The sequence below is a fragment of the Marinobacter albus genome (genome assembly GCF_030238305.1).
Lineage (GTDB): Bacteria > Pseudomonadota > Gammaproteobacteria > Pseudomonadales > Oleiphilaceae > Marinobacter > Marinobacter albus.
Map to the genome: position 1 here is coordinate 1 of NZ_JASSQD010000001.1, position 227933 is coordinate 227933.

Genomic DNA, 227933 nt, shown 5'->3' on the forward strand with positions numbered 1-227933 from the left:
CAGTTCGTTCCGGCCCTGGCGGGCCTCCACCGGACCGGTTTGCTACGCTGCGCTTCGCAACCCGGCCGCTGAACATTAGCGTTAGAGCTATTTATGACCATTGAGCTAAATTTAAACACTGAAAATCATAATCATCGGGGTTTACTTTCTTCGTTGGTCGAGAACTCTGAGGAATCAATTCTCTGTTCTGGCTGGTTGAAGGTTGAAGGTGTGAGGCGTCTGGAGCCCTCTATCCGGAAGGCCGTCAGCAAAAATTTCTCAGTATCTATTATCTCCAATGCTGCTCACACACATAAACGTGCGGCGAAACTGATCAAAAAGTGGCCATCCGTTCAGCACTTTATGACGAAGCAAGATGCTAGAACATTACATTCAAAAATCTACTATTTCCGTACTGGAAAGAAGTTCACTGCTATCGTCGGGTCAGCGAACATCACGGAGGGCGGCCTAGTGTCGAGTGACGAAGCTAGCCTTAAGATTTCAGGCACTGTCGAAGATGATTTTCATTTAGAGATTAAGAGTTACCTAGATAATTTGGTGAGCCAACTACAATAAGGCTCTAACCAATCACGCAAGGCGGACGCGCGGGGCGCGCCGCTTCGTTTTGGCGTTAAACGCTAAAGGGAGTTTTCGGTGAACAAGGAAGACCTTTCCCCAGAAGACCAAGCCTATTACAAGCGTTTTGAGTTCAAGCCGTTACGAGTATTGCTGTATCTGCTTGCAGTAGTTTACTTGGTGCTTGTTTATGCAGTCGGTGGTTCCCAATTCAGCGGAGGCTTTTTCAGCGGCGCGGTCGGAACCTTTGTTCTGATTCAGGGTGTCGATCTCTCTCATAGAAGACTGATCGTCTTTGGCGGATTCCTGACAGTTGTGAGCGTCTTTCAAACAATATTGTCGGTGTTTTAGCGACTATTGAGCGCCCATTGCAAAAACCTTTAACAAGTTGTTGTAGTTCGCTCCAGCCTTTGGCCTCCACCGGACGCCCCTGTCGGGGCGCCGCTAAACAAAAGCGTTTTGTTCCTGTTTCACACTATACGGACGTTTCCAAATGAAGAAAGAAGCGCCTATTGTCAGGCTGTTTTTTGCCAAGATGAAGCCAGCGTTTTTCCAGCTTTCTGAGGAAGAACAAAGACAGTTTATGGCCAAGGATAGAGCTAATCTTGACGCATTGGGTATGAAGGCAATTTCCATGATCGATTGCACCCAAAGCGATGACGAATGGGAATATATTGGTGTCGAAAGCTGGCCCTCAATGGAGGCTGTGAGGGAAAGGGAAAAATTTGAAAATGAGGAACTACAGATTTCCCGGTATGTGAAATATAAAGTTCATCTGGGTGTTGAGCAGTCCTTCGAGGAATACGGTCAACCCCAGTGTACATAACAAGTGAGTCAAGCCGACCGTTTTGCGCTGGCGCTCCAAACGGCGGCTTACCCAGGGCGTTGGCCAAAGGAAAAGCCCTATGAAACCCGATTTCACTGTCAGGAATGAAACAAGCGTCGACGTCAGCGCAATTAGCGAAGTGACTATCGCTGCCTTCAATACGCTGGAGATCAGCAACCACACGGAGCAATTTATAATTGAGGCGCTGCGCGCCGACAATGCCCTCACGGTATCGCTGGTCGCAGAGATGGACGGCCGAGTAATTGGTCACATTGCGTTCTCGCCCGTGACCATTTCCGACGGCACACCGGGCTGGTACGGACTTGGACCTGTTTCGGTCTCGCCGGAATACCAACGTCAGGGCATTGGCAAGGCCCTGATCCGCCAAGGATTGGCACAACTGAGGGAGATGCATGCTCGCGGCTGTTGTCTCGTAGGGCATCCGGAGTACTACAGGAAGTTCGGATTCGATAACGTTCCAGAACTTGTCCATGAGGGAGTCCCACCGGAAGTCTTTCTTGCAATGTCTTTCGACGGGAATATTCCCCAAGGCACTGTCACTTTCCACGAAGGATTCAAAGCGGATGGCCAACAAGAGCACGCAGGCGACGCTTGACGTTCGGCGTTAGGTTTTTATGCCATCAACAAGGAACAATAAATGGAACATCCCTTTGCAGATTTAATTGGCATGGAGGTTAACTTTTTAGAGCTTGGGAAAAGCGAGTGCTCAATTCCTGTCTCAAAAAAACTTCTGAATCCACACAAGGTAGTGCATGGGGGGGGTCTTATATTCGCTAGCGGATACTGGTATGGGCGCGGCATTGTATCCAATGCTTTCAGAAGGTGAGTTGTGTGCAACGATCGAAATCAAAATCAACTATTATTCTCCTGTCCATGATGGCCGTCTTACTTGTGTTACAAAGGTTGTAAATAAAGGCAAATCTGTGGCTAACCTTGAGTCGGAGATCTTATGTGGTGACAGGTTGGTGGCAAAGGCCAACGGTAACTATTCGATATTCAAGCCAAGTAAAACCAGGTGACATAAGCGGGTAAAACCTAAAAAGGCCAGGCACGGCGCCGACTTTTCGTTGCGGCTTTGCCTACACTACAAAGGCGCGCATGCTGGCAGCGTTAGGGCATAAGGAAACACCATGGATCAGGCAGAATATTGGTACGCGATAGCTTCAGTGCTTCTGTTTTTCAAGATGTTCGCGATCTCCGCATATCAGGGATTCCATCGAATCGGGAAGCTCACATTCAAAATCCCTGAGGATGCAGCTTTCGTCGGGCGCGAGCCCGCCGAAGAGGAGTTACCACAAGTTCAAAGAGCTGCCCGAGCCTGGCTAAACGATCTCGAAAATATTCCTGTTTTTCTCGCGCTGGGAGTTGCTTACATCTGGGTTGAGGCTACTTCGGGGATGGCCCCTTGGCTGTTCATGGTTTTCACCGCAGCGCGTTATCTGCATACATTGTTTTATCTTGGCGGGATCCAGCCGTGGCGTACGGTGGCATATGCAGTTGGTGTGGTGTGCATGTTTATCATGAGTTTCCAGATTCTCTATGCACTTCCCTAACAAGGTGGTCAACGGGGCCGTACGTCACTGCGCTCCGTTGGCGCCCATTCCCACTGGCGTTATGCATTTCTGAGTCAGTGCCATGAGTGAAAGTCTTCCCATCGTATTCGGGATTTACCCAGTACTTCTGTCCGGGATCACACTAATTTGGCTGCTTCGTCTTCAGTATCGCAGTTGGCCGAATTGGGCAGCGTGGGTATTGGCTTGCGGCAGCATCATTGCCTTCGCTTTTATAACGGGTCCTTGGGTCTACACGAGTTATTACTTGCGGTACGTTTTTTTAGGGCTATTCGCCCTAACCGCCGTTTTCTCTTACTTCCGAATGAAGCGCAGTAGGCCTTATTCTAGAACGCGCGGTGACCGTATCTCTGTCGCCTCTGTATTGATTTTTCTTCTTTTTTCGGTACTGAATACCTTGGCCATTGCGTCGTATTATCCTTCTGGGAAAACGCTTGACGTAACATTCCCACTCAAATCAGGCACCTATTATGTCCTACAAGGTGGCGACAGTATTGTTACGAACCCTTTTCACGCGCTGGCCGACACCAAGCAGGCCATCGACATCGTTAAGCTGAACTCGCTCGGTAAACAGACAGACGATTTGGCCCCTCGTGCGTTGAGTGCCTACCAAATCTTTGGCGAGAAACTCTATAGCCCATGCCAGGGAAGTATCTTGGAGGTTCGCGACAGCTTGCCGGACAATCCTCCCGGAAACCCCGATATAAAGCATCCGGAAGGTAATTACATAGTGTTGAAGTGTCTCATGGGGAATATATTAATGGCTCACCTGAGGCGAGGCAGTATTAAGGTAGTGCCGGGGGATGCTGCGACCATTGGACAGCCTTTGGCTGAAATCGGCAATTCAGGAAATACACTTGAGCCACACTTGCATATTGAAGCAACGAAAGACGGCAAACCGGTATGGCTTAGTTTTAACGGACTGTCTTTGTCGATCAATAGCCTGATAACGAGGAAGTGAAAATACACAACAATGTCATCTACGCGGACAGTAAAACGTGTCGCTTCTTTGTCGCGTCACTTTTTGCTACCCGTTATGCCGAACGTTAGGGCTCTTGGGTGAATATGGAAGTTTCGATTAAGGCTGCAAACACTGAACACCTAAAAGGGATACACGAGTTAGTTCTGGAATGGGGGCACCCAGCAAGCGAGCCAGAAACTCTTCAGTGGCTCAAAGAAATAATGAAATCCTCAAATCATCAGGTATTCGTGGCCGTTTCTGATGATTCGGTTCTTGGGTGGGCTGCTGTGGAGAGGCGCATATCGCTGGGTCAGGGATTTATCGCCGAAATTACTGGCTTGGTCGTGCGCTCAAGTTATAGGCGGTTGGGCATAGGACAGTCGCTGGTAGACGCTGTTGAGGGGTGGTCTCAAAATTTGGGTCTCTCACGAATTCTCGTTCGCTCGAATGTGCGTCGTTTGGAGTCGCATGAGTTTTACCCTTCGATCGGTTTTGAGCTTGCGAAAACGACAAATGTTTACGCCAAAGAGCTCAACGGCCCTAACCAGTCATGGAAGGCGGACGCGTGAGACGCGCCGCTTCGTTTTCGCGTAATAAGTGGCTTTATCCACGCCCCAGTTACTGGTTATATAGTCACTACTTTCCCCAATCAGGCCATCACCATGACCATTGAGCGTATTTCCACGAACAGCCGAATGAGCAAGATCGTAAAACACAATGGCACCGCTTACCTTTGCGGCCAGGTTGCCAAGGACAGGAACGGCGATATTCATACCCAGGTAACCGGGATGCTGGAAAAGGTGGACGAGTTGCTGGAAGTTGCCGGCTCCGGCCGAGACAAAATCCTGTCGGCAACGATCTACCTGGCGGACATGGCTGATTTTCAGGCCCTGAACGAGGTCTGGGATAACTGGGTGCCTGAAGGTACGGCGCCGGCCAGGGCCTGCGTGCAGGCTCAGATGGCGTCTCCGGAGTTGCTGGTGGAAATTTCGGTGATTGCCGCGACCTCCTGAGGATAATCGGGAAGATCCGGCGTTCCGGCGCGCTTCAGAACCAGACTCCAATTTTCATTTTTGTCAGGAGCACACCATGGCGTCCCCTCTCGTAACCACTGACTGGCTGCAGGAAAACCTCGATAACGAGCGGTTGGTTCTGATCGACGCGAGTATGGCCACCGTTATTGGTAAAGAGCCGATCGTATACGATCACCCGGTGTGGATACCGGGTAGCTACCAGATTGATCTTGAGGGAACCCTTTGCGATACCGGATCTTCCCAGCTCCATGCCTTCCCCACGGAGGAACAGTTCACGCAGGAAGTTCGCAGACTGGGCATTACGCCCAACAGCCTGGTGGTGCTCTACGACAACCAGGGAATCTATTCGGCTCCCCGGGCCTGGTGGATTCTGCGGTCGATGGGTCTTGAGCAGGTTTTCGTGCTGGATGGTGGCCTGCCACAGTGGTTAGCGGAAGGCCGCGATACCGTGTCGGCGCCGGTTAGAGAAGCGGCTTCCTCCGGCAGCATGGTGGGCAATCTTGATCCCGGCCGGGTTCGGGATTCCGCCTACGTTTTACAGCATCTGGAAGACGAGCAAGTGGCCGTTATTGATGCGCGATCCCGGGCGCGGTTCCTGGCACAGGCGCCGGAGCCCCGCCCGGGTGTGCGTGGTGGCCATATCCCGAACTCCCTCAACCTTCCGTTTACCGAGGTGCTGGAAGGTTACCGTTTTAAACCGGCCAGTGAGCTGGCGGAAACGTTTAAAAACCTTGCTCCGAACCTTCGTCCCGGCAACGGACACCAACTGGTCTTTTCCTGTGGTTCCGGAGTCACCGCCTGCATCATTCTTCTGGCGGCCGAGGTGGCGGGATATGACCAGCTGTCACTGTACGACGGTTCCTGGGCGGACTGGGGCAGGGACGAATCGCTGCCGGTGGCCTAAGCCCGACGGCAGGTTTTTATCAAGCGATTATGGGTAGTCAGGCCATGCGTTTCATGGTGCGGTCTCCCAGCATGTACTGGTGCGCCAGGGCAGCCGCCACGTGTACGCCGATCATGAGCCAAAGCACGTTCGCCAGTACCTCATGTACATCTTCTCCGCTGTCTTCCAGCCACTCCACTTCCGGGCCGTAGCCAAAGACTGTCCAGCCGAAAAAAGTGACGGGATCGCCTTCGCCAAGAGACGTGGCGAGGCCTGAAAGCGGCATCAGAATCATCAGAGCATAAAGCAAGAGGTGCCCTAGTTTCGCCATGGTGGCCCAGTGCGCGGGTGGTGACAGACGCGAGCGGTTCAGCCATCGCCACAGGCCACGAAAGATCACCAGCCCGAAGATAGTCAGGCCCAGGCTCTGGTGCCAGCCCATAAGAGAGGCTTCGGAGAGGGTGTGTTCCAAAGCTTCAAACCAGACCTCACTGGCGAGCATAACCAGCAGCAGAACCGCCATTATCCAGTGCACAGCCCGGGAAACGGCACCATAACGGTTGTCAGCGTCCATCAATGTCATCGGGATTCTCCTTGATCAGAGGGTGGCGGGGTACCTGAAGTGCCCCGCGCTGGCTGATGGCAATCAGTCCCGGCGTGCGCCGCGAACCGAGGCACCGTACTGGTTGAACTCCTGCTCCCGGATCAGATTCTGCTCGGCATCCCGAAGCTGTACCCGGTAGGTGCCATCGGAAGTTTCCTCAACGGACACATCCACGCCTGGGCCGAAGCGTTTAAGCGCCTGACCATAGGCCATGATGCGCATTTCTTCGGTGCTGTATTGCTTGAGATCTGACCCCATGGCTTTACTGTGGTGGCGATTCTCGTAACGATCATCACAGTCACCTCTCCTGTAGTCGTCATCGGCAGACACAAGCAGTGGCGTGGCGCTGAGCAGCGCGGCGACGGAGAGGGCAGCAATGGTGGTGGTTTTCTTCATGGTCGAACTCCCTGGTTGGAAAAACCCATGACGGAATGTCATCGTTGGTCGGGAGTTATTGCACCAAGGAAACGTCGCAGAATTGTCTCGGTGATGCGCCGACTTTGTCGCAACTTGTCGCAAGGCCTCGAATTGCGACGGTTTTTGACAAGATCGCGCCCAAGCGGGAAGTCGACTCCCCTATAATCAGGGCAGACGGTAATTCAACGGAGTAACGAGTGAGCGACACTCCCGCAATCCTGGTGGTTGATGACCATCGAGACATTCGCGATCTGGTCGGTCGCTATCTTCAGGAGCATGGCCTGCGCGTGCTGCTGGCGGATGGGGGCGATGCCATGAAGCGCCAATTGAAACAGCATTCCGTCGACCTGGTTGTACTGGACATCATGATGCCCGGCGATGATGGCCTTACCCTCTGCCGTTACCTTCGTGAGCACACCGAGTTGCCGGTGATTCTGCTGACCGCCATGAGCGAGGAAACCGATCGCATTGTCGGTCTGGAAATGGGGGCCGACGATTACCTCACCAAGCCCTTCAACCCCCGGGAACTGCTGGCTCGCATCAAGGCGGTTCTGCGCCGGACCACGGCGCTGCCACCCCAACGCAGCCCTATGGCTGGGCAGTGCCTGACGTTCGAAGGCTGGAAGCTGGACGTCGACCGCCATCAACTGGTTGATCCGGAAGGTGTCGAAGTTTCGCTGAGTACGGCTGAATACAAACTTTTGCTCGCCTTCCTGGAGCACGCCGGCCGCGTGTTATCCCGGGATCAGCTGATGGACCTTACGCTCGGCAGAGAGGCCGATGCCTTCGACCGGAGCATTGATAACCATGTCAGCCGCCTGCGTCGCAAGATCGATCCGGATGCCCGTAGCCCCAGGCTGATCAAGACCATCTGGGGTGGGGGCTACCAGTGGATCGCTGCGGTCGAAGGGGCTGAAAAATGAGACTGTGGCCCCGGCGCGCCGGCGGGCAGCTGGCGCTGTTGCTGATTCTGGTGCTGCTGGTGGCCCAGATTATCACCATCGTTATCCTTGCTGGCGAGCGCCAGGGTGCCCTGCGCAGTGCCAGCCTGGAGCACGTCCTCCAGAGGGTGGCCGATGGCTACACCCTGGCCGATACCACAGACCCGGATCGGCAGGAGCGTATCCTGCGGGCACTCTCCAGCCCGACCCTAAGGCTGTCCATCGATCCTGCGCCATATCTGCCCGAGGATCGGGCCTCCGGTATGACGCGCCGGCTGGCCGACGAACTGGGTCTGCCGGTGGACCAGGTGCGAACGGCCATGGAGGCTGACGAAGACGACTGTCTGCCCGGTCGCGATGCCCATCGGGACCGTGAACGACACGACGAGGATGATGAGCATCACGAGTATGAAGAACACCGTGACGATGACGACCATCGCGATGAACGTCACGAATGCCCACCGGTCCTGGGGGTTTCCCTGGCCTTGTCTTCCGGCCAATGGTTCAACGCCAGTGCCCGGCCACCGGCGCCCTCCTGGTTGTGGTTGAAGGCCACGCTCACCAGCGTTGGCATTACCGCTGTGCTGCTCACGCTGACCCTGTTGCTGGCGGTCCGTCGAATCCTTCGGCCAATGAACGAGTTGAGCAGGGCGGCGCACGCGTTCGGGCGGGGTGAAAAAGCCCGGATTCCTGAAAAGGGACCGGAGGACGTCCGTGAGGTAACCCGGGCCTTTAACCGGATGCAGGATCAGGTTGGCCGGGCCCAGGAGGACCGGGCAAGACTGCTGGCGGCCCTGGCCCATGACCTCAGAACCCCCATCACCTCCATGCGGCTGCGGGTGGAAATGCTGCCCGAAGGCGAGGACAGGGACCGCCTTCTCGATTCGCTCAGCGAGATGCAGCATCTTGCCGAAGCCACGCTCGATTTCATCCGGGGCAGCACCACCGAACAGCATCGCCGCTATGATCTGGCCACCCTTCTGGACAGTCTTTGCGGTGATCTTCAGGAAATGGGCCTGGCGGTCCACTGCGAAGACAGCCCGAGATGTGTGCTCCAGGGGCAGCCCGAAGCCGTCAAACGTGCCCTGCGTAATCTGATTGAGAACGCGGTAAATTATGGCGAGCAGGCGGAGGTTACACTTGAAACGACGGACTCGGAGGCGGTTGTCACCATCGTCGATCAGGGGCCGGGTATTCCTGAAGCCGAACGGGAACGGGTTTTCGAACCATTCTACCGGCTGGAACAGTCACGCAGTCGGGAAACCGGCGGCGCAGGCCTGGGCCTGGCCATCGCCCGCACCCTGATTCGGGGTATGGGCGGTGACATCCGTCTAGGGGCGGGTCCGAATGGGAAAGGCCTTCGGGTGTCAGTAACTCTGCCTGTGTGATTAAAGCCTGCGCCTGCCCTGGCCGCATCCGCTTTTGTTGCGCTGTCATTGTGCCCAGTTGTTGGTATCGGTTACTTCTGGTGGCGGGGAATCCATGTCAAAACTCAGCCTGAGAAAGACCATCAGCCTCGCGGCGGTTTCACTTCTTTTGCTCGTAGAATTCGGGATGTTCTACGACTTTTTCTACCCGTTTCAGTTCCTGTGGAGTCAAGGCCAGATAACCGAGCTCCTCCTGTCGGTGATGGTGTTCCTGTGGAGTCTGGCAGGAGTGTTCCTGGTCTTTTTCAGTGACCGCAGTCTTTTCCGAAAAATCACCCTGCCGTTTTTTATCTTTTTCTTTCTTTCCAATATTGGCTCCTTCCTTGTCTCAAACGCGCCTATCGATTTCCAGCAGGCAGACCTGATCGTAAGTTACTTTCAATGGTGGGCCGGGGCCGTGGTTGAGAATATTGGCCTGGCCGTACTGCCGCTCTTCATCGTCCTTGTACCGCTTATTCTTTTCGTCGAACGTCTGCCTGGTCTTTTCAAACTGAATATTCCGGGGAAGTTCTACGCCGTTCCAGTCATCACCGTACTGCTTGTCTTTATCGCTCTGCTACGTAGCGATGGCATTTTTGATCGATATCCCTCTTTTTTCAGGGTGCCGGCACTGCTTGTATTTGCGGGCCAAAGCGAGCTTTATAGTGGTGAGCGATCCGGGGTCAGCTACTCCGGTTCTTTCGAATCGCAGGTCGAGAAAATTGTTCTGATTGTCGATGAAAGTATCCGTGCAGACATTCTGGGCATCAATGGATACAGCAAGGATACGACCCCCTATCTCAGCTCGGTGGAAGGGGGGCTGGTGAATTTCGGTTTGGCTGCTTCAGCGTCAAACTGCAGTGATTATTCCAACCTCATCCTCAGGACGGGCGTTAGAAAAGAGGCGATCCCGGACCGGGATCAAATGAGCTTGAAGACACCGACGATCTGGCAATTCACCCGTCGGGCAGGCTATTCAAATGTGTACCTGGATGCGCAGAATGCCGAGACGTGGGCGAACTACCAGAACTTCATGAATGACCACGAAGCCAGCTTCATCGACGATCTGCTAAGGCTTCGCCAGGAAACCGCCTTTGAGAGTGACGGCGTTGCCCGTGACACGTTAATCGCGCTGCTCAAGCAACCCGGCAAGACCTTTATCATGCTGAATAAGTATGGCATCCACTTCCCGTACTTCCGGAGTTACCCCCTGGCGTCCACTCTCTTCACCCCGGTGCTTGAACCAGGGGAGCCAATGAACGATCAGGAAAAATCCCTGAATTCATACATGAACGGACTGCGTTGGAGCGTCGATGATTGGTTCAGGGACTTGTTATCCGAAAGCGGCGAATTCAGGAAGTACGTCATCGTCTATACTAGTGATCATGGGCAAAACATCGTCGATGACGGGACATTGGCCACACACTGCAGGCCGAGAGCGAACCGTTTCGAGGGTATTGTGCCCATGATGGTCTTCTCCAACGTGGCGGGACCTCTGGAAAGGTTAAAGGTGGCTCAAGCGACCGGTTATGACCGAACCAGCCACTTTCAGGTATTCCCGACGCTCCTTATGTTTGCCGGCTACAATGATTCATGGGTGACAAGCCATTATGGCGCATCTCTGAGCGAGCCTCCCGGCACTGCGCCGGAGTTTTTTGTGGGAGACGCCTTTGGCCGTGGATCGGTCAGACAATGGCGCTCGATATTTCCGACAGATAACGATGATGGTCAGTGACCAGAATCTATTCCCATTATTCGGGCTTGCGCCTACACCAAAAATTACGTGATTTTGGGGTCATGTTATGTCGTCGGTTGCAGATGATTCACAGGTAGCCCAGGCAGCGTCCCCTCATCAGTGGGCCAGGCTGGTGGTGTTGTATCTTTTAATACCACTTGTCCTTCTGGTGTGCGGAGGGGATCTTGGTTGGTGGCAGGGGTGGGCCTATTCCCTACTGATATTTGTGGTCGGCCTCGGGGGCCACATTTGGGCGGAAAGGCGGCATCCGGGATTGATGGCCGAACGACAAAATATGGAGAAGGCCCAGAGCGCAAAAGCCTGGGACAAAGTACTTGCGCCGTTGATGGCCCTGAGCCTGAGTTTTCCGCTGGTTATTGTCGCCGGGCTGGATCATCGCTTTGGCTGGTCACCGGTAATTCCGTTGGGGCTCATTGTGCTCGGCTTCCTCCTGACCGCGCTCGGATACGCTTTCGCTACGTGGGCGTTGATAGAGAACCGGTTTTTCTCAAGCGTTGTGCGCATTCAGGTGGAGCGAGGGCATGTGGTGTGTGACAGCGGCCCTTACAGGATTGTGCGACATCCGGGCTATGCCGGAAACATTGTGGCACTGGCAGGCATCGTGCTGGCCTTGAACTCACTGTGGACACTGATTCCGGCGGCGGTGGCGCTGGTCATTGCGGTGATCAGAACGGTGCTGGAAGACCAGACTCTACAGGACGAGTTGCCGGGTTATCGCGACTATGCGCAACGTGTGCGCTATCGGTTGATTCCAGGGATTTACTGACATTATTTTCCAGGAAGAAATACACACTGCATGGCAGGTTTCCCATAAAAACAACAATCCGATAGTCAGACTATTCTTTTCCAGGATGAAACCGGAGTTTTTTCAGCTGTCCGAGGAAGAGCGCAGACAGTTCATGATTCGCGATGGCGCCAACCTTGATGCCCCGGGCATGAAGGCGATTTCCATGGCCGCTGGACGCCCTGGTCGGGCGCCGCTCAGATGAATGTCCAGGCCAATACGCTCGTAATCTTGTTTCCCTGCTTCATCTCTATTTCCCGTATATCGACTGCACCCATCTCACGGATCAACGTCTTTGCAGGCTTATGACCGATGCGATCGAAAGCGCAGGACTCGCGCGCTTGTCGGTGTCGTTGGCGCACACGGGCGCTGCTGGACCAGCAGGGCCTGTTGCAGGCCGAGTAACGAGTCGTACATCATCGCGTGAATATCCAACAAGGCCTTCATGGGGCTGCCGGCCATCCGGCGCCGGGCCTCGATCACAAACTGCAGGCCCCGTAGCCGCCGTTGATTGCACTCCGAACTGCGGCGAATACAGTCTTCGATCGCTGCCGCGCGTAATCTCTCAAAGCCTTCCGGATCGCGTTGGGCCAGATCCTTGAGCGCGTCGAACGTGGGCATTTCCATAACTTGCCTCCCTTCCTGGATTCAAGTAACAAGTACTGCACCACTGCTTTTCAAAGTCCCTGTAACCCGCGTTCGACAGTCCGGAATCTAGCTTCCTCACCTCGCAGAAAAAAAGCCGGGACACTTTCAGTTAAGCCTCGGCGGGTTCCGGAATCAAGCTTGTGGCCTAACGACGTCAATCTTCCTACGTCGGCCGTCACGGAGCTCTTGGTTAACGATCGGCGTTCGCCGGCGGCACCTCACTTTGCCCACTATACTCAGCTTTGACGAATGCAAAGGAGGACGTGAAATGAAAAGGATCGCAATCGTTTTGTTTTCAACTTTGGTGCTCGCGCCAGTACACGCGTTCGCTGAGGAAATGAGATCACAAGCCCCGGAAAATGCCGAAGCGTATTTCGTCCAGCCAGACGATGGTGCAACGGTTGAGGGTACCTTCAAGGTCGTGTTTGGTTTGCGGAATATGGAGGTTGCGCCTGCGGGGGTGGAGAAAGAGGGGACGGGACATCACCACCTGCTGATCGATACCGACGTACCGACGGATTTGAGCCAGCCACTTCCCGCCACCGATCAGGTCCGGCATTTCGGCGGCGGGCAAACGGAAACCGAGCTCACGCTGCCGCCCGGCGAGCATACCTTGCAACTGTTGCTGGGTAACCATGTGCATGTGCCGCACAATCCGCCCGTCATGTCCGAGCAGATCACGATTACGGTTGAATGATTGAGCCCGGGGTGAGCTGGTTCCCGGTCAGTTTTGCAGGCGGATATCGTCTTTCCAGCGAAACCCCACGCCACCGGCTTGCCAAACGCCATCCTTATTGAATGGATGGGGGCCTGACATGTTGATGTAGGTTGGCAAGCCGAAGTGAGGTGCTAATTCCCGTTTGGATTTAATCGTGACACGATCCATGATCCGCAGGCCCTGCTCGCCGGCTGGCATATGGGCTTCGGGCGATGCCCGGTGGGCGACGGCCCAGTTGTCGATGAAGAGCAGATCGCCGTTGTCATAGTGGTAGCGTATCCCGTACCCCTTCTCGAACGAGTCGTTCATCAGATCGTTGTAGTCGTTGAACAGCTCCTTCATTTCGGCGTCGTTCAGCAGCCGGAATTTGTCGGCGGTTGCCGGTTCCTTCTGCAGCTCCTCGATCGAGAGCCCATCCTCCGGCAGCCGCTCGAGAACGGCCCCGGTCATACCCAGGTGAAGCCACACGCTTTTTTTTCCGGAAACCGGGTGGGTGTGGACCACGGGATGGGTCACGCTTGACGCAGAATTGACCGATACCAGGCGCTGCCAGAACGCCTGCTTGTGCGCGGGCAGGGCATCAAAGGCTGCGCCCTGGTGAGCGAAGTGCGTGCCGCCCCCGCGCTCCGGCGCCCGGGCCATGTAATAGGCGGAATGTGAGAAGGTTGCCGCCTCGAAGCTGCCATCGTTGTGCCACTGGGGGCCCACCCCGAGGATTCCATAGCGGCTGTCGTTGGAGCAGCGAAAGATGTGCCGGTTCCTGTCAGGCGTCGCGGGATGGACGCCGTGAGTGGAATGGATTTCGTGCGCCCCCCACCATTTGCTGGCGTTGATCAGTTCATCGGGTGAGAGATCGGTCTGGTGTTTGAAGACTATGAAGCCCCGGTTCGCCATTTCCACTTCCAAAGCCTCGATGACAGGTTTCGGAAGCTCCGAGCGGACATCTGCGCCGTATATCTCAACGCCCAGTGGTTCGAGTTGTTTGAGGGTTAAACCCTCGTTCTCGATCAGGGCAACGCGCTCGGGGTCTAGCGGAGGAAGGGTCGGTGGTGTCCCGTTGGTGTCTTCGGATACGTGTTCCATGATCGTGACTCACCTCGCTGGTCAATTTACACACAGCCTAACGCAGTGAGTGACACAGACAAGGGGGATCAACTCAACGCTTTTTTCTGTGCTTTTATCAAGGGTCAGGAATGTTCGCCGCAACAAGGCGCGCGTGTGAGCCCCCACGTGGCAGGTGAAACGGAGCTGGTCCCTAGCAAACGAGATGCTTCGTCTCCCCGCTTTCCACATCACGGTATTCGATCTTCACGGTCTTGAAGTTCAGATCGACGAACAGGCGGCAGTAATAGTCACCGTGGCGCCACGCCATGGCGACGCTGGAGTCGTTGGAGTAGTTCAGCTCAAAGTGGCCATCGAAGGCGGGGTAGTTGCTGCGGAACTTCATCAGGCTCAGCAGGCGCTGCACCACTGGCTTCTGCATGTCCTGGTCCACTTCCTCGAGGCTGTAATAGTGCCGGTTGATGTCCCGCAGCTCGCCGGTCTTCTCCATCAGTTCCTGATCGTTGCAGCCGGCCAGCAACCCCACGTAATAGACCTGCGGGATGCCAGGGGTGAAGAACTGGATCGCCCGGGCAGCAATGTAGGCGTCGTCGTTCTGCATCAGGGCATCGTAGAAGGTGCAGGTGAGCTGGTAGATGGCCCCGACGCTGTGGATGTTGGCAGCGGAGCGGCGCAGGATCGGGTCGGCACTGCGGGCGTCGATGTTGTCGATCAGGACCCTGATTTTCTCGTCCGGCAACACCCCCTCCACATCCGGTATGCAGATGCCGTCGTGGGTATCCAGCACCGTCACCATGTTGCGCGGGCACATGCGCAGCCAGTTCTTCAGGTACACACTGTTGGCATCCAGCAGCGAGTAGAGCAGGAGGGGCGGCAGGGCAAAGCCATAGGGGTGCATGTTGCGCCGGCTGATGGCGTACTGGTAACTCGTGTGGTCGTGCACCTCCGGCAGGCACTCGGCGCCGTGTTTCAGGGCCACCTCGTTGATCCAGTCCAGGATCCGGTACACCTCGGGCTCCACCAGAAAACAGCTGGTGCCGATGCGCTTGGTGGTGTAGCCGAAGGCGTCCAGCCTGAGCAGGTTTACGCCTTTGGAGGTCAGAAAGCCGATGTAGCTTTCCATGAGGTTGTAGGCCAGGTCGGACTCGTAATTGAGATCAATCTGCTGTTCCGTGAAGGTGCACCACACCCGGGTCCTGGTGCCATCCGCGAGGGTAACTTCCCGGAACGGTTCCTTCTCTTTGCGGATGTGGATCTTGGCCATGTCGTCCGGGGAGATCTCGCCGAACTTGTCCACGTGCACGAACAGGTCCGCGTACTCGGAATCGAAACCCTTGGCAATGAAGTCCCGGAACTCCGGGGATTCGTCGGAAATATGGTTCACGGTCAGGTCCACGCACAGGTCGTATTTCTGCGTGAACGCCTCGATGTCGTCCCAGGTGCCGAAGGCCGGGTCCACCTCCTTGTGCGTCAGCGGCGAGAAACCGCCGTCCGCGTTGGACGGGAAAAACGGCAGAATGTGCAGCCCTCCGATTGCCTCCGGCAGGTATTTCTCCACCACGGTGTGGAGATCTTTCAGATCCTTGCCAATCCGGTTCGGGTAACAGATCAGCTGCACTGCATTTTTGAGCAGCATGGTTGGACTCCTGGGTCATCACTGCCGGGGATTAGTACCGATCAAGCCGCGCTCTGGCCCAGCGGTACGACTTTCTTTAGCTTGCTGATGCGCCGCTGTTCCACCGCGTCGATGAATTCCTGACCCCAGTATTCGATATCATAGCGGCAGACCGCTTCGAAGGCCTCGCTCAACCGGTTCCTGGCCTCGCCCGGACTCATGGCCAGGGCGTAGTAGCAGGTGTCCGCCAGGTCCTGGGGGTGGTGGGGGTTGGCCAGAATGGCGCCCCGGAGCTCGGCTGCGGCCCCGGCAAACTCGGAGAGCACCAGCACGCCGCAGCCCTTGGTGAGGCCCTGGGTGGCGATGTATTCCTTGGCGACCAGGTTCAGACCATCCCGCAGCGGCGTAATCCACATCACATCCGCCATGGTGTAATAGGCCACCAGTTCCTCGAAGGGCAGTGCCCGGAAGAAGAACTGCACCGGGGTCCAGCCCACCTGGGCAAACTGGCCATTGATGCGGCCCACGGTCTGTTCGATCTGCGAGAGCAGTTCCTCGTAGATGGTCATCCCCTTGGCCGCGGGTACGCACACCATCATCAGGGTGACTTTGGTTTCCAGTTCCGGATTCTCGGTGAGCATCCGCTCGTAGGCATGCAGCTTTTCCAGAATGCCCTTGGTGAAATCGAGTCGTTCCACGGACAGGATCAGCCGGATATCGGTCAGTTCCTCACGGAGGCTTTCCATGCGGGCTTTGACGTCGTCATCGGCCAGAGCGTTGCGAACACGGCTCAGGTCGAGCCCGACCGGGTGGGCCCCGAGACCAATCTTGCGGTCGTTCACGGTAATCTCGACGCTCATCTCGTCCAGGCCCACGGCACAGCCGTAGGTCAGGAAGCGTGGCGCGCAGCCTGCCTTCGCCGTGACCTCCAGTGGCGTGACGCCCCGCGCCACATCAACGAAGTTCTCGGCCTGCCTCGGAATATGGAACCCGATGTGGTCGCACTGCAGCAGGCTGCCGATGATTTCCCGCCGCCAGGGCAGCACGTTGAACACATCGGCGGACGGGAAGTAGGTGTGGTGGAAAAAGGCGATGGTCACGTCCGGGCGCAGTTCCCGCAGGAAGGCGGGGACCATCCACAGGTTGTAATCGTGAATCCAGACCACGGCGTTTTCCGCGGCTTCCTCGGCGGTGCGTTCGGCAAAGAGCTTGTTGACCTTGAGGAAGACCTGCCAGTGGTCATCACGGAAGGTGGCCCGCTCCCAGAAGGTGTGCAGGGTCGGCCAGAACGCCTCTTTTGAAAACCGTTTGTAGAAGATGTCGACATCTTCAGCGCTTAACGGAACCCGGGCGGCCACGAGCTTTTCGTAGCGCCCGGTGTCCACCTCGGTGTGGGTCTGGAACGGGCCAAGGTCGGGATCGTCAATGGACCAGGCGACCCAGGACCCTGCCTTGCCGCCGGCAAAGAAACTCAGCAGGGTGGGGATGATGCCGTTCGGCGAGCGCGGCCGGCGCCGGATCAGTTCGCCATTCTCCACCACCTCTTCATAGGGCAGGCGATGGTAAACGATCACCAGGTCCGACTTACCCGAGCGCATGGTGTCCGGGATCTCGGCGTCTATGCCGGCATGACCCAGAAAGCCGAAATGTTCGAAAGCCTCCAGAATCCCGCCACAGCCGTTCGCATCTGCGTGAAACACCCGCGCCTGGTGTTCGGTGGCCTCCAGCAGGCCGCCCTCGGAAGACCCGACACACACACCTTTGAAACTCTGCTGGTACATCGACAGATCGTTCAGGGTATCGCCGGCGACCAGAACCGATTCCGGATCGGCCCCCAGGTGCTCAACCAGCCGGCTCAGGGTGCTGCCCTTGTTGACGCCCCGGGGCAGAATGTCCAGGTACTTGCCCCCGGAGAACAGGACATCGCAGGACAGGGTTTCCACGTGGGCCCGAAGGCCGTCGCTTGCCGCGGCGCTGTCGCAGAAGTAGGACACACGCCTTTCCTGGGGGACCTCCTGGCGCTGCAGGCCCTCGAAGGACGTCAGGGCCGCCTCGACCAATTGTTCTCCGGGCCAGAGTTCGTCGATTTTCCCCTGCAACGGCTGTATTGCCTGTTGGGAGCCGCCGTGGACCACGGTGCAGCCCACGTCGCAGATGATGTAATCGGGTTCCGGAATGGTCGGGTCGGAGAGCAGGGGCAATACCGATTCCAGCCCCCGACCGGTCACGAAGACCAGCTGGATTTCCGGGTGGGCCGCGATCAACTGGTAAAGCCTGAGGCGATGGTCCGGATCACCGGCGAGAAAAGTTCCGTCCAGATCGGTGGCGAGCAGCATGGTGGTGCACTCCTGTCTGAGTATTTCCGTTGGTCCTGAATCTGAGGACTCTGACAGCAGTACTTGCAGGTTTTGTACCGGGCTTCGGCCTTCGGGTGCGGGTTTTGTTCATGAATTGTACAAATAGTGTCCTGAAAACAAGGACGTGTGGCCAGTCCGAAGATGCTGGTTATTTTCAACACAACCGGCCTGTGTGGTGCCATAACAGTGCGGCCATGTAGCCTGTGCGTTATTTCGGGGCTGTTGGGTTGTGCCGCTGGACACTTTATTTATCGTTTTGGGAGTATCCGCCGGTGCGGAAAGTCGCTAACTTTGACTTCAGCGCGCTAATGGAGCAGCAGATGTCGGGCAAGCTATCGCGGATGCCGAGCGCTCCTTCCTTACCATTTTGGCGACCATCAGGCCCCAGTTATGAATGTGGATAAAGCAAAAAAACGCATCGCAAAGCAGGTTAAGAAAGGCTTTCACGGGTATCCGCTGATCTCGCTGGAGTACTTCGGCAAAACGCCGGATACGGCAACGGAAGTCGTTATTTCATTCATTTCGGAAGAAAACGCCGAGCCCGAGAAGCAAACGTTTGCCAGTGACAGGGATGCCCGGGAGGATGAAACGATCCAGTCGACTCTGGTGAAAATTATCGAGCGCGCGGATGCGAAAACCGTGGCAGAGATTGAGGGTGTTTCCCGTCTCGGCTGACAGGGGCCGGTCGAGTGACCGGCCCCTCTCGTTCTTACTCGATCTTAACCCGCTGCCGCCTGGATTTGGTGGACATCGTCACTGCTGAGGGGTTTTCCTCCGATTCCCCATTCCCCCTCGCTGACTTCTTTGATGACTACCCAGGTCAGACCTCGCATGGCTTCGCCCTCAATACCCACCATGGCGTCGGTGACTTTCGCGATCATCTCCTGCTTCTGTGTCTTGTCGAATACGTTCTCGATCAGGTTGATGGTGACTAATGGCATGGTCGTTCTCCTTGCTCTGGTTGAAAGCCTCCCGTGATGGGCGGCGTGTGAAACAACTTGAGATCAGTCTACGGGGTTGCCCCGGACCATACTTGGGGTGAGTGTGGGGAATATGTGGAGAATCTCGGGGTGTTGTCTGCTAATTTTATAAACAGCTAGTCATAGCGGACTCGATCCATGATTTTCAGTTTTTCTGATTTTCAGTTGGACACCCATCAGCTCCAGCTGCGTCGTGCCGGCGTAGCCCAGCCCCTGGAGCCGCTTGTCTTCGATTTGCTGACCTATCTGGTGACTCACCGCGACCGTATCGTCAGCCGGACGGAGCTGCTGGACCAGCTTTGGACGGGCAAGGTTGTCAGCGAATCCGCTCTGAGCAGTGCCGTCAAAGCTGCCCGCCAGGCCCTGGGGGATAACGGGCAGACACAGGGCTTCATTGCCACCTTCAATCGTCGGGGCTATCGCTTTGTGGCCGACATTGATGCCCCCGATCCCCTTGCCCCGGACTCTGAGTCAGATGCCATGCAGCAGAGCGCTGCCGAGGCGCATCAGGAGCTGGCCGCCGCCTGCCTGTTTTCGTCCCGCAATGAACGGGAGAAAGAGCAGCCCGTGCTGGCGGTGCTTCCGTTCTCTCACGGCGTGGGCATTGACCAGACCGCCTGGATTGCGGAAGTGCTCAGTGAAGACATCAGTATTCACCTGGCCCGCATTCCCGGTTTTCTTGTGCTGTCTCGCAATACTGCGTCCCAGTACCACCCGCGGGAAGTGAGCATTCAGCACATCGCAAGAGAGCTGGGGGTGGACTACGTCATTGAAGGCTCGGTGTGGGCCATGGGGGACAATCTGCGGGTCGGGGTCCAGCTCCTGGACGCGGCGAGCGGCAGCATGCTCTGGTCGGACCGGAAACTGATTCCGGCCGAAAGCCTGAACGCGCTGGAAGAGGAGGTGGTGCGCGAGATCGTGAGCCGAATTGAGCCCGAACTCAATCGGGCTGAATTGAGCCAGCTCCGAAAGCGACGCACGGTGGATCTGGGTGCCTGGGCCCTGTATCGCCAGGGGCACGCCATTCTTGGCCAAAAAGGCTGGAGTGAGGAAAGTTTCACCGAAGCTGCCAACCTCCTGCGACAAGCGATCCAGCGGGATCCGGAACTCGCGTTTGCCCACGCCTATCTGGCTCTGATTATCGCCATTGGTCATCTGGTGGGGCTCATCCGTGGGCACGAATGGCTCATTGAGCTGAAAAAGCCGTGGCTCTGGACGGCCAGGACACCGATGTCCTGGGCTATGCCGGCTGTGCGTTTGCCGATATGGGGGACCTGCAACGGGGCGTCGGCATGTTACGTCGCGCCGTGGAACTGGATCCGAGTAATGCCCAGGCGACGGCCGCACTGGGGGCTGCCATGATTCGCCAGGGCGATGTTCAGGGCATCGATTTTATGCTCCGGGGCATGAAGATCAGCCCGCGTGATAATCGGCGCTCGGCCTGGGGCGCGTTGCTTGCCAGGGGAATGCTCAATTTCGGCCAGATCGACAACGCGATTCGGACCGCCAGTGATGCCTGTCGTTGTGATGACCGGATTTTCCTGCCCAGAGTAGTGCTCGCCATTGCCCACATTCACGACGGCAACATCCCACGGGCAGTCGATGCCTTGAGCGATGCCCGTCGTATCCGGCCGACTCTGGGCCAGAGGGAGATCGCCTGCTTTGCCAGTCGGGCCGAAATGGCGTTATTGCAAAAAGGGGGCTTGCTGGCTGGGCTGCCCACCTAGAGGCACTCGAGGGGTGTCGGCCTTGGTACCTGCCGCCGTGGTATGGTGCAATAAATCTGATTGTTCTTCGGACACTCAAAGCGGTCGCACAGGCTGCCCCAAGGAGACAAACATGGCCGAGGTGATTCTGGAATCCACCCTTACCTGTCCCGAGTGTGGTCATCAGAAAATGGAAGTGATGCCGACAGACGCGTGCCAGTACTTCTACGAGTGCGAGGCCTGCAAGGCATTGCTGAAGCCGAAGGAAGGTGACTGCTGTGTTTTCTGCTCGTACGGCACGGTTGTCTGCCCGCCAATGCAGCAGGGGGTTGGCTGCTGTGACCCGGGCACCCATGCCTCCTGATTAGGGGGATTGGTCAGAGCGGCTTGCGGAGAAGAGGCGCCTCGCATTGTCGGGCTGTCACCCTGTACCGCCAGTCATGTGCTAGCCTTTCAGGACAGACCACCATCCACGACAACACCTTGTGGAAGGGATTCCTCATGTTACTGGGCAGGGCTAACGCACCGGTGCAGTCTGATGCGGCCAGCCAATCGGCGATCACCGTTTGGGTGTTTTTACTGTGGTTGGTGGTGATTCTGGTACCGGTAGCCGGTGCCAAGGCCGAGCCTCACAATGCTCGGGCGCCTGAGTTATCCGCTTTGGCCGACACGTTGAGCGACTGGATCATCGGGCAAACCCGGTTTTCGGAAACCGAGCTGCCGGACATCGAGTTCAAAACCCAGATTGAGCTGGCAGAGCTGAGCTTCCCGGGCTTCTCCCATGACCTTCTGCCCAGTATTCGAGGGGCCTATGATGCCCGATCGGTGGTGATTTACCTGAATACCAGCTTTGATTCCGACAGTCTCCTGGACAACAGTTACCTCCTGCACGAGCTTATGCACCATTTTCAGGTGCAAAACCTGCCTCCCAACCTCAGGGGTTCAAAGCCTGCCATGGAGGCCGAAGCACTCAGGGCGCAGCTGAAGTGGCTTGAGCAAAACGGGGTGCCCGACGGGATGAGGCAACTGGATGTCGATGAGAAAACTCTGCGGATGCTGGAGGCTTCGCCTCGATAATCCCGGGCGGCGTTGCACCGCCCGGGAGTGGTCTATGGATTAGGGCGTTGCCGGTCCGTTGCAGTAAAGCACGTCGGTGGCATCTTCACAGGTCCACTGGAAGATCCACAGCCCGGTGTTGCGGTCAGTGCCCAGGATGTACTGCTCACCGTCCACTTCCGTGACATGAACACCCCAGAAATTGGAGCCGGCGGCTTCGCCGTATTCCTCGCCCGCAATAAAGCGCCCGACTTCGTGCATGTTCCAGGACACGACGCCTTCGCCCTTGCTGTTGTCATGCAGGTGGCCAGGGCGCCACTCCACAGCTCGCATGCCCAGAGAATACCAGCTGATGAAGGTGCGGTCCGGATTTGCCGGATCGATCTCCAGGTTGTGCATGGTCAGGTCGCCGGCGCCTGAGGCCAGTGCCGGATCCGTGGCTTCGGCCGGAGCGTAGTAGCCCATCTCACCGAGGTAATCCACGGTGACGGTCTCGCCGTCCATACCGAGTGGGACCCTGACCTGGGTTGAAGTGTTGTTCAGGGTGTGGAAATAGCCCCAGCCATCAAAGACGGCGCCCAGCGTAGCCACCAATCCCAGTGACGCGGGAGCAGGCAGTGCCGGGTTGGAGCCCTCCCCATCGGGGCAGAGATTCGGGTCGTAGCCATCGATGCCGAGGATCGCAAAGCCCGAGGAACGCGGCACGAACAGCATCGGGATGTTCGCCTCCACCAGCATCGAAACCGACGCTTCGCAGTTGCCAGGTGCTGCCGAGTTGAAGACGATGCCCGCGCTGTAGCCGGCGGCCTCAATGGTCTGGGCTTTCAGGGTAAAGGCACAGGCCCCGCGTTCGATCAGGGCAATGCTTGCGCCCACTTCGGCGGCTGGTGTCAGGGTGTCACCGCAGGCCAGGCCGACAAACGCGGTTTGTTCCGTCAGCTCCGTAATATCCGCGCCCGGTCCGATCTGGGGCACATCGCTGCCCTGACTGGCCCGGTAGGACTCACCATCGGCGGTGATTGCAGTGAACAGGGAATCGAAGTCCTCGTCGCCCGCAAAGATCTTGTCAAAGTTGGGGCCAGCAAAGACAGCTGCGTGGGCGTTGCCTTCCGGCGGGGAGGTACCGTTTACAGGGTCCGGATCTGGATAGGTGGAATCACCCAGAAACACCGGGTTATAGGGATCATTGATGTCGAGCGTGACAAATCCGGCGTCCCAGTAGGAGAGCACCGCCTGCCAATTTTCACCTGGCCCCGGGTCCATGTCGTTGACCCAGATGTCGTGAAGCAACGGGGCGCCGAAGCTACCCATAAACAGCTGGCCGTCGTTGGTGATCTCCGGGTTGGTGGCAAGCCAGGTCTCAATCCCCGTGGTGGTGATCAGCTCGGGCGATTGAGGCTTGGTGATATCGGCGATTTTGAGGTCGTCGAGGGCGACGTCATCGACGATCAGCAGGTAGGTGTTGCCGCTTGCTGTGGTCCACGGAAAAACGTTGTGAACCGGAAAATCGAGAAAGTTCTGTTTCAGTGGGTGGGGTTGCGCCGGATTGGTGACATCCCAGAGGGCGATCCCGGACTGGCCTCGTTGTCTCGTGCCGTTGCCATTGATGAGGCCGCAAGGTTCCAGGGAGTGGATCAGCACATCCCGGTCACCGACCTGGGTCACCTTGACGTCATTGATCCGGGTATCCGGCGGGGATTTGATCATGCCGACCGTGACTGGATTGGCCGGGTCACGGATGTCTGAAATGAAGACACCGGCACGGGTGCAGTCGGGCTCCTGGAAGGTGCCGATATAGGCGTAGCCGTCATGTGCCCAGACGTCTGTATAAAGACCGTTGGAAATGCCAGCGAGCGTATCGCGGCCGATGACTTCGAAACCGTAGTTTACATTGGCCGGAATGTGGCCATCCGGCAGTGGCGAATCGTGTAGTAGGTTCTTGTTGTCGGCTTTACTGCCGTCCGAAACGTGTTGTTCGTCTGCCAATGCGTGAGTCGCAAGTGATGCAGACAGGGCGACCACCGCCAGTGGGCGCCAAGCGCGAGTTATAGCCATGTTGCAATCCCTGTTGGTTAGAGACGTCATCCCTGATCTAACGCGGCTTTCTGGTGGAATCAGTGCAATGACAGTCCCATGGTTTTAATTGTTTTTACCGTGCACCAGGTATTACTCCCAAAATCAATACCCGAAGGAAACATAGCAGGGATTGCTGTGGTGCCTTAGTTGATTTGGTAGCTTCTGGCTTATCATCAGATTTTTTTGTTCTAAATCGGCGGTTTTAAGATTGTCCAGTATGATTCACCGGAAGTGTTAACCTGCTGATACATAGGCAATTGATCACTTCACCGCGAGGCAGATTTTCCAGGTGGGGCGTGTAAGCCCCCGGGGATTGCCCGGGGGGACTGGTTCACACTTTGCGTGCTTTTCTCACGCTCAGGCCGAGCAGGCCCAGGCTTATCAGTGCCAGCGTGCCCGGTTCGGGCACCGGATTGGACGGATCGCTCGGGTCATTGGGGTTGCTGGCGCTCGAGACGCCATCCAGCCAGACGCTCCAGAAAGGCCCCATGTCGATGTCGTTGGCCGGCTGATCCCAGGATTCCAGGGCAATCGGGGTTTCGCCATCGTAGCTGAAACCATTGCTCAGCATGCCGCCGTTGGCAAAGTTGGCGTAGGTGGCAACGGTAAAGATGTAGTCTCCCGCGCTCAGGCTGGCCAAAGAGAAACCGGAATCAAATCTGGTTTGGGTCGCTGGATTAATGCTGTCGTTGTCGTCATTCTCGTCGATCAGCGTGCCGTCCGCCTGCCATAGTGCGGTGATGGGGTCGAAGTTGGTGCCGGACTGAAAGGAATCGGTCCACACACGCACATCGTTGGCGTCGGTATTGAGGGTGAAGTAGGTGTAGATCACATCATTGTGGTAATCGATTTCGCCGGTGAAATTGATCGGCGCGGCGGTTACCACGTTGGACGCAGCCAGAACGGTCCCGGCTATCAGTGCAGTCATCCTGTGCATAAAAGCTCCCTAGAAAATCTTTCCTTTTTAGATAGTTACGGTGGCTGTCCGGCCACCGCACCGCTGTATAAGCAAATGCTCAGCCGGGGATGGTATAAGCTATCAATATCATGGGGTTAAGGGGTTTTTGGGTGGGGCGGGTACCGGCACAAACTCCGAACCTGTAAAACAGGCTGACGCCTCGAGTAAGGGGTTGGGTGGAATAATCAGTGGTTTCGCGAAGGGGAACGCGAAGAACTATGCTGGACGGTAAACGGCATGGATTCTCTGTTCATGAAAGATAAAACGGTCGTGTTGGCTTACATGGTTGCAGTGTGGGCCAGTGTTTTGGTCGCGTTTTTGCTCTGGCTGTCCCTGGAGGACAAGTTCACTTTTATCAGCCTGATCTTCGTGCTCATCTTCTGGTTTTTCATTAAAACCATTTTTATTTATCTGGCGGCTCTGTTTTTTCACTGAGTTCATTGATTTATCGACGTTAACGCAAACAATCATCAATTCTTATGTAACCTTGAGTGCCAACCACCCGGTTCCGGCCGTCCATCTTGGCCTGGTACATCGCCCCATCCGCCAGCATGAGAAGGTCCTCGATGGTGGCCTCGCCCTCGGTGAAGGCCAGACCGATGCTGGCGGTGAGCATCAGGGGCTTGTCACCCGTGAGGATCTCGATACCGGCAATGTCGTTGCGCAGGCGCTCTGCGAGGGCATGGGCAGAGTCCCTCGGTTCTTCCACGAGGAGCGCGAACTCTTCGCCACCCAGTCGCCCAAACACGTCGGTTGCCCGGATGCTCTGGCGGATGGTGTCGGTGAACTGGCACAAGACCGCGTCGCCAGTGCTGTGGCCGCATGTGTCGTTGATGCGCTTGAAATGGTCGAGATCAATCATGAACAGGCAGGAGGCCTTTTGTTTCCGCTGCGCCAGCTTGAGCCGGAGCGATGCATCGTGCAGGAAGCTCCGGCGGTTGAGGATGCCGGTCAGGGGATCGGTACGGGCTTCCAGCTCGGCTGCCCGTTTGGCCTGTTCCAGTTCCCGGGTACGAACCCGCACCTCCGCTTCCAGCCTGGATTTTGAAAGCTCCAGGTGCTCCCGGTACTGGCGCTCGGTGCTTTTCTTGTCCTGGTATACCCGGCGCATCTGAAACCCCATGGCAAACATGATGGTGAGCATTTCCGAGAAGGAGGCTACGGGCGGCCAGTAATAATTGAACAGGGTGTGCTCCACCAGCCCGAGGTCCCGGAACGCCTGCAAAAACAGCCCCATGACCAGGAAACTCCAGGCCAGGGAAAAGAAGGCGGCTTCGGTCTGGCCCTGGCGCCAACGGACCAGGCCGGCCACGATAACCACCGGATACAGCAGCAGCGCCAGGGTAATGGTGACCAGGGCAAGGATTTTGATCTGGAACACCGCGGCAACCAGAAGCAGGCCGGCGTTGGCGGTCATGAACAGAATGACGTAGTCGAGGCGGCGGGTGTACTGGCGGGTTTGCAGGAACATCCGGGCAAACGTCAGCCCCAGCAGGATGGTCAGTGCGCCGCTGCTCGACATCAGGCTCCAGTGGAACTGATCGCGCAGGAAAAACTGGTGGGTGTAGCCAAGAATCGTAGCCCAGCAGCTGATTTTCGAAAGGGCGTAGAGCGAGTAAACAAAGAACAGCACCTTTCCGCTGACCACCCCGGCGATCAGGGCAAATATGGCCATCAGGAAGAAACCGCCGAACAGGAAACCGACCAGGGTGGTCTCCCGCAACTGCTGGGCCTCAAGCTGTTCCGGTGACCAGATGCGCATGCTGGGAAAGGCGTACCCGCTTTCTCTGGAGCCGAAGCGAATCAGTACTTCCCGGGTTTCATTGCCCGCCAGGGTGACGGGGACGACAAACCGGTTGTGTTCAACCAAACGGTGGGAGAACGGCCGTTCCATGGAGAGGCTGGCCACCCCTGTGAAGTCGCCGTCCCCGAGGGGCCGACTGAACGCGTCCAGCTGGATGAGCTGGTGGTCCACGTATTCCAGATGCAGTGTCAGGGCCCGGGGCAAGGGGTTCCGGAGCTGGAAGTGGCTCCAGTAGGCCCCGGTTTTCAGACCGGTGGAGCCCGCGCTCGCCAGTGGGCCGAATTCACCCGCTTTCAGGGCCAACAGCACCTGCTCAAGGTCCAGATCGCCCCGGCTGTCGTGCAACACCCGGGCGTGGCCGGTTTTCTGGTCTCCCCGCTCGTTCTCTCCCACTTTGATCGGCGTATTGGCAAACACGGTCGCGGACAGCCAGAAAAGCAGGAGTAGGAGAATGGCCCGGAGGGTGAAGGAGGGTTGACTGGTCATGGTGGTCACTACTGGAAGCCCGGTAAAAGAATAAACGGGGGGGTGGGCTGTGTCTACGGCAGTCTGGTTGGGCGGAATCGGCGTCGCGTCCGGTACTCAGGTACTCAGGCACTGCAGCGAATTGGCCTGGCCAGCGTTGGCGGCTCAAGAGTGAAAAATGGGCAGCCTCAATTGGTCAGTATTCTGGAATAAGCCCTGGTTCTGACCGGGGCTTCGTTGTGCTCCGCCAGCCAGTTCTTGAGCTCCTTTACCGGCAGGGGATGGCAGAGCCAGAAGCCCTGCAGTTTGTCGCAGCCCATCTCCCGCAGCAGGTGCGCGGTTTCCTCGTTTTCGACGCCTTCCGCAATCACCCTGTAACCCAGACCGTGCACCATATTGATCGCCGTTTCGACAATCACCCGGGAGCTTTCGCTGGCACAGATGTCGGTGATCAGTGAGCGGTCCAGTTTGATTTCCGACGCGGGCAGCCGTTTCAGGTACGACAGCGACGAATAGCCGCTGCCGAAGTCATCGATGGAGACCCGGAGCCCGGTATCGGCCAGGGCCTTGAGTGCCCGCAAGCCTTTTTCCGGGTCTTCCATGGCCGCGGTTTCGGTGAGTTCCAGGGTGAGGCGTTCGGCATCAACAGTGTGTTGGGCCAGCACGGAAGAGAGCCGCTCGCCCAGCTCCCGCGATGCCAGGTCCCGGGTCGAGATGTTGATCGACAGTGTCAGGGAGGGGTGCTCCCTGAGCAGGCCGGCCAGGTCCCGGATGCCTTCGCCGATTGCCCAGTGGGTCAGTTGCCTGATAACCCCGGTTTCTTCGGCAAGCGGCACAAAATCCGACGGGCAGACCCACCCCCGCTCGGGATGATGCCAGCGAAGCAGGGCTTCCAGACCGACGATCTCACCACTGTTCAGGCACACCTTGGGTTGGTAGTAGAGCTCGGTCTGATTGTTCTGGAGTGCCTCCCGGAGGTCCGACATCAGGGTCAGCCGGCTTTCGCTGTAGATGTCAAAAGCCGGGGAATACAGGCCGGTGGCGAACGGACCCCGGGGTGCGATCTCCATGCCAACGTGGGCATTCCGGATAAGCTGGGCCGCGTTTTCGCCCTGGGCCGGGAAACTGGCGGCCCCGAATTTCGGGTGCAGCTCGATGGCCAGATTGTCCTGCAGGATAGGCTCGGACAGCAGCCCGAGCGCCTCGTTCAGCCCCGCAAAGTTGTCCGTCGCCTTGTCGGCGTTGACCAGGATCCCGAAGCAGTCGCCGGACAACTGGTAGACGCATTCCTCCCGGCCCTGATCATCCTGGGTGCCGAGCACAACCGGCAGCTGACCCGCCAGCATGGTCATTTGCCCGGCCAGACGCCGGAGTAAGCGTTCGCTGCGACTCAGGCCCAGGGTTCGGTTGATTTCATCCAGCCGGGTAATCCGCGCCACGCCGACCATGTACTGGCCGCTCGGGTCCCGCTCCAGTTGCTGGTTGACCATCCATTCGAACCGGTTCCGGTTCGGCAGGCCCGTAACCGGGTCATGGGTCATGGCCTCGTTCAGTTTGTTCCGGGCCTCGTTGCGGGCAATTTCTTTTCGCAGGCTGTCCGCCTGGGCTTTGATCTTCTCTTCCCGTTCACGGTACAGGCGATCCGCCAGTGCCAGGGTCAGAATGAAGGCCTCGAGGCCGGACCCGATCTGCATGGCGTACTCGGTCATGAAGTTGACCGGGAAAAACCCCAGCGCCCGGCCAGCGGTGGCCAGCACGCCCACGGTCAGCGGGGTCCAGGCGAGGGTAAAGAAGGCGCCGGCCCGAACGCCCGCGGCCCAGGTAATGGGACCGGCCACGAACAGCAGCGAGAAGAAGACCAGTGCCGAGATGGCAGAGAGCTTCATGGCGCTGTTGTAGTCCAGCACCATGGCACAGGCGAAGTTGACGATTTCGAAGCAGATCATCGCCCGCATGGCCAGATCAAGGCGGGGGCTGTGGGACCGGATCTTCAGGAAGGTGCGGCAGAACAGCACCGAGAACAGGGCCAGGATCGGCATCGAGGCCAGCAAGGCCCGGGCATGCAGCCACGGGACGTCGGGATACAGCAGCTGGAAGCTGTAGCCCTTGCTGGACGCAAAAAACAGCAGGTAGCCGGAAATGGCCAGCGCGTAATACAGATACAGGCGCTCCCGCAGGGTCAGGAACACCGCCAGGTTGATCAGGATGATGACGGTGAGGCAGCCGTAATAGAAGAAATGCAGCTTCTGCTCGTTGGAGGCGGCGCCAAAGAACTGGTTTTCTCGCCAGATCCGCAGCGGCAGAATCATCGGGCCTGCGGTTTCGGCCCGGACATACAGGGTCTTTGTCTGCTCCGGGGCCAGCGCGAACCGCAGCAACATGTTGGGGTGTTCAACTTCCCTCGGATAAAATGGGCGGGTATCGCCGGTTCTGAATTCGTGGACCTTTTCGGTACCCGAGAATACGTGAAAGATCACGTCGTCCAGTTGCGAGTACGCGAGCTCGGCAATCAGGTTCAGCGCGTCCGGGGTCTGGTTAGTGACGGCAAACCGAAGCCAGTAGGTGGAGGGCGTCATGCCAAAGGTGGCGCTGCCGGAGGGCTTGGCCTGCCATTGGGTGTCGGGCAAACCGACGACCTGCTCGAGATCGGCTTGGCCCTCGGGGTCCTCCCAGTAATCGAAGTGGCTCTGGATGGGTGCGGCCCCGGCCACGACAATGGGTCGTGTTTCCGCCTGAACGGCGTTCCAGGCCAATAAACACATCACCGCTAAACTGAAGCGCAACGTTCTCGATAGGATCACGATCAACCAACCATCTTTTCGGTCGTGGAGTCTAATTGTTGTTGTAAGCATTGATCAATATTTAATCCTATCGTCCAGGGTCGTCCAGACTGAACAGATTTCATGTAGAAAAATGTGTACAGATTTCTAACAGGCTGATTCTGAGTGCAATCTTCCGGCAAACGCGCCCCGGCGACCCCTGGAGTGGGTGGCGAGGTGCTGACGATTGGCGAGGGGGGTGGTCGTTTCCTGTGCTATACCTTTAAGAGGTCCTGTCCAGCGCGCGCAATGCGGCTGTCAGGTAAGGTGTTATGCTCAGGGAATAGGCTGCGCCTGTGGGTTTTTATGGAAAACGACTCTGCTGACCGCTCGCAACCGCCCGGCGGTGAATGGCTACTGGGCGGCGGTGAGATGGGTGAGCTGGTGCGGTCCATGGATTGGTCCAGGACCCCGCTCGGCCCCAGAGAAAACTGGCCGCACATTATGCGGTCGGTGGTGAATCTTTGCCTCAATACCAGCTTTCCGATCAACGTGGTCTGGGGGCCTCACCGCGTTCAGATTTATAACGACAGTTACCGGGCCTTCTGCGGCGACAAGCATCCAGAGTCCATGGGGCAGGACTTCCGCGAGATGTGGGACTCAATCTGGCACCTTGTGGATGACGCGTTTGAAATGGCCACCAGTGGCGAGCCTTCGCGCCTCGTCAACCGGCGCGTGTTTCTGGACCGGGCCGGCTATCTGGAAGAGGCTTTCTTCACCTCGAATTTCAGCCCGATTTTCGACGACGACGGCACCGTGGCCGGTGTTTTTCATCCGGTGACGGAGCTTACCCAGCAGGTCCTGGGTGAGCGGCGTTTGCGGGTGGTGCAATCGGTTACGGATCTGTTTTTCGACGCTACCACCCTGGAAAGCGCGATCAACAAGACCATCAATGCGCTGAAAGGTCACAAGCTTGAAGTGCCGTTTGCCCTGTTTTACCTCATCGACCCCTCCGGTCGTGAGGCCTACCTGCGGGCTGAAACCGGGTTGGAAGCCGCCAGCAGTGACGTGCTGGTTCCTGCCATCGATCTTCGCAACAACCTTTCAATCTGGCCCGTCGATGAGGTTCTGGTTTCAGGCGACAGCATGGAATTAACCGACCTGCACAACCGGGCGCTGATTGCTGGCTCACCCTATGATGAGCCGGTGCAGGAGGCCATTCTGATGCCGATAACGGTGGCCGAGGGCGATGTCCCGAACGCGGTACTGATTGCTGGCGTCAGCGCCCGCCGACGATTGGACACGGCGTACCGGAATTTCTTCGACATGCTGCGCTACACCGTTGAGAAAGAATTGTCCCACGCGCTTTCCTATGAGCGTGTGCGTCTTCAGACTGAGGCGCTGGAGGAGCTGGATCGCGTAAAAACCACCTTCTTCACGCACATCAGCCACGAATTGCGCACGCCCCTGACGTTACTGCTCGGGCCCGTGTCGGAAACGCTCAAAGCCCGGGGGCGCAGTCTGAACAAGGGGGATCGTCGTCGCCTTGAAATTGTGCATCGAAATGCCCTTCGGTTGATGAAGCTGGTGAATTCGTTACTGGACTTTGCCCAGATCGAAGCTGGCCGCGCCCAGCCCAGCTACGCCCCCGTCGACCTTCCCAGAGTTACCCGCGAGATCGCAAGCATGTTCGAATCTGCGTTCGAGATGGCCGGTGTCGAGTTTGACATTGACTGCCCTGACGCGCCGGAACCGGCGTACGTGGATATCGGCATGTGGGAGAAGATTGTTCTCAATCTGCTGTCCAATGCCTTCAAGTTCACACTTCGTGGCCGTGTGACGCTTCGATTGGTTTGGCAGGCGGACCATATTGAGTTGACGGTGGAGGATACCGGTATCGGCATTGCCGAGAACGAGCTGCCCAAAATTTTCGAGCGGTTCCACCGGGCACCAAACGTTGCCAGCAGAACCTACGGGGGCAGCGGAATTGGCCTTGCGCTGGTCAGGGAGTTGGTGAACCTGCATACCGGTACCATTACCGCGGACAGCACGCCGGATCGGGGGTCCCGATTTACCGTCAGCGTTCCGCGGGGAAAAGCCCATCTGCCCGAAGATCAGGTGACCGGCGCACTGCCCTATGACGCAAGCCTGGCCGGCCAGGCCTACATCGCTGAAGCTATGCAGTGGTTAGGAATTGACGTAACGCCGGCTTCAAAATCGCGGGAATACGATGGCGAGGCGACGAGCGCCCGTGTGCTTGTCGTCGACGATACTGCCGATATGCGTCGGTACCTTTACGATATCCTCTCCCCCTACTGTCAGGTAGAAACCCTGGCGAACGGTGAGCAGGCGTTGGAGGCGATCCGAACAGACCCGCCTGACCTTCTCATCAGTGATCTCATGCTTCCTAAAATGAACGGATTTGAGCTCCTTGAGGCGATTCGGGCATCCGAGACCACGACTCGATTGCCGGTCATCCTGCTGTCTGCCCAAGCTGATGAGAACGCTCGGGTGAGAGGCCTGAGCTCCGGTGCTGACGATTATCTGGTCAAACCTTTCTCCGTCGCGGAGCTGATCGCCCGGGTCCAGCTGCGATTGAGCTCCGGGCGTTCACGCAGGCTGGCCGTTGAGAAGGCGCAGCATGACGATCTGACGGATCTCCCCAACCGCACGCTGATCTACGAGTTTGCGGAGCGACTGATTGCTGGCGCAGAGCGGGCGCACTCGCACATGGCGGTGCTGTTCATCGACATGGATCGCTTCAAACCGATCAACGATGAACACGGGCATGCGATAGGTGACGCCGTGCTTGCCGAAGTCGCCCGCAGGCTCAGGGAGGGGGTACGCGAAGAGGATTCCGTAGGCCGTATCGGCGGCGATGAATTCCTGGCTGCACTGTCCCATCTCCAGTCTCCTTCCGATGCGGCGAAGGTTGCCCGGCACCTGGTTAAAGCCCTGTCCCGGCCTTACCGGGTGGACGGCCTGGTACTGCACACCACACCGAGCATTGGCATTGCGCTTTACCCCGAGGATGGCAAAACCCCCGATCAATTGACCCGTGCAGCTGACCAGGCCATGTATCTGGCCAAGCTTGCGGGTCCCGGGCAGATTCAGTTTTGTGAGAAGCAGGCCAATCAACACGAGCAGCAGGTCCGGCGAATCGAGCATCGCTTCAAGGGCGCGTTTTCGAGAGGCGAGTTCGAGCTCCATTACCAGCCTGTGGTCGATCTTCAGAACGGGCAACTGACCGGTGTCGAGGCGCTTATCCGCTGGCCGGGCAGCAGCTTCGGGCCGAAAGATTTTCTCCCGGTTGCCGAGCAATGCGGCCTGATGGAAAAGCTCGGAGACTGGATAATCAACGAGGCCTGCCACCAGTTGAGGGTGTGGGGCGATGAGGGCATGCCGCCGATTACGCTGTCCATTAATGTCTCTCCCATGCAATGCCGGCAGGCTCAGTTGGTGCGCCGATTGATGCGGTCGGCTGCCGAAAACGGGCTGCCCCCAAGCTCACTGCAGATTGAGATCTCGGCGTGCGATCTGTTCAAGGGCGACGACACGGACATTTTGCAGCTATTCAAAAAGCTCCGGTCGGTGGGTTTCAAACTGGCGCTTGATCACTTTGGCAGGGAAGAGTCCAACCTCAACCACCTGGTGGAACTGGCGCCGGATACCCTCAAGATGGACCAGAAATTCAGTAAATCGAACGCCAGTGATGCGGTTCAGCTGGCCGTGGTAAACGGCATCGTGTCGATGGGGTTAACGCTGGGCTTTCAGGTGGTTGCCGAGGGGATTGAGAACGCCGGAATACTGACCACGCTGCAATCAGCTGGCTGCCGGGACTTCCAGGGGTTTCATATCTGCCCGCCCCTGGCTGCAAATGAATTCACGCACTGGTATCACGACTGGAAGGCCAGCTAGGTTGGTGCAGGCGAAAACTGCCTGCTATTTCCAGTCGTCCTCCGCTTTTTCCCTGGCTTCCAGCTCTGCCTTCCGTTTGCGTATTTTGTCCATCTTCTCGTCGGAGATGTGCATGCTGTTGGCGGAATTGCGCAGGATCATCAGGCCACCGACAATCAGGGCCAGGGCGAGGATGACGAATACCCATCCGATGGTTGGCATAAACGAGACTCTCTGTGCGGGTGTTTATCTATAATGCCCCCCCGGGTAGGGTATCGTCTATGACACCTGAACAATGGCAGACCGTTCTCGATACCATCCCCGACGTTCGTGACGGACTGACCCGCACCGAACGCCTGATTCTCTACGTGATCCACGAAACCCAGCGCGAGCTGCAGGGGCGCAATGTGCCAACGGCCATGCTCTACGGCCGGGTGCTGGAATACGTCGATATGAGCGAGGCCGAGCTGCACGCTTACCTCGACCGCCTGGGCGTGAAAGGCGATGGCTACTCCAATCCCGTCAATAACCGGTAAATAGCGGCGCCGCGGGCACGGGCGGACTATGCTCAGAGGATGCAGGAACAGCCAGGGAAGGGAGGCGTGTCATGCGAATCGAGAGCATTGCGGTCTACACCGCCGACTTGCCTTACACGGGCAAGGCGTATGCTTTTGCGGGCGGGCGGTCGCACCAGATATTCACCAGCACGGTCGTGGTGCTGACCACCAACTCGGGGCTGGCGGGCTATGGTGAGGTCTGCCCCTGTGGGCCGAACTACATGGCTGCCTTCGCAGAGGGCCTGCCCTCCTGTCTGTCGGTGCTGGCACCCAGTGTGATCGGTGGCGACCCCCGCCACATCAACTGTATCCATGAAAGCATGGACCAGGCGCTGACGGGCCATGCGGTGGCCAAGGCGGCCATAGATATTGCCTGCTGGGACCTGTTGGGCAAGTCGGCGCGACTGCCCGTCTACACCCTTTTGGGCGGCCTGATTACCCCGTCGATGCCTCTGCACCGGATCGTGCCCCTGGCGGAACCGGCGGAAATGGAAGCGTCCCTGGGGCGATACCGTTCGGAGGGCTTCCGGCACATCCAGATCAAGCTTGGCCACCGTGTTGACGAGGACATTGAGCTGATGCAGACCCTGGCCAGAAAGAAGCAGCCGGATGAAATCTGGGTCGGTGACATGAACGGCGCCTGGCGACGAGACCAGGCCCTGCGTTTCTCACGGGCGGTGGAGGATCTGGACCTCTATCTGGAACAGCCCTGCCGCGGTTACGAGGAATGCCTGTCGGTGCGACGCCGGTGCCGGCACCCGGTGAAGCTGGATGAAAGCCTGAACTGCCTGGCCGATGTCCAGCGCGCCATCCGGGATGACGCGATGGATGCCATGGCACTGAAAGTGAGCAAGTTTGGCGGACTGACACCGGCGCGGGTGATTCGCGACGTCTGCGTGGATGCCGGCATTGCCATGACCATTGAGGACGCCTGGGGCAGCGGCATTGCCACCGCGGCGTATGCCCATCTGGCGGCCAGCACACCGTCCAGAGTCCTGCTGAACACCACCGATCTGCACAACTACAACACGGTGCAGCTGGCGGACGGCGCGCCCGAGGTGTCCGCCGGGCGGATGACCCTGAGCGACCGGCCAGGTTTGGGGGTTACGCCGGATTTCAAAACCCTGACTCTGCACGACGTCTATGAGTGACTGGCGGATCAGTTGTTGCTGTCTTTGAGGGGGTATTCGGGGAGTCTGGGAGAAACCGGGACCGCCAGTACCTGGAGTACTGCCCGGATGGTAAGGGTCAGAAGGTGAAAGCTGCGCCGACGGAGTAGTAGTCGATGTCGAAGTTATCGAGATCGTAGCGCTCGTATTCGGCTCGTACCTGGAACGAGAACAGGGTAAACCGTGCCCCGATTCCATAGAGCGGATCGGTACCGTCGTCGTCACCGAAATTGTCGAGATCGCCGTCCCAACTGATAAACCCGGCCTTGCCGAAAATGCCTACCGGCCCAAGCTTGATGCCGGCCAGTCCCGCACCGGTCCAGCCGTCAACTTCAAAGTTGGAATCGCTGATGGCACCGACGTTGCCCTTGAATTTACCAAAATCAACGTATGCACCCTCTACCGCGAGATCCACCAGAGGTATAAGGCCGAAGTTGTAGCCACCAAAAATCTTGTAAGCGGTATCTTCGTCATCGAAGTCGATGCTTACATTAACGTCGCCTGGATCCGGGAGCTCCTCGTCGAAATCCAACTGAGCCTGACCGACGGAAGCGCCGAGGTACAGGCCGCTGTCGCTGCCTGCGAGGGTAGTGCCCGATACTGCAAAGAGGGAGACTGCAAGAGTAAGAGGAATGACAGGTTTCATGGTCTTAGCCTCCTTTGCTAAGAGAGCATCGGTTAAAAATTAGGCGATTGTCTGACATTTGTCGAATAAATAGTCCGGAATCGCCTGCTATTCCTCTCGAAAGTCGACCTGGTGTTTCTTTATGGAAGTTTCGGCTACATATCAAGGTGTCTTCAGGGTCCGCCTGTCCTCCACCACCGTGCCAAGCATCTCACAGTCGCCTTCGTGCTCCTGATCAATCCAGGGTTCCAGCAGGGCCTGGTCGGCCCAGGTCTGCATGCCGGGTAACGCCAGCATGTGCCGGATGTACTCGGTCATGGCCGGCGTCCGTTCCAGGCCATAGGTTTCGAAGCGGAACACCACGGGAGCGAAGAATGCGTCCACCGCCGAGAACCGGTCGCCGGCCAGGAAGGGCCCGCCGAACCGGGTCAGGCCGTCGTGCCAGATGGTGGCGATGCGCTCGACATCCCGCGCCAGTTCCGGCGGCACCTCGGTCACGCGCACGCTCACGCCGATGTTCATGGAACAGAGGTCCCGTAAGGCCTGAAACCCGGAGTGCATTTCGGCACAGGTGCTCCGGGCCCAGGCCCGGGCAATCGGATCGGAGGGCCAGACTTCCGGGTAGTCATCGGCCAGATGCTCGGCGATGGCAAGCGAGTCCCAGACTCTGACATCGCCGTCCTGCAAGGTGGGCACCTTACCGCTGCCGCCCTCGGCCCGGAAGGCAGCCCAGGCCTGCTGGTCGCCAAACGGCAGCATGTGTTCCTCGAACGGGATGCCGAGCTCCCGCATCAAAAGCCAGGCACGAAGTGACCAGGAAGAGTAGTTTTTGTTGGCGATGTACAGGGTGGTCATGGTCTGGGGTCCTTTCCGGAGAGCGTTGGGGTATGCTCGGTAATTTGAGGGTGACTACACTTTATAAGTCCGGGATATCAGTGGTCTATCAGTTTTCGTAAACCTCGGCGTTTGTCCCTTGCGCGCAAGTAAATTCAATTCAGATCGGTTCCGGCCGGTGTCACACGGGGAAACCATGGAATGACAGGGTATTTCATTCAGGCGTTTATCTACCTGGCGGCGGCGGTGATTGCGGTTCCTTTGGCCAAGCGGCTGGGGCTGGGGTCGGTTCTGGGATATCTGGTTGCGGGCGTTGTGATAGGCCCTATCACCGGGCTGGTAGGTCAGGAAGCCACAACCATCCAGCATTTCGCGGAATTTGGCGTGGTGATGATGCTGTTCCTGGTGGGCATGGAGCTGGATCCCAAGGCGCTCTGGGCCATGCGGGTCCGGCTGGTGGGCCTGGGCGGGCTGCAGGTGGTGCTGACCGCAGCCGCCGGCACGGCAGTCGCCTGGTGGCTGGGGTTGCAGTGGCAGACGGCACTGACCGTAGGCCTGATCTTTGCGCTGTCGTCCACGGCGATTGTGTTGCAGACACTGAACGAGAAGGGGCTGGGCAAGACCGAAGGCGGACGCAGCGCGTTTTCCGTGCTGCTGTTCCAGGACATCGCGGTGATCCCGATGCTGGCCCTGATCCCGTTGCTGGCGCTCCCGGAGCTGATGGCCGGATCCGGCACGGACGCCGGCCATGACACGGGACTGAGCCTGGTGGCCCACCTGCCGGCCTGGGCCCATGCCCTGGTGGTGATCGGAGCGGTCGCGGTGGTGATTGTCGGCGGCTTCTACCTGAGCCGGCCGATGTTCCGTTATGTGGTGCAGTCGGGGTTGCGGGAGGTATTCACCGCCACGGCCCTGATGCTGGTGATCGGCATTGCCGCGCTGATGAGCCTGGTGAGCCTGTCCCCGGCCCTGGGCGCGTTCCTGGCCGGCGTGGTACTGGCGAACAGCGAATTTCGCCATGAGCTGGAAGCCAACATCGAACCCTTCAAGGGCCTGCTGCTGGGGCTGTTCTTCATCACGGTGGGCGCGGGCATCAATTTCGAGGTGCTGGCGGCGGAGTGGGGCACCATTGTGTCCCTGGGTGTTGCCGTGATCGTCGTAAAGGCGCTGATCCTGCTTGTCCTGGCGCTGCTGTTCGGGATCCATGGCAGCAATGGCTGGCTGTTTACGCTGGGTCTGGCACAAGCGGGCGAGTTCGGCTTTGTGCTGCTCAACTACAGCGTCCAGAACTCCGTAATTCCGGTGGAAACCTCACAGATCCTGTCACTGGTGGTGGCGCTGTCGATGTTTCTTACCCCGGTGTTGTTCATCGTCTATGACCGGGTGGTTCTGCCCCGGTATCGGCGCTCAAAAAACGACGAGCGGGAGGCGGACTCGATCGACGACCGGGCACCGGTCATCGTCGCCGGCATAGGCCGGTTTGGACAGATTGTCTGCCGGCTGCTCCGGGCCAATAACATTCCCATCGTGGTGTTGGACCATGAGATCGAGCAGATCGAGAACGTTCGCCGGATCAACATCAAGAGCTTCTTCGGCGATGCCAGTCGGCCGGAGTTGCTGGAAACCGCGGGAATTGAAGAGGCGCGGTTACTGGTGGTGGCCATTGACGACCGGGACCGGACGGTTCGAATCGTTGAGCACGTGAAGAAATTCTATCCCGGCGTCTGGGTGCTGGCACGGGCATTCGACCGTGGCCACAGTTACCGACTGCGGAGGGCCGGTGCCGACGACGTGGTGAGTGAAACCTATCATTCCGCGCTGGAGATGGGCGGCCATGCCCTGACGGCGATGGGCGTTCATCCGCTCCGTGCCAAGCAGATGACCTGGGCATTCGTCGAGAACGAGAACGCCCACGAAGATGAGCTGTTCGAGGCCTGGCAGGAGATTGAGGAGGGCATCAGCTTCAGTCCGCGCTACGGGGAACTGTTCATGAAACTGGAGGAGGCGCTGAGCAGTGCCATGCAGAAGGACTGGGACGAGCCCAAGAAGGAGGATGTGCCGATCTGGACGCCGCCGGAGGCGCACTGATCGGTCATCTTCCGGTCATCGCTGAAAAATACCACCGCACTGTAAAAGCTTTCTCGTGGAACCCCAGAAAAAAATTCCGTGGTAGGGGAATAATTCCCGGGCTCATTCGTTAACGGGGTGAATTCAACGGAAATTCTGGAGTAGACAATGATGAAGCGCACATTGACTCTCGCAATCTGCTCAGTCATGGCGGTCTCTGCATTCGCCGCGGAAACCGGTGGTTCGGCCAGCGCCAGTGTTCAGGCCGATGCCCAGATGAATGCCCAGGCCGGTGGCGCCAACGCCAGCGGAGGCGCAAGTGCAGGCGCCAATGCACAGGTGGATTCGGAGACTGCCAGGTCCGCTGGCGAAAACGCGGGTGAAATGCGCGATCGCACCGAAGGCCGCCTGAACGCCAGTCAAAAAGCAGAGGTGAACGCCCGGACCCGTCAGGAAGTGGACAGTTCGGTTTCCCAGAGCGTGAGATCGGAAGTCCAGAACAGCGTTCAGGGGTCCGTCCAGAATGCCACCGAGGGTGGCCTGCTGTAATTCTCCGACCCAAAGCATCCGATCGGGCCGCCCAGCGGCCCGTTCTTATTATTGAAGGAGGAGCACCATGCAACGAGTCAGGCAATCGCTGCCGCTCGTCCTGGCGGCTCGGTGCTGGATCCGATTCTGGACCGGATGATCTCGGGCGCGGTGGTTGCCCGGGAACAGGAGACGCGCCTGTTGTCGGAAGGTTGGCCAGGAAACTGACGGCGGACTGCCCAAAACAGGCACGAGCGCTGTCGCCTCCTTCGTTTTGGGGCTATGCTTTCCAGTAGATCCGCTCTTGAGCAAGAGCCCATGAACCGGAATTTCGGAGTCTGCTGTGGCAGAGCCAAAAGGGGTTACCGTATTCTACGATGAGAGAGTGCTCAATCACTCACCGGATGTGAATGCGGCGTTTCTTCCCGGACGCCTGGATAAACGCGTGCGAAACATTCTGTCGGGGCTGAATGTTCAATGGAAATACCCCGAGCACCCTGGTCGCATCCGGGCGATCATTGACCTGCTTGAGCGCGAGCCGGTGGACGGGGTCCGGTTTGGCCAGGGCAAGGCGGCCAGCCGCGAGCAGCTCGCTCGGGTCCACACCACGTCCTATCTGGACTATGTTTTTTCCCTGCGCAATAAAAACGCCTGGCTGGATGTGGATACCACCGCGGTGTCACCCGGCAGCATTGAGGCCGCTGAAGTGGCCGCGGGTACCGCCGTTGCCGCCGTTGAGGCGGTGGTTTCCGGTACCACCCGTAGTGCGTTCGCGCTGGTGCGCCCCCCCGGCCACCACGCCGAACCTGTGCGGGCCCGGGGTTTTTGCCTGTTCAATAATGTCGCGGTGGCTGCCGCCCATGCCCAGGCCGAGCTGGGTTGCCAGCGTGTGCTGATTGTCGACTGGGATGCCCATCACGGCAATGGCACCCAGGACATCTTCTGGGCCGACCCGGACGTGCTGTTCTTCGACATTCACCGGTCCGCCCCGTTCTACCCGGGTAGTGGCGGTCTTCATGAAGTGGGTGCCGGACTGGGCGAGGGGACGACTGTAAACGTCCCGATTCCCGGCGGTTCCGGTGACCTGGCCTATCTCAAGGCCCTGAACGAGATCCTGGTGCCGGCGGCCGAGTACTTCAAGCCGGACATCATCCTGGTGTCGGCAGGTTTCGATGCCCATTGGTTTGACCTGGCCCTGAACGTCTCCTACGACGGCTTCGCCGCCATGACGGAAGTTGTCCAGGCCCTGGCGGATCGGGTCTGCGACGGCCGCCTCGCGTTTGTGCTGGAAGGTGGTTACAACACCGAGTCCCTGGCGCACGGGGTACGATCGGTACTCAGCGTGCTCGCCGGCGGCAGCGCGGCACAGCCGAGGATCTGCGGCATGGAAGAAGTGGACGAGGCCATTGCCTTCCACCTGAGTGCTTTTACGGACGACCCACCCGGTAGCTGACAGCAACCCCGAAACGACAGACGCAGGAGGTCGATATGTTTGTGGCAGAGAAATCCACCGGACACCTGATTGAGGTGCTGGATACCCGGGGGTTATTCGATCCCCATGAACACCGCATCAAAGGCAGCTTGCATTACGGTGAGGAAGCCCAGGATCCTGAATTCTATGATAAATCCGAGTTGAGCTTCCCGTCCGGCGAATCCCTGCCCCAGTGCTGGACCGATCCCCACTACCGGCGGAAGAGTTGACGTTCTATCCGGCGAGTCCCTGACTGTTTCTTGAGCAACGTTGCAAGCGTGTCATCTTTTCGGTAGCCTTTATTTTAATTGAACGTTCAATTAATAAAAAAGATGCGGAAACGGTAGCGAAGCTGTCATGCCAAAAGTTGGAGTCAAAGACACACGCAAGCAGCAGCTGATCGAGGCCACCATGCATTCCATCGCCGAGCTGGGGATGCAGAACACGACCATTGTCAGCATCAGCAAACGGGCGGGGATGTCCTCCGGCATCATCAGCCACTATTTCGGTGGCAAGCAGGGTCTGATTGAAGCGGCGTTGCGGTACCTGCTGGACCAGCTCGGCAAGGAACTCCGGGAACGCATGGCAAAAACCGACGGTTCGCCGGAGCAGCGCCTGAACTGCATCATCGAGTCGAATTTTTCCGAGTTCCAGCGTTCGGCACTGGCCGCGAAAACCTGGCTCAGCTTCTGGGCCCGATCCATGCACGAACCGGGTCTGAAGCGGCTGCAGCAGATCAACAACGCACGGTTGTACAGCAATCTGCGTTACTCCTTTGCCCAGGTGCTCGGGCCCCGGGCCGCGACTGCCGCCGCTCGGCAGACCGCGGCCATGATCGACGGCTTCTGGCTGCGCAGTGCCCTGAGCCTGGACCCGCAGGAGAGCTTTGAGGCCGGCGAAACGCTGTGCAAGCGCTTCGTGTATGAGGCCCTGTCGCAGGCCGAGACAACGAATTCATCTTTTTGAGGTTTCACAGATTATGTCCAATTCGGTACCCCGCTTTCAGAACTTTGTCCACGGTCGCTTCCTGGCCAACAGCACCGGTGAGGTCTTCCCGGTCGTGAACCCGGCCACCGGTGAGGTGATTTACGAGGTTGAAGTGGCCGATAAGGCAGTGCAGCAGGCAGCCATTGAAAGTGCCCGGGCCGGTTTTGCCGAGTGGTCGGCGATGCCCGCCATCGAGCGCAGTCGCATTCTGCTGAAGGCCGTGGCGCTGCTGCGTGAGCGCAACGACGAACTGGCCGCCTGTGAGGTGCGGGACACGGGCAAGCCCTGGCAGGAGGCGGAAGCGGTGGATGTGGCCACGGGTGCTGACGCCGTGGAATTCTTCGCCGGGCTGGCCCCGTCCATCGAAGGCAATCAGCAGGACCTGGGCGGGGACTTTTACTACACCCGTCGCGAACCGCTGGGGATCTGTGCCGGCATCGGCGCCTGGAACTACCCGATCCAGATCGCCTGCTGGAAATCGGCGCCGGCGCTGGCCTGCGGTAACGCGATGATCTTCAAGCCCTCCGAAGAGACGCCCATGGGCGCGATCAAGCTGGCGGAAATTTTTGTCGAGGCCGGCGTGCCGGCTGGCGTTTTTAACGTGGTTCAGGGCGCGGCGGACGTGGGTGCCTGGCTGACCCACGAGCCCGCCATCGCCAAGGTGTCGTTCACGGGTGAGGTCGGTACCGGCAAGAAGGTCATGGCTGCCGCCTCCTCCACGCTGAAAGACGTCACCATGGAGCTGGGCGGCAAATCCCCTCTGATCATCTTTGACGATGCCGACCTGGAAAACGCTATCTCAGCGGCCATGGTGGGCAACTTTTACACCCAGGGCGAGATCTGCACCAACGGCACCCGGGTCTTCGTCCACGAAGCGATCTACGAGCGCTTTATGGACCGTCTGCTGGAACGCACCCGCAAGAACATCAAGCCGGGCGATCCGATGAATCCGGACACCAACTTCGGTGCCCTGATCTCTGAAAAGCACCGGGACCTGGTGCTCGACTACATCGCCAAAGGCCTGTCGGAAGGGGCGACGCTGACTCACGGCGGGCGCGCCTTCGAGCCGGAAGACTCGAAGGGTGGCTATTTCGTCGAGCCCACCATCTTCACCGACTGCACCGATGACATGACCATCGTGCGGGAGGAAATCTTCGGACCGGTGATGTCGGTACTCACCTTCTCCGACGAGGACGAGGTGATTGCCCGGGCCAACAGCACCGACACCGGCCTGGCCGCGGGCCTGTTCACCCGGGATATCCGCCGCGCGCACCGGGTGATTCACCAGATCCAGGCCGGGATCTGCTGGATCAACAGCTACGGCGCCTCGCCTGCGGAAATGCCCGTGGGCGGCTACAAACTCTCCGGCATTGGTCGCGAAAACGGCAAGGTCACCCTCGACTACTACACCCAGCTCAAGTCGGTGTACATCGGCATGGAAGACCTGGATGCGCCGTTTTAAGCCTGTGACCCAACCCGGAGCGACTCTATGAAAGAAAACCGATACGACTACATCATTGTCGGGGCGGGTTCCGCCGGTTGCGTGCTGGCGAACCGTCTCACAGAGGACGCCCGACACCGCGTGCTGCTGCTGGAAACCGGCGGCAGCGACAAGAGCATCTTCATCCAGATGCCGACCGCGCTGTCGATTCCGATGAACACCAAGAAGTACGCCTGGCAGTTCGAAACAGAGCCGGAGCCCTATCTGGACAACCGCCGCATGCACTGCCCCCGGGGCAAGGTGCTGGGCGGCTCCTCCTCCATCAACGGCATGGTCTACGTTCGGGGTCACGCCCGGGATTTCGACGAGTGGGAAGCCGAAGGGGCCGAGGGCTGGAACTACCGCCGGGTGCTGCCCTACTTCAAGAAGGCCGAAACCTGGGCCTTTGGTGCTGACGACTACCGTGGCGACCAGGGTCCGCTCGGGGTGAACAACGGCAACAACATGCAGAACCCGCTGTACCAGGCCTTTGTGGACGCGGGTGTGGATGCCGGCTATTTCCCCACCGAGGACTACAACGGCGCCCAGCAGGAAGGTTTCGGCGCCATGCACATGACGGTGAAAAACGGCCGCCGCTGGTCCACCGCCAATGCCTACCTGCGCCCGGCCATGGAGCGCCCGAACCTGACCGTGGTGACCCATGCCCTGGTGCACAAAGTGCTGCTGGACGGCAAAGCCGCCACCGGCGTGCGTTACGAGCAGGGTGGCAAGGTGCACGAGGCCAAAGCCGTCGAGGAGGTCATCCTGTCTGCGGGATCCATCGGCTCGCCACACCTGCTGCAGCTGTCCGGTATCGGCCGGCGCGAGGTGCTGGAGCAGGCCGGCATTGAGGTGAAGCACGAACTGCCCGGTGTGGGTGAGAACCTGCAGGACCATCTGGAATTCTACTTCCAGTTCCGCTGCAACAAGCCGGTTTCCCTGAACGGCAAGCTGGACTGGTGGAACAAGCTGAAGATCGGCCTGCGCTGGATTTTGAAGAAAGACGGTCTGGGCGCGACCAACCACTTTGAGTCCTGTGGCTTTATCCGCTCCAAGGCCGGGGTCGAGTGGCCCGACCTGCAATACCACTTCCTGCCGGCGGCCATGCGCTATGACGGCAAGGAAGCCTTTGCCGGCGACGGTTTCCAGCTGCACATCGGGCATAACAAGCCGAAAAGCCGGGGCACGGTGCATGTCCAATCCGCCGATCCCACCCAGGCGCCGCAGATCCGCTTCAATTACCTACAGCACGAAGCGGACCGGGAAGGCTTCCGGGACTGTGTCCGGCTGACGCGGGAGATTATCAACCAGCCCGCCATGGACGAGTATCGGGGGCCGGAAATCCAGCCCGGCGCCGAGGTCCAGACCGACGAACAGATCGATGCCTTCGTCCGGCAGGCGGTGGAAAGCGCCTATCACCCGTCCTGCACTTGCAAGATGGGGACGGACGAGCTGGCGGTGGTTGACCCTCAGACCCGGGTTCGGGGCATCCGGCATCTCCGGGTGGTGGATTCGTCCATCTTCCCGACCATACCCAACGGCAACCTGAACGCGCCCACCATCATGGTGGCCGAACGGGCAGCCGATCTGATTCGGGGCAGGGAGCCCCTGAAACCTTCTGACGCTCCTGTGCTCATGGACGGGCAATGGCAGGAGCGACAGCGACCGGGAACGGCCAAGCGGGTGCTGGGCTAGCGCTGCCACACCGTTTCCACCCGGAGGTGCAATGCCTCCGGGGCTTTGCAAACCATCAGGATTTCCCTATCAGCGCGACGGCTGTGCCAGCCGTTTCCTGGGCGCCAGATAGGCAAGTCCTGGCCCGTCAAAAAGCAACGCGGGGGTTTGTGTCCGATTCGAACGAGCAACAGCTTCAAAGTAGAGGAGGAACACCCATGCTGTTCACTATAATGAATGAAAACCGCCGGAGGACCTCATGACACTCTGGTTATCCACAGGCCTGATCTTCACCTTCGCGGCCATTGCGCTGATCCTGTACAAATGGTGGGACGTGCAGTGCATCGGCGTGACGCCGGTACGCACCCTGACCTTCATCGCCATCCTGTTCACCTCGGGACTGGACGTGGGGCTGATCATGTTCCCGCTGACCGAGTTCGGCGGCTACGGGGACCTGTCCGCCAGCCCGGAGTACGGCTTCGCCAATCCGCTGGCCATCGAGTTTGGCTTCTGGGCCTTCCTGATCTGGGGCTTCTATTTCCTGACCTGCTTCTACTTCGCGATCATTGAACCGCGCGTGCAGTTTTTCGAGATTCCCCTGGTCAAAGTGGTCAACAACGTGGTGATCATCGGCACCTGTGCCTTTACCGCGTACCTGTTGCTGGTGAACCTGCCCTGGTACCTGCCGCAGGTGGGGGACGGCGAATCGGTGGTGCCGACGTTCTACGCCATCGTGTTTGCGGCCATCGGGCTGGCGGTCTATTCCAGCTCCAAGATCAAGTACGTGCGGATCCTGAGCATCGGCTCCAGTGTCCTGTTCATTGCCCTGATTGCCGGAATGTGGGCGCGCGCCTTCCTGATGGGGGATGGCTCGCCGGGCGAGTTCCTCGGCGTCGTTGGCCTCCTGGGGGAGTATTTCACCAACCTTCACCAGTTCGTGCTCCCGATCAATGATTACCACGAGTTCTACCTGCTGTGGTGGTTCTCCTGGAGCATCATGATTGGTCAGTTCACCGCCCGTTTCGTCAGTGGTATCAAGACCTGGCAGTTGCTGATCGCCATGCTGGCGGTTCCGTCCATCGCCATCGGGGTGTGGTTCTCGGTGCTGTTCCATTACCACGATCAGGGCCTGCAGGTGGCAGCCTTCACCAACCTCGCGATGATCACCGTTGGCGTGTTGATGGTGGTGAACTCCCTGGATTCCCTGATCCGGCTGTACACCGACAACCTGAACCTGACCGCCCAGCGGCTGGGCCGGGCCAACTACGTGGTGTTCAATTTCCTGGCGATGATCGGCCTGACCATGCTGTTCCAGCTCGATTTCCTGCGCATCCAGTGGGTCGGTGCCCTGGTGATTGCCCTGTACTTTGGCTGTTTCGCCTATATTCTGGCGAAGAAGCGGTCGGAGGTGGCGGCCATCCGGACGTCGCCGGAAGAGAATATTCTCGACTTCCACAAGGTTGAGCTCGCCGGCTAAGCCTGACGGAATGTGGCACACAAAGCAGGTTGGTCCGCCGGATCAACCTGCTTTTTTTATGCCCGATCGCTGCAACACGGTCAGTTGCAGCCGGGCAACTGGTTGATCCAGTCCGCCACCAGTTGTGCGCCCCGGGTATCCACCTGCAGGGTGCTGATCGGCGGCATGCGGTTGGCGTCGTCCGCCACCATTCTCAGGTGCAGGAGTGAGTTGGCGGCATCGCCGGGGGCCACCAGCCGCGCGCCGTCCCGGCCCAGGTTGCCGTTGCTGGGGGGCTCGCCGCAGACCCCGGTGGCATTGAGCGGCGTGGTAATGCGCAGATCCATGGAGCTCTGGGTGGTGCCGCCGGGGCGATGGCAGTGGCTGCAATTGCTGTGCAGGTAGCTGCGCGCCCGGGCGTCGATGGCGGCGGTGTCGTCGGTGCTTCGGCTCAGGCGCCGGCTGCGTTGGGCGGGCGTCGGCGGCGCAGACAAGACGCCAATGCCGGCCAGGGTATCCAGTTGGTTGGCGGTACGGCCGGTCTGCGGATAGGTGAAACTGCTGTTGAGCTGGGCCGTTTCCAGCCCGAGCGTGAACCCGGCGGCTGCGGTATGGCACTGGGTGCATTCGCCCGCAGACGGGTAGTGCCAGATCTGGCCACCCACGTCCACATCCCGGCCGCCGTTGACCAGCTCGGCGTCGGTACCGGCCTCGTTCCACTGGTAGCTGTAACCCGACCAGCTGCCGTCGGCGTTGTGCAGGTACAGCCGGGTTTCAATCAGACGCTGGGCCAGGGTGAAGTTCTTCACCAGTACCGAGCCCCGGGGAAACTGAAAATCCCCGCTCTCGTCGAGCGTGATCCGGGTGCCATCCGGCAGGGCCATGTAGCGGATCTTGTCGGCGCCATCGGACCAGAAGGGTTCGATCGGCCGGTAGGGGATCAGCCCGTCCGCGGGTTGCCAGGGGGCGTCGGCCTGCACGCAGCCGGTTTCGGAAAGTGTCTGCGGCAACTCGACGTCGACGTTCACCGGGTCAATCCGGAACAGGCCGGAGAAGGTCACAAGGTACAGTTCGCCGTCCCTGTCCTGTGCGAAGGAGGCCACGTTGCGGCCGGTTTCCAGCAGGGTGCGGCGCTGGTAGCTGTCGTCTGGCTGTCGCTCGAGTGCCCACAGGGTACCCGAACCGAAATCGGAGAACAGGTAGGCGCCGCGGAGGGCGGGCATGTTGTTACCGCGGTAGACGTAACCGCCGGTGACGGAAATCCCGTCCGACCGGCCATAGGCATGCACAGGTTCGATAAACGGTCCGGAGGGAGACGCCCCGCAGCTGTTGCTGGTGCGTTCGTAACCTTCGTAGCAGCGCCAGCCATAGTTGCCGCCGAGACTGATCCGGTTGATTTCCTCAAACTGGCGCTGGCCCACATCCCCGGCCCACAGCTCGCCGGTGTCCCGATCAAAACTCCAGCGCCAGGGGTTGCGCAGGCCGTAGGCGTAGATTTCCGGTACCGACCCGGACACCTCGTTGCTGGCGGGGGTGCCGTCGGGGTTGAACCGGAGCATCTTGCCCAGCCGGGTGGACAGGCTCTGGGCCCGGTTGCCCGGATCGTTGGCGTCGCCGCCATCACCAAGCCCGACGAAAAGCAGGTTATCGGGGCCGAAGGCGATGTGGCCGCCGTTGTGGTTGCTGAAGGGTTGCCGCTGCTGCACCAGATTGCTGCGAACCAGGTTGCCGATGCCATCGCGGCGCAGGCTCTGGCCCTCATCGGTCGATTCGAAGCGGGCGACGAACGAGGTCATGCCGTTGGTGTTTTCGGTGAAGGACAGGTACACGAAGCCGTTGGAGCCAAACTCCGGATCGAACGCCATGCCGAGCAGCCCGCATTCGTTGCATTCGCTCAGCGAGTAATCCGTGGCCAGGTTGACCAGTTGGCTCCGGGTCTCTGTGTTCAGGTCCAGGCGATGGATAAGGCCGCCCTGCTCAACCACGTAGAAAATTCCGGGCTGGCTGGGGTGGGGCAACATCAGCAGCGGCGAGTTGAACGAGAGGGAGGCCGCAATGGGGGTGAGCTGAACCTCGGCGGTGGCATCAAAGGCGAGGCATTCTGAGTTGGCAGGGCGCTCGGAGAGACCGACTGTGCCGCCGGAGCCGCTTCCAGAGCCACCGCCGCAGGCGGTGACCGTCAGGCAGATGAGTAGCAGAAGACACCGTTGCATGAGCCCCGTCCTCCTCGCAGAGCCATAATAATAGTCCATTCCTCACATTGTGAAAGATTGAAGTTGGCAATTCCGTCACCATAAAGGGCCGTGTATGGGGGCTTGGCCGGGCCTCCGGCCAAAATAGGCAATGCCTATCTTTGGTTTGGGAATTATCAATTTTATCCGGGCATCCAAAATCATTAACTTGGGCGCCGTTAATTCATTTATCCGTGAATCCATCAACAAGGAGTTAGCTTTAATGGGCATCATTAACAGCGAGATCAAACCGTTCAACGCAACCGCATTCAAACAGGGCGAGTTCGTTGAAATCAGCGAAGCCGACGTTAAGGGCAAGTGGGCCGTCTTTTTCTTCTACCCGGCCGACTTCACGTTCGTTTGCCCGACCGAGCTGGGCGACGTAGCTGACAAGTACGAAGAACTGCAGAAGCTGGGCGTTGAAGTATTCTCCGTATCCACCGACACGCACTTCACCCACAAGGCGTGGCACGACGCGTCCGAGACCATCGGTAAGATCAACTACTACATGGTTGGCGACCAGACTGGCACCCTCACCAACAACTTCGGTGTGATGCGTGAAGGTCAGGGCCTGGCGGATCGCGCCACTTTCCTGATCGATCCGGATGGCGTTATCCAGGCGATGGAAATCACTGCCGAAGGCATTGGCCGTGATGCTGACGACCTGATGCGCAAGGTAAAAGCGGCCCAGTACGTTCGTAACCACCCCGGCGAAGTATGCCCGGCCAAGTGGAAAGAAGGCGAAGAGACTCTTGCACCGTCCCTGGACCTGGTTGGCAAGATCTAAGTTTCCCTTCTCAGGCGAAACGAAAGGGTACGGGCCTGCGTTGCGGGCCCGATACTGCAAACGAACCCCGGTCCGGCCGGGGTTCGTTGCGTTTGGAGGGGATTAAAGGGCGGCGAGGATGGCTTCGGCGCTGGTTTTCTCCAGGCCTTTTTCATCCACCTCAAGCCAAGTGACGACGCCGTCGTCCACAATCATCGCGTAGCGCTGGCTACGAATGCCCATCTTGGTGGCGGTCCGGTCCTGGGTCAGACCCACGGCGGTGGCGAACTCGGCCAGGCCATCGGCGAGCATCACGATTTCCTCGGCGTTGCTGGCCTTGCCCCAGGCATCCATCACGAAGGCATCGTTCACCGAGGTGCAGACTATGCTGTCCACACCCTTGGCCTTGATCTGGTCGGCGTTGACGACAAACCCCGGCAGATGGGCGGCTGAGCAGGTGGGTGTGAAGGCGCCGGGGACGGCGAATACGACCACCTTCTTCCCGGCAAAGAGTTCGCCGGTGCTGATCTTTTCCGGGCCGTTGCTGCCCATTACCTGCAGTTCGATGTTCGGTACCCGTTCACCTACCTGAATCGCCATTGTGCGCGCCTCCGCTGTTGTCCTGGATTATTGATTCGCTGGTTTCAGTCACACGTTGCTGCCGTAGTCGGCGCCCCGGGCCTTGAGCCGGTAGAATTCCTCGAGGACCCCGGCCATGGCGTCCGGCGAATAGGGCCGCAGGCCGCCCACGACCAGGCGTTTGGCGACATCACCGACCGGCTTGCCATCAGACAGCAGCCGGTATTCCAGGGTGACGTTCCCCCGCTTGCCGTTGGCTTCCAGCTCCGCGTTGTGCAGTTCCAGTTCCGGCTCGGCGGCATCCGGTGTATCGAGGGCGAGGCTCATGCTCTCGTACATGACCATCGGGCGATCCGGGTTGAACATCACGCCCGTCGATTCCATCAGCGGCTGCAGCGTGTGGGGGAAGTTTTTTCCGGAGGCCGCCACGTAGCAGCGGGTGAAATCCTCGATGACGCTATCGTCCCGGGTATTGGCGCCGCTTCGGGTGACCTCAAGGTAGACTTTGCCGTTCTCGTCGCAGACCTCGATGGTGCCCTCGGCGGGCTCCCGGAATTCCAGCGGGACGTTATCGCCCAGCAGGCTGCGGAACTGGAACGTCATGTTGGTGGAAAGCCCGAACCGGGACAGAACGACCGCGAACAGGAGATCACCGGGCACGCAGAAACGTCGGGCATCGGGATCGTGTATCGGATTGAAGTCCCCGGCTATTTCCTTGGCAAACCGGCTGGCTTGCAGCGCAGTGATGTGGATGCGGCCATTCTGAATGGTATGAAAACGGTCTAGAAACATGTGCTGCCTTGTCTGGTCGCAGGGTAAAAAGGCCAATGGAGCCTAGCGTCTCGCCCTATGATAGTTGAGTCGCATCAATACCAACATGCTCTATTCGTCCTAAAGTGAACGTTGGCGGTACATGGCAATCAAGGAGGTTGATGTGCCCCCGTCCGAATCCTGGCATGCGCTGCCCCGGCAAGAGGTTCTGACTGCGTTCGGAGCGACCCGGTCCGGCCTGTCGGCAGAGGAGGTCGTCCGGCGTCTGCAGCGCCATGGCGCCAACCGACTGCCGGAGCCGCCGAGGCCCGGCCGGATTTCCCGATTCCTCAGGCAGTTTCACAACGTCCTGATCTATGTATTGCTCGGCGCCGCGCTGACTACCTTGGCACTGGGTCACCTGCTGGATACCGGCGTTATTCTGGCCGTGGTGCTGGCCAATGCAATGATTGGCGATCTTCAGGAGGGTCGGGCGGAAAAAGCGATGCAGGGGATACAGGGCATGCTGGCCATGCGGGCGGCGGTGATCCGGGCGGGTCATCGCCAGACCGTCAATGGAGACCAGCTGGTGCCCGGCGATATCGTGTTGCTGGAGGCCGGTGACAAGGTGCCGGCGGATCTCCGACTGCTCAAAACCCACGACCTGTTTATCCAGGAGGCCATGCTCACCGGCGAGTCGGTGCCCGTGGAGAAGCAGACGGAGCCGGTCGCCAGTGGCGCCGCCCTTGGGGATCGCAGTTCCATGGCGTTCAGCGGAACGACCGTGACCGCCGGCCAGGCCATGGGCGTGGTGATAGGGACCGCGGACCGGACGGAAATCGGACGCATCGGAGAGTTGCTGGCGGGTGTCGAACAACTGACGACACCGCTGGTGGCGCAGATGCAGGAGTTCGCCCGGTGGCTGACCCTGTTCATCCTGGCCGTGGCGGCCGGGCTCCTGATCTACGGGCACTGGTGGCAGGATTATGACTTTGCCGATCTGCTGATGGCGGTTGTGGGCATGTCCGTCGCTGCTATTCCCGAGGGCCTGCCGGCGGTTCTGACCATCACCCTCGCCGTGGGTGTCCAGGCGATGGCGGCCCGCAACGCCATTGTCCGGCGTTTGCCGGCGATCGAGACCCTGGGTGCCGTGTCGGTAATCTGTTCCGACAAGACCGGCACGCTGACCCGCAATGAAATGAGCGTGATCACGGTGATCACGGCCGGACGTCGTTTTGCTGTTGAGGGTGACGGCTATGGCCCCGACGGTGCCGTCCTGGAGCAGGGGCGGGTCATCGATGCCGGCCGTTGTGGCCTTCTGGCGGAGTTGGCGCGGGTTGCCGGGTTGTGTAACGACGCGGAACTGAAAAACCAGGAAGGGCGGTGGCTGGTGGAAGGCGATCCGATGGAAGGCGCGCTGCTGTCGTTTTCGGCCCGGGCCGGTCTGGAACCCGCGGAGCTGCGTCGGCATTGGTCCCGGACGGATCTGATTCCCTTCGACACCCGGCACCGTTTCATGGCCACGCTCCACCACAATCACGAGAACCACGCCTTCATTCTGGTCAAGGGGGCCCCCGAGACCGTAATGGCCCTGTGTCGGTTTCAGCGCTCCGGAGGGAACACGAATGAGCCGCTGGACCTGCCCTGGTGGCAGGCCCAGGTCGCCTCAGTGGCCGAGCAGGGCCAGAGGGTTCTGGCGCTTGCGGCCTGTGCGGTTGAAGCAAGTCACGTGGTGCTGGAACGGCAAGACCTCGACGATGGTCTCGTGTTCCTGGGTCTGGTGGGTCTGATCGACCCGCCTCGTGCCGAGGCGATCGCGGCGGTCGCCGAATGCCACACTGCCGGCATACGGGTAAAGATGATCACCGGTGACCATGCCGCGACCGCAATGGCAGTTGCCCGCCAGGTCGGGCTGAAAAAACCCGACCGCCTTCTGACCGGTGGTGATCTGGATCGGCTGAGCGACGCGCAACTGGCGTTGGAGGTTGCCGAAACCGATGTCTTTGCCCGCACCAGCCCGCAACACAAGCTGCGGCTGGTGAACGCGCTGCAGGCCCTTGGGCAGACCGTGGCCATGACCGGCGACGGCGTGAATGACGCGCCGGCCCTGAAACGGGCGGACATTGGCATCGCTATGGGAGGCAAAGGGAGTGAGGCCGCCAAGGAGGCCTCGGAAGTGGTGCTGGCGGATGATAACTTTGCCTCAATCGCGGCTGCGGTTCGGGAAGGGCGAACAATCCACGACAACATCCGCAAGGTCATCAGCTGGACCCTGCCGACCAGTACCGGAGAGGCCTCGGTCATCATTCTGGCCTTGCTGGCCGGTCTGGCCCTGCCCATCACGCCGATACAGATTCTCTGGGTGAATACCGTCACCACGGTGACCCTGGGCATAGTCCTGGCCTTCGAGCGCAGCGCGGGAGATACCATGCAACGACCGCCGCGGGACCGGTCACAGCCACTGCTGTCCCGGACTCTGGTCTGGCATATTGTTGTGGTGACCGTTCTGATCCTGCTGGGGGTGTTCGGCGTTCACCGATACGCCATCGGGCAGGGACATTCGGTGGCACTGGCGCAGACCATGGCGATGAATTCCCTGGTGGTTATGGAGGCCTTTCATCTGCTGTTCATCCGCAACATGGAGACGGTGGCGCTGACCTGGCAGAAACTCAGCGCCACCTGGACCGTCTGGCTGGCCATTGTCCTGGTTGCGCTCGGGCAACTGGGCATTACCTATGTGCCGGTGATGCAGGCTGTGTTCGTGACGGAACCGGTGCCGATGTCAGGGTGGCTGCTGATTCTTCTGGCTGGGGCATTGCTGTTTGTATTGGTGGAGCTGGAGAAGCAGCTCCGCCTGCGGATCTGGCAGCACGCCGGGTGAGCGATATCAGGGTATATTTAATGGTAAGCTCCGGCGATATAGCAAACACCTATCAGTTAGTTTGGGCCAATCAATTTGAGGCTTGACCCTCCAGCCCTTATCGTTCCCTACATCAAATTTACAGTCCGTTTGAAATTCAGTGACTTGGTTTCACCTTAACCGAAGAGGAAAGCGTACATGTTGGATGCCGGTATCAAGGAGCAATTGAAAGCCTACATGGAGAAACTGCAGCAGCCGATTGAGCTGGTGGCAGCCTACGATGACGGCGCAAAGTCCCAGGAGCTGAAGCAGTTGCTCGAGGAAATCGAGCCCATGTCCGACAAGATCAGCCTCCGGACCGAAGACGCTGACGACGTCCGTCGTCCGTCGTTCGCCATCAACCGTGCCGGCTCGGACATTGGCATCCGGTTTGCGGGCATTCCCATGGGGCACGAGTTCACCTCCCTGGTATTGGCACTGCTGCAGGTCGGTGGTCATCCGTCCAAGGCCTCCCAGGAAGTGATCGAGCAGGTCCGGGAACTGGACGGTTCGTTCGAATTCGAGACCTATTTTTCCCTGTCCTGCCAGAACTGCCCGGATGTGGTCCAGGCCCTTAACCTGATGAGTGTGCTGAACCCGAACATCAAGCACACGGCCATCGATGGTGCCCTGTTCCAGGACGAAGTCGAACAGCGCGAGGTCATGGCGGTTCCCAGCGTTTACCTGAACGGTGAGGCGTGGGGGCAGGGCCGGATGACCCTGGAAGAGATCGTTGCCCGGCTGGACACCAAGTCCGACGAGAAGGAAGCCGAGAAGATCAACCAGAAGGACACCTTCGAGGTGCTGGTGATCGGCGGTGGCCCGGCCGGTTCGTCTGCGGCCATCTACGCTTCGCGCAAGGGCATCTCCACCGGTATCGCCGCCGAGCGCTTTGGCGGTCAGGTTGCGGACACCATGGGTATCGAGAACCTGATTTCCGTGCCCTACACCGAGGGCCCTAAACTGGTTGCCGCCATGGAGCAGCACGTCAAGGAATACGACGTCGACATCATGAACATGCAGCAGGCCGAGAAACTGATTCCGGCGGCCAGGCGGGGCCTGCCCCATGAGATCCGTCTGGCCAATGGGGCATCCCTGAAAGCCCGCACACTGGTGCTGTCCACCGGTGCCCGCTGGCGCCAGCTGGGCGTTCCGGGCGAGGAAGAATACCGGAACAAGGGCGTGGCCTACTGCCCGCACTGCGACGGCCCGCTGTTCAAGGGCAAGCGCGTTGCGGTCATTGGCGGCGGTAACTCCGGTGTGGAAGCGGCCATCGACCTCGCCGGTATCGTCGGTCACGTTACGCTGATCGAGTTTGGAGCCGAGATGCGCGCCGACGACGTCCTGCAGAAGAAACTTCGCAGCATGAAGAACGTGGAAATCATCACCTCCGGCCAGACCACCGAAATCACCGGTGAGAATGGCAGGGTGAGCGGCCTGAACTACAAGGATCGCACCACCGGTGAAGAGCACCACGTGGCCCTGGAAGGGGTGTTCGTCCAGATCGGGCTGGTGCCGAACACCGAGTGGCTGAAAGGCGATATCGAGCTGAGCCAGCATGGAGAGATCATCGTGAACGACCGCAACGAGACCTCCATTCCGGGTGTGTTCGCGGCTGGCGATGCCACCACCGTGCCCTACAAGCAGATCGTGATCTCCATGGGAGAGGGTTCAAAAGCGGCGCTGAGCGCGTTCGACTTCCTGATCCGTAACTCCGTGGAAGACGATGAGGACGAGGCCGCGTAAGGCTGCCTGTAAAGCGTCCTGATGATGAGAGTGAAAGGCACCGGAGCGATCCGGTGCCTTTTTTGTTGGCGCCTTGGCACTTGCTTGTTCGGAATCCCGGTTCCGGACCATGGTTACCGGCCGAGATCCGCTTCCAGGCTGGTACGCGCCGCCGAGAGGCTGTCCTGACCGAACAGGTGTGGGTATGCATCCTGGATGCCGGATACGATAAAGTTGTGGGGAACGTCGTCGAAAACGCCGTGATCGTTCACGTACTCCATGTGAGCCTCGCCTGAGTCGGTAAATTCCTGGAAGACGGAGTCGTGCAGGCCGTCGAATTCCAGCGGTTCCACGTTCATCAGTTCGCACAGCTGCCGGTTGAACGCCGGAGTGGCTTTCACCCAGCGCCCGTTCAGGTGCAGTTCAATAAAACCGTGCATCCGGAAGATGTCAGACTGCAGCCACTCGATCAGCTTTGGGCTGGACAGGTGGTTGCGGACATCCGCCAGGCCAAGCCGGCTGGGAATGCCGATGGCGCGGGCGGCCGCGCCCAACAGGACCGCTTTCGGAATGCAGTAGCTTTCGCCGCTGGTCAGCGCGTGGCTGGCACTGAAGGTGTCCGGGTCGGTACGGAACACGTAGGGGTTGTAGCTGACGCCGTCCCGCACCGCGAGGTACAGCGCCTTGATCTGTTCCACCGGATGCTCGGGTACGCCTTCCAACTGGGCGGCTATCCAGGCTTTGAGCTCGGGCTGGTCATAGTCAAAGAAGGCGCTGGGCTGGAGATAGGCATCCATAAGTGTCATCCGGATTGGGGCATCAGGGCCCAATCCTCGCCAATTAGCAAGCTACAGGCAATGACGATATCCACCACAATCAATGCCGAAAACGTTCAGGGCCGGTCGCGCGTTTATCCCCGGACCAGCTCGTAGGCACAGATGTTGACCGAGGTGGCGAGATTCAGGGACTCAATGTCTCCGCGTCCCTGGATGGTGTAGGGCGCGGCCTTCAGTTGATCGAGAGCTTCCCGGGGCACTCCCCGGGCCTCGTTACCGAACAGGTAGCAGTCGTGCTGGCGGAACGCCGTTGACGTCAGCGCTGAGCCATTCAGGTCCAGGCAGGCAATGCGGGCATAATGATTGCCCAGTTCGGCCAGGGCAACGTCGGTGGCGATGGGAACATGGAACAGGGCACCCATGCTCGCGCGCACCACTTTCGGGTTGTAGGGGTCGACGCTGCCGGGGCTGAGCAGGCAGCGAAAGCCACCAAACCAGGCCAGGGTCCGCAAAATGGTGCCGAGGTTGCCCGGATCCTGGACTTCGTACAGGTAGATTGCTTTTTCCCCCGGCGCCGGTGAGACCCGGCCGGGGTCCGGCGTGGGCATGGGGACCACCGCCAGAATTCCTTGCGGGGTCCGGGTGTCGGCCAGTTGTGCCATTTGACGTTCGCTGACCAGATGCGTCCTGAACGGGCTCTGCCAGTGTGCGCAGGCGTCGGTAACGTAAAGCTCGGCTGCCTCAAGCGCGGGTTGGCTGCTGGCGGCCTTTTGCAGCTCCAGCACCAGATGCTCACCCTCGACCAGGTAATGCCCGAAGGCCTGGCGGTATTTTTTCTGGTGCAGTTTCCTGATGTCGTTCAAGTTCACGATGGTCGCCCGCTAGTGCCCGTGAGATCGTCCCGAGCCGGCCCGGCTCAAGGTGCACCGATTGTACGTGCGCCGGACGCCGTTGTCAGGATTTTGCCGGGCGTTGGCGCGCCACGTACAATAGGCCACTGGTTACTTCCCTACTGATGAGTTCCTATGGCCCGATCCAAAAGCAGCAACCGCTGGCTCGAAGAGCACGTGAACGACCCCTTCGTGAAACAGGCGCAGGTGGACGGCTATCGCTCCCGGGCCAGCTACAAACTTCTGGAGATCAACAAGAAGGACCGCCTGATTCATCCCAACATGGTGGTGATGGATCTGGGCTCGGCCCCGGGCGGCTGGTCCCAGGTTGCGGCCAAACTGGTGGGCCACAAGGGCCGGGTCATCGCCTCCGACATCCTGCCCATGGATCCGGTCGCCGGGGTGGAATTCATTCAGGGTGACTTTACCGAGAACGAGGTATTCGGTCAGATCATGGCGACCCTGGGCGATACCCCGGTGGATGTAGTGATTTCCGACATGGCCCCGAACATCAGTGGCGTGACGGTGGCGGACCAGGCCTCGTCCATGTACCTGGTGGAACTGGCGCTGGATATGGCGTGCCAGGTGCTCAAGCCCAAGGGCAGCTTCCTGGCCAAGGTGTTTCAGGGCGAAGGTTACGACGAGTACCTGAAATCAGTCCGGGCGGTCTTCAACAAGGTCGTAGTGCGCAAGCCGGATTCGTCCCGTGCTCGTTCCCGGGAAGTCTACCTGCTCGGCAAGGGATTCAAAGGCTGAGATCCGGCCTTCAGGCTGCGTCGAATCCCTGCATGACATTAACGGCATTGACGCCAATGGCTTCCACGTCATAACCGCCCTCCATGGTGAACACTGTCGGCAGGCCCAGGGCTCCGAGTCGCCGGCCCAGACTCAGGTAGTCCTCCGATCTCAGCTTGAAGAAAGAGATCGGGTCGTCCTCGAAGGTGTCGACGCCGAGAGCGACGACCAGCGCATCCGGCCGGAACCCGGCGATCCGCTCGCAGGCCGTTTCCAGGCCCTGGCTCCAGATGGCATAGGGGGTGCCGGGCGGGTACACCAGGTTGAGATTGAAGCCCTCGCCCTCGCCTTCGCCGGTTTCATCCTCGAAGCCCAGAAAGTGCGGAAACACCAGGTCCGGGTCACCGTGCAGACTGATGGTGAGCACATCGCTGCGATCGTAGAAAATGGCCTGGGTGCCGTTGCCATGATGAAAGTCGACGTCAAGGATGGCCACCTGCTCGGCGCCCTGATCCCGGAACGCCTGGGCGACGATGGCGGCGTTGTTGAAGAAACAGTACCCACCGAAAAGATCGGCGTGGGCATGATGCCCCGGAGGCCGGCACAGGGCGAACGCGGCCCGCTCCCCTCCGGCCACCAGTTTCTGTGCCGTGAGTGCGACGTTTGCCGAGGCCCGGGCTGCCTCCCAGGTACCGTCGGAAATGGAGGTTTCGGCCGCAAAGCTGTAGTAGCCGAGGCGGCCATCAATGTCCTTTGGAACCCTGGCCCGCATGCCACGCCCGCACCAGACCGCCGGGATGGCTTCCCCGGGTTTGTCCGCGGCGATCCAGTCCGCCCAGCAACTCTCCAGGAAGGCAACATAGTCCTCGCTGTGCACCCGCTTGACCGGATCCAGCCCGAATTCCTCCGGTTCCAGAACCTCTCCGAGGGCCTGCGCTTTGACCCGGGCCAGGATGGTTTCTGCCCGGGACGGCTTTTCGTGGGGCGCAATCAGAATCCCGCCATCCAGTTCGGTTTTGACGGCGCGACGGCTGTGCAGGGGAGAGAAGACGGTTTTCATAGGCTGGGTGTTCCCGGGTGAATGGCCCCTGACTGTGGCACAGGGCGGAATATGGCTCAAATCCGACATTCGGATCCCGACCGCTCAGCCCGGCGCTTTTTAATCCCGGGCATGTCGGCTAAAGTCAGGAAATCCCGTTGTTCACGGACTATCATCCAGTCCCCCCCCCCGGAAGAAGAGGATCGCATCATGGGAAATGACCGTCGTTTCGGCCCGATTGGCCATCACGGCTGAGTTGGCTGCCATGCTCTATCCGCTGTCGACGCTGGCCCTGGGCCCGATCCTGATCGGGCAGGGCCATTATGTTCGGCGGGTGACGCCGAGTCTGCCAGAGCCGGAAGGAGAGCGGGACGGCGTGATCGGCGCCGGCCCCGAACTCCGGCTGCTGATTGTCGGTGATTCCGCGGCGGCGGGAGTCGGGGTGCCCAGCCAGAGTGAGGCGCTGGCGGGTCGGCTGGCGGCGCAGCTCGGGCGGCGATTCCGGCTGCAGTGGCGATTGCTGGCGGAGACCGGTCGGACATCCGGGGATGTGGTCCGGGCGCTGGCCCAAGAGCCGGAAGCCTGTTTTGATGTGGCGCTGGTGTCCATCGGCGTGAACGACGTCACCGGCCGGACACGTGATCGGCAATGGCTGAAACACCTGGACGAGTTGTCCGGTCAGCTGGCCGAACGTTTTTCCGTGAGCCATACCCTGTTCACGGCCATTCCGCCCATGCACCTGTTTCCGGCGCTGCCCCAGCCCCTGCGCTGGTACCTGGGTCTGCGCGCCCGGCAACTCAACGGGTTGCTGGAAGATTTCTGCCGCCACCGGGCCGGCACCCGGTTCCTGTCGGTGGGCTTTCCCCCCGAACCCGGCTACATGGCAGCCGATGGTTTTCACCCCGGCGCGGATGCCTACCGGGTCTGGGCCGAGCATTCGGCCACGGTTATATGTGAACTGACTCAAACAACGGCCCCGTAAGACTTGTCCGGCCAGTTCCCACCTTCGCCCGCCTGGGCTATCTTGATTCCAGATGCGTGATCGGAACAACAACAAGGGAGTCGATAGGCCGCTTATGAATGAGCAACATTTTGATGTCCTGATTATTGGCGCCGGTGTATCCGGAATCGGAATGGCTTGCCACCTCAGTCGGGAGTGCCCGGGCAAGTCCTTTGCCATTCTCGAGCGCCGCCAGTCCCTGGGAGGAACCTGGGACCTGTTCCGTTACCCCGGTATCCGGTCCGATTCCGACATGTTCACCTTCGGCTACAACTTCCGGCCCTGGGTGGGTGGCAAGGTGCTGGCGGATGGCGCGTCGATCAAGCAATACGTGCAGGAAACCGCACAGGAACACGATGTCGAACGCCACATCCGGTACGGCCTGGCGGTGAAAGCCGCGGACTGGTCCAGTGTCGACAAATGCTGGCGGGTCACCGCCGAAACCGAAGCCACCGGCGAGACCGGGACCTACACCGCGAATTTCCTGATCGGCTGTACTGGCTATTACAACTATGACCACGGCTACAAGCCCGATTTCCCGGGTGAAGACGAGTTCAAGGGCCAGATGGTGCATCCCCAGCACTGGCCCGAAGACCTGGACTACGCTGGCAAGAAGATCGTGGTCATTGGCAGTGGTGCCACAGCCATTACGCTGGTGCCGACGCTGGCGGAGCAGGCCGGCCACGTGACCATGCTCCAGCGGTCCCCGACCTATCTCATGCCCCTGCCGTCCACCGATAAGCTGGCCCTGGGCCTGCAGAAAATTCTGCCGGATTCGTTGGCCTACAAGCTGACCCGGGCCCGCAATGTGGCGATCTCCCGCTTCCTGTACCTGCGATCCCGCAAGAGTCCCAGGCTCATGCGCCGGATGTTCCTGGGGATCATCAAGCGTCAGCTGAATGGTGAAGCCGACATGCGGCATTTCACCCCCGATTACGATCCCTGGGACCAGCGACTGTGTGTCGTGAAAGACGGCGATCTGTTCACCGCCCTGAAGACCGGCAAAGCCAGCATCGCCACGGATCACATCGACCGCTTCACCGAAACCGGAATTCGCCTGAAATCCGGCGAGGAACTGGAGGCGGATATCATCGTTCCGGCCACCGGCCTGGAGATCCAGATGCTGGGCGGCATCAAGCCGACGGTGGATGGCCAGGCGGTGGTGATGAAGGACAAGGTCATCTACAAGAACGTGATGGTCGAGGGCATGCCCAACGCCGGCCTGATCTTTGGCTACACCAACATCTCCTGGACCCTGAAAGTGGACATTGCCGCCGAGTACCTGTGTCGGCTGATGAACCTGATGGACAAGCGGGGCTACCGGGTGGTGATGGCCCGCGATACCGAGAACAGCCGGGGTGAGGACACCATCCTCGGTTCGCTCAACGCCGGTTACGTGAAGCGAGCCGCGGACAAACTGCCCCGCCAGGGCACCCACGGCCCGTGGAAGGCCTCCCAAAACTATCTGGAGGACGTGAAGATCCTCCGATTCGAGCCCATCGAGGACGGTGTCCTGGAGTTCGACGGCAAGCGGACCCATGCCAGCGTCGGGGAATCGGGCGGGTTCCTGAAACCGTTGCGGTCTGCATTGTTCGGATCCTGACCGGTCCGGACGCCGAGCCGACGACGCCCGCCCCGGGTTTTACTCGGAGCCGAGGTAGCTGGACTGGACGCTACGCCAGTCCTCGGACTCGGTCATGCGCAGAATCTGCTGGGAGACCTTTGCCCTGAGGGGACGACCTTCGGGCAGTGCCAGCGCATAGAGCTGCTCGGCGAAAATCCCGGGCAGAATCGTCAGTCGCTGCGGCCCGAGTTGCTGGTTCCGGTACTGCAGCAGTGCGCGATCGTAGACGATGGCATCGGTGTCGCCCTCGGCCACTGACACCATGGCGGAGGTCAGGTCCGGATACGTCTGGTAACGGATCCGCTGCCCCTCCAGATAGCGCTGACTGGCCGTGTTGTTAATGGTGGCAACGACCTTGCCGGGCAGGTCATCGGCACCCTGGATGCCGGTGCGCAGGTTACTGACGGTCAGCGACGAGGTGATGGCTGCGGTGAAACTGGCCACCATGATCAAACCGGCAAACATCCAGACCAGGGCGATCAGCCGGCCGGCAAAGGACACCGGCGCCTTGTCACCATAGCCCACCGTGGTCATGGTTACCGCGGCCCACCAGAAACTCGAGCCAATGCCCTGGGCGGCGGTACCGCCGAACTGCTCCGGGTTACGCCGCCGTTCCACCAGCCAGAGCACAAAGCCCACGGCCAGCAGCAGGGCGCCGAGGGCCAGGATCACACTGACGAACTGCCAGCTGATCAGCGCCTCCAGGCTGGCAAACAGGCTTTGCTCCGGTTGCGGCGGGACTGCGATCGACAGCCCGGTCTGGTAGAACGGGTGACTGAAGTCGAAGCGCGCCTCGCGGTCGGCGGTCATGGTCAGGGCGCCAACGGCGACGTCGATCTCGCCATTTTCGGTGGCGCTCAGTAAGTCACTGAAGGCCATGGGCACCCACTCGAATTCCCGCTCCATTCCCGCCGCCACGGTTCGCCAGAGGTCAATGCTGATGCCTTCCCACCGACCGTCCTCGGTTTGCATGACGAACGGTGGCACCTCGGTGATGCCCACTTTCAGGGATGGATCGGCGGCATGGACCTGGCCGGCGGTTGCGAGGGCGAGCAGAAAAACACAGGACAGAATCCGTTTGAGCATAGTAGCTGGCGACCGTTGCCGATCGCGCTCCCTTGTGAAAACTGGGTGGACGTTTGTGCCGTTAATTGAACGCTGCCTGAATAACGTCCCGGTAATTGCGAATGCGCTGCACGTAGTGCACTGGCTCGTAGCCGCGGGCATAGCCATAGCGTGTGCTGGGGTAGTAGCGCTTGTCCGCTTTCAGCGGCAAAACCTCCGACATATCCTGCCACGAGTCGGGATTCTTGTTCAGTGACCGGGCCAACTGCCGGGCATCGAGCAGGTGCCCGCGACCGATATTGTAGCTGGCCAGGGCCAGGAAGGTGCGGTCCGGTTCGGGGATCGTCTCGGGCAGACGGCGATGCCGGTCCGCCAGGTAGCGCGCGCCGCCGTCGATGGCCGCGTAAGGGTCAAGGCGATTGTTCACGCCAAGGGATTCCGCGGTGCGCTGGGTCAACATCATGATGCCACGGACACCGGTAGGGGATTTGGCGTCCGGATCCCAATGGGACTCTTGGTACGACAGTGCTGCCAGCAGATCCGCGGGCATGCCGGTCTTGGCTTCAGCCTCCCGGAATTCGTCGATGAATTCGGGAAGGCGGTCCTCAATGCGCCGGTTCAGGGCGCGGAGATCCACGAAATCGAAATCGCCGATGTAGGCGTAGTAGAGGTCTTCCATGCGGCCAATGGCCTCGTCGCCCTCGACGCTGTTCATCCATTCCCTGGCATCCGACGCCAGATCATCCGATCCCGTTGGCAGGTACCAGCCGAGATTCTGGCCCGTGGTCAGGTTCATGGCCACTTCCAGGTGGGGGAAGTGACGGCGCATAACCTGAACGATGTTGGAATCGGCCACGGTACAGCCGATGTCCCGATCGGCGACAGCCGACAGAATGACCTCGGTGGTTCGGTTGGCGTCTTCGGTGAACTCCAGGCCTGCGTACTGGCTTTTCAGCCTGGTCAGGGTTTCAACATAACTGGAATCCGCGGTGACTACGATCTCCGTACCGGGGAGATTATCGGGCTGCCGGGGCAGAGGGCGGGCATCACGGTGGCACACCAGCTGTTCGGTAATTTCGGTATGGGCCGGGCCGCGGCTGAAGCGTTCGTCCCGGGATGGCAGGTGTGTCAGGCCGGCAGCGGCAAGATGGGTCGTTCCGGCGTTGAGCGAATCCAGGACTTCGCTGGTCGAATCCAGCATGGTCCATTCCACTTCCCAGCCGCGGGCCTTGGCGTAATCGCTGATCAGCGCGTATTCCGGTCCCACCGGATTCTCATGCCGGTCCAGGTAATAGGTGGTCGAACCGTTTCGGGTGGCGACCTTCAGAACGCCGGATTCGGTGGGTGGCTTGAGCTCCGCTGCCGCGGTCGGGCTGGTCGCGTTACTGCTGCTATCGCTGCAGCCGGCCAACAGCAGCGGGAGAATGAGGGTGCTGCACGAGAACTTCCATCGAACCATGACGACGACTCTCTTTCTTTGTGACTTCTACGTAAAAATACGTACTTATCTCCAGTGATACTACTTAATCAACGAGTTGGATGCATGAACCTTGATTTTTTCGTCAGATCCGACAGGGTGTCGACCGGAATCAGGGAGCTGAAGGCCGTCAGTCAGATGCTTCGACAGGAACAGGAGAGGCTGGAGCAGAGCGCCAGGGCCCATGGCCAGTTGTAGTGGTCTAGTATTGGTTGTGCCCTCCATTGAAAGGACGCTCGATATGAAGACGCTCAGGTTGTTTGCCATTGCCCTGTTCACCCTTGCCACCTCGGGCCTGGTTCATGCCGCCGATGGTCTGATAGCGGTCAAGAGCAGCTACAGTGTGCCGGCCACGGCAGACAAGCTGGTGGCAGCGCTGGAGGAAAAGGGCATGACGGTGATGAACCGGGTCGACCATGCGGCCGGCGCGGAAGCCGCCGGCTCCTACCTGAGGCCGACCCAGCTGGTCATCTTTGGCAACCCGAAAGTGGGTACGCCGCTGATGCGGTGCGCACAAAGTGTGGCCGCGGACCTGCCACAGAAGGCGGTGATCTGGGAGGATGAAGACGGGCAGGTCTGGCTCGGCTACAACGATCCCGCCTATCTCAAGGCCCGGCATGGCATTGAAGGCTGTGACGAGGTGCTGGCAAATATCTCCAGGGCACTGGCCAGCTTCGCCGAGGCGGCAACGCGCTGAATCGGAACCGCTTCAATCGCTGTGAAAAGTACGGTTACGGAAAACCCGTACCAAACGATGTATGGGTGTGTCAGGCTTCACACCTGTCATCCGGTTTGGTCTTTCGGTAGTTCTCGGCCGGTCATTCTCTCTGTTGTAGGTGACTGTAGTATGGCCTCTCGCAGCAAGGCGGCCAGGCGCCCCCTCTGGCATCCGGCGTTCTGGGGATCCTGGTTTCTGGTATTCGTTCTCTGGTTGTTGTCGTTTCTTCCCATGTCTGCCAAGCAGCGCTTCGGCAAGTCGTTGGGTCGATTCCTGGCTCGTAAACTCAAATCCCGGGCCAGGGTAGCCGACGCAAACCTCTCTGCCTGCATGCCGGAACTGGACGATGTCGAGCGTGGCCAGCTGGTCGAGGACACGTTTGTCGCGTCGGCCCGGGGATTTCTGGAAAGCACCCATGCCTGGTGGCGGGATATGGCACCCTACTGTGAGAGTGCCTCGGTTCTCGGTATCGAGCATCTTGAGGAGGCCAAGCAACGGGGCAACGGGGTGCTGCTCATTGGCGGCCACTACAGCATTTTTGACTTCGCGTTGCCGCTGATTGCCTGCCAGCTCGACAAGCCGGGCTACATGTACCGCCCCAACAACAACCCCGTCATCGACCGGATGATCGAACGTGGCCGCCGGCGGCATTTCAACATTCAACCCTTTACCAAGCGCGAGCTGCGGCCAATGTTGTCGTTCCTGAAAGAGGGCGGCCAGGTCTGGTTCGCCTGTGACCAGGACTTCGGCAAGAAATCGGAAGTGTTCGTGCCCTTTTTCGGCGTCAACGCCGGCTGCATCACCTCGCCCAGCTATATCGCACGGCAGTCCGGAGCGTCGATCATCTGCGTCAGTCACCTGCGCATGCCCGATGGCAGTTACCGGGTGGAGTTTTCGCCAATTCAGGAAGAATTTGGTGATGATACCCAGAAGGATGCGGAAATCTGGAACGGCTTCATCGAGGACACCATTCGGGAACAGCCGGACCAGTACCTGTGGCTGCACAAGCGTTTCAAGAGCCGTCCGGAAGGTGTCGCGAGCGTTTATTGAACCTCTTCCGATGTGGTATTGCCGTCCTGCTGATCGCCATCGGATTGATTTGACCGTTGCCCGAATTTGTCCAGGCTCCGGGCGAGGGTGGCGTGAGAAAGTTGCCCCATGTGCGAATCCACCAGTTGGCCGTCGGCGTTGTAGAACAGGGTAGTGGGCAATCCGTGGCTGCCTGAGGCGCGGGCCAGCTGGCCAGCTTTGTCCAGATAGACGTTGTTTACCTCCAGCTGCTGATCTGCCAGGAACTCCCGGATGGTGCCGGGATGCTCGCGCTGGTTGGCAAATACGTAAACCACATCGGAATCGCGCTCCTGTGCCTGCTGAAGAACCGGCATTTCCCGGATGCAGGGCGGGCACCAGGTCGCCCACAGGTTGACCACCATGGGTTTGCCCTTCGCCAGATCCGGGAGTGGGCTGGGCTCCCCATCCAGAGCGGTAAGCGCCACCTCCGGTATCCCCCGGGCCTGTTGCTCGATCAGGGCAATGGTGGCAGTGGTGCCGGCCCAGAACAGGGCGCCCGTCGCTACGGCAACTGTCAGGGCACGGCGAAGCGCCTGTCGGCGCCAGAGCAGGTAGAGCGTCATCGCCAGGGCCCCGATCACGCCCCAGACCGCATCAAATCCGCCATCCCGGATATCGATGATCCCGAGCAGGTCATTCCGGTAGTGTTCGAAGTACTCACCCACAAAGCCGAGTCGGGCAGCGATCATGGCGCCGAGGAAGATATCGGCAACCGGGCCTGCCACCGGCACGCCGTACCGCCGTCCCATAAGGCCGCCCACCAGCAGGGCCAGGAGCAGGGCGACAAGCACCGAAAGATGGCCGATGGACAGGCTCATGGGGCCCACGCTTATACTGGTCATGAAAACTCCGGTCGGGAATGAGAGGTGTCTGTGACGGTCCGCCGGCCCCTGAGTTCCCGGCCGACCGTTAACAAATACCTATGGCGAACTCGCCGGGCCTCTGTTACTGTGCCCGCATCCTGCCTCTAGGGATTCCGCTTTTTCCGGCCGTACGCCGACTTGCGAACCATCCATACGACCTGTCAGAGGACGTCACCCCGTAAACGGCGCGTGACCGTAGTCGTCTTTTATTCCATGAATTGTCATGGCATCTGCCCGCATTCGCCCAGAACCGGTGTTCGTGGAGGCAGAACAATCAAGAGTTGATCCTATATGAGTTTTTCTTCACTCGGTTTGTCCGAGCAGCTGGTCCGTGCCACGTCCGATCAGGGTTACGATACCCCTTCGCCCATCCAGGCCCAGGCCATTCCCGCGGTCCTGTCCGGCAAGGACGTGATGGCGGCGGCCCAGACCGGCACCGGCAAAACCGCCGGCTTCACCCTGCCGCTATTGCAGCGTCTGGGTGAAAAGCCGCGCACCGGCAAGGGCCCTCGTGCCCTGATCCTGGCGCCGACCCGGGAGCTGGCGGCGCAGGTGCACGACAGTGTGAACCTGTACAGCAAGTACATTCCAACCAAGGCGGCTGTGGTCTTCGGCGGGGTGAAAATCAATCCGCAGATGATGAAGCTGCGCAAGGGCCTGGACGTGCTGGTGGCGACACCGGGACGACTGATGGACCTGTACCAGCAGAATGCGGTGCGCTTTGACGAGGTCGAGATCCTGGTGCTGGACGAAGCCGACCGGATGCTGGACATGGGCTTCATTCGCGATATCCGCAAGATTCTTGCGCTGTTGCCGGCCAAGCGCCAGAACCTGCTGTTCTCCGCGACTTTCTCCAACGAGATTCGTACCCTGGCCCAGGGGCTGCTGGACAACCCGGTTCAAGTCGAAGTGGCGGCCCGAAACACCACCGCCGAGAAGGTGAAACAGTCGGTTTATCCGGTGGACCAGAGCCAGAAAACGGCGCTGCTGAGCAAACTGGTTCGTGACAACGACTGGGAGCAGGTGCTGGTCTTTACCCGCACCAAGCACGGTGCCAATCGCCTGACCCAGAAACTGGAGCGGGACGGAATCACCGCCGCCGCGATTCACGGCAATAAATCCCAGGGCGCCCGTACCCGCGCGCTCAGTGAGTTCAAGCAGGGTGACATCCGGGTGCTGGTGGCGACCGACATCGCCGCCCGCGGACTGGACATCAAGCAGCTGCCGCAGGTGGTGAACTTCGAACTGCCGAATGTACCGGAAGACTACGTGCACCGCATCGGCCGTACCGGCCGCGCCGGAGAGAGCGGCCATGCCCTGTCACTGGTCAGTGCCGATGAGGGCAAGTTGCTCGCGGGCATTGAAAAACTGATCAAGAAGCAGTTGCCGCGCAAGTCGGTGGAAGGGTTCGAGCCGAACAACAATCTGCCCCTGAAGCCGAAAGCCAAGGCTGACCCGAGCAAGGCTCGTGGCCGTAATGGCAACGGCGGTGGTAATGGCCGGCCTGGGGGTAAGCCCCGCAGTGCCGGTGCCAAGCCGGACGGACGCAGTGGCAGCCGTAGCCAGAATGGCGGTGGCCAGCGAGGGCGGTCGGGTCAGCGTCAGAGTGCCTGAAGCCGGTTGATACCCCTGAAAAGGCGGAGCAGTTGCTCCGCCTTTTTGCGTTTGTGAGATAAAAAAGCAGGGCCCGAAGGCCCCGCACAGGAAGCGCACCTTCCGCCAGCCCACAGACCATGGAGGCAAACGGAAGACACGGGGATCAGAATTTGTAGGAAACACCGACCATGTAGACCCAGGGGTCGATTTCCACATCGAGTTTCCCTGTGGTGATTTTGCTGCCGTCGGCGGCGTACACCCCGATGTCAGCGTCGGTATCGATGTCGACCCACCACACGGCTGCGTTCAGGCCGATATTATCCGTCAGCATGTAGTCCAGACCCACCTCGGCCGCCAGCCCAAAACTGTCGTCCAGCGTGAGGTCGGTGCGGTCCACGGTTCCCGCAGGCGTTCCCAGGGTAGCCTGGGCGACGGCATCCACGGTATCTGTCAGCGTTTGCGTTGTCTTCTCTTCAAAGAAATTCGTGTAGTTCACCCCGGCGCCAACGTACGGCTGGAACTTGCTGCTGCTCGGCATCGGGAAGAACTGGAACGTCAGTGTCGGTGGCAGGTGCTTGGTTTCTCCGAGTTTGCCGGCACCGCCCAGAATGCCATCACCCTTGATGTCGTGGTTGAACGGGGTCGAGGCGAGAAGACCCAAACCGAAGTGGTCGCCGAGCATGTACGTGAAAGTGAGCCCCAGCTGGGTATCGGATTCGACCTTGACCTTGGCGCCCGGAATAACCTCGAGACCCGGCAGGTCGGTTCTCAGGCTGTTGCTGGACGAATCCGGATCCACCGTTGCGACCCCGGCACGGCCGATAAAATCGCCGGCCTCGTAGGCATTGGCAAGGGGGGCCGCGGCCAGAATCGCGCTGGCCAGAACACTGAGCTTGAACGTACGGGACATTTCGATCTCCTTAACCTGAAAGTGTGATGGGTTCAGGTTAATGACCGAGGAGATTGGAAAGTTGATTTGGCGCAAGATTCGCCGGCGAACCGGCCCGCTTCATTCAGTGCTTTGATGTAACTCAAAAAGAGCGCAGGTGTGGGGCTTGTGCCAATGGTCAGGCGGAGTTTTTTCTGCTTCCGCTTCGGCTGACAGGCAGGGACTCCTCGGGCACGAATACGTCCCGGACCGTTAGTGGCTGGCCGTCAGCGTCCTGGACTTCCACCGGGTGGATGGGGCGGCCCTTGGCCCGGTCCCGGAGATCCAGCGGCGGCTCATCGGGCGCAGGGTTCCATTTGTCGCCCCACTGACGCAGGGCAATCACCACGGGGAACAGGTCCCGGCCCTTTTCGGTAAGTCGGTATTCAAAGCGTGAGCCGTGCTCGCCAACATCGACCTTGCTCAGGACACGATTGTCCACCAGCCGGGCGAGACGGTCACACAGGATGTTCTTGGCAATGCCCAGTTCCTGCTGGAAGTCGACAAAGCGCCGGGTGCCGTACATGGCGTGCAGCACAATCAGCAGTGACCACCAGTCACCCACTTCATTGAGGGCGCGGGCGACGGAGCAGTTGGAATCATCAAAACGTTTTCTGGCCATGTCAGGGAGTGTACCGAATAGGGTTGCATTTTAAAACCAGATTGAATAGGGTTGCTTTACGAAACCAAATTGATGAGGTCGCTACGCTTTTCCTTACCTCATCGCCAGTCAGCTTCTTTAAGCGAGGAGTGTTCTTCCATGACCATGAATCTTGGCCCCCTTTTCGAACCGTTTGAGCTTCACAACCTGAAGCTGCGCAACCGCGTGGCCATGGCGCCCATGACCCGTAACTTCTCGCCGGGCAATGTCCCCAACGAGGACGTGGTCAGTTATTACCGTCGCCGCGCGGAAAATGGCGTTGGCCTGCTGATTACCGAAGGCACCACCGTGAACCACGCTGGCGCCAATGGCTACCCGAATGTCCCGGCGTTTCATGGCGACGATGCCCTGGGCGGCTGGAAGCAGGTTGTGGATGCCGTGCATGAAGCGGGCGGTGCCATTTTCCCGCAGCTCTGGCACGTGGGCGCCGTGCGCAAGGAAGGAACCGAACCGGATCCCTCGGTCCCGGGTTACAGCCCATCTGGCCTGTTTGCCCCTGGCAAGCCCAACGGCAAGGCCATGACCAAGGATGACATCGACGATGTGATCAAGGCGTTTGCGGATGCCGCCCAGGATGCCAAGGGGCTTGGTTTTGACGGCGTGGAGATTCACGGTGCCCACGGTTACCTGCTGGACCAGTTCCTCTGGGAAGGCACCAACCAGCGGGACGACGAATACGGCGGCAGCATGGAAAATCGTCTGCGGTTCGTGGTCGAGATCGTTGAAGCGGTGCGTCATCGCGTCGGCCCGGATTTCCCGATCATGCTGCGTTTCTCCCAGTGGAAGCAGCAGGATTACGAGGCGAAGCTGGTCCACAGCCCGGAAGAACTCGAGGCCTTTCTGGCACCGCTGGTCGAGGCCGGAGTCGACATCTTCCATGCCTCCACCCGCCGTTTCTGGGAGCCGGAGTTCGAGGGTTCCAACCTGAACCTGGCCGGCTGGACCCAGAAACTGTCCGGCAAGCCGACCATGTCCGTCGGCAGTGTCGGACTGACTGAGGACTTCATCAGCGGCACCTTTGCCAGCAAGAAGGAGGCGGTGGAACAGGCCGGCATCGACGAACTGGTTGAGCGCATGAACAACCGAGAGTTTGAACTGATTGCCGTGGGCCGTGCCCTGCTGCAGGACCCGGAGTGGCTGGTGAAAGTCAAGGAAGGACGGATTGGCGAGGTAGAGCCGTTCGCCAGGAAATCACTGGCCAAGCTGTACTGAGATTGTGTACCCCTTCAGCCCCGGTTGATCCGGGGCTTTTTTATGCCTGCCGGTTGTGCACCTGTCTGATCCGTAATCGCGTTCACCGGCAGATCCACTATCATGGGACCTATCGTTCATTGGAAGGGAGTTAAAGGATGTTCAACTCAGCCGTTCTTAAGATGACCGCCCTGGTGGCCATACTGACCCTGGCCGGGTGTGCCACGGTCGGCCAGGATTTCGCGACCCACAACGTCGACGAAATCACCATCGGAGAGACTACCCGCTCCGACATCGAGGCGTTGTTCGGAGAGCCCTGGCGCACCGGCGTCGAGGACGGCAAGCGGACCTGGACTTACGGCAAGTATCGCTGGTCGGCGTTCGGTGATGCCGAAACCACCGATCTGGTGGTGCGATTCAATGCCGACGGCACTGTCTCATCGTACGTCTACAACACCACCGAGTAAGCATCTGTCGGGCCTGGTCTCCGGCGTTTTCGGACACCAGGCCGCACCTTCCGCCTAGCCTCGCAGGCCACTCACCAGTTTGTCGATGCTGTCCTTGGCGTCGCCAAACAGCATCCGCGCGTTGTCCTTGAAGAACAGCGGGTTTTCCACCCCGGAGTAACCGGTGGCCATGCCCCGTTTCAGGATCACCACCTGATGGGATTTCCAGACCTCCAGCACCGGCATGCCGGCAATCGGGCTACCCGGGTCCTCCGCCGCGGCCGGGTTTACCGTGTCGTTGGCACCGATAACCAGCACCACGTCGGTGTCCGGGAAATCGTCGTTGATTTCGTCCATCTCCAGAACGATGTCATAAGGCACATGGGCCTCGGCCAGCAGGACGTTCATGTGGCCGGGCAGGCGACCCGCCACCGGGTGAATGCCAAAGCGGACGTTGACGCCCCGTTCCCGGAGCAGTTTGGTCATGTCGCTGACGCCGCTCTGGGCCTGGGCCACCGCCATGCCGTAGCCTGGAACGATGATCACGGACTCGGCATTGCGCAGCTCCTCGCACACCTCGTCAACGGTGGTTTCGTGCACCGACTGGTCGGAGTCGGCTGCGGCCGAGCTGCTGCTGGTCTGGCCAAAGCCGCCGAGGATGACGCTGATGAACGACCGGTTCATGGCCTTGCACATGATGTAACTCAGGATGGCACCGCTGCTGCCGACCAGGGCACCGGTCACGATCAGCAGGTCGTTGCCCAGCATGAAGCCGATGGACGCCGCTGCCCAGCCGGAGTAGCTGTTGAGCATGGACACCACCACCGGCATGTCGGCCCCGCCGATGGCCATGATCAGGTGAATGCCCAGGACACAGGCGATCAGGGTCATCAGTACCAGGGCGATCAGCCCCAGGGCCAGACTCTCGGTGCCCAGGAACCAGGCCCCCAGCAGCACCGAGACAATCACCGCTGCCAGGTTCATCAGGTGCCGGCCGGGCAGGGTCAGGGCCTTGCTGTCGATGCGACCGTCAAGCTTGCCGCAGGCCACCAGTGACCCGGTGAAGGTGATGGCACCGATGAATATGCCGACAAAGATCTCCACCAGCTTGATGGTGTGTTCGGTGCCCACGGTGACCTTAAGCGGTTCAATGTAGCCGGCAAAGCCGACGAAGACCGCCGCCAGGCCCACGAAACTGTGCAGCAGGGCCACCAGCTGTGGCATCTGGGTCATTTCCACCTTGTTGGCAATGGCGATGCCCACGCTGGCGCCAACCAGGACCGCAATCACAATGGCGATCAGACCGCCGCCGCTGACATTGGCCACCGTGGCAATCAGGGCAATAAGGATCCCGGCGACGCCATAGAGATTTCCGCGCCGGGCCGATTCCTGATGGCTCAGGCCACCGAGGCTGAGGATGAACAACACGCTGGCCACCACATAGGCCACACTGACGAGTCCTGTACTCATGGTGGTCGACTCCTACTTGCGGAACATTTTGAGCATACGGTGGGTGACCCGGAAGCCGCCCCCCACGTTGATGCTGGCGATCAGCACCGCGACAAACGCCATGATCCCGACCGCGACATTCTCGGCCTGGGCCAGATGCAGCATGGCCCCGATCACGATGATGCCGCTGATGGCGTTAGTGACGCTCATCAGCGGGGTGTGCAGCGACGGGGTGACGTTCCAGATGACCTGCCAGCCGATGAAGCAGGCCAGTACGAACACCGTGAAATGACGGAGGAAGCTTTCCGGGGCGTGGGCGCCGACCCCGTAGAGGGCCGCTACCGTCACCAGAAGCAAGACGCCCTTGCCGATCAGGCTGCGTCGGGCCGATTCCTTGCGCGCCGCTTCCTTCTGTTCCGCCGAGGGTTCCTCGGTGCCGGGTGCGGGTTTCGGACTGACCGGAGCCTCGGGTTGGGGGGGTGGCCAGGTCACATCCCCGCCATGCACCACGGTCAGGCCGCGGATGACGTCGTCTTCCATGTTGACCTGGGGTTCGCCGTTTTTCTCGGGGGTCAGCTCGGTCAGCAGGTGAAACAGGTTGGTGGCATACAGGTCACTGGCTACTTTGGCCATCCGGCTTGGCAGGTCGGTGTAGCCGATCACGGTCACGCCGTGCTGTTCCACGACCTGCCCCGGCTCGGTCAGCTCGCAGTTGCCACCGCGTTCGGAAGCGAGGTCGACAATGACACTGCCGGGCTTCATGGATTTGACCATGTCTGCCGTGATCAGCCTGGGTGCCGGCTTGCCCGGGATCAGGGCGGTGGTGATGATGATGTCCACCTCTTTGGCCTGTTCCGCGAACAGTGCCATCTCCGCCTTGATGAACTCGTCGCTCATCTGCTTGGCGTAGCCGCCAGCACCGCTGCCCTCTTCTTCGCCGAAGTCCAGCTCCAGGAATTCGGCGCCCATGCTCTCGATCTGTTCCTTCACTTCCAGCCGGGTGTCAAAGGCACGGACCACCGCGCCCAGGCTGTTGGCGGCACCCACGGCCGCCAGCCCGGCAACACCGGCGCCGATCACCATAACCTTGGCCGGCGGCACCTTGCCCGCGGCGGTGACCTGCCCGGTGAAGAACCGCCCGAAATGATTGGCCGCCTCGATCACCGCCCGATAGCCGGCGATGTTGGCCATAGCGCTCAGGGCATCCATCTTCTGCGCCCGGCTGATTCGCGGCAGGCTGTCGATGGCAAACGCGGTAATGTTTCGTGCCGCCAACTTCTCCAGTAGCTTGGGGTTCTGGGCCGGCCAGATGTAGCTGGCGAGAAAAGCGCCTTCTTTCATCAGGTCGACTTCGTGGGCTCCCAGGGAGGGGTTTTCAATCGGAGCCCGAACCTTCAGGATGAAATCAGCCTCCTGCCACAGCGAGCGGGTATCCACCGCAATGCTGGCCCCCACAGCCTCGTAGGCTGCGTCCCGGTAGTGAGCGGCCTCGCCGGCACCGGCCTCGACAATGACCTCGTAACCCAGATCGATCAGCTTGTGAGCCGACGGCGGGGTCACCGCCACCCGCCGCTCGTCGGTGAAAATCTCTTTCGGGATGCCCAGTTTCATAATGCGTGTGCCCTCCGGCTGAACCAAGTATCTGATATACAGACTAGTTCAACCTGAGAAACCTGCCCGTTTACAACGAAATGGGGTGATTACAGAAACGTCAGTTGTTGCTCGCAACCAGTTGCGCCAGCCGCTCGGGCGAAAGGGAGTCCACCATCGCACCGCGAAACTGCCGGTTGATGAAGCGCTCGGTCTCGATTTGAATGCGCTCCCGCTGGGCCGGCTGATCAATGTAATCCATAGCCCGGAACAGGATGTAGCGGATGGTCATGTGGGAGATTTCATGAATGGTGTCCGGGGCAACCGCCTTGACCAGGTCCCGGTCAATGATGTCCTCGACCATCTCACGCGCGCTGGCGTCCAACTGGGCTTCCAGGGCCCGCCGCAGGACAGGGGAAGGACCATGCAACTCCCGCACCGCCACGGTGGTCGCGGCCGGGTTGGCCAGGAAATAGTGGTACACGAAACTGACGGTGTCGTGGGCGGCCTGCTCGGACGTATCCGCCGTGCGCCGCAATTCACGGACCCCGGCCTTCATATCCTCGGCGATGTAGCCGAGCACGTTCAGCCCGAACTCGTCCAGGTTCCGGAAATGCCGGTAGAAGGTGTTCGGGTTCAACCCCGCTTCCCGCGCCAGCTCCCGCAGGCCCAGCGATGTCAGGCTCCGGCTCTGGGGGATCAGCCTAAGCGCGGCCTGCACGAGCTTCAGTTTGCCGCCTGTTAAAACACTCATGGTGTCCTGCCTTCGTTTGAGGGTAATTGGAGAAGACATTCTGAAACTGTGCGGAGCCAAGGATGGCGGAGCTCAAGCGCCACATGGACGTGCTTGAGCGGGTTTCGGAATGTCTTCTCCAATTGCCCCTCCCCAAAGGTATGACGAACAGGACAGTGGTTTGTCAGTCCGGGCCAACTCGCGGGTTTTGATCGAATCGGAGTATACGACTGTCTACCTTTCTGTGTATACATGTGTCTACCGATCGTCACCATGACGCGATCGACAACAACAGACAAGGCCGCACAGGCCACAGGAACACGAGGTTGCCATGAGCCAGACAACGAAGATCGCCATCATTGGAACCGGGTTCTCCGGGTTGGGAGTGGGCATCAAACTCAAGGAAGCCGGCTACGACGATTTTGTCATTCTCGAACAGAGCGACGACGTCGGCGGTACCTGGCACGAAAACCATTACCCCGGTTGTGCCTGTGACGTACAGTCGGCCCTGTACTCCTTTTCCTTCGAGCAGAACCCGAACTGGAGCCGGATGTTCGCCCGCCAGCAGGAAATCAAGGAGTACCTGCGCGGGTGTGCCGAAAAGTACGGCCTGATGGACCACATTCGCCTGAACACCCACGTTGCCGGTGCCCGCTACGATGAAAAACATGCCCAATGGACCGTGGAAACCTGCGACAGTCCCCGACTCTGGGCCTACATGCAGGACAAGGGACTGAAGCCGGGAGACTCGCTGGACCGAAGCGACAAGACCCTGCCGACTTTTGAGCGCTTCAAGGCTGATATCATGGTTTCCGGGATGGGCGGACTGAGCACGCCGGCCTATCCGGGCATCAAGGGCATTGAAACCTTCACCGGCAAGAGCTTTCACTCCCAGGACTGGGATCACGGTTACGACCTCCGGGGCAAGCGCGTGGCGGTGATCGGTACCGGTGCCTCCGCCATCCAGTTCGTGCCGGAAGTCGCGAAGGAAGCGGCCCGGCTGGATCTGTACCAGCGCACGCCGCCGTGGATCATGCCCAAGCCGGACCGGGAGATCCGCCCTCTGGAGAAAACGATGTTCCGCCGGTTCCCGCAAACCCTCAACGCCTTACGAAAGAGCATCTACTGGATGCTGGAAGCCCGGGTGCTGGGTTTTGTGGGCAACCCGCGCATCCTCAAACTGGGGGAACTGCAGGCCCGCCGGCACATCCGTAACCAGATCAAGGACAGGGAGCTGCGCCGGAAGGTCACGCCGGACTTTCACTTTGGCTGCAAGCGGGTGCTCATCTCCAACAACTATTACCCGGCGCTGGTCCAGGACCACGTAAATGTGCTGACCGATGGCATTCGGGAAGTGCGCGGCAATGTAATTGTGGACGGCGAGGGCAACGAGCGGGAAGTCGACTGCATCATCTACGGTACCGGGTTCAAGGCCCAGGATCCGATTCCCGCCGGCATGGTCCATGGCCGCAACGGCCAGGATCTGCTGGAGGCCTGGAAGGAGGGCGCTGAGGCCTACAAGGGCAGTGCGATCACCGGTTTTCCGAACTTTTTTATGCTGATGGGGCCCAATACCGGGCTGGGCCACAGCTCGATGGTGTACATGATCGAATCCCAGATCCAGTACATCCTGGACGCCGTGAAACAGATGGACCGGCATGGCTGGCGCAGCGTTGAGGTCAAAGAGGAGGCGTTCAGCCAGTACAACGCCTCGGTGCACGCCAAACTGGGTGATTCCGTCTGGCAGACTGGCTGCAAGAGCTGGTATGTCAACGAGAACGGCAAGAACACCACGCTCTGGCCGGGCTTCACCTGGCAGTTCCGGAATCAGACCCGCCGGTTCGATGCTGCGCAGTATCGCTGTGAGCAAACGCAGTCGGAGCTGGACAGGCAGGGCGTGGCGCTTGCCTGATCCCGCTCGTTCAGTCGCCCAGTGTTTCTTCAGCGGAAAGGTAGGTGCCGGGCGGCTGGTAGTAGTTGAGAAAAGTGGCGCTTTTGTTGTACCCGCGGCGCCGGAACAGGTCCGTCAGGTTCAGGCCGATGCCTACGTAGAGCGTGCGCTCATCGGGCTCATCCGGGGCTGAATAGCCCCGGGTGTAGTAGCCGGTGTGCAACTCAATGTGGCGAAGAAAACCCTGCTTGAAGGTATCGAAGCCATTCAGTTTGAGGGCCACCAGATATTTTGAGTTATCGTAATCGGTGGTGACGTCGATCTGGTTGGGCTGGAAGCCAAACTCCCAGCGCAGATCGACCTTTCGTGCCAGGCTCGGATAACGATAGCGATAGTAACCTGCCAGGGCGCCGAAGGCGTTGGCGACGAGGTCCTCGTATGAGAAGCCGAAGTCGCTGAAGGCGTCGCCCAATTCCATGTACCCGAAGATGGCAAAGGAGGACAGGGCGCCGTAACGGGCGGCGTTCTCCGGAGTGAAACACCAGTGCTCGTACAGGCTGGCGACGCCCTGAGCCGTGGCGTAGGTAGTGAACAGATGACCAAGTTTGTCGGCTCCGCCTTCGGGGCTGTCCTGGCCGAACCAGCCCTCTGTGGAGGCACTGGGACGGGTACTGAAATAATCCCAGTGGGCAACGCCCCAGGCGGTGATCACGCCCGCGCCAGTCAGGGTGACACTGGCTGCCCGCCGCAACCGGTCCTCCGGCGCAATCGGGGCGGGGCATTGGGCCATCACCGCGGGCGCAATAGCGAGCACCGCCAGTAGCATAGCCGTCCGGCTGGAGCAAAACAGTGCATCAACGGCCCCTGATTTCATGTGCAATCCTGACGGCCAGGTCCAGGTAAGTACCTCACCCCATCAGCATAGACACTGCTCCGATTCGGAACCTAACTGACCAGCGTACCCCCGTCCACCGCCAGGCACTGTCCGGTGATGTGGCGTCCGGCTTCGGAGGCCATCAGGACCGCCGCGCCCTTGAGGTCTTCCTCGCCGCCAAAACGGTTCAGGGGAATCCGCTCCAGCATGGTGTCCCCCTGGGCATCCAGCAGCCCCTGGGACATCTTCGAGGGGAAGAAACCGGGGCACAGGGCGTTCACGTTGATGTTGTACCGGCCCCATTCTGCCGCCAGGGCGCGGGTGAAGTTCACCATGGCACCCTTGCTGGTGTTGTAGGCGATGGTCTGCATGCCCTCCGGGTTGCCGGAAAGCCCGGCGATGGAGGCAATGTTGATGACCTTGCCGGTCTTGCGCGGGATCATGCAGCGCTTACCGACCGTCTGGGTCAGGAAGAAGCTGGCGTTGACGTTCAGGTTCATCACTTTCATCCAGCCCTCGGCCGGGTAGTCCTCGGCCGGCGCGCCCCAGGTGGCACCGGCGTTATTCACCAGAATGTCGATGTCACCCAGCTGGTCGATGACCTGATCGACCACGCCGGGGATACCCTCAAGATTGCCAAGGTCGGCGGGAACGGTGACCACCTTTATGCCCATTCCTTCCAGGTGCTCCCTGGCGGCGTCCAGCTCATGCTGCTTGCGGGCGCTGATGGCGATGCTGGCGCCCAGTTCACCCAGGGCTTCGGCCATCTGCAGGCCCAGGCCGCGGGAGCCACCGGTGATGAAGGCGACCTTGCCGGTCAGGTCCAGTAACTGTTTTACGCTCATTATTGCTTCCTTTGTACGGTGTTTCCGGGATCAGGCGCTGGCGGCGAGCAGGCCGTCGCTGACCTGGGCCAGATGGTGCTCGGCATCGCCGAACAGCAGGTTGATCAGGGTCAGGCGCTTGAACAGGTGCGCGGCGAACATCTCGTCGGTCACGCCCATGCCACCATGCAGCTGCACACCTTGCTGGCCGACATACCGGGCCGCCTGGCCCACCAGGGTCTTGGCCATGGACAGGGCTTCGCGACGACGTTCGCGATCGTCGGAGTCGGCCTCGCTGGCAGCCAGAATGGCCATGGACCTGGCCTGTTCGGCCTGGATGAACATATCTGCCATGCGGTGCTGCAACACCTGGAACTTGCCGATCGCCACGCCGAACTGCTTGCGGGTCTTGATGTAATCCAGGGTGGCGGTGTTCATGGCTTCCATGGCGCCCACCGCCTCCGCACACAGCGCGGCGATGCCAAGGTCCACGGCCTTTTCGATGGCCGGGAAGGCCTCATCAAGGGTGCCAATCAGGCTGTGGGCGCTGACCGCCACATTGTTGAATCGGATGTCGGCGGTACGGTGGCCGTCGTGGGTGGCAAAATCGTGGATCTCGATACCCTCGGCGGCGGCATTCACCAGGAACAGGGACAGCCCCTGCTTGTCGCCCACCGCGCCGCTGGTGCGGGCCGAGACGATCAGTTGCCGGGCCTGGGCGCCGTGGAGCACGGCCGTTTTATGGCCGCTGATCAGGTAGCTTTCGCCGTCTTTCCGCGCAGTCGTCTGCACGTGGCTCAGGTTGTACCGGGCACCGGGTTCGCTGTGGGCAAAGGCCATCAGCCGCTCGCCACTGCCGATCGCGGGCAGGATGTCGGCCTTCTGGGCCTCGCTGCCGTGATCGCGGATCAGGCCGCCGGCCAGCACAACTGTGGCCAGGTAAGGCTCAACCACCAGGCTGCGGCCAAAGTTTTCCATCACCACCAAGGTGTCGACGGCGTTGCCCCCGAGCCCGTCATAATCTTCCGGGAAGGTGAACGCCAGTAGTCCCATCTCGGCCAGGGCGGCCCAGGTGGCCGGGTCGGTGCCCTTGCCGGAATTGATCACGTGCCCGCGCTTCTCGAACCCGTATTCGTTGGTCACGAAGCGGCGCAGCGAGTCGTTCAGCATCTGCTGTTCTTCGGTGAGTTCAAAATTCATAAACGTCTCTCCAAATCTTAAGAGCTGCAGGCGCTTTAAAGACCAAGCACGAGTTGGGCGATGATGTTGCGCTGGATCTCGTTCGATCCGCCAAAAATCGATAGTTTGCGCATGTTGAAGTAATCGCCGGCCGCCGGCGTGGCATCGATGGAGCCGACGCGCGGGCCAGTGTAGTCGAGCTCCAGCGCGTCCGGAACGTGGGCGATGGCGTCGTGGCCGGTGGCTTCCATCAGCATCTCGAACAGTTGCTGGCCGATTTCGGTACCGCGGATTTTCAGGATCGAGGCCTGGGGTCCCGGGCCGCGCTTGTCGGTCAGTACCCGCAACACGGTCAGTTCCAGGGCGCGCAGCTCGGCGTCCAGTTGCGCCAGTCGATCCCGGAAACGGGTGTTTTCAATCAGTGGCCGCTGGCCGTCCCGCTCTTCCCGGGCGACTTCTTTCAGCCGCTTCATGGTGGCTTTCCACTGGCCGACGTTGGCCAGGCCGGTGCGCTCATGGCCCAGCAGGAACTTGGCGTAGGTCCAGCCCTGGTTCTCTTCGCCGACCAGGTTTTCGACCGGAACTTTCACGTTATCGAAATAGACTTCGTTAATCTCGTGCTCGCCATCCAGCATGATGATGGGGCGCACCTCAATGCCGGGGCTGTTCATGTCGATCAGCAGGAAGGAGATGCCCTGCTGGGGCTTGCCCTCGGTGGCGGTGCGCACCAGGCAGAAGATCCAGTCGGCGTGCTGGCCCAGGGTGGTCCAGGTTTTCTGGCCGTTGACGACGTAGTGGTCGCCCTCGCGCTTGGCGGAGGTGCGCAGGGACGCCAGGTCGGAACCGGAGCCCGGCTCGGAGTAGCCCTGACACCACCAGTCCTCGCCGCTGAGAATGCCCGGCAGGAAGCGTTGTTTCTGCTCGTCGTTGCCGAAGCTCATGATCACCGGGGCGACCATGCGCAGGCCGAAGTCGAGCTGGCGTGGTGCCCCGGCCATGGCGCACTCTTCCTCGAAGATCAGCTGTTCGATCGGGCTCCAGCCCGGGCCGCCGAATTCTTCTGGCCAGGTGGAGGCGCCCCAGCCCTTGTCGAACAGGATTTTCTGCCAGCGCTGGGTCATGGCCTTGTCCGGGCGCAGGCGTTTCTGGACGCGTTCGCGGATGTCGTCCGGCAGGTTGTCTTGCAGGAACTGGCGCACTTCGCTTCGGAAGGCATCCTGCTCCGGGGTGTAATTGAGATCCATGGACCACCTCTGCTGTATTCGTGAGGTAAAAAGGCCCCGGCGACAAGGCACTTGAGCGCCGGGGCTAGAAGGAGAACGCCGGGGGCGAGGGGGTCAGGCCACCTCAAACAGGCCGGCCGCACCCATGCCAGTACCGACACACATGGTGACCACCACGTATTTCACACCACGGCGCTTGCCTTCGATCAGGGCGTGGCCGACCAGACGTGAGCCGGTGGTGCCGTAGGGGTGGCCGACGGCAATGGCGCCGCCGTTGACGTTCAGGCGGTCCATCGGGATGCCGAGCTTGCGCTGGCAGTAGAGCACCTGCACGGCGAAGGCTTCGTTCAGTTCCCACAGGCCGATGTCGTCAACGCTCAGGCCGGCGCGTTTGAGCAGCTTGGGCACGGCGAACACCGGGCCGATGCCCATTTCGTCCGGCTCACAGCCAGCGACCGCGAAACCGCGGAAGATGCCCAGCGGGGTAGCGCCGCGTTGTTCGGCGACTTTGCCGTCCATCAGCACGCAGGCGGAAGCGCCGTCGGAGAACTGGCTGGCGTTGCCGGCGGTGACCACGCCGCCTTCCATCGCGGAGCGAATCTTGCTCACGCCTTCAAGGTTGGTACCCGGGCGGATGCCCTCATCCTGGCTGACGGTGACTTCCTGGCTGCTGAGCTGGCCGGTGGTCTTGTCCGCCACGCCCATGGTGGTGGTGATGGGCACGATTTCGTCATCGAACTTGCCGTCTTCGCGGGCCTGGGTGGCCAGCTGCTGGCTGCGAACGCCGTACTCGTCCATGTCCTCTTTCTTGATGCCGTAGCGCTTGGCGACGGTTTCGGCGGTATCGAGCATGGACCAGTAAAGCTCCGGCTTGTTCTGCGCCAGCCAGGGTTCCATGAAGTAGTTCTGGTTTACGTTGGCCTGCACGGTGGAGATGGATTCCACGCCACCGGCCACCATCACCGGCACCTTGTCGACCGCGATGTGCTGGGCAGCCATGGCGATGGCCTGCAGGCCGGATGAGCAGAAACGGTTGATGGTGGCGCCTGCGACGGATACTGGCAGGCCGGCGCGGATCGCGCCCATGCGGGCGACGTCGTTGCCGGTGGAGCCTTCGGGCAGGGCGCAGCCCATCAGCACGTCTTCGATTTCGTTCGGGTCGACCTTGGAGCGCTCGACCGCGTGCTGGATCGCGTGGCCGGCCAGGGTGGCGCCGTGGGTCATGTTCAGACCGCCGCGCCAGGATTTGGCCAGAGGCGTACGGGCGGTGGATACGATGACAACATCATTGGACATAATAATTCTCCGAATAAATTCGTGGACCGGTTATTTGCTATCGAAACCCTTGCCTTCCTCGGCGCGCTTGGCCAGCAAAGCCGCAGGCTCCCAGAAACCAGGCTGGGTATGGCGGTCTTCGGTGAAGGCCTGCATCGCGCGAACCACGTTGGGCAGCCCGACTTCCTCGGCGTAATGCATGGGGCCGCCGCGGAACACCGGGAAGCCGTAACCGGTCAGGTAGACCATGTCGATGTCGGAGGCGCGCTGGGCGATGCCTTCATCCAGAATCTGGGCGCCTTCGTTCACCAGCGCGTACACGCAGCGTTCGACGATTTCCTGGTTGCTGATCTTGCGTGGGGTGATGCCCAGCTCGGCTCGGACCTCATCCACCACCTTGTCCACTTCCGGATCGTGCAGGGCGTTGCGGTTGCCCGGTTCGTAACGATAGAAACCGGCACCGGTCTTCTGGCCATAGCGCCCCATCTCACACAGACGGTCGGCGACGACCATCTTCACCATGTTCGGGTTTTCCTGGTACTGGCGCTTGCGAATGGCCCAGCCGATGTCGCCGCCGGCCAGGTCGGCCATGCGCAGGGGACCCATGGCAAAGCCGAACTTCTCGATGGCCTTGTCGATCTGCTGCACGCTGGCACCTTCTTCGAGCATCAGCAGGGCTTCGCGCTGGTACTGGTTGATCATGCGGTTGCCGATAAAACCGTCACAGACACCGGAAACCACGGCGGTCTTGCGGATGGCTTTCGCCAGTTTCATGGCGGTGGCCAGCACGTCCTTGGCGGTTTTCTCGCCACGCACCACTTCCAGCAGCTTCATGATGTTGGCGGGGCTAAAGAAGTGCAGGCCGATGACGTCTTCCGGGCGCTTGGTGAAGCTCGCGATCTTGTCCAGATCCAGGGTGGAGGTGTTGGACGCGAGAATGGCGCCGGGCTTGCAGACTTCGTCCAGCTTCTCGAACACCGACTGCTTCACACCCATTTCCTCGAACACCGCTTCGATCACCAGATCGACGTTGCTCAGATCGTCATAGCTGAGCGACGGCGTGAGCAGTTCCATTTTCGCCTTGGCGTCATCTTCGCTCATGCGGCCTTTTTTCACCCGGCCTTCATAGACCTTCTGAATGGCGGCCACACCTCGGTCCAGGCCTTCCTGCTTCATTTCCACCAGGGTGACCGGGATACCGGCGTTCAGGAAGTTAATGCTGATGCCGGTGCCCATGGTGCCACCACCGATCACGCCCACGGACTGGATGTCGCGCACCGGGGTGTCGGAGGGCACGTCGGCAATCTTGCTGGTCAGGCGCTCGGAGAAGAACGCGTGGCGCAGGGCGCGGGATTCGGGGGTCTGCATCAGGTTCACGAACGCCTCGCGCTCGACTTCCATGCCCTTGTCGAAGGGCTTGGTCACGGCCGCGTGTACGGCATCGACACACTTCAGCGGCGCCGGGTAATTCCTGGCCATGGCACCCACGGTGTTGCGGGTGAACATGAAGAAGCCTTCGGGGTTGGCGTGCCTGGCTCTCAGGTCGCGTACCTTCTTCAGCGGCAGATTTTCGCTGACCACCTTGCTGGCATAGGCAATGGCCGCGTCCAGCAGTTCACCCTGGACGATTTCATCAAACAGGGCGCTGCCCTTGAACTGGCTGGCCGGGACCGTGCTGCCGGAGACGATCATATTGAGCGCGTGCTCTGCGCCGATCACCCGGGGCAGGCGCTGGGTGCCACCGGCGCCGGGCAGCAGGCCAAGTTTGACTTCCGGCAGGGCGATCTGGGCGTCCGGCTTGGCGATGCGGTAGTGACAACCCAGCGCCAGTTCCAGACCACCGCCCATGCAGGCCCCGCTGATGGCCGCGGTGACCGGCTTGCGGCTACTTTCAACATAGTTGATCACGGTGTTCAGGTTGGGTTCGGCCGTTGCTTTGGAGGAGCCGAACTCGCTGATGTCGGCGCCGCCAGAGAAAGCCCGGTCGGAGCCGATCAGGACCACCGCCTTCACGGCGTCGTCCGCTTCGGCTTTCAGGATGCCGTCAACAATGCCTTTGCGCAGGTCCAGGCCGAGGCCGTTAACGGGTGGGTTGTCGAGGCGGATAACGGCGGTGTGGCCGTGTAGATCGTAATGGGCAGTACTCATATGGCAGCTCCCTGATACTGGCATCAACTGGTTGGAAAACGGTGTACGGAACGGATGCTTGAAAAGTCCATACAGTGGTGTATTGTTGTCCGTACACTAATGTATGTTTTGCGTCCAGTCAACGGTTTCAGTGTTGCCGTTCCTGTTGATGTAGAATGCAGATTCAACGCCGACCAGACTGATCAGAGCAGGATCCGATTCCGGAATGAACGAAGCCGAGACTCCAAAACGCCGTGGCCGAAGCGCGTCGGAAAAAAGTCAGCTCACCCGCGACAACTGGCTCGATGCCGCGGCTGGCGAAATAGCCGCCGGAGGCTTCAGTCAGTTACGGGTGCTGACTCTGGCCAAGAAGCTCGGCGTGACGCGGGGCAGTTTTTACTGGCACTTCCGCGACCATGAGGATCTGGTGTTGAGTTTTCTCGACCGCTGGCGGGACCGGCGACTGCACGAATTGCAGTACTGGAAGCCGAAAGGGGGCGATGTCGAAACCGAATTGCGGCAGATTCTCGAGCTGCTGCTGACCGATGCCTCGCGCAACATCCGTCGACTTCAGGTGGAACTGGCGGTGCGCGATTTTGCCCGGCGCAACGAGTACGCGGCGGAGTTGGTCACCCAGGTGGATGCGGCCCGCATCAATCAGAACTGCACCCTGTTCGGCCGCATGAGCAGTGATCCCCAGCACGTGCGGGATCTCTCCCTGCTGCTGTATGTCGCCACCATCGGATCCCAGGTGGTGCTGACCGGCAAGAAAGGTGATGAAGCGACCATCCGGCGAATTGAGGATCTCATGGCCCGGGTCGTTCTGGGGCAGCGCGATGAGCCGTAGTCGCGCACTGTGGCTTGCCTTGGTACTTGGCCTGGCCAGCCAGTCCCTGGTTGCGGACGAGAACTGCCAGCAGAGCGCCAGGACGGACCTGGAGCGACTCTATTGCCAGGTGATTGCTGAAGGGGCGGGGCAAAATTTGCCCTCTCAGGCCGATTTCAGGCGCAACGACCCGGAGGTTCAGGCGTTGCTGCTTCGGGGCCCGGCCCGACGGCTCGGCATTCAGATGCCCGATGCAGAGGGGGCGTCAGACCGATTGGAATCCCCGGTCGCGGCCCGGCCTGCTGAACCGGTACCTGAGTCCCGGGACCCAGGACCGGCACGCAGGGGGCGCCTGTCGGACTGTCGCCTGGAGGGAGAGCGGATCACGTGTCCGGACCGGAATTTCGATCTGGCCCTGAACCGGCCGAACAGCGAGTTGGCGCCGGGGGTTCTGGCACGTGACAACCGTCTGGGTCTGAATGCCTATGAGGGTGACCTTGCCAACGAGACGGCGGTCCGGCGTTACCTTTCGGATGCCTACGACCGGTACATCCCCAAGATGGTGGAGATCGGATTGGGGGCCAATACCATGAGTTTTACCGCCTTCTACAACGCCTTCCAGACTCTGGAAGGCGGCGGCGTTAATTTCGCCGGGCGCATGGAACAGACCTTCCAGCTGCTGAAACAGGACAAGCAGAGCCTGGCGGTAAAGGCCCGCTACCACGAGGAGCTGCCGGACAACCTCTTCCTTTGTGATGCGGTCAACCGCGACATCATCGTGTGCGATAACGTGGGCACCAACTGGGTCTTCGTCCGTTCGGACCGCTAACAAGGACCGGGATACGTTCACTTCCTTACGGCAAAAAATGCCTGAGGCGACTAGACTTGCCGGCTTTCACCAACCGTCGGAATGCTAGGAATGCTTGAAACTTTTTTCTCCACCTTTATCAGTAGCACGATCCGTTTTCTGTTCCTGCTGGCGCCGTTCTTTGTGGTCACCATGTTTCTTGCGCTCACCCGGGGCCTGCCGGCAGCCGAAAAGGCATCCATTATCCGTCGGGCCTGCATTTCCGCGTTTGTGCTGGGCCTCGTGCTGTTCTTTGCGGGTCCCCTGTTGTTCAGCGCCGTGGGCATCACGCTCAACTCCTTCCGGATCGGCGCCGGCACCCTGCTGTTCCTGACCGCCATCAGCCTGGTCACCAGCGGTACCCGCAACCATGCCACCGGGCTGCCCGAAGAGGACCGTGATGACATTGCGGTGGTTCCCCTGGCCATTCCGGTGATGATCGGCCCGGCGACCATCGGTGCCATACTGGTTTACGGCGCGGAACTAAAGACCGTGCCGGAGGTAACCGGCGGCCTGCTGGGGCTGGTGTCGGGACTGCTGATTCTGGCGGTGCTGCTGCGGTTGTCCGGCTATCTGGAGCGGGCTCTGGGTAAGACCGGCCTGAACATTCTGTCCAAGATCAGCGGCCTGATCCTGTCGGCGATGGCGGCGGAAATTGTCTTGACGGGTATTGCGGGTTTCATCGCCACCACCTAGAGTAATCGGGCGATTCTGCTTTCCTGCCCCAGTGAGTTGTATGTCGGCCAACACCATTGAACACAACCGAATCCGCCAGAACTTTGAGGGCGTGTCGTCCATTTGGCTGTTCGGTTACGGCTCGCTCATCTACAAGGTGGACTTTCAGTTCCTTGAACGACGTCCGGCGACCATTCATGGCTGGGAACGCCGGTTCTGGCAGGGGTCCCATGATCATCGGGGCACCCCGGAAGCGCCAGGCCGGGTTGTTACGCTGATTAAGAGCCCAAACGCCGCCTGCAAGGGCATGGCGTACCGGGTTTCCCCCTCGGTGTTCGAACACCTGGACGTGCGGGAGAAGAACGGGTACCTGCGCTTCGCCACCACCCTGACCTTTGAAAATGGCAGCCACGCCGAAGGCCTGGTGTACATCGCCACGGAAGACAACGAGGCCTTTCTGGGCCATGCCCCGGATGCCGAGATTGCCCGACAGATTGCAGGCGCGACCGGCCCGAGCGGACCGAATTCCGAATACCTGCTGCGTCTCGCGGAGTCCCTGCGCAGCCTCGGGGACTCCTGCCCCCACACCTTTGCAATCGAGTCCCACGTGCGTTCTGCCGCAGGATGCGACACCTGACCGCCCGGGAACGTAAAGTCCAGCGCAGCTTCCGTAAAGTTCTTGCAAAGCCGGCCGTCAGCGGCTGACTTTTGCGCCCGGTTCGATAGTCTGGATTCAGGAGGCGCAGGGGGAGGTTCTCCCTGCCCAACCCGTTTCCTGAAGGACAGGAGAATCGTGATGAAAAGATTACTGATTGGAAGCTGTGTTGCCGCCCTGCTAGTGACTGCCGCACCGGCCATGGCGGAAGGGTACCGGGACGGGGGGCATCCGTCGGGGATCCAGAAACAGCTGGATCGGGGTAAGGCAATGCCTCCCGGGCATCAGAAGAAGGAATTTCTCAAGGCGCACTATCGCCGCGACCACCACGACCGGGATCGCCGGTACAAAGATAAACACAAGCGCAAGTACCACAAGCGGGACCGCGATCATTACAGTCGCTATGATCGCGGCCATCATCACCGGGACAGGCACCGCCACTCCTATCGGGATCACCACAGGGACCGCCGGCACGACCGGCGCCACTATCACCGGGAATACCGGGTTCATATCGGCTTCGATGATCATGTTCCCCCGGAATACCGGATGGCCCGAATCATTCACAATACTCGTGAGCTAATTGAACCTTCCCACCGTTGAAGCCCCTGGCCGGCTCCCTGCGACGGTGCCGCAGTCCGATCAGGACCAGCGGCACCACGATCATCAGGCTGCCGGCCAGGAACCAGACATCCGGCACTTCGCCAAAACCGACCCAGCCAATGCCGACAGCCCAGATCAGGCCGGTGTATTCGGCGCTGGTGACCTGGTTGGCATCCACCTGCTGGTAGGCCAGCAATACGGTGATGTTGTAGGCCAGTATGAACAGGGACGATCCGAGGGCGCTGATCAGTATCCCGGAATCCCAGGCTGCACCTTCCCACCAGGCCAGACCGCCGGCCGCGGGCAGGATCAGCAGGTAGTTCAGAAACAGCTTGTGCACGGTGGACTGCTTCTTGGGCAGTTGGCGGACCATCACCGCGTTGATGGCCAGCGCAAAGGCTGAGCCCAGGGCAGCCACCGCCGCCCAGTTGAATTCCACCGGCCGAAGGATAACCACAATGCCGGCAAAGCCACTGAACACGGCAGTCACGCTCAGCGGGGTCAACCGCTCCCGGAACAGGAAGACGGACAGCACCATCACAAGAATCGGGGCGGCGTAGAAGACCGCATTGGCGGTTGCCAGCGGCAGATTTCCCAGTGCAATGACCATGCACAGAATGCCGGCCAGGTGGATGTGCGCCCGGAAGGCGTGAACCCGGAAGCCGGCGAACAGGCGCTTGCGGTCCAGTTGACCGGCCAGCGGCAGCAGGAACAGCAGCGTGATCACACAGCGCAGAAAGGCAAACTGGAACACCGGTGCCCCCGGCTCCAGCAGCTTGATGAAGACATCGGAGATCAACGCCATGGCGTTGCCGATCACCAGCAGAAGAATGGCACTGTTGACGGTTTTGCCTGACATAATTTGACCTCCTTATTTCCTGCGTTTGGCGTTCGTGCCCCGAGCGCCACCCTCAGCATGTGTCAGTCCAACGCTAAGGTGAGATCCGAGGGTCTTTGAAATCAATTACTTGGGATGGGGTCACCAAAATTTCGATATTGGGCGACCGTCATGAGGTGAGATTTCTCATAGCTCTCCACGGATAGCATGAGATTTTCCAAAAAAGGTCAATTAAAACATTGACCTATTGCGTCAAGGCACTAGATTTAGCACCAAAAAGAAGGCAGGTAAAGCGGCAATTGCGTTACCTCTAGGACCAAAATTTAGGGGAAAGGAGGGGAGTGAATAACTTAACTTAGTTGTAGTCGGATGATCGATTTCACAAGGGCGGCGGTAAGTAAGCGTCCGGCCATCAAACGTTGTCAGGAATGGCCATGTTCGAGTTTGGGGGATAACGGGAGCCGGAATTTTCGAACTTGGGCTCGGCCCAATAAGGTGTCAGGATTTAAAACTATTAAACTGAACTGGTTAAGTTAAAGGGGAGTAGGTTAGCAGGTCACAACGATGAAGGGCTGGAAAGTGTCTAGAGAACTGGTGGCGATTTAGACGACAAATAGATCCCTCCTCGGCGAATCAGCGGCAGCATTGGAGGCTGCCGCTGACTCGAAAGTGAGTCTAATCGTTACTCTACACCGAAAAATTTACTGCAAAAGGCAAAATTCACCGTTGCCTAATCGTCGTCATCGTCTTCATCTTGCTGACAAGACTCGCATAGCTCGCCAGTTACGCCCCAAGATCCATTCTCACCAGTGAAATATAAAGTACAGAGACACTCAGCACATTGAATTTGATTGCTCATATTAAGCTCCTTTCTCTCGACACTATTTGATAAAATTTATCGCAGAACTAAGATTATTAACCGATTAAGGACTCTGTTTCAAAAGGCTACAGTCATAGTATAACTTCATGTAATCGCCTTCATTTTTAAATCTATTTTATACATTAGGAATGCACTTTTCTTAGGGGAAGTTGATCTTGGTATTAACGTTTTTGGATCCCGTGAAGTCCCTGGTGCATAGCCTATTAGTATTGCGTATTTTGCCGCTTCAGCACCCAGGGGTTCATAAAATCGATCAAACAAATGCTCTTCATTATTTTTTTTCAACTCCTTGTACTGATGCTTACAAAACGCACAAATTTCAGTGTAAAGAATAATAAATAGTGGTCCAGCGGAGTACTTTGCTGATTCGAGTGAATTTTTATAATGGTGAAGTGCGGATGCTGCGTCGCTCGATGAAACTGATATTCTTGCTCGATTCCACTCACAAATCCATATTGGAACTTCGGCACTTGTTTTAAACATTGCTTCGATCGGATCGTCCATTGAGTTTTTACTATATAAAAACTCAAGTGTGCTTGGGACTTCCAAGGCGCCAATAATCGAATAACTTAGCAGCCTCAAGTTTTTTATTAACTCATGGTAGCGTTGCATTGAAGCTTGAATTTTTTGCCCATCGATCACTTCCTCGTCGTTAACTATCAGGTCAAGTTGATCACTGACAGGAAAATAGTTATTCCCAGAAGTAAGCATAGGGTAGTTCCAATCCCACAATTTATTTTTCGTATAAATATCTTTTGACGGTAATTCACGAAGATGCCTATTTATGTTGTGAACCACAAAAGCAGAATAGGCTTTTACTTCAAAAGAGGCTTCGTCTATATCCGCAGGAAGCAGTTGAAGAAGCGGGTTTATGATAGAATAGAATCCATTCCACTTTATTTTATTGTTTTTATTTAGCCTACCAATAACTTGTTTGGACCTCGTATTGATCGACTGCGATGATAAATCTTCATTCCATATTGCTTTATCAGAATAATTTTTATGATTTAGTTTAAAATCATGAAACTGATGAAGTCGGTGCAGAGACACGCCACACCGTTCAGTCACAGAATCAACGAACGTCCGAAGTGGCCAATCATTGGACTCGCCGTTAACATTACCACTAAGATGATTTTTGTTAATTGAAACGTCGTTGCTCAATGACTCTATCAAATCGATCAGAATACTTTTCACGAAGAAAATATACGAATCCAGGTATGTTCTAGGCTTTGCAGCATGCTCCCTGACAAATTCTCTATAATACATTATCGAAGACTCATAGATTTTATAGGCAAAGTCGGAAAGCTCTGATGATTTATAGACGTCCTCGATGACAACTTTTATATATCCTTTAAAATCGACGAGCTCGTCATAAGAAGCAAAATCTTCTTTGGAAAAATAATTAATGTGACTTTGGATGGTCTTATTTTTTCGAACTATTTCCTTTTGACCGGGAGAGATTTCTGATGTTACTGATATTAATTCACTAAGCGTTCCATATGTATCATCATCTTTTTTAGTCACACAGAAGGCATCTTGTAACGCTTTTTTCCTTTCTTCCTCATTTGCGGGAACATCGAAGTAAATATCTTTAAGGTCACTAGACCATAAGCCCAAGCTATCGCAAATAATTTTGTTGAAATAGCCCAGTGTTGGCATTTTTTGGATTTCTAACGACATAATTGCTTTTCTCCAAGCGAATTTGATTTGTACATTAGAAGAAAAACTACGCTCGCACTAGGTATCAAAACAGCGATCCCTTCGTATGGGTGCCCGCCATGACCTGCTTCCCCGCGGCTTAACGGTCTATCATCGCGTCTGTGCTGAAAGCACGACCGGTTTACAGGAAGACCTATTGCGGACCGTCAGCCACTTTTCAAACTGGCGTGGATCAAGAAAGATTCTTCTGATCCCACGGGCTTTTGAGAATTTCCCAAGGACCTGACAAGGTAGGACGTCATTTGCGGGTTGCTCGAACAACTTTCTAACCAATCCTTATTTTATTATTTCAACGAGGGAACGGCGTGCGTGTATATGTAGAAAAATTAGACTTCATTCCAGCTAGTCTGAGTTCAAGGCGTCGCACCCTGCTCGTGGACACCGAGAATTTCGACGACAATCTCCGTTTGGAAAACCGATTTGGGCAGCCAGCCGACGAAAAGCGCTCTGAGTCGATGCTTGCAATTGAGGTCGAAGCACCCCCGTGGAAATCGATGAAGGAAGGATCGTGGTATGAGCTAGCTCCTTCGCTTTTCGAAGACTTCACCTACCGACCTGTATCTGAGGAGGAGGAGGGCGGAACGTTTTTGAGGGCCCGCTTAACTGGGCCTTTGCGACCGATTGATTTCACGGAGTACTTGAGTCGCCCAAACTTCGCCGAAACCCAGATCGGTGGAACGGGAGAACGAGTTTTCGACAGTGATGGTCCACTTCAACTCGCAGTCATCGATTGTGGTCAGGGAAACTGGAACGAAGTTCGTTCACCGAAGAGCGTACTTATCTATGATATTGGAGCTTCGATGCGATACTCGCGACCCGAAGTTGAACAGTTAGTTCGGAATCGAGCTCTGGCGAAGGATCCGAGGAAAATAACGGCCTTTATCAGTCATTGGGACGTAGATCACTACCAAGCATTACTCGCAATGTCTAAAGCAGATCTCAGCAAGCTTGGCTCCGTTAAAGCTCCAAGCCAGCTGCCCAACACAACTACTTTTCGACGATTAACAAACGACCTCGCTGCTGCCGGTGTGCCACTGTATTCATTGCCACCCGCATCTCCCCCATCTTCTGCTGGGCAAAGGATCGTGCTGTGCCATGACAGCAATCTTTCCTCCTCTCAAATCCAACTCTTCCGCGCAAGCCCAGGGAGGTCAAGAAATCAGACAGGTATCGTATTAGCCGTCCTCGGCCCGAAGCGCACGGCAATTCTTACGGGCGATCACCACTACTCTAAGATCCTCGCAGCTTTGCCCTCCTATTTGCCGAAGAACCCTGTAGTAATGGTAGCCCCGCACCATGGAGGTCAAGCCGGCACCTTGGACTTGAGTTCGTGGCGGCGGACTTTTCCTAAGATGGAGGTGGCAATCTCCGTCGGGCTAAACCCCTACGGACACCCCTTCAAAAATATCAAAGCCAAGCTATCCACGCTTCAGGGATCTGCCCCGCACATAACTAGAGTTAGTGGCGATCTTACATTCCCGCTATAGAGTAGACTGGGGTAAGTGCAGCCTCCTTTTGGGAATGTCCGTAGCAACGGGGTAGAACCCGACCGGAGTTAGAAAAATCCGGCTTCTGACACTGTATCCTTCCTATTTTCTAGCTGGCATACCGCAACTTCAATGGACACGCATTGATAACTTCTCATCAGAAGAAGACCGTCTGCTGCATTTCGGCTCTTCCTCTATTCCGTATCCGCGCATGCTGGCAGCGTCTTGCATAAAAAGACCCCTCGATAGACACAAAACTTCCTTGCTATAAAAGCTATAAATACTACTATTAATACTAATATCGCTAAATGGTGGGGTCTAGTCATGGCAACGATCGAAGTTGATTTTGAAGTTTTCAAAGAGCTAACAGTTCGCCGAGAGTCTGAATCGATGACCGAAAATGACGTAATTCGGTTGCTCCTTGGGCTTGACGGTCAAGCATCTAAACCTACAGCAGGTAACGAAACTACGGGCGGAAAGCCATGGGTATGTAAGGGTGTTGCCTTTCCCCATGGGACCGAATTTCGCGCGACCTATAAGGGCCAGCTGTATACCGGGGTTGTAGCCGAGGGTGCTCTTGTAGTTCAGGGCAAGCGGTTTACTTCACCCTCGTCTGCTGCCGTTTCAATAACGGGCAATCCAGTTAATGGCTGGAGGTTTTGGGAGTGTTTGCTTCCAGGGAAAAAGCATTGGAAAGTGATTGCAGAGTTGCGGAACTAAACATGCCTAACCAAGCGCGTGACCCGGATGGAGGAAAGGGCAATCTGTTTGCTCAGCGTTCTACGGTGCGAAAGATTGGAGCGAGTCATGAAATCTGATGGAGTATCGGCTGCATTCTCTTTAATACTGGAGGAAATTGAGGTTGTTGAATCCCAATTAAATCAGGAGGGTTCCGCTGCATTTAGCAAAAGCCAATATGACGACGCTGAAGCTATCAGCAGCGCAGGAAAAAAACTTAAAGAGTTTCGTTCTAAACTCGAAAAATTACAGAGTGAATGGAGCTCTGGAATCGACATAAAAACCCGTGAAAGAGTAAAAATTGAGCCCGGATATTCGATGAGGCCGCATTCTAAAGCTGCTCGGACAGGTATCAGAGTTACGCTGGCTAATGGGGCTGTAATTCAGAGAGATACCGCTGCTCAAACGATGGCTGAAACAATCGAGTATTTTGGACTAGAAAACGTTCGTGCCCTGAGGCTTACTGTGAACGGAGTCGACCTGGTCTCGAAGTCGAAGCATCCAAAATACGGGCAAGTTCAAGTTGGTAAATTTTTTGTCGTTACCCACAGCAATACCAAAAGCAAAAAGAGATTGCTGGAGGATCTGTCAACAAAGCTCAATCGACCACTCACAGTTGAGATTATTGGGTAATAACCCATAACCAGTCTCTGTTATCGATGCGTGTCCATTACATTAGGGGCTGGTTATATCTACTGATCGGAACAAGGAGAGAGTGTTTGGAAAAGTCTAAAATTGCAGTTTTCATCGACGTTGAAAATCTGACTCAGTGGGTGAAGGATGATGGAACTGAGCGATTGATGGCAGATATCAGTGCTATTGGTCAGGTGATCGTCAGGCGTGCGTATGGAGTTTGGAGTAAGCCTGGTATCTCCAATTTCCAAGCCCCTTTGAATCGCCTAGGGTTCGAACTAATCCACAGTTTTCACCCCGTCAGTGGTAAGAATTCGGCTGACATCCAGCTGACTGTTGATGTCATGGAACATGCACTGCGGCTAACTGATGTCGATTGGTTTGTGCTGGCAACGGGAGATTCTGACTTCTCGCCACTATTTCGTCGCCTCAGGGAAATGGGAAAGGAAGTAATCGGGGTTGGCCCTCGTTCACCATTGAGTGAGAGTGTGAAATCGTCATGCTCTCGCTACATCCATACAGATCCTGTCTCAACCAACACGAGAGAGCTCGAGTTCGATGATGCAGCTGAGATCGTAGAATCCATTTTGGCTGCAAGTACTGAACCATTAGCTTTGAATGTACTGAAACAAGGTGTCCTCAACGTCAATAGCGCATTCAGTGAAAAGGACATGGGCTTCGGCTCTTTTTCTATGTTTCTGAAGGCTATAGATACGGTTGCCCTTAAAATGGCGCCCGGCAGCAATACTATTTGGTTGGCTGAGCTGGTGACAACAGACAGCCCCCGTAAGTCTGACGCTGGTTTGACGCCTGGAAGTCGGGAGAGTTATCAAGCTCTGCTGCGCAAGAAAAAATGGGTCACTGTCCCGAGAGAGTTGCTTGGGCTGGTTGGTGCGACGCTTGGAGATTTACCTCCGTTAGAAAAGCAGGACATGATCGAGGAGCTGATAGTACGCATCGCATCGGTGCGAAAGGACGTTACCGCAGCAGATATTCGAAAGGCGATTGCTCTGCTTTACAAGGCTCAGATGTTTGAAATGATTGACGATACTCAGCACGATAGTCGTTTGCTGAAGCTAAAGTCTGAACATGACCACATGAAAGAAGTGGATATGGCATTTATCCGCAGACTGAGGTCTGCGTGTACCGAGAATGCTGTTGAGTTTGAGCCCTCGATTATACAGAATCTACTTTTTACACAACCAGCAATGCCTGATCTATGCACTATGTTACGGAGTGTTGAAGCGGAAGCGGTTATTTAAAAATCAGTAGTGCAGCTAAACGAGAGATATTTAAAAGAGGTTTCTGCCTTTAGCATGGTATCCGACCAAGAATATCAAGCCAGTTGGGTTTTGCCGGTCTAGATAATTAGACCACCGACGCACCCAAGAGATCGGCGGCCTAAATTTATTCTACCGCTTAAGCGGCTAGCATGATTTGGTCGATCATTTTCAATAGAGATGGAAGGGCCAAATGAGGCCTATGTCGGTTAGTGTTCGCGGGAGATTCGCAGATCTCTTGTACAAAGAAAAACGATGTCACTTCGCCTCTTTTGATGTCTATGATTTCTTTTCTGCTGGCATGCAAAAGCTGAAGAAAAGACATCATGACCTCTGAAATCGTGATCTGGGCGACATCCCAACTATCTGCCGATTTTGGACATAGGACCGGGCCTTTTCTATCTTCAAACCCGCCTAACCCTCTGAATAGCTTAGAAAGCTCATTTTTGCTTTGAGTTTTTAAAGGGCTCGAAACCAAATCTTTAAAGAGCTGCTTTTTTCTTTGCCAGAGGAGTATTAGGACCAGAGCCCCTACGGTGAAGGTTTGCTCATTCTCATAGGCGCGCGTTTTCATCAGTGTGTCAAACGTCGCGGCAAGCTGATGTTGACTCCGCAAGTCTAAGTTAAAAGCATCTGATACCCACTGGAAGTCCACGTAAAACTTTTCTATTCCGGATTGAACCTCGGGGTAGGATGCGAATATCAAGGATCCTAAATTGTCTTCACTATCAAACATCTCATATTCCCGTTCCAGCGCCTTAGCAAACCGATGATTATTCGGAAGGCTCAAGTGGACTTCTCTAGAAAAGATGCGATTGAAGTAAACCTCTGCATCGAATCCTGGTCCATACATCCCTCTGAGGGATGCCTGTAGCTGTTCTCCATCCGTCGCGAAGATGAAAAAGATGTGATCAACGTTGCAGATATGCTTTACAACTTCGATTAGCTCAATCGTGAAGTTTGGGCGGCAGCGATCCAATTCATCTATGAATACATATAGGGGTGCTTTGAAATACTCGTTTCCTGCTCCCTCATGCTGTTTGATGGTTCCGATAACGTTTGATAATTTTTTTTTGAATTCCTCAACGGCCTCCTTCCTCTTTTGCTCAGCCTCATAGGGACTCGTGCCAAGGTTTATTCCCTCAGGCACCTTCATACCGGTGCTAACAGAAATTAGTGAACGCATTAGCTGGAGGCCGTTACTTTTAAGGAATTCGGTGAGCTCTTTGTTCGCAGTCAAGCTGGCGTTTGCATTCTTAACGACTTGCGCGTCTTTCGATGTTTTAGCGCACTCGTCGAGGCGTCGACTAAGCTGCGAGCTGATCTCGTACAAGAAGGACATCAGGGGATCTTTTGAATAGTCGTTCTCCCACGCATTGTATTCCAGGACAAGATAGCTTTGATCTTCGAGATCTCTTTTCCAGCGATCAAGAAAAAAGGTTTTTCCGAACCCCCAAGAGGAATTGATGTTAAGGGCAAAGCGAGATGATCTGTTTTCGTACTGTTGCTTTAAGAAATTCGTCAGGAGTACTGCTTGGCTTTCTCGGTCCAGTTTGTCGGCTGCCCAATTGTCGGTCTTAGTTTGGTTTCCCGTCGCCATCTCATTAGTCATGACCGCTCCTGTTTGTAAAAAAGTTAAATTTTTCGTGATGTTAGATATCGAGGAACAGTACGTCTAAATTTGTAACCGAACAAGTTGAACCTAAAAAGGTAGGCTATATATCTCTGCTCGTATCGATCCGGAACTGATTTTTTTTGAAGTGATGCGCGCTTGAGTAGATGTTATTTTGTAGAGTTCGTGGATCAGTGCTTCTACCCCGTTGCCACGGATGGTTTTAAAACGGTTTGGACATACTCCTGCGAAAGGGCGCAATGCCCCCGGGGATTCTGTAAGGGCCTGCAACTAAGGAGGCAACGACCTGGCCTCTTTTGGCTTGACCGCTTATCACCTCGCCTGCGCTGAGAGCATGACGTGCTCACAAAAAGACCGGCCGCGTACCCTCGGTTGACCATTCTGGCTTTTCGCCCATTTGAGTACGTCGGCTTTCACAAGATTACGAACGTCTTGAGTCGAACAATTTAGGGCTTCGGTGACCTGTTCGAGTTTCAGTTCTTTTTTTTCGTGCCGGAGCAGCCGATTCGTTAGCCACTTCTCGAAATTGCGTTGATTAAGAAATACGCTCCTGATCCCACGGGCTTTTGAAAAACCCCCAGGGGCCCAACAACGCATGACTTGATTCGCGAGTTCACCGAAGGTCGTCAAATATTTCTTGAAGGCTGGGTTGTCCGGGAAGATTTCAATCGAATCCTCGGGAATTGGCAGTGCATGGATGATGCTACTTAACTGCCGAAGATCGAATCTGCGGCTACGGGAGAAGCGCACATTTTTGTGGGCGATCAGAGCCTTGCCCCTAAAGAAATCCTGCGCGGAATCTATGCTCATGCCTGTAATTTCTGCGAAAGACTGAACAGTGACTTGATATCGGTAGCCTGAGCTTCCTTCCGATTCTAGACTCCTGTCTCGTCTCGACTGGGAAATGTACTCCGTGACTTCCGGAAAGTTCTGTTTTGGGGTAGGTGCCTCGGTGCCAAGACGAGCTTCTTCACAAGGGCCTCGCCAGTTTTGCTCAAGGTGAGCATTAAACAGATTGCAGGGGGCTTCCACGAAATCCGTCCCAAGAAAGCGAAGTTCTCGTCTTCTTTGATGACACTGTTTGCGCCAGGATGCATTTAGATCTGGTCTCTCGAGGAGCAGATACGCACGACGTACAAATTCAGAATGGCCACTGATACTGGGGCAATGTTTGACCGGCTCGTGAATCACGTCGAACGGGCGCATGGCAAAACTGATCGCCAGGCAAATATCTCTCAAACGGGATGCGTCCACCTCAGTTAACTCAGCGCCCATCTCGTCCCAGAGCTGACGTTCCGTCTCGGTGACCTCGGATGCGCGGCTGAGCTCCATGTCATCCCAGTTTTTTTCGCAGTACGGGCAGCCTATGAGCAAGCTCCCTCCCCAGTTGAGCTTCTTGTGACAGCCAGGGCAGTGCTCTACCAACAAACGTTTGTGCTTTGGGCAATGGGCCGTGACTGCCATTCCCCACCGCCAGTCCAAGAAGCCTTGCTCGGATACACAGTCAGGACAAATCCGCGGGAAGCCAAGCCTTAGGTCGGAAATCATGCGATGTTCTGATCGTAGCCATGGAAGTTGGTCTCGTGCTTTAAATCGCACCCTGTGATGCTCTAAAGGCCTCTCAAGCCTTAGTTCCAGTGCCCTGAAAATTTCCCTGGACGGCGCTTCGAGCCACCCGGAATTTCCGGACGCGGCCATGGTCTCTGTGCCCAGACAGCAGAGGATTTCGGCCGGCTTAAACACGCAGTTGAGTTTGCCAACACGCAATAGGAATCCGTTGAAGGATTCGTCAGGGTGAGGTTCCGGCCTAAGAGCGAATCGTTTCATCAGTGAATATTCCAATTCTTCGAATTCTCACGAGCCGCTTTTTTCTGAGCTTTCGCGGCGTGCTCGAGGACCCGCTCGTAATTTGCACGGAATGGATTGAAGTTTTTAAGATCTGGGTTCATTGAGGTTTTGGTGAACCCGTCAGCAAGGTCGTTCTGAGTAATCATTTCCCCTTGCTCTGCGCTTTCAAGCGCCATTTTTATGAGCCCTGCGATCAATCGAGGGATCCCTTTTGTCGCGACGTATACGCGAACCATCATCTCCTTATTGGCCAACGGAATGAGCTTCACACCTTGTTGGTTGAGAAAGCCCGTGCATGCTCTCAGATACGAACCGAAAGCCTGGAGATTTTCCTCCGAGTCAATCTGAAACGGCGTGAGACGCGTCTGGCGTTGAGCAAATCGCTGGTACAGTTCGTCGTAGTGGGCAATGGATCGGTAGCCCGCTGGTGTGCCAGCCATAACCACGGCCAGCTTGTGCTTATCCATCATTAGTTTGATGTGATTAACCACGCCTCTCGTGTTTGACTTCGCTTGCTCGCGCAGAAAATGCTGAAACTCATCGAAAATGAGCAGCTCTACCCCTCGCTCGCGGATCAGCTCATTGAGCTTCTGTTTGAGTTCACCAACCGTACCCTTGATCGATCCTTCATAACTCGACGCCAGCAGGATTTCCTGGATCAGCGTCTTAAGAGTTGGCTCTGCGGGTACAGAGACAAGAATGATTGGCTCTATAGAACGACCAGGACTCTCCAAGTCGTTGCGCTCTTTGAGATGACGTTTGATGTAGGACGCAAGGATGGAGGATTTCCCCAAGCCTGGTATCCCCATCAGCAGCATTCCAATACCTTCCACGCCGGACATTGCATGGGTTCGCTGAATGTCAGCAACTGCCTGTTCGAAGCGGTCATGTCGTGTTCGCCAGTCCGCAAAAGCGACGGTCGCAGGCTTCAGTCCTCGCCAGTTTCTGTTATCACCATCAATCATTTTCGTACTCTCCATCTGCACCGTATTCCTCTGCTCTGGGCTCCAGTGGTTCGCTGGACATCGAATTCCTACCGACAGTTGGAGAGGAAAGGGTGTCATCGCCCTCTCTGAGTCTCATAATCTCCGCACTTATAGCGTTGGTAGGAGCACGTTGGGTGCGCCGCGAGTTAACTCGTTGCATGTTTACGTCGTGTGCTTCGTTGGCATTAATGACGGTTTGGCTTGACCTCGCGTTACGTGGGCCGGTGAAGCCTTTATTGGTATAGGTCCTTGCGCGCAAGACCTTTAACTCAGCGAGTGTTGTGCCTGGCTCGATGTCCGGGTCTGTCACAAAAGCCTGGAAAATGTCATCAGTGATTGGATCGACGACGTTGACTGAATAAACGTCATTGTGCGTGTACTCCACTGTGACCTGAGCTACCTGACCTTGTCTTTGAAGAGTCATGCCGATGTTTTTGAGCTTGTTGTTAGGGTCGTTGTAGCGCAGATTGTTGAGCTGGATCCCTTGATGCGCGTGAACCCCTGATATGGTGCAGGTTCTGGTTTCACCCATGGTGAATTTGATGCGCTCGAAGTTGGGGGGCAAATGCGGTGGAAACACACGTGCTTGCTCTTCCCAAACGTCATAGGGGGTTTTGCCGCCCAGACCGCGATGAGCCGTTTGGTGATATTCATCGATTACCCATTCGTAAAGGGCGGTGCGGAATTCCTGCAACGTCATTGATGCTTTCTCTTTGATCGTCGCATCCAGGTTGGCACGATCCGTATGTTTTCCGCAGTAGCCCCGCAGTGTCTGCGCAAAGCGAGTGCGTAACGTTCGAAAGAATCGTTCGACGAATGGTTTGCGCCATCCCGAATAGGTTTGCACGATCTGGGACTGGCACCCTGCGTCGAGCAGAAAAGACTGGGTTTGTACGCTGGCATAACCAGAGCCCCCATCGCTCACAAACGTCTCTGGCGCGCCATACATCGGCCAGTTGTTTTGGACGGTGCCAGGCAAGGAATCCAGTGGCTTGGGGCAAATCGCATGCTTGTAGCTGTCAATCACCGAACCGGATGATTCGCCGCGCCCAACCTGCACGATTAAACCTAGAATTGAGCGTGAATAGCCGTCGATGACTGCGAAAAGCGTTACCGGCCCCAGATATCGACCGTTCTCATCGGTGACGCCAATGGCGAGATTCACCGCATCCGCTTCCACTCGCTCTAGAATTCGTTCAGTCCGAAGTTTTTTAGTGGCATTGCGGCCCGCCGCTCTTGCAGCGCGCCGACCCTCGCGTCTTTCGATAAATTCAATCGGGTCGAGAGCTTGCTTTGCCCATTTGCGAAACACCTCGCGGCAGGGTCTTCTAACCTCTTTTCCGAACCTGAGCTCAAACTCTTCGGTAAAGCAGTCGTATGCATACTGAAGCGTGGGGTTTCCGAGCTGTAGGTAACAGTCGTCAATCATTTCCAGCGCGAAATCCCGGATATCTTGTGAAAAGCAGGAGTTGCGATCGCGTGTCGTCGCGCCCAGCGTGGAAGCAATGCCATGGGAGTGCCTTTGCGCTTTTTGAGCCCAACGTGCAAGAGTCGCGGGAGAAATTGGGTTCGTGTCATGGATTTCCCGGGCAACTCTTCTAATGACTTGTTCTCGGATCTTAACCCCGCCAATACCGTCTTTTTTCGTCAGCCGCTGCAACTCGTCGAGATAGGCGGAGCGTCGTTTCAGCTCCTCAAGATCCGCAATCGAGAGGCGGGGTGCCTTAGGCGAAGCAACTTTCCCTTTCGGTATTAGGTGAAGGGTTTTCCCGAATTCGGATTCAATCTCACTGCGAGACTTAATGATGGTTGGCTGCTTTTCGTCGTCGAAGGTGATAGCGACGCTTGAGTCTGGCAGCGTTGTCAGAGTCGCGTGTAGATTGTGAAAAGACACCCGGTTTCCGGTCACGGCGATGGTATTAAACATGGTCAGATCCTCTCGAAGTTTCTGGATGTGGGAGTGTCACCAGGTGAATTCCAGCCGGGCCCAAGGCTTGGTCAGATCGCATCGCAGGAGTTTGTGGGCGGCGGCGCGGCGAATAAAACAGGGTTCCATTGCCAGAACTCCAATAAGTCTTTGAAGCTCTGATATCGAGGCAGAACGCTTATCTGTGGCGTTGAGAAGCGTTTGGTATTCACCCAGGGGTGCGGGGGCATCAAGCACTGGTGTTAAAAATCGGATATTTTGAGCCTGATGCCCGGGGCGAATGTCATCTTCAGTCAAAACTCGAAAGATTTGGCCCCGCTCTCTGAAAAATCCGCTAAGCTTCCGGGCTTTTTTGCAGAACTCTGGGTTGTTCGCCGCGCTCCGTGTTTTCACCTCGTCAACGTATTCGAGTCCGCGCTCAACGACCAAAAAGTCAGGCGTATAGCGCCTGGGGCGGCCAGCGAGGTGAAATCGAATCGAAAAGGGCTGACTCTCGACAGACTCTGCGGTTTTCTCAAACCGAATCAGATTCAGGTAGTCGAGCTCGAGAGTACTTTCGACTGCGTACACTCGACCGTAATGGGCTGAGTGCGTGAGGTAGGAAGACCGAATCGGTGATTGTTTGACGAGCTCACGTTGCTGCATTTGTTACTCCAGTTGTGCTTGTTCAGATATCAATCAATAGCTAAAAGCAGATCCAGCGCAAGAGTGTAAGGCTCTGTTTTTTAACGTATTTAATTTCCGTTATGGAATGTTGATATCCACGTGTTCACAGGTAAGTAACTAAACTGCGAAGCAAAACCGGACAAAAAATTTGGGAAAACTGAAGATTTTTTTCAGAAAAGCGTCGGATTAAAGATTGGTAATTTTTATAGGTTCAGACAAAAAGGGCACGAGGCATGGACTATTCGACAAGTACTGTCAGTACCGAAGAGATCGGACGGGTTGCGATGCACGACGATGTGAAGCGGAGAGCACTTTCAGTCGTCGAAAAAAAGCTAGGTCACATATTCGGGACCGACAAGACTTCTGAAGTGCATCAAATCGCAGAAGATGCCCTGAATGAAGTCACTATGGGCCTGCTCAATGCGACCCATGCTGGTACAACCTCGTTGAAAGCGGAAGAAACCGGTGTAAAACCCGGTAGTTTAGCTAACCCCGTTACACGCTACCTGTTAGCGGGCGTGTCGAATTACTGCGATATCCGGCTCAGAAGGTGGTCAGTAAAGAATGAGAAGGGTGAGGTAGGTCGGCGTGCCAGGCATATTATCAGGTCAGAGCTGGCTGACGATGCTGACTACTGGGATCAACATATCAGCCATACTGAAAGTTTTGGGTCTCTGGACAATGACCGCGTAGATGCATTGCTTTCAGCGAAGGGCCTATCGGGAGAGGACATCGATCTGATCAAGCGAAACCTCGGGGGCTGGAGTTTTGTAGAGCTGGCGGCGGAATACGGCGGTACCGCGGACAAGTATCGGCGCCGATTTCAGCGGGCTCTATATAAAGCTGGTATCGATTCCAGTTTGCTTGGATAAAAGAGCGTTAGGTCTAAGCCTACGGTTTTGGTAAAAATCACTACGGCTCCGACGGATCGGTCAGTCTAAGCTGCGCTCCGACAAGGGGCCACTTAACATCGGCGTTGTTTGCATGAGAGAGGAGGCCTATGGCTCTGTTAGCCGAAGAAATAGTTGAAGAGTGGCTAAATCGCCAAGGCTATTTCACGATTCGCGGTATTCGCCTTGGTGTAAACGAGGTTGATCTAGTGGCTGTGAAATTTTCTCAAGGCTCAGAGGTCACCTGTCGCCATATAGAAGTGCAGGCATCGATGCGGCCGGTTAGTTACATATCAAAAGTTCCGAAAGCTGCACGGAAATCTGGTCGTGCCCCAAATAGTGCCGCACGCTCTGAAGAGGAGCTGGTCGAAGGCGTAGCCGAGTGGGTGGAGGGCAAGTTCTTTGCCGCCAAAAAGCGAGCCCTCATGCAGACACTCTGCGATGGAAACTGGACGTCAGAGTTGGTCATCAACAACGTCAAATCTGAACAGGAAGTCGGTCTGATCTCGGATCATGGAATAACAATCCACCGCCTCTGCGATATCGTCCGGGAACTAAACGATAGTTCAACATTTCCTATCAAGAGCGCCGCAGGTTCTGACTTTATCGATCTGCTTCAGATGGGCGCAAACACGCAAAAAAGCACGTAAGGCGGACGGCATTAAGCCAACGCTTAGCTTAGCGATGGCTATGTGGGGGTTCCATCATGGTACATGGCAAGGACGAAACCCGAGACAATCTGGCAGTCGAAGATTTTGGGTCTGCCGACACGACTCCAGATGAAAGAGGTCTCGCACGGAAGATAGCCCGCGAAAGAGGATGTTCTCCTCTGGAGGCTTTGCCTGAAGCAAAGGCGCAGATTGAGGAAAAGGACAGACAAAGAAAACAGGCCAAGAAGTTTGCAAAACAAGTTAGAAAAGCCCGGAAAGCCCGCAAAAAATCTAATAGCGCTAAAAAGCGAGCGCCCGCTGGCCAAGCGAGCTTTACGGGTGAAGTTCAGGGCGGCGCACCCGGCTTAGGGAAAAGAAAAAGCTAACAATTTACTCCAGTTCGTTCCCGCCCTGTTGAGCCACTCACGCTAACCCCGAATTAGGTCCAGCGAAAATTGAACAATTCGGTTCCTTTCCAGTGTGTTCCAACCACTTTCAACTTTGATCTTTGATGAGTGTCAGTTTTGAGTACAGTCAGCTGGAGAGGCCCGGCTGACAACACGCTCAAAGCCCACTATCCTAGCCGTCATTAACTCTTTGAATGCAGGGAGCTCAATGTGAGTCAGCCATCCGAAACCTTCGGGCTTGAGCAGATCATTCTTCACCACTCGTACAAAAAGATGGCTGGAAAAACGGTCAGAATTCCCTGTCGCGAACGAACTCACCTATCCGGTGACAACGGCGCCGGCAAAACAACAATCCTGTCTCTGATCCCAGTGTTTTATGGGGAAGAGCCAGAGCGCCTCGTATCCAAGGCCGGTAACAAGGTCTCCTTCCTGGAGTTTTACCTGCCTTCTCCGCAATCCATGATCGTATTCGAGTATACCCAGCAGGACGGCTTTTGCTGTGTAGTGCTCTACCGACATCGCTCCAACAAGCTGTGTTATCGATTTCTGCGGGGCGCCGTCGATGAAACCGTATTCTCCGAGAGCATGTCGGACAGGCTCCGGGAGGGGGCGTCAGCCCAAGAAGTCATCGACCTGCTCAAAGACCAAGACATTCGAGTTTCCCGTCAGATCCTGACCATCCAGGATTATCGAGCCATCATTCAGCGAGATCCAGATCTCATCCGTCGCAAGGGTGCAGACAGTAGATCCCTGAAGGCCGAGGCTGGTGAGTTCGGACTGGGAGGGCCACAAACCCAGATGCGGTTCATCCACAAACTCGCTCATGTTGTGCTCAACAAGAACAATCTGATGGGCAACTTCAAGACTATGATTTGCGAGACGATGTTCCAGGACATTCATCTCAACTCCGCACCTATACCTCTGGACGCGGAAAGCCTTGTCTCTGAAATACGAAGCCTGAAGGCCTTCGCCCGGGAGACTGACCGGATCCGTCAGTGCCTCATTCAAAACAATGAGCGCCTGGCGCTAATGGATGAGGCGCTTCAAGTGAAGTTGGACATGCAGGCAACGCTGGTCCGGGATCAAGACCGTCTTGGGCTGAAGGAAGCGGAGTTGCGCGCGCTCAACGACAAGATCGAAGAACTGGAGGCCGAATTCCGGGATCAGCAAAATGAGCGCATTCGAAAAATCGGCGAAGCCAGAACCAACATGGAGCAGCTGGAAAAACGCCTCACCCAGCTACAAGAGACTTACAACGAGTACCAGGACGCCGAGCTCCCCGAACAGGTAGAAGCTCTCAAGACCCTGCCAGACGTCGAGAAAAGTCTTGCCGAAACGAAGCGCTATTACGAGATGATCACTAGTCAGATTGAGGAGTACGAGCGCAAGTATCAGGAGGATATGGCCAAGCTGAAAGGTGATCATGCCGAATGGTTGGCAAAGCTGAACGACGAAATCTCAAACAAAAACTCCGAGCACGGGAAAACAGAAATCAAAAAATCCGAGGCGCTCGGTGAGATTGAACGCGCCAAGAACAAAGAAGTACTCGAAACCACCCAGGCCCGGCAAAAGGGTCGCGAGAAACTGCTTGGCGACAAATCCAAGCTCGAAGGCCGCATCGAAAACATCGGGTACCTGGAGTCCGAACAGAAGCTGATTGACGACGCCTCAGCCGAAATCGAACAAGCGGACGCCAAACATCAGACCGCAGTCGATCGCCAGAGTGTTACCGATGAAGCCGAACGAAAAGCCCGGATCGACCATGACGCTGAGCTGAACAAGCACTCTCAGGCAAAGGCCCGCCTCGAAGAGAAGACTCGGGCTCGCGATGAGTTGGTGGAGTCTTTGAATCCAGAACCGGACACCTGGTTGGCAGAGCTTCGCAACCAAGATCCGGACTGGGGCAGCCGGCTAGGGCGCATCATTGACCCTAATTTGTTGCAGCGCAAAGACCTGAATCCGAAACTGGCCGATGACCAAGTCAACTCGGGTCTGGTCATGGGATGGAGTTTGGAACTGGACGCCATCGACATTCCGGCCTTCGCGGACAGCGAAAGCCGGATCCGTGAACGCATCGAGAGAGCAAACCAGGCCATCGCGGTTGCCGTCGACCAGCTGAGTGAGGCAGGCCAAGCCCTGAAAAAGGCGGATGACCATCACACTCAATGTCGGAATCACAACGATGACGCCAAAGTGCAGGTTCGTCAGAAAGCCCAGACGCTTTCGACAAAACGTCGCCAGCTTAAAGAGTTGAAACACGGCATTCAGAATGCGCTTGAGGAGCGAAAAAAGCGTATAGAGAATGATTTGGCTGAGATCGAGGGGCAGATCGAACGCCATAACGAAGAGACAGAGAACCTGCTTCGGGGCATTGAGGAACGATTCAGCGAAGCTCACCTTGAGTCCAAAAACCTCTGGGATGAACAGCTCCATAGCATCGAAGATCAAATCAAGGGGCTTCGGGATCGAGCCAGAGAGGGCGAAGAGAAGCACCAGGAAGATCTCAAGCAACGGCACAAAACCTTCCTGGAGGTTGTCTCGGAGGAAGGGCTGGATGCAGAGGAGGTCAGTCGCACCAAGAAAGCCGTCGATCAGTATGAGAGGCGCATCAAAGAACTTAACGAAGCCAAGCCCATCGTTGAGGAGTATCAGCGCTGGTTGGCTCAGGAATGGAGCCAGTTGGAATCGTTAAACAGCCGTTTCACAGATGCCAAGGGCCTGTACGATCGACGGGTAACGGAAGACACGGACAAAGAACGGACGTTCAAAGCGACCATGAAGGAGTGGCGCGACAAGCGCAAATCGCTCGATCAGGAAAACGCCGCGATCAATACGGCCCTGAAGAACGCTGTCACCATCATGGACAAGATCCCCGAGGCCGGCCGAGGTATTGAGGGGCGGGAGGGCGACCTCAAAGCCCTGACCTCAACCCTGCAAGAGTATTTCAGCAAGCTTGTTGATCTCAAACGAGCGGTTATGGCGTCCTACCGCAGCGCCCAGCGGGTGCTCCAGAATTACCACGGAACCCAGATCCACAAAACCTGGGACGAGATCATGCAGCATCGCCAAGCGATGATGCCCAGTGATGAGGATTTCGACCCGGAAGCCCAAGCTTTGCGCCACGTTGAAGGTTTGAGGATTTTGCTGGAAAGCAACCTACCACAGCTCGAATCAGCAGCCCGCGAGCACTTTGCCAACGAAGCCGGGAAGCTCGTAGCCTACTTCGAAGGCTTGCAGAACCTGCACCGCAAAGTGAGACAGGTGGGGGCGGTACTGGACCGGCACATCAACACGAACCAGAAAATCGAATCCCTGGAAAACATCCGGATCGTTCTGACCCCAAAAATTCAGGACGAAATCAGCTGGGCACCACTGAAGAACTTCTCGGAATCTTGGAAGGACTGGGCACCGGTGAATCAGCGGGAACTGCCGAACGACGAAATCCTCGGGGGCTTCCAGCTGGTTCAGAGCGACCTGCGTGAAGCCAAGATTGGCACCGACATCCGCTCCATGGTGGATCTGTACATTGCACTGACCGAGGACGGCCGCGAGGGCTACATTCGTTCCGAGGTGGATTTCGAAGAAAGCAGCTCCCGGGGCCTGAGCTACCTAGCCATCATGGTCATCTTTATGGGGGTCACCCGCTTCCTATGTCCGGACGAACGGGTTCGGATCATTTGGCCCGTGGATGAACTAGCAACCTTGAGCAACAACAACGTGCCCAGGCTCGCTGCCATGTTGGAGGAGGCCAACCTCACGATGATGTCAGCCTGTCCCGACATGAACCGGGCACTCAGCCGATTCTTCGAAAACAAACTCTATGTTCAGAAGGGCAAGATCATCGAGTTTACCGACGACGAGACCATGGCCATGAGCGCCCAGAAGCGCAGCGAACTGAAGCAGAAACTGGCGATGTCGGAGGAGGCCCTCGATGTCCACTAATCCTACCTTTGAGTCGGCTTATGCGCTGTTACTGAATGGCGAAATTGTCTGTGAGCATCGCTTCCCGCAAGAATTCAACCTGCTACGGATGGAAGACCAGGTGCAGCGTATGGACTACATGTTGGCGCCATTGAATCGGCGCATCCGGACCACTCAGGATAACGCCTCCTACCTGATGGCATACATAGATCCCAGCACCAGTAATGCCAGATCGAACATCCGGACTCAGTTCTCAAGGGTCATTAACCAGATCGAGCCATTGGTAAAGTGGCTACGCCTGGTCATGGATGTATCTGGCTCTGAGCGCCCCATTGTCCCCGGAGAGGTAATCTCTGAGTCCAAGATGCAAACTCACATTGAGCAGGTGCCGGCACTGGAAGCCAAACTCGAATCCCTGGTGAAGAGCGGGCTTTTTAGCTCCCGGCAATCGGACAGCAAGGGGCGCCTATCCTACGTCATGGGCAAGCTGGTTGACGAAGGCTACCTGACCCGCCTTGGGTCAGCTGGCAGCCAGTACCGGGCAACGGGAAAGTGGAGCTGGCTCTATGACACCATGAGCTTTATTAGCGTCCATGAGGACTTGCCTGAGCCAGAGCAGCGGGACGGTCAGATGGAGTTTCTAGAGTGAGCAAGGGCAAGACGGACAGCGCCAAATCGGCTCTGAAAGCCCTTGGCGGCTATGGTGAAGAAATTCTTAAGGCCTTTCTTCAGGCTAACGGCCGGATTGAGGATGTTCCAGAAAACGATGCCCTTATACAGGTGTTGAGAAAACACCGAATGATTTGGCGTTTAGATGATGCCGACAGTTATCAGATCCGAAATGTAGTCACGAGGCTGTTGGACCACATCACGGAAAGTCACCGTCGACATTCCGCCCATGAGCACATCGCCGGTCAATGGGTGTATCTCCAGGACCGGTTCGATGCGTACCGGATTGCCATCACCAACGGTTTGGTCGAAGATCGGCGCAACCTGGAAGACGAAATCCCCGAGCGAATTTTGGAACTCATTGAGGACATTCGTCAGGCGGCGACTGGTTTTAACCAGTATGTCACTAGCGAGTTCGCCTATATCAACAACCTGGAATTACGCATTCGAGAAAACGATCGAGTCCTCGGTCGAGCCCACGCGTTAAACGTGCTCTTTGATAGCTTCTCGATTACTGAGATGGCGGAACTCAGTATCGGTGAACCCTTTCTTGAAAAGCTGCTTCAGAAGCATCTCCCGGGTGCCTTGGAGAAAAGTCGGAAGGATTTGGGGCATGCACTATTCCAGCTACGGAAATTGCTAAGCCGTTTGCAGGAAGAGCAAAAGATGGTGAAGCTTCTCAGCACATTTGAAAGTGCTTACGCCAACAACCCGGGGTTCATGCCAGACATTGAGGACATCGATTTTTCTCGATGTCCGGATAGCATTAACGCAGCCGCCCCTTTCGTGATTGGTGGTTATGCCGACCTTCTTGACCCCGATGGTGAGAACATTCTGTCGGATCTGGCCAATGGGCTGCGTAAGGATAAGAGCGAAGACTGGGTACCGGATTCACCCCGGGTACCCATTGATATGAGTCAGGAGCCCGATCGGGAGGTAATGCAACCAGACCCGATACAGGAGGCCATTGGTCAGTTGATCGTCATGGTGACTGAAGAGGGTATGTCGGTGGGTGCCAAACACTCCCGCACGGTCATGGATCTGGATATCGATTTGCCTTCCTGGCTGCAAATGATTAGTACCGACGTCAGTGCGTTGCCGGAAGAGCTCAGACAGGCCATCACGATGGAGTACCAAGGTGTGCATGATGAGCGGTATCCCGACAACATGTACGTCAACGACGTGATCTTGAGGCCTGTCCATGCGTCGTGAACTGGAGGCCATCCATAAGTTTCTGAGCTCGCGCCGTCAGGATGTGGCTGATAATCCCCTGTGGCGCCGAGTCACAGACCTAACCGAAACAGGTAGAACCGTCGGAAAGCGGATAGAGTTTACGGCACGAGATCTGGAACGGCTTAGGCAGTTTGTGCTCCGGGAGGCTGGTGTGGACCCGACTTTGGATGGGCTGCCCCGGGACCGGGCGACACAGGCCGATCGCACTAGCGATGAAAAGCTGGCCCTCGGTGGCGTCTTTGAAACAATGGTCACATTCACCCGCCCCGCCGGCGGAGTCATCCCGGTGAGTGGAAACCCGTTTGTGCCCAGCGGTGCCTTTCTCAGCATACCGGCCCAAAATTTGTTAGATGGGTGCGATGTCTCAGAGACCGTGGTCGTTGTTGAAAATGGACAGACGCTAATCAATTCCAGTCAGATCCGATGGCCTCAGGACATGAGCAACCCCATTGTTGTTTACAAGGGGCATGGATCTTCCCAGAAGCCTCTTGTCAGCTGGCTAGGGACGCTGCCCCGAGAGCAGGTCGTCGCTTACTTTGATTTCGACCCTGCCGGTATGATGATGGCCAGTCGTTACCCGGCTGGCGCATGTTTAATACCAAAAGACTGGCAAGCAATCCGTCAAAACGAGGCCGGCAATAAGCTGAGGGAATTCCATCTACAATCCGCGTTAGCCAAACAAATGGAAGCGGCCAATAACCTGCCCGCCCACATTCGAAATCACATCCTTCAAAACAGGCTCTCCCTCACCCAAGAGTATTTGACGGCGAAGGGCTTCGAACTGACTCTTTGCCCGATAACTTAGGATTGAATTTGGCTACGTCGGTCGTTGAACAACCGTAACGTATGCTGTGTGGTGTTTTTGCTGTTGAGGGTTCAATCTCTCGGGCGGGCCGGGTCAGATAGCCCTTACGGGATACCTTCAGCCTAGTATCCTTCACGGACTATTTCCGGAAAGCTGGTAATGAATGGGGCTTGCTGCACATTCGAACGTTAGCGGTGGTTGTAGATTTCTACACTGAGCGGTCATACATACAAGCTGAGGCCTTCCACAGTGCGGAGCGGCGGGTGTTCGAATGGACTTGACGTTACCTTACCGTCACTCAAACCGTTGTTCTCGTTCTTCGTCTGCCCGCTGTTCACGTTCTCTCACGGATTCGATCAACTTAGCCAGTTGCGAAGAAACTGATTTAGCAGCCTGAGAGATTTCTGGGCGCTCATGTTCGACCAACTCACCAATGGCATCCGCTCGAGGTTGCATCACATTCGCTCGGCTACCAGACCAAGATGATGGAGTGATGCGCTCGGCGAATGCCTCCAGAATGGCTTCTGGCTCAGGAGAGGCCTCGAGGAACCTGATCGCTGAATCCAAAATGGTAACCACTCCCCCCTCATCTCCATTCGTTGACCAAAGACTGATGCCCGCCGCGATAGACGACCACACGCTTTTATCGTTTTTGGCACTGCACCATTCAATCAAAACATCTGTATCGGTTTTGGCGAGAGGAGACTGACGCAAGCCTTCATCTTGAAGAAAGAGCAGTCGTCGATCTTGTTCTTTTTCAGTGCCCTCGAAAATGCGATCAAGAAACGCCTCAGGCATCAATGCGATAGTCGTCGCGATAGGACTTTCGAATGCATGAATGTAGCCATAGTGCTCATCAATAACCGCAACGATAGTGTCTAACCACTCCAGCTTTTCGGCTTCGTTCCCATCAAAGCGCAACGCAAAGCTGACGACGCGCTCCATGTGATAGTCCATAGAGTCGCCAGGGTCACGGTGATCTCCTTGAAGCCTATTAATCGCTGCCCTCAGACCAATCCGTCTAAGGGGCGATCCAAGGGTATCAGCCTCTTCCTCTCTGCCATGTAACTTCATACTGAAGGCATCTAAAACCACGTCATCGCCGTTCGGTTTACTTAGGAGTCGCTGAGCAAGTTCAAGAACACGGCCTTCGGGCAAGTGAGCATATTCGTCCCGCCACAGGATTGGTCCATACATTCGCGGGTAAATACCAGAATCATCCAGAAGCGTCATACAACGATCCAAGTCCGTTTCTGTGAACTCCCGCGAGGGGTGCAATCCGACCAGTACGTTTCGGAGTTGAGGGTGCTGTGCGCACTGGTCAAGCAGCTCCTGTGCAAGTGCTGGATCGACAGAGTTAGCCTCTTCAATGAAGCCGCCAAAAACTGCAAAGTCTTTGTTGCCTTCAGGCTGCTGCTTCAATTGATTGACGACTTGCTGCCAACCGACTCGCTGGTCATTTGCCCCCTTCGCTAAACCTCTCCCGAATGCGGCGCGATAGGGTATCCAGTCGCTAGAGAACAGGCGGTCCCCCAACTCGTCGAGCTCATGGTCTGATGCTGCGAAGTCATTGCCCAACTGGAGCGCCTTGGCTACAAGTCGCTTTTCAGCTTCGCCATACTTGTTGGCATCATCAGGATCAAAGTCGGCGTCTAGCGCCCAATAGTCGTGCCCCTTGCCGAGTACGTATGTCATTATTGTCGGAACCAAGTCATCGGGCTCCAAGTCTTTATTCAATAGAGCAAGGTTATCGGGCAGTGGCTCGAAATCATCTTTGTTTTTGCGCTTGGTGTGGTCGAAATAGATCGTCGATCGGACGGCTTTCCAACCCTCGACCCAAGGCTGATGGGCATGTAGCTTTCGAGCAGAATCGACGAGTTTGTCCCTCATCGCTTTGTGGTGCCATATCCCTCGAAACACGTTCGCCAGGGTCTCCCGTGCGGGGCCTTCAAGAGCAGGATCGCCAGAAGTTCCTAATCGCACCGCAACGTCGATAAAGGCACTGCGCCACTCCACGAGTTCGTCGTGGCTGGGTCGGAATCCAAAGTCTCTTGGGCGCGCACCAAACTCGTTCATTCCATAGCCTGTCCACGGCGGCCCACCCAAGGCGGTTGAAAGCATCCGGAAGCCCAGCGACCTGCGTCCAGCCAAGTCTGACAAAAGGCATTCATTCATAATCTCAATGCGCTGATCTAGAGAAGCATGTGTGCCAGACAGGTACGCCTGGAAAAAACACGCTACCTTATCTTGAGCCGCCTCGCAGTTGTTGTTCTCATCTTCATAGTCCGCCACCCGGATTAGCAGCCGGACGCAGCGGTCGAAGGCGTCCGCTTCGTATGCCAACATCTGCAAAAGCTTGAGAATGGTTGTCCGTTGTGGGTTTCGGTGTGGTTCGATACCCTCAAAGTCAGGCGCGTTAAGCTCTGCCTCAATCCTATCGAGCAGCACTTTAGGCGCAACCGGGCCGATATAGTCCAACATTCGTGCTGCCATATCATCCAGCGCTAAAATCCGCCCCAGCAGCCCATCTGGCTGGAGCCAAGCCTCAACGATCTCTTTCGCAACAGGGTGATCGTGCAACAGTCCCAGCCTGTGTGCGAACGACATAAGTAAGCGTTCACGGCCAGGGACTTCAAAGGTCGCCCTGAGTTGATCAACCGGAATACTTTCAAGTGCCGATGCTGCCAGCTTGTTTGCTATGGCATGGGGTAGGATGGCTCGCCACTGCCCCCTCTTCTGCACGACATGACGGTCTAACAGGATTTTGACGGATCGAAACAATTGCTGCTGGGAATGCCCCGAGATAGAGTCCAGTACTTCCAACTCGTTGTAACCGTCCTCAAGGGTTGAGACCGAGAACGAATACACAAGAGACAGTTTCTCAGCCTGTTCCCGCAGATTCTCGTCCGGATGTTTGCGCTGCTCAAACAAGCGGTTAAACAACTGCGCGTCAGAAAGCTGAGCCAATCCCTCACCTTCCTCTACTCTCTCTGCGATTGCCAGGGATACCCTCGCATTACCGTCAGCAAACTCTGCTATCCGGCGGGCGTTGATCTGACCTATGTTGGGGAAGCGACGGATCAGAAGGAGCTCAGCTACCTCCGGTCCGACTGCCTCAATGTGGATTACCTCGGTTGTCTGAGGCTTGTCCTCCCTGATGTCGTACTCAACGGTGATGAGGCTTACCTCGCCGCTTGCGGCTGACACTTTGCTGGCCAGCGAAGAGTGCAGTTCTGATGGGCAGTTATCGAGGATCATGATGGCACGGCGGCCCTCAGTGACAAGTCTGTCCAGTACCGCTGCTGCCGAAGGGACCGGTTCAGCACCAGTATCGACATAGACGGCGATGGTCCTATCTAGAGCGTCTGAACCAACCTTCTCATCGAAGAGTGCCTGCACGATCCTCGTCTTCCCGACCCCGGATAAGCCCTTGATACGAATAGCCTTCTTGGTAGACCGAATCAGGTCCCGCATCGCTTCGATGGCTTCCTGAATGTTGAGATTTTGGCCTTTCTCTGACGGAAGCGTGACCGTCACGCCCGGTTCAGAAATCAGATTGTCGACGACACCGTGTGGTGGATTGCTCCAAGCGCCATATGGCTGCCATCCGGAGTACCCCTGGCCAAGCTTTCCTTTTGCCCACAGCATGATAGAGGGATGCTGTCGCAACCACTGAAGCAGCTTCGAACGGTCGTAAAAGTTCAGGTGAATATTGCCTTTATTGGGATCATCTTTTACCGCATCCCGCATAGACTTTAAGCGATGCTTGAGCATGGGAGGGGAGCAATCATCACCCAGGCTGACAATGATGTAGCTGCCGCCCTTTGCAGCTTGCTCAGAGATTGTCGGTGACAATTCTCTGTTGGTGACCATCTCCTTAGTGATCTCGGCCTTCGGCATCGAGTGCTTCTTGGCTTGTAGTATCGTATCGGACTTTTCAAGAAAGCCGGTGTTCAGTGTATCGACGGGAACCTGAACATGAATGTCAATTCCTTCATCAGGAGCATTGATTGAACCTGACCAGTTTACCCAAGCAGGGCTATGGCCGTGTGCCGACACTTCCGCCTCGGCGAGGCGAGCAACTAACTCTTCGAGCTGAGTATCGGTCAGCCGGAGTAATTCGTCTTTCTCGATGTCAAATATTGCCACGTATTCACCTTAGTGGAAGCTCCAGCTGTTTTACCCCAGGGTAACCATCTTATCCAGCCAATATGATGAAGTGTGCCTGTTGGAACGCTTGTTATGAAAGGTCTTACCTTTTTAACCACTATTGTGGATACATGCCGATCGACTTGAATGTCCGCTTTGCGACCCGCGTAGCCCTTCCCAAGATCAAAAAAAGCGAACACTGAACCGAACGCTCTGCTTCAACAGCTTCAGGCCAGCGATTGATGTTTTTACAGTACGATTAGCTGTACAGATGTCCAATGACTAATGTAAAGACGGTCAGTCCTAAAGTAAGCTGCTGTTTTATAAACGTGTTGACAGGTCGGGCGCAGTGTTAGAGATAGTAATCGCTAAGCGGTCAGCTTTCTTTAACAACGGTGAGTCTGTTCAATTGCTTTTAGGCAAAAGTGGGAATTATGGGCAAGATCCAAAACCTCAAGAAAGAAGAACTGCTTTCACTTTACAACACAAATTTTGAAGCCTTGTTTTCCGCGACGGAAAATCACCACTCCCGCACCCATGGCCCCTTCCTGATTTCACCCAATTCCGACTATTGGTCAGCCCCTGTGCGCCTGGCTTTCATTGGCCAAGAGACGAGGGCCTGGGTGTCCAGTGACCGCATTGAATCGCAAATATCAGGATACGAGCGCTTCAATCTGGGTGAACATTATCCGGCCACCCCGTTTTTTAACATTATGAGAAAACTGGAGCACCGCATCACTGCCAAGAACTACGCTTCGGCATACCTGAACTTAAATAGGTACTCTGAGAAAAAGAAGCGACCTTGCAAAGCGCTGGCGGCGAGGCTGAGCGAAATTGACTGGATACTGGCCGAAGAACTAGAGATCCTGGACCCGCACGTAATAATTGCTCTGACGGGTCCCTCCTACGATCACCGACTGTCAAAGCTATTTACTAGCGAGCAGCGACCAATCGGCAACTTCAAAAAAAAACAGCTTTGCGAATTTGCAAACCACCGCTTTGACGGAAGAGTGATCCGAACCTACCATCCCAACTACTTACGCCTCAGCAAATTAGAAAATCCAGTCATCGAAGCTATCGGAAACCACTTGGAGCAATAGAAAAGTGAACTACGATCAACATTTCATTCAGGAAAGACTGGACCAGTTGGCGGCCCAATGCCTGAGCGACAACATCGAGGGAGGCAAAATAATATTCCTGAGTGACGCAGAGGATAACAGTATGGAACTGGCGTCCTGGCGCTTTGAGAACCAAGATAAAATAAGGGGCCTCCTAAAAGGCGAGTTCCGAGTGTATCTGCTTGAGCTGGTTGATAAATTAATGATCGATCGGGCCAAGAACAATCAGCCCAATTCCCGGCAATGCGTTGTTTATGTAGATGGAAACCGACTTGAGTTGAAGTGGGTTACACGGGAAGAAGCGGAGGCGCTCAGGTAGATCAATTAAGGCTATCCGCAGATTGCTTTTCACTTAACTTCTTCTCACTAACTGTAGACTGAGTGTAGCAGCTTGGGACAAGGTCTTAGAGCTTGTTTCCTCAGCAAATTGAGGTTCCACATAACCGATAAATCAAGCCGACCGATTTTCCGCTGCCGCTCCAAACAGGCGGCTTATTCAGGGCGTGATCGCTCATCCTGAATGTCTGCTTTGCGACCGGCGCAGCCCCTCCCTTTTCTAAACAAAAGCGAACATTCGAGTCAGGGCTTTCCTCCAGCCTCCCACCTCATCGCAGCCATTTCATCCAGTATGATTTGTGGAGCAAATTGCAGACGCTGAATGATTACATGGCAGAGATGGCCATGCTCGGCTAAGCTATTGTTTTATCGCTTTATGTGCAGAGCGATCGACGCCTCAAAGTCAGTAATAATGACGCAGTCAAATTTCTGCAATATAAAGAGCGCTGCCTAAATGCTGTTAGGCTTTTCGAGTCAGAGAAAGCGATTCATCTCATAACGTCATTTAGTTAGCTTAATACGAATAAATAGGTATACACAATATGCCAGATGAAGAATCCAGACCGGTCATTTTTGCGATGTTATCGGACTCCAGAAATTCGGGGGTTGCTATCCCTAAAGATGGCATTTACGGTCGCTTATTGGACGAAATTTTTGAACCAAATCCGCTTCGAAGTCATGTTATTACTCTGCATTTATACGTTGAATACTGGCTTGACAAAATTTTAAAATGTATTGGAATATCAAATGTTGATAAGTTTACCTTTAATAAAAAAATTAATTGCCTTAATGAGAAGGGAGTTATAGAAGAAGAGCTTTTTAATAATATCATAGCAATAAATAGACTCCGGAATGTCTACGCGCATGAACTAGACTTGGAGGAAGCTAACAGCAAGGTTATGAAGCTCTTGAGAGAAATGAAAGTAGATCCCTACTTCATGTCAACTGATGACGATCATTTTCGTTCAATATGCCTACAAAGCATGATGCTGTTGGAGGCTACATTCGCCAATGGTGGTAAGTCACCAAGACTTACTGATTTTCCTCACGATAAGGTCAGAGACAGGCTCTTTAAAGAAGGGCGTCTGCACTGGCAGGAATGTGAAATCCTAGACAAGGAAGAGCGTGGCTATATTTCAAAATACAAGCTACGCTGTCCTCTTTGTCATGACGGTATAATTGAAAGGGAAAAAGATAGTACTCCAGGGTTCAAAGAGAGTGATATATGGCCATGTAATATTTGTAGCTTATCTGGAAGTAGAACATATCTGGAACTAGAATCAGCAAACTCAAAGTATAAAAACCAAAACAATGAAGAAGCCTAAAAATCGGCTCCACGCAGACGCCCAAACCTACGTTCTTTTTGTGGGGTTCGCTGTGCTAACTTTACTACAAAAAGCTCTCCGGTTTGGGCGCTGGTGAGCCGGGCGTTAGGCAGAAGAAATGACAATACATGAGCTTGACCTTTTTGATAATGCGCTCGACAGTCTGTCAGAGGCCCTATCGAAATTTGAGGAAGGTGATGATGGTGACCACAAGGCCTATAAATTTGCTGTGCTTCACATGGCGCATTTCATTGAATTGATCTTTAAACACCACATCGCGTCGAAGCACCCGCTGTTGATTTATAAAGATCCTTTCTCAAAGAAGCTGGACAAGAATAAGACTATAGGCCTCTGGGAAGCTGTGAATTTCATCAATAACGAAGCACCTGACACGGTATCACCGGAATTCCGTAAAGACTTGGAATGGATAAAACGGCTCAGAAATGAGATAGAGCATCACAAGTTCACGATGGACGTTCCGCAGGTACGAACCACGATTGGCCGTTTGTTCCGCTCAGTGATGGAGTTTCTCGAAGAATATACTGAGATAGAAACAGAAGAGCATATTCCAAAACGCACAAAGGACACGTTTAAGATTCTATCTGATGAATATGAATTTTCAGTGCGTGACGCTATCAGGCTGGCAGAGGAAGTGGAAGAAGAAAACCCCATAGACTATTCCGATGATCCTGATGCGGCTCCGGTCCGTCTTGAGTGCGCAGAGTGCGGCCACTCAACACTCGTGGTAAACGAAGATTCGGGAACAGGGTATCGTTGCACTTTTTGTCAAAATGAAGAGAGCGATGAGTTACCCGCAAACTGCGACATTTGTGGCATTCCGACTACGGTTGGGGAATTGGTCTACTGGGAAAACGAAATGGGACAAATGGAAGGACGTTGTTACTACTGCTCTGGTAGGCACCATGCTGATAAAGATGATTAGGCGAGCAATGCCTAACAAAACGCGTCACCCGGATGGCCTCTTCTTGCGTTGGGCAGTCAAGGGAACAGATCGTGGTGAGTTATGAATAGTCGGGATAATTTCCTGTTCTACGAGGGTGACTTGGATGAGACATTGCGGGATCAGCTAGCGAGCGCAAGGGACAAAGTTGATCGAATCCCGCAGGATCAGTTCTTGAATTCGCCAGAGGACGATGTGGTTCAACATGTTGTTTCAGAACTCGAGGTGGAGCCGCTCGTTCTGTTCGAGGATCGGGCCGAAATGGATCAACGGGAAACCAAAATCGACGTTAGCGGCTGGAGGGGTAGAAATCCCTTCGGTAATAAAGGCCCGATTTTCGTGGCTGCGGTGGAGGTCGTTGTCTCGATCCCTTACAGCGGCGATCAGCAGTTATGGCATTTGCGGCCCAGTAGTTGGCAGACCGTATTTCCTCGCGCGGAGGTATCGTCGCAGGACCGAACAGGCATCGGCTCACTGAAAATCGTCATCACGCAGCCAGTTGACGAACCGCCGGAGCGAATCAAGACACTACTAAAAAAGGAGATGCTTTGTATTCGGTTTTTCATGGAGTCGCAGCACGCCCAGATTGAACAATTCAACTCCTCTTTGCCGATAGCTGTAAAAGATGCCGTGAACGGAAGGCGAGAACGCCTCAAGAAGCACGAGGGTATTCAAGACTTACTCGGAATTCCGCTTCGACAGCGCGAGGGGGCACCTCCGTTGAAGCCAATACCCATTAAACGGAAGCTAGTCCGCCCACTACCTCCACCACCGAAATCAGGCTTCAAACCCGAACCAGGTATAAAGCAGGATGACTACGAACATATCCTTTCGGTTATCCGGCACGAGGGTCGTACATTCGAAGCCACACCCAATACCTATGCCGTTCATGATGAAGAGGAGTTGAGAGACATTATGCTCGCGCACCTCAACGGACATTACCAAGGGGCAGCAGCGGGCGAGGCATTTCGAAGGAGCGGTAAGACCGATATTCGAATCGAGGATAATGGTAGGGCAGCTTTTGTTGCAGAGTGTAAAGTCTGGAGGGGAGCAAAGGAGCTGGCGGAAGCAGTTGATCAGCTACTCGGGTATCTCACTTGGCGTGATTGTAAGGCTGCGCTAGTTATCTTCAACAAGCATAACGCCCGCTTTAGTGAACTTCTGGCTAAGGTGCCGGAAGGATTAAAGAAACACCCGAAATTCCGAAGTGAAACCCTACCACCGGGTGCCGGAGAGTGGAGATATTCTATGACTTCGCTTGAAGACGATGGGCGAATCATCCACGTTCATGTCTACCTGTTTAATTTGTACGGCGGTTAAATGCCCAACAAGACCAAACAACCGACGTTTATACCTCGCGCGGATGATGGCAGGCGTTATGAGTAAAGGGGGGAGCTTCGTGTCACCTGAAAATAGGGTCGAAGAATTTTTGGAGAAATATAAACTTCGGCCAGAACGATTCACCAGCGCCGAAATGGCCTCTGGAAAAACACCGGATTTTCGAGTCTTCAGCGGAAACGATTTAGAGCTTTATTGCGAAGTAAAAAGTCCGGATGAAGATACTTGGCTTGACGACCAGTTGGATCAAGCAATGCCAGAAGAGATTGTTGGAGGCTTGAGAAAGGATCCAACTTTTAATCGGCTTACTGCTCATATCCATAAAGCAAGAAAGCAGTTCGACGCCGTAAATCCTAATGAGGCGTTCCCAAATGTACTGGCTTTTTACAACCAAGACGAGAATTCAGGCTTTCTAGATCTATTGGCGGTAACGACCGGCAACTTCTTTTCTGAAGATGGTAGCGTTTTTCCGATCTACAAAAATTATTCTGAAGGCCTTGTAAAGAGGGATGTCGAGAAGATTCATTTGGTCATATGGCTTGATAAGCACAAACCTCACAGATTCTGGTTCAATACAATGAATTCAAAATTCCAAGATAGCTTGTGCTCAAGGTTTGGGTTTGATCCGGAGAAGCTTCAGCTTGTTCACTCATAACAATCACAGGCAATCCGACGGCTTTTTCGTTCCGCCTGCGGCACGTACGAAGCCGCGGTTTCTGCGGGCGTTTTATCGTGATATCGCATGAGTATTGCTGAACTCAAACAACTGGCACCGGTCCTGTCTCTAATCGTGGCGGGGCTCGCGGTGTTCGTTGGCCCCTTTGTGTCGTGGCGGGTGGCGCAGCGACAATCAGATACTTCGCTTCGGGTAGCAAACAAGCAAGTAATCGCACCAATGCGACAAGCTTGGATCAATTCGCTTCGAGATCTCGTATCGGAGCTGCTTGGGAAATGTGCACATTACTGGGCGAGTGGCTACGAAGACCGCGAGGATTCGGAATACCAGCACATCACAGAACTCGTTCATCGCTTAGAACTTCATATCAACCCAAGAGAGCAAGATCACGCGGAGTTGGTAACGAATGCGCGTGCGATGGAGGGGGCGCTCGGGCAGGCATCCCGAGAGGCAGATAAGAAGTTCTGGAACGCCCACCAAGAGATCCGCCGGCTGGCTCAGGATATTCTGAAGCGTGAGTGGGACCGGACAAAAACGGAGATATAACTTGACGTTTAAACCGACGCTCGCAAGCGCGCGCGGCGCTTAGTTTCTCGAGATATCAAATGCAGCGCTTATCTTTCTATGAAGCCTGTTAGTTGCGAGGAGCTCTGAGAAAGTGAAGAGCTCAATCCCATCTAAAGAAGGTTCTAGCTGATGAAATATAGTAAAGCGATGGAAAGAGTCAGAAGTGGTGAGATGTCGCGATCCGATCTCGTCAGGCTCAAGCGTAATGCCGAGCAAAAGCTAGCAACAGGCGATACAGAAGCTCAGCAGGTTCTAGACGCCATCAACAATGCCACACCAACAGACTCATACGTTCTATTCATGGGGTTTTGTCCGGGAGCTGATTTCAGCGAGCGTTTAGATACGGAATGGAAAGAACAGGGGATTTGTAGATTCGATTACCTTGAGAGCGAGCATCAAGTAGTGCGGTTTAACTCCATCTGCCAAGGCGATTTAGTTGTCCTCAAGAAACGAGAAACATTCGGTAGGACGATGAAGCTATATGGTCATGGCAGAGTGAAAGCTGTTGCTTACGATGAGGACCAAATTCGGTATTTGAAGATGGATTGGTCTGACCAAGATCAGGTGATTGAAGTTCCTCTGATGGGCTGCAACTCAACTGTTGACGTTAAATCAATTGAGATGGTTGAGGACGAGATGCCTCAGGAGTTTTACGCTTGGTTAGAGGTATAGCCAGGTGCGCCTGAGTACGCGGCCGATGGCCGCCGGACGCACTTTCCGTGGATCCTTAGTTGCCACTACAAGGTCGCCGCTTTGCTTCGGGGTTGATCGCCCATTTTGAGTGTTCGCTTTGCGACCTAACAGGCCAGCCAAGCTTTTTAAACAAAAGCGGACATTCGCGCGCCTCACTTTTCGGTCGGTTTTTGTCCTAGTTTTGGAGCCCGTAGATTGTACATTGCAGGCGCCTATCTCTTTCAGAAATTTGCCCACCTCCGCTTATCGGATGCATTCATCGGTATCAACTAAGGGAAAAGTGTTTATGCAGTATGAGCGCTGCCAAATCTTGGCGGTTTTGATTACGGGTTTTCTCGCCACTGGCAACCTCACAGCCGATACGCTGGTAAAGCAATCCTCAAGCGGGCTTTGTCACCCTCTCGAAAGTAACTGGTACGACCGCACTGAAAATTACACAGCTTACGACTCTGTTGAGGCCTGCCTGGACGCAGGAGGGCGGCTACCCCAAGGGTTAACGCTCGCCTCGCTTGGCGGCCACCAGGAGTCCACTGGTGGCCCTCAGGAATACGAGCGGTCAAAGTTCGGGCATGGATGGGACGATGCTGATGGCGATTGCCAAGACAGCCGCGCCGAGGCTTTGATCGCAATGTCTGCCACGACGGTGCGGTTCGCCAATGACGATCGATGTCGGGTGACCACTGGGCGCTGGATAAGCTCTTTTACAGAGAATGTCATTCAGAACGCGAGTGAAATCGACATCGACCATGTCGTCCCACTTGCTTGGGCCTGGGAACATGGGGCGGCGGGATGGAGCCATACAAAACGTGAGCAGTTTGCGAACGACCCCGTGAACCTTTTGCCGGTGGAGGCCAGCCTAAACCGCAGCAAGGGAGCGTTAGGTCCGAATCAATGGCTACCACCGGCAGGCCACTGTGGCTATGTGGCGCGATTTACCCGCATCATGAAAAAGTACGAGCTCGAACCAACGAAGTCCGAGTCGTCTTGGCTGCGCGATTTCTTGAACAGTTGCCGTTCATGATCTGCGGGACCCTCGGCTGAGCCTAGGTTAGGCTCTTGATATTTAGAACCCTCTCCACGTCAAGACCATTTCAAAGAGTCAGGTGAGGTAGATGGAGGCAGGCTAGCCCGATTACTCAGCCCTCTTTTAATCGATTTTTCTTTCGATCTGAGTGCCAACCAGCGATCAACCCGATTTAGTAATTGGCGTTACTAAATGCTACTAAAGCCCGCGGTGCCTTCCTCTCCGAGGTGTATGGGCACCCAGGCTCATCGGCTCATCCCCGGTAAGGCTCTGGCTGATCGCGGGTCGAAACACATGTTTCGGAAACGCCATCCCCTCAAACCTGCGATCTCATGGTTCCCGAACTGACATGACGACCAGGCGGTGATCAACGTTTAGGAGCTGGTTACGGCCTAGGTCATGCAGTGGTTGATACCAGTGCTTGTGACCAAAGATCACCAGCGATGAGCCGTGGTTTTCCAGGTAATCCCGAACGGACGGGTCCCCGGGCTGATTACGGTCCGGATCGTCTGGGCCCTGGTGCAGGAGCAAAATCTGCGGTTTGGCGGCAAGGGTGTCCTGAAGCACCTTGCGGTAAGTCATTTCACCGCGGCGATGGTGCCGATCCTCCTGACCGATGATGCCAGACACACCCCCAATTCTCAGGCCTGCATACTCCCGCACCTGCCCATCCAGTGCTATCGCATTGGGAGCCAATTCGTCCTCGACCATGTCGTGGTTGCCATGAACGCCGATTACTGCCGGTGAAGTGACCGCAAAGGCATTCCAGACCGCAGTGACATCGCCGGTACCGCCTAGTTTGTGGAGGTCGGGATAATCGAATAGATCTCCGGCCAGCAGCACGACATCAACGTCTGGAATTTCGCCCAGATCCTGGAGTAAGGCCAGCTCTTCGGCAACCGCTTCGCCCAGCAATCGATTCCCGTTCCGGTCCAGTTCCCGGCCCTGAATATCGGACACCGCCACCAGGCACTGTATCCCGGCCGGCATCGCATCGATCCACGCCCGATGGAAGGGCAGCACCACTCGCCTTTCAACACCGCCTGGGCCGGAAGACCGGTACTCGAGCTGGTGAAAGGGCGTGTGTTCAAGGTCAAGGATCTTCATATCGTTTACCCTGATGGGAGGGGTGAGTTATACGCTAACTTAAATGACCTAGCGTATAACGCCGCCCCGAGTGATGGGTCATTGTCGGGTGAGTGAGATAGTCCTTCGGGGGATAGATTGGTACAGTTCGGAATGGCTTCACAGGTCTATGATGATCGGCGGATTCGTCGGTCTGTAGCGCTCAGTGCAGACACTGGCGTTCGCGAACGTCATCCCATCACGCTCTCGCACTGAAACCCCATAACCCTCGTGGATGTGTCCGCAGACATGAACCTTCAGATGGGGCAGCTGATCAATCCGCTGGGCAAGGGCACGGCAGCCGACATGCACCCTCTCTGCCGGAATGTAGTCCAAAACATTCAGCGCGGGACCATGGCTCACTAGAACATGCGTATCGTCCGGTACTCGCTTCAGTCGGCCTCTTAGTTCTCCTTCACGAGCGTTGAAGGCCATATGTCGGAAGATCGGTTGCCAAGGGAACCCGTAGAAATTTAGAGCGTCTATCGACACCGACTCACCCTGGAGGTAGGTGATGCCCTGCTTCTCGCACATCTCCCGCGACCAATCCGGATATCGTTCAAAACTGAAATCGTGGTTACCGGCGATCAGTATCTTGTGTTGGTGCGGTCGCGCCCCAAACCACCGTGTGAAGTCATCGAGCGCGGGCAACGAGCCATTGCCGGTGCAATCGCCCGCGTGGATCAGTACGTCCCCGTCAGGGATCGCTGGCATATCGTGATGTCGGCTGTGGGTGTCGGATATACAGACTAATCGCAAACTGAGGCTTCCTAAGCTAGTGGCTAGAAATGACGACTTCAGAAGAAATACTCGATACAGCTGCTGTTCTTCGTCAAGCCCTTGAAGTATGGGGATCCGAAGAAGCCGCCGACGCGTGGCTCGACAGCGAGGTTCCCGCTCTTGGAGGCGGCTGCCCCAGAAAGCTCTTAGATACCTCTGAGGGCCGGCAATGGGTATCCCAAGTGCTCCGCAAATTAGAATACGGTGATTTCAGTTAATGCGCTCGTCCCGTTAGCGTGAGTCACACGTTTTCTTGATGTCCTTCAGTGCCAGTTCCAGAGCCCGGTCATTCTCAGGGTATGGTGGTAAAAACTCTGTGATCGGAACCCACCAGCCTTCTTCCCCGGGAACGATTACCGCTTTCTGATCATCAAGCAGGAAAGCGTCGGCCCTCCCACACGCTCTCTTTGGCTTCTCGGTCCCCGATGGGCGGATAACCGGCAGATCCTTAAACCAAGGGGGCGCTGCGCCCTCCATAACCAATAGATTTCGGATGGTCTCAACGCGAGTCATGCTTACACTGGTGTAGATCATCAGGTCACACAGTTGTCCGGCAGCCTCCAAAAACGAATGCAGTCCAGGTCGGGGGATTTGGGAGACCGCATTGCTAATCAGCGTGCCCTCCAGATCAAGGCATAGGAGGGGTGCAGGGGACTGGTGTGCTGTGTGTTTGACCATGCATCTATTCTAGTGCGATATCCTTAAGAAGGATCGTCTAACTAAGTGGCGGCCCTTATTAGGTCTCTCCACAATTGCCTGTTAAAGGAAAGCGGTGATTGCATTCGTTCCTACGGACCTGCCTTTTTCATCGGGTTCTACCCCGTTTCATCGAGCGGAGGGACGCGATCAATGCTTCTCTATCTACTTGTTTTTGATTACCTTAAGTGTCAATTATTGTTAATTATTGCTGCTATCAATAATTATTGATGACGATATGCACGCTTAATCACTAGAGCAGATAAGGTAAATACCAAAATCGGTCCTGCTTAATAACGGATGAAATCGCAGTCGACAGCCTTCTCTACTGATTCCCAGCTGTATGGGTAGGCTGTTTCATCCAGCTTGTCACAAGCAAACCCGAACGCGGTTTCATTCTGGGGATTGGTGATTGCTTTTCTTGCTGTGTAACGCCAGAAAATTCCATCGTCCTCTTGTTCAAACTTAGACAGTTGAACGATGCCGCATTGGCCATCCGGCTCACTGACGACACTCCAGCCTGAAGCGGATTCTTTAAAATGCTGGCTGAAATTGTTGATTGTGACCTGGCAGGTCCGCGTTTCTCGATCAAATGTAATCTCGGTCATCGCTAACATATGCTCAACACTGGGCTCCGAGCAAAAGTCAGTTGCAAGTGGTGCGAGTTTTTTGATGAGGGCCTTGAATTCTGATTTCCGAGGTCCGCCGATTCCGTTAGTGGGCAGTTCGACGCGACCAGCAAGAATATCCTCAAGCTGCTTCGAGTATTCACAAATTGATTCAGCCTGTTTGCTAAGTTGATCATCGGACATCCCTTCGAACTCTTCTATTATCTTGCGTCTCTCGCCCGGCCAGTCCGAGGCATCTTTAACAGAAGAGATCGAAACCTGTGTGAAGTCACAACTCAGAATTTCTGAAACGCCCAGTTTGCAATGGTACTGCAAACCATCATTTTCAATCTCGCCGCTGAGCATTCCCCTCGTAGGGTAATCTGCACTAATGGCTTGTGTGGTCCATAGGCCGACTGTGGCAAACACTATGATTGATGTCCTTTTCCCCATCCCACTCGCTCCATTCCATCCGAATTTCGATACCATCATTAGCGTAGCCTCTGTTAATCACACTGATAAGCCAAAGGCTTTGTTGCCCACATTCAATTTGGTCATGTTCCTCCCCGGCTTCGCAGTGGTGGGCAAACTCCCGAATCGGTAACCATCTACCAATCTGAATTTTCGCTTTGTGACCGCCTAGGCCTCCCAGAAGTCCTAAACAAAAGCAGACATTCGAGTCGGGGCTACCCTCCACAGTCTCCAAGCTCATCAGAGCCATTTCATCCAGTCTGATTGGCGGAGCAAATTGCAGACGCTGAATGATTACATGGCAGAGAATACCGTGCTCGGCTAAGCTGTTGTTTTATCGCTTTATGTGCAGCGCGATTGATGGTTCAAAGTCAGTAATAATGACGCAGTCAAATTTCTGCAATGATAGAGCGCGCTGCCTATTTGCTGTTAGAAATCATGGAGACTATTTGTGGACGGCGAACGCATTCAGAACTATTGGTCTGATGAGGTTGATGCGCTTGTTAGAACCTATCGTCAGTTCGAAAAACTCATACCTTCAGAACGCGTCGATGGCGCTGCTCACGCGGGCGAAGACGGGCGATACGTAGAAGATCTCGTCCGCGAGTACTTGCAGCAATTCTTACCACGTGATCTGGAGGTCCTCACTGGCTTCATTCTCAGGCCAGCGGTTAAAACGGGTGAAACCGGCCGAGAGCGTGGAGGTGATCAAGATCGGCATTCTGGGCAACTAGACATCATTGTTTACGATTCTGCCGCGTATCCAGTATTTCAGCGTTTTGGGAACAGCGTAATTGTTCCTCCGGAGGGGGTAGTAGCCGTCGTCTCGATAAAGAAGCACCTGAATGATGGCGATGTATTGCACGAGTGTGGTGAACTGTTCGATGCCGCTAGCCTTTGCCAAACGCTTCGATCCAATGACAGGAATGACAAGGTAAGGGGGCCTTTTTTGGCTCTAGTTTCAGTCAAATCCAAGATCGATAAAAAAAGAACGGATAACCTCGATTGGATATTTCAAAAGGTTCGAGAGGCTTATGCACCAAGAACTGAGGTTACATTCGATCAACTCATCGGATATATAGGCGCCATGGACGAATGGAGTATCTTCAAGAGAAGACCCAGTAATCAACTTAAAGCAGCAGAGTACGTGGGTTTTAATCACCAGCCGAACGAATCTCATTTAGGTCTTCAGTTTTTACTCACCGGCATTTTGAGTGTGTACTACGATGATTCACGGCGATCGCTAAGGCGCCCAGGGTTTACAGCATTCCCATCCGGTAGGCCGCATGACAAGAAGCTTGGAGAAATTTCATGTACCAAGCTCAGGTAAAGTTGATTTCTAACTAGTAGTTGCAGTTCGTTCCGGCCCTACGGGGCTCCACCGGACCGGTTTCCGGCGAAGTATCGCCTCCAAAACCGGCCGCTGAACATTGGCGTTATTCTCGAACCTCAATGTTCGCTTTGCGACCCAAGGCTACTCACGGACCTCAGCTAAACAAAAGCGAACATTCGAGTCAGGCCTTTCCGCTGAAAGTTCCAAGCGAATCACTGGCCTTTCATCCAGTATGATTGACGGAGCAAAGTACAGACGCCAAACGATTCCGTGGCAGTGCTCGCGATGGTGGGCTAAGCTGTTGTTTTATCATCTTATGTGCGGCGCGATCGATGGTTCAAAGTCAGTAATAATGACGCAGTCAAATTTCTGCAATGATAAAGCGCTGCCTAATTGCTGTTAGCCAAAGGGAGGAAAAGTGACAGCTCCAGTAATAACGATGAAGCAGCTTCTAGATGGCGTCGAAAAGTACAAAGCCAATGTCCGTCCATGGACGCAGACTCTAAATAGAGTGGATTGGTTTTTATTAATATCTGGCGAGCTGTACCCGTTAAAGTATACTTATGCTCTTGCCGCTGATTGTCCTCCGTCGACTTATAGCACCAATCAAATGAAGGCTGTCCTGAAAAAGCTTCCAGTAGAATTTGTAAGCATAAAAGGACAAAAAGATGCACAAAGCTCATTTTTTGACGAAGTTGAAGCAGCTTTAAAAGACTCAGCGAAGCGCCAAAAAAGGCTAAAAGAAGCATCCCAAAAACCAGCGATGAGGCTTACGTATCAAGCAGAATTTATAAGGAACGCTGATGTAGTCGCTGAGGTCTTGGTGCGGGCGAAAGGTAAATGCGAATGCTGCGGTGAATCTGCTCCTTTTCTCCGTTCAAAAGACGGCTCCCCCTACTTAGAGGTTCACCATAAAGTATTTCTTTCAAACGGTGGGGAAGATTCTGTAGAAAATGCAGAAGCACTTTGTCCAAATTGCCATCGTGAAAAGCATTTTGGCTAACAATCGCAGACACGGCGACGCCCACTGCATTGCGCCTTCGGCTACATTGCGTGGGCGCGCATGCTGCAAGCGTTGATATGACTCCCCACGTCAACAGGCATACACCCATCCAGGCCCGTTTTTCAGGGCTCCGGTTTTGCCGTTAAAGGGCGGGGTCAGAACAGACGCTGGGACCAGTAATCGTCGACGGTTTTCATGCTGATATCCGTGGGTTTTCACCACCTTACTTTTCCGTCGTGAAGCCGGTCCTCCGTCTAGGAGCGAGCGTCTGGTCCGAGTTTCAACCAGGCTTCCTAACGCGCGTCGAGGGTTGCTTCACACTCCGCGGCCCGAAGCGCCTGTTCTGTCCCATAACCGTTGTCATAGCATCAACCTTGGATCGGGTTTGGCGATCACCACTTCCCGGGCAATGGCCCAGATATGCCCGACGAGTTCTTTGGCGATGGCGGCGACGACTACGTTCCGGTGCTTGCCGCGCTGCATCAGGGTTCGATAGCGCCGGCAGAGCCGGACCCGGGCATCCCACGCCTTTTCAACAATGGCTTTGGGCAGATCCTCCTGTCGGAGTTGCAGGATCTTTGAGGTTTTCGCCGGATACCGATAGGCATGCGCGGCCTCAATGAGCATGCGCCTTGCTCGTTTGTTACCAGCGCAGGTCAGTGGCCCGATTCGTCGGCGGTTGCCGCTGGACCGTTCGCTGGGTGTCAGGCCGACATAAGCCATCAGCTTCCCGGGGTTGTCGAAACGCTGGAGATCACCCAGCTCGGCCACCACGCTCGTGGCCACCAGCAACTGAATGCCCCGTAACGCCTGCACCGCTTTGACCAGTGGGTAGAAGCGCCAGCGTCGCACCTGGTAGGTGAGTTCGTTGTCCAGTCGTTCCAGACGCTTGTGGCGTTCCACAATGGTGTAGAGCATTTCCCGGAACACGGTGTTCTGCGCCGGTGTTGGTATGACCAGTTCCGAGAGCCAGCGGATGTGCGCGGCCGACCAGTTGGCCGAGCCGGTGTACCGGATATCGTGCCTCAACAGGAACGCCTTGAGCTGGCTCTTGGCATTCTTGAGATCCCACATGGCGGTTTCCCGCTCCCGGGAGAGATCGCGGATAGCCTCATCTTCCGGTTCCGGCACATAGATGGGATCGATGTCGCCGTTGCGTAGCAACTGGGCCAGTTGCATGCAGTCGCGCTTGTCGGTTTTGACCTGCTGGCCGGGTTTTTTGGGAATCAGTGACGGTGACACCACAAAGCAGGGATAGTCCCAGCTTGAAAGCAAACGGTAGAGCCAGTAACCACACGGACCGGCTTCATACACAAACTGAAGCTGGCAGCCCGGGTGTCGGGACTCAAACTGCCGGACCATCTTGCGGATGGCGTAGTGCTGGGTGCCGATGGCCCCGAGGTAAGTGACCGGTTCTGTTCGGGAATCTGTGGCGTAGGCCACAGCGATAGAGTTCTTGTGCGTATCCAGGCCAACGAACACTGTGCTATGTTTTTTCATGGTGCTGCCCCCCTCCAATTTTACGCTTAAGAACACGTAAATTATGGCTCTGGCTGAGGCTAACCCACGAGGTGGGGGCAGCCCCCTGGTGGGGAGTCATAATGTCTAGCTGAAGGTGAAAGCGCATGGATGCACGACATAGTTTGATAGAGGCGTACTTCAAGCATCTCGAATCGAAGCTTGAGACGATCCGAGCTATATCGGAGATCTCAGAAGAGGAAGCTTTGATGCTGTGTTGTTGCCATCTAGAGGCTCTTGGAACCCGGCAATATCAAGAAGTTGAGTACACTGATCCGCCACGAAAATCGATACCGAATTTTTCAAAATCTGCTGCTTTTACAAAAGTCTTAGCTGAACATAGCGGATATGGATTTTGGGATAAAATCCACCCGATTGGCTTGCTTTCTTACCTTCCCAAGTTATTTGATCCTGACATGCAGGACTACATGATCGCATTGGGCGAAATAGGGTATGAGTTGAGAGAAGAAGACTTTGTGATCGAGGCTGTTTCACACCTTTTTCGTAACTCAAAACAAAGAGAGTGGTTCGAAAATCATTGCCACAAAGGAAGTCTCGGCAACATTGCATATTCGAAGGTAAGGAGCGAGATTGTCCACAACATTACGCATCAACCAATTTCCTTCGATGCCAATTGGCAAGGAGAAAGGCTTCCAGACATTGATTATGGCCTGATGGTTGAATGCTTGGAGAATGTGATTTCGAGCTTAAAAGCTATTTCTCTCGAAACAAGAAGGTTTTGGTGGGAGCAATGAGCGCATGGTATCTGGACTCAGCTAACCAATCCGTCAACGGGGCTGGTTTTCCGTTGGCGCTGTAAGCCGGCTCGTTACGCTGGCCTTAGCAACAAACAGGAGCTGACTTGTGATTGCTGAATACGCAGCTGCATCTGCAACCATCGTGGGCCTGCTTTCAGCCTTCGCTACAGGTCGGGATGTTACCAAGGGAAAGGAGCTTTCGGAGTTTATTGCTTGGCTTATCGAGCACAATCATCATCAGTTGGTGGACGAGATAAACAAGGATCAAGCGACTACCGTATTTATAAAGGCTTTTCTTAATCGAGAGATACCCCAGATCCATGCGAAGTTGGATGCTGTTCTTGCTCTTGTTCAGAGTCTCATGGAGAGACGGTCGGCTGGAGAGGAGGCCGCCTTCGGCACACCCCTCAACGCGCATTATGGGAAAAGGATAATCACATTTCTTTTCGAGCAATTTAAATCGCACGGGTTTACGAACGATGATTTTGACTATGCCTTGGAAGAAACACGAGCTCTACTAGACCAGCACCTTGAACCCATCAATTTGTACGTACTTGAGAAGATGGTGCGCGAATGCCTCTCATCAAACGCATCGGCCACTGAGATAGTTCATGAGCATTGGCAAAACTTGGTCGATTGAGCTAACAAAGCCATGCACGGCGACGCCTTCTACATTGCGGCTTAGCCTCCATTCCGCAGCCGCGCATGCTGGCTGGCGTTATGTGTGAAAAGAGATCATGACTGAATTTCATCCTGAACACTTGCGCCCACTGGAGGATATGCAAGCTCCTGATCCTAGGTGGAGAGCTTTTGGGCGCATCACACGAAATGGTGTTGAATCAATTTCTCTCGAACGGTACGCGAAACCGATCCAGGCAATACGGTTGAACAATGCAGTTCCAGAGTCTGTAGTGATTCATTTCGAAACGGCGAAGAACCTTGCGCTGTTCGCTTGGCACGTATATCGGTTCGTTCCCGTTGCCGAGTTGCACGCGTTCATCTCAGTAGAGTTGGCTCTTAGAGAGAAAACCGAAAATAGAAAAGCGCCATTCAAAAAATTACTTCAACGCTCGATCAATGAAGGATGGCTGTCAAACGAAAGCTTTTCACAATGGCAAAGAGTTACTGAGCACCGAGCCTTGCAACATGAAGAAGACGTGGAGCTTGCCAAGGTGCTCGATACGGAACCACCGGAAGAGCCAAAATACTGGGATTATTTAGCAGTATTAAAAGAACACATTCCGTACTTTAGAAACACCTACGCCCACGGCAGTACCAGCATTTCTCCATGGCCATACAAAGCTCTGGAGGATAGTGCAGAGATAATCAATCAACTATATCCGGCTGGCGAAGGTAGCGGGTGAATTTCGTTCACCGTCAAACACACATAACAAATGCAGGCACGGCGCTGCCCTTTCCATCGCGCCTTTGGCTCTATTCCATGGGCGCGCATGCTGTAGGCGTTAGCGCCTAGGAGAGTTCATGCCAGAAGAAACCAATCGAGCTAATTCCTTCAACACGGGTATTGCTGCTGAATATTTTATCTTGTCTCAATTGTATCGTCGTGGAGTTGAGGCCTACGTTAGTCAAGGAAACAAGAAAGCCATTGATATTCGTGTTGTCCTAGAGAATGAAAAGGCGATTTCAATCGATGTGAAAGCTGTAAGAGGTTATTCGTCGCTTGTAGTAAATAACGTAAAACCCAAAGAAAATCACTTTTTGGTGATTGTGATATACAACAACAAATTTGAAGATGTGAATATTTCCCCTGATGTTTTCGTGGTTCCGAGTATTGATGTACCCGCAATTACGAAGCAATGGAAGCAAGAAAAGCGCGTAATGAAGGGGATTTGGCACCCTACTTAAATAAGTGGGAGTTGCTGTGCTAAGAAGCAAAGGCAGCGTTGCCCCTGCGCAGCTGGACCTCGCTACGTTCGGCCTCTACTTTGAGCGTTATCATTCAACTCGAATGTTCGCTTTGCGACCGTAGCTTCAGGTTTGTACCTCCGCCAATCAGTCTTTGGAACGCCGCATTCAATTTCGTGAGACCTGCTACGCTGAGAAATGACCCCACCTCCACATAAGGTTCTGCCAGATGGGAGCGTGTCATCCTTTGGTATCTCTATGGACCGAGGGCGTTAACCATTCACCGGCTGAGCCTGCAACACCTGGCGACTCCGCTGACGCGAACGCAACCCCACCAGAATCAGCGGTACCACGATCATGGCACTGCCCACGGCGAACCAGAGATCGGGCATCTCATTGAAACCTATCCAGCCAATCAGCACCGCCCAGATCAGGCCCGTGTATTCCGCGCTTGTGACTTGATTGGCGTCTACCTGGCGGTAAGCCAGCAGCACGGTGATGTTGTAACCCAGGATAAAAAGCGCCGAGCCCAGAGCGCTGAACAGTATTGATGGGTCCCAGGCCGCCCCTTCTGCCAGCATCAGAACAAAACTGGCGGGCAGGATCAGCAGGTAGTTGAGCATCAGCTTGTGCACGGTGGACTGACCACTGGGCAACTTACGCACCATCACCGCGTTTATGGCAAGTGCCAGTGCCGCGGACAGAGCGGCTAGGGCGCCCCATCCCAGTTCCACAGGCCGCAATATCACCAGAATGCCGACAAAGCCGCTCACCACCGCCAACAGACTCAGGGGCTTCAGCCGCTCCCGAAAGATCAGCACTGAGAGCAGCATCACCAGGATGGGGGCGGCGTAAAAAACAGCATTGGCTGTGGCCAGCGGCAAGCTCACCAGGGCGACGACCATGCACAGAATTCCAACCAGGTGGATGTGGGCCCGGATAAAGTGAGTTCCCAGTCCCTCGAAGAGTCGACTGCGGTCTACTTGCTGCCAAAGTGGCAGCAGCATCAGGAGAGTGAGGAAGCAGCGCAGGAAGGCGAACTGGAAAACCGACGCCCCCGGCTCCAGAAGCTTGATGAACACATCCGAGATCAGTGCCATGGCGTTGCCGATCACTAGCAGCAATATGGCGCTGTTGACGGTTTTTCCAGACATGATGACCTCCTATGGTTCCGGCTTCGACAGGCGCTAGCCGTATCGCGCCTGAGTGAATGCGATTTAGTGCTGTCATTGTCAGAGAAATCCGACTCACGACAGGAAACTGACAAAAGCCAAAACGAGCCAAGACAGAAGGAATCTCACCTTAAAATTGTGAGGCGCTCATCCTGAGATGACTCAAATGGCCCCCTAAGCCTTGGTGGGTCTGGTCTTGAGCAATCCCACGTTGCTTGAGATCGAATCTCAATCTCGACTTGGAATGACACATGTAGGAGGCATTCTAATGACGTGTTAATATCCGATAAAATGATGTTTATTCCTTAGCTATTAGAAAAATAGATAATGAAACTGCCACCCCTGAAATCCCTGCCGGTCTTCGAGACCGTCGCCCGACTCAATAGCTTTTCGCTTGCTGCGGACGAGTTGGCGGTGAGCCAGAGTGCGGTCAGTCACCAGATCAAACAGCTGGAAACCTATCTGGGAGAAAAGCTGTTCTGGCGCAGTGGCCGAACCCTCACGCTGACGGACGAGGGCCGTCAGTACCTGGACGGCATCAGTTCGGCGCTGCTGCAGATCGAGCGGGCCAGTGAGCAGCTGCTGGGCCACGAGGAATCGCGGCTGCGGTTGTCGGTGTTCAGTTCCTTTGCTGTTCGCTGGCTGGTGCCCCGACTGCCGGACCTGCAGCGGCTGCATCCCCAGGTGGAGCTGGCCCTGGAGATGAGCATCGAGAGCCCGGTGCTGTCGGACCGGGTGGCGGACTGCTTTATCACCATCCACAAGGGCTCGCCGGCCTACAGTTACGAACTGCTGTATGTGGAGCGTCTGTTCCCGGTGTGCAGTCAGGATTACTGGCAGAAAATCCGTCGGGAGCTGGGTCGGGAAGGGCCGGATGCCGATGATCTGCCGATGTCGGTAGAGGAGGTATCGCAGTTTCCACTGTTGTCGACCCACAGCATTTTCGAGAAGGCGGCGGGAGACTGGGACGCCTGGTATCGGGCCGTCGATCAGCGGATTCCGGCAGCCGCGAGCATCCAGCATTTCAGCCACATGCTGCTGGCGCTGGAGGCGGCACGGTTCCATCAGGGCATCGTGCTGACCAATGACTACATGCTCAGTACCCGAAAAGATTCGGAGGATTTCGTGCGCCTGCCCTGTCATCCGGTGATGACCGGGGACCGCTTCTACTTTGCTTGGAAAACCAGTCGGCGCGGTGAACGGGGGCTTCAACTGCTCAGGCGGTGGCTGGTGGACGAAGCGATTCGTGGTGGGCTACGGGGCGAGTAAAACGAGTGATCCGGAACCTTTGGCCATGAACCAGCGTTAACGTCATAGAGTTCCATGCCGTGTTAACTTATCGGAAACGCCAGATGTAAGGAGTTGGTAGATGATGAAGTCCATTTTGATGTGTGCCCTGTTGGGGCTGACGATCGGTGCATTGCCGGCAATGGGTGACCAGCTGCCCCCAGGTCTGCAGAAAAAGTTGGAGCGGGGGCAGCCCCTGCCGCCGGGTTGGCAGAAGAAGCTCAACTACCACGAAGGGGATCGCTTTGATCGGGATTTGCTTAGCTACGGCAACATCTACGACATCGATGGACATCGCCAGCGCGTGGAAATCGAGGATCGGGTCTACACAATCATCAAGGACACCCGGGAAATTATCGATATTCTCGACCAGTAACGTCCAGGATGGGACGCTGTCAGGTAGTTTCGAGGGCTTCCCATACCTCAATAGCGGCGGCAAGGTCTTCCAGCGAGGCGCCCACGGATTTGAACAGGGTAATGGCCTGGTCATCCGTACGTCCCGGCTTGTCGCCGCGTAGCAATTCCGCCAGGTCGGCGCTCACATCGGTCTCACGGAATGCGCCTTCATCAATGGCCTGAAGCAGGTCTCCCGCCTCGCCCATGGCACCGGCGTAAGTATCCACGAACACCTTGCTGCGTGTCAGGCACGCATTATCGGTTTCCCGCATGGTCGGCCGGAACGCACCGACCAGATCCAGATGACTCCCGGGTTGCAGCCACTCCCCTCTGACCAAAGGTTCGCTCGACAGGGTCGCGCAGCTGATGATGTCTGCTGCCGGAACGGAGGTTTCCAGGTCCTTCACCGCTTCACAGTCAAAACGGTCGCTGAAACGTTCAGCCAGCGCGGCAGCCTTGTCCGGATTACGGCCCCAGATCCGTACCTTGCGGATGGGGCGCACGGTGGCATGGGCTTCAATCAGCATGGGTGCCAGTTTCCCTGTTCCTACCACCAACAAGGATGATGCGTCTTTCCGAGCCAGCTCCCGGGCAGCCAGGGCCGAGGCGGCTGCGGTACGTCGGCTGGTCAGCGCGCTGCCATCAAGGCAGGCCAGGGGGGTGCCGTGCAGGCCTTCGCACAAAACATAGAGACCCGAGATGGCCGGCAGGCCTGCGTTCGCATTCTGCGGGAATACGTTGACCATTTTCATGCCGATATACCCCGCCGGTTCCCAGGCTGGCATCAGCAGCATGGTAGCCTCGCCGTCCGGCCGGTGCATGGCGTGATGGTGTCGTGGTGGCGCTTCCACGCCCTGGCGGAAAGTACGGGCGAGGCGTTCGATCAGTGCCGGCCACGCCAGAGCGCCGGCCACCTCCTGGGCAGAAATGACTCGCATAGTACGTAACCTTTAACTCTGTTTACGGCTGGCCAGTCGCTGGATCTCACCGATGATGCCACGTCGGAATGTCATGACACAGACCACGAATATAGTGCCCAGGATCACCTGGACCCAGGAGCCGAAGGCTGACAGCTCGTGGCTGAGGGCGCCCACAGTGATGGCACCAAGTACCGGGCCAAAAACCGTTCCCAGGCCGCCGACCAGGGTCATGAGTATCACCTCGCCGGAGGTTTGCCAGTGGGCGCTGGTGAGCGCGGCAAACTGGAAAATGATCGCCTTGGTGGCGCCGGCCAGCCCCGCCAGGGTGGCGGAGATGACGAAGGCCAGCAGCTTGAAGTGGTCGACGTCATACCCCAGCGAGAGGGCGCGGGATTCGTTCTCCCGGATGGCCTGCAGCACTTCACCAAAAGGCGAATGGATGGTGCGGTGGATGATGCCGAATCCGATCAGGAAAATGGCGAACACGAAATAGTACATGGCGAGCGAGTTGTTGAGGTCGATAAACCCGAAGAGCTCGCCCCGAGGAATGCCTTGCAGTCCATTCTCGCCACCGGTAAAGGGCAACTGCAACGCCATGAAATAGATGATCTGTGCCAGTGCCAGGGTGACCATGGCGAAATAGATGCCTTGCCGGCGAATCGCCAGAAAGCCGAAGATGCCGCCGAGCACCAGGGTAAACCCGGTCCCCGCCAGGATACCCAGCAATGGCGAAAACCCCCACTCCTTGGTGACATACCCGGTGATGTAGGCCGCACCGCCGAAGAAGGCGGCATGACCAAAGGACAGGAGTCCGGCATAACCCAGCAACAGATTGAAAGCGCAGGCGAACAGCGCGAAGCAAAGCAGGTCCATCACAAACACCGGATAGGCGTAGAGCGGTGCAGTCAGGCCGGCAACGAGCATCAGTATGAACAGGATACGGTTGGTCATGAGCGGCTCACTTTTCCTTACCGAACAGTCCCGCGGGGCGGAACAGCAACACCAGGACCATCAGGAAAAAAATCACGGTGCTGGCGGCGGGTGGATAGATAACCTTGGTCAGCCCCTCAATCAGGCCGAGTGCAAGGCCGGAGAGAATGGCACCCATGATGGAACCCATGCCACCGATCACCACGACGGCGAACACCACGATGATCAGGTCGGCCCCCATCAGCGGGCTGACCGAGTAAATCGGTGCTGCCAGCACGCCGGCCAGGCCGGCGAGGCCGGCGCCGAAGGCAAAGGTCAGGGTGATCATCAGCGGCACATTGAGGCCAAACGCCTGGGTCAGGTCCGGGTTCTCGACACCGGCCCGCAGCCGCGAGCCGAGTTTCGTGTGTTCAATGAAGAACCAGGTGGCAAAACACACAACCAGAGAAAAAATGATGGCGAACAAGCGGTAGGTGGGGAAGTACATGAAACCGAGATTGACCACGCCGCTCAAGCTCTCCGGCTGGCCCGGGTAGGGCGTGCCGGAGACGTTGAAATAGTTGGAAAACAGGCCCTGCAGAATCAGCGTGATGCCGAAGGTCAGCAGCAACCCGTAGATATGATCGAGATCGTACAGGCGTCGGAGCAGGAGGCGCTCAATGAGAACCCCCAGCAGTCCGACCAGCAGGGGCACCAGAATCAGTGACGCCCAGAAACCGATCTGGACGCTGATCCCGAGCCACTGCTCCAGAAACGAGTAGCCAATCAATGCGATGAAGGCACCGAGCATGTACATGGCGCCGTGGGCAAAGTTGATGATGTTCAGCAGTCCGAATATCACCGCAAGCCCGAGGCTCAACATGGCGTAGAACACACCGACATTAAGCCCAAGCAGCGCCTGGGCCAGAATGACCTGCATCGACACGTTGGCTATCTCCCCTTAAGTGATGGTCAAACCGTGTTAGTTAACCAGCGAACACTTGGTGTCAGCCATTGAGATGAAGGCCTGGTCTGCAGGAATCTTGGAGACCACATCGAGCAGATCCCACTCGCTGTTCGATTCCGACGGCTTTTTCACTTCCACCAGGTACATGTCGTGCAGCATGGAACCGTTCGGGGCGATTTTTCCGCCCTTCACGAACATGTCGTTAAGGGTCATCTCGCCGAGCTTGGCGCGGACCGTGTCGGAATCGTCGGTTCCGGTGTCCTTGACGGCCTGCAGGTAATGGCTCACCGCCGAATACACGCCAGCATGCACCATCGTTGGCATCGCACCGTGGCGCTCGTGGAAGCGCTCTGACCACGCTTTGGTTTCTTCATTCTGGTTCCAGACAAAGGCGGTGGTGAATTGCAGACCCTGGGCAATATCCAGCCCCATGCTGTGCACATCGGTGATGAACACCAGCATGCCAGCCAGCTTCTGGCCACTCTGGACAATCCGGAACTGGTTGGCCTGTTTGATGGCGTTCACGGTGTCCTGACCCGCGTTGGCCAGGCCAATAACATCGGCGCCGGACGATTGTGCCTGCAGCAGGTAGGAGGAGAAGTCGTTGGTGGAAAGCGGTGCGTTGACGTTGCCGACCACTTCGCCGCCCAGGCTCTCCACCACGGCACCGGTGTTATCCCGGAGTGAGTGGCCGAAGGCATAGTCCGCGGTGATAAAGAACCATTTCTCGCCGCCGTTCTTGACCATGGCGGTGGCTGTACCCACCGGCAGGGCATGGGTGTCGTAGACGTAGTGAATGCCATAGGGCGAGCACTGCTCTTCGGTCAGTGCGGTGGTGCCAGCCCCGGTGTTCATGGTGATGATTTTCTTGTCCTTGGCGAGGCCCTGCACCGAGAGCGCCACCGAAGAGTTGTCCAGGGCCGTGATCATGTCCACCTCTTCGGCGTCGATCCATTCCCGGGCCGTACTGGCGCCAATATCCGGTTTGTTCTGGTGATCAGCAGAGATGACTTCGATGGGTTTGCCCATTACCGAGCCACCAAAGTCTTCGATGGCCATTTTGGCAGCGATTACGGCACCCGGACCTTCCAGGGACTTGTAGACCCCGGACATGTCACTGAGTACCCCGATTTTGATCTTGCCGTCCGACAATTCCGCGGCTGCGGATAAAGGCATTGCGAGGGTCGCTGCAGCCACAGCGGCGACCAGTCCTTGTTTCCAGTGCTTGAACATAGTGGGTTTCCTTTTGTTATTAGATTCCGGGTCGGACCCATAAAGGCGGTCCAGGCCCACAGGCTCAGACACTCAGGTGTCTGTTCAACTGCTCCTTTTTGGCCTCGAGATCGGCCGCATCAATCTGTTCAACGACCTGACCGTGTTCGATCACGTAGTGCCGATCCGCCAGAGGCGCGGCAAAGCGAAAATTCTGTTCCACCAGAATGATCGTGAAGCCCTTTTCCCTCAGTTTCCGGATGACATCGTCCAGGGCTTTCAGGATCACCGGGGCAAGTCCTTCGGTTATCTCGTCCAGGAGTAAAAGGTTGGCTCCGGTGCGCAGGATCCGGGCAATCGCCAGCATCTGCTGTTCACCGCCGGAGAGCTTGGACCCCTGGCTTTTGCGCCGCTCTTTCAGGTTCGGAAACATGGAGTAGATTTCATCCACCGACAGCCCGCCTTTGGCGATGACCGGTGGCAGCTCCAGATTTTCATCGACGTTGAGAGACGCAAAAATTCCCCGTTCTTCCGGGCAGTACCCCAGTTTGCCCACATGGGCAATCCGGTGTGTGGGCATATGGATGATTTCGGTACCGTGGACCTTTATGGAACCGGTACGTTTGCTGACCAGCCCGAGTATGGCTTTCAGGGTTGTTGTCCGTCCGGAGCCATTCCGGCCCAGCAGCGTAATGACTTCACCCTCGTGCAGGGTCAGGTTCAGGCCATGGAGTATGTGCGACTCGCCATACCAGGCGTGCAGGTTCTCAATCCGCAGTAGTTCCGGCTTCTGCTCAGGCTGCATCGGTGGTTCCCATGTAGGCTTCCATCACTTCAGGGTTGTTGGAGACCTCGTCATAGTTGCCCTCCGCGAGGATTTCGCCCCGGTTCAGCACAGTGATCCGGTCGGCGAGCGTTGCAACCACATTCAGGTTGTGCTCCACCATCACAATTGTTCTGCCCTCGACCACACGCTTGATCAGGTCAGTCACCGTGCCCACATCTTCCGAACTCATGCCCTGGGTGGGCTCATCCAGAAGCATTAACCTTGGTTCCAGGGCAATAGTGGTGGCTATTTCCAGTGCCCGCTTTTGCCCGTAGGGCAGTTCCACCGCTTTGACGTCGGCAAACTTGCCAAGGCCAACCTGCTCCAGCGTCGCCTGCGCCTTCTCGTTCAACTGGTCAAGAATTCGCAGCGGGCGCCAGAAGTGATAGGACACGTTCAGTTTCCGTTGCAGGGCAATGCGGACGTTCTCCCGGGCCGACAGATGGGGAAACACGGCAGAGATCTGAAATGACCGGATTAATCCGCGCTGGGCAATGCCCGCTGGCCGGGCATGGGTGATGTCCCTGCCGTCATAAATGATCTGGCCGGATGTCGGCTTCAGAAATTTGGTCAGGAGGTTGAAGAAGGTGGTTTTGCCTGCCCCATTCGGGCCTATCAGGGCATGGATCGACCCTGTCTGGACGCTGAGATTGATGTCCTTGACGGCTGTGAAGCCCTTGAAGTCTTTGGTGAGGCCATGGGTTTCCAGAATAGTGGCCGGTTTCCGGGCGTAATCGGTCACTGAAAGCACCCCCGTCAGGCCAGTGGACTGTGATTCAGGCACTGGCGGTTGTTGTTTTTATTACCTTTCATTGTCATAAATTGGCAGTTCGATATGCCGTATACGCATTTCAGTAAAGATGCCGGACGACGATCTTGTCAAGTTGGGTCAGCTAGACGAAAGCATTAGGCGGGGAATAAAGGAGGGGGGATAAATCAATAACCTGGAATGAATCACGGACCGCTTTCCGGTCCGTGATTCCTCGCTGTTACTCTTCGTCTTTCGGCGCGCGTTCCACCACCTTGCGCTTACCCTTGGCGCACCGGGACAGGGCCTTCAGCCCCTCGCCGTCGAAGGCATCCACGCGGATAACGTCGTACAGCGCGGTCAGGGCTTCCAGCAGCTGATCGCACTCCTCTTCCTTCACCACGCCCTGGGCACAGGCCCAGTCCACCAACTCCTTGCGCTGATGGCCCATCAGCAGGGCAATGCCGTCCAGTTCGTCCTCGTCCCGGTTACGGATGGCCTGATGCAGCCTGCTGCGCATGTCGACGGTTTCGTGGGCGAGCTTGTAAGCATTCAGTACGCGTCCGAGAGGGTCGTCCGGATCCATGGTCACGAACGTGCCCCGGCTGATCCGCTGCCGAACCGGGGTGTCCTTGACGATGGATTCGGCAACCTGGGCTCCCAGCTTGTCATCCGGGCCGTTTAGGCCGGTCGCGCCCAGCGGGAACACCAGGAGGCGCAGGGGCCAGCGCAGGGCGGTCACCGGGAAGTTGATGATGGCTTCGCGCATGGACGCCTGCAGGTCCCGCAGGCAGGTTTGCAGGCACCATTCCACCAGCGGTCGCTGGTCGTCGGGGTAGCCCTCTTCATGCCATTGCTTGATGACGGCCGTGGCGTAGTACAGATGGGTCAGGCAGTCGGCCATGCGGCCAGACAGCCTCTGTCGGGCCTTGAGACCTCCGCCGACCGTCAGCAGGGTGACGTCCGTCATCAACGCAAACGCGGCCGAGAACCGGGCCAGTTGCCGGTAACTGGACTTGATGTCGCCCTGCCGGGGCACCGATTCCAGCCATCCCCGTGACAGCCCAAGCATCAGCGCACGCAGGGCATTGCGGGTGGTGTGGGCGAGGTGCCGATAGAAGATACCGTCGAATTTCCTGACGGCCTGCTCCTGGTCCTCCATCCCGGCGGCTTCGATTTCCTCAACGATGAACGGATGGCAGCGGATCGAACCCTGACCAAAGATCATCAGGCTGCGGGTCAGGATGTTGGCGCCTTCCACGGTGATGCCGATGGGCACGGCCTGGTAGGCCCGGGCCAGGAAGTTGCGCGGCCCGGTAATCACCCCGCGGCCGGCAACCACATCCATGGCGTGGTTGATGACTTCCCGCATCAGGTCGGTGTTGCGGTACTTCAGCACGGCCGACGGCACCGATGGCCGCACGCCCCGGTCCAGCATGCCAGAGGTCAGCAGGCGCGCGGCATCCATCATGTAGGTGTAGCCGGCAATGGGCTCCAGTGCTTCCTGCACGCCTTCGAACTGGCTGATGGAGCGGCCGAACTGCTCCCGGGTGTAGGCGTAGGAGCCGGTCGCCAGGCTGGCAACTTTGCCGGCACCGGTGCCCAGGGCCGGCAGGGAGATGGAACGGCCGATGGACAGGCATTCCAGCAGCATGGTCCAGCCCTTGCCCAGCATGTCCTGGCCGCCGATCACCTGGTCCATGGGAATGAACACGTCGGTGCCCCAGGTCGGGCCGTTCATGAACACCGTGTTCATCGGCAGGTGCCGGGCACCGGCATTTACACCCTCGGTCTCCCGGGGCACCAGCACGCAGGTCACGCCCACCTCTTCGTCGCCGCCCAGCAGTTTGTCCGGGTCATAGACCTTGATGGCCAGGCCGATCAGCGTCGCCACCGGCGCCAGGGTGATGTAGCGCTTGTTCCAGGTAACCTTCAGACCCAGCACTTCCTTGCCGTTCCATTCGCCCTTGCAGACGATGCCCTTGTCCGGGATGGCGCCCGCGTCCGAACCGGCCACCGGCGAGGTCAGGGCAAAGCAGGGAATGTCCTCGCCGTCGGCGAGGCGGGGCAGGTAGTGGTGTTTCTGCTCGTCGGTGCCGTAGTGCATCAGCAACTCGCCCGGACCGAGGGAGTTGGGCACCATCACCGTGACCGCCGCCGAGACGCTGCGGGTGGAGATCTTCATTACGATCTCGGAGTGTGCGGTGTTGGAAAAACCGAGGCCGCCATCTTCCTTGGGAATCACCAGTCCAAAAAAGCCCTTTTCCCGGATGAACTTCCAGACCTTGTCCGGCAGGTCATACTGTTCATGGGTGATTTTCCAGTCGTCCAGCATTGCGCAGAGTTTTTCCACAGGCCCGTCCAGGAACGCCTGCTCCTCGCTGCTGAGGTGGGCCGGTTGGGCATCGAGTAGTTTGTTCCACTGGGGTTTGCCGGAAAACAGCTCGCCATCCCAGTCGACGGAGCCGGATTTCAGGGCTTCCGCTTCGGTGTCCGAAAGCGATGGCAAACGGTTGCGCACCCAGCCCAGGAGCGGGCGACTGAGTTTGTTGAGGCGCAGGTCGCCGGGCAGCACCAGAATCAAGGCAAGAGCCAGCAGCGCGCCACCGCAGAGTATGCTGATAATGTGCCAATGGTCCTGAAACAGTCCAACCACCGTCGCGATGGTCATGATGGCGGCGGCGGTGGTACCGCCAATGCCGAGGTAGATCAGGACCAGGGCGCTGATCAGCAGTAACAGAACACTCATGGGAAGACCTCCATTTCACGAATAAAATCAACCAGATTTGTTCTTAACCTTCGGTCAAAGTTCGACCAGTTGCAAGCTGGCAGCGACACGCACTGTGAACATTTACGACCGAAATGGCGGGAAGTGGCAAAACCGGAACCGACGTCGGGTGGTTACTGGCTGGAGGCTGTATGGCCGGGTCAGGGCCAGAGTCCGATTACCAGAAGCGCCAGGGTCGCCAGCAGCGTGGCGACGTTGGCGCCGAGAACGGCGTTGAGACGGTCCGGCTGGTCCAGGGCATGGGCCAGGTGTCGGCTGACCCAGAAAGCCAACGGGGCGGTTAGCAGGGCAAAGCCGGTGATCGGTGGCAGCCAGCCGGCGAGCAAACCGAGCACGATGGCGAGGTAATTCGCGACCAGCAGGACGGGCACAAGCCGGGCGGCCGCAGCGCGGCCCCGGGTAACAACCAGGTGTCGGCGGCCAACGGTACGGTCGGCCTCGGCGTCGGGAATCTGGTTGATCAGCAGCAGTTCGCTCGCCAGGAACAGGCTGATCAGTGAAACCAGAATGCCCGTGGCGTCGATCCGGGCGCCGAGGGCGATGAGGGCCCCCAACACCATGACCGGCCCGAAACCCAGTCCTGGTGCCAGCAGGCACAGCAACGGCGAGCGCGTGAGCCAACGGGTGTAGGTGAGGATCAGCAGGACTCCGACCACTCCCACCAGCAACATGGACATCCCGCGCAGCCACAGGAAATACAGCCCAATTGTGATGACCAGGCCCAGGGTTGCCAGGGCAGCGGCCAAGACCTTATTCGCCGCCGAGGGGTGCCGGGGCAGGGCGCCACTGCCTCCGGAAAAGGGCGTTCGCCGGGTGATCCGATCCAGGCCGGACAGAAAGTCCTCGTACTCGTTAAACAGATTGACCGCCGCATGGGCAAGTACAGCGCCCAGCAACACCAGCAGGGTGTCGACCAGGCTTTCCGGTTCACCCTGACGCCAGGCAACGGCGATCCCCAGGCCCGCGCACAGCGGGGCAAGAATCAGAAAATTCGGGCGTGACGCCCGGATAACCGCAGCGCTCTCGGCCATGGCTTTCTTTCCCTAGATATAACCTTCGGCGAACACCAGTCCCAGGACGATCGGCATGACCACAAGGCTGCCGAGGTTGCCGAGCAGCACCAGCGACGCCACCTTGTGCGGTTCCTGCCGGTATTGCTCCGCGACCATATAGTTCAGCACCGCCGGTGGCAAGGCGGCGAAAACCCAGAGCGATGCCACCTGCAGTCCGGGCAGATCGAGGATCTGAATCATCGGCCAGGCCAGGATCAGGCCGCTGGCGGGGCAGGCGATGGCACCGAGCATGCCCAGTTTCCAGTCGCTGAAATCGACATCCAGCATCCGCACGCCAAGGGCAAACAGCATCAGCGGAATGCACACCCCGCCCAGCATGTTCAGGGTTTCCAGCAACCATGCCGGCAGGGGCACGCCGCCGAGATTGACCGCCAGGCCGGCGATGCTGGCAAACACAATGGGGAGCTTCAGTCGCTGAACAATGGAGGTGTGAGGGTCGAGCATGTACAAGCCGACCGAGAAATGCAGCAGCATTTCGACAATGAACAGGACCACCGCCGCGGGCAGAGCGGCATCGCCGAAGGCCAGAACCAGCAATGGAATACCCATGTTGCCGGAGTTGTTGAACATCATTGGCGGCAGGAAGGTCTTCAGGTTCAGCTTCAGCACTTTCGCCACCGGGTAGAGGACGATGCCGGAGCCCAGCACCACTACGGTTGCCGCGAGGGCGAGGCGGGCGTATTCCTGCAGCGGAGCCTGTTGGTCGGCCAGCACCGCGAACACCAGCATGGGCACAAACAGTTCCATGTTGAGAATGTTCAGGCCCTGAATATCGGGGGTGCGATAACGGCCATAGAGAGCCCCACAGCCGGCGATAACAAAGACCGGCAACATCGTGGAAAGAATCTGGGCAATCATTGAAGGCTCCGACAGGAGTGACAGTGGTCCAAGACAGAAACGGTTAGGTTCGCAAGTATCACACTGACTGGGCAAGCACTATTCGCCGGTGTTCGACCAAAGCAGGAGGCCCCTGCCGTCCGGGCCCCGGTTGCGGTGGCCGGACCCTGGCCCCACAATACGGGCCATTACAGTAAGCGATGACCGCCTGTCAGGGAGTATGTTGTGACCAGTCCGTTTGATCAGCCCGTTGCCCGTGACCACACCTGCTCGGTGAAGTTCGATGCCCGGAAGGCCGTGTTTGGCCGTGAGGATGTGATTCCGGTCTGGGTGGCGGACATGGACTTTGCCGCCCCCGAGGCTGTTACCAGGGCCCTGGTCGAGCGGGCCCGGCACCCGGTTTACGGCTACACCCTGTTCCCGGACAGCCTCTACGAAGCCATGATCCACTGGTTTCGCGCCCGTCACGGCTGGGACATCCAGCGCGACTGGATTCTGATGGCGCCCGGCGTGGTGCCCTCGCTCCACGCCGCCTGCATGGCCTACGCCGAACCGGGTCAGGGCGTGATTATCCAGCCTCCGGTGTATCCGCCATTCTTCAGTTCGGTTCGCCAGAGCGGCCGAACCGTGATCGAGAATCCGCTGGTGCTTGAGGAGGGACGGGGTGCCGGCCCGGGTCGCTACCGGATGGATCTGGATCATCTGGAGCAGTGCGCGGCCCGGCCGGATGCCCAGGTGTTGATGCTGTGTTCGCCCCACAATCCGGTTGGCCGGGTCTGGAGCGAGGAAGAGTTGCGGGCGGTACTGGCCATCGCCAGAAAGCACGATCTGGTGGTGCTGTCCGATGAAATCCACTGTGACCTGACCTTTGACGACGGGCCCCGACATTCAGTGCTGGCGACGTTGGCGGAGCAGGACGACGCGCTGGTCACGGCCGTGGCGCCAAGCAAGAGTTTCAATATGCCGGGACTGGGCCTGTCAGCGCTGGTTATCCCCGATGCGGAACGTCGCGCCGCCCTTAAAGGCGTGTTCCAGACCCTGCACATGACCCAGTGCAACCCGTTCAGCGTGGCCGGCTTTGAGGCGGGCTACCGTGACGGTGGCGCCTGGCTGGACGACCTTCGGGAATATTTGCAGGCTAACCGGGATTACGTTGAGGAGGCGGTCAACGGCCGTCTGTCCCGCATTCGGGTCTCGGCCCCGGAAGCCACCTACCTGATGTGGCTGGATTGCCGCGAGCTGGGCATGACCGATGCCGAGCTCAAGCGTTTCTTTGTCCAGGAGGCCGGAGTGGGCATGAACCCGGGCCTGACTTTCGGCGACCCGGGCTCCGGATTCATGCGGCTGAACATTGGATGCCCGAGGTCGGTACTGACCGAAGTGCTGGACCGGATTGAAAACGCCTTGGGCACGCGCCCCTGAGTTACTGGGTTTCCAGGTCCAGTTTCCGTTTCAGCGAGCAGTGATCCTCGACCTTGCGCCAGCGCGGAGGTTCGTTCATGCCGGGCATGTCGCCGCTGGTCTTCCGGGACGCCTCCCACACCATGCCGCCGTGAGTAACCAGGTTGCCCTCGGTGTAGTCCCAGGCAAACCGCCACTGCTCGGGTGTCTGGCATATTGACGGGTTGCTGCCGTCGCCGGGCGCCGGGTTACCGGCCGGAGGGTTGGAGCTCTCCTCAACCGGCTCCTGCTTCGCCATCTGTTCGGCGTCACAGTCCGGGACCTCATCCAGTTCCTTCCAGTCGAAGCTGATACCGGGCTCCTTGCCCTCGCTGATCTGCCGGGCCTGAAACCACTGGCCGTCGTGAAAGACCACGGCCTCCGCACGATACAAGCTGGCGGATTCCCAGCCCGATTTCTCGGGGTCACAGGGTTCGGCGTGTGCCGTGGTGGTCAGCCCCAGGCCAACGAGCAGCAGCAGAACAGAAACGAACAGTTGTGGGTTCGGTTTACCAAACATGATGGTCTCCTTGTCTCAGCCCGACTCGCGATAGGCCGCTGCCTGTCGACCGGCCCGGGTTGCCAGAACCAGACCTGCCAGAATAAGCAGTCCGCCGACAACATGGAATAGTCCGAGCGATTCCTTCAGGAAAATGCCAGCCAGGACAGACGCGAAGACGGGAGTCAGGTACATGAAAATTGCGGCTTTCGAGGGACCTATGGCGTGTACGCCGTGGTTCCAGAAGCCATAAGCGAGGATGCCGGGGAAGATGGCAAAGTAAAGTAACGGAAGCAGGGTATCTCCGGAGAGTTTGAAGCCGCCGGAAAAGTACACCAGATCGGTCAGATAGAAGGGCAGGATCACCAGTGCGCCCAGCAGGATCTGCGTGGTCAGGAAGGTGAGCGCCGGAAGGGGCACCGCCTGGCGGCGCAGAAGCACTGAAAATAACCCCCAACTGAACACCGCGGCCACCATGATCAGATCGCCCGGCTGGGCCCGGAGCCCGGTCAGTACCGCGATGTCGCCCTGGGCCACAACCGTCAGAATACCGAGGACCGCGAGTGCAATGCCCAGGGCCTGCAGCGGCCGGGTCCGGTCCCCGAGCAGGATCCAGGACATCAGCGCGACAAAGATCGGAATGGTGGCGTTGATCAGGGCAATGTTGGTGGCGGTGGTGCTCGTGGCGGCAAAGTAAAGCAGGGAATTGAAGGCACCGACGCTGAAGGTGGCGAGCGCCAGCATCGAGCCCAGACGTTGCCGGATGATCTGCCGGTGGCGCCAGACGCCAGGCAGGCCAAAGGGCAGCAGAATGACCAGCGCAATGACCCAGCGCCAGAACGACATGGACAGCGGCGGAATGTCGTCAACGGTGCCGCGGGCGACCACGGCATTGCCGGCCCAGAACAGGGGGGTAAGGACCAGCCCGACGTAAGCCAGGCCAGGCATTCGGGATAGCAGTCCGGCGTTTTCTGAAGACACTCTTACTCTCGTTGCTCGGGTTTGGTCAGGAAAAACGCACAGGATACTATTCTCCCGGAACTTCTGCCTCCGTACCAATGTGGTAGGCGGCAAAGCCCGCCATCACAACCTGATCCACCGCCATACCGATGATCCGGCCATTACTGCTGGAGCGGATCGGGTACTGGGCGTTGGTGATCGGATCGGCCACGTACCCGAGAATTTCGCCTTCGGATACGCGGGCGCCCAGATCCACTTCACTGAACAGGATTCCGCCATGCTGGGCACGGATCCAGTCGGAATCGTAGTAGACCGGCTCCGGGTCGCCCCAGACGAACATGCGGGAAATCATGCCCTGACGTTCCATCAGACTGGTGAGGCTGTTCACCCCGGCTTCAATCTGGTGTTCCTGGATGCGATGTGACTCGCCCGCCTCCAGCGTGACCGTGGTAATACCGGCTTCCACCGCCGCGCTGCGCAGCATGCCCGGTGACCCGGAGCTGTGGACCACCGCCATGCGGTCAAAGCCCTGGGTAAAGGTGGCGACGTCCGGATTGTTCATGTCGGCCCGCAGTTGCGGCAGGTTGGTGCGCTTGAGTGACCCGGTATGGATATCCACCAGCATGTTGCAGCGGCGAATGATGTTCTCGAAGAGCGAGTGGGCAATGCGATCGGCAAGGCTTCCGTCGGGGCTGCCCGGAAAATGCCGGTTGAGGTCACGACGGTCGGGCAAGTAGCGGCTGCCCTGCTGGAAGCCAGGCAGGTTGACGATCGGAATGCCCACCACGCGGCCGGACAGCTTTTCCGGATCCAGGTCGTACATGGTGCGCCGGATGATCTCGATACCGTTCAGCTCGTCACCATGGATGGCACCGGTCAGGCACAGGGTGGGACCGGCATTGGCGCCATTCACCACCAGCACCGGCGTGGGCTGGGACAGACCGGCAATCTGGATGCCGGGCGACCAGGCCAGACGGGTGGAGGTGCCGGGCAGGATCTCGGTGTCCAGCAGGGTAAAGCTCTTGGCTGGCTGAATGGCAGGTTCCATCGGCACCATGCCTGAGGTTTCCTCGCCGGGTCGGATCTCACTGTCCTCGGCCGGCGTGGTTGCGACTTCCGACTCAGCCGGAGCCGCTGAATCGGCCTTCAATTCCGGTTCGTGGGGCGACGCGACCTCTTTCAGGTCAATGTTTGGCGCAACCTTCTTGGCCCCGGTTTTTGCGTCGGAAGACTCGGTGTCCGTTGCCGGCTGTGTGCTGTTGGTGGCAGATGCGGTCGGGTCGGTGTCCTTGCGACGCGGCTGTGAGCGCTCAACGTCCTCGACATTCTCGTCCTCGGCCAGCACCGCGACCCGGGTTTCCTCGTTCTTTTCGGCGTTGGTACTGGAGGTTTCGGCCACAGCGAGGCATGGCAGGCCCAGCGCCACCGTGCAGGCGAACAGTCGGAGTGGTGTCAGTGTGTAATGCCAGTGCAACAGCATAGTTCCTCACGGGTCGTCAGAATGCGCTCAAGGATAGAGGCCCCCTGGCGGTCATGAATACAGCTGTGACAAAGGTTTAATGCCACCTTCATGAAATGCCGGTCTTTTTCGGGTTCCTGTGCAAACGTTGCCCAGGTGCTAGCTTATACAGCTAGCCCCGTTATACCCGTTAAAGCTGGTTAACAATATGGAGATTTTGCGAGTTCTGGTTGTGATTTTGTTACCGCCACCGTTCAGGTTTTGCCGGTGGCGTGCCAGAGTTCTTCTTTTTGTCGGGCTCGACCGTCAATTTCCAGTTTCAGCAAGTGGGCAAGGGCCGAGCGCGCAGCCAGACCATGGATGGCCGCCGGGACGTCGTCATAGGCCTGGGTTGTCAGATCCTTCAGCGTGACGGGGCCGTGCTGTTTCAGCGCCGTGGCGACCTTGTGCTCCCGGGCCAGCCGATGGGTGATCAGGAAATCAATCACCGCCTCGGGGTAGCCCATCAGAAAGCCGTGCGCCGGGGCAATCACCCCGATCGATTCCCCGAGCAGGTCGTAGAGGGCGTCCAGGTACGCTTTCATGTCGCCGTCCGGTGGATTAATCACCACCGTTGAGCCCTGCATGATGTGGTCGCCGGAGAACAGCAGGTCGGGGCCTTCGAGCAGGTAACATATGTGGTTGGAGGCGTGGCCCGGCGTGTGCAGGGTCTTCAGAAGCCCGGCCTCGGTCACGATCAGGTCGCCGTGTTCGGGCTCGTCATCCGGCGCGAACGTGCGGTCCTGGGAGGGGCCTTCGGGTGCCGGCAGACCGAACACGCGACATCCGGTTTTTGCCTTGAGAGGCGCCGTTGCCGGTGAATGATCCGGGTGGGTATGGGTCACCACCACCTGGTCAATCACGCCACCGGTCAGTTCCAGAATCCGTTCGATGTGCACGGCATCATCCGGACCGGGGTCCAGCACGGTAAAGCGTTCGTGGCCCAGCAGGTAGGTGTTGGTACCCGGCCCAGTCATCATGCCTGGGTTGGGCGCGGTCAGCCGAACCACGCCGGCGGCGATCTCGACCGGCTCGCCCGGAACGATTTCGGCGCGGGTACTGCCTTCGCCCTCGGGGTCGAGCCGGGTGGCCTCGTCGTAGGCGGGTGCCCCCGGCTCCAGCATAACCGGCTTGCCTTTCTTCGTTGCCGGCCATGGTTTGCTGGGGTAGGTCTCGGGCGGATTGGCATGGGCATAGCGCATCAGCGCCCCGGTGGTCTGGAAATCGCTCAACACGCGCATGGTCCGCAGCGTTGGCAGCCCCAGCAGGCGACGCCCACTGCGATGATCTTCCAGCGCCTGTTCGGGGCTGATCCACAGGTGCTCGATGGTTTCCGTGCCGTCGTGGCTGGCCACCTGGCCTTCAGGTGCCGCGGCCACGAAGAACCGGGTATCGAAGCGCCGGGGTGGCCCCGGCGGCGTGGTCCAGTGGCTCAGGTACGCCAGCCGGTCCAGAGGAATCGTCAGCCCGTGACGCTGGCACAGGTCCGCCAGGCCCAGTTCGCCCCGGAACACCGCATCGCGGTCCCCGTGTGCGGGGTGATCCGCGCCTATGGTCTGGCCGTTCTCATCGACGGCCACCAGAATGCCGGCTTCCTCGAAACATTCCCGCACGGCGGCGAGCATGTAGTCCGCGCCCCCTTCATCCAGACTCATGATCTGACTGATTTCGGTATCCTCAGGACCGACCGCGTGCGCCCGGGCCCGGTATTCCCCCTGATCCACCGCTCCGCCCGGAAATACGAAATAGCCGGGAAGAAACACCGCATCCCAGGTGCGCTGAAGCAGCAGCACTTCAACACCGTCTTCCGTATCTCGAGTCAGAACCAGAGTGGCCGCAGGGCGAATATCCATAGTTTTCCTGTTATTAGCTGTATGGGTGCGCCCAGTCACCACTTCCCGGGGGCTGGGCGAAAAGGCATAAATAAGCAAGATAACTGAATTCACCACAAGATGAACAGTGCAGGCCAAACGCGTATTATGCGCCCTGTCATACGAATCCCCAGCCAGACAGGTACCCAACGTGGCCCGCATCAAACTTGCTTTCCCGGATGACGTCTTCTACTTCGAAACCAACATGCCGGTGCGCATCACCGACATCAATGGCGCCAACCATCTGGGCAACGACGCGCTGATATCCATGCTGTCGGAGGCGCGGGCCCAGTTCCTGGTGAACTACGGTATCCAGGAAGCTGGCCACGACGGGATCGGCATCATCGTGACCGATCTGGCCACGATGTATCAGTCGGAATCCTTCTTCCCGGAAATGCTCCGTTTTGAAGTCGGACTGATGGATTTCAACAAGTACGGTGGCGATTTCGTGTTCCGGGTCACCAAGGCCGAAAGCGGCCAGCCCGTTGCGTTGGCCAAGTACGGTTTTGTGTTCTTCAACTACCAGCGCAAGGAAGTGTCGCCAATGCCTGAAAGCTTCCGGTCACGTTTTGGCTGACACCGGGGCCGTGCGCAGCTTGGTCATGCCCGCGCGGTAAAAACTGTAGGCCATGACGCCGGCAAACAGATTGCCTACCAGGGCGCCACTCATCAGCCCGAAGATGCCGTTGAGCTGGCTGCCGAGCCAGAGCAGCGGCAGAAAGCAGAGGAACAGCCGCAGGGTCGACACCAACAGCGCGCGCATGGCCAGGCCCAGCGCGTTGCATACCGAAACCATCAGCATGCACACACCCAGGCCGCTGTAACTGAGCGGCACTCGAAGCAGGTAACCGGCCAGGATGTCCTGAACCTGGGCATCGCGGGTGAACAGCTCCGATACCAGCCCTGAGGCGGCCAGCCAGGTCACGCCGATGGCCAGCTGCCAGGCGACCACGAACCTTACCGCGATGCGCACCAGCTTCCGGATCTGCTCAATATCCCCGGCGCCCAGCAACCGGCCGATCATCGGTGGCATCGACATGGTCAGCGCCAGCACCACCACGATCGAGAAAAACTCCAGCCGCGTTCCCAGCCCCCAGGCCGCTACCGCAGCCGACCCAAAACCCGCCACCATCGCGGTAGCCAGCATGGCCGAGGCCGGCGGCATCAACTGGCTGACCATGGCCGGCGCCATAATGCCGTTGAGCTGTTTCAGCGCCTGGCCCAGGGCAAGCTGGCCGAGATCGAATCGGGCCCAGTGCCGTTTAAGAAGTTTGGGGTAGATCACCAGGCAGCCCATGGTAAAGGAGGTGACCGTTGCCCAGGCCGCACCGGGCAGGCCCCAGTCGAAGACAAAGATGTACAGCGGATCCAGCGCGATGTTGAGCAGGCTGGTGGCGACCATCATGTAGCCCGGCAGTTTGGTGTCGCCGTGGGAGCGACAGACGCTGTAGCCGAAGTACAGGGTGGCGCCGGCCCAGGCGGCAATCAGCCAGGGCACCCAGTAGCTGCGGATCATGGGCAGCAGTGACTCCTCGGCACCGAGCGCGGTCATGATCCACTCCTGCAGGAACCACAGGCCCAGGCACAGCACGAACACCAGGCTGCCGCCGACCGTGATTACCAGCCCTCCAAGGCGAAAGGCACGGAGTTCGTCGCCCTGGCCCAGGGTTCTGGAAATGATCGCCGTGGTGGCGATGCCGAGCCCCACCTGCAGCCCGATGATGAGCTGCTGCATGGGCAGGGTGAAGCCCAGGGCTGCAAGGGGATCCCGGCCCAGTTGGCCGATAAAGGCGCTGTCGGCCAGTTGAAAGGTCATCAGGGAGAGCACGCCAAACAGCATCGGCCAGGTCATGGTGTAGAGCTGACGGGGCAGGCTGGCGGTCTCGGGTGGTTTGCTCACGGGATGAGGGTGCGGCCTTGGTTCGAAATGGGGAACGGATCTTAACAGGTTTGGGGCCAGGTTTCGGTGGCGACGTGCTGGTCGGGGCTGACGCCGCAGGATACGCCGTCAGCCCGACCCGTTCGGGCGTGTCAGAGTGCCTTTAACGCGGACTCGTAATCCGGCTCATCCTTGATCTCATCGACCAGTTGGCTGTACATGACCTTGTTGTCCTCATCCAGCACGACCACCGCACGGGCACACAGCCCTGCCAACGGACCGTCCTGGATGGCGACGCCGTAGTCCTGCTGGAAGCTGTAATTGCGGAAAGTCGACAGCGTGATCACGTTCTTCAGGCCTTCGGCGCCGCAGAAACGGGCGGCGGCGAATGGCAGGTCCGCTGAGACGACCAGGACGACCGTGTTTTCGAGGCTTCCGGCCTTTTCGTTGAACTTGCGGGTGGAAGCGGCGCACACGCCGGTGTCTACGCTGGGGACGATGTTGAGAATCTTGCGCTTGCCGGCCCACTGGTCCAGTTTGACCTCTTCCAGGCCGCTGTTGGTGAGGGTGAAGGGCGGCGCGTTGTCCCCCGGTTTCGGGAAGCTGCCGCTCAGTTCAATGGGGTTGCCGTCGAGATTTACCTTGCTCATGACCTTTCCTTAGCTATCGGGTGCGTGGGAATCAGAGTTATTCAATTTACTCTTTGTAGTCCAGTTTGGACTATCTTGCACCCGATCGGTTCTCTGGCCGGCGATTATGGCGCGGAGGCACCCTGGGGTTCGAAACCCGCTGCCGGATGGCGCTGGACCAGCAGCAGGTAGCTGGCCAGGGCAGCACAGGCGCAGACCGCAATGACCACGGCCATCACGAGTGACGTGCCGTCGTGGAGGTGGCCCACCAGTATGCCGGCTCCGGCCGCAACGGCCATCTGGGCAAAGCCGAACAGGGCGGATGCCGAGCCAGCCATGCGCGGGAAGTTGGCCATCGCGCCGGCCATGGTCTGGGGCAGCACCATGCCGGTGCCGAGCATGAACAGGGTCTGGGGCAGAATGACCGCCCAAACATTGTAAACCCCGGCCAGGGCAAGCCCTGCCATCAAACCGCCACCGGCAACCGCGATGACCAGTCCTCGTACCAGAATCTGGTCTGGCAGCAGTTTGCTGCCCAGGCGAACGGCGGACAGGTTGCCGGTGATGAAGCCGGCCACCATGCACGCGAAGAACAGCCCGAAGTGTTCGGGTGCCACACCCAGGAAGTCGATCAGCACGAACGACGAACCCGACAGAAACGCGAACAGGCCCGAGAAAATCAGGGCGTTGGTCAGGGTGTAGCCAAGAAAGCTGATGTCGGTGCCAATGCTTCGATAGTTGCGCAGCAGGCTGCAGAGTTTGAGCGGCTGGCGATATTCCGGGCGCATGGGTTCGGGTATGCCAAATGCCACTACGACAGCCATCACCAGGGCATAGCCTCCGAGGACCAGGAAAATGGACGACCAGCCGAGGCCGGCGACGAGGAAGCCGCCGATGGTGGGAGCAATGGCCGGTGCCAGCGCCATGATACTGGCAAGAATGGCGAGGATCCTGGCGGCTTCACGGGGTGTATAAATGTCCCGGATCGCGGCGCGGCCCAGAACTGGGCCTGCCGAACCGCCCAGGGCTTGCAGGAACCGGCACAGCATCAGGGTTTCGATGTTCGTGGCAAGAGCACAGCCAATGCTGGCGATAGCGAATAGCACGAAGCCCCCGATCATGATCGGCTTGCGGCCGAAGCGGTCGGCCAGGGGGCCGCAGATAAGCTGGGCCAGGGCAAAGCCAACCATGTAGAGGCTCAGTGTCAGCTGGACCTGATCGGTTCCGGTACCAAAGTCGCTCCCGATCTGCGGCAGCGCCGGCAGGTACATGTCGGTGGCGAGCGGGCCGAGGGCCACGGCGGCGGCGAGCAGAATGGTTGTCCAGACACTGGTTAAAGTAAGCATGGGAATCCTGAAGTTAGAGCAGGCGAGGTGAGGCAGGGCTTTCCGAAACCTTGCGGAGCCAAGGATAGCGGAGCTCAAGCGTCGCAGGGATGTGCTTGAGCGGGTTTCGGAAAGCCCTGTCTTACCTCGCCGACGGACTGTGAGCTAGGAGTCTAGAGGTGTGGGCTTGGAAAGATAACGGCCGCGGGCTTCATACGATATATGAACAATATCGATTGATTATGGGTTAAGACCGTTCAGGGTCGCCGCCACGCCGTTTACGTGATTTCTCAACCAGCGGTGGGCGGGGTCGTTCTGGTTCCGGCGGTGCCACAGCATCAGCAGGGTGAAGGGCTTGAAGTCAAAGGGCAGGGGCGTCCAGGCAAATTCCCGGAGTAAGTGTTTGCTCATCAGCTCGGGTGCCGTGGCCAGCATATCGGTGCCGCGCAGGAACTCCGGCAGTCCGGAGAAATTGGAGACGGTCACCACGGTGCGCCGGGTCAGCCCCCGGGCGGTGAGTGAGGTTTCCAGGCCGGGTTTCTCGCCAGTGGCGAACAGCAGGGCGATGTGGTCGGCTTTCAGGTAGTCGGGCAGGTCCCGCGGCGCGTCCCGCTGGTTCGGGTCGTAGAACACCACCATGCGGTCCGCCATCAGGCCGCGCTGCATGATATCGGTCGCTTCCGGCGCGTGCGGGGAGATGATCAGGTCGCAGACATCCTTACGCAGCATGCCGGCACTGGGAATGCCGGACGGAATGACTTGCAGCCGGATCCCTGGCGCTTCCCGGCGCAGAATCGTGGCCAATGGGGGCAGCAGGAGGTCTCGCTGGTAATCGTTGGCGGCGATGGTGAAGGTGAACTCCGCCGTTTCCGGGGTAAACGGTGGGCCGGATGCCAGCGAATGCAGGTCGTCCAGGATCTGACGGATGTGTGGTCCGGCCTGCAGGGCGTAGCGGGTCGGGGTAATGCCGCGCCCGGATTTGACGAACAGCGGATCGCCCAGAGCCTGTCGCAAACGGTCGAGGGTATGGCTGACGGCGGACTGACTGACCCCGAGCTTGACCGCAGCGCGGGACACGCTGCCCTCGTCGAGCACGGCGACGAAGGTGCCGAGGGCGCGGATGTCGAGGTTGAATGTATCAATGGGGTTCATGAATGGCAGTCTACCCCAGACTTCTCTGTGCGGGAACGGCAGCCCACCAATTACGCCGTGCAAGCGAAACCCGGTCCCTATGCCGATGCCTTCGGCAGACCGCCTTGTGGTCTGCTAGAGTTGAGTGATTGTTCAAATTTGGGTTGGCCCGCTCCCAACCCATCGGGCACAACTGGAAAGGGGGATTTTCAGATGACGATGCGACTGGCCTTCGATGTGTACGGCACCCTGGTCGATCCCATGGGAATGTCGGATTTGCTGAAACAGGATGCCGGCGAGGAAGCCGAGGCGGTGGCTGCGCTGTGGCGGGAGAAACAGCTGGAGTTTTCCTTCCGCAAAGGGTTGATGAAGGTCTACGAGGATTTCGGTGTGTGCACCCGGCAGGCGTTGAGGTTTGCCATGGCCACGCACAAGCTGGCGTTGTCGGAGCAGCGTGAGAACGAATTGCTCACGGCCTATTTATCACTGCCCGCGTTCGACGACTCCTTGCCGGCCCTGCAAGCCCTGAAGGGACAGTATCCGCTGTTCGCGTTTTCCAACGGCAGTTACCCGGCGCTGGAGAAAGTGCTGGGTCACAATGGCCTGCTGGAGCAGTTCGAGGGGCTGGTGTCGGTGGATGACCTGAAGACGTTCAAGCCGGATCCGGCCGTCTATACCTACGCGCGTCGGGCGACCGGGGCCTGGGACGAGCCTCTTTGCCTGGTGTCCAGCAATGCCTGGGACGTGATCGGGGCCCGGGCTGCAGGGTTGCTGGCCGTTTGGGTTAAACGGGATGCAGCGAAGGTGTTTGAGGATTGGGGAATTGAGCCCTCGGCTGTCATAAGTTCGCTGTCTGAATTGCCCGAGACTCTGAAAACCCTCTAGCTGTGATGCAGGCGCCCGCCGGACCGCTCGGCCAGCCACTCGGCCAGTTCCAGCCAGCTTTCCTTGGGCGCCTTGCTGCCCGCCAGAATCCCCATATGACCGCCGGGAACCACCCGAAAGGTTTTGTCTTTGGAGCTGACGTGGTCCATCACCCGTTCGGCGGCACCGGGAGTTACCATGGTGTCCTCACTGCCGGCGATGGCGAGTAAGTTGGCGTTCACATTCTCCAGCCGGGCGATGTCGTCGCCGATCTGGATGTCACCTTTTGACAGCTGGTTGTCGATCCAGACGCGCACCACGGTGTCCTGGATGATGCCACCGGGGTAGGCGACCATCCGGTCCAGGAATGCCGAGGTGGTGGCATGGTTGGTGACAAATTCCCGGTCGCCCAGGCGTACCACCAGTTCCCAATAGCTCATCACACTGGCGATGGGGTTGGTCAGTTTGAAGCCAATGGTGTTGGCCCAGCCGGGGGTGTGGAACCAGTGGGGTTTGACGTTGTGGATCCGGAAGCCGGTCCGGTTGCGGACGAACTCGGCGACGTCGGCCATGCGCTGGTTGAGCAGCCCGAGGATGCCGGAGGCGTGGCTGTCGATGGGAGACCCGAGCACGATGGCGTTACGCACGTGCTGGTCGTTGCTCAGGGCGGAGTAGAACAGGGTGAACATGCCGCCGAGGCTCCAGCCGTGCAGGGACAGCTCCTGCTCGCCACTGTGTTCACGAACCCGGTTCAGATAGGCCGGCAGCAGTTCAGCCACGTAGGTGTGCAGGTTGTAATGGCTGTGGGCCCGGGTCGGTACGCCCCAGTCGATGAGATAGACCTCGAAGCCTTTGGCGCGCAGGAAGCGGACCAGGCTGCGCTGTGGGAACAGGTCGTAGATGAGCATGTTCACCGCCAGCGGCGGGATGATGACGATCGGCGTGCGGTAGGTCTGGCGTTCGACCGGAATCACGGTGTCGTCCAGTTCGATGAAATCTTCGGCCAGCGGCGGGTAATAGCGCAGGCTGACCAGACCGTCGCTGTACAGGGTCTCGAACGGGGTCTGTCCGGCCTGAACGAGACTGGCCGCGCGAAAGACCCGGTCGAAGGCATTGCCAGCGTAAAGCGCGGTCTGTCGGCTCAGTCCCGATGCCCGGTCGGCGACGGATTTGAGAAGGTTAGGCATTGGCGTGTCCATAGATTTCAGGCCCGGTATTTATGACGAACGGGAAGTTGGGGCAACAATAAGCCATGGGGCGGAATCCGGCTATGGCAGAACCGTCCAACCGGGTTGGCAAAGAGGTCACTTTCGGCCACTGCCCAAGTGGTTCGGCGGTTGCTATCATTGCCTCCCATTTCGGTAAAACAATCACAACAGGAATCGCATGCTCAGCTTCCTCCCCGCTCCCGTAATCGGCGTACTCAATTCCATCCTGCTCGGCATCAACACCCTGTTCTGGTGCATTCTGCTGTACATTCCGGCGCTCCTTAAGCTGGCTGTTCCGAACAAGGGCTTTCGGGTGTTCTGCACCCGGGTGATCATTGCCATTGCCGAGGCCTGGGTGGCCTGCAATGTCGGCTGGATGAAACTGACTCACGGCACCAAGTGGGACGTGAAAGGGGCCGAGCACCTGAAACGGGAAAGCTGGTATCTGGTGCTCAGTAACCATCAGAGCTGGGTGGATATCCTGGCGATGCAGCGGGTGTTCAATCGCCGGGCGCCGTTCCTGAAGTTTTTCCTGAAGCAACAGCTGATCTGGGTGCCGGTGATCGGTCTGGCCTGGTGGGGGCTGGATTTCCCGTTCATGAAACGCTACACCCGGGAGTATCTGATTAAGCATCCGGAAAAGCGTGGCGAGGACCTCAAGGCCACTCGGATTGCCTGCGAGAAATTCCGCTACACGCCGGTGAGCGTCATGAACTTTGTCGAAGGCACCCGTTTCACCCAGGCCAAGCACGACAAGCAGAAATCTCCCTACACCCATTTGCTCACACCGAAGGCCGGTGGCGTGGCGTTTGTGCTGGATGCCATGGGTGATTCCATCCAGACCCTGGTCGATGTCACCATCGCCTACCCCGGTGGCGCACCGACGTTCTGGGACTTCATCTGCGGGCGGGTGAAGGAAATCAAGGTGGAGATTCACACCGTCGAGATCCCGGAGCACCTCAAGGGGCGGGACTATTCAACGGACGCGGAACATCGCAAGAACGTAAAGGACTGGCTGGCCGATCAGTGGCGGGCCAAGGACGAGCGCCTGGAGCGGATGCTGGGCTAACGCCAGCGGAAGGGCGGCTCATTCCCTGGTGTCGTCGTCCTCCTCCACTTCGTCCGGGTGCTCGCGCTTGTAGCGTTCCCATTCCTCCCAGTCGTGGGGCGTGCCGGCGTGGGGTCGGCGCAGGTGCCTGGCGTGCTCCATGGCGTTGTGCCGCAGGCTGTGGTCCCGTTCTTCTTCGTCCGTGTCGAAACCGTACTTCTTCAGAAATTCGTCAGGCGTGATGGGCATGGCGCACCTCCATCAAGGAATGTTCTCCTGTGATTACGATGCGCCTGCCCTGACGGTTTTTCAACCGGTGCTGGCGGGTTTGCCGGTGGCCTGGATTTCCTCGGCCTCCACCAGCTCGAAGTTGATCTGGCGGCGCTCTTCGTCCACCCCCGCAAAACGGACTTTTACCGACTGCTCGATCTGGAAGATGCGACCGTTCTTGTTGTGAATGAGGCGCAGGGTCACCGGGTCGAAGCCGTATTTGCCCTCCAGGTCCTTGCAGCTGACAAAGCCCTCCAGGCCGTTGGCGTCCAGGCGAACGAAGAAACCGGCCGGAACCGTGCGGCTGATGATGCCGTTCAGGGTCTCGTCGCCGAGGGTCCTGGCGAAGTCGCTTTTCAGCCAGGCTTCCAGGCTGTTGGCCGCCTGGCGGGCACGGATCTGGGCCTGCTGCAGGCTCTCCAGCTGGTCCTCGGTAAGCGCTGTCATCGGGGTATCCCAGAGCGCAGACTTGATCAGACGATGCACGTAGAAATCCGAAAACTTCCGGAGTGGCGAGGTGAAGGTAGTGTAGGCGTCCAGGCCCATACCCTGGTGAGGGCCGGCCTTGAAGCCAAGCTCGGCGCGGGCGAGCTGGCGGGAGATGATCGCCTTGACCGGCACCTCGGCTTCGAGCTGCTCGGTGTGTTTCATCAACTGGCGGAACCCGTCCGCGCTGTTGGCGTCCACGTCGGACAGGTGCGGGGCATGGCTTTCCAGCAGGGCGCGGATATTGTCGATCCGGTCGTCCCGCAGCCCCGGATGCTGGATGAACAGGCCAGAGGCCTGACGGGTCAGGAAATCCGCCGCGCAGCGGTTGGCGGCCACCATGCATTCCTCGACCAGGCGATGGGCCTCGTTCTGGACCGACGGTTCGATCTGGCGGATGCGCTTGTTTTCATCCAGACGCAGACGGAACTCGGGCCGGTCGCCGCTGAGCAGGGCATGCTCGCTGCGCCATTTACGCAGGGCAGTCGCTACCTGATGCAGCTGATCCAGGCTGTTGGCCACGGCGTCGGGCAGCGCCTTGATGTCCTCGTCTTCGCGGCCTTCGATCAGATTGGACACCAGATCGTAGCTCAGTTTGCGCTGGGACCGGATAACCGCCTGATGGAAACTGTAGTCACCCAGGCTGCCGTCGTTGTTGACCTGAAGATCACAAACCAGTGCCAGGCGCTTAACCTCGGGCATCAGCGAGCACAGACGGGTGCTGAGGCTGTCCGGGAGCATGGGCAGCGGCTCACCCGGAAAATAGATGGCGGTGGCGCGTTTGAAGGCTTCCTGCTCCGCCGGGCTGCCGGGTTCGATGAGTGAGGTCGGGTCCGCAATGGCGATGGACAGGGTCCAGCCGGTGGCATTGGGTTCGGCCAGCAAGGCATCGTCCATGTCCTGGGTGCCCGGGCTGTCGATGGTGACATAGGGTTGCGTGGTGCGATCCTGGCGGTCAGCTTCCCGCGCCTCAATGGCCTCTTCATTCAGGCTGTCAGCCTGGGCCTGAACCTTTTCCGGCCAGGCGTCCGTCAGATCGAAGGTTGCCAGGGTCAGAGAACGTTCGATGCCCGGTTCGCCGGCCTTCCCGATCACCCTCAGTATCCGCGCCTGGCCCTTGCCGTCCTTGATCGGATGCTTGTGGATCTTGCAGTAGATGTAATCGTCCGGCTCGGCGTTCATACGCTCTTTCGGCGGAATGAAAATCCAGCGGTTGATCCCCGGTGTTTCCGGCACCACGAAATGGCCCTTGCCCTTCACCAGGTATCGGCCGACAAAGGTAGTCAGCCGGGATTCCAGCAGTTCCTCCACCACACCCTGGGTCTTGCCTTTTTCGACTTCCTGTTCGGTCACGTTCACCCGGTCGCCGGGCAGGACTTTCTGCATCTCTTCGGGGGGCAGGAATACATCCCGTCCTTCGTCCAGGGCGACAAACCCGAATCGACCGTTGGTGGCTTTGACGGTGCCCGGATAGACCACCTTATTTTCTTCGATGTCGGATTTCAGCTGGCGCAACTGGCTGAGAGCGTCGGCATTGAGCATGAATGAACCTGGCTGGTAAAAATGAATGTTGGGCGGAGTATAACGGTTATGGGCTCATGCGTCAGATAGCGGACTTCCCAAACTAGACCTCAGCCCAGAACCGCTGGAGATTGGCCAGCGACTTGGTGAGCAGGTCGAATTCGGCGGTTTTGCCCTCGCGGTCGAAAAGCTGGCGTCGGGCGGTGTCCAGATCGAACAGGACTTCCCGCTGGGCCGGATCACGAATGGTGCTCTGGATCCAGCCGATAGCAACACGGCGCTGGCCCCGGGTGACCGGATCGACGCGGTGCAGGGTGGAGGAAGGGTAGATCACCACGGAGCCTGCGGGCAGCTTGTAGGACTGTTCGCCGGCGGTGGTGTCGGTGACCAGTTCGCCGCCGTCGTAGCTGTCGGGGTCATCCAGAAACAGGGTGAAGGAGATGTCGGTGCGCAGCCGGCCGGGGCCCCGACCCATCACCGGATCATCGACATGATTGCCATAGGTCATGCCGTCCCGATAGCGACTGAACAGGATGGGCGTCATTTTTGCCGGGCGTACCGCCATCTGGAACACTGGATGCCCCGTCAGGGCCATCTCCACCTCGGTCCGTAGGGCCTGGGCAGCCTCGTCCGCCACTTGCATCTGTTCGTTGTTCTTGACCAGGCGGGCGTGCCAGCCGGCCGTCTTCCGACCGTCTTCGAAACTGCCGCTGTCCAGAGCAGAGCGCACGCGCTCCAGTTGTTCGGGGGCCAGTATCTCTCCGATACACAGAATCATGGTGTCTCCAATTGGTAATACGAATAATTTGCAATCAGCGCTCTAATTGAATCATCATGCACCACCATGAATCAGCCATCAATCTTCCCGCTCTCGGTGTGTCCCGGGCGGCGGCCTTGTTAAGGAGATCCTAATGAAAAACCAAAACCTCAAACTCTGGACCGGGATCGGCATGGCAACCTTGCTGGCCAGTTCCGGCGCCGTGGCCGATGAGCAGCAAAGAGACCATCACGACGAGATGATGACATCCGGCTCGCACGGCGGCGAGGGTGGTGAACATCACGGCGGCGAAGGCGGTGAGCATCATGGCGGTGAGCGCGGCGAACATCATGGTGGTGAAGGCGGCGAGAGCCACGGTGGAGAAGGTGGTGAGAACCACGGTGGAGAACGCGGAGAACACCACGGTGGTGAAGGTGGCGAGGGCCACGGTGGAGAAGGTGGCGAAAGCCATGGCGGCGAAGCCGGTGCCGCATTCAGTTACTTTGCTGCCGGTGGTGAAGGCGGAGAAGGTGGCGAAGGCGGTGAAGGTGGTGAAAGTGGCAGTGCCGTGTCCGCCGTTGACTCCGACGGCGCCTACGTTGCCATGCTCCAGATGATGCAGGGCCACATGCTGGCCGCGCGCGAGCTGATTAAATCTGGTGAAGCGGCCGAGGGCCGTCCGCACCTGACCCACCCCTGGGTTGAGGTCTACCCGATGGTTGAGGAAGGTCTTGAGCATCGTGGTCAGAACGAACTGGGCGAACGCCTGCAAAAACTGGCCGAAAAAGCAGGAAGCGTTGAGAACTGGGGCGATATCAACAAGGAGTTCCAGGCTGCCTGGGTTGCCACCGAGCAGGCCGTGAATGCCGCAGATGGCAGCAAAGGCCTCGACGCGGCCAGCGTCTCCAAGGTGGTCCTGTCACTGACCAAGCAGGCGGCGCTGGAGTATGAAGAAGCGCTGGATGGCGACCGCTTTGTGGCGGTACACGAGTACCAGGACGGCCGGGGCTTTGTGCTGGCTGCCCGGGACTACCTGAACAGCCACCAGAAGGTACTCAAGAAGCAGAACAAGGAAGCCTGGCGTGACGCCGGCAAGGCACTGAATGAACTGCAGACCGCCTGGCCGACCGCCGTTCCACCGGAAAAACCGGTCGTTCCGGCTTCCAACCTTTACGCCGCCCAGGCCCGGTTGGAACTGGCGCTGGCGCCTTACCTCTACTGATAGAGTCGAATCACCGGGGCCATACCACTGGCCCCGGTTTTCCTTCCCTTAGTTGTATTCCGAGAAGACCCGGGTCTGGCCCTTGTCGTTGAACATGAGGACCTGGTAGTGGTCCTTGCGGTCCCCCATTTCCATGCCCGGAGAACCCATCGGCATGCCCGGTACGCTCAGGCCCTTGGCCTGCGGTGCCTCGGCAATCAGGCGATGGATGTCGTCAGCCGGCACGTGCCCCTCGATGACGTAGTCACCCACGAAGGCGGTGTGGCAGCTGGCGAGAGCGGGCGTTAGTCCAGCGTCGATTTTGACCGGGTTCAGGTTCTGGGTCTCCGTGACCTCTACCTCGAAGCCGTTGGCTTCCAGATGATTGACCCAATCCTTGCAGCAGCCACAGGTGGGCGACTTGTAGACGTGAATGTTCTGTGCCGCACCGGCGGCCAGCAGCGGGGTGCTGAAACCCAGTGCCGCCGTCAGGGCAAATCCAAGAGCCTGTTTTTTCATCAACTCATCCTCGCTCAATTTATGTCTAGTGATGGCTGTGGTCGTGTTCGGACGCGTCGCCGGTTGTGGGGGACAGCCAGAACCACCAAACGATGGCGGCCATAAGTACTAAACCTCCAGCGTTGACCAATAGAGTAGTCATCAGTTCCGCACCTCTCGTTGATCATGATCAGTAATCGGCGATTCCCGCCGGACATCCGGGCCGGTTTTGAAGAAACGCAGACGGTTGGCGTTGGAGACCACGGTAACCGAGGACAGCGACATGGCCGCGCCCGCCAGGATCGGGCTCATCAGGATGCCCCAGGCCGGGTAAAGCAGGCCGGCGGCGATCGGAATGCCGAGACTGTTGTAGATGAAGGCACCGAACAGGTTTTGGTGAATGTTCTTTACGGTCGCCCGGGAGATCTGGATGGCATCCGGCACACCGTGCAGGGAGCCCCGCATCAGGGTAATGGCCGCACTTTCGATGGCAACATCGGTGCCGGTGCCGATGGCAAAGCCGACGTCGGCGGCCGCCAGGGCCGGGGCATCGTTGATGCCGTCACCGACCATGGCCACGGTGTAACCCTTGCCGCGCATGGCGCTGACCACCTCAGCCTTGTCTTCCGGCAGTACCTCTGCGCGGTAGTCGTCTATGCCAGCCCTGGCGGCAATTGCCTTGGCAGTGGCATCAATGTCGCCGGTGACCATCATGACCCGGATGCCGGCATCGTGCAGGCGCGCTATCGCGGCCTCGGAGTCGGGCTTGATGGCATCGGCCACGCCAATAACGCCCAGCACCGAGTCACCCACGGAGACGAACAGCGGGGTGCCGGCCTGATCGGTGATGTCACGGGCAATCTCGTCCAGCCCCGATACATTCAGGCCTTCGCTTTCCAGCCAGCGGCGGTTGCCCAGGCGAACCGCCTGGCCGTTGTAATCACCCCGGACGCCCTTGCCGTTGAGGGCTTCGAAGTTGTTTACCGCCTCAACCGTAATATTGTCGTCCTTGGCACGGGATACCACTGCTTCGGCCAGTGGGTGCTCGGAGTGCTGCTCAAGCCCGGCTGCAATTGCCAACAGGCGCTGCTCATCGCCATCGGTGGCATACACCCGGGTGACGGCCGGATGGCCCTCGGTGATGGTGCCGGTCTTATCCAGGATGACCAGGTCCAGTTTTCCGGCGGTCTGCAACGCATCACCCTGGCGAATCAGCGCACCGTATTCCGCGGCCTTGCCAACGCCGACCATGACTGACATCGGTGTGGCCAGGCCCAGGGCACAGGGACAGGCAATGATCAGCACCGTGGTGGCGGCGACTATCATGTGAACCACGGCGGGTTCGGGACCCACGTTGTACCAGACCAAAGCGGCGACCACGGCAATCAACATCACCGTGGGCACGAATACCGAGGAAATCTTGTCCGCGAGCCGGCCTATGGCGGGCTTTGAGCCCTGGGCTTTCTTGACCAGCTGGATGATCTGCGCCAGCGCCGTTTCGCTGCCCACCCGGGTTGCCTCGTAGATGATGGACCCACGGGTATTCAGGGTGCCGGCAGAGACTTCGTCGCCCTCGCCCTTGCTCACCGGCATGGGTTCGCCCGTCAGCATGCTTTCATCAATGCGGGTGGAACCCTCGATAATTTCGCCATCCACCGGAAGTTTCTCGCCCGGGCGCACCCGGATACGATCGCCTTTCCGGACGTCTTCCACCGGAATGTCCCGTTCCTCGCCATCGCGAATCACCCTTGCGGTCTTGGCGCGCAGGTCCAGCAGCCGCCGCACCGCCTCCGAGGTCTTGCCCTTGGCTCGCAGCTCCAGGGCCTGACCCAGATTGATCAGGCCGATGATCATGGCGGACGCCTCAAAGTAGACGTGCCGCGCCATTTCCGGCAGGGCACCCGGTACGCTGGCAACGACAATGGAATACAGCCACGCCGTACCGGTACCCAGCGCAATCAGGGTATCCATGTTGGCGTTATGGTGCCGGAAGGCCTTCCAGGCGCCGGTGTAGAAATGACCGCCCGTGGCCGCGATCACCACCAGGGTGAGGGCACCCAGTGCCAGCCAGATACCCTGGTTGGCTTCGGTGACCATCATGGAGCCGAATCCCATCCCCCAGACCATCAGGCCCACGCCCAGCGACAGGCTCACCGCCATCTTGATCAACAGGCTGCGGTAGGTCTTCCTGTCTTGCTCCTGCTTGCGTGCATCCGCCTCGTCTTCGTTCTCGATCACGCTGGCACCGTAACCGGCGCTCTCCACCGCCCGGACCAGCGCCTGGGGATCGGCCTGACCGGTGGCGGTTGCCGTGTTGTCGGCGAGGTTCATGTGGGCATGGGTGATGCCCGGCACCGATTTCAGTGCTTTTTCGATGGTGTTCACACAGGAGGCGCAGGTGGCGCCGGAAACCGACAGGGCAATCTCACCGGCCTCATCGGTTGCCGCACCTGTGTCGGCGCGGGAGTCATCCACCTGGTTTGCGGCTTCATCAGTGGCCTGAGGTTCCGGCGCAGGTTCCCGTTGTCCGCTGCAGCAGCTGGACTCGGTCTCCCCGGAAATCGGCTCGGCCGGATACCCCGCCTCGGTCACCCGACGGGCCGCGTCGTCAAGATCGATGTCGTCAGGGAGCGCGACGGTCTGTTGGTCCAGGTTCACCTCGACCAGGTCCGGATCGCCTGTCAGTGGTTCCAGGGCGGCTCGAATCTTCTTGGCACAGCCCTGGCACGACGCTCCGGAAATGGACAAGGCGGTTTGCAGTGCCGTTGTCTCAGTCATCTGTCTTTACTCCTCATGTCCGTTAACTGTGGACGCATCGTCCCAATGTTCAATCAGGCGGCAGATGGTGTGGCCGTCCGGTGTGCCATCCGGCATATCCCGCCAGGCCGTGAGCGCGCCTTTCATGCGCTCGCGCAGCTGCTGGAGTTCGGTGATCTCACGCTCAACCTCGGCCAGCCGTTGCTCAAAGACCTCGCGCACCATCGGGCAGGGCGAATGATGATCGTCGGCCTGATCGAGAATGGCCCGGATCTCCGGCAACGAAAAACCCAGCTGCCGGGCCTTGCGGGCAAAGCGCAGCCGGCGCAGATCGTCGGTATCGAACTGCTGGTAATTGTTCTCCGGATTGCGGCTGGGGTTCAGCAGCCCTTCCCGGGTATAGAAACGGACGGTGTCCGGATTGACCGCCGCCGCTTCCGCTAACTGTTTGACTTTCATAGCTCAGACCCCTGGTTCAAGGTTGAACGAGTGTTTGGATACGCCAAACTCGGACTGCTTCCGATGTATAACAGAGCATAGCCTAAAACCTGTGAGTAACTCACAGGTCAAAGGTTTTTTTCGGGGAAAGGCGGGCGAGAGGCAAGGATGCGCGAGCAAATCGTGGATATCAGATGATTACATGGCAGAGGGAGGTGCGCTCAGCTAAGCTCTTGTTTTATAGATTGGTTGGTGGCGAATGGTGAGAGCGATTGTCCGTAATAACGAAGCGGTCAATTTTTTGCCAGAAAGTGGAGTGCCGCCTAATACCTGTGAGGAGTCAACATGGACGAGACGGATGAAGAATGGATCGCAGATTATCTCCGTTTAGAGTACGGAGAAGATATAGGTGACCCTGATTCAGTTAAAGCTGAAGATATAAAGCATATAGGCCATTTCATCATCAACGGCGTGCCAACTGATTACTTTACGTACCCACAATCAGGGGAGCCGTATATGTGGGCAACTATTGAAACAATTGATGGCAAAGACTGTGCCGGCATGACTGGCACACCACCTCCGGAGGGCTCTAGTGGACCAATCTCCTAACAAGTGCAGGCACGGCGACGCCCACTGCATTGCGCCTTCGGATCCATTCCTTGGGCGCGCATGCTGCAAGCGTTAGGCAAGTGAGGGATCTCATGGGAAGAATAAACGGCAGTCGCGTGCTGCTTGGGGGGCTCGTCGCGGGTCTCGTCATTGTTGTCGGGGAATACATCCTGAATGGCATTATCTTGTTCAGCGAATTCGCCTCCCAGCGAGAAAAGTTTGGTCTCGGCGATCCTTCAGCTGGTGAGTTAGCGGTTGGGGCCATGATCACCGTTCTTTACGGCGTTATTCTCATCTGGATCTACGCCGCCATCCGACCGCGTTTCGGGCCGGGCCCTCGAACGGCTCTAATCGCGGCCGCGACTTTCTGGGCCATCGCGTACGTGCTCTTTCTGGCGTCCCTCTGGGCGAATAGCCTTGTGTCCATGAAGTTCGCCGTTATCTCAATCCTTTGGGGAATATTGGAAGCACCAATCGCAGCCTTAATTGGTGCACGTATTTATCGTGAAGAATGATCTTGAAGTGCTATGCAGAGTACTGCCTAACAAAGCGTTCTATTCAGACGTTTGACCCGCCGCTGAACGCAAGGGTTAAATTCTATGATTGAGCTCATACGTAAATTTCAACTGAAAAGGGCGTTGCGGGGTTACGTCCAGATATTGGGGCCAGAACTCAGGAAGCGGTATGGTGGGTCAGATCAATACACCGTTCTCCAGATAAAGAAGACAGTCGCGCATCTGAAACTCGATATTCAGTACCTTCCCTATGCCGTGGCCATGTATCGGCATGAGCAGTCGAAAAACACGGTTGATATGTTGCGTCTTGATCAGGCTTTTTTGAATCGCTTGCGGGCGGAAGTGGCAGATGCTCTTCTGGACGGCAACCCAAATTACTCGGCGAGAGATGTGCTTGCTTTGAGTAAAAAGGTGAAGTGGAAAGGTGGCCCTTCACCAAATTGGTGGTCAAACAATCTGGGTAAAACCAGCCTTTGAGAAGTTAACAGCGCGATCAACGGGACGCCAACGGCGCAGTGCTCCGCTGTCGCCTATTGCCCTTAGTGGGAGCGACGGATGCAGATCACACTCTATGATTGGGGCCCCTCACCCTTCTGTCTAAAGGTCCGGGCAATTCTGGATTACAAAGGTATCCGATATAAACGGATCAATGTTCTTGGGAAAGGGACATTGGAGGTTTATCGGCGCGGCGGCATTGGCAAGGTTCCGGCGATCGATATTGACGGTTGTTTCCTGGCAGATTCCACCAACATCGCTCATGAACTTGATCGCCTTTTTCCGGAGCGACGCATTATCCCGCCTGATTCGGCCGAGGCTGCACTTTGCCACGTCCTTGACGATTGGGCGGATGAAGCCCTCTACTTCATCGGCCTCTATTACCAGTGGATGGATCCGGAAGGGGCACCGATGCTCTCGAAAGCTTTCCGCGGACCCGTTGGAAAGCTTGTGCTTCCGCTCTATAAACGTCGTCTCCATGCGCAGATAAAAGGACAGGGAACCGGAAGAAAACCACCCGCCATGATAAAGGAAGATTTGCTGCGGGAGTTGGATACCGTCGAGGGGTTGCTGAACGGAAAAGCGTTCCTTCTGGGGGCAACGCCCGCACTCTGTGATTTTTCGTTGATGGCGCAACTGGTGTACATGTCCCGTCCACCGGGATCTGCCAGAGAAGTCACCACGAGGGCAGCAATCACCGAGTATTTGGGCCGAATGCGGTCACTACGGAAGCATGGCAGGAATGACAGCTAACCAGTCGTTGCGGTTGTCGTTTGCCCCGCCGCGCCCCGGCCTTCTCTTAACTTCGCACGGACTCTTTCGCACGCAGAAAAGTACCGCAAGTCTTGCACTGGTCCGGCGCCATCAGCTTGGCCTGCCAGCCAATCTTGTGGCCACAGGCGGGGCAGGCCAGTTTGAGCTGGAGCACAATGATGGGCGTGACAATCAAGGCGATAAGCAAACCCAGAGGGCCCCAGCTGTCGCCACTGGACAGGCCGAGTTGGCTGCTGAAGACCAGCACGACGGTCAGCGCCAAAAACGCCACGATAAAATAGTTACGATTCCAGCGCTCCCACCGCCGGATCACGCCGTCCTGTTCAGGAGTGAGGTATTTCGAAGTCATAGCAACTCGCCCATGGAATGTAATGAGTATGGTGGGGATGGCGGACCGCTTTTACAATTCGGAATCCACGGTGGTTCGGGTCAGCAGGAGGCCTTGGGCCATGGCCCGTTCGAGCTCGGCGGCGGGAATCGGCCGGCTGATCAGGTAGCCCTGGGCGAGATTACAGCGATGGTTCTTCAGGAAGGCCAGCTGTTCCTCCGTTTCCACGCCCTCGGCAACCACCTGGATGCCCAGGTTGTGGGCAAGATTGATGACGGCCCGGGTGATGACGGCATCGTCGTGGCGTTCGGTGACCTCGGTGATGAAGGAGCGGTCGATCTTGAGCAGGTCCACCGGGAAATCCCTCAGATACCCCAGCGAAGAATAGCCCACGCCGAAATCGTCGATGGCCAGGTGCACACCCAACTGGTGCAGCCGAGACAGCTGGGTCAGGTTGCGTTCGATGTTCTGGATAAAGATCTCTTCGGTCAGTTCTACCTCGAGGCGATCGGCGGGCACATTCTCGGCCTTCAGGGCTTCCCGAATATGGTCCACGAGTTGCTCGTCGTCCAGCTCCCGGCCGGACAGATTCACGGCGATCCGGAGGTGTTCACAGGCCGTGCCTTGCCAGTTGGCCAGCTGCTGGCAGGCCGCCATGACGACCCAGCGGCCAATATCAGTGATGCGGCCGCTTTCCTCGGCAAGGGGAATGAAATCCACCGGCGGCAGCAATCCCCGACGGGGGTGTTGCCAGCGGATCAGCGCCTCGACGCTCTTGATTTCGGCATTATCCAGATCCAGTTGGGGCTGGTAGTGGAGGACAAATTCGTTGTGGGCCAGGGCCTGGCTCAGATCCTTGTCCAGTTCCAGGCGCATCACTTCCCGGTCCTGCATGCCTTCGGTGTAGAACTGATAGGTATTCCGGCCCTGCTCCTTCGCCCGGTACAGGGCCACATCCGCATTGCGCAACAGGGTGTCTGCGTCCAGGCCACTCTGTGGGTACACGGCAACACCCATGGTGGCCGTTACCCCGTGCGCCTCTCCCTGCACCTCGAAGGGCTCATCGAAACACTGTTTGACCTGACCCAGCAGGTGGATGATGTCGTCGATGTCCTCCACCTGCTGCTGGCACAGCATGAACTCGTCCCCACCGGAATAGGCCACCAGAATGCGCTCGTTGCTCAGGCGATTCAGTCGCTCCGACACCTTGATCAGCAGTTCGTCACCAAACTGGTGCCCCAGCGAGTCGTTCAGCATCTGGAAGCGGTCGAGATCCAGCATCACCAGGGCGACCTGACGCATCTGGCGGTCGGCGATGTTCAGGGTGTGGGCCAGGTCTTCCATGAAGAAACGCCGGTTGGCCAGGCCGGTCAGCGTATCGGTGGACTCAAGCCGGGCCAGATCCTGCTGAATGGTTTTTCTCTGGTCGATTTCCCGGTCCAGCTCACGGCGGGTTTTCAGCAGTGCCTGGTTGCGCTTGAGGATGAGCTGCGCCAGCAGGGTGGTCAGACTGGTCAGCAGACCCATCAGAATCAGTGACGCCAGGGTGACTTCGGGCCAGGTGCTGCGTTGGCTCTGGACCCACTCACTGGTCGGGTGCAGGATGAAGGACCAGTCCAGTGTTGGCAGCTGGACCGGCTCGGAGTGAGAGAACCCCGTGCTGGCGGTGCCGGAATCATTGAGCTGGTAGCTCATCTCGCCTTTGCTCAGGATGTCGATGCTGAAGGATTCCTTGACCCGCACGGTGAGCAACTGCCGTGCGAGGGTTTCCATACGGAACACGCCGGCGATAAAGCCATTGTTTTCATCCCCGGTGCCCACCGGCGCATAGATCACCAGGCCCTTGCCACCCTGGCGCAGATCAATGACGCCCGAGATGTCGAACTCGCCGGAATCCCGGGCGGTCTCGAGGGCTTGGAGGCGTTCTTCCGAGAAAGCGACGTTGAAGCCGATGACGTCCTCGTTACCGGTAAACGGTTCCAGCCAGCGGATGATGAAATCGCGGTCGATCCATTCGATGGCCTGATAGACACCGAAATCCTCGAGGTAATGGCGTGCGTCTTTGCGCCAGCTCGCTTCGGTGGTGTCGGGCGACACCTCCAGACGCTGGGCCATGCGTTGAATGGCTTCGGCGTGAATGATGAATTCGCGTTCCAGGTTGTTGGCCATGGCCCGGGCTTCATTGGCGAGGTTCGCCTCGATCTGCCGGGTGCCCTGCTGGACCAGGCCGAAATAGAGTGCTGCTGCCAGCCCCAGAAAAACCAGGAAAATGACCACCGGAAATGCGGGACTGAGCAGGCCTCGCACGACAATGTTGGTGGCTGGTACCGGTTTTTCCACTGTTTACTCCGTGAGTGTCCTGTTCCCCGTCCGAGTATCGACTGGGAGCTCGTGATTATGAATCATTTTTTTGAGAGCCGGCCATCATCTGGTGTATCCGGCTTCCAAGCGAGATGCCAAAGGCCCCGTCGGGCAGGGGGTTCGCGATTCCCGGCATTACGGCACCGTCTTCAAGTGTTCCGGCAAGGTCCACAATACGGGGAGTCACTGGATTTTTCGAGGCATCAAGCAGGATTTCGACCCGGGGTTTGAGCTTTCGGCCGGGGTGAGTGGCCACAACCAGGGCGACCGGCAGTCTGACTCTCTGTATTGCGGAAGTCCCGGGCGTTTCGGGCGTTCGATCCGGATCGGGTAGAGATGGGGCGTCCGGGTCACTGTCGATACGCCCGAATGTGAGCGGGGTCACATTTTTCGTTGTGGTTCAGGCGTGTACCGGGGGAATGCCCAGGCGTGGGATTTCCTGCTTGGGGCACCGATCCATCACAGTGGTCAGGCGCGCGGCTTCTGCCCGGGCGACGCCGGCTTCATTAATGACGCCGATCTGCAGCCAGATAACGGGAATCCGGAGTTCGATGGCCGCATCAATCACCGCGTCTGTGCGTTCAGGGGCCAGGAACAACTCCACCATGTCCACGGGTTCCGGCAGCGACGCCAGGTCCGGGTAGACGGTCTCTCCAAGCAGTTGCTTGCCGGCCAGCCGGGGGTTGACCGGAATTACCCGGTAGCCCTGTTGCTGCAGGAACTCCATGACCTCGTGGGAGGGGCGATTGGTTTTTTCACTGGCGCCGACAAGTGCGATGGAACGAACACTTTCCAGAATGGCTCGAAGTTGTTCCGGGGAGTTGCTGGGCATGGACAAAAACACCTGATTGGTTTATCGATGTGCCTCGAGGCAGACAGACACGGATTCGGCGTAGCGTAACGCGTGGGGTTTGTCGATTTCCACCTGCGCCCACTGCACGGCTTCATGTTCCATCACGATACTGAGCACCTCGTGGGTAAGGCGCTCGAGCAGGGCAAACCGGTTGCCGTCGACGTGGTGGATAATCTGTTTGGTGATGGTCCGGTAGTTCAGCGCCGCCGAGATTTCATTTTCATTAATGGCGTCGTTGGCGTCGTAGGTCAGACACACGTTGATCAACACATCCTGCTGGTTGTTGATCTCCTCATCCTTGATGCCGATGTAGGCACGCAGCAACAAATCCTTGATGCGAACCCGGGCCTGGTGATTCCCGATTACGTCTGTCATAGCGTCTCCGTTATCCGGGGTGGATCAGCGGTTATGGCCAATCAGATTGAGGAACTCCGTGCGGGTTGCCTGGGACTTGCGGAACTGTCCCAGCATCATTGAGGTCTTCATCCGAGAGTTCTGCTTTTCCACACCGCGCATCATCATGCACATGTGCTGGGCTTCGATGACCACGGCAACGCCCTTGGCGTTGGTGACGCTCTCGATGGCCTCGGCAATCTGGCGAGTCAGGTTCTCCTGAATCTGCAGGCGGCGGGCGTACATGTCCACGATGCGAGCGAACTTGGACAGGCCCAACACCCGCCCCTGGGGCAGATAGGCGATGTGGCATTTACCGATGAACGGCAGCATGTGATGCTCGCACATGCTGTACAGCTCGATGTCCTGAACCACCACCATCTCATCCATGGCAGATTCGAACACGGCATTATTAACCAGGTCGTCGAGGCTTTGCTGGTATCCCTGGGTGAGGAACTGCATCGCTTTGGCAGCTCGCATCGGAGTGTCCTGCAGACCTTCGCGGCCGGTATCTTCGCCCAGTCCATTAATAATGGCGCTGTAGTGGCCCGCAAGGTCGTCAAGGAGTTTGGTCATAGTCAATTCCGGTCTGCTGTGTCTTACAAGGGCCAAAGCTTAAGGCAATTTGCCCGTCATCTCTACGCTTTACGACCCGGACCCGGGAAAAGACCACTTTGACGCTGGTGCCGCATCTTGACTGCCGGAGGGCTATGGCAGGCACGGCTGGATTGTTTTACAGTCAGGGGTTGGGAGAGTCGCCGAGGATAAAGGATGGAACAGGTGATAGCCGATGCTCGAAACGCCGTGTCTGCCGGTCGCGAGTCCGGCACCCTTGAGGGTTGGCAGCAGGGAGGCAAATGGTTCAGCTACGAAGGCCATGCCATTTTCAGTCGCATGGCCGGGCAGGGCGAACCTCTGGTTCTGATTCACGGCTTCCCGACTGCCAGTTGGGACTGGAGCCGCGTCTGGCCAATGCTGACGCCGCAGTACAGTGTGCTGGCGTTGGACATGCTGGGGTTTGGTTTTTCCGATAAACCGGTGCCTTACCCCTACAGTATCGAAGATCAGGCCGACCTCATGCAGGGCTGGGTAGCTGGGCTGGGCTTGCCGGCCATACACCTGATTGCCCACGACTATGGCTGCAGTGTGGTGCAGGAGTTACTGGCCAGGGAGCAGGAGGGTGTGCTGCCGTTCGATATTGCCAGTGTCTGTTTCCTGAACGGCGCCCTGTTTCCCGAAGTTCACAATCCGCTGCTGATTCAGAAGCTCTTGCGGAGCCCCCTGGGCGGGCTGATCAGCCGCGGCTTGACCCGCCGCACGTTCGAACGGAATTTCCGTCGCCTTTTCGGCAGCCAGAACCCGCCGGACCAACAGGACATGGAAGACTTCTGGCAACTGCTGACCTACAACAACGGCCGGGGGATCCTGCACCACCTGATCCAGTTTATGGAGGAACGGCGCTGCCATCGCAATCGTTGGGTCGGGGCGCTGCAGAAGGCGACTCAGCCGATGCGGTTGATTTCCGGGACGGCGGACCCGGTTTCCGGTGCCGCCATGGCCCGGCGTTATCGTGAGTTGATCGCCAACCCGGACGTCGTGAGCCTGCGAAATACCGGGCATTACCCCCACTTTGAATGTCCTTGGGATGTGTTCAGCGCGTACCGGGATTTCCGAAAGCGGATCGGGTCCGGGAATCCGGAGTACTAGTTGCCGACAGCCGGGTCCACGAGTTCGGGGGCGTCAATTACCCCCGCTGGTGTTGCTCTCCGGGCATTGACCACCTGATTGCGACCCCGGGACTTTGCTTCGTACAGAGCTTGATCCGCCCGATTCAGCCAGACCGACCAGGTCTCCCCTTGACACACTTCCGCCACACTGGCGCTTGCCGTTATTTTGATGTCATCAAGGAACGGGGTTGAGCCGATACCGGTTAACAGTTGGTGGGCCAGGGTGTCCGCATCTTTCTGTCGGGTTTCCGGCAGCACGATCATGAATTCCTCACCGCCTATCCGGAACAGCTGATCGCTCTCCCGAAGGCGCTTGCGAATGCGCATCGCCATCTCTTTCAGAACCCGGTCGCCTGCCAGATGGCCCCATTGATCATTGATAACCTTGAAATAATCCAGATCGAACAGGATCAGGCTGGATACCCGCTCATAGCGCTCCCGCATCTGAATCTGATGGTTCAGAATGTCCGCAAGCTGAGACCGGTTCAGACACCCGGTCAGCGGATCGGTGGTGGCCAACCGGGTCAGTTCCTGCTGGAGTTTGCCTACCAGCCAGGCAAACACCATGGCAAACACGCAGGTCAGCCCCAGCGAGAAGGTGATGCGCCAGAAGTCGGCTTCCGGAAACTTGAGGAAAGAAACAACGGCCATAACGGTCACGAAAACGACGTTGCTCACGGTCGCCTCCCTCAGGGGCAGCAGGAAAAACAGGGCAGTGGCCGCCGGGTATGCCCAGTAGAGCCCGGCGTGCCCGTTTATGCTGGTGGAGTACGCGGCGCAGACCACAGCCAGTAGCGGGAACATGCGCCCCTTCAGGAAGTAGGTGTTGCGGTAATGCAGGAAGGCGATCACCAGCAGCGCGTTGGCACAGAACAGTATCAGCAGCCCGGATAGCAGCTGGTGGTCCTGGTTCCATTGCACCAGGATCAGTGGAGCAACCGCCACAAAGGCCCAGAAATGAAGGTGAAAAACCAGCTGCCGCTTGAACCCGAGGACAGCAAGGGTCGGGTTGGTGGCTAGAGAATCGGGTGGGGCAAAAACATTCACAGCAAACTCCTGCTGCCAAGGAAAATCGGTCCGCTTCCGATGCCGGACTGACGAAAGTCTAGCATGAGCCGCCTGATAGTGAAGCCCATACTGCAATTTATGACCTCTATAAGTTTTCTTCAGTTGGCCGGGCTTCTTCCGCTTGGTTAAACTCCGCCGATTCAAAACAGGGAGTTCGTCATGACCGCAATTCATACCCGGGCACCGGCACTGACCATCCGCGCAGGTCGCCGTGCGTTGGAGCGGCTGAAAGCCCGGCCTCTGACGCCAGCCGATGTCCACGTCGTGCCCGGCGCTGCAGGTGGGCCAAAGGCCCTGGGGATCAGTGGCCTGGACAAGGCCATCTTCGGGGACTGGCTACCCCGGGCTCCACAGGAGCGCTCGCTGATTGGCTCGTCCATTGGCAGTTGGCGGTTTGCGGCGGTGGCTTCGTCGGATAAACCGAAGGAACAGCTTGCGAGGCTGGCCGAGCTATACACGTCGCAGCGATTTGCCAAGGGGGTCAGCCCTGCCGAAGTCAGTCGCAAGAGCGTACTGTTCCTGGAAGAGCTGTTGGGCGGACGTGAAGATTACATTCTCAACCACCCCTGGTATCGGCTCAACGTGGTGGTGGTTCGCAGCCGCGGCATGCTGGAGCACGATACCCGGGGGCGCCTCAGCCTCGGTCTGATGAACGCCATCAGCGCCAACATGGTAAGCCGTCGCCATCTGGGCCGGTTCATGGAACGGGGCATCATTCACGATGCCCGCCTGAAAGCGCCGGTGGCGAAACTGGTCGACTTCCCCAGTCACGAGGTGGCGCTGACCCGCGATAATCTGCTGTCGGCGCTTCTGGCCTCCGCTTCCATTCCCATGGTGATGGCCGGTGTCCGTAACATCCCGGGCGCGCCGGAAGGGGTGTACCGTGACGGAGGGCTGTTGGACTATCACCTGGACCTGCCGTACGAACAGCCCGGAGTCATTCTCTATCCGCATTTCACCGATAAGGTGGTACCCGGCTGGTTCGACAAGACCCTGCCCTGGCGCCGGGGCGACGCCACCCGCTTACAGGATGTTGTACTCGTGGCCCCCTCCAAGGATTACCTTGAGTCCCTGCCGGACCGCAAGCTGCCGGACCGGAAAGATTTCGAGAAATACCTTAACGACGATGATGGCCGGGAGCGCTCCTGGCGCAAGGCCATTGCCGAAAGCGACCGGCTGGGCGATGAGTTCCTGGAACTGACCGAAAGCGGAAAACTTGCGGACGTCATTCGCCCGCTCTGACGTTCAGGCGGGCGTTGAATGACGCTCTGGCAGACCGGTCGCAAACAGGGCGGCAACGGCCACCATGGCGGAGGACGTCCACAGACACGCCTCCAGGCCAAAGGTCTGGTAGATCCAGCCGGAAAGCAGGGTGCCGAGCAGGCGTCCCGCGGCGTTGGACATGTAGTAGAAACCCACGTCCAGAGATACGCCGTCCGAGCGTGCGTAGCTGACAATCAGGTAGCTGTGCAGCGAGGAATTGACGGCAAACAGCCCGCCGAACAGCAACAACCCGATAACCACGGTCAGTTGTGGCGGGATTGGGGTCGCCAGGCCGATCGCGATGGCCGCTGGCACAACGGCAAGCGCCCAGGCCCAGAGTATCGCCGGTGTCTTGCCCGACAGGTCGCCGGTGATCCTGGGGGCCTGGGTCTGGATAACGCCGTAGCCGATGATCCAGCAGGCCATGAAGCCACCCACTTGCCAGAAATCCCAGCCAAACACGGTGTGGAGGTATACGGGCAGGGCGACGACGAACCAGACATCCCGGGCGCCGAACAGGAACAGGCGGGCTGCTGAAAGGATATTGATCGGCCGGCTCTTGGACAGCATATCGGTGAACTTGGGTTTGGCCTTGCTCTTGCCGATTTCCCGCTTCAGCAGGAACAGGCTGGACAGCCAGATCAGAGTCAGGGCGGCGGCCATGGTGATGACGGCGCCCTTGAAGCCAGCCGTCATGAGCAGAACGCCGCCCAGGAAAAAGCCCACGCCCTTCAGGGTATTCTTGGAGCCGGTCAGCACCGCGACCCATTTGTAGAGCTTGCCCTGTTCGGTATCGGGCACGAGCAGCTTGATGCCACTCTTGGCCGACATCTTGTTCAGGTCCTTGGCGATTCCCGACAGCGCCTGGGCCGCCATGACCCAGGGCACCGTCAGCGCTGCCGCGGGTACGGCCAGCATGGCCAGCGCCACGATCTGCAACAGCAGGCCCAGATTCATGGTGCGGTTCAGCCCCATCCGGGCTCCGAGGTAACCGCCGACAAGATTGGTCACGACGCCGAAGAACTCGTAGAAGACGAAGAGCAGCGCAATGTCCAGGGGCGCATAGCCAAGCTGATGAAAATGCAGCACCACCAGCATTCTCAGGGCACCGTCGGTCAGGGTGAAGGCCCAGTAGTTGCCGGTGATGACCAGGTACTGGCGGATGGCTGCCGTCATATCAGGAAGCGCCAACCTTGCGCATCAGTTCGGCGGTGCGATTGGCGTAGCCCCACTCGTTGTCGTACCAGGCGTAGAGCTTCACCTGGGTGCCGTTGACCACCATTGTGGACAGGGCATCGATGATGGCGGATCGGGGATCGGTCTTATAGTCAATCGAGACCAGCGGGCGTTCCTCGTAGCCCAGAATGCCCTCCAGCTCCCCCTCGGCCGCCTCTTTCAGAAGCTGGTTGACCGTCTCTCGGTCGGTGGGGGTGTCCACTTCAAAGACACAGTCAGTGAGTGAGGCGTTGGTCAGCGGGACCCGCACGGCGTGACCGTCGAGCCGGCCCTTCAGCTCCGGGAAGATCTCGATGATGGCGGTGGCGGAACCGGTGGTGGTCGGGATCAGAGAGCTGCCGCAGGCCCGGGCCCGGCGCAGGTCCTTGTGCGGGGCGTCGAGGATGGTCTGCGTGTTGGTCAGGCTGTGGATGGTGGTGATTGATCCGTGGCGGATGCCCAGCTTCTCGTGAATCACTTTCACCACCGGTGCCAGGCAGTTGGTGGTGCAGGAGGCCGCCGTGACAATCCGGTCCGTAGCGGGGTCGAACAAATGGTCGTTTACGCCCATCACCAGGTTCCGGGCACCGGCTTCCTTGACCGGGGCGGTGACCACCACCCGTTTCACGCCCTGGTCCAGGTAGGCCTGGAGCACGTCCACCTTTCGCATATGGCCACTGGCCTCGATGACCACGTCGCAACCGGACCAGTCGGTTTCGCCGATGGTCCGGTTGTGGGTCACCCGGATGCGGTGGCCGTTGATGACCAGAGCGGTGCCATCGAAGCCGGCCTCCTGGTTCCAGCGTCCATGAACGCTGTCGAAGTTCAGCAGGTGTGCCAGGGTGGCGGCGTCTGCGCCGGGGTCATTGACCGCCACGAATTCGACGTCGGGCCATTCCCAGGCCACGCGCAGCGCGAGCCTGCCGATGCGGCCGAAGCCATTGATGCCTACTTTGATCGTGCTCATTGCGGGTACCTCCCCTCGTTTTCCGGGGTTGTCGAAAGGGTGTCAGGAGAGCCGACGGCCGGAAACCAGCGTCGGGTCCGGTTGGCGAACGCGACCAGCGACAGCATCACCGGGACTTCCACCAGAACACCGACGACCGTAGCCAGGGCCGCCCCGGAGGTGAGTCCGAACAGGCTGATGGCGACGGCAACGGCCAACTCGAAGAAGTTTGACGTGCCGATCAGGCTCGCCGGGGCGGCGATGTCGTGGGGCAGTCTCATTCTCCGGGCCATAAAGTAGGCGATGAAAAAGATGCCGTAGCTCTGGATCAACAGCGGGACGGCGATCAGGGCAATGGCGAACGGGTTGTCCAGGATCCGGTCTGCTTGTAGGCCAAACAGCAGGGCCACGGTCGCCAGCAGGCCCATGATGGTGGTTGGCTTGCTGTGTTGCAGCCAGGCGTCCAGACGCGACTGGCCCTGGCGCAGCAGGTAGCGCCGGGTCAGGACCCCGGCCACGAGCGGCGCAACCACGTAGAGCACCACCGAGAGCAACAGGGTTTCCCAGGGCACCGTAATGGTGGAAAGGCCCAGCAGGAAGGCGGCAATCGGCGCAAAGGCAAACACCATGATGAGGTCGTTTACCGACACCTGAACCAGGGTGTAGGCGGAATTGCCCCGGGTAAGCTGGCTCCAGACGAAGACCATTGCGGTGCAGGGGGCGACCCCGAGGAGAATCATGCCGGCGATGTATTCCGTGGCCGTGGTCGGGTCCACCAGGTCCGCAAACAGCAATTTGAAGAATAGCCAGCCCAAAGCCGCCATGGTGAACGGCTTGATCAGCCAGTTGATGAACAGGGTCAGGATCAGTCCCCGGGGTTCGCGGCGGACATTCCGGATGGCGGTGAAATCCACCTGAACCATCATCGGATAGATCATGGCCCAGATGAACACCGCCACCACAAGGTTCACGTGGGCGTACGTCAGGTTGGCGATGGTGTGGTACACCCCCGGTAGCAGGGTGCCGGTGGTCATTCCGAGTGCGATGGCGAGGGCCACCCACAGGCTGAGGTAGCGTTCGAAGGTTCCCATCAGCTGCAGTCCACACTGACGGGGCGGTCGGGCAAGGCATCCAGCCGCTGGCTGATGGGCGCCAGCAGGCCCGCGCAGGCCTCGGAGGACCTGCCGAGTACTGACTGGACCCATTCGGGCAGCTCCGGATGCAGTCGATAGTACACCCACTGCCCCCGGCGCTCATCCTGCAACAGGTTGTGCTCCCGGAGGTACGCCAGATGGCGACTGACCCGGGGCTGGGACAGATTCAGGGCGGCGGTGAGTTCGCACACGCACAGCTCGGTCTGCTGCCGGATCAACAGCAGGATGGTCAGTCGGTTCTCGTCGCCCAGCGCCTTGAACACGCGAACGGGGTGGTAGTCAGCGTTGGTGGCAATCAATATCTGATTTTCCATATATGCAGAAAAACGGATGTAAATGTACGGACTCGTGGCGCATGAGGCAAGTCGGGCATGAGGAATTGTCTATACTGCGGGTACTTTTATGCCGAATTGTTTTCCGGGAGGTTCTATGAGTGATGCCAAAGCCCGTGTGGCGAGGACAACGCCATATTCTGTCCTGGTCGAGGCGGGCAAGAATTACCTGTGGTGCGCCTGTGGCCGGAGTCAGACTCAGCCGTTCTGCGACGGATCCCACAAGGGCACGGGGTTCAAGCCGGTAAAGTACACCGCCGAGAAAAAGGAATGGGTCTGGTTCTGTGGTTGTAAGCAGACGGGAACACCGCCGCTGTGTGACGGCACCCATAAATCACTTACCTAGTGCCCGTTCTGGGCAAAGGCACCGAGCCGGTACCCGCTCAGTCCGTGCACCGGATCCTGGAGTGCCAGAATTCGGATGGCGACATTGAGTACGGTCTCTTCGTCGCGGTGCAGCAATGGTAAATCAATGCGTTCGATGGAGTGGTCCGCTCGCGCGGCCGTGAGGGCCCGCCGGAAGTTCTCCCGTGAGCCGGGCTCGATCAGCCGTTCGAACGGCTCTCCGATCAGGTCGGCGGGGGCCCGTGCCAGCAGTTCTGCAACCTGAGGGGAAATGAAACCGATAAGGCCCATTTCGTCCAGTTCGCTGATGATGGCGCCGGACAGGGCGATCAGATCCCGGCTGCGCTGTTCGCTGTCATTCAGGGCCTGACGCAGTATGGATTTTTCCACCTGAAGGTTGGTGATGTGCTGATCGGCCCCGGTTCCCCTGCGTTCCAGATCAACGATCTGCAGGGACTGCCCATGGAGCCTTCGGCACTGGAACAGGGCCAGGAGCGTCGCCACGAGGGTTAGCGTCCCGCCGGAGAGCCAGACGTTCCTGTGGGCGCTGTTGGCCGATTGTTCCAGCAGGGACCGGGAAGGCACCGTCGTCAGCATCCAGCTGAAGTCGCCGTAGTTCACCTCGGTCCGCAGGGCTCGCGTGGGATCGATCGAGCCCTGCGTGCGGATCTGGAGCAATGGCCGCTTGGTGTGGCGTGAGAGGGTATCGACCCGAACCCCCAGGCTTGGTGGCAACGCCTCATCGAAAACGGAATGCAGCCATTCCTGGGTTGAGGCATTTTCAGACGCCCGTGTTGGCACCCGGGCCAGCAACAGATTGACCAGTGCCTGGTGTTGGGCCTGGTAATGAGCCTCGGCCAGTTCGCTGGCCCGGCTGGATTCGAAGTGGGCCATGGTCGCCGTCGCCGTCAGTCCGACGATCAGTATGACCAGGGGAACCCACAGGCCGGGCCAGAGGCCGGTCTGCCCGGGCGAACGGGGTTTTGAGCTGTCCATGCAGGCCTTCCCGAGTGATGACGGTTTAGCGCCATGCTCATTAAGTGGTGTCCCCTCACTTTAGACCAGGCGGTCGCTTCAGGGAAATCCTCATGCCCCTCATGCCCGGGCCTTGCCGGCGCCTCCGTAGACCAGCAGAAAGGTCAGGAAGGCGGTGACCACCGCCGACGGCCCGGCCGGTGTGTCCAGGTACCATGACAGGCTCAGGCCGCCGCTCACCGCAATAAAGCCGAACACCATCGCCAGACCCACCATATGTTCCGGGTTGTGGGCCAGGCGCCTGGCTGTTGCCGCAGGAATGATCAGCAGGGCGGTAATCAGCAGAACCCCGACAATTTTCATGGCGACGGCGATCACCAGTGAAAACATCAGCACCAGTACCAGCCGCAGCCGTTCTACCGGCAGGCCTTCCACCAGCGCCAACTCCTGGTGAATCGTGCTCATCAGCAAGCCTTTCCACAAGGTCGCCAGCAGAGTCAGGATCACCGCGGCACCGCCGTAGATCCAGATCAGATCGTTACGGCTCATGGCCAGCAGGTCACCGAACAGCAGACCGGTCAGGTCGACCCGTACATCGGGCATGAAACTGAGTGTGACCAGGCCAATGGCGAGGGCGCTGTGGGCGAGTATGCCCAGAAGGGTGTCCGTGGCCAGGGCTCGGGTCCGGGAGAACAGCACCAGAGCCACGGCCAGCACGACGCAGGTCAGTACCACGCCAACGTGCAATGGCACACTGATCAGGAAGCTCAGGGCGATACCCAGCAGCGCCGAGTGGGCGAGGGTGTCCCCGAAATAGGCCATCCGCCGCCAGACCACAAAACAGCCCAGCGGGCCGGCTACCAACGCCACTCCCAGGCCACCGATCATCGCCCGCCAGAAGAAGTCATCGAGAACAGCATCAATGATGGGCATGGCCGGAGCACTCCTGATGGCCGGAAGGTGAAGCGACTGAGGTGTCTTCGACCACATCGCCGTGGAGATCGTGGCTGTGGTTATGGCGGTGGTGGTAGACCGCGAGGGACTCGGCGACCTGGGTACCAAAGGTCTCGATGAAGGCCGGATCGTGGGAAATGTCGGCCGGGTGCCCACTGCAGCAGATATGCTGGTTCAGGCAGATGACCTGGTCGGTTGCTGCCATCACCAGATGAAGGTCGTGGGAGATCATGATCACCCCGCAGTTGAGTTCGTCCCGGAGCTGGCGGATCAGTTCGTACAGCGAGGCCTGGCCATTGATGTCGACTCCCTGGGCGGGTTCGTCGAGCACCAGCAGGTCCGGTTTCCTCACCAGGGCCCGGGCCAGCAGCAGTCGCTGTTTTTCGCCTCCGGACAGGTGGTGTACCGAGGCATTGAACAGGTGTCCGACACCGGTTTTCGACAAGGCCGCCTGACAGTCGGGCTCCGAGCGTCCGGTAAGCATCATGAAACGCTTGACGCTCAGAGGCAGGGTTGATTCCAGGGTCAGGTGCTGGGGAACATAGCCGATCACCAGCTTGCGGGCCAGGCTGACAACGCCACGGGTGGGCTTTTGCAGGCCCAGCACGGCTTTGATCAGGGTGGTTTTACCCGCACCGTTCGGTCCGATGATAGTGAGGATGTCGCCCCGATGAACCTTCAGATTGACGTGATCCACCACGGGACGATCGTCAAACGCCACGGTGAGATCGTCCAGAGTGACCAACAGTTCATTCATGGCCGGAGTCCTTCTGGCACCGTGGGCAGAGCCCGGCAATTTCGAGGGTGATGTCATCCAGTTCGAAGGATTCCGCGTCTGCCGCTGCCTGCACGGCCCCCGAGACAGACGGAGCCGTCAGCTCAAGCACATTGCCGCAGGCCCGGCAGATAAGGAACATGCCAGTATGGTGCTCACCGGCGTGAGCGCAGCCAATGAAGGCGTTGAGCGAGGCAATACGATGAACCAATCCGTTCTGTTGCAGGAAATCCAGCGCCCGATAGACCGTTGGTGGTGCAGCATTGTGGCCGTCCTCGGCGAGCTGTGCCAGCACGTCATAGGCACCCAGAGGTTTATGGGATTGCCAGATCAGTTCAAGCACTCGCTCCCGGGTGGGCGTCAGGCGCGCACTGCGTTGCTGGCAGATGTCCCGGGCGTCGGCGAGGGCCTGGGTGACACAGGCGTCGTGATTGTGCGGGCGATAGGGCAGAGCGCGGGCAGGCATGGCGGGAATCCTGGGAAATTTGCAACATTATAACATTTGCATAAATCCCTGCCACGGCCCCGCCGTGGGTTTAGCTGTGGGACTGGTTCGCCAGCGATTCCAGATATTCCAGATTGGGAATCCAGGCGCTTTCGCCGTCCACCTCAACTTGCATGATATCGGCCGGGCCGGCCTCTCCGTCTTTCTGGCTGATCTGATCTTCGGTCAGTCGGGTCTGGCTCGGAATACCCTGGGTAACCAGTGCCATGAAGGGCACCTGCTCGTGGTGTTCACCAATGGTGTTCAACACCACGATGCGACCCCGGTTATCACCGGGCACACTGAGGCTGCCGCCGTTGGCGGCGTCGTAGGAAATCACCGGGAGTGTCAGTCCACGCCAGTCCAGATAGCCGACCAGCCAGTCGGGGGTGTTGGCCCCGGCCTCGGAGCTGGCAAAATCCACCACTTCGGCAATGGTGACGTTCGGCAGCAACAGTTGCCGCTCGCTCATGGGAATCATAACGCAGGAGAGAGTCTGGCTTTTGTCTTTCATTGCATGTGTCCTCAGGCGGAGTCCCGTTTCTGCCGGCTCTTGAGCAAGCAGGATTTTTCAATGGTTTTGACCAGTTCCCGGGCCAGTTCTTCCGGGGTTCCACACAGGGTGGAGCAACCGGTTGCCGCGACGGAGTCTGGCATGGAACTGTTCCCGCAGCTGCTGCTTTCCTGAACCCAGATTCGACTGCCATAGGCCTTCAGTATGGGGGCGGCAATTGCGCCATCGTTGCCCATGCCGGAGAACAGGATAGCATGGCAGCGCCGGCCGTAATGGTCGGCGACGTTGAACAGGACCTGGTCGATGGAAGGGCCGTAAGGCCCGGGCCAGGGCGTATTGAGTTCGGTCAGTGTCCCGGTCTCACTGACTTTCCATTCGTGCTCGACTGGCAGCAGTACTACGTCGCCGTTATTGACCCGGAGGCCCTCTTCCGCGCGTCGGAGCTGGTAGTGGGCGTGACGGCCGAGCACCCGGGTCAGCACGTCGGTGAAATTGCCATCAATGTGCTGGGCATAGATAAAGCCGACCGGCAGCCCCGGGGGCAGGTGATCGAGAAACGTCTTGACGGCCGCCGGCCCCCCGAGCGAGGCACCGAGAATCCAGACCTCTTCGGCTACGGAGCCCGGCGTAGCGGGTGGAATCCAGTGGGGGAGCGTCGTGGTTGGCGGGCTTGCAGGGCGCTGTTCCTCAAGTTCCTGGATGCTGGCTTCGGAATCGAGCTCCTCAAGGCTGCCAAGCTGCTGTTCCAGCTTGCCCAGCAATCGACGTTCCCAGCGGAAATAGTCCGTTCCCCCCGGTTTGGGTGCCTGATCAAGGCCGAACAGAACCGGAGATTCGGTGTTTTCAAACAGGTGGTCGAACAGCATTGGATGATCGGCTTCATCTGCCAGGGTGACCAGCCAGAGCCCGGCATCCGGAAAGTCCGGGTAGCCGAGAAGGCGCTCGGGATCCCCGGAAAAGCAGACGTCGAGACCGACCTTTGCCGTTGCAGCCTGCAGCCGGTGACGCTGGAGCACAACATCCGAGACAATCCCGACGCTGGGCCGGCCACATTGGCCGGCCATCACCGGTTACCGGTTAGCCGTTCGATGGTTTCAAGAAGCTCGGTTTCCTGGAAAGGCTTGCCGAGATACTCGTTCACACCGATGGCCATGGCCCGTTCCCGGTGTTTCTCACCGGTCCGCGACGTGATCATGCAGATGGGCGTTTCCGACAGGTTGTCGTCGTGCCGCACGAAACTTGCCACCTCGAAACCATCCATCCGCGGCATCTCGATATCCAGCAGGATTACGTCCGGTTTGTGGTCCTGTAGCTGGGCGACCGCATCCAGGCCGTCTTTCGCCAGAATGACCTCCATGCCGTTGCGTTCAAGCAGTCGCGAGGTAACCTTCCGTACCGTAACCGAGTCGTCCACCACCATAACCGTGGTGATCTGCTCCTCGTACCGGGCTGCTTCCCGGGCTTTCTCCAGGCTGGCCAGCCGCTGACGCTCGGACAGGATGTCGGAGCGGATCATCGCCGGCAGGTCGAGAATCACGACCACGTTACCGTCACCCAGGATGGTCGCACCGGAGACGCCGCGTACGGAACCGAATTGCGGGCCGAGGGATTTAACCACGATTTCCCGGCTACCCATCAGGTTGTCGACCTGAAGCGCCATGGGCTGCTCCGCGCCACGCACCAGAATGACTGGCAAGGGCAGAGCCTGACCCTGGAGTTTCGGCTGGTGGTCGCTGTTCAGCAGGCTGCCAAGGTACTGCAGGCGGTATTCCTGGCCGGCGTATTCGTACAACGGCGCATCCGGCTTGTAATACTCTTCGAGTTCGTAGGTGCTGACCCGGACAATACCCTCGATGGTGTTGAGCGGGATGGCGTAGAAGTCCTCGCCGGTGGACACCATCAGGGCCCGGTTTACGGATACGGTAAACGGCAGGCGCACCGTGAAGGTCGAGCCGCGTCCGAGCGCCGAATCAATGTCCAGACTGCCGCCAAGCTGTTTGATCTCGCTGGCGACCACGTCCATGCCCACGCCACGTCCGGAAATCTGTGTCACCTGTTGGGCGGTAGAGAATCCGGGCTGAAGGATGAACTGCAGGATCTCCCGTTCGGTCAGATCCTCATTCTCCCGCATCATGCCCTGACGGATGGCCTTGTCGCGAATGACGTTGGAGGGGATGCCTTTACCATCGTCCATCATCCGCAGAACCACGTCACCGCCCTCTCGGGTCAGGGACAGCACGACTTCCCCGGTTTCAGGCTTGCCCGCAGCGTTCCGGTCCGCCGGTGCTTCAATGCCGTGGTCGAGTGCGTTCCGGAGCATGTGCTCCAGCGGCGCGATCATCCGCTCGAGGATGTTGCGATCCATCTCGCCTTCGGCGTTGCGGACATCAAAGTCCACTTTCTTGCCGAGTTCGCCGCTGATCTGGCGAACAATCCGACGCAGGCGGGGGACCATGGAGGAAAACGGAATCATCCGGGTCTTCATCAGACCTTCTTGAAGTTCCGTGTTGATCCGGGATTGCTGAACAAGCAGCGTCTCCGTATCCCGTACCCGGTCAGACAGGGTTTCCCGCAGGTCTGCAAGGTCAGAGGAGGACTCGGTCAAGGCCCGCGACAGCTGCTGGATCGAGGAGTACCGGTCCATTTCCAGCGGGTCAAAGTCTTCCCCGTAGTCCGGACCGTGTTCCTTCTCGGCACTGAACAGGATTTGCGCCTCGGTTTCGATATCCATCCGTCGCAACTGTTCACGCAGACGCTCGATGGTTGCAGCCATTTCGTCCAGGGTATGGCCGAAATCACTGGTCTGGGTCTCCAGCCGGCCACGGGTGATACTGGTTTCCCCGGCGAGGTTAACCAGTTCGTCCAGCAGCGGTGCCGAGACCCGGATGGTTTCCTGGGCCGCGCGCTGGTTGTCTTTGGCCTTGGTCCGGCTCTTGGCAGCTGACTTGGCGGGCGGCTTGGCCGGCTTGGGTTCAGGCGCAGCCGGTTTTTCTGCCACAGGGGCCGGGGCTGCGGGTTCCGTCGGCTCTTCAGTCCTGGCTTCCGGTTGTGCTTCCGGCTGCGGTGACGGGGCCTGGGTCGGCTCCGACATCGCGTCACCGGATTCGTAGCGCTTCCGGATGTCGGCCACCATGGCGATGATGGCGTCGTGGTCTTCGGTGATGCTCTGCCACTGGGTCTTGTCCGGGGCGTTGCCACCCAGGTCAATCAGCCGGGTCTCGAAAGCGTGCGCCTTGTCTCCCAGCTGCGTCAGTTGCGACAGGCGTGCGCCGCCTTTCAGGGTGTGCAGGGCGCGCTGTGCCTCCTGATTGAAGCCGTGATTGGTCGGCTCCTTGCGCCAGTCATCGAGCAGCTGCTCCAGCTGATCCATAATTTCGCCGGCTTCCTCGAGGAAAATCTCAAGAACTTCCGGGTCTACCTGATCGGCTGCCGGCGCAGGCTCCGACGGTTGCGCGTCGGTTGCGGCCGAGTCGTGGGCCGTTTTCAGGGCATCGACCAGTTCTGTGTCGCCTTCCGGCTTGTTGCCCTCTTCCAGGCTGGCGAGCATCGCCTTCAATGAGCCCAGGGCCTTGGTGCTCAGCGCCAGTAGCGTCTGCTGGTTACTGGCGCCAGCAATCAATGGGTCCAGTGCGTCCGACCAGGCTTCGGCCAGATCGGCGATCGGATCGACGTCAGACAGTCGGGCTCCACCCTTGAGGGTATGGAGCTCCTGTTGGAGCTGGGTGACGCCGGTCAACTCGTCGGGCTCGTCGCGCCACTGGGCCAGACACTCGCTGACGGCGGCGTAAATCTCGAGTCCTTCATCGAGGAAAATGCCGATCAGGTCATCATCACTGGCACCGGCCAGGGCGTCGGCCAGACCGGGGCTGGCTTCAACCGTGGCCCGGGCAACGTCCTGTTCCGGCTCATCCTGAACCGGTTTCCCGGTCAGGGGCTTGCCGCGCAGGATGGCCTGAACCTCCGCCACCAGGTCCCTGGCGGGCGGGCAGGGCTTCTGGGTTGCTACCTGTTCAACCATCTGGGCCAGACGGTCATGGCACGCGAACAGCAGATTGTTCATGTCCTCGCTGGCGTCCAGCTGACCTTCCGCCACCTTCTCGAACAAATCCTCGAGAACGTGAGTCAGGTCACCGATGGCTTCGACGCCGGCCATGCGCGCACCGCCCTTGAGGGTGTGTACATCTCGCTGCAGTTCCGCGGCCACCGCCCGGTCGGACGGATCCTCGCTCCAAGTGTGGAGCGCGCTGCCGGTAGAGTTGATCAGGTCATAAGCTTCTTCCAGAAAGATGCCAACAAGCTCGGGATCGAGATGGGAGAGATCGGTGACGTGGTCTTCCTGTGGTTCGTCCTCAGCCGGTGCCGGTTCAGCCGCCTCGTCCAGTTCCGGAATGGGCAGGGTGTCTTCATCCGGCTCGTCCGGGGCTTCGGGTTCCCCGGCTGGGCTGACATCGGTGACCGGGCGGATGCCGGTTGCACCGTTCATGTAAGCCTGGATCTCACCAATCAGATCCGGTGCCGGACGCGGTGTTTCCTGGGCCTCGAGGGCCTCGACCATGCCGGCGAGGCGATCGTGGGAACGGAACAGCAGGTCGGACAGCTCATCGCTGATCGACAGACGCTGTTCCGTGAGGCCTTCAAACAGCGTCTCCAGTTCGTGGGAAAGATCACCGATCGACGGAATATCGGCGAGGCGTGCCCCCCCTTTCAGGGTGTGAAGGTCCCGCTGCAACAAACGCAGAATATCGAGGTTGTGCGTGTTTTCGCTCCAGTTCTGAAGCGCATCGGCGGTGCTGTCGATCAGGTCGCGGGCTTCCTCGAGGAAAATCTCGGCAAGCTCCTGGTCCATGTCATCGTCGGATTCATCGGTTTCCGGCAATGCTGGCGGCTCTGGTGTCTCGTCTTCCTTTGTGGCCTCGGGCTCGCCCGTTTCGATCCCGTCCATGTCAAAGCTAAGATCGATGGCTTCGAGGTCCTCGGTAAATTCCTGGTCGAATGCGTTCGGTTCGGCAGCCTCGGTCGGGTGTTGGCCCAGCGCTTCGAGTCGGCTCAGGATATCGTCACTGGATTCGGTCGCCAGCCCGGCGGCAACCTGGTCCATCATGTTGATCAGCTGCTCGTGGGCGTCACGTACGGTATCGAAGAAGTGTTGGTCGGGTGCGCTCTCGCTGGCTGCGGCCGAACGGTAGGCGTCCTTAAGGGCTCCGGACAGTGACGACACGTCGGACAGACCAGCGTCCGCGGCACCTTCGTTGAGCTGTGCCAGTTCATCGCGGAGTTTGTCGAGGGACTCGGTCTGTTCCGGATTGCTGGCCCATTGATCCAGAATGCGGTCGGCGTCTAGGACGATATCCAGACCTTCATTCAGGAACAGCTGGACCAGTTGTGGTGGCGCTTCCGGGGCAGGCTGCTCGTCGCCGGTGGTTTCCCGGTGGCCGCGCAGAGTCTGCTGGGAGATCCGGTCGAGCTTCTCAAGGAACTCATCCGTACCCGGCAGCGATGCCTGCGGATTTTTCCGGATCTGGGCCAGCCCCTGGGTCAGGAAATTACAGGCGTCTTCGATGCACGACAGTATTTCGCGATCGGCGCGCTTGTTCTGGCCCCGGGATTCCTTGACGAAGCGTTCAAGCGGGGTAATGACCGCAGCGATCGGCGCTATACCGGCGGTGTGGGCGCTCCCCTTGAGGGTGTGCAGAGCCCGGGACAGGTCATCGGTGTAGGAGATGGCGGTCTTGTCACCGGCTGCCGCGAGATAATCGTTCAGGGTTTGCAGGTGCGTTTCGGTTTCACTCTCAAAGATATCGAGAAGAACCGGATCGACGCCGCTGTCCTCGGCGAACACCTCGGCGGTGTCGCCACTCTCGCTGGAATCGGGCTTAGCAAATGAGTCGCTATCGGCAGAGGGCATGCTGCTGGCGTTGGGGATCTCGCCATTGGCGAGGGCGTTGGCGCGCGCTTCCAGAGTTGAGGTGTCCAGGCTCGGGTCGCGTCGTTTCTCGAAGTCCTCGACCAGGGCCGGCAACGCGCCGGTCACATCGTCCAGCAGATTGGCGATGTCGTCGTTCATGAAAATGCTGCCGTCGATAACCCGGTTCAGCATATTCTCTACCGACCACGCCAGTTCTCCGACGACCAGTGCGCCCACCATCCGGCCACTGCCTTTCAGAGTGTGGAAGGCACGGCGCACTTCGGACAGGGCACTCCGGTCGTCGTGCTGGCGCAGCAACATCGGGAGGTATTCCCGAATGGTTTCGAGCACTTCGCCCGCTTCCTCGATGAAGATCTCGAGGATTTCATCGTCGATCAGGTCGTCGTCCTGGGCCGACCCGATCTGTGCCTGTTCCTGAACGGCGGGCTCGGAGGCTTCGGAAGAGGCGGTGTCTTCTTCCGGGGCCTCGACGTCCGACTGGGGCTCAGCGGGCGCTTCGTCACCGTCGGAGCGGCGGGTGGTCGCCATGGCTTCGGCGCGCTCAATCAGCGCACTGACGTCGCCACCGGAGTGGCCGTCCCGGAATTCTCGAATCAGCGACGGAATGCGGGTGTTGACCTCATCGATAAGCGAGAATAGGTCATCGTTGGGCTTGATGGTCTGGTCAATCACCCGGTTCAGCAGGTTCTCCACCGACCATGCCAGCTCGCCCAGGCTGGTGGCACCCACCATACGGCCACTACCCTTGAGGGTATGGAAGGCGCGCCGTACTTCGGTCAGGGCCTCGCGGTCGTCGTGATTCTGGCGCAGTTGCGGATAGAAGTCGTGGATGGTTTCCAGGACTTCCTCGGCTTCCTCGACGAAGATCGACAGGATTTCATCATCCAGCAGTTCGTCGTCGGTCGCCTTGTCGGTTTCCACCGCGGCCGGGGTAACCTCCTCGGTGGGCGGTTCCATGACCGGTATGTCTGCCCCGGCCTCGGTCCAGGTGGGCTCGGCGCCAACCGGGAAGCCGAGGGAAGCCAGACTTTCTTCGGCGACCTTCAGCACGGATTCGTTTTCACCGATGCCCTCGGCCAGGCGCTCAAGATAGTACTCGATACTGGTGACCGCATCGGCCAGGGTGTCGAGTTGTTTCCAGTCCGGAACCTGTTTGCCACCCAACAGGACGTCAGTGATGTAACGTTCGGCGGAAGCCAGCATGTCGGCAACGCGATCCAGGGGAATCAGGCCGAGACCGCCACGAATGCTGTGGAGCAGACCCGGCACGTGTTCGATTTCGCGGGTATCCCACTGTGACGCAATGAAATTCACAATGGCTGTTTTGACCTGTTCGAGGGTGTTTCTGGACTCCCTCAAGAGTGCGCTGCTGGCTTCTCCCAGCTCCCGGGAGCCCAGGTTGACCGGTTTGCTGTCGTCGCCCTCGGCGCTGCTCTCATGCTGGCGGTCGCTGTCGAATCCGGCCAGGCTGGCTTCCACGTACAGCAAAGCGCCGGCGATATCCATCATGGTGCCGTCGTCGACCAGATCGCTCTGTTTGCTCAGCTTCTCAACCAGTTCGATTTGCTCGGTCACGACTTTGCGCGGGATTCCCAGGCCCAGCACCGCCAGGGTGTTGGCGACCTGGCGCATGCCGGGTAGCAATTCTTCCAGCTCGCCGTTCTGGCGGAGTTCGGCCCGAACGAACAGGTCGAGCTGATCCTTCAGTTTGGCCAGCTCCTCGTTGAGGGCGCTAACCACCGAATGAATGGCCTCGCGGCCGGGGCCGGAGACCCGGGTACGGGCGGCGTCAACATCGTCCTCGGACGGCAGTGCCTGGTCCAGCTGGTATTCGCTTCTCAGGGCCTGGACCTGTGGCGTATCGAGATCACGGGCCCGGGCGACATAATAGAGCAGATGCTTAAAGAGGGCTTCCGGTGCCGGTTGCTGAAGGATGTCGGCGTGTTCGTCGGTCAGCCGTCGAATCTCGCTATCCAGTTCACGCAGCAGGGATTTGACCGCTGCGTTGACCGGGTTTATGTGCGCCTGGAGCGTTTCGACAAATGCACTGGCGGCTTTCCAGAGTTCACCCCGCGGTGTTTTCTGGCACAGCCGGGTGAGACGCAGAATGACTTTCTGCATGTAATCAAAATGGGCGTCCAGATTTTCCTCACGCACGATCCCGGCGAGGGCAAACTGGTACATCTGGCGGAGTTTCCGGATATGGCCCAGAACCTTGGGGTCCTGCAGGCGCTGGGAGGTCTTGTCACTGACCTGAAGCTGGGAACGGCTCAGATCCGGCTTGAACAGGGACGTGTCGGACAGGAGGGCTTCACCACGGGCCGCCCGCAGATCGTTCAGCAGGGGTAGCAGCACCATCGGAAAATCGTCCTGGCTGGTGGCCAGGTGTTCCAGATACTGGGGCAGTTGCAGGATGGCCTGCATCAGGACTTCGACAGCCTCGTCGACGTTGGCAACAGTGTCGTTGAGCACCGCCTGGGTGAGCTTTTCCATCTCTTCGGTCAGCAAAGCCGCGCCGTAAAGCTCAACCATCTGCAGGGTGCCATGCACCTGATGGAGGTAATTCAGGCAGAAGCGCAGGCGCGCGGTGTCGTCACGGTTTTCGACATACGCTTCCAGTGCATGCTGACCCTGGGTCAACGTGTCCTGTATCTCGCCCCGAACCCAGTCGAGGGCGATGCTGTCATGGTGATTGCCCATAACCACTCCGGTTATTCTTCGTCGGTCTGGCGTTTGATCCACGCCAGCACATGTTCCGAGGGTACCCTCTGCAGGCCTGGAGGCTGCCAATCGGTCAGCTCTCCCTGGCCCAGCACCAGCAACCCCCCGGGCGCCAGCCGCTCTGCAAGTCGCTTGACAATTTCCCGCCGGCGCCAGCGGCGGAAATAGATCAGCAGATTCTGGCAGAAGATAATGTTCATCCCGTGCATGGGTGCCTTATCGAGATCCAGTACGTTCAGTCTGGTAAAGCACACCCTGTCCCGGATGTTTTTCACTATTTCTACGGTATTCCGCTCGGCCGGGCGGAAATACCGGGACTTCATCTCTTCGTCCATTCCCATCAGTTTGCGGGGATTGAACTGGCCGACATGGGCCTTTTCGATCGCGGGCTTGCTGATGTCGGAGCCGGTGATGCCGAACAGCGGCTGCAATTCCAGCTGGGTCATGCATTCATTCAGCACCATGGCGAGGGTGTAGGGCTCTTCACCACTTGAACACCCGACGCTCCAGGCTTCCAGGGGGCGTTTTTTCAACAGCTCCCTCGGTCGTGTCAGCACATAATCGGCCACCAGGCGAAACGCATCCGGGTCCCGGAAAAACCGGGTTTCCTGGACCGTGAGTCGATCCACCAGTGTTGACCACTCCCTGATGGCGTCAGGCCCAGATACGATTTTCTCGTAGTAGGCCTGATAGCTGCTGCAGCCGATTTCCCGCATCCGGATCCCGAGATTGGTTTCCAGGAACGAGCGACGCTCAGCCGACAGGGTTATGCCGGTACGATGTTCCAGCAGAGTCTGCCACTGGTTGAACTGCACCTCGTCCATATCGGGGAGTCGGCGCAGCGACCAGATACCTTCGGCGGGTGACAGGTTGTTATGCATCTGTGCCATAAACCGTCAACTGCCCGGGCCGGAAAATCAGCCCACCACCGGAACGTCGGTGTCTTCCTCTTCTTCCTGCTCTGCTGCGTCTTCTTCCGGCAGGGTAAAGCCGGCAACGGAGGAGCGCAGCTCAGACGCCATTTCTGCCAGGTTACCGATAGACTTCGCCGTGGCGTTGGTACCGGACGAGGTCTGGGAGGTGATTTCCTGGATGACGTTCATGGTGTTCGAGATGTGTGCCGCAGACGACGACTGCTGTCGTGCCGCGTTGGAGATGTTCTGGATCAGTTCCGCCAGACTCATGGATACGTTCTCGATTTCCTCGAGCGCGATACCCGCGTCCTGGGCCAGACGGGCACCCCGTACCACCTCAGCGGTGGTGTGTTCCATGGAGATAACCGCTTCGTTGGTATCGGACTGGATCGTCTTAACCAGCGCTTCAATCTGCTTGGTTGCCGCAGAGGAACGTTCCGCGAGGCGCTGAACCTCGTCCGCGACCACCGCGAAGCCTCGACCCGCGTCACCGGCCATGGAGGCCTGGATTGCGGCGTTCAGGGACAGGATGTTGGTCTGGTCGGCGATGTCGTTGATCAGGGATACGATGTCACCGATTTCCTGGGAAGATTCACCCAGACGCTTGATCCGTTTGGAGGTTTCCTGAATCTGCTCCCGGATGTTGTCCATGCCGCGGATGGTGTTCTGTACCACTTCCGCGCCTTTCTTCGCGATCGCAACCGACCGCTCCGCAACCGCCGAGGATTCTGCGGCGTTAGAGGATACCTGGTCGATGGACACCGCCATCTCGTTAACAGCGGCAGAGGCGCCGGCAATTTCCTGGGCCTGGTGCTCGGAGGCGTCGGCCAGGTGCATGGCCGTGGCCTGCGTTTCCTGGGCCGCCGAAGATACTCGAACCGCGGTGCCACGAATCGACTGAACCAGTCCGCGCATCTGGTCGATCGCGTAGTTGATAGAGTCGGCGATGGCGCCGGTGAAGTCCTCGGTAACCGTGGCCTCGGTGGTCAAGTCACCATCCGCCAGGTCGGCGAGTTCGTCCAGCAGTCGCAGGATCGCATTCTGGTTCTGCTCGTTCTGCTCCTGGGTCGTGGACAGGCGCTGCTGCGCTTCCCGGTACAGGGCCAGACCGATGAAGACCACGATGGCAACCATGGCCGCCAGGAAGATAAAGGCCAGGGTCGGGCTAATCAGGCGGGAGCCGGACTGGTTCCGGAAGCCATCTGCCAGTATGGACAGTTCTGACAGCAGAAGCTCGGAGTTCTGGAAGATATCGCTGGCCGCAGTACGCACTTTGAAGAGGTCGGGAGAGGCTTCAAGGATGGCGTCTACGTTCTGGGAAACGAACTCGAACAGTTCGGCAACGGCTTCGAGACCGTAAATGGCGTCTTCATCGTTGACCTTTGAAATGCCCATGGCCTGGTTGCCATTGAGCTGGCCTTCGAGTACCCGGCCGAACAGGCTGGCGTCGCGACCGAACCGGTCGGCGGCGATCACCGCATCTTCGTCACCGGACAGTACGTTGTTGACCGAGCGGACAATCCGTTCCGCGAGCAGCGACTGGCGCTGAGCCAGGGCGATCTGCTCGGCCGGAGCGCCGTTATCCAGCAGGATTTGTACGATGTCATCGTATTCCACCTGCAACTGCGGAATGGTTTCGTTCAGGGTCCGTGCCACTTCGTGCAGGCCCAGTACGGCGTCCTGGGTGGAGAGGATGCTGTCGGCGTTTTCACGCACGGTATTCCAGTTTTCCTGAACGCCGCTCTGCTGAGCCAGTTCGCTGGGCGGGAGGCCGGTTTCGGGGTTGCCCTCAGTGACGTTGCTCCAGAGCTGCTGGAACTCATCCCGTGACCGCCGTAGCTGGTTGAAAGCCTCGGCAGTACCGCCGGCAGCCTCGGTGGCGTTCTTCGCAATGGCCTGCGAGAGAACCCTCAGCTCGGCGGTGTTGGCGATGTACTCCTGATCGTTCTGGCTGTCTTTGTTAATAATAAACAGGACCACAACGAGCAGGACGGTGAGTGCAATCAGTGCGGCGATCAGACCGGCAACGAGCTTGTTGCCTCCCTGTCCCATACTGAGTCTTCCGGCTCTGTTTTTCATTTTCTGGCTCCCGGCCTCTTCATAAAGATTGGCAAGTTTGTTTTTGCGGGTATCAGGCGGTCAGGGTGATGTTCCTGCCAGTTCCACACCCTTACCACTGTGCGACGTCAAGAAAGCGTTCGTCATCGAGCAGGTCGACGGCAGAAAAGACTTTCCAGACTTCCTCGTTGCGTTCGTAGCCGCCTGTGACAAACGGTCGAACGTTTTCAGGTACACCTTCCGGTGAGTCCTTGAAACTGTCTGATGCGAAGTACTGCATGCCCAGCACGTTATCGACCACCAATCCGCTGAAAATGTCTCCCTCTTCGACCACGAGCACGCGTCGTTCACGCAGACTGCGCGACGAGCGGGGGATGTCGAAGAAGCTGGCGAGATCAACCAGGGGGAGGAGGCGACCACGGACGTTGGCGGCACCGAGAAGAAAGGGACGAACCCCCGGAATGTGGGTAAACCGGGGGACATGGAGAATTTCTGTGACTTCGCCCATGGGCGCCACATAACGCTCACCGGCCAGAACAAATCCAATGCCGTTCCACAGCTCAACGGCTTGCTGCTGCTCCGGCAAGCCAGCCGCCATGGACCGGCTGCGCTGGGCGATATCCGTCAGAACGGCATAGGGGGCGGTCTGGGCGGACATGCTTACTCCACGGTTGGGGATCAGGCAATCAGACTGTTGATTGTTTTGATCAGATCGTCTTCGTTAACCGGCTTGACCAGATAACCTTTGGCGCCCTGACGGGTACCCCAGACACGGTCAGTTTCCTGATCCTTGGTGGTGACAATCACCACGGGAATGGAAGCGGTCTCCGGAGCGCGGGTCAGCTGGCGGGTTGCCTGGAACCCGTTCAGGCCAGGCATGACTACATCCATCAGCACCAGGTCCGGCGTTTCGGCTCGGGCTTTGGCAACACCGTCTGCGCCGTTGTCGGCGGTCAGAACTTCGTGCTGGTGCTTTTCCAGAATGGTGGAGATCTTCTTCACCTCGGTGGGGGAGTCGTCAACAATGAGAATGCGAGCCATGGGTTCCTCGATGGTTCTGGGTTTCAGCAGGTTTACTGTTCCGCCTGGGGGACATACTGGCGGATAGTGTTAAGCAGCTCATCCTTGCTGAACGGTTTGGTCAGGTACTGGTCGGAGCCGACAATACGGCCCTTCGCCTTGTCGAACAGGCCGTCCTTGCTGGAGAGCATAATAACCGGCGTCTTCTTAAAAGAGGAATTGTTCTTGATGAGTGCGCAGGTCTGGTAGCCATCCAATCGGGGCATCATGATATCGACAAAAATGATGTCCGGCTGGGAATCGGCAATCTTGGCCAGAGCGTCAAAGCCGTCAGTTGCGGTGATGACCTCACAGCCGACCTTTTTCAGAAGGGTTTCTGCGGTGCGACGAATGGTTTTACTATCGTCGATCACCATGATCTTCAGATTCTCGAAGTTGTCATCCATTGTCCAACTGCCTTGCGCTCAGCGACTGTCATTATTTTCAAACGGGGATTTTTAACACAAACGTTAAGGTTGTTCTATAAACCCCGCTTATTTATAGAGTATCAATGGCTGGATAAAAAGTATTACTTTGTGACCAAATGTACTTGTGCCTGCAACTTCACGTAATCGGCTGAGGATTTCTGCGGATGCATTCGGGGCTCGGGTACAATACCATTCAATGTCTCAGCATAGCACTTATCATCCGGCTCACTCTGCTGACCGGTTCGTGTTTTTAACCCTTGGAGCTCAAGAGACACTATGACAGTCCGACTCGGGATCGTGATGGATCCGATTGAGGATATCCATTTCAAGAAAGACAGTTCCCTGGCGATGTTGCTGGCGGCGCAGAAACGCGGCTGGGAGATCGAGTACATGGAGCTGCCGGACATGTATCTGGATGGCGGCAAGGCCATGGCTCACACCCGGGACCTGACGGTGCACATGGACCCGGAGAACTGGTACAGCTTCGGCCCAAGCCAGGACCGGGCCCTGGGTGAGCTGGACGTGATTCTGATGCGCAAGGATCCGCCGGTGGACCGGGAATTTCTGATGGCGACCTACATTCTCGAGGCGGCCGAGCAGCAGGGCGCACTGGTGGTCAATCCAGCGGCCACCCTGAGGGACTGCAACGAGAAGCTGTTTGCCGCCCAGTTCGAGGATCTCACGCCCCCGTTGCTGGTCAGTCGGTCGGCCACCCGGTTTCGGGAATTCTACGCCCGGCATGGCGATGTCATCATGAAGCCCGTCGATGGCATGGGCGGGCATTCCATTTTTCGCATCAAGGAAAATGACTTCAACCTGGGCGTAATTATCGAGACGCTCACCAACTATGGCCAGCATCAGGCCATGGCCCAGAAATACATCCCGGAAATCGCGGACGGCGATAAGCGCATCCTTCTGATTGAAGGTGAGCCCGTGCCCTATTCCCTTGCGCGTATTCCTTCCCAGGGCGAAAATCGCGGCAACCTGGCAGCAGGTGGCCGGGGCGAAGGCCGTGAACTGACGTCCCGTGATCGGGAGATCTGTAAACGGGTTGCACCGGTGATCAAGGAAAAAGGGCTAATGTTTGTCGGTCTGGACGTCATTGGTGACTATCTCACGGAAATTAACGTAACCAGCCCCACGTGCATCCGGGAACTCGATACCGCGTTCGGGATCGATATTGCCGGTAAGCTGATGGAGGCAGTCGCCCGCCGTCTGGATGGGCGCAAGCGGGCCTAATGCCCGCCTCGGGGCCAACGATTTAACCAGGATCAGGAATGGCAGTTCAGGTAAGCGACTTCGACCGGTTTTCCTTTACCCTCTTTATGGCACTGGCGTTCCACGCCATGGTCGTGCTGGGTATAACCTTCGCACCGGAGTCGCCGCGTTCCTCGGCTCAGACCATGGAAATCACCCTGTCGCAGTTTGAAGACGAAGAAGCGCCTGAAGAGGCCGATTTCCTGGCTCAAACCAATCAGAAGGGCAGTGGCAGTGAAGAGCAGGCCCGGGAAATGACGACCCCGCAGCCGGCAGAGGTCAGTCAGCCCAAGGTTGCCCAGGTACAGCCCGAGCCTCCGTCCCAGACCGCGCCCCAGCCCCGCCAGGAAAAGCAGGTGGTGCAGACCCAAAGCAGCGCCCGCGAGAAAGTCCAGAAACCCAAGGAGCGCACGGAACCGGTGGAAAAGCCGGCCCCGGTCCGCAACAAGAAAAGCCTGATGGAGCGCAGCCTGGAAATCGCCAGTCTGGAGGCGCGCTTTGATGCCCAACAGCAGGCCTACGCCCGGAAGCCCCGGGTGATGCGGGTGACCGCCGCGTCCACGCTGAAATCCACAAATGCCTGGTACGTGCAGAACTGGGTCAGCAAGGTCACGCGGGTCGGCAACATCAATTATCCGACCGAAGCACGGCGTTCCGGTATTTATGGCACGCTGCGAATGCTGGTTTCCCTCAAGAAAGATGGCACAATCAAGGAAGTGGCCGTTCTGCAGTCTTCCGGCAGTACGGTACTCGATGACGCCGCCATCCGTATCGTCCGAATGGCGGCACCGTTTGCACCGTTCCCGGACGAGATGCGGGAAAATGTGGACGAATTGGAAATCATACGAACCTGGTCTTTCCAGCGGCGGGGGCTGACATCCGGATGACAGCATCAAAGCACTCTCCCCACAGCTTGCGACATCATTTCCTGGTGGCGTCCCCCTATCTGGCGGACCCACGGTTTCATGGTGGGGTCATCTATCTGTGCGAACACTCCGACGAGGGCGCACTCGGATTGATGATCAACCAACCCCTGGATATCCACCTCGGGGAAATCCTGGAGCAGCTCGATATGCATGGCGGTGAACTGGATCTTCCGGTCTTCAGCGGAGGTCCTGTCGAGCCCGAACGAGGGTTTGTCCTGCACCCGCCGGGAACCAGTTGGCAGAATACCGCTCAGGTGACCGACGACGTGCTGCTCACCACGTCCCGGGACATTCTGGCCGGTATTGGTAAAAGTGAAGGACCTGAGGAGTTCCTCGTGGCGCTGGGTTACTCCGGCTGGAGCGAGGGTCAGCTCGAGCAGGAGCTGGGAAGCAACTCCTGGCTGACCTGTCCTGCGTCCTCCGACATTCTGTTCCGAACGCCCTGGGAGGATCGCTACAAGGCGGTGCTCAAGAAAATTGGCGTTGATCTGAACCAGCTAAGCGAGTCCATTGGTCATGCCTGAGAAGGGCAACCGACGGGTCCTGGCCTTTGATTACGGAACTCGACGAATCGGTGTGGCATCCGGTCAGGAGATTCTGGGCACCGGACAACCGGTGGCCATGATACCTGCCCGGGACGGCATTCCCGACTGGAGCCAGTTGGAGGCACTGTTGCAGGAGTGGCGCCCGGATCTGGTTGTGGTGGGACTGCCGTTGAATATGGACGATTCCGAGAACGAAATGTGTGCCCGGGCCCGGAAGTTCGGCAACCGCCTGCACGGGCGCTACCATGTACCGGTGGAAATGGTGGACGAGCGTCTCACCAGCTTCGAAGCCAAGGGCGATGTGATGGCCGCCGGAGGCAGCCGGGATTTTGGTCGCCATGGCGTCGATGACCGGGCCGCGGTCCTGATTCTGGAAACCTGGTTTGGTCTACAGGACGAGCGCGCCGGCGAGTGACCGATACCGGCTCTTAAGACAGCGAGGAAGTAATGACCGCACTGCTTGATATGGATCAGTTGCTGAACGAACTGGAAGCTGGCCTGCGCCGGGTGCTGGAAGACCGTGGCGTGGAGAAGCCGGCTTTGATCGGTATTCGTACCGGCGGGGTCTGGCTCGCGGATGTCCTCAGCAAGCGTCTGGGGCTGGAGGAACCGTTCGGCGAGCTGGACATCTCCTTCTACCGAGACGATTTCAGCCGCATCGGATTGAACCCGAAGGTGAAGCCGTCCAGTCTGCCCTTCGATACCGAGGGTCGGGACATCATCCTGATTGACGATGTCATCATGAGCGGGCGGACCATTCGGGCCGCGATGAATGAAATTTTCGATTATGGCCGTCCAGCCAGTATCATATTGGCCACTCTTATTGATCTCGGTGCCCGGGAACTGCCTATCCAGCCCGATGTGACTGGCCGGAGCCTGGCCCTGGAATCGCACCAGCGGGTCAAGCTGCGCGGCCCTGAGCCCCTGCACATCGAGTTTCAGGAAACCGGGCACTGATTCGGCAATAAAAACACCGCAGAACGGCAAACAGGCGACCCATGACCGCAAACGACCCTTCCCCGAACCACTTGCAGCTGACCCGGGACGGTCAGTTGCGGCATTTTCTGACTTTGGACGGACTCGACCGAGCGTTGCTCACGGACATTCTGGATACAGCCGATTCGTTCATCGAAGTGGGGGAGCGCACCATCAAGAAGGTGCCCTTGTTGCGGGGGCGGACGGTGGTCAACCTGTTCTTCGAATCCAGCACCCGAACCCGGAGCACCTTTGAGCTGGCGGCCAAGCGGCTGTCGGCTGACGTGCTCAACCTGGACATCAGCACGTCCGCCACCTCCAAGGGCGAATCGCTCTCCGATACCTTGCTGAACCTGGAAGCCATGGCCAGTGACATGTTCGTGGTACGCCATTCCCAGAGCGGCGCTCCCCATTTCATCGCCGAGAGCGTGACCCCGGGCGTGGCCATCATCAACGCCGGGGACGGCCGTCACGCGCACCCGACCCAGGCGATGCTGGATATGCTCACCATTCGTCAGCACAAGGGCCGCTTTGAGGGGCTGAAAGTGGCTATCGTGGGGGATGTCCTGCACTCGCGGGTGGCTCGCTCGCAGATTCGGGCGCTGAATGTGCTTGGGGTCGACGAGGTCCGGGTGATTGCGCCGGGTACCCTGCTGCCGAAGGATGTGGAGAGTCTCGGCTGTACCGTGGAGTATGACATGGCAAGGGGCATGAAGGATCTGGATGTGGTCATCATGTTGCGGCTGCAGAAAGAGCGCATGGAGGGCGCGTTGCTGCCCAGTGAACGCGAGTTCTACCGCCTGTACGGGCTGAACCAGGACAAGCTGGCACTGGCCCAGCCCGATTGCATCGTGATGCACCCGGGTCCGATCAACCGTGGCGTTGAAATTGAGTCGGCGGTGGCGGACGGCCCCCAGTCGGTGATTCTCAATCAGGTAACCAACGGCATTGCCGTCCGGATGGCGGTGATGTCCATGGCCATGGGCGGGCAGGTTGCCGAGCGTCAACAGAAACAGAGCAAGGGGGCGCAGGCATGAGCATAACGGAAGCAACCAGCGGCGCCAGTCTGAAGATCGTGGGTGGCCGTCTCCTGGATGGCCAGGGCGGTGAGATGGCCAACACCGCGCTGCTGATCCGGGACGGCAGAATTGCCGGCCTTGGTGAGGCCGCGAGCCAGGTCAGCGCCGATGAAACCCTGAATGCCGACGGCTGGGTCGTCGCGCCCGGCTTTATCGATCTGCACTGCAACCTTCGCGAGCCGGGTAATGGGCAAAAGGGCAACATCGCCTCGGAAACCCGTGCCGCCGCTCACGGCGGATTCACCACCGTCTGTGCCTCACCGGAAACCTCGCCGGTCAATGATTCCGGCGCCGTCACCCATCTGATCCGGGATGTGGCGGCCAGTCGTTCCCCCATTCATGTCCTGCCGGTTGGCGCCGTCACCCGGGGCCTGGAAGGCGAACTGCTCAGTGATATGGCCGGACTGGCTGCCGCCGGTTGCGTTGCCGTTGGCAACGGCGCCAGAGGGGTGCGCAATTCCCGCATCCTGCGCCGGTGCATGGCCTATGCCCAGACCTTTGGACTGACGGTCATGTTCAGTCCAGAGAACCAGGCCCTGGCCGCGGACGGCTATGCCCACGACGGCCTGGTGACCTCCCGCCTGGGCCTGCTGGGGATACCGGAAGTGGCGGAAACCACGGCGGTCATGGAGATGATCCTGCTGGCAGAGGAAACCGGTGCACGCCTGCACCTGAGCCAGCTCTCGTGCGCCCGCAGTGTCGAAATGCTGGCCGAGGCCCGCCGCCGGGGCATTGCGGTCACTGCTGATGTCGCCATGCACCAGCTGTTATTCACGGAAGAGGCCCTGGCCGGCTTTGACAGCCGCTTCCATGTACGTCCGCCGCTGCGTAGCGAACGGGACCGCAAGGCCCTGATTGCCGGCATTCGCGAAGGGGTCATCGATGCCATTGTCAGTCAGCACCAGCCTCATGACTCCGCCGCCAAGCAAGCTCCCCTGGCGGCCACTGAACCGGGCCTTTCCACAGTGGAAAGCGTGCTGTCACTGGGGCTTGAACTGGTGGAGCGCAACGAACTGAGTCTGTCCGAGCTGGTGCGTGCGCTGACAGCAGGGCCGGCCTCGGTACTGGGCCGACAGGCGCGGGTGGCGGAGGGCGAAATGGCCGACCTGTGCCTGTTTGATCCGAAGCAACGCTGGACGCCGGATCACACCACGCTGGTCTCGGTCGGGCGCCATGCTCCGATCGCCGGGCGTGAATTGCCGGGCGTTGTTCGTCTCACCCTGGCCGCAGGCAAAGTGGCCTGGCAGCAGCCGGCCAACTGATTACCGGTTGTGGTCAAAATGCGGCAGAGGTGGCGGAACCTCTGTCGACACCATCACAGAATCCCCCCGTATTGCTGAAAAGCCCTTGATGACAGGCACCTGTGCCAACGTATTCTAATAGGTGACGGCCCAACGTCGGCCAAGGAAAGCGGGTCAATCGATACACATGAACGTATCAGGACCCGACAATAATAAATCAGGAGTCATCCCGTGAAATCAGCAACTTTCCCGAAACGGGTGGCCATGGCTGCCACCCTCTGTGCCAGTCTTCTGTTCCCCTCCCTGAGCCAGGCGCAGAATGAGCCGCTGGAACGCAGTTTCTGCGTTTTCGATCCGGTGGGCGCCAATGGCCCCCTGTTCGCCATCACCAAAACCTTCCAGCCCGTAGCCCTGAAACAGGGGATCAAGCTGAATCTGCGTGCCTACACCGATGAAAAGGTTGCGGCTGAAGATTTCAAAGCGGGGCAATGCGATGCGGTCCTGCTGACCGGTACCCGCGCCCGCGAGTTCAACAAATTCACCGGCAGCCTGGAAGCAATGGGCGCGGTCCCCGGAGAACAGGAGATGCGTCTTCTGTACAACACCCTCAGTCAGGCCAAGGCCCGGCCGTTCCTGATCGACGGTCCCTACGAAGTGGCCGGGGTTTTCCCGGGTGGCGCCATTTACCTGCATACCCGTGACCGCAGTATTGATTCGGTGGAAAAACTGCAGGGCAAGCGCATTGCGACCCTGGATTATGACCAGGCCTCCGTGCGCATGGTTCGGCACGTGGGAGCGTCAGTGGTGGGCTCCAATTCCGCCAATTTTGCGGGCAAGTTCAACAATGGCAGTGTCGATCTGGCGTACGCGCCGGCTGTTGCCTACACACCGCTGGAACTCTACAAAGGCGTTGAACCTGACGGCGCCGTGGTGAAATACGCCATTGGTTACATGAACTTCCAGGTCATTATTCACCGCGATCGTTTTCCCGACGAGGCGGCCCAGATGGTGCGGAACGAATCGATCAAGCGTATTGACGAGGCGTACGAAATCATCGCCCAGGCCGAAGCGGAAATTCCCAGGGATGTGTGGATGAATCTGCCTCAGGAAGACACCGCTGAGTACGACAAGATGCTACGCAAGGTGCGTCTGTCGCTGCTGGATGATGGGGTGTTTGACGAACGGGCAATCAAGCTGATGAAGGCGATCCGCTGCCGGGTGGATGCTACGCGTTCGGAGTGTGCTTCCTGATATCGCTGCGCAGTTAATGACGGGCCCGCTGAATGCGGGCCCGTTTGGCTCAGCCAATCTGTTCCTTGAGAGCCTTGCCGGCTTTAAAGCCAACCGTTTTGCTTGCGGGGATCCGGATGGTGGCGCCTGTTTGCGGGTTTCTGCCATCCCTCGCTTCCCGGGCGCGGATGTTGAAGGTGCCAAATCCGATCAGGGTGACATCTTCGCCTCGGGAAGCAGCCGCTGATACCTGGTCGGTAAAGGCGGTAATGACCTCGGCGGCCTTCTCGCGAGTGAGGCCGGTTCGATCAGCGATTGCAGCAGCGAGTTCGGGTTTGCGCATCGGGTACTCCTTTTTTTATTTCTGTTTTTTTGTATGAGTGCTGGCCGCAGGCCCATCGCCTTGCGGTTGCTTCCATCTATAGTGGCTTGGCGCTCATTGTGCAAACCACCGGGGAGCAGATAAGTGTGGTCATTGGCGTCATTTGCGGCGTCGGTCTCATAAAAACGGGATCTTGTAGGCCATAATGCGGATCTGGTTACAGACTGTAACAAATGTCGGTCGGTGATAAAGCAAGGCTGAATGGTGGCGCGACGAGCCCGGATAGCCCGAGAATAAAAAGCTGAAGGTGAAGTAGCTATGACACAGTCCCCGAATCCCTCCCTGAACCAACCCACCGCATGGCCCCGGCTGAAGGCACTGGCGACTGCGCTGATGGCGAGTGCCCTGTTAAGTGGCTGTGGTGTGGTCAACAATATGATTTACAAGACCACCGGCGACGTGATGCAGGGCTTCTCCCGGGATCACACGGTGCCTTACCTGATGGAGAGCAGCGATCTGGCCATGGGGTGCGCCATGAGCGAGGCCACCGCGCCCCTTTTGATGTCCTTTGGCCGGGTCACCTCGGAACCGGATCAACTGGCCGTGATGCTCTACCTCTCCGCCGGTGGCTGTGCCGAGGAAAAGGCCCGGGAATTTGAGTTGGATGGACTGGCGGCGATGCATGCAATGAACGCCAACGAAGCCGAAGACGCCCTGATCCGTCAGAAGCGAGCCTATGTCCTGGCTTCCGAGCGCTATTTCAAAAGCTGGAAGCACCATAACGCCTACTACGGCGAGCCCGGAACCGGTGAGTGTCCGGACTTTGAGGATGACAAGGACGAATTTATCTACATGGCGGGCCTGCTTTCGGGCCTGCAGGCGTTGAACGCACAGATCCAGTCCACTTCATCAATCGGCGTGCCTGCAAATGTCGGTTCGATCGTGGCCCGGGCCACCAGTTGTCTTGAGAACGATAAATGGTGGGGGGCGCCCATGGCACTGAGGGCAACTGTCTGGGCCATGATTCCCGGCGCACAGCCCCAGGGCGAAGATGCTTTTGAGCGTCTTGCCATTGCTGACGAGCAGGGCGAGGCCGCCGGCGTTCGTCTGCCGCACGTGTTCCATGCCATCGCTGCCATTAACAAGGGCGATCAGGACATGGTCAAGAGCGTAATCCGGGAGCATGCCCGGTCGCTGGAAGAAACGCCCGCCGATGCTGACTGGCGCTTTGTCGATGCCATGGCCACCAACATGATCGTCGCCATTTCCGACCGGATGTGGGTCGAGAATACCGGTCACCGAACGCCACTGGGTCAGCTTGGTACCTTCTGGGATGACCAGCGGGAAGAGGTGGAAACCATGAACCTGGACGATCTGCTGTAAGAATCCCATGTCCCAGAATGTCGCTGTATCCAAGGTAGGTTTTCATCGTAGCAGGCTGGAGTGGTTCTCCTCCCTTCCCGCCTGCCTGTTGCTGTTGGCGGTTGTTATCTTCTCCACGAGCAGTGACATCCATAACCAGATGCTGCGGGGTGGTGAACAGCTCTGGAGTGGTTACTACAAGTTGCGCATGGACCCGGTGTCGCCCACCTGCAATCCCAATCGCGACGTCGATGCCGCGGTTGCAGCCGAACTGGCGGAGACACCGGCCGACGATGATCCCATGGCCGCTCTGCTGGGCGCTGCTGAGGAGAAGGATCCCACGGATGTCCGGCTGGCCATCGAGCGCGCCCTGGCCGACTGCCGGGCTGCCCACGCCAGTTATGAGAGCCTGCAAGGGCAGCTGACGCCCGGGGTAAAAGCTTACCGGGCGGCAGAACTGTTTATTGCCGATTTGATTGCCTTTGGGCTGTCTTCCCAGCGCTACATACTGGTGATTCTCGTGATGCTGTGTGCGGTCACCGCCACACTGACCCGTCATCACATTGCCATGCGCGCCATGGAAACCCGCCTCGACTACACCGTTTCCCACACCCTGCAAACCATAGCCAATGCGATGTTGCTCGGTTCCAGCGTCATTTTCCGCCAGTCGACGCTGGGGGCAGAGACCTCGGTGTCGTCCGAGGAATTATTGCTGCACAACTTCTGGATAACGGGGTTCGCCTGTCTGACCCTGGCGAGCCTGTACCGGCTGATCCGGGTGCCGGAGGACCTCCCTGACGGCGGCAGTTTGAACAAGGCGTTCCTGGCGGTGCCGCTGTACACCGTAATGTGCCTGATTTCCGGTACCTACTTTGCGCTGATTGGTCATGCCTCGGGTATTGGCATATACCTGGGAAAAATGATGGAACTGGCGGACATGTTCCTGAACGTCGGGCTGTATGTTTGGGTGGGCATGATGCTCAAGCAGACACGCCTGGCGACCCTGGTGTTCAATGTGTTCCGGCCCTGGCGCATGCCGCCGGAAATGCTGGCGGTCGTGGCGGTGTTGGTGGCCGCCATTCCAACCGCGTACACCGGCGCTTCCGGCATTTTCGTGATTGCAGCCGGTGCCGTGATCTACAGTGAGCTGCGGGCAGCCGGTGCGCGCCGTCAGTTGGCTCTGGCGGCCACAGCCATGTCGGGATCCCTGGGCGTGGTTCTGCGCCCGTGCCTGCTGGTGGTAGTGATTGCCTACCTGAACCGGGAAGTAACCACCGACGAACTGTTTGGCTGGGGTATCTGGGTGTTTGTCCTGACCGCCACCATGTTCACGCTGGTGGCGCTGGCGGTGAACCGGCAGAGCCGTTTTGATCTGGCGCCGTCGTCGGTGGCGTTCCCGGCCATGATCCGGGAGCTCAGGCCACTGGTTCCCTACGTATTGGTGATTGCCGCGGTCGTCCTGATGTACCGTTTCGCGCTGGACGTGAGCATGGATGAATTCTCCGCGCCACGTCTGCTACCGGTCATCATGCTGGCCATTCTGGTTTATGAGCACGTCAGCCTCAAGAGCTCCCGCGGCAAGGCTTCCGGCGAACTCAACCATCAGGGCCTTGAACGAAGCCTCCGTGGGGCCACTAACGATACCACTGCCGAAATCGGGGCGTTGCTCCTGCTACTGGGCCTTTCAGTCAGCATTGGCGGCGTCATCGAGCGATCCCACATCATGCAGAGCTTCCCCCAGGCATTCGACAGTGCCTGGTCGGCCATGCTCCTGATGGTGGTGATACTGGTCATTCTCGGTATGATCATGGATGCTTTTGGTGCTGTGATTCTGGTGACAGCCACCGTGGCCACCATTGCCTATAGCAGTGGGATCCACCCCGTCCATTTCTGGATGGTTACCCTCGTTGCCTTTGAACTCGGGTATCTGAGTCCGCCAGTGGCCCTGAACCACCTGCTCACCCGGCAGGTTGTGGGTGAGGCGGAGGTCATGGCAGCGCAGCAGGAATCAGGAACCTTCTACCAGCGTCACGAGCGCATTATCATGCCGCTCATCGCAATGGGGATCTCGCTGCTGGTGGTGGCCTTTGTGCCATTGATGTTCTACGCCTGAGGGGGCTTGACTGGCGCCAGCGTTGCCGCCGATCAGAATTTCTGGGCGCTGAGAACGTGGACAGGTACCTGGAACTCAACCATGCCGCTATCGGTGCAAAAGGGTTCAAGGGCGGCTTCAGCCGCCTCAACGACGGCATTGATGGTGGGTTCATCCAGATGGATATCGGCAAACGGAAACCAGCCCTTGATGTCGGCGAGCGCCATTTCCCGGACCCCGGGAAAGCGAGCGGTGGTTTCCAGCGTTCTGATGTCGGGTGCACTGATACCCGCACTGGCGAACAATGCCGAGAGTCGTCGGGTGTCGCCCAGCGCAAAGGGACCACGGAGTGCTTCACCGACCGCAGGGTCGACCATACGACCAAATACCGTCGACATTGCCTCGTACGCCGGTACGCGGTTGATCGAGTCAAACACTGCGACTACCAATCGGCCCTTGGGTCGTAGAACCCGATACATTTCCTGCAAAGCAAGCGTAGGGGAGGGGAACAGCATCAGCCCGAATTGGCTGACGACAACATCAAAAGACCGGTCTTTGAAGGGAAGCGCCTCTGCATCACCCTTCTGCCAGTCGATGCCCGGCGCTTTGCGTTGCGCCACGGCGAGCATGCCGGGGTTGAGATCCAGGCCAGTGACCGAGCCCAGGTTTTCGTACTGCCTTGTAATTGCTCGGGCGAGGATGCCTGTACCGCAGGCCACGTCGAGAACATCCTGTCCCGTGTGGACTTTAGCTGCCTCCGCCAGGTGCTTCGCGACATCCTGGAACAGAGCAGGCACGAGCCTCTCCTCATAGGCCTTTGCCGTCTCTTCAGGTTCCGGTCTGCGCGAATGTTCCATGCCCGTCTCCTTATCCGAGACACGACATCAAAACGTGCATTCAGAATAACCTTTTATTCCACATCCAAATATTAGACAGATCGGAGGGTTTCCGGTTCCAGACAAGGCACCAAAGGTGCCGGGCTTTAGCGGTTGCCCCACATTCGGGAAACCGCGGCATCCGTCCCCAGAGTTCCAACGATTAACGAGAGACCGCCAATGCCCAGAAAGACCAGGACCGGAACAAGCGCGCCAAGCTGCCCTGTAAAGACCAGTGCGGCCGCTGAAACCGTCGAGAGCGTCAGGAACAGCGCGCCCACCACGTTGAGGATGGTTCGGTGAGAGGCTTTGTAATTGGGACCAACATCCCCTGACTCCAGCGGCTTGAGTATTGGCGAGCAAAGCTGTCGAAGGGTTTCTTTCATAGCATCACCGTGTTTTGAAATAATGAAGAAGCTGTCCGGCAATGTTCCACTGTGCCATAAACCTGCAGCCCAAGGGTATCGCCAGCTGTTCACTGATTGTGCTCGCCGCGTCGGATGTTCGCTGGCCATAAAAAAAGCGCCGGGCTCTCGCCGGGCGCTTTTCGGAATCAGACTCGGCCTCAGAGCTTCGGGCCAGCCTCAACAATCGCGTCAGAAACGTCGAACTTCTTGAAGTTGTCGACGAACTGGGCAATCAGCTCTTCCGCCTTGCCGTCGTAATAGTCCGGGCTTACCCAGGTATTGCGCGGGTTCAACAACGCGGAATCTACGCCCGGTACGTGCTTGGGAACGTCCAGGTTCAGCGCCGGCAGATGCTCGGTTTCTGCGTCATCGAGATCGCCGTTCTGGATCGCGGCAATGATCGCCCGCGTAGTCGGGATGCTGAATCGGCTGCCTTCGCCGTAAGGTCCGCCGGTCCAGCCGGTGTTGACCAGGAACACCTTGCTGCCGAATTCGTCCATCCGCTTCATCAGAAGCTCTGCGTAGACGCCGGCCGGACGCGGGAAGAACGGGGCGCCGAAGCAGGTGGAGAACGTGGACTTCAGCTTGGAGGACGAGCCCATCTCGGTGGAGCCCACCAGAGCGGTGTAACCGCTCAGGAAGTGGTAGGCCGCTGCTTCCTTGGACAAAATGGACACGGGAGGCAGTACGCCGGTCATGTCGCAGGTCAGGAAGACAATGTGTGACGGCTCACCGGCCCGGTTTTCGAGCACGCGCTTCTCGACGTGTTCGAGCGGGTAGGCGCAGCGGGAGTTCTCCGTGAGGGAGACGTCGGTGTAATCCGGCTCGCGGGTCTCCGGGTCGATGGCTACATTCTCAACGATCGCACCGAACCGGATGGCGTCCCAGATGATCGGCTCGTTCTTCCGGGAAAGATCAATGCACTTGGCGTAGCAGCCGCCTTCAATGTTGAAGACTGTGCCCGGGCCCCAGCCATGCTCATCGTCACCGATCAGGAAGCGGTGCGGATCCGCGGAGAGGGTGGTCTTTCCGGTGCCGGAGAGACCGAAAAACAGGCAGGTCTGGCCGTCTTCACCGACATTGGCCGAGCAGTGCATGGGCAGCACGTCTTTCTCGGGCAACAGGAAGTTCTGCACGGAGAACATCGCTTTCTTCATTTCGCCCGCGTAATGCATGCCGGCCAGCAGGACCTTGCGTTTGGCGAAGTTGATCATCACGCAGCCGTTGCTGTTGGTGCCGTCACGCTCCGGATCGCACTCAAAGTTGGCGGCGTTCAGAATCTGCCATTCCTGTTTGTCAGACGGATTGTAGCTGTCCGGGCGGATGAACAGGTTACGGCCAAAGAGGTTCTGCCAGGCGGTCTCGGTGGTCATCTTGACTGGCAGATAGTGCTCTGGATCTGAGCCGACGTGGACGTTGGAAACGAACTGGTCTTTTTCGGCGATGTAGGCTTCAACACGATCCCAGAGGGCGTCGAACTTGTCGGCGTCGAATGGGCGGTTGATTGGTCCCCAGTGAATATCGTCGGCGGTACTCGGTTCTTCGACGATATATCGGTCCATGGGAGACCGGCCAGTCCGCTCGCCGGTTTTCACAACCAGTGAGCCGTTGGAAGCCAATTGGCCTTCGTTACGTGCCAGTGCCAGCTCGACCAGTCGTGCTGTACTCAGATCATTATAAGTGTTGCTCACTTCGACCTCGCCCTTGGGAATGTCTTCGTGATTGCTCGGGCCGCCCCCCATTAACTTGGCGGAAATCTGAACAATCGGGTCAATTCAGGCGCGCTATTATGCCAGAGACGCCTATAAAAAACGATAACCTTAACGACCCGTCATGACTGGCTTTCGGGCCATCTGGAAAGCTTCTAGTGTAGCGTATGACCGGTGAAAAGATGGTCAATATCATTTCTATCGAAGCGATAGTGAGCGTGGCAGAACTGGCAGTCCATATCGATCTGGCCTTGCTCGTCGAGGATACTGTAGCACTCATCCTTGCCAATCGCCTCCAGGGCACCCAGGGTACGCTCCCGCGAGCAGCTGCAGCGGAACGCAACGGTTTCCGGATCAAACAGGCGTACGGTTTCCTCGTGGAACAGGCGGTGGAGCACGGTTTCGCTGTCCAGTTCCAGGAGTTCTGACTCTTCAACCGTGCGTGCCAGGTGGTTCACGCGATCCCAGAGGTCATTATCACCGTCGGTGGCGCCGGGAAGGCGCTGGAGCAAGAGCCCGGCTGCACGGTTTTCGTCGGCAAACAGGATCAGACTGGTGGAAATCTGTTCAGAGCGTTCGAAGTATTCCTCAAGGCAGCCGGCCAGGCTGCCCTCCTCCCGGGGAACCACGCCCTGATAACGGTTGCCCCTGTTGGGAGTGATGGTGATGGCCATCCGTCCCTCGCCCAGCAGGTTGTGAAAGTCTTCCTCGCTCATGGCGTGTTCATCGAACCGTGCCAGGCCCCGGATGTGGCGGTCGTGACTGCACTCTGCCATCAGGGTTCGAAGAGGTCCTTCCCCCTGTGCCTGAAGTGACAGGGTGCCTTCAAACTTCAGGGTGCTGCTCATCAGGACACTCGCAACGAGCGCCTCACCGAGCAAATCCCGGATCGATTCGGGGTAGGGTGCCTGGCTGCCGATCTCCCGGTAGCTTTCATCCAGCTGTACCCAGGCGCCCCGGACTTGGCTGTCCTCGAAGATAAAGCGCTGGAATTGGTCACGGGATGCCATGGTGTATCTCCTGAAATAATGCTGACTGCTGAATTCGATTCAATCGCGCACCCCGTGACGGTCGCGGGGTATTCTGAAAGGACTCAGATGTTGTTTTGCTCACGGAAGCGCTGGATGTCTCGACGGTCCTTCTTGGACGGTCGACGCGCCGGTGGTAACTGCGCGGCCTGCATCGTTTTCCGTTGCCAGGCCAGATCTTCGCGTTTTTTTACGCTGTCTTCGGTCTCGTGGTATAGCTTCTGGGCTTCGGGCGCAGCCCGGCGACGATCGCTGATGTCATCAATGATCACCACCTTTTCCTGCCAACCCAGCCGCAGGGTCACTCGGGCACCGGTTTCCACTACCTTGCCGGGTTTGCACCGTTGGCTGTTGTAGTGGACCTTACCGCCTTCGATGGCTTCTTTGGCCAGGGTGCGGGTCTTGTAAAAGCGTGCCGCCCAGAGCCATTTATCGAGTCTTACACGTTGTTCGTCAGCGGTGGATGCCGTCATGTCTCCTCACCTGATGAGCGTATACCGTGATTATAACCCGCTCACTGGCCGGATGGCACAGATTGGCGCTCACGCAGCGCCGGAAGCAGTTCATCAAAGTGATATATGCCTGGAATCTCCGGATGATGTGCGTTTGCCTCCCGCTGGCTGTCTGGCGCCAAAACGGCAAGGCACTGGGCAATGCCGGCTCTGCGGGCGCTCTCCAGAACCGGGAAACTGTCGTCCACCATGAGGGTTGAGCTGGCCCGGTAGGGCACCCGCTGTTGCAGGTCGTGCCAGAATTCCGGGTGTTCCTTTGCCTTGCCCAAATGATGGCTGGATACGATAGCGTCGACGCGGCCATCCAGTCCGGTGCGTTCGAGTTTCAGTCGAAGTGGATCCGGGTGACAATTGGTGACAATCACCGAGTGCAGACCGGACGCCTCCAGGGCGTCAAGGAAATCAACGACGTGCGGGCGATAGCCAATGCGGTCGCCGACCTCGGCCTTGAGACCGGTAATATCCAATGCGAGCCGGTCGCTCCAGTAGTCGGTGCAGTACCAGTTCAGGGAGCCGCGTTCGGCCATGATCATGGGGATCAGATGATCTTTCGCAGCCTGAGGTGCAAGGTCGTTTTGCTCGGCGTAACGCTTGGGCAGATGTTCCAGCCAGAAGTAGTTGTCAAAGTGCAGATCAAGCAGTGTCCCGTCCATATCGAGGAACACAGTGTCGAGGGAAGACCAATCCACCATAACCAAAACAGCCTGAAGAATTTACTTCAGGCTGCCGGAGAAGCCCGGCCTTGGCAAGCCGGGATAGTACGGATCCGGGGCGGATCAGTTGCTGGTCTGTTCGACCGATTCCGGTTTGCGGCCAGTTCGGGAGCAGCCCAGGCAACGTACAAACGTCGCTTTGGCCGGGCCCATGACCAGCACTTCGCCCGCTTCACCGGCGTTGCCGCCCAACAGTGAAAACGGCAGGGATACCAGGTACACGGCACTGCCAATAATGGTGGTGGCAAACAGAACCGGGCGGGCGAAAATGGCATCACCGGTCATCGCCAGGGCCGAGGGGGTTTCGTCCACGGCGCGAGCGTGCCCAACGGAAGAGAATGCCATCAGGCAGGCGGCCAGCGTGGCCATCAATGTGCGGGAAATCTTGCGGGTCATTGTACTGTCTCCTGAACTAATCGGCCCTTGGGGTTCCGGCCGCGCCGGTTTGAGCGCTCAATATACTTGCCCAGTGTAAACGAGGGACATGATTTCTCTGTTAACTATGAATCATATTTACGTATTTTCAAACGGTTTTTCGTTGCAAATTGTGCGTTTGTGCCGAGTTTTACCGCTGACAGCGAGGGCAGTAGACGGTGGAGCGGTTGTTCATGCGAATTTCTTTTAGCGGTCTGAGGCACTCCCGACAGGGCTCATCGGGGCGGCCATACACCAGCAGGGACTGGGCAAAATAGCCGGGTTTGCCGTCGCTATTCACAAAATCCCGCAAGGTGGTTCCGCCCATGAGAATGGCGGCACTGAGGGTTTCGCGGATCGCGTCGGCAAGTCGGTGGTAACGGTCCAGGCTGATGCGCCCGGCCTTTCTTTTGGGGTGGATGCCGGCCTTGTACAGGGCCTCGTTGGCGTAGATGTTGCCCACCCCCACGACCACATGACTGTCCATGATAAAGGCCTTGACGGGTGTCTGTTTGCCTCGGGAGAGGCGGTACAGCAGCGGCCCGTTGAACTCGGGTGACAACGGTTCAGGCCCCAGGCTGGCAATCAGCGGATGGTGCTCCGCCGCATCGGCCCAAAGCCAGCATCCGAAGCGCCGTGGGTCATTGAACCGCAGAGTTACTCCCGAAGCTAAACCCAGTTCAACGTGGTCGTGGGCCAGGGGTGGGGTGTCCTCCGTAATCACGCGCAGGCTGCCGGACATGCCCAGGTGCACGATCACGGTGCCGCCGTCCAGGTTCAGGAACAGATACTTCGCCCGTCGGTCGACAGTGCGGATGATCTGGCCTTCCAGCCGTTGGGCCAGATCGTCGGGTACCGGCCAGCGCAAGCTGGGATTGCGAACGGTAACCCGGGTAATGGTCTGGCCCTCGCAATGGGGGGCAATGCCACGTCGCGTGGTTTCAACTTCGGGTAATTCAGGCACTCGGCGGTACTCCGGGCGGAAAACGATCGTTGGTCAGCATGCTGGCCGTGGGGCAATAAACAGACTAAGTGTAATTAGTAACAAATTTGCAGCCAAATGCTGTTGTGGCAGCGAACAGGCGTACGCTAAAGTGACAGGGATGGTTTGTTATTTCAGTCGAAAGTCGAATAATCCCTTTCGTCGTGCCTTTCGAGGTGGTACAAGCCGCTGAATTGAATTGAGGAATTTATATGTGGTTTAACGGTCTTCTTGACCTGTCGGTGATGCAGCTGATTCTTGTTGCCCTGGGCATGACCCATATCACCATCGTTAGTGTTACGCTTTATTTGCATCGCCATTCGGCCCACAATTCGCTGGACCTGCATCCGGTGCTCAAGCACTTCTTCCGGTTCTGGCTCTGGATGACCACCGCCCAGAACACCAAGGAGTGGACGGCCATCCACCGCAAACACCACGCCAAGTGCGAAACCGAGGAAGATCCCCACAGTCCTGTAGTTCTTGGGATCAGGAAGGTCTTGTTCGAAGGTGCCGAGCTCTACGCCACCGCCGCTACTCCGGAAACCCTGGAGCGTTACGGCCAGCGCACTCCGGAAGACTGGATCGAGCGCAACGTCTACAGCCGTTACAAGATGTTGGGTGTCATGTTGATGGCCGGGCTTGATCTGGCGCTGTTCGGTGTTAACGGCATCTGGATCTGGGCGCTTCAGATGATGTGGATTCCGGTCTGGGCTGCCGGTGTGGTTAATGGTATCGGCCACTGGTTCGGTTACCGTAATTTCGAATGCGCCGACAATGCCCGTAATATTTCACCGCTGGGCATCCTGATTGGCGGCGAGGAGCTGCACAACAACCACCACACCTACCCCAACTCCTCCAAGCTTTCCAGGCGCTGGTACGAATTCGATATCGGCTGGGGCTATATCCGCCTGTTCCAGCTGTTCGGTCTGGCCAAGCCCAAGGGTTATCGTCCGATTGCCCACCACGTGCCGGGCAAGCAGGATGTGGATGTGGAAACGGTGCAGGCCATCGCCAATAACCGGTTTGACATCATGCGGCAGTATCGCAAGCGGGTGATGGAACCGGCTCTGCGGCAGCAGAAGGCACTGATGGACGATGAGATCCGGCCCCGGTATCGCAAGCTGAAACAGCTGCTGTCCCGGGAGGTCTCCCTGATCCATCCGAAGGAGAAGGAGACCCTGGAGTCTGTGCTGGAGCGTAACGCCATGCTTCGCCAGCTGTATGAAAAGAGTCATGAACTTCAGGCGCTATGGCGTCAGCGAGGGCTCAAGCCCCAGGAAAAACTGAATGCGCTGATGAAATGGTGCAGGGAAGCGGAAGCCAGCGGCATCCGTTACCTGGAGGAGTTTGCCGAGCACCTTCGCGCCTACTCCCTCAGGCCTGCCGCCTGATTGAAAACCCCGCTTCGGCGGGGTTTTTTGTGGCTGGAGCGCTCATGCTGCGGCGTTTAGGCAGTAGTCTCCGGCTCGGCGGGCTGCACCCGGAACAGGCAGTAGGTGACCTGACCTGCGGTTTTCTCGCGATGAAGGTGCCAGTGGGCGGGCACCGCCGGTGTGGCAATGTCACTTTCGTGTTCGATGTAAATCCAGCCGCGCGGTTTTAGCCAACCCTGCTCATCCAGCAGTGGAAGAATTCGCTCCAGCCAACCCTGCCGGAATGGCGGGTCCATGAAAATGACGTCGAATGGCGGGCGGTCGCGATGAGTGAGGTAGGTGTCCACGCTGGCACAGACCACCTCCCCTTTATCCGATTTGAGCAGGCGGAGGTTGTCACGAAGGGCCCGGGCAAGGGCCGGGGTGTGGTCGACCAGGGTCGCGCTGCCGGCGCCGCGGGACAGAGCCTCCAGTCCCAGTGCGCCGGAACCGGCAAAAAGGTCAAGGCAGTCGGCCCCGGCAAGCTGGAACGACAGCCAGTTAAACAGGGTTTCACGGGTACGGGCGGGCGTTGGTCGCACGCCACCGGCGTCGGGAAACCGCAGTTTCCGGCTGCGCCAGTCACCACCGATGATGCGCAGCTCGCCTACGCCGGCCCCGGTACGGTCTGCTTCGCGGGAAGGCTTGTTCAAGGGGCCCCGGCTAACGGGTTTTCTGCGCGCCATGGTCTCAACTCCAGAAGCAGTTCGGATTCAGTGTTTCCGGACAGCATCTTAGCTGAAACGCTGCCGGGTGGGATAATTCCGATGGCCCTCACTTCAACGGGACAGTCTGCTAGAATGTCGGCTTTATTTGTCCCGCCCATTCAGACTGATGGTATGACTTTATGACGGCAGAGTGGATTTCAATCGGCCTCCTGGCCCTTCTTGTGCTCGTATTTGTTCTGGAGATTGCCGGCAACCGCAGTCGTGCGCCGCGTCCGAAACCGGTGCCCCAGCGCAAGCCAGAGGTGGCCGAGGGTCCAGCACCGGCCAAGCCGGCTGAGAGGGAAGTTCCTGAAGCCCAAGAGGTTGCGGCGGAACCGTCGCCTGCGGAAAAAGTTGAGCCCGCACCCGAGCCGGAGCCGCAGCTCAGCGTTGTCGAGCGCATCAAGCAGGGACTGGGCAAGACACGAGCAAGCCTGACCGGCGGCATGTCCGACCTGTTCTCATTGACCAAGAAAATCGATGAGGACCTGCTGGAGGAGATCGAGACCACCCTGCTCATGGCGGACGTGGGCGTAACGGCGACGTCGGAGATCATCGAATCTCTTACCGACAAACTTGAGCGCAATCAGCTCAAGGATGGTGAAGCCCTGCGCAAGGCCCTGAGGGGCGAGTTGCATGGTCTGCTGAAAGATGTCACCAAACCTCTGGAGATCGATACCGGCAAGCGGCCGTACGTGATCCTGATGGTAGGTGTGAATGGTGTCGGCAAAACCACCACCATCGGGAAGCTCACCAAAAAGTTCCAGAACGAAGGCAAGTCGGTCATGCTGGCGGCTGGCGACACTTTCCGTGCCGCGGCCGTCGAGCAGTTGCAGGTCTGGGGTGAGCGCAACGACGTTCCGGTAGTGGCTCAGCACTCGGGCGCGGACAGTGCCTCGGTCATTTTCGATGCCATCCAGTCCGCCAAGTCCCGGGAGGTCGACGTGGTGATCGCCGATACCGCCGGCCGGTTGCAGAACAAGGACAACCTCATGAACGAGCTGGAGAAGGTGGTCCGGGTGATGAAAAAGCTGGATGACACCGCGCCTCACGAGGTGATGTTGGTGCTGGATGCCGGGACCGGGCAGAACGCCCTGAGTCAGGCCCAGGTGTTCCAGCAGGCTGTGGGCGTGAGCGGGATCACTTTGACGAAGCTGGACGGCACCGCCAAAGGCGGTATCGTTTTCGCCATTGCCCGTCAGTTGCAGTTGCCCATCCGGTTCATCGGCGTTGGTGAGCAGGTGGATGATCTGCGCAGCTTCGATGCGGAAACCTTCGTGGATGCACTTTTTGACTAAACACCGGCTTTACCGGAGCAGTAGCCAGCCATGATCGAGTTTCGTCAGGTCACCAAACGATACGACAGTGATCACACGGCCCTGCGCCAGGTCAATTTCGGCCTTGATCGGGGTGAGCTGGCGTTTCTTACTGGCCATTCGGGCGCCGGGAAAAGCACCCTGCTGAAGCTGATCATGGTAATGGAGCGGCCCAGCGCCGGAGAACTGATCGTTGGCGGGCAGCTTCTGAACCGCCTGCCGCGCCGCCAGATTCCCTACATCCGTCGTCATATTGGCGTGGTGTTTCAGAACCACCAGTTACTGTTTGACCGTACCGTCTACGACAACGTCGCAATGCCCCTGGAAGTTATGGGGGCATCGCCCCGTGAGGCCGGTCGCCGGGTGCGGGCAGCGCTCGATAAGGTTGGGTTGCTGAGCAAGGAAAAAATGAACCCCATGCAGCTCTCCGGCGGTGAGCAGCAGCGTGTCGGGATTGCCCGGGCCGTGGTCAACAAACCGCCGGTACTGCTGGCGGACGAGCCCACCGGTAACCTGGACCCGGAACTGTCGGCCGACATCATGAATCTGTTCGGTCAGTTCAGTCAGGTTGGTGTCACCGTATTGATTGCGACCCACGATATTGCCCTGATTAATGAAATGGGTCGCCGTACCCTGACCCTTGATCACGGTCGGTTGGTCGCCGGCGGTACGCCGCTGGTCGGAGGTGCAAGTGGCCACTGACCCACGGCGAAAAGCCGACGCAACAAGGGGTGCCAAGACCTCCCGGGCAGCCTGGCGGCAGCAGGCGGAAAGTTACCTGACCCACCATCGCAAGGTGGCACGCGACAGTGCCGCGCGCCTGTGGCAAACGCCGGTGGCGAGTCTCATGACGTGGACCGTGATGGGTGTGGCGTTGGCTCTACCGGTCGCTCTGTTATTGTTGCTCACCAGTCTTGAGGGTGTCAGTGCGGGGTGGGAAAGCAGTGCCCGCCTGACCGCTTACCTGCAGCTGGAGGTACCCCTGGAAGATGCCCGCGAATTGCGTGAGGAAATCGGGGTCGACGGGCGGGTCGCCGAGGTGGAGCTGGTCAATCGGGAAGATGCGCTGACCGAATTTCGGGCGTCATCGGGGCTGGAGGACGCACTGGATTACCTTGAAGATAACCCGCTGCCCCACACCTTGCTCATCACGCCGGAGGAAAGTGCCCGTTCAGAGGCCGGCGTGGAGGGGCTGGTGCGCTTTGTCCAGGGTATGGAGGGCATTGAGCGCGTGCAGGTGGACCTCGGCTGGCTGCAGCGACTGAACGCCATGACCGATTTGCTGGCCCGAGCGGTCTGGGCGCTTTCTCTGTTGTTGGCTGCGGCCGTGGTGTTGGTAATCGGTAATACGGTCCGATTAGCGATCGAAAATCGGCGCGACGAGATTCTGGTTGCCAAGCTGGTGGGCGGAACGGATGCCTTTGTGCGTCGGCCATTTCTTTACACCGGTGCCTGGTTTGGATTGGGTGGTGGCGTCGTGGCGTGGGTGCTTCTGCAACTGTCGCTCTGGTGGTTGAGTGGGCCGATTGAACGTCTCGCCGGCCTCTATCGCAGTGAGTTCTCCCTGAATGGATTGAGTGTTGATGGTGCCTTGACGTTGATTATTGTTGCGATGCTGCTAGGCTGGCTAGGCGCCTGGGTCGCAGTAAAGCGGCATCTGGACGACATTGAGCCTGGCGAAATTGCCGGAGGATGATCCGGATTGCGGGAAAACCGTATTGAAAGTGCAGGTGGCCCTGGCGTAGTTTCGGGGTCAGAGAAAGCCACGGTGAATTTTTCAGATGGTTGATTTTAAACGTTTTACTGAGGAATTCGGGAACTTTTCAGGTTCTTGGCAGTCTAATTTTAAGTTGCTATATTAAACGGCTGTCAGGTTCGGAGGTTAAAGCATGGGTACGAGTTTACAGTTGATTGACAGACTGGTTCCGGGTGCCAATCTCGAGTCTTATATTCAGGCTGCGGGTCGCATTCCGGTTCTCACGGCGGATCAAGAGCGGGAGCTGGCCGAAAAGCTCCATTACGACGGTGATGTCGATGCCGCGCGTCAACTGGTTCTGTCTCACCTGCGATTCGTGATTCACATCGCCAGAAGCTATTCCGGCTACGGCTTGGCTCAGGCTGATCTTATTCAGGAAGGCAACGTTGGCCTGATGAAGGCGGTGAAGCGCTTCAACCCGGAATACGGGGTCCGGTTGGTATCCTTTGCGGTGCACTGGATCAAGGCAGAGATCCACGAGTTTATTCTGCGTAACTGGCGCATCGTGAAAGTGGCCACCACCAAGGCCCAGCGAAAGCTGTTCTTCAATCTCCGTAGTCAGAAGAAGAAGCTTGCCTGGCTGAATCACGATGAGCTGAAAGCGGTGGCCGCCGATCTTGGCGTTGAGCCGCGTGTTGTCCGTGAAATGGAAGGCCGGCTGGCCTCCCAAGACACCGCCTTTGATGGACCGATGGACGACGACGAGGATAACGCGTACCAGGCACCGGCCTATTACCTTGAAGATCGTCGCAGCGATCCGGCGACCCAGCTTGAAAACGCCGACTGGACCGAGGATTCCAACGGTCGTCTGATGGAGGCGTTGGACGGTCTGGATGATCGCAGTCAGGATATCCTGCGTGAGCGCTGGCTTTCCGACAGCAAGTCCACGCTGCATGAATTGGCAGCCCGTTACGGCGTCTCTGCCGAGCGGATTCGCCAGCTTGAAAAGAACGCGATGAAGAAGATCCGGAACCAGATGGCCGAAGTGGCCTGAGTCCAAGGCTTCCAGCGAGGATCTCTCGAAACGCCACCACCGTTCCGGTTGGTGGCGTTTTTGTTTGTATAATCGATGGCACCACTCTTCAGACCACTGCATGGAATTTACGGGTATGATCTCAGCACGACCGCACATCGCATTTCTCGGGATTGGCCTCATGGGCGCACCCATGACGCGCAACCTGCTGGATGCCGGATTCCCGATGACTCTCTGGAATCGCACTGCCAGCAAATGCGAACCGTTTTCCGGTGAGGCCGAAATTGCCGACTCACCGTCAGAGGCGGTGCGCGATGCGGATGTGGTGGTTACCATGCTGGAGAACAGCGACGTCGTCGATCAGGTGCTGGTAGGACAGGGTACCCTGAACGCGCTCAAGCAGGACTCACTGTTGATTGATATGAGCTCGGTTCAGCCTTCCGTAGCCCGTCGCCATGCCGAGCTGGCTGCAGAACGGGGGGCTGGCTACGTTGATGCGCCGGTGTCCGGAGGCACGGTGGGGGCAGCGGAAGCCCGGTTGAGCATCATGGCCGGCGGTTCCGAGGATGACCTGACCCGCGCAGAGCCGATCTTCTCAACACTGGGAACCTGCACCAGAATCGGGCCGGTTGGGACTGGCCAGTTGGCCAAATTGGCCAACCAGGCCATCGTGGGTATCACCATCGGTGCTGTGTCCGAAGCGCTGCTGCTGGCCGCCAAGGGCGGCGCTGATCCGGCGGCCGTCCGGGAGGCGCTGATGGGAGGCTTTGCCGGCAGCCGGATTCTGGAATTGCACGGGCAGAGAATGCTGGATCGGAACTTCTCACCGGGCGCGCCTGCGCGCATTCAGCTCAAGGACATGCGCATGATTCTGGACGAAGCCCGTGCAGAGGGGCTCACCCTGCCGCTGTCCCAGCAGGTCCACAACGAATATCTGTCACTGGTCGCCAACGGCCACAGTGATGTCGATCACAGTGGTTTGCTGCTGGAACTGGAACACCTGAACGGTTCGCTTCTGGGTTCCCTTGGCCGCAGCCTGAAGGAGTAAGACATGCCACGTTTTGCCGCCAACCTGTCGATGCTGTTTACCGAGGTGGATTTTACCGAGCGATTTGCCCGTGCCCGCGCGGCCGGCTTTGCTGGTGTCGAATACCTGTTCCCTTATGCTTATCCCAAGGATCTGCTGGCCCGGGCCCTGAGTGACAATAACCTGACCCAGGTGTTGTTTAACCTGCCGCCGGGGAATTGGGATGCCGGTGAGCGGGGCATCGCCTGCTTGCCGGATCGGTTGGAGGAATTCCGGGCTGGTGTGGATCAGGGCATCGAGTACGCCAGGGCTCTGGGCTGCCGGCGACTGAACTGTCTGGCTGGACTTCGGCCCGATTCGGTGTCGGAGGATGTGGCCTGGCAGACATTGGTCGATAACGTGGCTTATGCTGCGGAAAAGTTTGCTGCTGAAGATATCACGTTGTGCCTGGAGGCAATCAACTCTCGGGTTGATATGCCCGGTTTTATCCTGGATACCTCAGGCAAGGTGCTCGCCTTGATCGAGGAAGTCGATGCCGATAACGTTCGCTTGCAGTACGACCTGTACCACATGCAGATCATGGAAGGAGATCTGATCCGATCCATGGAATGCCTGTTACCATGGGTCGGTCACATTCAGTTTGCCGATAATCCCGGTCGACATGAGCCGGGGACAGGAGAGATTAACTTTTCGAATGTTTTCGAAGCGATCGACAGTATGGGTTATGAAGGCTGGGTAAGCGCGGAATACCGGCCCTCGGGAGAGACCGGTAGCAGTCTTGGGTGGTTTTCGAGCGGTGCTCGACCGTCGCCATAGGCGACACCCTCTTACAAGATCGTAACTGGCCCGTCCCCTGACTTCTTCGTACCCTTGTCGGTAATTAATGTAATCCGCTATCGGGAGGAAAACCGGTGAAAGCACTGGTAATCGAAGACGATCAGGATGTAGCAAACTATCTGGTAAAAGGACTGAGAGAGTCAGACTTCGTCGTGGACCATGCCGCGGACGGAAAAGACGGAATGCTCATGGCCGCCAGCGAGGACTACGACATCATGATCGTGGATCGTATGCTCCCGGGGATGGACGGACTGTCCATCATCAAAACGGTTCGGGCCACGGGTAACCAGGTGCCAGTGCTGATCCTCAGTGCGCTGGGTGATGTCGACGACCGGGTAGAGGGCCTGCGTGGCGGTGGCGATGACTATCTCACCAAGCCTTTCTCGTTCACGGAATTGCTGGCCCGGATCGAATCACTGGTTCGCCGTAACCGACAGACGGCCGAAACCGAAACGGTACTGCGCGTGGCGGATCTGGAAATGGACCTGCTGGCGCGTACCGTGAAGCGAGCCGGCCAAAGCATTGATGTCCAGCCCCGAGAGTTTCGCCTGCTTGAATACCTGATGCGCAATGCCGGCCAGGTGGTCACCCGCACGATGCTGCTCGAAAAGGTATGGGACTATCATTTTGATCCCCAGACCAACGTGATTGACGTGCACATCAGCCGCCTGCGGGCGAAGATCGACAAGGAATTCGATACACCCTTACTGCAGACCATCCGGGGTGCAGGGTACATGTTGCGTGAAACTGCTTAGTCAACTAAGAACTTCGTCCTTCCAGCTCGCTCTGCTGTACATGGTGGTTTTTGCCACCTCGGTATTTTTGTTACTGGCCTTTATCTACTGGCGTACTGCGGGCTTCATGACTGCCCAGACTGACGAAACCATCGAAGCGGAAATCGCCGGTCTGGCCGAGCAGTATCGCGGCCGGGGTGTGAACGGCCTGATTACCATCATTCGCGAGCGGGTCTCACGCGACCCCAACGCCAAGTCCATCTATCTCCTCACGACCGACGATTTTCTTAAACTCGCCGGTAACATCGAATCCTGGCCTCAAGGCTCCCGCTCCGACAGCGGCTGGATCAACTTCACGCTGGACGAGGCGGTTGGCTGGAATGGCCCGAAACGCCTGGCCCGTGCCCGGATTTTCGAGGTTCAGGGCGGCTTGCGTCTGTTGGTGGGCCGCGATGTCGACGAGCTGACCAACCTCAAGCGGGTAATTGAAACCGCCATCAACTGGGGGATGGGGATTACCCTGGCACTTGCCCTGCTTGGTGGTTTCCTGATGAGCCGAAGCACCACCCGGCGCATCGAAATAATCAACAACACCTCACGGCGGATCATGAACGGCCATCTGTCGCTACGGATTCCCACCCGAGGAACCGACGACGATTTCGATCAGTTGGCAGAGAACCTGAACCAGATGCTCGATCGCATTGTGTATCTGATGGAAGGTATCCGGCACGTGTCCGACAGTATTGCCCACGATTTGAGAACGCCCCTGACCCGACTCAGAAACCAGCTGGAAAGCACGCTGATGTCAGTGGATAACGACGAGGCCCGCGAGCAGGCCGG

At 58.0% G+C, this 227933-nt stretch carries 216 protein-coding genes (1 of these 216 running past the window's edge); 112 read left to right on the forward strand and 104 right to left on the reverse strand.

Annotated elements, in window-relative coordinates:
* The first annotated feature begins 93 nt into the window (after positions 1–93).
* The 10 genes from QQF73_RS00005 (at position 94) to QQF73_RS00050 (ending at position 5872) form a co-directional block, all read left to right on the forward strand.
* The gene (locus tag QQF73_RS00005) at positions 94–555 is read left to right on the forward strand and encodes a phospholipase D-like domain-containing protein (RefSeq protein WP_285366737.1); all 462 of its coding nucleotides are present in this window, start codon (positions 94–96) and stop codon (positions 553–555) included.
* Between the two features lie 78 nt (positions 556–633).
* Positions 634–906, forward strand: a complete 273-nt coding sequence (locus QQF73_RS00010) for a hypothetical protein (RefSeq protein WP_285366738.1) — start codon at positions 634–636, stop codon at positions 904–906.
* 142 nt (positions 907–1048) lie between these two features.
* On the forward strand, positions 1049–1381 hold the full coding sequence (locus QQF73_RS00015) for a hypothetical protein (RefSeq protein ID WP_285366739.1): 333 nt from the start codon (positions 1049–1051) through the stop codon (positions 1379–1381).
* A gap of 79 nt (positions 1382–1460) precedes the next feature.
* Positions 1461–1997, forward strand: coding sequence for a GNAT family N-acetyltransferase (locus QQF73_RS00020; RefSeq protein ID WP_285366740.1), 537 nt, complete (start codon positions 1461–1463; stop codon positions 1995–1997).
* 157 nt (positions 1998–2154) lie between these two features.
* Entirely contained in the window at positions 2155–2421 is a 267-nt protein-coding gene (locus tag QQF73_RS00025) for a PaaI family thioesterase (RefSeq protein ID WP_285366741.1), read from the forward strand.
* A gap of 111 nt (positions 2422–2532) precedes the next feature.
* On the forward strand, positions 2533–2955 hold the full coding sequence (locus QQF73_RS00030) for an MAPEG family protein (protein ID WP_285366742.1): 423 nt from the start codon (positions 2533–2535) through the stop codon (positions 2953–2955).
* Between the two features lie 82 nt (positions 2956–3037).
* Positions 3038–3934 (forward strand): M23 family metallopeptidase, encoded by an 897-nt coding sequence (locus QQF73_RS00035; RefSeq protein ID WP_285366743.1) that lies wholly within the window; start codon positions 3038–3040, stop codon positions 3932–3934.
* Positions 3935–4038: 104 nt separating this feature from the next.
* On the forward strand, positions 4039–4503 hold the full coding sequence (locus QQF73_RS00040; protein ID WP_285366744.1) for a GNAT family N-acetyltransferase: 465 nt from the start codon (positions 4039–4041) through the stop codon (positions 4501–4503).
* Positions 4504–4596: 93 nt separating this feature from the next.
* A complete protein-coding gene (locus tag QQF73_RS00045; protein ID WP_285366745.1) occupies positions 4597–4947 on the forward strand; it encodes a RidA family protein in 351 nt (116 codons plus the stop codon).
* Positions 4948–5023: 76 nt separating this feature from the next.
* Positions 5024–5872 carry a sulfurtransferase gene (locus QQF73_RS00050; RefSeq protein ID WP_285366746.1) on the forward strand — a complete coding sequence of 283 codons (849 nt, stop codon included), beginning with the start codon at positions 5024–5026 and terminating at the stop codon, positions 5870–5872.
* Positions 5873–5909: 37 nt separating this feature from the next.
* Here QQF73_RS00050 and QQF73_RS00055 read toward each other — a convergent pair whose 3' ends face one another.
* Both QQF73_RS00055 and QQF73_RS00060 read right to left on the reverse strand, forming a co-directional pair.
* Entirely contained in the window at positions 5910–6434 is a 525-nt protein-coding gene (locus QQF73_RS00055) for a cytochrome b (protein ID WP_285366748.1), read from the reverse strand.
* Positions 6435–6497: 63 nt separating this feature from the next.
* Positions 6498–6851, reverse strand: a complete 354-nt coding sequence (locus QQF73_RS00060) for a hypothetical protein (RefSeq protein ID WP_285366749.1) — start codon at positions 6849–6851, stop codon at positions 6498–6500.
* A gap of 218 nt (positions 6852–7069) precedes the next feature.
* Between QQF73_RS00060 and QQF73_RS00065 the strand changes: the two genes are divergently transcribed.
* The 5 genes from QQF73_RS00065 to QQF73_RS00085 all read left to right on the forward strand — a co-directional run bounded on the left by QQF73_RS00065 (position 7070) and on the right by QQF73_RS00085 (position 11964).
* Positions 7070–7795, forward strand: a complete 726-nt coding sequence (locus QQF73_RS00065; protein WP_219867409.1) for a response regulator — start codon at positions 7070–7072, stop codon at positions 7793–7795.
* Complete coding sequence (locus QQF73_RS00070) at positions 7792–9201, forward strand: sensor histidine kinase (RefSeq protein ID WP_285366753.1); 1410 nt, start codon at positions 7792–7794, stop codon at positions 9199–9201. The genes QQF73_RS00065 and QQF73_RS00070 overlap by 4 nt, the downstream gene beginning before the upstream one ends.
* Before the next feature lie 94 nt (positions 9202–9295).
* Positions 9296–10954: a sulfatase-like hydrolase/transferase gene (locus tag QQF73_RS00075; protein WP_285366755.1), complete on the forward strand. Its 1659-nt coding sequence runs from the start codon at positions 9296–9298 to the stop codon at positions 10952–10954.
* Between the two features lie 277 nt (positions 10955–11231).
* Positions 11232–11741 (forward strand): methyltransferase family protein, encoded by a 510-nt coding sequence (locus QQF73_RS00080; protein WP_219867406.1) that lies wholly within the window; start codon positions 11232–11234, stop codon positions 11739–11741.
* An 85-nt stretch (positions 11742–11826) separates the two neighbouring features.
* On the forward strand, positions 11827–11964 hold the full coding sequence (locus tag QQF73_RS00085) for a hypothetical protein (protein ID WP_219867405.1): 138 nt from the start codon (positions 11827–11829) through the stop codon (positions 11962–11964).
* A 98-nt stretch (positions 11965–12062) separates the two neighbouring features.
* Here the strand turns inward: QQF73_RS00085 and QQF73_RS00095 are convergent, their stop codons facing one another.
* The gene (locus QQF73_RS00095) at positions 12063–12386 is read right to left on the reverse strand and encodes a DUF3135 domain-containing protein (RefSeq protein ID WP_219867404.1); all 324 of its coding nucleotides are present in this window, start codon (positions 12384–12386) and stop codon (positions 12063–12065) included.
* Between the two features lie 289 nt (positions 12387–12675).
* Here QQF73_RS00095 and QQF73_RS00100 point away from each other — a divergent pair, with 289 nt between their 5' ends.
* Positions 12676–13104 (forward strand): DUF4399 domain-containing protein, encoded by a 429-nt coding sequence (locus tag QQF73_RS00100; RefSeq protein WP_219867403.1) that lies wholly within the window; start codon positions 12676–12678, stop codon positions 13102–13104.
* 27 nt (positions 13105–13131) lie between these two features.
* On the opposite strand, the gene QQF73_RS00105 is transcribed toward QQF73_RS00100, so the two are convergent.
* The 3 genes from QQF73_RS00105 to ggpS form a co-directional block, all read right to left on the reverse strand.
* A complete protein-coding gene (locus QQF73_RS00105) occupies positions 13132–14208 on the reverse strand; it encodes a TauD/TfdA dioxygenase family protein (protein ID WP_285366762.1) in 1077 nt (358 codons plus the stop codon).
* A 172-nt stretch (positions 14209–14380) separates the two neighbouring features.
* The gene (gene gtfA / locus QQF73_RS00110; protein WP_219867401.1) at positions 14381–15823 is read right to left on the reverse strand and encodes a sucrose phosphorylase; all 1443 of its coding nucleotides are present in this window, start codon (positions 15821–15823) and stop codon (positions 14381–14383) included.
* Positions 15824–15864: 41 nt separating this feature from the next.
* Positions 15865–18138, reverse strand: a complete 2274-nt coding sequence (gene ggpS / locus QQF73_RS00115) for a glucosylglycerol-phosphate synthase (RefSeq protein WP_219867400.1) — start codon at positions 18136–18138, stop codon at positions 15865–15867.
* A 411-nt stretch (positions 18139–18549) separates the two neighbouring features.
* Here ggpS and QQF73_RS00120 point away from each other — a divergent pair, with 411 nt between their 5' ends.
* Positions 18550–18834: a hypothetical protein gene (locus tag QQF73_RS00120; protein ID WP_285366764.1), complete on the forward strand. Its 285-nt coding sequence runs from the start codon at positions 18550–18552 to the stop codon at positions 18832–18834.
* A gap of 44 nt (positions 18835–18878) precedes the next feature.
* Here QQF73_RS00120 and QQF73_RS00125 read toward each other — a convergent pair whose 3' ends face one another.
* Positions 18879–19100, reverse strand: coding sequence for a tautomerase family protein (locus tag QQF73_RS00125; RefSeq protein ID WP_219867398.1), 222 nt, complete (start codon positions 19098–19100; stop codon positions 18879–18881).
* Positions 19101–19277: 177 nt separating this feature from the next.
* Between QQF73_RS00125 and QQF73_RS00130 the strand changes: the two genes are divergently transcribed.
* The 4 genes from QQF73_RS00130 (at position 19278) to QQF73_RS00145 (ending at position 21922) form a co-directional block, all read left to right on the forward strand.
* Positions 19278–20501: a winged helix-turn-helix domain-containing protein gene (locus QQF73_RS00130; RefSeq protein WP_285366767.1), complete on the forward strand. Its 1224-nt coding sequence runs from the start codon at positions 19278–19280 to the stop codon at positions 20499–20501.
* Positions 20432–20866 carry a tetratricopeptide repeat protein gene (locus tag QQF73_RS00135; protein WP_285366768.1) on the forward strand — a complete coding sequence of 145 codons (435 nt, stop codon included), beginning with the start codon at positions 20432–20434 and terminating at the stop codon, positions 20864–20866. Before QQF73_RS00130 ends, QQF73_RS00135 begins: the two co-directional genes overlap by 70 nt.
* Before the next feature lie 112 nt (positions 20867–20978).
* On the forward strand, positions 20979–21209 hold the full coding sequence (locus QQF73_RS00140; protein ID WP_219867396.1) for a GDCCVxC domain-containing (seleno)protein: 231 nt from the start codon (positions 20979–20981) through the stop codon (positions 21207–21209).
* A 137-nt stretch (positions 21210–21346) separates the two neighbouring features.
* Entirely contained in the window at positions 21347–21922 is a 576-nt protein-coding gene (locus tag QQF73_RS00145) for a DUF6647 family protein (protein WP_219867395.1), read from the forward strand.
* A gap of 39 nt (positions 21923–21961) precedes the next feature.
* Here QQF73_RS00145 and QQF73_RS00150 read toward each other — a convergent pair whose 3' ends face one another.
* Positions 21962–23956: a PA domain-containing protein gene (locus tag QQF73_RS00150; protein ID WP_219867394.1), complete on the reverse strand. Its 1995-nt coding sequence runs from the start codon at positions 23954–23956 to the stop codon at positions 21962–21964.
* Between the two features lie 352 nt (positions 23957–24308).
* A complete protein-coding gene (locus tag QQF73_RS00155) occupies positions 24309–24914 on the reverse strand; it encodes a DVUA0089 family protein (RefSeq protein ID WP_285366772.1) in 606 nt (201 codons plus the stop codon).
* 273 nt (positions 24915–25187) lie between these two features.
* Here QQF73_RS00155 and QQF73_RS00160 point away from each other — a divergent pair, with 273 nt between their 5' ends.
* The gene (locus tag QQF73_RS00160) at positions 25188–25370 is read left to right on the forward strand and encodes a hypothetical protein (protein WP_219867393.1); all 183 of its coding nucleotides are present in this window, start codon (positions 25188–25190) and stop codon (positions 25368–25370) included.
* A gap of 19 nt (positions 25371–25389) precedes the next feature.
* Here QQF73_RS00160 and QQF73_RS00165 read toward each other — a convergent pair whose 3' ends face one another.
* Both QQF73_RS00165 and QQF73_RS00170 read right to left on the reverse strand, forming a co-directional pair.
* Entirely contained in the window at positions 25390–27225 is a 1836-nt protein-coding gene (locus QQF73_RS00165; RefSeq protein WP_285366774.1) for a sensor domain-containing diguanylate cyclase, read from the reverse strand.
* A gap of 167 nt (positions 27226–27392) precedes the next feature.
* On the reverse strand, positions 27393–29966 hold the full coding sequence (locus tag QQF73_RS00170; RefSeq protein WP_285368269.1) for an EAL domain-containing protein: 2574 nt from the start codon (positions 29964–29966) through the stop codon (positions 27393–27395).
* A 363-nt stretch (positions 29967–30329) separates the two neighbouring features.
* Here QQF73_RS00170 and QQF73_RS00175 point away from each other — a divergent pair, with 363 nt between their 5' ends.
* A complete protein-coding gene (locus QQF73_RS00175; protein ID WP_285366776.1) occupies positions 30330–33881 on the forward strand; it encodes an EAL domain-containing protein in 3552 nt (1183 codons plus the stop codon).
* 24 nt (positions 33882–33905) lie between these two features.
* Here QQF73_RS00175 and QQF73_RS00180 read toward each other — a convergent pair whose 3' ends face one another.
* Positions 33906–34082 (reverse strand): DUF2897 family protein, encoded by a 177-nt coding sequence (locus QQF73_RS00180; RefSeq protein WP_219867390.1) that lies wholly within the window; start codon positions 34080–34082, stop codon positions 33906–33908.
* A gap of 59 nt (positions 34083–34141) precedes the next feature.
* Here QQF73_RS00180 and QQF73_RS00185 point away from each other — a divergent pair, with 59 nt between their 5' ends.
* Positions 34142–34396, forward strand: coding sequence for a hypothetical protein (locus QQF73_RS00185; protein WP_285366778.1), 255 nt, complete (start codon positions 34142–34144; stop codon positions 34394–34396).
* Positions 34397–34467: 71 nt separating this feature from the next.
* On the forward strand, positions 34468–35568 hold the full coding sequence (locus QQF73_RS00190; RefSeq protein WP_219867388.1) for a mandelate racemase/muconate lactonizing enzyme family protein: 1101 nt from the start codon (positions 34468–34470) through the stop codon (positions 35566–35568).
* Positions 35569–35665: 97 nt separating this feature from the next.
* On the opposite strand, the gene QQF73_RS00195 is transcribed toward QQF73_RS00190, so the two are convergent.
* Together QQF73_RS00195 and QQF73_RS00200 are read right to left on the reverse strand one after the other, a co-directional pair.
* A complete protein-coding gene (locus tag QQF73_RS00195; RefSeq protein WP_285366779.1) occupies positions 35666–36232 on the reverse strand; it encodes an outer membrane beta-barrel protein in 567 nt (188 codons plus the stop codon).
* Positions 36233–36373: 141 nt separating this feature from the next.
* Positions 36374–37066, reverse strand: coding sequence for a glutathione S-transferase family protein (locus QQF73_RS00200; protein WP_219867386.1), 693 nt, complete (start codon positions 37064–37066; stop codon positions 36374–36376).
* 180 nt (positions 37067–37246) lie between these two features.
* Between QQF73_RS00200 and QQF73_RS00205 the strand changes: the two genes are divergently transcribed.
* From QQF73_RS00205 to QQF73_RS00240, 8 genes are all read left to right on the forward strand, one after another.
* Entirely contained in the window at positions 37247–39133 is a 1887-nt protein-coding gene (locus QQF73_RS00205; protein WP_219867385.1) for a monovalent cation:proton antiporter-2 (CPA2) family protein, read from the forward strand.
* A gap of 147 nt (positions 39134–39280) precedes the next feature.
* On the forward strand, positions 39281–39661 hold the full coding sequence (locus QQF73_RS00210) for a hypothetical protein (protein ID WP_219867384.1): 381 nt from the start codon (positions 39281–39283) through the stop codon (positions 39659–39661).
* Between the two features lie 322 nt (positions 39662–39983).
* Positions 39984–41093, forward strand: coding sequence for a histone deacetylase family protein (locus tag QQF73_RS00215; RefSeq protein ID WP_219867383.1), 1110 nt, complete (start codon positions 39984–39986; stop codon positions 41091–41093).
* Between the two features lie 35 nt (positions 41094–41128).
* Entirely contained in the window at positions 41129–41341 is a 213-nt protein-coding gene (locus QQF73_RS00220; protein ID WP_219867382.1) for an acetyltransferase, read from the forward strand.
* Between the two features lie 127 nt (positions 41342–41468).
* Positions 41469–42077: a transcriptional regulator BetI gene (betI, locus tag QQF73_RS00225; protein WP_219867381.1), complete on the forward strand. Its 609-nt coding sequence runs from the start codon at positions 41469–41471 to the stop codon at positions 42075–42077.
* Between the two features lie 13 nt (positions 42078–42090).
* Complete coding sequence (betB, locus tag QQF73_RS00230) at positions 42091–43560, forward strand: betaine-aldehyde dehydrogenase (RefSeq protein WP_285366785.1); 1470 nt, start codon at positions 42091–42093, stop codon at positions 43558–43560.
* A gap of 27 nt (positions 43561–43587) precedes the next feature.
* Positions 43588–45273 (forward strand): choline dehydrogenase, encoded by a 1686-nt coding sequence (betA, locus tag QQF73_RS00235; protein ID WP_285366798.1) that lies wholly within the window; start codon positions 43588–43590, stop codon positions 45271–45273.
* A 238-nt stretch (positions 45274–45511) separates the two neighbouring features.
* Entirely contained in the window at positions 45512–46729 is a 1218-nt protein-coding gene (locus QQF73_RS00240) for a BCCT family transporter (RefSeq protein ID WP_219867378.1), read from the forward strand.
* Positions 46730–46809: 80 nt separating this feature from the next.
* Here the strand turns inward: QQF73_RS00240 and QQF73_RS00245 are convergent, their stop codons facing one another.
* Positions 46810–48921, reverse strand: a complete 2112-nt coding sequence (locus QQF73_RS00245; protein WP_285366799.1) for a PQQ-dependent sugar dehydrogenase — start codon at positions 48919–48921, stop codon at positions 46810–46812.
* 241 nt (positions 48922–49162) lie between these two features.
* Here QQF73_RS00245 and ahpC point away from each other — a divergent pair, with 241 nt between their 5' ends.
* Positions 49163–49726, forward strand: a complete 564-nt coding sequence (gene ahpC, locus QQF73_RS00250) for an alkyl hydroperoxide reductase subunit C (RefSeq protein ID WP_219867376.1) — start codon at positions 49163–49165, stop codon at positions 49724–49726.
* A gap of 102 nt (positions 49727–49828) precedes the next feature.
* On the opposite strand, the gene QQF73_RS00255 is transcribed toward ahpC, so the two are convergent.
* Both QQF73_RS00255 and QQF73_RS00260 read right to left on the reverse strand, forming a co-directional pair.
* Positions 49829–50305, reverse strand: a complete 477-nt coding sequence (locus QQF73_RS00255) for a peroxiredoxin (protein WP_219867375.1) — start codon at positions 50303–50305, stop codon at positions 49829–49831.
* A 48-nt stretch (positions 50306–50353) separates the two neighbouring features.
* A complete protein-coding gene (locus tag QQF73_RS00260) occupies positions 50354–51076 on the reverse strand; it encodes a DUF3581 domain-containing protein (protein WP_219867374.1) in 723 nt (240 codons plus the stop codon).
* Between the two features lie 121 nt (positions 51077–51197).
* Here QQF73_RS00260 and QQF73_RS00265 point away from each other — a divergent pair, with 121 nt between their 5' ends.
* Both QQF73_RS00265 and ahpF read left to right on the forward strand, forming a co-directional pair.
* The gene (locus QQF73_RS00265; RefSeq protein ID WP_425607942.1) at positions 51198–53915 is read left to right on the forward strand and encodes an HAD-IC family P-type ATPase; all 2718 of its coding nucleotides are present in this window, start codon (positions 51198–51200) and stop codon (positions 53913–53915) included.
* 177 nt (positions 53916–54092) lie between these two features.
* Entirely contained in the window at positions 54093–55679 is a 1587-nt protein-coding gene (ahpF, locus tag QQF73_RS00270) for an alkyl hydroperoxide reductase subunit F (protein ID WP_285366801.1), read from the forward strand.
* 113 nt (positions 55680–55792) lie between these two features.
* Here ahpF and QQF73_RS00275 read toward each other — a convergent pair whose 3' ends face one another.
* Together QQF73_RS00275 and QQF73_RS00280 are read right to left on the reverse strand one after the other, a co-directional pair.
* Positions 55793–56455 (reverse strand): transglutaminase-like domain-containing protein, encoded by a 663-nt coding sequence (locus tag QQF73_RS00275; RefSeq protein ID WP_285366802.1) that lies wholly within the window; start codon positions 56453–56455, stop codon positions 55793–55795.
* A 113-nt stretch (positions 56456–56568) separates the two neighbouring features.
* The gene (locus QQF73_RS00280; protein WP_285366803.1) at positions 56569–57303 is read right to left on the reverse strand and encodes a TrmH family RNA methyltransferase; all 735 of its coding nucleotides are present in this window, start codon (positions 57301–57303) and stop codon (positions 56569–56571) included.
* A gap of 156 nt (positions 57304–57459) precedes the next feature.
* Between QQF73_RS00280 and rlmE the strand changes: the two genes are divergently transcribed.
* A complete protein-coding gene (gene rlmE, locus QQF73_RS00285; protein WP_285366804.1) occupies positions 57460–58080 on the forward strand; it encodes a 23S rRNA (uridine(2552)-2'-O)-methyltransferase RlmE in 621 nt (206 codons plus the stop codon).
* A 10-nt stretch (positions 58081–58090) separates the two neighbouring features.
* On the opposite strand, the gene QQF73_RS00290 is transcribed toward rlmE, so the two are convergent.
* Entirely contained in the window at positions 58091–59119 is a 1029-nt protein-coding gene (locus tag QQF73_RS00290) for a histone deacetylase family protein (protein ID WP_219867368.1), read from the reverse strand.
* A 196-nt stretch (positions 59120–59315) separates the two neighbouring features.
* On the opposite strand from QQF73_RS00290, the gene QQF73_RS00295 reads away from it, so the two are divergent.
* A complete protein-coding gene (locus tag QQF73_RS00295; RefSeq protein ID WP_285366805.1) occupies positions 59316–60080 on the forward strand; it encodes an SGNH/GDSL hydrolase family protein in 765 nt (254 codons plus the stop codon).
* Between the two features lie 94 nt (positions 60081–60174).
* The gene (locus tag QQF73_RS00300; RefSeq protein WP_285366806.1) at positions 60175–61701 is read left to right on the forward strand and encodes a flavin-containing monooxygenase; all 1527 of its coding nucleotides are present in this window, start codon (positions 60175–60177) and stop codon (positions 61699–61701) included.
* 39 nt (positions 61702–61740) lie between these two features.
* On the opposite strand, the gene QQF73_RS00305 is transcribed toward QQF73_RS00300, so the two are convergent.
* On the reverse strand, positions 61741–62808 hold the full coding sequence (locus tag QQF73_RS00305; protein WP_285366807.1) for a transporter substrate-binding domain-containing protein: 1068 nt from the start codon (positions 62806–62808) through the stop codon (positions 61741–61743).
* Positions 62809–62869: 61 nt separating this feature from the next.
* On the reverse strand, positions 62870–64246 hold the full coding sequence (mltF, locus tag QQF73_RS00310) for a membrane-bound lytic murein transglycosylase MltF (RefSeq protein ID WP_285366808.1): 1377 nt from the start codon (positions 64244–64246) through the stop codon (positions 62870–62872).
* An 84-nt stretch (positions 64247–64330) separates the two neighbouring features.
* On the opposite strand from mltF, the gene QQF73_RS00315 reads away from it, so the two are divergent.
* The 3 genes from QQF73_RS00315 (at position 64331) to QQF73_RS00325 (ending at position 66032) form a co-directional block, all read left to right on the forward strand.
* Positions 64331–64462, forward strand: coding sequence for a hypothetical protein (locus QQF73_RS00315; RefSeq protein WP_285366809.1), 132 nt, complete (start codon positions 64331–64333; stop codon positions 64460–64462).
* Between the two features lie 43 nt (positions 64463–64505).
* Positions 64506–64961 carry a DUF302 domain-containing protein gene (locus QQF73_RS00320; protein ID WP_219867364.1) on the forward strand — a complete coding sequence of 152 codons (456 nt, stop codon included), beginning with the start codon at positions 64506–64508 and terminating at the stop codon, positions 64959–64961.
* Positions 64962–65111: 150 nt separating this feature from the next.
* Positions 65112–66032, forward strand: coding sequence for a lysophospholipid acyltransferase family protein (locus tag QQF73_RS00325; RefSeq protein ID WP_285366811.1), 921 nt, complete (start codon positions 65112–65114; stop codon positions 66030–66032).
* Here QQF73_RS00325 and QQF73_RS00330 read toward each other — a convergent pair.
* On the reverse strand, positions 66026–66895 hold the full coding sequence (locus tag QQF73_RS00330) for a TlpA disulfide reductase family protein (protein WP_219867362.1): 870 nt from the start codon (positions 66893–66895) through the stop codon (positions 66026–66028). The genes QQF73_RS00325 and QQF73_RS00330 overlap by 7 nt on opposite strands.
* A gap of 312 nt (positions 66896–67207) precedes the next feature.
* Here QQF73_RS00330 and QQF73_RS00335 point away from each other — a divergent pair, with 312 nt between their 5' ends.
* The gene (locus QQF73_RS00335; RefSeq protein WP_285366812.1) at positions 67208–68530 is read left to right on the forward strand and encodes a DEAD/DEAH box helicase; all 1323 of its coding nucleotides are present in this window, start codon (positions 67208–67210) and stop codon (positions 68528–68530) included.
* 145 nt (positions 68531–68675) lie between these two features.
* Here QQF73_RS00335 and QQF73_RS00340 read toward each other — a convergent pair whose 3' ends face one another.
* The gene (locus tag QQF73_RS00340) at positions 68676–69422 is read right to left on the reverse strand and encodes an OmpW/AlkL family protein (RefSeq protein ID WP_285366813.1); all 747 of its coding nucleotides are present in this window, start codon (positions 69420–69422) and stop codon (positions 68676–68678) included.
* A gap of 157 nt (positions 69423–69579) precedes the next feature.
* The gene (locus QQF73_RS00345) at positions 69580–70062 is read right to left on the reverse strand and encodes a winged helix-turn-helix transcriptional regulator (protein WP_219867359.1); all 483 of its coding nucleotides are present in this window, start codon (positions 70060–70062) and stop codon (positions 69580–69582) included.
* A gap of 138 nt (positions 70063–70200) precedes the next feature.
* Between QQF73_RS00345 and QQF73_RS00350 the strand changes: the two genes are divergently transcribed.
* Together QQF73_RS00350 and bamE are read left to right on the forward strand one after the other, a co-directional pair.
* Positions 70201–71313 carry an NADH:flavin oxidoreductase gene (locus QQF73_RS00350; RefSeq protein ID WP_219867358.1) on the forward strand — a complete coding sequence of 371 codons (1113 nt, stop codon included), beginning with the start codon at positions 70201–70203 and terminating at the stop codon, positions 71311–71313.
* A gap of 137 nt (positions 71314–71450) precedes the next feature.
* Positions 71451–71759: an outer membrane protein assembly factor BamE domain-containing protein gene (gene bamE, locus QQF73_RS00355; protein WP_219867357.1), complete on the forward strand. Its 309-nt coding sequence runs from the start codon at positions 71451–71453 to the stop codon at positions 71757–71759.
* 54 nt (positions 71760–71813) lie between these two features.
* On the opposite strand, the gene pntB is transcribed toward bamE, so the two are convergent.
* The 3 genes from pntB to QQF73_RS00370 form a co-directional block, all read right to left on the reverse strand.
* A complete protein-coding gene (gene pntB, locus QQF73_RS00360; RefSeq protein WP_285366814.1) occupies positions 71814–73208 on the reverse strand; it encodes a Re/Si-specific NAD(P)(+) transhydrogenase subunit beta in 1395 nt (464 codons plus the stop codon).
* 12 nt (positions 73209–73220) lie between these two features.
* Positions 73221–74798: a Re/Si-specific NAD(P)(+) transhydrogenase subunit alpha gene (locus tag QQF73_RS00365; protein ID WP_285366815.1), complete on the reverse strand. Its 1578-nt coding sequence runs from the start codon at positions 74796–74798 to the stop codon at positions 73221–73223.
* 100 nt (positions 74799–74898) lie between these two features.
* Positions 74899–75531 (reverse strand): TetR family transcriptional regulator, encoded by a 633-nt coding sequence (locus tag QQF73_RS00370; protein WP_285366816.1) that lies wholly within the window; start codon positions 75529–75531, stop codon positions 74899–74901.
* Between the two features lie 310 nt (positions 75532–75841).
* On the opposite strand from QQF73_RS00370, the gene QQF73_RS00375 reads away from it, so the two are divergent.
* Positions 75842–77422 (forward strand): flavin-containing monooxygenase, encoded by a 1581-nt coding sequence (locus QQF73_RS00375; protein ID WP_285366817.1) that lies wholly within the window; start codon positions 75842–75844, stop codon positions 77420–77422.
* A gap of 10 nt (positions 77423–77432) precedes the next feature.
* Here the strand turns inward: QQF73_RS00375 and QQF73_RS00380 are convergent, their stop codons facing one another.
* The 6 genes from QQF73_RS00380 to QQF73_RS00405 form a co-directional block, all read right to left on the reverse strand.
* Positions 77433–78275, reverse strand: coding sequence for a DUF2279 domain-containing protein (locus tag QQF73_RS00380; protein ID WP_219867352.1), 843 nt, complete (start codon positions 78273–78275; stop codon positions 77433–77435).
* Between the two features lie 71 nt (positions 78276–78346).
* Entirely contained in the window at positions 78347–79120 is a 774-nt protein-coding gene (locus QQF73_RS00385) for an SDR family oxidoreductase (protein ID WP_219867351.1), read from the reverse strand.
* A 30-nt stretch (positions 79121–79150) separates the two neighbouring features.
* Positions 79151–80299 carry an acyl-CoA dehydrogenase family protein gene (locus QQF73_RS00390; protein WP_285366818.1) on the reverse strand — a complete coding sequence of 383 codons (1149 nt, stop codon included), beginning with the start codon at positions 80297–80299 and terminating at the stop codon, positions 79151–79153.
* A 35-nt stretch (positions 80300–80334) separates the two neighbouring features.
* Complete coding sequence (locus QQF73_RS00395) at positions 80335–81522, reverse strand: acyl-CoA dehydrogenase family protein (protein WP_219867349.1); 1188 nt, start codon at positions 81520–81522, stop codon at positions 80335–80337.
* A 93-nt stretch (positions 81523–81615) separates the two neighbouring features.
* Positions 81616–82797 carry an acetyl-CoA C-acyltransferase gene (locus tag QQF73_RS00400; protein WP_285366819.1) on the reverse strand — a complete coding sequence of 394 codons (1182 nt, stop codon included), beginning with the start codon at positions 82795–82797 and terminating at the stop codon, positions 81616–81618.
* A 30-nt stretch (positions 82798–82827) separates the two neighbouring features.
* Positions 82828–84924, reverse strand: a complete 2097-nt coding sequence (locus QQF73_RS00405) for a 3-hydroxyacyl-CoA dehydrogenase NAD-binding domain-containing protein (protein WP_285366820.1) — start codon at positions 84922–84924, stop codon at positions 82828–82830.
* A gap of 205 nt (positions 84925–85129) precedes the next feature.
* On the opposite strand from QQF73_RS00405, the gene QQF73_RS00410 reads away from it, so the two are divergent.
* The 5 genes from QQF73_RS00410 (at position 85130) to QQF73_RS00430 (ending at position 88506) form a co-directional block, all read left to right on the forward strand.
* A complete protein-coding gene (locus QQF73_RS00410; RefSeq protein WP_219867346.1) occupies positions 85130–85750 on the forward strand; it encodes a TetR/AcrR family transcriptional regulator in 621 nt (206 codons plus the stop codon).
* Entirely contained in the window at positions 85740–86558 is an 819-nt protein-coding gene (locus tag QQF73_RS00415; RefSeq protein ID WP_285366821.1) for a hypothetical protein, read from the forward strand. The genes QQF73_RS00410 and QQF73_RS00415 overlap by 11 nt, the downstream gene beginning before the upstream one ends.
* A 90-nt stretch (positions 86559–86648) precedes the next feature.
* Entirely contained in the window at positions 86649–87272 is a 624-nt protein-coding gene (locus QQF73_RS00420; protein WP_219867345.1) for a MarC family protein, read from the forward strand.
* A 40-nt stretch (positions 87273–87312) separates the two neighbouring features.
* Positions 87313–87888, forward strand: a complete 576-nt coding sequence (locus tag QQF73_RS00425; protein ID WP_285366822.1) for a gamma-glutamylcyclotransferase — start codon at positions 87313–87315, stop codon at positions 87886–87888.
* 159 nt (positions 87889–88047) lie between these two features.
* Positions 88048–88506 carry a hypothetical protein gene (locus QQF73_RS00430; RefSeq protein WP_219867343.1) on the forward strand — a complete coding sequence of 153 codons (459 nt, stop codon included), beginning with the start codon at positions 88048–88050 and terminating at the stop codon, positions 88504–88506.
* On the opposite strand, the gene QQF73_RS00435 is transcribed toward QQF73_RS00430, so the two are convergent.
* Both QQF73_RS00435 and QQF73_RS00440 read right to left on the reverse strand, forming a co-directional pair.
* Positions 88463–89365, reverse strand: coding sequence for a DMT family transporter (locus tag QQF73_RS00435; protein WP_285366823.1), 903 nt, complete (start codon positions 89363–89365; stop codon positions 88463–88465). The genes QQF73_RS00430 and QQF73_RS00435 overlap by 44 nt on opposite strands.
* A 943-nt stretch (positions 89366–90308) precedes the next feature.
* Positions 90309–91904, reverse strand: coding sequence for a hypothetical protein (locus QQF73_RS00440; RefSeq protein ID WP_285366824.1), 1596 nt, complete (start codon positions 91902–91904; stop codon positions 90309–90311).
* A gap of 344 nt (positions 91905–92248) precedes the next feature.
* Here QQF73_RS00440 and QQF73_RS00445 point away from each other — a divergent pair, with 344 nt between their 5' ends.
* The 4 genes from QQF73_RS00445 (at position 92249) to QQF73_RS00460 (ending at position 96063) form a co-directional block, all read left to right on the forward strand.
* On the forward strand, positions 92249–93430 hold the full coding sequence (locus tag QQF73_RS00445; protein ID WP_285366825.1) for a ComEC/Rec2 family competence protein: 1182 nt from the start codon (positions 92249–92251) through the stop codon (positions 93428–93430).
* Between the two features lie 324 nt (positions 93431–93754).
* Positions 93755–94150 (forward strand): hypothetical protein, encoded by a 396-nt coding sequence (locus QQF73_RS00450; RefSeq protein WP_285366826.1) that lies wholly within the window; start codon positions 93755–93757, stop codon positions 94148–94150.
* Between the two features lie 87 nt (positions 94151–94237).
* Entirely contained in the window at positions 94238–94801 is a 564-nt protein-coding gene (locus QQF73_RS00455; RefSeq protein ID WP_285366827.1) for a hypothetical protein, read from the forward strand.
* An 86-nt stretch (positions 94802–94887) separates the two neighbouring features.
* A complete protein-coding gene (locus QQF73_RS00460; protein ID WP_285366828.1) occupies positions 94888–96063 on the forward strand; it encodes an NYN domain-containing protein in 1176 nt (391 codons plus the stop codon).
* A gap of 157 nt (positions 96064–96220) precedes the next feature.
* Here QQF73_RS00460 and QQF73_RS00465 read toward each other — a convergent pair whose 3' ends face one another.
* The 5 genes from QQF73_RS00465 to QQF73_RS00485 form a co-directional block, all read right to left on the reverse strand.
* Complete coding sequence (locus QQF73_RS00465) at positions 96221–97693, reverse strand: KAP family P-loop NTPase fold protein (RefSeq protein ID WP_285366829.1); 1473 nt, start codon at positions 97691–97693, stop codon at positions 96221–96223.
* Positions 97694–98026: 333 nt separating this feature from the next.
* A complete protein-coding gene (locus QQF73_RS00470) occupies positions 98027–99541 on the reverse strand; it encodes a TniQ family protein (RefSeq protein WP_285366830.1) in 1515 nt (504 codons plus the stop codon).
* Positions 99541–100527: a TniB family NTP-binding protein gene (locus tag QQF73_RS00475; RefSeq protein ID WP_285366831.1), complete on the reverse strand. Its 987-nt coding sequence runs from the start codon at positions 100525–100527 to the stop codon at positions 99541–99543. Before QQF73_RS00475 ends, QQF73_RS00470 begins: the two co-directional genes overlap by 1 nt.
* Positions 100520–102475 (reverse strand): hypothetical protein, encoded by a 1956-nt coding sequence (locus tag QQF73_RS00480; protein ID WP_285366832.1) that lies wholly within the window; start codon positions 102473–102475, stop codon positions 100520–100522. Before QQF73_RS00480 ends, QQF73_RS00475 begins: the two co-directional genes overlap by 8 nt.
* A gap of 36 nt (positions 102476–102511) precedes the next feature.
* Positions 102512–103120: a TnsA endonuclease N-terminal domain-containing protein gene (locus tag QQF73_RS00485; RefSeq protein WP_285366833.1), complete on the reverse strand. Its 609-nt coding sequence runs from the start codon at positions 103118–103120 to the stop codon at positions 102512–102514.
* 254 nt (positions 103121–103374) lie between these two features.
* Here QQF73_RS00485 and QQF73_RS00490 point away from each other — a divergent pair, with 254 nt between their 5' ends.
* The 7 genes from QQF73_RS00490 to QQF73_RS00520 all read left to right on the forward strand — a co-directional run bounded on the left by QQF73_RS00490 (position 103375) and on the right by QQF73_RS00520 (position 111716).
* Positions 103375–104013, forward strand: coding sequence for a hypothetical protein (locus QQF73_RS00490; protein ID WP_285366834.1), 639 nt, complete (start codon positions 103375–103377; stop codon positions 104011–104013).
* Positions 104014–104141: 128 nt separating this feature from the next.
* Complete coding sequence (locus tag QQF73_RS00495; protein ID WP_285366835.1) at positions 104142–104681, forward strand: hypothetical protein; 540 nt, start codon at positions 104142–104144, stop codon at positions 104679–104681.
* Positions 104682–104737: 56 nt separating this feature from the next.
* Positions 104738–105067 carry a hypothetical protein gene (locus QQF73_RS00500; protein WP_285366836.1) on the forward strand — a complete coding sequence of 110 codons (330 nt, stop codon included), beginning with the start codon at positions 104738–104740 and terminating at the stop codon, positions 105065–105067.
* A gap of 231 nt (positions 105068–105298) precedes the next feature.
* Complete coding sequence (locus QQF73_RS00505) at positions 105299–109030, forward strand: ATP-binding protein (protein ID WP_285366837.1); 3732 nt, start codon at positions 105299–105301, stop codon at positions 109028–109030.
* Positions 109020–109658: a hypothetical protein gene (locus QQF73_RS00510; protein WP_285366838.1), complete on the forward strand. Its 639-nt coding sequence runs from the start codon at positions 109020–109022 to the stop codon at positions 109656–109658. The genes QQF73_RS00505 and QQF73_RS00510 overlap by 11 nt, the downstream gene beginning before the upstream one ends.
* Positions 109655–110890 (forward strand): hypothetical protein, encoded by a 1236-nt coding sequence (locus QQF73_RS00515; protein WP_285366839.1) that lies wholly within the window; start codon positions 109655–109657, stop codon positions 110888–110890. Before QQF73_RS00510 ends, QQF73_RS00515 begins: the two co-directional genes overlap by 4 nt.
* The gene (locus QQF73_RS00520) at positions 110880–111716 is read left to right on the forward strand and encodes a DUF7281 domain-containing protein (protein WP_285366840.1); all 837 of its coding nucleotides are present in this window, start codon (positions 110880–110882) and stop codon (positions 111714–111716) included. Before QQF73_RS00515 ends, QQF73_RS00520 begins: the two co-directional genes overlap by 11 nt.
* 294 nt (positions 111717–112010) lie before the next feature.
* On the opposite strand, the gene QQF73_RS00525 is transcribed toward QQF73_RS00520, so the two are convergent.
* Positions 112011–115865, reverse strand: a complete 3855-nt coding sequence (locus tag QQF73_RS00525; RefSeq protein WP_285366842.1) for a hypothetical protein — start codon at positions 115863–115865, stop codon at positions 112011–112013.
* Positions 115866–116299: 434 nt separating this feature from the next.
* Here QQF73_RS00525 and QQF73_RS00530 point away from each other — a divergent pair, with 434 nt between their 5' ends.
* The 9 genes from QQF73_RS00530 to QQF73_RS00570 all read left to right on the forward strand — a co-directional run bounded on the left by QQF73_RS00530 (position 116300) and on the right by QQF73_RS00570 (position 123900).
* Positions 116300–116965 (forward strand): hypothetical protein, encoded by a 666-nt coding sequence (locus QQF73_RS00530; RefSeq protein WP_285366843.1) that lies wholly within the window; start codon positions 116300–116302, stop codon positions 116963–116965.
* 4 nt (positions 116966–116969) lie between these two features.
* A complete protein-coding gene (locus QQF73_RS00535; protein WP_285366844.1) occupies positions 116970–117302 on the forward strand; it encodes a hypothetical protein in 333 nt (110 codons plus the stop codon).
* Positions 117303–117861: 559 nt separating this feature from the next.
* Positions 117862–118644 (forward strand): DUF4145 domain-containing protein, encoded by a 783-nt coding sequence (locus QQF73_RS00540; protein ID WP_285366845.1) that lies wholly within the window; start codon positions 117862–117864, stop codon positions 118642–118644.
* 118 nt (positions 118645–118762) lie between these two features.
* A complete protein-coding gene (locus QQF73_RS00545; RefSeq protein WP_285366846.1) occupies positions 118763–119587 on the forward strand; it encodes a hypothetical protein in 825 nt (274 codons plus the stop codon).
* 81 nt (positions 119588–119668) lie between these two features.
* Positions 119669–120925 (forward strand): hypothetical protein, encoded by a 1257-nt coding sequence (locus tag QQF73_RS00550; RefSeq protein ID WP_285366847.1) that lies wholly within the window; start codon positions 119669–119671, stop codon positions 120923–120925.
* A gap of 79 nt (positions 120926–121004) precedes the next feature.
* Positions 121005–121598 carry a hypothetical protein gene (locus tag QQF73_RS00555; RefSeq protein ID WP_285366849.1) on the forward strand — a complete coding sequence of 198 codons (594 nt, stop codon included), beginning with the start codon at positions 121005–121007 and terminating at the stop codon, positions 121596–121598.
* Positions 121599–121685: 87 nt separating this feature from the next.
* Positions 121686–122165 (forward strand): hypothetical protein, encoded by a 480-nt coding sequence (locus QQF73_RS00560; RefSeq protein WP_285366850.1) that lies wholly within the window; start codon positions 121686–121688, stop codon positions 122163–122165.
* 150 nt (positions 122166–122315) lie between these two features.
* Complete coding sequence (locus QQF73_RS00565) at positions 122316–122858, forward strand: hypothetical protein (protein ID WP_285366851.1); 543 nt, start codon at positions 122316–122318, stop codon at positions 122856–122858.
* A gap of 307 nt (positions 122859–123165) precedes the next feature.
* Positions 123166–123900, forward strand: coding sequence for an HNH endonuclease family protein (locus tag QQF73_RS00570; protein ID WP_285366852.1), 735 nt, complete (start codon positions 123166–123168; stop codon positions 123898–123900).
* A 333-nt stretch (positions 123901–124233) separates the two neighbouring features.
* Here QQF73_RS00570 and QQF73_RS00575 read toward each other — a convergent pair whose 3' ends face one another.
* Both QQF73_RS00575 and QQF73_RS00580 read right to left on the reverse strand, forming a co-directional pair.
* Positions 124234–125010, reverse strand: coding sequence for a metallophosphoesterase family protein (locus QQF73_RS00575; RefSeq protein WP_285366853.1), 777 nt, complete (start codon positions 125008–125010; stop codon positions 124234–124236).
* Positions 125011–125148: 138 nt separating this feature from the next.
* Complete coding sequence (locus QQF73_RS00580) at positions 125149–125787, reverse strand: metallophosphatase domain-containing protein (protein WP_285366854.1); 639 nt, start codon at positions 125785–125787, stop codon at positions 125149–125151.
* Between the two features lie 29 nt (positions 125788–125816).
* Between QQF73_RS00580 and QQF73_RS19245 the strand changes: the two genes are divergently transcribed.
* Positions 125817–126026 carry an antitoxin Xre/MbcA/ParS toxin-binding domain-containing protein gene (locus QQF73_RS19245; RefSeq protein WP_425607943.1) on the forward strand — a complete coding sequence of 70 codons (210 nt, stop codon included), beginning with the start codon at positions 125817–125819 and terminating at the stop codon, positions 126024–126026.
* Between the two features lie 13 nt (positions 126027–126039).
* Here QQF73_RS19245 and QQF73_RS19250 read toward each other — a convergent pair whose 3' ends face one another.
* Positions 126040–126486: an NIF family HAD-type phosphatase gene (locus tag QQF73_RS19250; protein WP_425607944.1), complete on the reverse strand. Its 447-nt coding sequence runs from the start codon at positions 126484–126486 to the stop codon at positions 126040–126042.
* A 308-nt stretch (positions 126487–126794) separates the two neighbouring features.
* On the reverse strand, positions 126795–127478 hold the full coding sequence (locus QQF73_RS00585; protein WP_285366855.1) for a hypothetical protein: 684 nt from the start codon (positions 127476–127478) through the stop codon (positions 126795–126797).
* A gap of 556 nt (positions 127479–128034) precedes the next feature.
* Between QQF73_RS00585 and QQF73_RS00590 the strand changes: the two genes are divergently transcribed.
* Together QQF73_RS00590 and QQF73_RS00595 are read left to right on the forward strand one after the other, a co-directional pair.
* On the forward strand, positions 128035–128913 hold the full coding sequence (locus QQF73_RS00590) for a DUF6602 domain-containing protein (RefSeq protein WP_285366856.1): 879 nt from the start codon (positions 128035–128037) through the stop codon (positions 128911–128913).
* A 421-nt stretch (positions 128914–129334) separates the two neighbouring features.
* Positions 129335–129919, forward strand: a complete 585-nt coding sequence (locus QQF73_RS00595; RefSeq protein WP_285366858.1) for an HNH endonuclease — start codon at positions 129335–129337, stop codon at positions 129917–129919.
* A gap of 360 nt (positions 129920–130279) precedes the next feature.
* On the opposite strand, the gene QQF73_RS00600 is transcribed toward QQF73_RS00595, so the two are convergent.
* Positions 130280–131419: an IS110 family RNA-guided transposase gene (locus QQF73_RS00600; RefSeq protein ID WP_285366859.1), complete on the reverse strand. Its 1140-nt coding sequence runs from the start codon at positions 131417–131419 to the stop codon at positions 130280–130282.
* Between the two features lie 125 nt (positions 131420–131544).
* Between QQF73_RS00600 and QQF73_RS00605 the strand changes: the two genes are divergently transcribed.
* The 4 genes from QQF73_RS00605 to QQF73_RS00620 all read left to right on the forward strand — a co-directional run bounded on the left by QQF73_RS00605 (position 131545) and on the right by QQF73_RS00620 (position 134061).
* Positions 131545–132192, forward strand: a complete 648-nt coding sequence (locus QQF73_RS00605) for a hypothetical protein (protein WP_285366861.1) — start codon at positions 131545–131547, stop codon at positions 132190–132192.
* Between the two features lie 109 nt (positions 132193–132301).
* Complete coding sequence (locus tag QQF73_RS00610) at positions 132302–132835, forward strand: hypothetical protein (protein WP_285366862.1); 534 nt, start codon at positions 132302–132304, stop codon at positions 132833–132835.
* Positions 132836–132932: 97 nt separating this feature from the next.
* Positions 132933–133559, forward strand: a complete 627-nt coding sequence (locus QQF73_RS00615) for a hypothetical protein (RefSeq protein ID WP_285366863.1) — start codon at positions 132933–132935, stop codon at positions 133557–133559.
* 118 nt (positions 133560–133677) lie between these two features.
* Complete coding sequence (locus QQF73_RS00620) at positions 133678–134061, forward strand: hypothetical protein (protein WP_285366864.1); 384 nt, start codon at positions 133678–133680, stop codon at positions 134059–134061.
* A gap of 272 nt (positions 134062–134333) precedes the next feature.
* Here the strand turns inward: QQF73_RS00620 and QQF73_RS00625 are convergent, their stop codons facing one another.
* A complete protein-coding gene (locus tag QQF73_RS00625; protein ID WP_285366865.1) occupies positions 134334–135215 on the reverse strand; it encodes a DMT family transporter in 882 nt (293 codons plus the stop codon).
* Positions 135216–135560: 345 nt separating this feature from the next.
* Between QQF73_RS00625 and QQF73_RS00630 the strand changes: the two genes are divergently transcribed.
* Both QQF73_RS00630 and QQF73_RS00635 read left to right on the forward strand, forming a co-directional pair.
* The gene (locus tag QQF73_RS00630; protein ID WP_219867341.1) at positions 135561–136502 is read left to right on the forward strand and encodes a LysR family transcriptional regulator; all 942 of its coding nucleotides are present in this window, start codon (positions 135561–135563) and stop codon (positions 136500–136502) included.
* 100 nt (positions 136503–136602) lie between these two features.
* The gene (locus QQF73_RS00635; RefSeq protein ID WP_285366866.1) at positions 136603–136896 is read left to right on the forward strand and encodes a hypothetical protein; all 294 of its coding nucleotides are present in this window, start codon (positions 136603–136605) and stop codon (positions 136894–136896) included.
* Positions 136897–136915: 19 nt separating this feature from the next.
* On the opposite strand, the gene lhpI is transcribed toward QQF73_RS00635, so the two are convergent.
* The 9 genes from lhpI to QQF73_RS00680 all read right to left on the reverse strand — a co-directional run bounded on the left by lhpI (position 136916) and on the right by QQF73_RS00680 (position 147217).
* On the reverse strand, positions 136916–137854 hold the full coding sequence (lhpI, locus tag QQF73_RS00640) for a bifunctional Delta(1)-pyrroline-2-carboxylate/Delta(1)-piperideine-2-carboxylate reductase (protein WP_285366867.1): 939 nt from the start codon (positions 137852–137854) through the stop codon (positions 136916–136918).
* Positions 137855–137866: 12 nt separating this feature from the next.
* Positions 137867–138787 (reverse strand): branched-chain amino acid ABC transporter permease, encoded by a 921-nt coding sequence (locus QQF73_RS00645; protein WP_219867339.1) that lies wholly within the window; start codon positions 138785–138787, stop codon positions 137867–137869.
* Positions 138788–138794: 7 nt separating this feature from the next.
* Positions 138795–139685, reverse strand: coding sequence for a branched-chain amino acid ABC transporter permease (locus QQF73_RS00650; RefSeq protein ID WP_219868102.1), 891 nt, complete (start codon positions 139683–139685; stop codon positions 138795–138797).
* Between the two features lie 42 nt (positions 139686–139727).
* A complete protein-coding gene (locus tag QQF73_RS00655; protein ID WP_219867338.1) occupies positions 139728–140945 on the reverse strand; it encodes an ABC transporter substrate-binding protein in 1218 nt (405 codons plus the stop codon).
* Between the two features lie 64 nt (positions 140946–141009).
* Entirely contained in the window at positions 141010–141729 is a 720-nt protein-coding gene (locus QQF73_RS00660; protein ID WP_219867337.1) for an ABC transporter ATP-binding protein, read from the reverse strand.
* Positions 141719–142492, reverse strand: a complete 774-nt coding sequence (locus QQF73_RS00665; protein WP_219867336.1) for an ABC transporter ATP-binding protein — start codon at positions 142490–142492, stop codon at positions 141719–141721. The genes QQF73_RS00660 and QQF73_RS00665 overlap by 11 nt, the downstream gene beginning before the upstream one ends.
* Before the next feature lie 247 nt (positions 142493–142739).
* On the reverse strand, positions 142740–145247 hold the full coding sequence (locus QQF73_RS00670) for an acyl-CoA dehydrogenase (protein ID WP_219867335.1): 2508 nt from the start codon (positions 145245–145247) through the stop codon (positions 142740–142742).
* A gap of 179 nt (positions 145248–145426) precedes the next feature.
* On the reverse strand, positions 145427–146317 hold the full coding sequence (locus QQF73_RS00675; RefSeq protein WP_285366868.1) for a prenyltransferase: 891 nt from the start codon (positions 146315–146317) through the stop codon (positions 145427–145429).
* Between the two features lie 12 nt (positions 146318–146329).
* Positions 146330–147217 (reverse strand): AEC family transporter, encoded by an 888-nt coding sequence (locus QQF73_RS00680; RefSeq protein ID WP_219867333.1) that lies wholly within the window; start codon positions 147215–147217, stop codon positions 146330–146332.
* A 204-nt stretch (positions 147218–147421) separates the two neighbouring features.
* Between QQF73_RS00680 and QQF73_RS00685 the strand changes: the two genes are divergently transcribed.
* On the forward strand, positions 147422–148618 hold the full coding sequence (locus tag QQF73_RS00685) for a MalY/PatB family protein (protein ID WP_285366869.1): 1197 nt from the start codon (positions 147422–147424) through the stop codon (positions 148616–148618).
* 1 nt (position 148619) lies between these two features.
* Here the strand turns inward: QQF73_RS00685 and QQF73_RS00690 are convergent, their stop codons facing one another.
* The 4 genes from QQF73_RS00690 to QQF73_RS00705 all read right to left on the reverse strand — a co-directional run bounded on the left by QQF73_RS00690 (position 148620) and on the right by QQF73_RS00705 (position 153446).
* On the reverse strand, positions 148620–149156 hold the full coding sequence (locus QQF73_RS00690; protein ID WP_219867331.1) for a carbohydrate-binding protein: 537 nt from the start codon (positions 149154–149156) through the stop codon (positions 148620–148622).
* Between the two features lie 15 nt (positions 149157–149171).
* Complete coding sequence (locus tag QQF73_RS00695; RefSeq protein WP_285366870.1) at positions 149172–150116, reverse strand: DMT family transporter; 945 nt, start codon at positions 150114–150116, stop codon at positions 149172–149174.
* Between the two features lie 46 nt (positions 150117–150162).
* On the reverse strand, positions 150163–151575 hold the full coding sequence (locus QQF73_RS00700) for a M14 family metallopeptidase (protein WP_219867330.1): 1413 nt from the start codon (positions 151573–151575) through the stop codon (positions 150163–150165).
* 233 nt (positions 151576–151808) lie between these two features.
* Positions 151809–153446, reverse strand: a complete 1638-nt coding sequence (locus tag QQF73_RS00705; protein ID WP_219867329.1) for an MBL fold metallo-hydrolase — start codon at positions 153444–153446, stop codon at positions 151809–151811.
* A gap of 169 nt (positions 153447–153615) precedes the next feature.
* Between QQF73_RS00705 and QQF73_RS00710 the strand changes: the two genes are divergently transcribed.
* The gene (locus tag QQF73_RS00710; RefSeq protein ID WP_219867328.1) at positions 153616–154041 is read left to right on the forward strand and encodes a thioesterase family protein; all 426 of its coding nucleotides are present in this window, start codon (positions 153616–153618) and stop codon (positions 154039–154041) included.
* Here the strand turns inward: QQF73_RS00710 and QQF73_RS00715 are convergent.
* From QQF73_RS00715 to QQF73_RS00730, 4 genes are all read right to left on the reverse strand, one after another.
* The gene (locus QQF73_RS00715) at positions 154027–155316 is read right to left on the reverse strand and encodes an MATE family efflux transporter (protein WP_285368270.1); all 1290 of its coding nucleotides are present in this window, start codon (positions 155314–155316) and stop codon (positions 154027–154029) included. The two genes, QQF73_RS00710 and QQF73_RS00715, sit on opposite strands and share 15 nt — an antisense overlap.
* A 179-nt stretch (positions 155317–155495) precedes the next feature.
* Entirely contained in the window at positions 155496–155993 is a 498-nt protein-coding gene (tpx, locus tag QQF73_RS00720) for a thiol peroxidase (protein WP_219867327.1), read from the reverse strand.
* 104 nt (positions 155994–156097) lie between these two features.
* Positions 156098–157318, reverse strand: coding sequence for a multidrug effflux MFS transporter (locus QQF73_RS00725; RefSeq protein ID WP_285366872.1), 1221 nt, complete (start codon positions 157316–157318; stop codon positions 156098–156100).
* Positions 157319–157537: 219 nt separating this feature from the next.
* Positions 157538–158449: a LysR family transcriptional regulator gene (locus QQF73_RS00730; RefSeq protein ID WP_219867325.1), complete on the reverse strand. Its 912-nt coding sequence runs from the start codon at positions 158447–158449 to the stop codon at positions 157538–157540.
* A 192-nt stretch (positions 158450–158641) separates the two neighbouring features.
* On the opposite strand from QQF73_RS00730, the gene QQF73_RS00735 reads away from it, so the two are divergent.
* Positions 158642–159313 (forward strand): haloacid dehalogenase type II, encoded by a 672-nt coding sequence (locus QQF73_RS00735; RefSeq protein ID WP_219867324.1) that lies wholly within the window; start codon positions 158642–158644, stop codon positions 159311–159313.
* Here QQF73_RS00735 and QQF73_RS00740 read toward each other — a convergent pair.
* Positions 159310–160479, reverse strand: a complete 1170-nt coding sequence (locus tag QQF73_RS00740; protein WP_285366874.1) for an alpha/beta fold hydrolase — start codon at positions 160477–160479, stop codon at positions 159310–159312. The two genes, QQF73_RS00735 and QQF73_RS00740, sit on opposite strands and share 4 nt — an antisense overlap.
* 199 nt (positions 160480–160678) lie before the next feature.
* On the opposite strand from QQF73_RS00740, the gene QQF73_RS00745 reads away from it, so the two are divergent.
* The gene (locus tag QQF73_RS00745) at positions 160679–161569 is read left to right on the forward strand and encodes a 1-acylglycerol-3-phosphate O-acyltransferase, YihG family (protein ID WP_219867322.1); all 891 of its coding nucleotides are present in this window, start codon (positions 160679–160681) and stop codon (positions 161567–161569) included.
* Positions 161570–161587: 18 nt separating this feature from the next.
* On the opposite strand, the gene QQF73_RS00750 is transcribed toward QQF73_RS00745, so the two are convergent.
* From QQF73_RS00750 to QQF73_RS00760, 3 genes are all read right to left on the reverse strand, one after another.
* On the reverse strand, positions 161588–161797 hold the full coding sequence (locus tag QQF73_RS00750; protein ID WP_219867321.1) for a hypothetical protein: 210 nt from the start codon (positions 161795–161797) through the stop codon (positions 161588–161590).
* 60 nt (positions 161798–161857) lie between these two features.
* Positions 161858–163846, reverse strand: coding sequence for a ribonuclease R family protein (locus tag QQF73_RS00755; protein ID WP_285366876.1), 1989 nt, complete (start codon positions 163844–163846; stop codon positions 161858–161860).
* A gap of 82 nt (positions 163847–163928) precedes the next feature.
* Complete coding sequence (locus QQF73_RS00760) at positions 163929–164603, reverse strand: Fe2+-dependent dioxygenase (protein ID WP_219867319.1); 675 nt, start codon at positions 164601–164603, stop codon at positions 163929–163931.
* Positions 164604–164736: 133 nt separating this feature from the next.
* On the opposite strand from QQF73_RS00760, the gene QQF73_RS00765 reads away from it, so the two are divergent.
* Positions 164737–165804, forward strand: coding sequence for a hypothetical protein (locus tag QQF73_RS00765; protein WP_285366877.1), 1068 nt, complete (start codon positions 164737–164739; stop codon positions 165802–165804).
* A 48-nt stretch (positions 165805–165852) separates the two neighbouring features.
* Here the strand turns inward: QQF73_RS00765 and QQF73_RS00770 are convergent, their stop codons facing one another.
* From QQF73_RS00770 to QQF73_RS00780, 3 genes are all read right to left on the reverse strand, one after another.
* Positions 165853–166302: a DUF411 domain-containing protein gene (locus QQF73_RS00770; RefSeq protein ID WP_219867317.1), complete on the reverse strand. Its 450-nt coding sequence runs from the start codon at positions 166300–166302 to the stop codon at positions 165853–165855.
* Positions 166303–166443: 141 nt separating this feature from the next.
* Positions 166444–169059: a heavy metal translocating P-type ATPase gene (locus QQF73_RS00775; RefSeq protein WP_285366878.1), complete on the reverse strand. Its 2616-nt coding sequence runs from the start codon at positions 169057–169059 to the stop codon at positions 166444–166446.
* 6 nt (positions 169060–169065) lie between these two features.
* Complete coding sequence (locus QQF73_RS00780) at positions 169066–169497, reverse strand: MerR family transcriptional regulator (protein ID WP_219867315.1); 432 nt, start codon at positions 169495–169497, stop codon at positions 169066–169068.
* A gap of 324 nt (positions 169498–169821) precedes the next feature.
* Here QQF73_RS00780 and QQF73_RS00785 point away from each other — a divergent pair, with 324 nt between their 5' ends.
* The 4 genes from QQF73_RS00785 (at position 169822) to QQF73_RS00800 (ending at position 171848) form a co-directional block, all read left to right on the forward strand.
* Positions 169822–170085 carry a hypothetical protein gene (locus QQF73_RS00785; protein WP_219867314.1) on the forward strand — a complete coding sequence of 88 codons (264 nt, stop codon included), beginning with the start codon at positions 169822–169824 and terminating at the stop codon, positions 170083–170085.
* A 92-nt stretch (positions 170086–170177) separates the two neighbouring features.
* Positions 170178–170600 carry a hypothetical protein gene (locus tag QQF73_RS00790; RefSeq protein ID WP_219867313.1) on the forward strand — a complete coding sequence of 141 codons (423 nt, stop codon included), beginning with the start codon at positions 170178–170180 and terminating at the stop codon, positions 170598–170600.
* An 84-nt stretch (positions 170601–170684) separates the two neighbouring features.
* A complete protein-coding gene (locus QQF73_RS00795) occupies positions 170685–171077 on the forward strand; it encodes a DUF6559 family protein (protein WP_285366879.1) in 393 nt (130 codons plus the stop codon).
* Between the two features lie 78 nt (positions 171078–171155).
* A complete protein-coding gene (locus tag QQF73_RS00800; protein WP_285366880.1) occupies positions 171156–171848 on the forward strand; it encodes a glutathione S-transferase family protein in 693 nt (230 codons plus the stop codon).
* Positions 171849–171894: 46 nt separating this feature from the next.
* Here QQF73_RS00800 and QQF73_RS00805 read toward each other — a convergent pair whose 3' ends face one another.
* Both QQF73_RS00805 and QQF73_RS00810 read right to left on the reverse strand, forming a co-directional pair.
* Positions 171895–172218 (reverse strand): hypothetical protein, encoded by a 324-nt coding sequence (locus QQF73_RS00805; RefSeq protein WP_219867310.1) that lies wholly within the window; start codon positions 172216–172218, stop codon positions 171895–171897.
* A 51-nt stretch (positions 172219–172269) separates the two neighbouring features.
* Positions 172270–174537: a putative bifunctional diguanylate cyclase/phosphodiesterase gene (locus QQF73_RS00810; RefSeq protein ID WP_285366882.1), complete on the reverse strand. Its 2268-nt coding sequence runs from the start codon at positions 174535–174537 to the stop codon at positions 172270–172272.
* A gap of 70 nt (positions 174538–174607) precedes the next feature.
* Between QQF73_RS00810 and QQF73_RS00815 the strand changes: the two genes are divergently transcribed.
* Positions 174608–174892, forward strand: a complete 285-nt coding sequence (locus QQF73_RS00815) for a hypothetical protein (RefSeq protein WP_219867308.1) — start codon at positions 174608–174610, stop codon at positions 174890–174892.
* A 66-nt stretch (positions 174893–174958) separates the two neighbouring features.
* Here the strand turns inward: QQF73_RS00815 and QQF73_RS00820 are convergent, their stop codons facing one another.
* The 3 genes from QQF73_RS00820 to folE are packed head-to-tail and all read right to left on the reverse strand — an operon-like array spanning position 174959 to position 176380.
* Positions 174959–175390, reverse strand: coding sequence for a CoA-binding protein (locus tag QQF73_RS00820; RefSeq protein WP_219867307.1), 432 nt, complete (start codon positions 175388–175390; stop codon positions 174959–174961).
* A 21-nt stretch (positions 175391–175411) separates the two neighbouring features.
* The gene (folX, locus tag QQF73_RS00825; protein WP_285366883.1) at positions 175412–175786 is read right to left on the reverse strand and encodes a dihydroneopterin triphosphate 2'-epimerase; all 375 of its coding nucleotides are present in this window, start codon (positions 175784–175786) and stop codon (positions 175412–175414) included.
* A gap of 24 nt (positions 175787–175810) precedes the next feature.
* Positions 175811–176380 (reverse strand): GTP cyclohydrolase I FolE, encoded by a 570-nt coding sequence (gene folE / locus QQF73_RS00830; protein ID WP_219867305.1) that lies wholly within the window; start codon positions 176378–176380, stop codon positions 175811–175813.
* A gap of 195 nt (positions 176381–176575) precedes the next feature.
* Here folE and QQF73_RS00835 point away from each other — a divergent pair, with 195 nt between their 5' ends.
* Positions 176576–177511, forward strand: coding sequence for an alpha/beta fold hydrolase (locus QQF73_RS00835; protein ID WP_219867304.1), 936 nt, complete (start codon positions 176576–176578; stop codon positions 177509–177511).
* Here the strand turns inward: QQF73_RS00835 and QQF73_RS00840 are convergent.
* Complete coding sequence (locus QQF73_RS00840) at positions 177508–178578, reverse strand: GGDEF domain-containing protein (RefSeq protein WP_219867303.1); 1071 nt, start codon at positions 178576–178578, stop codon at positions 177508–177510. The two genes, QQF73_RS00835 and QQF73_RS00840, sit on opposite strands and share 4 nt — an antisense overlap.
* A 180-nt stretch (positions 178579–178758) precedes the next feature.
* Between QQF73_RS00840 and QQF73_RS00845 the strand changes: the two genes are divergently transcribed.
* Entirely contained in the window at positions 178759–179841 is a 1083-nt protein-coding gene (locus tag QQF73_RS00845; protein ID WP_219867302.1) for a patatin-like phospholipase family protein, read from the forward strand.
* A 3-nt stretch (positions 179842–179844) separates the two neighbouring features.
* On the opposite strand, the gene arsJ is transcribed toward QQF73_RS00845, so the two are convergent.
* Genes arsJ through QQF73_RS00865 form a run of 4 tightly spaced genes read right to left on the reverse strand, consistent with a single transcriptional unit; the run spans position 179845 to position 183476 of the window.
* A complete protein-coding gene (arsJ, locus tag QQF73_RS00850; RefSeq protein ID WP_285366885.1) occupies positions 179845–181038 on the reverse strand; it encodes an organoarsenical effux MFS transporter ArsJ in 1194 nt (397 codons plus the stop codon).
* A gap of 1 nt (position 181039) precedes the next feature.
* Positions 181040–182044 (reverse strand): ArsJ-associated glyceraldehyde-3-phosphate dehydrogenase, encoded by a 1005-nt coding sequence (locus QQF73_RS00855; protein WP_219867300.1) that lies wholly within the window; start codon positions 182042–182044, stop codon positions 181040–181042.
* A complete protein-coding gene (gene arsB, locus QQF73_RS00860; RefSeq protein WP_219867299.1) occupies positions 182041–183114 on the reverse strand; it encodes an ACR3 family arsenite efflux transporter in 1074 nt (357 codons plus the stop codon). Before arsB ends, QQF73_RS00855 begins: the two co-directional genes overlap by 4 nt.
* Entirely contained in the window at positions 183114–183476 is a 363-nt protein-coding gene (locus QQF73_RS00865) for an ArsR/SmtB family transcription factor (RefSeq protein WP_285366887.1), read from the reverse strand. Before QQF73_RS00865 ends, arsB begins: the two co-directional genes overlap by 1 nt.
* Before the next feature lie 130 nt (positions 183477–183606).
* On the opposite strand from QQF73_RS00865, the gene QQF73_RS00870 reads away from it, so the two are divergent.
* On the forward strand, positions 183607–183855 hold the full coding sequence (locus tag QQF73_RS00870; protein ID WP_219867297.1) for a CDGSH iron-sulfur domain-containing protein: 249 nt from the start codon (positions 183607–183609) through the stop codon (positions 183853–183855).
* On the opposite strand, the gene QQF73_RS00875 is transcribed toward QQF73_RS00870, so the two are convergent.
* From QQF73_RS00875 to pilG, 12 genes are all read right to left on the reverse strand, one after another.
* Positions 183852–184850, reverse strand: coding sequence for a PAS domain-containing protein (locus QQF73_RS00875; protein WP_285366888.1), 999 nt, complete (start codon positions 184848–184850; stop codon positions 183852–183854). The two genes, QQF73_RS00870 and QQF73_RS00875, sit on opposite strands and share 4 nt — an antisense overlap.
* A gap of 99 nt (positions 184851–184949) precedes the next feature.
* Complete coding sequence (locus QQF73_RS00880) at positions 184950–185762, reverse strand: metal ABC transporter permease (RefSeq protein WP_285366890.1); 813 nt, start codon at positions 185760–185762, stop codon at positions 184950–184952.
* Positions 185749–186540, reverse strand: a complete 792-nt coding sequence (gene znuC / locus QQF73_RS00885) for a zinc ABC transporter ATP-binding protein ZnuC (protein WP_219867294.1) — start codon at positions 186538–186540, stop codon at positions 185749–185751. Before znuC ends, QQF73_RS00880 begins: the two co-directional genes overlap by 14 nt.
* Complete coding sequence (locus QQF73_RS00890; RefSeq protein WP_219867293.1) at positions 186533–187024, reverse strand: Fur family transcriptional regulator; 492 nt, start codon at positions 187022–187024, stop codon at positions 186533–186535. The genes znuC and QQF73_RS00890 overlap by 8 nt, the downstream gene beginning before the upstream one ends.
* A gap of 70 nt (positions 187025–187094) precedes the next feature.
* Positions 187095–187556 (reverse strand): chemotaxis protein CheW, encoded by a 462-nt coding sequence (locus tag QQF73_RS00895; RefSeq protein WP_219867292.1) that lies wholly within the window; start codon positions 187554–187556, stop codon positions 187095–187097.
* Between the two features lie 11 nt (positions 187557–187567).
* Entirely contained in the window at positions 187568–188620 is a 1053-nt protein-coding gene (locus QQF73_RS00900; RefSeq protein ID WP_285366896.1) for a chemotaxis protein CheB, read from the reverse strand.
* Positions 188620–196182, reverse strand: a complete 7563-nt coding sequence (locus QQF73_RS00905) for an Hpt domain-containing protein (RefSeq protein WP_285366898.1) — start codon at positions 196180–196182, stop codon at positions 188620–188622. The genes QQF73_RS00900 and QQF73_RS00905 overlap by 1 nt, the downstream gene beginning before the upstream one ends.
* 11 nt (positions 196183–196193) lie before the next feature.
* Positions 196194–197093 carry a CheR family methyltransferase gene (locus QQF73_RS00910; protein ID WP_219867289.1) on the reverse strand — a complete coding sequence of 300 codons (900 nt, stop codon included), beginning with the start codon at positions 197091–197093 and terminating at the stop codon, positions 196194–196196.
* A gap of 27 nt (positions 197094–197120) precedes the next feature.
* A complete protein-coding gene (locus tag QQF73_RS00915) occupies positions 197121–199196 on the reverse strand; it encodes a methyl-accepting chemotaxis protein (protein WP_219867288.1) in 2076 nt (691 codons plus the stop codon).
* 91 nt (positions 199197–199287) lie between these two features.
* Entirely contained in the window at positions 199288–199833 is a 546-nt protein-coding gene (locus QQF73_RS00920) for a chemotaxis protein CheW (RefSeq protein ID WP_219867287.1), read from the reverse strand.
* A gap of 20 nt (positions 199834–199853) precedes the next feature.
* Positions 199854–200216 carry a twitching motility response regulator PilH gene (gene pilH / locus QQF73_RS00925; RefSeq protein ID WP_008939836.1) on the reverse strand — a complete coding sequence of 121 codons (363 nt, stop codon included), beginning with the start codon at positions 200214–200216 and terminating at the stop codon, positions 199854–199856.
* Between the two features lie 32 nt (positions 200217–200248).
* Positions 200249–200641: a twitching motility response regulator PilG gene (gene pilG, locus QQF73_RS00930; RefSeq protein ID WP_008175635.1), complete on the reverse strand. Its 393-nt coding sequence runs from the start codon at positions 200639–200641 to the stop codon at positions 200249–200251.
* Between the two features lie 297 nt (positions 200642–200938).
* On the opposite strand from pilG, the gene gshB reads away from it, so the two are divergent.
* From gshB to QQF73_RS00970, 8 genes are all read left to right on the forward strand, one after another.
* Complete coding sequence (gene gshB / locus QQF73_RS00935; RefSeq protein WP_285366904.1) at positions 200939–201901, forward strand: glutathione synthase; 963 nt, start codon at positions 200939–200941, stop codon at positions 201899–201901.
* Positions 201902–201939: 38 nt separating this feature from the next.
* Entirely contained in the window at positions 201940–202806 is an 867-nt protein-coding gene (locus QQF73_RS00940; protein ID WP_219867285.1) for an energy transducer TonB, read from the forward strand.
* On the forward strand, positions 202803–203369 hold the full coding sequence (locus QQF73_RS00945) for a YqgE/AlgH family protein (protein ID WP_219867284.1): 567 nt from the start codon (positions 202803–202805) through the stop codon (positions 203367–203369). Before QQF73_RS00940 ends, QQF73_RS00945 begins: the two co-directional genes overlap by 4 nt.
* On the forward strand, positions 203362–203805 hold the full coding sequence (ruvX, locus tag QQF73_RS00950; RefSeq protein ID WP_219867283.1) for a Holliday junction resolvase RuvX: 444 nt from the start codon (positions 203362–203364) through the stop codon (positions 203803–203805). The genes QQF73_RS00945 and ruvX overlap by 8 nt, the downstream gene beginning before the upstream one ends.
* A gap of 32 nt (positions 203806–203837) precedes the next feature.
* The gene (gene pyrR, locus QQF73_RS00955; protein WP_219867282.1) at positions 203838–204347 is read left to right on the forward strand and encodes a bifunctional pyr operon transcriptional regulator/uracil phosphoribosyltransferase PyrR; all 510 of its coding nucleotides are present in this window, start codon (positions 203838–203840) and stop codon (positions 204345–204347) included.
* 41 nt (positions 204348–204388) lie between these two features.
* The gene (locus QQF73_RS00960) at positions 204389–205402 is read left to right on the forward strand and encodes an aspartate carbamoyltransferase catalytic subunit (protein ID WP_285366910.1); all 1014 of its coding nucleotides are present in this window, start codon (positions 204389–204391) and stop codon (positions 205400–205402) included.
* Positions 205399–206706, forward strand: coding sequence for a dihydroorotase (locus QQF73_RS00965; protein ID WP_285366912.1), 1308 nt, complete (start codon positions 205399–205401; stop codon positions 206704–206706). Before QQF73_RS00960 ends, QQF73_RS00965 begins: the two co-directional genes overlap by 4 nt.
* A gap of 243 nt (positions 206707–206949) precedes the next feature.
* Positions 206950–207936 (forward strand): putative solute-binding protein, encoded by a 987-nt coding sequence (locus QQF73_RS00970; protein ID WP_228743497.1) that lies wholly within the window; start codon positions 206950–206952, stop codon positions 207934–207936.
* 49 nt (positions 207937–207985) lie between these two features.
* Here the strand turns inward: QQF73_RS00970 and QQF73_RS00975 are convergent, their stop codons facing one another.
* The gene (locus tag QQF73_RS00975) at positions 207986–208258 is read right to left on the reverse strand and encodes an HU family DNA-binding protein (protein WP_219867278.1); all 273 of its coding nucleotides are present in this window, start codon (positions 208256–208258) and stop codon (positions 207986–207988) included.
* Between the two features lie 297 nt (positions 208259–208555).
* On the opposite strand from QQF73_RS00975, the gene QQF73_RS00980 reads away from it, so the two are divergent.
* Together QQF73_RS00980 and QQF73_RS00985 are read left to right on the forward strand one after the other, a co-directional pair.
* Positions 208556–209620, forward strand: a complete 1065-nt coding sequence (locus QQF73_RS00980; RefSeq protein ID WP_228743356.1) for a hypothetical protein — start codon at positions 208556–208558, stop codon at positions 209618–209620.
* A 7-nt stretch (positions 209621–209627) separates the two neighbouring features.
* A complete protein-coding gene (locus QQF73_RS00985) occupies positions 209628–211712 on the forward strand; it encodes a TRAP transporter large permease subunit (protein WP_285366918.1) in 2085 nt (694 codons plus the stop codon).
* A gap of 32 nt (positions 211713–211744) precedes the next feature.
* On the opposite strand, the gene QQF73_RS00990 is transcribed toward QQF73_RS00985, so the two are convergent.
* The 8 genes from QQF73_RS00990 to mutM all read right to left on the reverse strand — a co-directional run bounded on the left by QQF73_RS00990 (position 211745) and on the right by mutM (position 218313).
* A complete protein-coding gene (locus QQF73_RS00990) occupies positions 211745–212548 on the reverse strand; it encodes a class I SAM-dependent methyltransferase (RefSeq protein ID WP_285366920.1) in 804 nt (267 codons plus the stop codon).
* 125 nt (positions 212549–212673) lie between these two features.
* The gene (locus QQF73_RS00995) at positions 212674–212952 is read right to left on the reverse strand and encodes a hypothetical protein (RefSeq protein ID WP_219867275.1); all 279 of its coding nucleotides are present in this window, start codon (positions 212950–212952) and stop codon (positions 212674–212676) included.
* 179 nt (positions 212953–213131) lie between these two features.
* Positions 213132–214664, reverse strand: a complete 1533-nt coding sequence (locus tag QQF73_RS01000) for a phosphoenolpyruvate carboxykinase (protein ID WP_219867274.1) — start codon at positions 214662–214664, stop codon at positions 213132–213134.
* A 173-nt stretch (positions 214665–214837) separates the two neighbouring features.
* Positions 214838–215692: an Hsp33 family molecular chaperone HslO gene (hslO, locus tag QQF73_RS01005; RefSeq protein ID WP_219867273.1), complete on the reverse strand. Its 855-nt coding sequence runs from the start codon at positions 215690–215692 to the stop codon at positions 214838–214840.
* A gap of 83 nt (positions 215693–215775) precedes the next feature.
* Positions 215776–216183 (reverse strand): ribosome-associated heat shock protein Hsp15, encoded by a 408-nt coding sequence (gene hslR / locus QQF73_RS01010; protein WP_219867272.1) that lies wholly within the window; start codon positions 216181–216183, stop codon positions 215776–215778.
* Positions 216184–216224: 41 nt separating this feature from the next.
* Positions 216225–216914 carry a GMP/IMP nucleotidase gene (yrfG, locus tag QQF73_RS01015; RefSeq protein WP_285366924.1) on the reverse strand — a complete coding sequence of 230 codons (690 nt, stop codon included), beginning with the start codon at positions 216912–216914 and terminating at the stop codon, positions 216225–216227.
* 84 nt (positions 216915–216998) lie between these two features.
* Complete coding sequence (locus tag QQF73_RS01020) at positions 216999–217331, reverse strand: hypothetical protein (protein ID WP_218635932.1); 333 nt, start codon at positions 217329–217331, stop codon at positions 216999–217001.
* Positions 217332–217500: 169 nt separating this feature from the next.
* Positions 217501–218313, reverse strand: a complete 813-nt coding sequence (gene mutM / locus QQF73_RS01025) for a bifunctional DNA-formamidopyrimidine glycosylase/DNA-(apurinic or apyrimidinic site) lyase (RefSeq protein ID WP_285366928.1) — start codon at positions 218311–218313, stop codon at positions 217501–217503.
* A gap of 230 nt (positions 218314–218543) precedes the next feature.
* Here mutM and QQF73_RS01030 point away from each other — a divergent pair, with 230 nt between their 5' ends.
* Positions 218544–219722, forward strand: a complete 1179-nt coding sequence (locus QQF73_RS01030) for a DesA family fatty acid desaturase (RefSeq protein WP_219867269.1) — start codon at positions 218544–218546, stop codon at positions 219720–219722.
* Positions 219723–219778: 56 nt separating this feature from the next.
* Here QQF73_RS01030 and rsmD read toward each other — a convergent pair whose 3' ends face one another.
* On the reverse strand, positions 219779–220429 hold the full coding sequence (gene rsmD / locus QQF73_RS01035) for a 16S rRNA (guanine(966)-N(2))-methyltransferase RsmD (RefSeq protein WP_219867268.1): 651 nt from the start codon (positions 220427–220429) through the stop codon (positions 219779–219781).
* Positions 220430–220590: 161 nt separating this feature from the next.
* On the opposite strand from rsmD, the gene ftsY reads away from it, so the two are divergent.
* The 8 genes from ftsY to QQF73_RS01075 all read left to right on the forward strand — a co-directional run.
* Positions 220591–221748 (forward strand): signal recognition particle-docking protein FtsY, encoded by a 1158-nt coding sequence (gene ftsY / locus QQF73_RS01040; protein ID WP_219867267.1) that lies wholly within the window; start codon positions 220591–220593, stop codon positions 221746–221748.
* Between the two features lie 30 nt (positions 221749–221778).
* Positions 221779–222468 carry a cell division ATP-binding protein FtsE gene (ftsE, locus tag QQF73_RS01045; RefSeq protein WP_219867266.1) on the forward strand — a complete coding sequence of 230 codons (690 nt, stop codon included), beginning with the start codon at positions 221779–221781 and terminating at the stop codon, positions 222466–222468.
* Complete coding sequence (ftsX, locus tag QQF73_RS01050) at positions 222458–223462, forward strand: permease-like cell division protein FtsX (RefSeq protein ID WP_219867265.1); 1005 nt, start codon at positions 222458–222460, stop codon at positions 223460–223462. The genes ftsE and ftsX overlap by 11 nt, the downstream gene beginning before the upstream one ends.
* A 193-nt stretch (positions 223463–223655) precedes the next feature.
* Entirely contained in the window at positions 223656–224516 is an 861-nt protein-coding gene (gene rpoH, locus QQF73_RS01055; protein ID WP_219867264.1) for an RNA polymerase sigma factor RpoH, read from the forward strand.
* A 115-nt stretch (positions 224517–224631) separates the two neighbouring features.
* Positions 224632–225543 carry an NAD(P)-dependent oxidoreductase gene (locus QQF73_RS01060; protein WP_285366937.1) on the forward strand — a complete coding sequence of 304 codons (912 nt, stop codon included), beginning with the start codon at positions 224632–224634 and terminating at the stop codon, positions 225541–225543.
* 3 nt (positions 225544–225546) lie between these two features.
* Positions 225547–226338 (forward strand): hydroxypyruvate isomerase, encoded by a 792-nt coding sequence (hyi, locus tag QQF73_RS01065; RefSeq protein ID WP_285366939.1) that lies wholly within the window; start codon positions 225547–225549, stop codon positions 226336–226338.
* 95 nt (positions 226339–226433) lie between these two features.
* Positions 226434–227114, forward strand: a complete 681-nt coding sequence (locus QQF73_RS01070) for a winged helix-turn-helix domain-containing protein (protein ID WP_219867261.1) — start codon at positions 226434–226436, stop codon at positions 227112–227114.
* Positions 227101–227933, forward strand: partial view of a HAMP domain-containing sensor histidine kinase gene (locus QQF73_RS01075; protein WP_219867260.1) — the 5' portion only. Its footprint extends 649 nt past the window's final position; the window shows 833 of its 1482 coding nt (coding positions 1–833); the start codon lies at positions 227101–227103; its stop codon lies beyond the right edge, outside the window. Before QQF73_RS01070 ends, QQF73_RS01075 begins: the two co-directional genes overlap by 14 nt.

Excerpts from the sequence above, each read along its gene's own strand:
- QQF73_RS00005 (WP_285366737.1), top strand. The coding sequence starts at position 94 with ATGACCATTGAGCTAAATTTAAACACTGAAAATCATAATCATCGGGGT.
- QQF73_RS00015 (WP_285366739.1), top strand. The coding sequence starts at position 1,049 with ATGAAGAAAGAAGCGCCTATTGTCAGGCTGTTTTTTGCCAAGATGAAG.
- QQF73_RS00020 (WP_285366740.1), top strand. The coding sequence starts at position 1,461 with ATGAAACCCGATTTCACTGTCAGGAATGAAACAAGCGTCGACGTCAGC.
- QQF73_RS00025 (WP_285366741.1), top strand. The coding sequence starts at position 2,155 with ATGGGGGGGGTCTTATATTCGCTAGCGGATACTGGTATGGGCGCGGCA.
- QQF73_RS00030 (WP_285366742.1), top strand. The coding sequence starts at position 2,533 with ATGGATCAGGCAGAATATTGGTACGCGATAGCTTCAGTGCTTCTGTTT.
- QQF73_RS00035 (WP_285366743.1), top strand. The coding sequence starts at position 3,038 with ATGAGTGAAAGTCTTCCCATCGTATTCGGGATTTACCCAGTACTTCTG.
- QQF73_RS00040 (WP_285366744.1), top strand. The coding sequence starts at position 4,039 with ATGGAAGTTTCGATTAAGGCTGCAAACACTGAACACCTAAAAGGGATA.
- QQF73_RS00045 (WP_285366745.1), top strand. The coding sequence starts at position 4,597 with ATGACCATTGAGCGTATTTCCACGAACAGCCGAATGAGCAAGATCGTA.
- QQF73_RS00050 (WP_285366746.1), top strand. The coding sequence starts at position 5,024 with ATGGCGTCCCCTCTCGTAACCACTGACTGGCTGCAGGAAAACCTCGAT.
- QQF73_RS00055 (WP_285366748.1), bottom strand. The coding sequence starts at position 6,434 with ATGACATTGATGGACGCTGACAACCGTTATGGTGCCGTTTCCCGGGCT.
- QQF73_RS00060 (WP_285366749.1), bottom strand. The coding sequence starts at position 6,851 with ATGAAGAAAACCACCACCATTGCTGCCCTCTCCGTCGCCGCGCTGCTC.
- QQF73_RS00070 (WP_285366753.1), top strand. The coding sequence starts at position 7,792 with ATGAGACTGTGGCCCCGGCGCGCCGGCGGGCAGCTGGCGCTGTTGCTG.
- QQF73_RS00075 (WP_285366755.1), top strand. The coding sequence starts at position 9,296 with ATGTCAAAACTCAGCCTGAGAAAGACCATCAGCCTCGCGGCGGTTTCA.
- QQF73_RS00080 (WP_219867406.1), top strand. The coding sequence starts at position 11,232 with ATGGCCGAACGACAAAATATGGAGAAGGCCCAGAGCGCAAAAGCCTGG.
- QQF73_RS00085 (WP_219867405.1), top strand. The coding sequence starts at position 11,827 with ATGAAACCGGAGTTTTTTCAGCTGTCCGAGGAAGAGCGCAGACAGTTC.
- QQF73_RS00095 (WP_219867404.1), bottom strand. The coding sequence starts at position 12,386 with ATGGAAATGCCCACGTTCGACGCGCTCAAGGATCTGGCCCAACGCGAT.
- QQF73_RS00100 (WP_219867403.1), top strand. The coding sequence starts at position 12,676 with ATGAAAAGGATCGCAATCGTTTTGTTTTCAACTTTGGTGCTCGCGCCA.
- QQF73_RS00105 (WP_285366762.1), bottom strand. The coding sequence starts at position 14,208 with ATGGAACACGTATCCGAAGACACCAACGGGACACCACCGACCCTTCCT.
- gtfA (WP_219867401.1), bottom strand. The coding sequence starts at position 15,823 with ATGCTGCTCAAAAATGCAGTGCAGCTGATCTGTTACCCGAACCGGATT.
- ggpS (WP_219867400.1), bottom strand. The coding sequence starts at position 18,138 with ATGCTGCTCGCCACCGATCTGGACGGAACTTTTCTCGCCGGTGATCCG.
- QQF73_RS00120 (WP_285366764.1), top strand. The coding sequence starts at position 18,550 with ATGAATGTGGATAAAGCAAAAAAACGCATCGCAAAGCAGGTTAAGAAA.
- QQF73_RS00125 (WP_219867398.1), bottom strand. The coding sequence starts at position 19,100 with ATGCCATTAGTCACCATCAACCTGATCGAGAACGTATTCGACAAGACA.
- QQF73_RS00130 (WP_285366767.1), top strand. The coding sequence starts at position 19,278 with ATGATTTTCAGTTTTTCTGATTTTCAGTTGGACACCCATCAGCTCCAG.
- QQF73_RS00135 (WP_285366768.1), top strand. The coding sequence starts at position 20,432 with ATGTTACGTCGCGCCGTGGAACTGGATCCGAGTAATGCCCAGGCGACG.
- QQF73_RS00140 (WP_219867396.1), top strand. The coding sequence starts at position 20,979 with ATGGCCGAGGTGATTCTGGAATCCACCCTTACCTGTCCCGAGTGTGGT.
- QQF73_RS00145 (WP_219867395.1), top strand. The coding sequence starts at position 21,347 with ATGTTACTGGGCAGGGCTAACGCACCGGTGCAGTCTGATGCGGCCAGC.
- QQF73_RS00150 (WP_219867394.1), bottom strand. The coding sequence starts at position 23,956 with ATGGCTATAACTCGCGCTTGGCGCCCACTGGCGGTGGTCGCCCTGTCT.
- QQF73_RS00155 (WP_285366772.1), bottom strand. The coding sequence starts at position 24,914 with ATGCACAGGATGACTGCACTGATAGCCGGGACCGTTCTGGCTGCGTCC.
- QQF73_RS00160 (WP_219867393.1), top strand. The coding sequence starts at position 25,188 with ATGAAAGATAAAACGGTCGTGTTGGCTTACATGGTTGCAGTGTGGGCC.
- QQF73_RS00165 (WP_285366774.1), bottom strand. The coding sequence starts at position 27,225 with ATGACCAGTCAACCCTCCTTCACCCTCCGGGCCATTCTCCTACTCCTG.
- QQF73_RS00170 (WP_285368269.1), bottom strand. The coding sequence starts at position 29,966 with ATGTGTTTATTGGCCTGGAACGCCGTTCAGGCGGAAACACGACCCATT.
- QQF73_RS00175 (WP_285366776.1), top strand. The coding sequence starts at position 30,330 with ATGGAAAACGACTCTGCTGACCGCTCGCAACCGCCCGGCGGTGAATGG.
- QQF73_RS00180 (WP_219867390.1), bottom strand. The coding sequence starts at position 34,082 with ATGCCAACCATCGGATGGGTATTCGTCATCCTCGCCCTGGCCCTGATT.
- QQF73_RS00185 (WP_285366778.1), top strand. The coding sequence starts at position 34,142 with ATGACACCTGAACAATGGCAGACCGTTCTCGATACCATCCCCGACGTT.
- QQF73_RS00190 (WP_219867388.1), top strand. The coding sequence starts at position 34,468 with ATGCGAATCGAGAGCATTGCGGTCTACACCGCCGACTTGCCTTACACG.
- QQF73_RS00195 (WP_285366779.1), bottom strand. The coding sequence starts at position 36,232 with ATGAAACCTGTCATTCCTCTTACTCTTGCAGTCTCCCTCTTTGCAGTA.
- QQF73_RS00200 (WP_219867386.1), bottom strand. The coding sequence starts at position 37,066 with ATGACCACCCTGTACATCGCCAACAAAAACTACTCTTCCTGGTCACTT.
- QQF73_RS00205 (WP_219867385.1), top strand. The coding sequence starts at position 37,247 with ATGACAGGGTATTTCATTCAGGCGTTTATCTACCTGGCGGCGGCGGTG.
- QQF73_RS00210 (WP_219867384.1), top strand. The coding sequence starts at position 39,281 with ATGATGAAGCGCACATTGACTCTCGCAATCTGCTCAGTCATGGCGGTC.
- QQF73_RS00220 (WP_219867382.1), top strand. The coding sequence starts at position 41,129 with ATGTTTGTGGCAGAGAAATCCACCGGACACCTGATTGAGGTGCTGGAT.
- betI (WP_219867381.1), top strand. The coding sequence starts at position 41,469 with ATGCCAAAAGTTGGAGTCAAAGACACACGCAAGCAGCAGCTGATCGAG.
- betB (WP_285366785.1), top strand. The coding sequence starts at position 42,091 with ATGTCCAATTCGGTACCCCGCTTTCAGAACTTTGTCCACGGTCGCTTC.
- betA (WP_285366798.1), top strand. The coding sequence starts at position 43,588 with ATGAAAGAAAACCGATACGACTACATCATTGTCGGGGCGGGTTCCGCC.
- QQF73_RS00240 (WP_219867378.1), top strand. The coding sequence starts at position 45,512 with ATGACACTCTGGTTATCCACAGGCCTGATCTTCACCTTCGCGGCCATT.
- QQF73_RS00245 (WP_285366799.1), bottom strand. The coding sequence starts at position 48,921 with ATGCAACGGTGTCTTCTGCTACTCATCTGCCTGACGGTCACCGCCTGC.
- ahpC (WP_219867376.1), top strand. The coding sequence starts at position 49,163 with ATGGGCATCATTAACAGCGAGATCAAACCGTTCAACGCAACCGCATTC.
- QQF73_RS00255 (WP_219867375.1), bottom strand. The coding sequence starts at position 50,305 with ATGGCGATTCAGGTAGGTGAACGGGTACCGAACATCGAACTGCAGGTA.
- QQF73_RS00260 (WP_219867374.1), bottom strand. The coding sequence starts at position 51,076 with ATGTTTCTAGACCGTTTTCATACCATTCAGAATGGCCGCATCCACATC.
- QQF73_RS00265 (WP_425607942.1), top strand. The coding sequence starts at position 51,198 with ATGGCAATCAAGGAGGTTGATGTGCCCCCGTCCGAATCCTGGCATGCG.
- ahpF (WP_285366801.1), top strand. The coding sequence starts at position 54,093 with ATGTTGGATGCCGGTATCAAGGAGCAATTGAAAGCCTACATGGAGAAA.
- QQF73_RS00275 (WP_285366802.1), bottom strand. The coding sequence starts at position 56,455 with ATGGATGCCTATCTCCAGCCCAGCGCCTTCTTTGACTATGACCAGCCC.
- rlmE (WP_285366804.1), top strand. The coding sequence starts at position 57,460 with ATGGCCCGATCCAAAAGCAGCAACCGCTGGCTCGAAGAGCACGTGAAC.
- QQF73_RS00290 (WP_219867368.1), bottom strand. The coding sequence starts at position 59,119 with ATGAAAACCGTCTTCTCTCCCCTGCACAGCCGTCGCGCCGTCAAAACC.
- QQF73_RS00295 (WP_285366805.1), top strand. The coding sequence starts at position 59,316 with ATGACCGTCGTTTCGGCCCGATTGGCCATCACGGCTGAGTTGGCTGCC.
- QQF73_RS00300 (WP_285366806.1), top strand. The coding sequence starts at position 60,175 with ATGAATGAGCAACATTTTGATGTCCTGATTATTGGCGCCGGTGTATCC.
- QQF73_RS00305 (WP_285366807.1), bottom strand. The coding sequence starts at position 62,808 with ATGCTCAAACGGATTCTGTCCTGTGTTTTTCTGCTCGCCCTCGCAACC.
- mltF (WP_285366808.1), bottom strand. The coding sequence starts at position 64,246 with ATGGTTCGATGGAAGTTCTCGTGCAGCACCCTCATTCTCCCGCTGCTG.
- QQF73_RS00315 (WP_285366809.1), top strand. The coding sequence starts at position 64,331 with ATGAACCTTGATTTTTTCGTCAGATCCGACAGGGTGTCGACCGGAATC.
- QQF73_RS00320 (WP_219867364.1), top strand. The coding sequence starts at position 64,506 with ATGAAGACGCTCAGGTTGTTTGCCATTGCCCTGTTCACCCTTGCCACC.
- QQF73_RS00325 (WP_285366811.1), top strand. The coding sequence starts at position 65,112 with ATGGCCTCTCGCAGCAAGGCGGCCAGGCGCCCCCTCTGGCATCCGGCG.
- QQF73_RS00330 (WP_219867362.1), bottom strand. The coding sequence starts at position 66,895 with ATGACCAGTATAAGCGTGGGCCCCATGAGCCTGTCCATCGGCCATCTT.
- QQF73_RS00335 (WP_285366812.1), top strand. The coding sequence starts at position 67,208 with ATGAGTTTTTCTTCACTCGGTTTGTCCGAGCAGCTGGTCCGTGCCACG.
- QQF73_RS00340 (WP_285366813.1), bottom strand. The coding sequence starts at position 69,422 with ATGTCCCGTACGTTCAAGCTCAGTGTTCTGGCCAGCGCGATTCTGGCC.
- QQF73_RS00345 (WP_219867359.1), bottom strand. The coding sequence starts at position 70,062 with ATGGCCAGAAAACGTTTTGATGATTCCAACTGCTCCGTCGCCCGCGCC.
- QQF73_RS00350 (WP_219867358.1), top strand. The coding sequence starts at position 70,201 with ATGACCATGAATCTTGGCCCCCTTTTCGAACCGTTTGAGCTTCACAAC.
- bamE (WP_219867357.1), top strand. The coding sequence starts at position 71,451 with ATGTTCAACTCAGCCGTTCTTAAGATGACCGCCCTGGTGGCCATACTG.
- pntB (WP_285366814.1), bottom strand. The coding sequence starts at position 73,208 with ATGAGTACAGGACTCGTCAGTGTGGCCTATGTGGTGGCCAGCGTGTTG.
- QQF73_RS00365 (WP_285366815.1), bottom strand. The coding sequence starts at position 74,798 with ATGAAACTGGGCATCCCGAAAGAGATTTTCACCGACGAGCGGCGGGTG.
- QQF73_RS00370 (WP_285366816.1), bottom strand. The coding sequence starts at position 75,531 with ATGAGTGTTTTAACAGGCGGCAAACTGAAGCTCGTGCAGGCCGCGCTT.
- QQF73_RS00375 (WP_285366817.1), top strand. The coding sequence starts at position 75,842 with ATGAGCCAGACAACGAAGATCGCCATCATTGGAACCGGGTTCTCCGGG.
- QQF73_RS00380 (WP_219867352.1), bottom strand. The coding sequence starts at position 78,275 with ATGAAATCAGGGGCCGTTGATGCACTGTTTTGCTCCAGCCGGACGGCT.
- QQF73_RS00385 (WP_219867351.1), bottom strand. The coding sequence starts at position 79,120 with ATGAGCGTAAAACAGTTACTGGACCTGACCGGCAAGGTCGCCTTCATC.
- QQF73_RS00390 (WP_285366818.1), bottom strand. The coding sequence starts at position 80,299 with ATGAATTTTGAACTCACCGAAGAACAGCAGATGCTGAACGACTCGCTG.
- QQF73_RS00395 (WP_219867349.1), bottom strand. The coding sequence starts at position 81,522 with ATGGATCTCAATTACACCCCGGAGCAGGATGCCTTCCGAAGCGAAGTG.
- QQF73_RS00400 (WP_285366819.1), bottom strand. The coding sequence starts at position 82,797 with ATGTCCAATGATGTTGTCATCGTATCCACCGCCCGTACGCCTCTGGCC.
- QQF73_RS00405 (WP_285366820.1), bottom strand. The coding sequence starts at position 84,924 with ATGAGTACTGCCCATTACGATCTACACGGCCACACCGCCGTTATCCGC.
- QQF73_RS00410 (WP_219867346.1), top strand. The coding sequence starts at position 85,130 with ATGAACGAAGCCGAGACTCCAAAACGCCGTGGCCGAAGCGCGTCGGAA.
- QQF73_RS00415 (WP_285366821.1), top strand. The coding sequence starts at position 85,740 with ATGAGCCGTAGTCGCGCACTGTGGCTTGCCTTGGTACTTGGCCTGGCC.
- QQF73_RS00420 (WP_219867345.1), top strand. The coding sequence starts at position 86,649 with ATGCTTGAAACTTTTTTCTCCACCTTTATCAGTAGCACGATCCGTTTT.
- QQF73_RS00425 (WP_285366822.1), top strand. The coding sequence starts at position 87,313 with ATGTCGGCCAACACCATTGAACACAACCGAATCCGCCAGAACTTTGAG.
- QQF73_RS00430 (WP_219867343.1), top strand. The coding sequence starts at position 88,048 with ATGAAAAGATTACTGATTGGAAGCTGTGTTGCCGCCCTGCTAGTGACT.
- QQF73_RS00435 (WP_285366823.1), bottom strand. The coding sequence starts at position 89,365 with ATGTCAGGCAAAACCGTCAACAGTGCCATTCTTCTGCTGGTGATCGGC.
- QQF73_RS00440 (WP_285366824.1), bottom strand. The coding sequence starts at position 91,904 with ATGTCGTTAGAAATCCAAAAAATGCCAACACTGGGCTATTTCAACAAA.
- QQF73_RS00450 (WP_285366826.1), top strand. The coding sequence starts at position 93,755 with ATGGCAACGATCGAAGTTGATTTTGAAGTTTTCAAAGAGCTAACAGTT.
- QQF73_RS00455 (WP_285366827.1), top strand. The coding sequence starts at position 94,238 with ATGAAATCTGATGGAGTATCGGCTGCATTCTCTTTAATACTGGAGGAA.
- QQF73_RS00465 (WP_285366829.1), bottom strand. The coding sequence starts at position 97,693 with ATGACTAATGAGATGGCGACGGGAAACCAAACTAAGACCGACAATTGG.
- QQF73_RS00470 (WP_285366830.1), bottom strand. The coding sequence starts at position 99,541 with ATGAAACGATTCGCTCTTAGGCCGGAACCTCACCCTGACGAATCCTTC.
- QQF73_RS00475 (WP_285366831.1), bottom strand. The coding sequence starts at position 100,527 with ATGATTGATGGTGATAACAGAAACTGGCGAGGACTGAAGCCTGCGACC.
- QQF73_RS00480 (WP_285366832.1), bottom strand. The coding sequence starts at position 102,475 with ATGTTTAATACCATCGCCGTGACCGGAAACCGGGTGTCTTTTCACAAT.
- QQF73_RS00485 (WP_285366833.1), bottom strand. The coding sequence starts at position 103,120 with ATGCAGCAACGTGAGCTCGTCAAACAATCACCGATTCGGTCTTCCTAC.
- QQF73_RS00490 (WP_285366834.1), top strand. The coding sequence starts at position 103,375 with ATGGACTATTCGACAAGTACTGTCAGTACCGAAGAGATCGGACGGGTT.
- QQF73_RS00495 (WP_285366835.1), top strand. The coding sequence starts at position 104,142 with ATGGCTCTGTTAGCCGAAGAAATAGTTGAAGAGTGGCTAAATCGCCAA.
- QQF73_RS00500 (WP_285366836.1), top strand. The coding sequence starts at position 104,738 with ATGGTACATGGCAAGGACGAAACCCGAGACAATCTGGCAGTCGAAGAT.
- QQF73_RS00510 (WP_285366838.1), top strand. The coding sequence starts at position 109,020 with ATGTCCACTAATCCTACCTTTGAGTCGGCTTATGCGCTGTTACTGAAT.
- QQF73_RS00520 (WP_285366840.1), top strand. The coding sequence starts at position 110,880 with ATGCGTCGTGAACTGGAGGCCATCCATAAGTTTCTGAGCTCGCGCCGT.
- QQF73_RS00530 (WP_285366843.1), top strand. The coding sequence starts at position 116,300 with ATGGGCAAGATCCAAAACCTCAAGAAAGAAGAACTGCTTTCACTTTAC.
- QQF73_RS00540 (WP_285366845.1), top strand. The coding sequence starts at position 117,862 with ATGCCAGATGAAGAATCCAGACCGGTCATTTTTGCGATGTTATCGGAC.
- QQF73_RS00545 (WP_285366846.1), top strand. The coding sequence starts at position 118,763 with ATGACAATACATGAGCTTGACCTTTTTGATAATGCGCTCGACAGTCTG.
- QQF73_RS00550 (WP_285366847.1), top strand. The coding sequence starts at position 119,669 with ATGAATAGTCGGGATAATTTCCTGTTCTACGAGGGTGACTTGGATGAG.
- QQF73_RS00560 (WP_285366850.1), top strand. The coding sequence starts at position 121,686 with ATGAGTATTGCTGAACTCAAACAACTGGCACCGGTCCTGTCTCTAATC.
- QQF73_RS00565 (WP_285366851.1), top strand. The coding sequence starts at position 122,316 with ATGAAATATAGTAAAGCGATGGAAAGAGTCAGAAGTGGTGAGATGTCG.
- QQF73_RS00570 (WP_285366852.1), top strand. The coding sequence starts at position 123,166 with ATGCAGTATGAGCGCTGCCAAATCTTGGCGGTTTTGATTACGGGTTTT.
- QQF73_RS00575 (WP_285366853.1), bottom strand. The coding sequence starts at position 125,010 with ATGAAGATCCTTGACCTTGAACACACGCCCTTTCACCAGCTCGAGTAC.
- QQF73_RS19245 (WP_425607943.1), top strand. The coding sequence starts at position 125,817 with ATGACGACTTCAGAAGAAATACTCGATACAGCTGCTGTTCTTCGTCAA.
- QQF73_RS19250 (WP_425607944.1), bottom strand. The coding sequence starts at position 126,486 with ATGGTCAAACACACAGCACACCAGTCCCCTGCACCCCTCCTATGCCTT.
- QQF73_RS00585 (WP_285366855.1), bottom strand. The coding sequence starts at position 127,478 with ATGCTCAGCGGCGAGATTGAAAATGATGGTTTGCAGTACCATTGCAAA.
- QQF73_RS00600 (WP_285366859.1), bottom strand. The coding sequence starts at position 131,419 with ATGAAAAAACATAGCACAGTGTTCGTTGGCCTGGATACGCACAAGAAC.
- QQF73_RS00605 (WP_285366861.1), top strand. The coding sequence starts at position 131,545 with ATGGATGCACGACATAGTTTGATAGAGGCGTACTTCAAGCATCTCGAA.
- QQF73_RS00615 (WP_285366863.1), top strand. The coding sequence starts at position 132,933 with ATGACTGAATTTCATCCTGAACACTTGCGCCCACTGGAGGATATGCAA.
- QQF73_RS00620 (WP_285366864.1), top strand. The coding sequence starts at position 133,678 with ATGCCAGAAGAAACCAATCGAGCTAATTCCTTCAACACGGGTATTGCT.
- QQF73_RS00625 (WP_285366865.1), bottom strand. The coding sequence starts at position 135,215 with ATGTCTGGAAAAACCGTCAACAGCGCCATATTGCTGCTAGTGATCGGC.
- QQF73_RS00630 (WP_219867341.1), top strand. The coding sequence starts at position 135,561 with ATGAAACTGCCACCCCTGAAATCCCTGCCGGTCTTCGAGACCGTCGCC.
- QQF73_RS00635 (WP_285366866.1), top strand. The coding sequence starts at position 136,603 with ATGATGAAGTCCATTTTGATGTGTGCCCTGTTGGGGCTGACGATCGGT.
- lhpI (WP_285366867.1), bottom strand. The coding sequence starts at position 137,854 with ATGCGAGTCATTTCTGCCCAGGAGGTGGCCGGCGCTCTGGCGTGGCCG.
- QQF73_RS00645 (WP_219867339.1), bottom strand. The coding sequence starts at position 138,787 with ATGACCAACCGTATCCTGTTCATACTGATGCTCGTTGCCGGCCTGACT.
- QQF73_RS00650 (WP_219868102.1), bottom strand. The coding sequence starts at position 139,685 with ATGCAGGTCATTCTGGCCCAGGCGCTGCTTGGGCTTAATGTCGGTGTG.
- QQF73_RS00655 (WP_219867338.1), bottom strand. The coding sequence starts at position 140,945 with ATGTTCAAGCACTGGAAACAAGGACTGGTCGCCGCTGTGGCTGCAGCG.
- QQF73_RS00660 (WP_219867337.1), bottom strand. The coding sequence starts at position 141,729 with ATGCAGCCTGAGCAGAAGCCGGAACTACTGCGGATTGAGAACCTGCAC.
- QQF73_RS00670 (WP_219867335.1), bottom strand. The coding sequence starts at position 145,247 with ATGAGTGTTCTGTTACTGCTGATCAGCGCCCTGGTCCTGATCTACCTC.
- QQF73_RS00675 (WP_285366868.1), bottom strand. The coding sequence starts at position 146,317 with ATGGCCGAGAGCGCTGCGGTTATCCGGGCGTCACGCCCGAATTTTCTG.
- QQF73_RS00680 (WP_219867333.1), bottom strand. The coding sequence starts at position 147,217 with ATGATTGCCCAGATTCTTTCCACGATGTTGCCGGTCTTTGTTATCGCC.
- QQF73_RS00690 (WP_219867331.1), bottom strand. The coding sequence starts at position 149,156 with ATGTTTGGTAAACCGAACCCACAACTGTTCGTTTCTGTTCTGCTGCTG.
- QQF73_RS00700 (WP_219867330.1), bottom strand. The coding sequence starts at position 151,575 with ATGCTGTTGCACTGGCATTACACACTGACACCACTCCGACTGTTCGCC.
- QQF73_RS00705 (WP_219867329.1), bottom strand. The coding sequence starts at position 153,446 with ATGGATATTCGCCCTGCGGCCACTCTGGTTCTGACTCGAGATACGGAA.
- QQF73_RS00715 (WP_285368270.1), bottom strand. The coding sequence starts at position 155,316 with ATGACCTGGCCGATGCTGTTTGGCGTGCTCTCCCTGATGACCTTTCAA.
- tpx (WP_219867327.1), bottom strand. The coding sequence starts at position 155,993 with ATGAGCAAGGTAAATCTCGACGGCAACCCCATTGAACTGAGCGGCAGC.
- QQF73_RS00725 (WP_285366872.1), bottom strand. The coding sequence starts at position 157,318 with ATGCTTACTTTAACCAGTGTCTGGACAACCATTCTGCTCGCCGCCGCC.
- QQF73_RS00730 (WP_219867325.1), bottom strand. The coding sequence starts at position 158,449 with ATGAACCCCATTGATACATTCAACCTCGACATCCGCGCCCTCGGCACC.
- QQF73_RS00735 (WP_219867324.1), top strand. The coding sequence starts at position 158,642 with ATGACGATGCGACTGGCCTTCGATGTGTACGGCACCCTGGTCGATCCC.
- QQF73_RS00740 (WP_285366874.1), bottom strand. The coding sequence starts at position 160,479 with ATGCCTAACCTTCTCAAATCCGTCGCCGACCGGGCATCGGGACTGAGC.
- QQF73_RS00745 (WP_219867322.1), top strand. The coding sequence starts at position 160,679 with ATGCTCAGCTTCCTCCCCGCTCCCGTAATCGGCGTACTCAATTCCATC.
- QQF73_RS00750 (WP_219867321.1), bottom strand. The coding sequence starts at position 161,797 with ATGCCCATCACGCCTGACGAATTTCTGAAGAAGTACGGTTTCGACACG.
- QQF73_RS00755 (WP_285366876.1), bottom strand. The coding sequence starts at position 163,846 with ATGCTCAATGCCGACGCTCTCAGCCAGTTGCGCCAGCTGAAATCCGAC.
- QQF73_RS00760 (WP_219867319.1), bottom strand. The coding sequence starts at position 164,603 with ATGATTCTGTGTATCGGAGAGATACTGGCCCCCGAACAACTGGAGCGC.
- QQF73_RS00765 (WP_285366877.1), top strand. The coding sequence starts at position 164,737 with ATGAAAAACCAAAACCTCAAACTCTGGACCGGGATCGGCATGGCAACC.
- QQF73_RS00770 (WP_219867317.1), bottom strand. The coding sequence starts at position 166,302 with ATGAAAAAACAGGCTCTTGGATTTGCCCTGACGGCGGCACTGGGTTTC.
- QQF73_RS00775 (WP_285366878.1), bottom strand. The coding sequence starts at position 169,059 with ATGACTGAGACAACGGCACTGCAAACCGCCTTGTCCATTTCCGGAGCG.
- QQF73_RS00780 (WP_219867315.1), bottom strand. The coding sequence starts at position 169,497 with ATGAAAGTCAAACAGTTAGCGGAAGCGGCGGCGGTCAATCCGGACACC.
- QQF73_RS00785 (WP_219867314.1), top strand. The coding sequence starts at position 169,822 with ATGGACGAGACGGATGAAGAATGGATCGCAGATTATCTCCGTTTAGAG.
- QQF73_RS00790 (WP_219867313.1), top strand. The coding sequence starts at position 170,178 with ATGGGAAGAATAAACGGCAGTCGCGTGCTGCTTGGGGGGCTCGTCGCG.
- QQF73_RS00795 (WP_285366879.1), top strand. The coding sequence starts at position 170,685 with ATGATTGAGCTCATACGTAAATTTCAACTGAAAAGGGCGTTGCGGGGT.
- QQF73_RS00800 (WP_285366880.1), top strand. The coding sequence starts at position 171,156 with ATGCAGATCACACTCTATGATTGGGGCCCCTCACCCTTCTGTCTAAAG.
- QQF73_RS00805 (WP_219867310.1), bottom strand. The coding sequence starts at position 172,218 with ATGACTTCGAAATACCTCACTCCTGAACAGGACGGCGTGATCCGGCGG.
- QQF73_RS00820 (WP_219867307.1), bottom strand. The coding sequence starts at position 175,390 with ATGCCCAGCAACTCCCCGGAACAACTTCGAGCCATTCTGGAAAGTGTT.
- folX (WP_285366883.1), bottom strand. The coding sequence starts at position 175,786 with ATGACAGACGTAATCGGGAATCACCAGGCCCGGGTTCGCATCAAGGAT.
- folE (WP_219867305.1), bottom strand. The coding sequence starts at position 176,380 with ATGACCAAACTCCTTGACGACCTTGCGGGCCACTACAGCGCCATTATT.
- QQF73_RS00835 (WP_219867304.1), top strand. The coding sequence starts at position 176,576 with ATGGAACAGGTGATAGCCGATGCTCGAAACGCCGTGTCTGCCGGTCGC.
- QQF73_RS00845 (WP_219867302.1), top strand. The coding sequence starts at position 178,759 with ATGACCGCAATTCATACCCGGGCACCGGCACTGACCATCCGCGCAGGT.
- arsJ (WP_285366885.1), bottom strand. The coding sequence starts at position 181,038 with ATGACGGCAGCCATCCGCCAGTACCTGGTCATCACCGGCAACTACTGG.
- QQF73_RS00855 (WP_219867300.1), bottom strand. The coding sequence starts at position 182,044 with ATGAGCACGATCAAAGTAGGCATCAATGGCTTCGGCCGCATCGGCAGG.
- arsB (WP_219867299.1), bottom strand. The coding sequence starts at position 183,114 with ATGGGAACCTTCGAACGCTACCTCAGCCTGTGGGTGGCCCTCGCCATC.
- QQF73_RS00870 (WP_219867297.1), top strand. The coding sequence starts at position 183,607 with ATGAGTGATGCCAAAGCCCGTGTGGCGAGGACAACGCCATATTCTGTC.
- QQF73_RS00875 (WP_285366888.1), bottom strand. The coding sequence starts at position 184,850 with ATGGACAGCTCAAAACCCCGTTCGCCCGGGCAGACCGGCCTCTGGCCC.
- QQF73_RS00880 (WP_285366890.1), bottom strand. The coding sequence starts at position 185,762 with ATGCCCATCATTGATGCTGTTCTCGATGACTTCTTCTGGCGGGCGATG.
- znuC (WP_219867294.1), bottom strand. The coding sequence starts at position 186,540 with ATGAATGAACTGTTGGTCACTCTGGACGATCTCACCGTGGCGTTTGAC.
- QQF73_RS00890 (WP_219867293.1), bottom strand. The coding sequence starts at position 187,024 with ATGCCTGCCCGCGCTCTGCCCTATCGCCCGCACAATCACGACGCCTGT.
- QQF73_RS00895 (WP_219867292.1), bottom strand. The coding sequence starts at position 187,556 with ATGAAAGACAAAAGCCAGACTCTCTCCTGCGTTATGATTCCCATGAGC.
- QQF73_RS00900 (WP_285366896.1), bottom strand. The coding sequence starts at position 188,620 with ATGGCCGGCCAATGTGGCCGGCCCAGCGTCGGGATTGTCTCGGATGTT.
- QQF73_RS00905 (WP_285366898.1), bottom strand. The coding sequence starts at position 196,182 with ATGGGCAATCACCATGACAGCATCGCCCTCGACTGGGTTCGGGGCGAG.
- QQF73_RS00910 (WP_219867289.1), bottom strand. The coding sequence starts at position 197,093 with ATGGCACAGATGCATAACAACCTGTCACCCGCCGAAGGTATCTGGTCG.
- QQF73_RS00915 (WP_219867288.1), bottom strand. The coding sequence starts at position 199,196 with ATGAAAAACAGAGCCGGAAGACTCAGTATGGGACAGGGAGGCAACAAG.
- QQF73_RS00920 (WP_219867287.1), bottom strand. The coding sequence starts at position 199,833 with ATGTCCGCCCAGACCGCCCCCTATGCCGTTCTGACGGATATCGCCCAG.
- pilH (WP_008939836.1), bottom strand. The coding sequence starts at position 200,216 with ATGGCTCGCATTCTCATTGTTGACGACTCCCCCACCGAGGTGAAGAAG.
- pilG (WP_008175635.1), bottom strand. The coding sequence starts at position 200,641 with ATGGATGACAACTTCGAGAATCTGAAGATCATGGTGATCGACGATAGT.
- gshB (WP_285366904.1), top strand. The coding sequence starts at position 200,939 with ATGACAGTCCGACTCGGGATCGTGATGGATCCGATTGAGGATATCCAT.
- QQF73_RS00940 (WP_219867285.1), top strand. The coding sequence starts at position 201,940 with ATGGCAGTTCAGGTAAGCGACTTCGACCGGTTTTCCTTTACCCTCTTT.
- QQF73_RS00945 (WP_219867284.1), top strand. The coding sequence starts at position 202,803 with ATGACAGCATCAAAGCACTCTCCCCACAGCTTGCGACATCATTTCCTG.
- ruvX (WP_219867283.1), top strand. The coding sequence starts at position 203,362 with ATGCCTGAGAAGGGCAACCGACGGGTCCTGGCCTTTGATTACGGAACT.
- pyrR (WP_219867282.1), top strand. The coding sequence starts at position 203,838 with ATGACCGCACTGCTTGATATGGATCAGTTGCTGAACGAACTGGAAGCT.
- QQF73_RS00960 (WP_285366910.1), top strand. The coding sequence starts at position 204,389 with ATGACCGCAAACGACCCTTCCCCGAACCACTTGCAGCTGACCCGGGAC.
- QQF73_RS00965 (WP_285366912.1), top strand. The coding sequence starts at position 205,399 with ATGAGCATAACGGAAGCAACCAGCGGCGCCAGTCTGAAGATCGTGGGT.
- QQF73_RS00970 (WP_228743497.1), top strand. The coding sequence starts at position 206,950 with ATGGCTGCCACCCTCTGTGCCAGTCTTCTGTTCCCCTCCCTGAGCCAG.
- QQF73_RS00975 (WP_219867278.1), bottom strand. The coding sequence starts at position 208,258 with ATGCGCAAACCCGAACTCGCTGCTGCAATCGCTGATCGAACCGGCCTC.
- QQF73_RS00980 (WP_228743356.1), top strand. The coding sequence starts at position 208,556 with ATGACACAGTCCCCGAATCCCTCCCTGAACCAACCCACCGCATGGCCC.
- QQF73_RS00985 (WP_285366918.1), top strand. The coding sequence starts at position 209,628 with ATGTCCCAGAATGTCGCTGTATCCAAGGTAGGTTTTCATCGTAGCAGG.
- QQF73_RS00990 (WP_285366920.1), bottom strand. The coding sequence starts at position 212,548 with ATGGAACATTCGCGCAGACCGGAACCTGAAGAGACGGCAAAGGCCTAT.
- QQF73_RS00995 (WP_219867275.1), bottom strand. The coding sequence starts at position 212,952 with ATGAAAGAAACCCTTCGACAGCTTTGCTCGCCAATACTCAAGCCGCTG.
- hslO (WP_219867273.1), bottom strand. The coding sequence starts at position 215,692 with ATGGCATCCCGTGACCAATTCCAGCGCTTTATCTTCGAGGACAGCCAA.
- hslR (WP_219867272.1), bottom strand. The coding sequence starts at position 216,183 with ATGACGGCATCCACCGCTGACGAACAACGTGTAAGACTCGATAAATGG.
- yrfG (WP_285366924.1), bottom strand. The coding sequence starts at position 216,914 with ATGGTGGATTGGTCTTCCCTCGACACTGTGTTCCTCGATATGGACGGG.
- QQF73_RS01020 (WP_218635932.1), bottom strand. The coding sequence starts at position 217,331 with ATGACCCGCAAGATTTCCCGCACATTGATGGCCACGCTGGCCGCCTGC.
- QQF73_RS01030 (WP_219867269.1), top strand. The coding sequence starts at position 218,544 with ATGTGGTTTAACGGTCTTCTTGACCTGTCGGTGATGCAGCTGATTCTT.
- rsmD (WP_219867268.1), bottom strand. The coding sequence starts at position 220,429 with ATGGCGCGCAGAAAACCCGTTAGCCGGGGCCCCTTGAACAAGCCTTCC.
- ftsY (WP_219867267.1), top strand. The coding sequence starts at position 220,591 with ATGACGGCAGAGTGGATTTCAATCGGCCTCCTGGCCCTTCTTGTGCTC.
- ftsE (WP_219867266.1), top strand. The coding sequence starts at position 221,779 with ATGATCGAGTTTCGTCAGGTCACCAAACGATACGACAGTGATCACACG.
- rpoH (WP_219867264.1), top strand. The coding sequence starts at position 223,656 with ATGGGTACGAGTTTACAGTTGATTGACAGACTGGTTCCGGGTGCCAAT.
- QQF73_RS01060 (WP_285366937.1), top strand. The coding sequence starts at position 224,632 with ATGATCTCAGCACGACCGCACATCGCATTTCTCGGGATTGGCCTCATG.
- hyi (WP_285366939.1), top strand. The coding sequence starts at position 225,547 with ATGCCACGTTTTGCCGCCAACCTGTCGATGCTGTTTACCGAGGTGGAT.